This window comes from Knoellia tibetensis, assembly GCF_048606415.1.
GTDB lineage: Bacteria > Actinomycetota > Actinomycetes > Actinomycetales > Dermatophilaceae > Knoellia > Knoellia tibetensis.
Map to the genome: position 1 here is coordinate 626840 of NZ_JBMBWF010000001.1, position 224037 is coordinate 850876.

226 protein-coding genes and 3 tRNA genes (2 of these 229 only partly in view) are annotated in these 224037 nt (G+C 69.5%); 75 read left to right on the plus strand and 154 right to left on the minus strand.

All coding sequences use genetic code 11. The features are described from left to right. Positions 1 to 109, plus strand: partial view of a serine protein kinase RIO gene (locus tag ACOJV7_RS02915; protein ID WP_420188661.1) — the 3' portion only. 752 nt of this gene lie to the left of the window's left edge; 109 of the gene's 861 nt are visible here — the last part of the coding sequence; its start codon lies beyond the left edge, outside the window; its stop codon occupies positions 107 to 109. A gap of 43 nt (positions 110 to 152) precedes the next feature. Here the strand turns inward: ACOJV7_RS02915 and ACOJV7_RS02920 are convergent, their stop codons facing one another. The 3 genes from ACOJV7_RS02920 to ACOJV7_RS02930 form a co-directional block, all read right to left on the minus strand. Next, positions 153 to 842, minus strand: coding sequence for a L,D-transpeptidase family protein (locus ACOJV7_RS02920; protein ID WP_420188662.1), 690 nt, complete (start codon positions 840 to 842; stop codon positions 153 to 155). A gap of 131 nt (positions 843 to 973) precedes the next feature. After that, positions 974 to 1843, minus strand: a complete 870-nt coding sequence (locus tag ACOJV7_RS02925) for an HpcH/HpaI aldolase/citrate lyase family protein (protein ID WP_420188663.1) — start codon at positions 1841 to 1843, stop codon at positions 974 to 976. Beyond that, complete coding sequence (locus tag ACOJV7_RS02930; RefSeq protein ID WP_420188664.1) at positions 1843 to 2949, minus strand: HpcH/HpaI aldolase/citrate lyase family protein; 1107 nt, start codon at positions 2947 to 2949, stop codon at positions 1843 to 1845. Before ACOJV7_RS02930 ends, ACOJV7_RS02925 begins: the two co-directional genes overlap by 1 nt. 54 nt (positions 2950 to 3003) lie before the next feature. On the opposite strand from ACOJV7_RS02930, the gene ACOJV7_RS02935 reads away from it, so the two are divergent. The 4 genes from ACOJV7_RS02935 to ACOJV7_RS02950 all read left to right on the plus strand — a co-directional run bounded on the left by ACOJV7_RS02935 (position 3004) and on the right by ACOJV7_RS02950 (position 6665). Continuing rightward, positions 3004 to 3546, plus strand: coding sequence for a hypothetical protein (locus ACOJV7_RS02935; RefSeq protein ID WP_420188665.1), 543 nt, complete (start codon positions 3004 to 3006; stop codon positions 3544 to 3546). Positions 3547 to 3634: 88 nt separating this feature from the next. After that, positions 3635 to 4936, plus strand: a complete 1302-nt coding sequence (locus ACOJV7_RS02940; protein WP_420188666.1) for a magnesium transporter MgtE N-terminal domain-containing protein — start codon at positions 3635 to 3637, stop codon at positions 4934 to 4936. Beyond that, positions 4929 to 5510, plus strand: coding sequence for a DUF1003 domain-containing protein (locus ACOJV7_RS02945; RefSeq protein WP_420188667.1), 582 nt, complete (start codon positions 4929 to 4931; stop codon positions 5508 to 5510). Before ACOJV7_RS02940 ends, ACOJV7_RS02945 begins: the two co-directional genes overlap by 8 nt. A 9-nt stretch (positions 5511 to 5519) precedes the next feature. Then, positions 5520 to 6665, plus strand: a complete 1146-nt coding sequence (locus ACOJV7_RS02950) for an Mrp/NBP35 family ATP-binding protein (protein WP_420188668.1) — start codon at positions 5520 to 5522, stop codon at positions 6663 to 6665. 37 nt (positions 6666 to 6702) lie between these two features. On the opposite strand, the gene ACOJV7_RS02955 is transcribed toward ACOJV7_RS02950, so the two are convergent. Genes ACOJV7_RS02955 through sigE form a run of 4 tightly spaced genes read right to left on the minus strand, consistent with a single transcriptional unit; the run spans position 6703 to position 9802 of the window. Further along, positions 6703 to 7104 (minus strand): twin-arginine translocase TatA/TatE family subunit, encoded by a 402-nt coding sequence (locus ACOJV7_RS02955; protein WP_420188669.1) that lies wholly within the window; start codon positions 7102 to 7104, stop codon positions 6703 to 6705. 27 nt (positions 7105 to 7131) lie between these two features. Next, positions 7132 to 8595 (minus strand): S1C family serine protease, encoded by a 1464-nt coding sequence (locus tag ACOJV7_RS02960; RefSeq protein ID WP_420188670.1) that lies wholly within the window; start codon positions 8593 to 8595, stop codon positions 7132 to 7134. Then, positions 8592 to 9161, minus strand: coding sequence for an anti-sigma factor (locus ACOJV7_RS02965; protein ID WP_420188671.1), 570 nt, complete (start codon positions 9159 to 9161; stop codon positions 8592 to 8594). The genes ACOJV7_RS02960 and ACOJV7_RS02965 overlap by 4 nt, the downstream gene beginning before the upstream one ends. Continuing rightward, positions 9158 to 9802 carry an RNA polymerase sigma factor SigE gene (gene sigE, locus ACOJV7_RS02970; RefSeq protein WP_420188672.1) on the minus strand — a complete coding sequence of 215 codons (645 nt, stop codon included), beginning with the start codon at positions 9800 to 9802 and terminating at the stop codon, positions 9158 to 9160. The genes ACOJV7_RS02965 and sigE overlap by 4 nt, the downstream gene beginning before the upstream one ends. Before the next feature lie 101 nt (positions 9803 to 9903). Here sigE and ACOJV7_RS02975 point away from each other — a divergent pair, with 101 nt between their 5' ends. Further along, positions 9904 to 10539, plus strand: coding sequence for an O-methyltransferase (locus ACOJV7_RS02975; RefSeq protein WP_420188673.1), 636 nt, complete (start codon positions 9904 to 9906; stop codon positions 10537 to 10539). A gap of 77 nt (positions 10540 to 10616) precedes the next feature. On the opposite strand, the gene ACOJV7_RS02980 is transcribed toward ACOJV7_RS02975, so the two are convergent. From ACOJV7_RS02980 to dapE, 9 genes are all read right to left on the minus strand, one after another. Further along, positions 10617 to 10982: a hypothetical protein gene (locus ACOJV7_RS02980; protein ID WP_420188674.1), complete on the minus strand. Its 366-nt coding sequence runs from the start codon at positions 10980 to 10982 to the stop codon at positions 10617 to 10619. Next, positions 10979 to 12493: a leucyl aminopeptidase family protein gene (locus ACOJV7_RS02985; RefSeq protein WP_420188675.1), complete on the minus strand. Its 1515-nt coding sequence runs from the start codon at positions 12491 to 12493 to the stop codon at positions 10979 to 10981. The genes ACOJV7_RS02980 and ACOJV7_RS02985 overlap by 4 nt, the downstream gene beginning before the upstream one ends. A gap of 76 nt (positions 12494 to 12569) precedes the next feature. Further along, complete coding sequence (locus ACOJV7_RS02990) at positions 12570 to 12746, minus strand: DUF3117 domain-containing protein (RefSeq protein WP_082569572.1); 177 nt, start codon at positions 12744 to 12746, stop codon at positions 12570 to 12572. Positions 12747 to 12874: 128 nt separating this feature from the next. Next, complete coding sequence (locus ACOJV7_RS02995) at positions 12875 to 14176, minus strand: hypothetical protein (RefSeq protein WP_420188676.1); 1302 nt, start codon at positions 14174 to 14176, stop codon at positions 12875 to 12877. After that, complete coding sequence (locus tag ACOJV7_RS03000; protein ID WP_420188677.1) at positions 14173 to 16353, minus strand: hypothetical protein; 2181 nt, start codon at positions 16351 to 16353, stop codon at positions 14173 to 14175. The genes ACOJV7_RS02995 and ACOJV7_RS03000 overlap by 4 nt, the downstream gene beginning before the upstream one ends. Continuing rightward, on the minus strand, positions 16350 to 16805 hold the full coding sequence (locus ACOJV7_RS03005; RefSeq protein WP_420188678.1) for an SRPBCC family protein: 456 nt from the start codon (positions 16803 to 16805) through the stop codon (positions 16350 to 16352). Before ACOJV7_RS03005 ends, ACOJV7_RS03000 begins: the two co-directional genes overlap by 4 nt. Next, on the minus strand, positions 16768 to 17121 hold the full coding sequence (locus ACOJV7_RS03010) for a hypothetical protein (RefSeq protein ID WP_420188679.1): 354 nt from the start codon (positions 17119 to 17121) through the stop codon (positions 16768 to 16770). Before ACOJV7_RS03010 ends, ACOJV7_RS03005 begins: the two co-directional genes overlap by 38 nt. A 140-nt stretch (positions 17122 to 17261) precedes the next feature. After that, positions 17262 to 17996: an LOG family protein gene (locus ACOJV7_RS03015; protein WP_420190367.1), complete on the minus strand. Its 735-nt coding sequence runs from the start codon at positions 17994 to 17996 to the stop codon at positions 17262 to 17264. 78 nt (positions 17997 to 18074) lie between these two features. Further along, a complete protein-coding gene (gene dapE, locus ACOJV7_RS03020; protein ID WP_420188680.1) occupies positions 18075 to 19157 on the minus strand; it encodes a succinyl-diaminopimelate desuccinylase in 1083 nt (360 codons plus the stop codon). Between the two features lie 127 nt (positions 19158 to 19284). On the opposite strand from dapE, the gene dapD reads away from it, so the two are divergent. The 3 genes from dapD (at position 19285) to ACOJV7_RS03035 (ending at position 21456) form a co-directional block, all read left to right on the plus strand. After that, on the plus strand, positions 19285 to 20208 hold the full coding sequence (gene dapD, locus ACOJV7_RS03025) for a 2,3,4,5-tetrahydropyridine-2,6-dicarboxylate N-succinyltransferase (RefSeq protein ID WP_420188681.1): 924 nt from the start codon (positions 19285 to 19287) through the stop codon (positions 20206 to 20208). Further along, positions 20208 to 21092, plus strand: a complete 885-nt coding sequence (locus tag ACOJV7_RS03030) for a hypothetical protein (RefSeq protein ID WP_420188682.1) — start codon at positions 20208 to 20210, stop codon at positions 21090 to 21092. The genes dapD and ACOJV7_RS03030 overlap by 1 nt, the downstream gene beginning before the upstream one ends. Positions 21093 to 21159: 67 nt before the next feature. Further along, positions 21160 to 21456: a DUF3072 domain-containing protein gene (locus tag ACOJV7_RS03035; RefSeq protein WP_420188683.1), complete on the plus strand. Its 297-nt coding sequence runs from the start codon at positions 21160 to 21162 to the stop codon at positions 21454 to 21456. A gap of 80 nt (positions 21457 to 21536) precedes the next feature. On the opposite strand, the gene ACOJV7_RS03040 is transcribed toward ACOJV7_RS03035, so the two are convergent. The 3 genes from ACOJV7_RS03040 to fdxA form a co-directional block, all read right to left on the minus strand. Continuing rightward, positions 21537 to 22835 carry a citrate synthase gene (locus tag ACOJV7_RS03040; RefSeq protein WP_420188685.1) on the minus strand — a complete coding sequence of 433 codons (1299 nt, stop codon included), beginning with the start codon at positions 22833 to 22835 and terminating at the stop codon, positions 21537 to 21539. Positions 22836 to 22979: 144 nt separating this feature from the next. After that, positions 22980 to 24122 (minus strand): succinyldiaminopimelate transaminase, encoded by a 1143-nt coding sequence (gene dapC / locus ACOJV7_RS03045; protein WP_420188686.1) that lies wholly within the window; start codon positions 24120 to 24122, stop codon positions 22980 to 22982. Further along, positions 24119 to 24445 (minus strand): ferredoxin, encoded by a 327-nt coding sequence (gene fdxA / locus ACOJV7_RS03050; RefSeq protein WP_035947089.1) that lies wholly within the window; start codon positions 24443 to 24445, stop codon positions 24119 to 24121. The genes dapC and fdxA overlap by 4 nt, the downstream gene beginning before the upstream one ends. Before the next feature lie 20 nt (positions 24446 to 24465). Between fdxA and ACOJV7_RS03055 the strand changes: the two genes are divergently transcribed. Then, the gene (locus ACOJV7_RS03055; RefSeq protein WP_420188688.1) at positions 24466 to 25524 is read left to right on the plus strand and encodes a GNAT family N-acetyltransferase; all 1059 of its coding nucleotides are present in this window, start codon (positions 24466 to 24468) and stop codon (positions 25522 to 25524) included. 7 nt (positions 25525 to 25531) lie between these two features. Here ACOJV7_RS03055 and ACOJV7_RS03060 read toward each other — a convergent pair whose 3' ends face one another. The 6 genes from ACOJV7_RS03060 to ACOJV7_RS03085 are packed head-to-tail and all read right to left on the minus strand — an operon-like array spanning position 25532 to position 32898. Further along, positions 25532 to 27247, minus strand: a complete 1716-nt coding sequence (locus ACOJV7_RS03060; RefSeq protein WP_420188689.1) for a VanW family protein — start codon at positions 27245 to 27247, stop codon at positions 25532 to 25534. 37 nt (positions 27248 to 27284) lie between these two features. Further along, the gene (locus ACOJV7_RS03065) at positions 27285 to 27770 is read right to left on the minus strand and encodes a flavin reductase family protein (RefSeq protein WP_420188690.1); all 486 of its coding nucleotides are present in this window, start codon (positions 27768 to 27770) and stop codon (positions 27285 to 27287) included. 23 nt (positions 27771 to 27793) lie between these two features. Beyond that, on the minus strand, positions 27794 to 28666 hold the full coding sequence (locus tag ACOJV7_RS03070; protein ID WP_420188691.1) for a PIG-L family deacetylase: 873 nt from the start codon (positions 28664 to 28666) through the stop codon (positions 27794 to 27796). Then, complete coding sequence (locus ACOJV7_RS03075; RefSeq protein ID WP_420188692.1) at positions 28663 to 30471, minus strand: ABC transporter substrate-binding protein; 1809 nt, start codon at positions 30469 to 30471, stop codon at positions 28663 to 28665. Before ACOJV7_RS03075 ends, ACOJV7_RS03070 begins: the two co-directional genes overlap by 4 nt. A gap of 44 nt (positions 30472 to 30515) precedes the next feature. Further along, complete coding sequence (gene typA / locus ACOJV7_RS03080) at positions 30516 to 32417, minus strand: translational GTPase TypA (RefSeq protein WP_420188693.1); 1902 nt, start codon at positions 32415 to 32417, stop codon at positions 30516 to 30518. Between the two features lie 25 nt (positions 32418 to 32442). Further along, a complete protein-coding gene (locus ACOJV7_RS03085) occupies positions 32443 to 32898 on the minus strand; it encodes a (deoxy)nucleoside triphosphate pyrophosphohydrolase (RefSeq protein ID WP_420188694.1) in 456 nt (151 codons plus the stop codon). Positions 32899 to 33092: 194 nt separating this feature from the next. Here ACOJV7_RS03085 and ACOJV7_RS03090 point away from each other — a divergent pair, with 194 nt between their 5' ends. The 8 genes from ACOJV7_RS03090 to ACOJV7_RS03125 all read left to right on the plus strand — a co-directional run bounded on the left by ACOJV7_RS03090 (position 33093) and on the right by ACOJV7_RS03125 (position 41000). Continuing rightward, positions 33093 to 34766, plus strand: coding sequence for an ABC transporter substrate-binding protein (locus ACOJV7_RS03090; RefSeq protein ID WP_420188695.1), 1674 nt, complete (start codon positions 33093 to 33095; stop codon positions 34764 to 34766). An 87-nt stretch (positions 34767 to 34853) separates the two neighbouring features. Then, entirely contained in the window at positions 34854 to 35864 is a 1011-nt protein-coding gene (locus tag ACOJV7_RS03095) for an ABC transporter permease (RefSeq protein ID WP_420188696.1), read from the plus strand. 5 nt (positions 35865 to 35869) lie between these two features. Further along, the gene (locus tag ACOJV7_RS03100) at positions 35870 to 36886 is read left to right on the plus strand and encodes an ABC transporter permease (protein WP_420188697.1); all 1017 of its coding nucleotides are present in this window, start codon (positions 35870 to 35872) and stop codon (positions 36884 to 36886) included. A 7-nt stretch (positions 36887 to 36893) separates the two neighbouring features. After that, positions 36894 to 37961, plus strand: a complete 1068-nt coding sequence (locus tag ACOJV7_RS03105) for an ABC transporter ATP-binding protein (protein ID WP_420188698.1) — start codon at positions 36894 to 36896, stop codon at positions 37959 to 37961. Then, entirely contained in the window at positions 37958 to 39133 is a 1176-nt protein-coding gene (locus ACOJV7_RS03110) for an ABC transporter ATP-binding protein (RefSeq protein WP_420188699.1), read from the plus strand. The genes ACOJV7_RS03105 and ACOJV7_RS03110 overlap by 4 nt, the downstream gene beginning before the upstream one ends. Before the next feature lie 142 nt (positions 39134 to 39275). Further along, the gene (locus ACOJV7_RS03115; protein ID WP_420188700.1) at positions 39276 to 39584 is read left to right on the plus strand and encodes a 4a-hydroxytetrahydrobiopterin dehydratase; all 309 of its coding nucleotides are present in this window, start codon (positions 39276 to 39278) and stop codon (positions 39582 to 39584) included. After that, positions 39577 to 40299, plus strand: coding sequence for a VIT1/CCC1 transporter family protein (locus ACOJV7_RS03120; protein ID WP_420188701.1), 723 nt, complete (start codon positions 39577 to 39579; stop codon positions 40297 to 40299). Before ACOJV7_RS03115 ends, ACOJV7_RS03120 begins: the two co-directional genes overlap by 8 nt. Then, positions 40299 to 41000 carry a type 1 glutamine amidotransferase gene (locus ACOJV7_RS03125; protein ID WP_420188702.1) on the plus strand — a complete coding sequence of 234 codons (702 nt, stop codon included), beginning with the start codon at positions 40299 to 40301 and terminating at the stop codon, positions 40998 to 41000. The genes ACOJV7_RS03120 and ACOJV7_RS03125 overlap by 1 nt, the downstream gene beginning before the upstream one ends. A gap of 69 nt (positions 41001 to 41069) precedes the next feature. Here the strand turns inward: ACOJV7_RS03125 and malQ are convergent, their stop codons facing one another. From malQ to ACOJV7_RS03145, 4 genes are all read right to left on the minus strand, one after another. Then, on the minus strand, positions 41070 to 43217 hold the full coding sequence (gene malQ, locus ACOJV7_RS03130; protein ID WP_420188703.1) for a 4-alpha-glucanotransferase: 2148 nt from the start codon (positions 43215 to 43217) through the stop codon (positions 41070 to 41072). A gap of 80 nt (positions 43218 to 43297) precedes the next feature. Further along, positions 43298 to 44944, minus strand: coding sequence for a monocarboxylate uptake permease MctP (mctP, locus tag ACOJV7_RS03135; protein ID WP_420188704.1), 1647 nt, complete (start codon positions 44942 to 44944; stop codon positions 43298 to 43300). Beyond that, positions 44941 to 45366 carry a DUF3311 domain-containing protein gene (locus ACOJV7_RS03140; RefSeq protein WP_420188705.1) on the minus strand — a complete coding sequence of 142 codons (426 nt, stop codon included), beginning with the start codon at positions 45364 to 45366 and terminating at the stop codon, positions 44941 to 44943. The genes mctP and ACOJV7_RS03140 overlap by 4 nt, the downstream gene beginning before the upstream one ends. 162 nt (positions 45367 to 45528) lie before the next feature. Continuing rightward, entirely contained in the window at positions 45529 to 45969 is a 441-nt protein-coding gene (locus tag ACOJV7_RS03145; protein ID WP_420188706.1) for a CHRD domain-containing protein, read from the minus strand. Positions 45970 to 46139: 170 nt separating this feature from the next. On the opposite strand from ACOJV7_RS03145, the gene ACOJV7_RS03150 reads away from it, so the two are divergent. Then, complete coding sequence (locus tag ACOJV7_RS03150; protein ID WP_420188707.1) at positions 46140 to 47315, plus strand: serine hydrolase domain-containing protein; 1176 nt, start codon at positions 46140 to 46142, stop codon at positions 47313 to 47315. A gap of 269 nt (positions 47316 to 47584) precedes the next feature. On the opposite strand, the gene ACOJV7_RS03155 is transcribed toward ACOJV7_RS03150, so the two are convergent. Together ACOJV7_RS03155 and ACOJV7_RS03160 are read right to left on the minus strand one after the other, a co-directional pair. After that, a complete protein-coding gene (locus ACOJV7_RS03155) occupies positions 47585 to 49540 on the minus strand; it encodes a GmrSD restriction endonuclease domain-containing protein (RefSeq protein WP_420188708.1) in 1956 nt (651 codons plus the stop codon). 298 nt (positions 49541 to 49838) lie between these two features. Then, on the minus strand, positions 49839 to 54728 hold the full coding sequence (locus ACOJV7_RS03160; protein ID WP_420188709.1) for a DEAD/DEAH box helicase: 4890 nt from the start codon (positions 54726 to 54728) through the stop codon (positions 49839 to 49841). 75 nt (positions 54729 to 54803) lie between these two features. Between ACOJV7_RS03160 and ACOJV7_RS03165 the strand changes: the two genes are divergently transcribed. From ACOJV7_RS03165 to ACOJV7_RS03175, 3 genes are all read left to right on the plus strand, one after another. Next, positions 54804 to 57593 carry a hypothetical protein gene (locus ACOJV7_RS03165; RefSeq protein ID WP_420188710.1) on the plus strand — a complete coding sequence of 930 codons (2790 nt, stop codon included), beginning with the start codon at positions 54804 to 54806 and terminating at the stop codon, positions 57591 to 57593. 4 nt (positions 57594 to 57597) lie between these two features. Beyond that, positions 57598 to 59106 (plus strand): P-loop NTPase family protein, encoded by a 1509-nt coding sequence (locus ACOJV7_RS03170; RefSeq protein ID WP_420188711.1) that lies wholly within the window; start codon positions 57598 to 57600, stop codon positions 59104 to 59106. Between the two features lie 446 nt (positions 59107 to 59552). Next, positions 59553 to 59819 carry a hypothetical protein gene (locus ACOJV7_RS03175; RefSeq protein WP_420188712.1) on the plus strand — a complete coding sequence of 89 codons (267 nt, stop codon included), beginning with the start codon at positions 59553 to 59555 and terminating at the stop codon, positions 59817 to 59819. Positions 59820 to 59917: 98 nt separating this feature from the next. Here ACOJV7_RS03175 and ACOJV7_RS03180 read toward each other — a convergent pair whose 3' ends face one another. Together ACOJV7_RS03180 and ACOJV7_RS03185 are read right to left on the minus strand one after the other, a co-directional pair. After that, positions 59918 to 60355 carry a helix-turn-helix domain-containing protein gene (locus tag ACOJV7_RS03180; protein WP_420188713.1) on the minus strand — a complete coding sequence of 146 codons (438 nt, stop codon included), beginning with the start codon at positions 60353 to 60355 and terminating at the stop codon, positions 59918 to 59920. Between the two features lie 412 nt (positions 60356 to 60767). Further along, on the minus strand, positions 60768 to 60935 hold the full coding sequence (locus ACOJV7_RS03185; protein WP_420188714.1) for an excalibur calcium-binding domain-containing protein: 168 nt from the start codon (positions 60933 to 60935) through the stop codon (positions 60768 to 60770). A 1238-nt stretch (positions 60936 to 62173) separates the two neighbouring features. Here ACOJV7_RS03185 and ACOJV7_RS03190 point away from each other — a divergent pair. From ACOJV7_RS03190 to ACOJV7_RS03205, 4 genes are all read left to right on the plus strand, one after another. Beyond that, entirely contained in the window at positions 62174 to 63148 is a 975-nt protein-coding gene (locus tag ACOJV7_RS03190) for a DUF4192 domain-containing protein (RefSeq protein ID WP_420190368.1), read from the plus strand. Positions 63149 to 63337: 189 nt separating this feature from the next. After that, positions 63338 to 64225: a hypothetical protein gene (locus ACOJV7_RS03195; RefSeq protein WP_420188715.1), complete on the plus strand. Its 888-nt coding sequence runs from the start codon at positions 63338 to 63340 to the stop codon at positions 64223 to 64225. 59 nt (positions 64226 to 64284) lie between these two features. After that, the gene (locus ACOJV7_RS03200; protein WP_420188716.1) at positions 64285 to 64527 is read left to right on the plus strand and encodes a hypothetical protein; all 243 of its coding nucleotides are present in this window, start codon (positions 64285 to 64287) and stop codon (positions 64525 to 64527) included. Positions 64528 to 65485: 958 nt separating this feature from the next. Beyond that, positions 65486 to 66079, plus strand: a complete 594-nt coding sequence (locus ACOJV7_RS03205) for a recombinase family protein (protein WP_420188717.1) — start codon at positions 65486 to 65488, stop codon at positions 66077 to 66079. Between the two features lie 204 nt (positions 66080 to 66283). Here the strand turns inward: ACOJV7_RS03205 and ACOJV7_RS03210 are convergent, their stop codons facing one another. After that, positions 66284 to 67690: a hypothetical protein gene (locus ACOJV7_RS03210; protein ID WP_420188718.1), complete on the minus strand. Its 1407-nt coding sequence runs from the start codon at positions 67688 to 67690 to the stop codon at positions 66284 to 66286. Positions 67691 to 68088: 398 nt separating this feature from the next. Continuing rightward, positions 68089 to 68643, minus strand: a complete 555-nt coding sequence (locus ACOJV7_RS03215) for a hypothetical protein (RefSeq protein WP_420188719.1) — start codon at positions 68641 to 68643, stop codon at positions 68089 to 68091. 78 nt (positions 68644 to 68721) lie between these two features. Here ACOJV7_RS03215 and ACOJV7_RS03220 point away from each other — a divergent pair, with 78 nt between their 5' ends. Both ACOJV7_RS03220 and ACOJV7_RS03225 read left to right on the plus strand, forming a co-directional pair. Continuing rightward, positions 68722 to 69417 carry a DUF6338 family protein gene (locus ACOJV7_RS03220; protein WP_420188720.1) on the plus strand — a complete coding sequence of 232 codons (696 nt, stop codon included), beginning with the start codon at positions 68722 to 68724 and terminating at the stop codon, positions 69415 to 69417. Then, on the plus strand, positions 69414 to 69575 hold the full coding sequence (locus ACOJV7_RS03225; RefSeq protein ID WP_420188721.1) for a hypothetical protein: 162 nt from the start codon (positions 69414 to 69416) through the stop codon (positions 69573 to 69575). The genes ACOJV7_RS03220 and ACOJV7_RS03225 overlap by 4 nt, the downstream gene beginning before the upstream one ends. Positions 69576 to 70613: 1038 nt before the next feature. On the opposite strand, the gene ACOJV7_RS03230 is transcribed toward ACOJV7_RS03225, so the two are convergent. Together ACOJV7_RS03230 and ACOJV7_RS03235 are read right to left on the minus strand one after the other, a co-directional pair. Beyond that, positions 70614 to 72575, minus strand: a complete 1962-nt coding sequence (locus ACOJV7_RS03230; RefSeq protein WP_420188722.1) for a TY-Chap domain-containing protein — start codon at positions 72573 to 72575, stop codon at positions 70614 to 70616. 266 nt (positions 72576 to 72841) lie between these two features. Continuing rightward, entirely contained in the window at positions 72842 to 73075 is a 234-nt protein-coding gene (locus tag ACOJV7_RS03235) for a hypothetical protein (protein WP_420188723.1), read from the minus strand. 2340 nt (positions 73076 to 75415) lie between these two features. Here ACOJV7_RS03235 and ACOJV7_RS03240 point away from each other — a divergent pair. Then, the gene (locus tag ACOJV7_RS03240; RefSeq protein WP_420188724.1) at positions 75416 to 75715 is read left to right on the plus strand and encodes a hypothetical protein; all 300 of its coding nucleotides are present in this window, start codon (positions 75416 to 75418) and stop codon (positions 75713 to 75715) included. Here ACOJV7_RS03240 and ACOJV7_RS03245 read toward each other — a convergent pair. The 4 genes from ACOJV7_RS03245 to ACOJV7_RS03260 form a co-directional block, all read right to left on the minus strand. Next, entirely contained in the window at positions 75712 to 76935 is a 1224-nt protein-coding gene (locus tag ACOJV7_RS03245; protein WP_420188725.1) for a PGN_0703 family putative restriction endonuclease, read from the minus strand. The genes ACOJV7_RS03240 and ACOJV7_RS03245 overlap by 4 nt on opposite strands. 426 nt (positions 76936 to 77361) lie before the next feature. Further along, positions 77362 to 78549: an AAA family ATPase gene (locus tag ACOJV7_RS03250; RefSeq protein ID WP_420188726.1), complete on the minus strand. Its 1188-nt coding sequence runs from the start codon at positions 78547 to 78549 to the stop codon at positions 77362 to 77364. Next, positions 78543 to 79055, minus strand: a complete 513-nt coding sequence (locus tag ACOJV7_RS03255) for a DUF4262 domain-containing protein (RefSeq protein WP_420188727.1) — start codon at positions 79053 to 79055, stop codon at positions 78543 to 78545. Before ACOJV7_RS03255 ends, ACOJV7_RS03250 begins: the two co-directional genes overlap by 7 nt. A 262-nt stretch (positions 79056 to 79317) precedes the next feature. Then, positions 79318 to 79710: a helix-turn-helix transcriptional regulator gene (locus ACOJV7_RS03260; protein WP_420188728.1), complete on the minus strand. Its 393-nt coding sequence runs from the start codon at positions 79708 to 79710 to the stop codon at positions 79318 to 79320. On the opposite strand from ACOJV7_RS03260, the gene ACOJV7_RS03265 reads away from it, so the two are divergent. Together ACOJV7_RS03265 and ACOJV7_RS03270 are read left to right on the plus strand one after the other, a co-directional pair. After that, positions 79660 to 80151, plus strand: coding sequence for a hypothetical protein (locus ACOJV7_RS03265; RefSeq protein WP_420188729.1), 492 nt, complete (start codon positions 79660 to 79662; stop codon positions 80149 to 80151). The two genes, ACOJV7_RS03260 and ACOJV7_RS03265, sit on opposite strands and share 51 nt — an antisense overlap. 9 nt (positions 80152 to 80160) lie before the next feature. After that, positions 80161 to 81234 carry a tyrosine-type recombinase/integrase gene (locus ACOJV7_RS03270; protein ID WP_420188730.1) on the plus strand — a complete coding sequence of 358 codons (1074 nt, stop codon included), beginning with the start codon at positions 80161 to 80163 and terminating at the stop codon, positions 81232 to 81234. A 19-nt stretch (positions 81235 to 81253) separates the two neighbouring features. Here the strand turns inward: ACOJV7_RS03270 and ychF are convergent, their stop codons facing one another. The 3 genes from ychF to ACOJV7_RS03285 are packed head-to-tail and all read right to left on the minus strand — an operon-like array spanning position 81254 to position 83106. Beyond that, a complete protein-coding gene (gene ychF, locus ACOJV7_RS03275) occupies positions 81254 to 82339 on the minus strand; it encodes a redox-regulated ATPase YchF (protein ID WP_420188731.1) in 1086 nt (361 codons plus the stop codon). A gap of 12 nt (positions 82340 to 82351) precedes the next feature. Continuing rightward, positions 82352 to 82576 (minus strand): hypothetical protein, encoded by a 225-nt coding sequence (locus ACOJV7_RS03280; RefSeq protein ID WP_420188732.1) that lies wholly within the window; start codon positions 82574 to 82576, stop codon positions 82352 to 82354. After that, positions 82573 to 83106 carry an NUDIX domain-containing protein gene (locus ACOJV7_RS03285; RefSeq protein WP_420188733.1) on the minus strand — a complete coding sequence of 178 codons (534 nt, stop codon included), beginning with the start codon at positions 83104 to 83106 and terminating at the stop codon, positions 82573 to 82575. Before ACOJV7_RS03285 ends, ACOJV7_RS03280 begins: the two co-directional genes overlap by 4 nt. A gap of 54 nt (positions 83107 to 83160) precedes the next feature. Here ACOJV7_RS03285 and ACOJV7_RS03290 point away from each other — a divergent pair, with 54 nt between their 5' ends. Continuing rightward, positions 83161 to 84351, plus strand: a complete 1191-nt coding sequence (locus ACOJV7_RS03290) for a DNA recombination protein RmuC (RefSeq protein ID WP_420188734.1) — start codon at positions 83161 to 83163, stop codon at positions 84349 to 84351. An 84-nt stretch (positions 84352 to 84435) separates the two neighbouring features. On the opposite strand, the gene ACOJV7_RS03295 is transcribed toward ACOJV7_RS03290, so the two are convergent. Continuing rightward, positions 84436 to 84837, minus strand: coding sequence for a VOC family protein (locus ACOJV7_RS03295; protein WP_420188735.1), 402 nt, complete (start codon positions 84835 to 84837; stop codon positions 84436 to 84438). Between the two features lie 89 nt (positions 84838 to 84926). On the opposite strand from ACOJV7_RS03295, the gene ACOJV7_RS03300 reads away from it, so the two are divergent. After that, positions 84927 to 85700, plus strand: coding sequence for a TetR/AcrR family transcriptional regulator (locus tag ACOJV7_RS03300; protein ID WP_420188736.1), 774 nt, complete (start codon positions 84927 to 84929; stop codon positions 85698 to 85700). Between the two features lie 100 nt (positions 85701 to 85800). Further along, positions 85801 to 86535 (plus strand): DsbA family oxidoreductase, encoded by a 735-nt coding sequence (locus ACOJV7_RS03305; RefSeq protein ID WP_420188737.1) that lies wholly within the window; start codon positions 85801 to 85803, stop codon positions 86533 to 86535. Between the two features lie 85 nt (positions 86536 to 86620). On the opposite strand, the gene ACOJV7_RS03310 is transcribed toward ACOJV7_RS03305, so the two are convergent. Next, positions 86621 to 87646, minus strand: a complete 1026-nt coding sequence (locus ACOJV7_RS03310; protein WP_420188738.1) for a 4-hydroxy-3-methylbut-2-enyl diphosphate reductase — start codon at positions 87644 to 87646, stop codon at positions 86621 to 86623. Between the two features lie 249 nt (positions 87647 to 87895). Between ACOJV7_RS03310 and xseA the strand changes: the two genes are divergently transcribed. Further along, positions 87896 to 89119, plus strand: a complete 1224-nt coding sequence (gene xseA / locus ACOJV7_RS03315) for an exodeoxyribonuclease VII large subunit (protein ID WP_420188739.1) — start codon at positions 87896 to 87898, stop codon at positions 89117 to 89119. Between the two features lie 10 nt (positions 89120 to 89129). Beyond that, on the plus strand, positions 89130 to 89420 hold the full coding sequence (locus ACOJV7_RS03320) for an exodeoxyribonuclease VII small subunit (protein ID WP_420188740.1): 291 nt from the start codon (positions 89130 to 89132) through the stop codon (positions 89418 to 89420). 4 nt (positions 89421 to 89424) lie between these two features. On the opposite strand, the gene ACOJV7_RS03325 is transcribed toward ACOJV7_RS03320, so the two are convergent. Beyond that, on the minus strand, positions 89425 to 89979 hold the full coding sequence (locus ACOJV7_RS03325; protein ID WP_420188741.1) for a DUF4245 domain-containing protein: 555 nt from the start codon (positions 89977 to 89979) through the stop codon (positions 89425 to 89427). 120 nt (positions 89980 to 90099) lie between these two features. On the opposite strand from ACOJV7_RS03325, the gene glpX reads away from it, so the two are divergent. Genes glpX through ACOJV7_RS03350 form a run of 5 tightly spaced genes read left to right on the plus strand, consistent with a single transcriptional unit; the run spans position 90100 to position 95177 of the window. Continuing rightward, the gene (gene glpX, locus ACOJV7_RS03330) at positions 90100 to 91098 is read left to right on the plus strand and encodes a class II fructose-bisphosphatase (RefSeq protein ID WP_420188742.1); all 999 of its coding nucleotides are present in this window, start codon (positions 90100 to 90102) and stop codon (positions 91096 to 91098) included. Between the two features lies 1 nt (position 91099). Then, positions 91100 to 92035, plus strand: a complete 936-nt coding sequence (locus tag ACOJV7_RS03335; protein WP_420188743.1) for a PfkB family carbohydrate kinase — start codon at positions 91100 to 91102, stop codon at positions 92033 to 92035. 8 nt (positions 92036 to 92043) lie between these two features. After that, the gene (locus tag ACOJV7_RS03340) at positions 92044 to 93756 is read left to right on the plus strand and encodes a fumarate hydratase (RefSeq protein WP_420188744.1); all 1713 of its coding nucleotides are present in this window, start codon (positions 92044 to 92046) and stop codon (positions 93754 to 93756) included. 14 nt (positions 93757 to 93770) lie between these two features. Next, positions 93771 to 94268 (plus strand): beta-class carbonic anhydrase, encoded by a 498-nt coding sequence (locus ACOJV7_RS03345; RefSeq protein WP_420188745.1) that lies wholly within the window; start codon positions 93771 to 93773, stop codon positions 94266 to 94268. A 36-nt stretch (positions 94269 to 94304) separates the two neighbouring features. Then, complete coding sequence (locus tag ACOJV7_RS03350; RefSeq protein WP_420188746.1) at positions 94305 to 95177, plus strand: MOSC domain-containing protein; 873 nt, start codon at positions 94305 to 94307, stop codon at positions 95175 to 95177. A gap of 85 nt (positions 95178 to 95262) precedes the next feature. Here the strand turns inward: ACOJV7_RS03350 and ACOJV7_RS03355 are convergent, their stop codons facing one another. After that, the gene (locus tag ACOJV7_RS03355; RefSeq protein ID WP_420188747.1) at positions 95263 to 95904 is read right to left on the minus strand and encodes an NAD(P)H-binding protein; all 642 of its coding nucleotides are present in this window, start codon (positions 95902 to 95904) and stop codon (positions 95263 to 95265) included. Between the two features lie 11 nt (positions 95905 to 95915). Next, on the minus strand, positions 95916 to 96344 hold the full coding sequence (locus tag ACOJV7_RS03360; protein ID WP_420188748.1) for an Ohr family peroxiredoxin: 429 nt from the start codon (positions 96342 to 96344) through the stop codon (positions 95916 to 95918). Between the two features lie 45 nt (positions 96345 to 96389). Between ACOJV7_RS03360 and ACOJV7_RS03365 the strand changes: the two genes are divergently transcribed. From ACOJV7_RS03365 to ACOJV7_RS03380, 4 genes are all read left to right on the plus strand, one after another. Continuing rightward, positions 96390 to 97748 carry a GH1 family beta-glucosidase gene (locus ACOJV7_RS03365; protein ID WP_420188749.1) on the plus strand — a complete coding sequence of 453 codons (1359 nt, stop codon included), beginning with the start codon at positions 96390 to 96392 and terminating at the stop codon, positions 97746 to 97748. Between the two features lie 138 nt (positions 97749 to 97886). Beyond that, on the plus strand, positions 97887 to 98723 hold the full coding sequence (locus ACOJV7_RS03370; RefSeq protein WP_420188750.1) for a transporter substrate-binding domain-containing protein: 837 nt from the start codon (positions 97887 to 97889) through the stop codon (positions 98721 to 98723). Positions 98724 to 98815: 92 nt separating this feature from the next. Next, positions 98816 to 99637 carry an amino acid ABC transporter permease gene (locus ACOJV7_RS03375; RefSeq protein ID WP_420188751.1) on the plus strand — a complete coding sequence of 274 codons (822 nt, stop codon included), beginning with the start codon at positions 98816 to 98818 and terminating at the stop codon, positions 99635 to 99637. A gap of 2 nt (positions 99638 to 99639) precedes the next feature. Further along, positions 99640 to 100521 carry an amino acid ABC transporter ATP-binding protein gene (locus tag ACOJV7_RS03380; RefSeq protein WP_420188752.1) on the plus strand — a complete coding sequence of 294 codons (882 nt, stop codon included), beginning with the start codon at positions 99640 to 99642 and terminating at the stop codon, positions 100519 to 100521. A gap of 48 nt (positions 100522 to 100569) precedes the next feature. Here the strand turns inward: ACOJV7_RS03380 and glmM are convergent, their stop codons facing one another. The 3 genes from glmM to rplM all read right to left on the minus strand — a co-directional run bounded on the left by glmM (position 100570) and on the right by rplM (position 103129). Next, entirely contained in the window at positions 100570 to 101916 is a 1347-nt protein-coding gene (gene glmM, locus ACOJV7_RS03385) for a phosphoglucosamine mutase (RefSeq protein WP_420188753.1), read from the minus strand. Between the two features lie 245 nt (positions 101917 to 102161). After that, entirely contained in the window at positions 102162 to 102686 is a 525-nt protein-coding gene (gene rpsI / locus ACOJV7_RS03390) for a 30S ribosomal protein S9 (RefSeq protein WP_035947015.1), read from the minus strand. Then, positions 102686 to 103129: a 50S ribosomal protein L13 gene (gene rplM / locus ACOJV7_RS03395; protein WP_035947014.1), complete on the minus strand. Its 444-nt coding sequence runs from the start codon at positions 103127 to 103129 to the stop codon at positions 102686 to 102688. Before rplM ends, rpsI begins: the two co-directional genes overlap by 1 nt. A 284-nt stretch (positions 103130 to 103413) precedes the next feature. On the opposite strand from rplM, the gene ACOJV7_RS03400 reads away from it, so the two are divergent. From ACOJV7_RS03400 to ACOJV7_RS03410, 3 genes are read left to right on the plus strand one after another with little or no spacing between them, the layout of a single operon-like run. Next, positions 103414 to 104025 carry an ArsR/SmtB family transcription factor gene (locus tag ACOJV7_RS03400; protein ID WP_420188754.1) on the plus strand — a complete coding sequence of 204 codons (612 nt, stop codon included), beginning with the start codon at positions 103414 to 103416 and terminating at the stop codon, positions 104023 to 104025. Further along, positions 104022 to 105308 (plus strand): MFS transporter, encoded by a 1287-nt coding sequence (locus ACOJV7_RS03405; protein WP_420188755.1) that lies wholly within the window; start codon positions 104022 to 104024, stop codon positions 105306 to 105308. The genes ACOJV7_RS03400 and ACOJV7_RS03405 overlap by 4 nt, the downstream gene beginning before the upstream one ends. Before the next feature lie 37 nt (positions 105309 to 105345). Continuing rightward, positions 105346 to 105939 (plus strand): dihydrofolate reductase family protein, encoded by a 594-nt coding sequence (locus ACOJV7_RS03410; protein ID WP_420188756.1) that lies wholly within the window; start codon positions 105346 to 105348, stop codon positions 105937 to 105939. 155 nt (positions 105940 to 106094) lie between these two features. On the opposite strand, the gene ACOJV7_RS03415 is transcribed toward ACOJV7_RS03410, so the two are convergent. Beyond that, on the minus strand, positions 106095 to 109190 hold the full coding sequence (locus ACOJV7_RS03415; protein ID WP_420188757.1) for a pullulanase X25 domain-containing protein: 3096 nt from the start codon (positions 109188 to 109190) through the stop codon (positions 106095 to 106097). Positions 109191 to 109357: 167 nt separating this feature from the next. Here ACOJV7_RS03415 and ACOJV7_RS03420 point away from each other — a divergent pair, with 167 nt between their 5' ends. Then, positions 109358 to 110020 (plus strand): LmeA family phospholipid-binding protein, encoded by a 663-nt coding sequence (locus ACOJV7_RS03420; RefSeq protein ID WP_420188758.1) that lies wholly within the window; start codon positions 109358 to 109360, stop codon positions 110018 to 110020. Between the two features lie 31 nt (positions 110021 to 110051). On the opposite strand, the gene truA is transcribed toward ACOJV7_RS03420, so the two are convergent. After that, complete coding sequence (gene truA / locus ACOJV7_RS03425) at positions 110052 to 110897, minus strand: tRNA pseudouridine(38-40) synthase TruA (RefSeq protein WP_420188759.1); 846 nt, start codon at positions 110895 to 110897, stop codon at positions 110052 to 110054. 148 nt (positions 110898 to 111045) lie between these two features. Here truA and ACOJV7_RS03430 point away from each other — a divergent pair, with 148 nt between their 5' ends. Genes ACOJV7_RS03430 through ACOJV7_RS03445 form a run of 4 tightly spaced genes read left to right on the plus strand, consistent with a single transcriptional unit; the run spans position 111046 to position 115607 of the window. Continuing rightward, positions 111046 to 111912 (plus strand): M23 family metallopeptidase, encoded by an 867-nt coding sequence (locus ACOJV7_RS03430; protein ID WP_420188760.1) that lies wholly within the window; start codon positions 111046 to 111048, stop codon positions 111910 to 111912. A 60-nt stretch (positions 111913 to 111972) separates the two neighbouring features. Continuing rightward, positions 111973 to 114006 carry a PQQ-dependent sugar dehydrogenase gene (locus tag ACOJV7_RS03435; RefSeq protein ID WP_420188761.1) on the plus strand — a complete coding sequence of 678 codons (2034 nt, stop codon included), beginning with the start codon at positions 111973 to 111975 and terminating at the stop codon, positions 114004 to 114006. A 25-nt stretch (positions 114007 to 114031) separates the two neighbouring features. Further along, on the plus strand, positions 114032 to 115294 hold the full coding sequence (locus ACOJV7_RS03440; protein WP_420188762.1) for an MFS transporter: 1263 nt from the start codon (positions 114032 to 114034) through the stop codon (positions 115292 to 115294). Between the two features lie 10 nt (positions 115295 to 115304). Continuing rightward, positions 115305 to 115607: a DUF2087 domain-containing protein gene (locus tag ACOJV7_RS03445; RefSeq protein ID WP_420188763.1), complete on the plus strand. Its 303-nt coding sequence runs from the start codon at positions 115305 to 115307 to the stop codon at positions 115605 to 115607. Here ACOJV7_RS03445 and ACOJV7_RS03450 read toward each other — a convergent pair. The 9 genes from ACOJV7_RS03450 to infA form a co-directional block, all read right to left on the minus strand. Further along, on the minus strand, positions 115571 to 118123 hold the full coding sequence (locus tag ACOJV7_RS03450) for a glycoside hydrolase family 65 protein (protein WP_420188764.1): 2553 nt from the start codon (positions 118121 to 118123) through the stop codon (positions 115571 to 115573). The genes ACOJV7_RS03445 and ACOJV7_RS03450 overlap by 37 nt on opposite strands. Beyond that, the gene (locus tag ACOJV7_RS03455) at positions 118120 to 118833 is read right to left on the minus strand and encodes an HAD family hydrolase (RefSeq protein WP_420188765.1); all 714 of its coding nucleotides are present in this window, start codon (positions 118831 to 118833) and stop codon (positions 118120 to 118122) included. Before ACOJV7_RS03455 ends, ACOJV7_RS03450 begins: the two co-directional genes overlap by 4 nt. A 137-nt stretch (positions 118834 to 118970) precedes the next feature. After that, positions 118971 to 119543, minus strand: coding sequence for a 50S ribosomal protein L17 (gene rplQ, locus ACOJV7_RS03460; RefSeq protein WP_420188766.1), 573 nt, complete (start codon positions 119541 to 119543; stop codon positions 118971 to 118973). A 27-nt stretch (positions 119544 to 119570) separates the two neighbouring features. Next, a complete protein-coding gene (locus ACOJV7_RS03465) occupies positions 119571 to 120611 on the minus strand; it encodes a DNA-directed RNA polymerase subunit alpha (RefSeq protein ID WP_420188767.1) in 1041 nt (346 codons plus the stop codon). Between the two features lie 208 nt (positions 120612 to 120819). Further along, entirely contained in the window at positions 120820 to 121428 is a 609-nt protein-coding gene (rpsD, locus tag ACOJV7_RS03470) for a 30S ribosomal protein S4 (protein WP_420188768.1), read from the minus strand. Positions 121429 to 121460: 32 nt separating this feature from the next. Then, positions 121461 to 121868, minus strand: coding sequence for a 30S ribosomal protein S11 (gene rpsK, locus ACOJV7_RS03475; protein WP_035947000.1), 408 nt, complete (start codon positions 121866 to 121868; stop codon positions 121461 to 121463). Beyond that, positions 121868 to 122245 (minus strand): 30S ribosomal protein S13, encoded by a 378-nt coding sequence (gene rpsM, locus ACOJV7_RS03480; protein ID WP_035946998.1) that lies wholly within the window; start codon positions 122243 to 122245, stop codon positions 121868 to 121870. The genes rpsK and rpsM overlap by 1 nt, the downstream gene beginning before the upstream one ends. A gap of 235 nt (positions 122246 to 122480) precedes the next feature. Then, positions 122481 to 122594: a 50S ribosomal protein L36 gene (gene rpmJ / locus ACOJV7_RS03485; RefSeq protein WP_009775928.1), complete on the minus strand. Its 114-nt coding sequence runs from the start codon at positions 122592 to 122594 to the stop codon at positions 122481 to 122483. 95 nt (positions 122595 to 122689) lie between these two features. Next, entirely contained in the window at positions 122690 to 122911 is a 222-nt protein-coding gene (infA, locus tag ACOJV7_RS03490; protein ID WP_006946284.1) for a translation initiation factor IF-1, read from the minus strand. Between the two features lie 223 nt (positions 122912 to 123134). On the opposite strand from infA, the gene ACOJV7_RS03495 reads away from it, so the two are divergent. After that, positions 123135 to 124382 (plus strand): CPBP family intramembrane glutamic endopeptidase, encoded by a 1248-nt coding sequence (locus tag ACOJV7_RS03495; protein WP_420188769.1) that lies wholly within the window; start codon positions 123135 to 123137, stop codon positions 124380 to 124382. 65 nt (positions 124383 to 124447) lie between these two features. Here ACOJV7_RS03495 and meaB read toward each other — a convergent pair whose 3' ends face one another. From meaB to ACOJV7_RS03510, 3 genes are all read right to left on the minus strand, one after another. Continuing rightward, a complete protein-coding gene (gene meaB, locus ACOJV7_RS03500) occupies positions 124448 to 125425 on the minus strand; it encodes a methylmalonyl Co-A mutase-associated GTPase MeaB (protein WP_420188770.1) in 978 nt (325 codons plus the stop codon). A 118-nt stretch (positions 125426 to 125543) separates the two neighbouring features. After that, complete coding sequence (scpA, locus tag ACOJV7_RS03505; protein ID WP_420188771.1) at positions 125544 to 127727, minus strand: methylmalonyl-CoA mutase; 2184 nt, start codon at positions 127725 to 127727, stop codon at positions 125544 to 125546. Continuing rightward, positions 127724 to 129517 carry a methylmalonyl-CoA mutase subunit beta gene (locus tag ACOJV7_RS03510; RefSeq protein WP_420188772.1) on the minus strand — a complete coding sequence of 598 codons (1794 nt, stop codon included), beginning with the start codon at positions 129515 to 129517 and terminating at the stop codon, positions 127724 to 127726. Before ACOJV7_RS03510 ends, scpA begins: the two co-directional genes overlap by 4 nt. A gap of 180 nt (positions 129518 to 129697) precedes the next feature. On the opposite strand from ACOJV7_RS03510, the gene ACOJV7_RS03515 reads away from it, so the two are divergent. Then, positions 129698 to 130339, plus strand: coding sequence for a dihydrofolate reductase family protein (locus tag ACOJV7_RS03515; protein ID WP_420188773.1), 642 nt, complete (start codon positions 129698 to 129700; stop codon positions 130337 to 130339). Further along, positions 130339 to 130908 (plus strand): dihydrofolate reductase family protein, encoded by a 570-nt coding sequence (locus ACOJV7_RS03520; protein WP_420188774.1) that lies wholly within the window; start codon positions 130339 to 130341, stop codon positions 130906 to 130908. Before ACOJV7_RS03515 ends, ACOJV7_RS03520 begins: the two co-directional genes overlap by 1 nt. 15 nt (positions 130909 to 130923) lie before the next feature. On the opposite strand, the gene ACOJV7_RS03525 is transcribed toward ACOJV7_RS03520, so the two are convergent. The 3 genes from ACOJV7_RS03525 to ACOJV7_RS03535 all read right to left on the minus strand — a co-directional run bounded on the left by ACOJV7_RS03525 (position 130924) and on the right by ACOJV7_RS03535 (position 133572). Further along, positions 130924 to 131946 (minus strand): LLM class flavin-dependent oxidoreductase, encoded by a 1023-nt coding sequence (locus ACOJV7_RS03525; protein WP_420188775.1) that lies wholly within the window; start codon positions 131944 to 131946, stop codon positions 130924 to 130926. A gap of 159 nt (positions 131947 to 132105) precedes the next feature. After that, the gene (gene map / locus ACOJV7_RS03530; protein ID WP_420188776.1) at positions 132106 to 132954 is read right to left on the minus strand and encodes a type I methionyl aminopeptidase; all 849 of its coding nucleotides are present in this window, start codon (positions 132952 to 132954) and stop codon (positions 132106 to 132108) included. A gap of 84 nt (positions 132955 to 133038) precedes the next feature. Beyond that, complete coding sequence (locus ACOJV7_RS03535) at positions 133039 to 133572, minus strand: NADPH-dependent FMN reductase (RefSeq protein WP_420188777.1); 534 nt, start codon at positions 133570 to 133572, stop codon at positions 133039 to 133041. A gap of 117 nt (positions 133573 to 133689) precedes the next feature. On the opposite strand from ACOJV7_RS03535, the gene ACOJV7_RS03540 reads away from it, so the two are divergent. Continuing rightward, entirely contained in the window at positions 133690 to 134175 is a 486-nt protein-coding gene (locus ACOJV7_RS03540; RefSeq protein ID WP_420188778.1) for a mycothiol transferase, read from the plus strand. Positions 134176 to 134292: 117 nt separating this feature from the next. Here ACOJV7_RS03540 and ACOJV7_RS03545 read toward each other — a convergent pair whose 3' ends face one another. From ACOJV7_RS03545 to ACOJV7_RS03800, 52 genes are all read right to left on the minus strand, one after another. Next, on the minus strand, positions 134293 to 134868 hold the full coding sequence (locus tag ACOJV7_RS03545; RefSeq protein ID WP_420188779.1) for an adenylate kinase: 576 nt from the start codon (positions 134866 to 134868) through the stop codon (positions 134293 to 134295). Then, positions 134868 to 136184 (minus strand): preprotein translocase subunit SecY, encoded by a 1317-nt coding sequence (gene secY, locus ACOJV7_RS03550; RefSeq protein ID WP_420188780.1) that lies wholly within the window; start codon positions 136182 to 136184, stop codon positions 134868 to 134870. The genes ACOJV7_RS03545 and secY overlap by 1 nt, the downstream gene beginning before the upstream one ends. 209 nt (positions 136185 to 136393) lie before the next feature. Continuing rightward, entirely contained in the window at positions 136394 to 136879 is a 486-nt protein-coding gene (rplO, locus tag ACOJV7_RS03555) for a 50S ribosomal protein L15 (RefSeq protein ID WP_420188781.1), read from the minus strand. Between the two features lie 2 nt (positions 136880 to 136881). Beyond that, complete coding sequence (gene rpmD, locus ACOJV7_RS03560; protein WP_035931789.1) at positions 136882 to 137064, minus strand: 50S ribosomal protein L30; 183 nt, start codon at positions 137062 to 137064, stop codon at positions 136882 to 136884. Beyond that, complete coding sequence (gene rpsE / locus ACOJV7_RS03565) at positions 137064 to 137729, minus strand: 30S ribosomal protein S5 (protein WP_420188782.1); 666 nt, start codon at positions 137727 to 137729, stop codon at positions 137064 to 137066. Before rpsE ends, rpmD begins: the two co-directional genes overlap by 1 nt. Positions 137730 to 137772: 43 nt before the next feature. Beyond that, complete coding sequence (rplR, locus tag ACOJV7_RS03570) at positions 137773 to 138147, minus strand: 50S ribosomal protein L18 (RefSeq protein WP_420188783.1); 375 nt, start codon at positions 138145 to 138147, stop codon at positions 137773 to 137775. 3 nt (positions 138148 to 138150) lie between these two features. Further along, positions 138151 to 138687, minus strand: a complete 537-nt coding sequence (gene rplF, locus ACOJV7_RS03575; RefSeq protein ID WP_420188784.1) for a 50S ribosomal protein L6 — start codon at positions 138685 to 138687, stop codon at positions 138151 to 138153. A gap of 11 nt (positions 138688 to 138698) precedes the next feature. Further along, the gene (rpsH, locus tag ACOJV7_RS03580) at positions 138699 to 139097 is read right to left on the minus strand and encodes a 30S ribosomal protein S8 (RefSeq protein WP_420188785.1); all 399 of its coding nucleotides are present in this window, start codon (positions 139095 to 139097) and stop codon (positions 138699 to 138701) included. Positions 139098 to 139260: 163 nt separating this feature from the next. Further along, complete coding sequence (locus tag ACOJV7_RS03585; protein ID WP_035902511.1) at positions 139261 to 139446, minus strand: type Z 30S ribosomal protein S14; 186 nt, start codon at positions 139444 to 139446, stop codon at positions 139261 to 139263. A 1-nt stretch (position 139447) separates the two neighbouring features. After that, positions 139448 to 140014 (minus strand): 50S ribosomal protein L5, encoded by a 567-nt coding sequence (rplE, locus tag ACOJV7_RS03590; RefSeq protein ID WP_420188786.1) that lies wholly within the window; start codon positions 140012 to 140014, stop codon positions 139448 to 139450. A gap of 5 nt (positions 140015 to 140019) precedes the next feature. Then, positions 140020 to 140367 carry a 50S ribosomal protein L24 gene (rplX, locus tag ACOJV7_RS03595; protein ID WP_035946962.1) on the minus strand — a complete coding sequence of 116 codons (348 nt, stop codon included), beginning with the start codon at positions 140365 to 140367 and terminating at the stop codon, positions 140020 to 140022. Between the two features lie 3 nt (positions 140368 to 140370). Continuing rightward, on the minus strand, positions 140371 to 140739 hold the full coding sequence (gene rplN / locus ACOJV7_RS03600; protein ID WP_035913313.1) for a 50S ribosomal protein L14: 369 nt from the start codon (positions 140737 to 140739) through the stop codon (positions 140371 to 140373). Positions 140740 to 140842: 103 nt separating this feature from the next. Further along, positions 140843 to 141145, minus strand: coding sequence for a 30S ribosomal protein S17 (gene rpsQ, locus ACOJV7_RS03605; protein ID WP_420188787.1), 303 nt, complete (start codon positions 141143 to 141145; stop codon positions 140843 to 140845). Then, complete coding sequence (rpmC, locus tag ACOJV7_RS03610) at positions 141142 to 141390, minus strand: 50S ribosomal protein L29 (RefSeq protein WP_035946961.1); 249 nt, start codon at positions 141388 to 141390, stop codon at positions 141142 to 141144. The genes rpsQ and rpmC overlap by 4 nt, the downstream gene beginning before the upstream one ends. Next, on the minus strand, positions 141390 to 141809 hold the full coding sequence (rplP, locus tag ACOJV7_RS03615) for a 50S ribosomal protein L16 (protein ID WP_035946960.1): 420 nt from the start codon (positions 141807 to 141809) through the stop codon (positions 141390 to 141392). The genes rpmC and rplP overlap by 1 nt, the downstream gene beginning before the upstream one ends. Continuing rightward, a complete protein-coding gene (rpsC, locus tag ACOJV7_RS03620) occupies positions 141809 to 142630 on the minus strand; it encodes a 30S ribosomal protein S3 (protein ID WP_420188788.1) in 822 nt (273 codons plus the stop codon). The genes rplP and rpsC overlap by 1 nt, the downstream gene beginning before the upstream one ends. A gap of 2 nt (positions 142631 to 142632) precedes the next feature. After that, positions 142633 to 143010: a 50S ribosomal protein L22 gene (gene rplV / locus ACOJV7_RS03625; RefSeq protein ID WP_420190369.1), complete on the minus strand. Its 378-nt coding sequence runs from the start codon at positions 143008 to 143010 to the stop codon at positions 142633 to 142635. A 35-nt stretch (positions 143011 to 143045) separates the two neighbouring features. Then, the gene (gene rpsS / locus ACOJV7_RS03630) at positions 143046 to 143327 is read right to left on the minus strand and encodes a 30S ribosomal protein S19 (protein ID WP_009775961.1); all 282 of its coding nucleotides are present in this window, start codon (positions 143325 to 143327) and stop codon (positions 143046 to 143048) included. 17 nt (positions 143328 to 143344) lie between these two features. Next, on the minus strand, positions 143345 to 144181 hold the full coding sequence (gene rplB, locus ACOJV7_RS03635; protein ID WP_147064754.1) for a 50S ribosomal protein L2: 837 nt from the start codon (positions 144179 to 144181) through the stop codon (positions 143345 to 143347). A gap of 31 nt (positions 144182 to 144212) precedes the next feature. Further along, the gene (gene rplW, locus ACOJV7_RS03640; RefSeq protein ID WP_035946954.1) at positions 144213 to 144521 is read right to left on the minus strand and encodes a 50S ribosomal protein L23; all 309 of its coding nucleotides are present in this window, start codon (positions 144519 to 144521) and stop codon (positions 144213 to 144215) included. Further along, positions 144518 to 145486, minus strand: a complete 969-nt coding sequence (gene rplD / locus ACOJV7_RS03645; RefSeq protein WP_420188789.1) for a 50S ribosomal protein L4, sunset domain variant — start codon at positions 145484 to 145486, stop codon at positions 144518 to 144520. Before rplD ends, rplW begins: the two co-directional genes overlap by 4 nt. A 5-nt stretch (positions 145487 to 145491) precedes the next feature. Continuing rightward, positions 145492 to 146148, minus strand: a complete 657-nt coding sequence (gene rplC / locus ACOJV7_RS03650; RefSeq protein WP_420188790.1) for a 50S ribosomal protein L3 — start codon at positions 146146 to 146148, stop codon at positions 145492 to 145494. Between the two features lie 10 nt (positions 146149 to 146158). Then, on the minus strand, positions 146159 to 146467 hold the full coding sequence (gene rpsJ, locus ACOJV7_RS03655) for a 30S ribosomal protein S10 (RefSeq protein ID WP_009775966.1): 309 nt from the start codon (positions 146465 to 146467) through the stop codon (positions 146159 to 146161). Positions 146468 to 146834: 367 nt separating this feature from the next. Further along, on the minus strand, positions 146835 to 147923 hold the full coding sequence (locus tag ACOJV7_RS03660; RefSeq protein WP_420188791.1) for a YihY/virulence factor BrkB family protein: 1089 nt from the start codon (positions 147921 to 147923) through the stop codon (positions 146835 to 146837). Positions 147924 to 148052: 129 nt separating this feature from the next. Then, positions 148053 to 148619 carry a hypothetical protein gene (locus ACOJV7_RS03665; RefSeq protein ID WP_420188792.1) on the minus strand — a complete coding sequence of 189 codons (567 nt, stop codon included), beginning with the start codon at positions 148617 to 148619 and terminating at the stop codon, positions 148053 to 148055. Between the two features lie 256 nt (positions 148620 to 148875). After that, complete coding sequence (gene tuf, locus ACOJV7_RS03670) at positions 148876 to 150072, minus strand: elongation factor Tu (protein WP_420188793.1); 1197 nt, start codon at positions 150070 to 150072, stop codon at positions 148876 to 148878. Between the two features lie 137 nt (positions 150073 to 150209). Further along, positions 150210 to 152327: an elongation factor G gene (gene fusA, locus ACOJV7_RS03675; RefSeq protein WP_420188794.1), complete on the minus strand. Its 2118-nt coding sequence runs from the start codon at positions 152325 to 152327 to the stop codon at positions 150210 to 150212. A 133-nt stretch (positions 152328 to 152460) separates the two neighbouring features. After that, positions 152461 to 152931 carry a 30S ribosomal protein S7 gene (rpsG, locus tag ACOJV7_RS03680; protein WP_035946945.1) on the minus strand — a complete coding sequence of 157 codons (471 nt, stop codon included), beginning with the start codon at positions 152929 to 152931 and terminating at the stop codon, positions 152461 to 152463. Further along, complete coding sequence (gene rpsL, locus ACOJV7_RS03685; protein WP_035913344.1) at positions 152931 to 153305, minus strand: 30S ribosomal protein S12; 375 nt, start codon at positions 153303 to 153305, stop codon at positions 152931 to 152933. The genes rpsG and rpsL overlap by 1 nt, the downstream gene beginning before the upstream one ends. A 473-nt stretch (positions 153306 to 153778) precedes the next feature. Continuing rightward, entirely contained in the window at positions 153779 to 154312 is a 534-nt protein-coding gene (locus ACOJV7_RS03690; protein WP_420188795.1) for a GNAT family N-acetyltransferase, read from the minus strand. Between the two features lie 128 nt (positions 154313 to 154440). Continuing rightward, positions 154441 to 158331, minus strand: coding sequence for a DNA-directed RNA polymerase subunit beta' (locus ACOJV7_RS03695; protein ID WP_420188796.1), 3891 nt, complete (start codon positions 158329 to 158331; stop codon positions 154441 to 154443). 113 nt (positions 158332 to 158444) lie between these two features. Next, positions 158445 to 161933, minus strand: a complete 3489-nt coding sequence (rpoB, locus tag ACOJV7_RS03700) for a DNA-directed RNA polymerase subunit beta (RefSeq protein ID WP_420188797.1) — start codon at positions 161931 to 161933, stop codon at positions 158445 to 158447. Between the two features lie 461 nt (positions 161934 to 162394). Next, on the minus strand, positions 162395 to 162787 hold the full coding sequence (rplL, locus tag ACOJV7_RS03705; RefSeq protein ID WP_420188798.1) for a 50S ribosomal protein L7/L12: 393 nt from the start codon (positions 162785 to 162787) through the stop codon (positions 162395 to 162397). Positions 162788 to 162864: 77 nt separating this feature from the next. Beyond that, positions 162865 to 163494 carry a 50S ribosomal protein L10 gene (gene rplJ, locus ACOJV7_RS03710; RefSeq protein ID WP_420188799.1) on the minus strand — a complete coding sequence of 210 codons (630 nt, stop codon included), beginning with the start codon at positions 163492 to 163494 and terminating at the stop codon, positions 162865 to 162867. Between the two features lie 272 nt (positions 163495 to 163766). Further along, on the minus strand, positions 163767 to 164519 hold the full coding sequence (locus ACOJV7_RS03715; protein WP_420188800.1) for a hypothetical protein: 753 nt from the start codon (positions 164517 to 164519) through the stop codon (positions 163767 to 163769). A gap of 86 nt (positions 164520 to 164605) precedes the next feature. Continuing rightward, positions 164606 to 165343 (minus strand): hypothetical protein, encoded by a 738-nt coding sequence (locus tag ACOJV7_RS03720; RefSeq protein WP_420188801.1) that lies wholly within the window; start codon positions 165341 to 165343, stop codon positions 164606 to 164608. Then, complete coding sequence (locus tag ACOJV7_RS03725) at positions 165327 to 165818, minus strand: hypothetical protein (RefSeq protein ID WP_420188802.1); 492 nt, start codon at positions 165816 to 165818, stop codon at positions 165327 to 165329. The genes ACOJV7_RS03720 and ACOJV7_RS03725 overlap by 17 nt, the downstream gene beginning before the upstream one ends. After that, positions 165815 to 167086, minus strand: a complete 1272-nt coding sequence (locus ACOJV7_RS03730; protein WP_420188803.1) for an MCE family protein — start codon at positions 167084 to 167086, stop codon at positions 165815 to 165817. Before ACOJV7_RS03730 ends, ACOJV7_RS03725 begins: the two co-directional genes overlap by 4 nt. Next, complete coding sequence (locus ACOJV7_RS03735; RefSeq protein ID WP_420188804.1) at positions 167083 to 168339, minus strand: MCE family protein; 1257 nt, start codon at positions 168337 to 168339, stop codon at positions 167083 to 167085. Before ACOJV7_RS03735 ends, ACOJV7_RS03730 begins: the two co-directional genes overlap by 4 nt. Continuing rightward, positions 168336 to 169589: an MCE family protein gene (locus tag ACOJV7_RS03740; protein WP_420188805.1), complete on the minus strand. Its 1254-nt coding sequence runs from the start codon at positions 169587 to 169589 to the stop codon at positions 168336 to 168338. Before ACOJV7_RS03740 ends, ACOJV7_RS03735 begins: the two co-directional genes overlap by 4 nt. Further along, positions 169586 to 170557 carry an MCE family protein gene (locus ACOJV7_RS03745; protein WP_420188806.1) on the minus strand — a complete coding sequence of 324 codons (972 nt, stop codon included), beginning with the start codon at positions 170555 to 170557 and terminating at the stop codon, positions 169586 to 169588. The genes ACOJV7_RS03740 and ACOJV7_RS03745 overlap by 4 nt, the downstream gene beginning before the upstream one ends. Continuing rightward, positions 170554 to 171582 carry an MCE family protein gene (locus ACOJV7_RS03750; RefSeq protein ID WP_420188807.1) on the minus strand — a complete coding sequence of 343 codons (1029 nt, stop codon included), beginning with the start codon at positions 171580 to 171582 and terminating at the stop codon, positions 170554 to 170556. The genes ACOJV7_RS03745 and ACOJV7_RS03750 overlap by 4 nt, the downstream gene beginning before the upstream one ends. Next, entirely contained in the window at positions 171579 to 172889 is a 1311-nt protein-coding gene (locus tag ACOJV7_RS03755; RefSeq protein ID WP_420188808.1) for an MCE family protein, read from the minus strand. Before ACOJV7_RS03755 ends, ACOJV7_RS03750 begins: the two co-directional genes overlap by 4 nt. Before the next feature lie 2 nt (positions 172890 to 172891). Then, complete coding sequence (locus ACOJV7_RS03760) at positions 172892 to 173719, minus strand: MlaE family ABC transporter permease (protein WP_420188809.1); 828 nt, start codon at positions 173717 to 173719, stop codon at positions 172892 to 172894. Between the two features lie 12 nt (positions 173720 to 173731). Continuing rightward, positions 173732 to 174499 carry an MlaE family ABC transporter permease gene (locus ACOJV7_RS03765; protein ID WP_229708344.1) on the minus strand — a complete coding sequence of 256 codons (768 nt, stop codon included), beginning with the start codon at positions 174497 to 174499 and terminating at the stop codon, positions 173732 to 173734. Beyond that, positions 174496 to 175479 carry an ABC transporter ATP-binding protein gene (locus ACOJV7_RS03770; RefSeq protein WP_420188810.1) on the minus strand — a complete coding sequence of 328 codons (984 nt, stop codon included), beginning with the start codon at positions 175477 to 175479 and terminating at the stop codon, positions 174496 to 174498. The genes ACOJV7_RS03765 and ACOJV7_RS03770 overlap by 4 nt, the downstream gene beginning before the upstream one ends. 242 nt (positions 175480 to 175721) lie before the next feature. After that, positions 175722 to 176444 carry a 50S ribosomal protein L1 gene (gene rplA / locus ACOJV7_RS03775; RefSeq protein ID WP_420188811.1) on the minus strand — a complete coding sequence of 241 codons (723 nt, stop codon included), beginning with the start codon at positions 176442 to 176444 and terminating at the stop codon, positions 175722 to 175724. A gap of 144 nt (positions 176445 to 176588) precedes the next feature. After that, entirely contained in the window at positions 176589 to 177023 is a 435-nt protein-coding gene (rplK, locus tag ACOJV7_RS03780; protein ID WP_035946923.1) for a 50S ribosomal protein L11, read from the minus strand. Positions 177024 to 177095: 72 nt separating this feature from the next. Continuing rightward, entirely contained in the window at positions 177096 to 178037 is a 942-nt protein-coding gene (nusG, locus tag ACOJV7_RS03785) for a transcription termination/antitermination protein NusG (RefSeq protein ID WP_420188812.1), read from the minus strand. A gap of 70 nt (positions 178038 to 178107) precedes the next feature. After that, positions 178108 to 178380 carry a preprotein translocase subunit SecE gene (gene secE, locus ACOJV7_RS03790; RefSeq protein ID WP_035946920.1) on the minus strand — a complete coding sequence of 91 codons (273 nt, stop codon included), beginning with the start codon at positions 178378 to 178380 and terminating at the stop codon, positions 178108 to 178110. Between the two features lie 31 nt (positions 178381 to 178411). Next, positions 178412 to 178484 (minus strand) — tRNA-Trp (locus ACOJV7_RS03795). Between the two features lie 154 nt (positions 178485 to 178638). Next, the gene (locus ACOJV7_RS03800) at positions 178639 to 179526 is read right to left on the minus strand and encodes an endonuclease/exonuclease/phosphatase family protein (RefSeq protein ID WP_420188813.1); all 888 of its coding nucleotides are present in this window, start codon (positions 179524 to 179526) and stop codon (positions 178639 to 178641) included. Positions 179527 to 179639: 113 nt separating this feature from the next. On the opposite strand from ACOJV7_RS03800, the gene ACOJV7_RS03805 reads away from it, so the two are divergent. From ACOJV7_RS03805 to ACOJV7_RS03830, 6 genes are read left to right on the plus strand one after another with little or no spacing between them, the layout of a single operon-like run. Beyond that, positions 179640 to 180938, plus strand: coding sequence for an aspartate aminotransferase type Ic (locus ACOJV7_RS03805; protein WP_420188814.1), 1299 nt, complete (start codon positions 179640 to 179642; stop codon positions 180936 to 180938). 4 nt (positions 180939 to 180942) lie between these two features. Then, positions 180943 to 181461, plus strand: coding sequence for a DUF5709 domain-containing protein (locus tag ACOJV7_RS03810; protein WP_420188815.1), 519 nt, complete (start codon positions 180943 to 180945; stop codon positions 181459 to 181461). After that, complete coding sequence (locus ACOJV7_RS03815; RefSeq protein WP_420188816.1) at positions 181458 to 182558, plus strand: adenosine deaminase; 1101 nt, start codon at positions 181458 to 181460, stop codon at positions 182556 to 182558. Before ACOJV7_RS03810 ends, ACOJV7_RS03815 begins: the two co-directional genes overlap by 4 nt. A 9-nt stretch (positions 182559 to 182567) precedes the next feature. After that, entirely contained in the window at positions 182568 to 183275 is a 708-nt protein-coding gene (locus ACOJV7_RS03820; protein ID WP_420188817.1) for a hypothetical protein, read from the plus strand. After that, positions 183268 to 183576, plus strand: a complete 309-nt coding sequence (locus ACOJV7_RS03825; RefSeq protein WP_420188818.1) for a 2-polyprenylphenol hydroxylase — start codon at positions 183268 to 183270, stop codon at positions 183574 to 183576. The genes ACOJV7_RS03820 and ACOJV7_RS03825 overlap by 8 nt, the downstream gene beginning before the upstream one ends. A 28-nt stretch (positions 183577 to 183604) precedes the next feature. Continuing rightward, a complete protein-coding gene (locus tag ACOJV7_RS03830) occupies positions 183605 to 184114 on the plus strand; it encodes a metallophosphoesterase family protein (protein WP_420190370.1) in 510 nt (169 codons plus the stop codon). 12 nt (positions 184115 to 184126) lie between these two features. On the opposite strand, the gene ACOJV7_RS03835 is transcribed toward ACOJV7_RS03830, so the two are convergent. Beyond that, complete coding sequence (locus ACOJV7_RS03835; protein ID WP_420188819.1) at positions 184127 to 184642, minus strand: MarR family winged helix-turn-helix transcriptional regulator; 516 nt, start codon at positions 184640 to 184642, stop codon at positions 184127 to 184129. 112 nt (positions 184643 to 184754) lie between these two features. Between ACOJV7_RS03835 and ACOJV7_RS03840 the strand changes: the two genes are divergently transcribed. Further along, positions 184755 to 185414 carry an FMN-dependent NADH-azoreductase gene (locus ACOJV7_RS03840; protein WP_420188820.1) on the plus strand — a complete coding sequence of 220 codons (660 nt, stop codon included), beginning with the start codon at positions 184755 to 184757 and terminating at the stop codon, positions 185412 to 185414. Positions 185415 to 185491: 77 nt separating this feature from the next. Here ACOJV7_RS03840 and ACOJV7_RS03845 read toward each other — a convergent pair whose 3' ends face one another. The 8 genes from ACOJV7_RS03845 to ACOJV7_RS03880 form a co-directional block, all read right to left on the minus strand. Beyond that, positions 185492 to 185896, minus strand: coding sequence for a secondary thiamine-phosphate synthase enzyme YjbQ (locus ACOJV7_RS03845; RefSeq protein ID WP_420188821.1), 405 nt, complete (start codon positions 185894 to 185896; stop codon positions 185492 to 185494). An 11-nt stretch (positions 185897 to 185907) separates the two neighbouring features. Further along, positions 185908 to 186981, minus strand: a complete 1074-nt coding sequence (locus tag ACOJV7_RS03850; protein WP_420188822.1) for a UDP-N-acetylmuramate dehydrogenase — start codon at positions 186979 to 186981, stop codon at positions 185908 to 185910. Continuing rightward, positions 186981 to 187403: a MaoC family dehydratase gene (locus ACOJV7_RS03855; RefSeq protein ID WP_420188823.1), complete on the minus strand. Its 423-nt coding sequence runs from the start codon at positions 187401 to 187403 to the stop codon at positions 186981 to 186983. The genes ACOJV7_RS03850 and ACOJV7_RS03855 overlap by 1 nt, the downstream gene beginning before the upstream one ends. Beyond that, a complete protein-coding gene (locus tag ACOJV7_RS03860) occupies positions 187400 to 187849 on the minus strand; it encodes an FAS1-like dehydratase domain-containing protein (RefSeq protein ID WP_420188824.1) in 450 nt (149 codons plus the stop codon). Before ACOJV7_RS03860 ends, ACOJV7_RS03855 begins: the two co-directional genes overlap by 4 nt. A 94-nt stretch (positions 187850 to 187943) precedes the next feature. After that, the gene (gene rpmG / locus ACOJV7_RS03865; RefSeq protein ID WP_035913435.1) at positions 187944 to 188111 is read right to left on the minus strand and encodes a 50S ribosomal protein L33; all 168 of its coding nucleotides are present in this window, start codon (positions 188109 to 188111) and stop codon (positions 187944 to 187946) included. 125 nt (positions 188112 to 188236) lie between these two features. Continuing rightward, positions 188237 to 188310: transfer RNA gene (locus ACOJV7_RS03870), tRNA-Met, on the minus strand. A 44-nt stretch (positions 188311 to 188354) separates the two neighbouring features. Then, positions 188355 to 188427, minus strand: a tRNA-Thr gene (locus ACOJV7_RS03875). A gap of 127 nt (positions 188428 to 188554) precedes the next feature. Beyond that, positions 188555 to 189598, minus strand: a complete 1044-nt coding sequence (locus ACOJV7_RS03880; protein WP_420188825.1) for a zinc-dependent alcohol dehydrogenase family protein — start codon at positions 189596 to 189598, stop codon at positions 188555 to 188557. 158 nt (positions 189599 to 189756) lie between these two features. On the opposite strand from ACOJV7_RS03880, the gene ACOJV7_RS03885 reads away from it, so the two are divergent. Next, on the plus strand, positions 189757 to 190251 hold the full coding sequence (locus ACOJV7_RS03885) for an ASCH domain-containing protein (RefSeq protein WP_420188826.1): 495 nt from the start codon (positions 189757 to 189759) through the stop codon (positions 190249 to 190251). A gap of 31 nt (positions 190252 to 190282) precedes the next feature. Here ACOJV7_RS03885 and ACOJV7_RS03890 read toward each other — a convergent pair whose 3' ends face one another. Together ACOJV7_RS03890 and ACOJV7_RS03895 are read right to left on the minus strand one after the other, a co-directional pair. Beyond that, entirely contained in the window at positions 190283 to 190912 is a 630-nt protein-coding gene (locus ACOJV7_RS03890) for a response regulator (protein ID WP_420188827.1), read from the minus strand. Further along, a complete protein-coding gene (locus tag ACOJV7_RS03895; RefSeq protein WP_420188828.1) occupies positions 190909 to 192159 on the minus strand; it encodes a sensor histidine kinase in 1251 nt (416 codons plus the stop codon). Before ACOJV7_RS03895 ends, ACOJV7_RS03890 begins: the two co-directional genes overlap by 4 nt. 168 nt (positions 192160 to 192327) lie before the next feature. On the opposite strand from ACOJV7_RS03895, the gene ACOJV7_RS03900 reads away from it, so the two are divergent. Together ACOJV7_RS03900 and ACOJV7_RS03905 are read left to right on the plus strand one after the other, a co-directional pair. Next, positions 192328 to 193320, plus strand: coding sequence for an SMP-30/gluconolactonase/LRE family protein (locus tag ACOJV7_RS03900; RefSeq protein ID WP_420188829.1), 993 nt, complete (start codon positions 192328 to 192330; stop codon positions 193318 to 193320). Positions 193321 to 193582: 262 nt separating this feature from the next. Continuing rightward, a complete protein-coding gene (locus ACOJV7_RS03905; RefSeq protein ID WP_420188830.1) occupies positions 193583 to 194596 on the plus strand; it encodes an ankyrin repeat domain-containing protein in 1014 nt (337 codons plus the stop codon). Between the two features lie 28 nt (positions 194597 to 194624). On the opposite strand, the gene ACOJV7_RS03910 is transcribed toward ACOJV7_RS03905, so the two are convergent. From ACOJV7_RS03910 to ACOJV7_RS03935, 6 genes are read right to left on the minus strand one after another with little or no spacing between them, the layout of a single operon-like run. Beyond that, entirely contained in the window at positions 194625 to 195380 is a 756-nt protein-coding gene (locus tag ACOJV7_RS03910; RefSeq protein ID WP_420188831.1) for a helical backbone metal receptor, read from the minus strand. Positions 195381 to 195389: 9 nt separating this feature from the next. Continuing rightward, positions 195390 to 196031, minus strand: coding sequence for a class I SAM-dependent methyltransferase (locus tag ACOJV7_RS03915; protein WP_420188832.1), 642 nt, complete (start codon positions 196029 to 196031; stop codon positions 195390 to 195392). Positions 196032 to 196061: 30 nt separating this feature from the next. Continuing rightward, positions 196062 to 196874 carry a serine hydrolase gene (locus tag ACOJV7_RS03920; protein WP_420188833.1) on the minus strand — a complete coding sequence of 271 codons (813 nt, stop codon included), beginning with the start codon at positions 196872 to 196874 and terminating at the stop codon, positions 196062 to 196064. A gap of 43 nt (positions 196875 to 196917) precedes the next feature. Continuing rightward, complete coding sequence (locus ACOJV7_RS03925; protein WP_420188834.1) at positions 196918 to 197679, minus strand: SDR family NAD(P)-dependent oxidoreductase; 762 nt, start codon at positions 197677 to 197679, stop codon at positions 196918 to 196920. Positions 197680 to 197721: 42 nt separating this feature from the next. Next, positions 197722 to 198204: a heme-degrading domain-containing protein gene (locus ACOJV7_RS03930; protein WP_420188835.1), complete on the minus strand. Its 483-nt coding sequence runs from the start codon at positions 198202 to 198204 to the stop codon at positions 197722 to 197724. A 33-nt stretch (positions 198205 to 198237) separates the two neighbouring features. Then, complete coding sequence (locus ACOJV7_RS03935; RefSeq protein WP_420188836.1) at positions 198238 to 198807, minus strand: GNAT family N-acetyltransferase; 570 nt, start codon at positions 198805 to 198807, stop codon at positions 198238 to 198240. 247 nt (positions 198808 to 199054) lie between these two features. On the opposite strand from ACOJV7_RS03935, the gene ACOJV7_RS03940 reads away from it, so the two are divergent. Beyond that, positions 199055 to 201355, plus strand: a complete 2301-nt coding sequence (locus ACOJV7_RS03940; protein WP_420188837.1) for a DEAD/DEAH box helicase — start codon at positions 199055 to 199057, stop codon at positions 201353 to 201355. Here the strand turns inward: ACOJV7_RS03940 and ACOJV7_RS03945 are convergent. Next, positions 201342 to 201821: an Hcp family type VI secretion system effector gene (locus tag ACOJV7_RS03945; protein ID WP_420188838.1), complete on the minus strand. Its 480-nt coding sequence runs from the start codon at positions 201819 to 201821 to the stop codon at positions 201342 to 201344. The genes ACOJV7_RS03940 and ACOJV7_RS03945 overlap by 14 nt on opposite strands. Positions 201822 to 202066: 245 nt before the next feature. Here ACOJV7_RS03945 and ACOJV7_RS03950 point away from each other — a divergent pair, with 245 nt between their 5' ends. Next, positions 202067 to 202204 (plus strand): hypothetical protein, encoded by a 138-nt coding sequence (locus ACOJV7_RS03950; RefSeq protein ID WP_420188839.1) that lies wholly within the window; start codon positions 202067 to 202069, stop codon positions 202202 to 202204. Between the two features lie 363 nt (positions 202205 to 202567). Here the strand turns inward: ACOJV7_RS03950 and ACOJV7_RS03955 are convergent, their stop codons facing one another. Then, complete coding sequence (locus ACOJV7_RS03955) at positions 202568 to 204025, minus strand: phospholipase D family protein (protein WP_420188840.1); 1458 nt, start codon at positions 204023 to 204025, stop codon at positions 202568 to 202570. Positions 204026 to 204276: 251 nt separating this feature from the next. Between ACOJV7_RS03955 and ACOJV7_RS03960 the strand changes: the two genes are divergently transcribed. Continuing rightward, positions 204277 to 204546 carry a hypothetical protein gene (locus ACOJV7_RS03960; protein ID WP_420188841.1) on the plus strand — a complete coding sequence of 90 codons (270 nt, stop codon included), beginning with the start codon at positions 204277 to 204279 and terminating at the stop codon, positions 204544 to 204546. 60 nt (positions 204547 to 204606) lie between these two features. On the opposite strand, the gene ACOJV7_RS03965 is transcribed toward ACOJV7_RS03960, so the two are convergent. The 3 genes from ACOJV7_RS03965 to ACOJV7_RS03975 form a co-directional block, all read right to left on the minus strand. Further along, positions 204607 to 205959: a vanadium-dependent haloperoxidase gene (locus tag ACOJV7_RS03965; RefSeq protein ID WP_420188842.1), complete on the minus strand. Its 1353-nt coding sequence runs from the start codon at positions 205957 to 205959 to the stop codon at positions 204607 to 204609. A gap of 232 nt (positions 205960 to 206191) precedes the next feature. Then, entirely contained in the window at positions 206192 to 206845 is a 654-nt protein-coding gene (locus tag ACOJV7_RS03970) for a response regulator (RefSeq protein WP_420188843.1), read from the minus strand. Beyond that, positions 206845 to 207978 carry a sensor histidine kinase gene (locus ACOJV7_RS03975; RefSeq protein WP_420188844.1) on the minus strand — a complete coding sequence of 378 codons (1134 nt, stop codon included), beginning with the start codon at positions 207976 to 207978 and terminating at the stop codon, positions 206845 to 206847. The genes ACOJV7_RS03970 and ACOJV7_RS03975 overlap by 1 nt, the downstream gene beginning before the upstream one ends. 189 nt (positions 207979 to 208167) lie before the next feature. Between ACOJV7_RS03975 and ACOJV7_RS03980 the strand changes: the two genes are divergently transcribed. After that, positions 208168 to 208929 (plus strand): DUF4386 family protein, encoded by a 762-nt coding sequence (locus ACOJV7_RS03980; protein WP_420188845.1) that lies wholly within the window; start codon positions 208168 to 208170, stop codon positions 208927 to 208929. An 80-nt stretch (positions 208930 to 209009) separates the two neighbouring features. Here ACOJV7_RS03980 and ACOJV7_RS03985 read toward each other — a convergent pair whose 3' ends face one another. The 4 genes from ACOJV7_RS03985 to ACOJV7_RS04000 all read right to left on the minus strand — a co-directional run bounded on the left by ACOJV7_RS03985 (position 209010) and on the right by ACOJV7_RS04000 (position 210873). Further along, positions 209010 to 209294: a DinB family protein gene (locus ACOJV7_RS03985; RefSeq protein ID WP_420188846.1), complete on the minus strand. Its 285-nt coding sequence runs from the start codon at positions 209292 to 209294 to the stop codon at positions 209010 to 209012. A gap of 101 nt (positions 209295 to 209395) precedes the next feature. Beyond that, positions 209396 to 209896 carry a hemerythrin domain-containing protein gene (locus ACOJV7_RS03990; protein WP_420188847.1) on the minus strand — a complete coding sequence of 167 codons (501 nt, stop codon included), beginning with the start codon at positions 209894 to 209896 and terminating at the stop codon, positions 209396 to 209398. Between the two features lie 88 nt (positions 209897 to 209984). Further along, positions 209985 to 210272 (minus strand): hypothetical protein, encoded by a 288-nt coding sequence (locus ACOJV7_RS03995; protein ID WP_420188848.1) that lies wholly within the window; start codon positions 210270 to 210272, stop codon positions 209985 to 209987. A 394-nt stretch (positions 210273 to 210666) separates the two neighbouring features. Further along, the gene (locus ACOJV7_RS04000) at positions 210667 to 210873 is read right to left on the minus strand and encodes a LuxR C-terminal-related transcriptional regulator (RefSeq protein ID WP_420188849.1); all 207 of its coding nucleotides are present in this window, start codon (positions 210871 to 210873) and stop codon (positions 210667 to 210669) included. Between the two features lie 25 nt (positions 210874 to 210898). Here ACOJV7_RS04000 and ACOJV7_RS04005 point away from each other — a divergent pair, with 25 nt between their 5' ends. After that, positions 210899 to 211036: a hypothetical protein gene (locus ACOJV7_RS04005; protein ID WP_420188850.1), complete on the plus strand. Its 138-nt coding sequence runs from the start codon at positions 210899 to 210901 to the stop codon at positions 211034 to 211036. Between the two features lie 3 nt (positions 211037 to 211039). Here ACOJV7_RS04005 and ACOJV7_RS04010 read toward each other — a convergent pair whose 3' ends face one another. From ACOJV7_RS04010 to ACOJV7_RS04030, 5 genes are read right to left on the minus strand one after another with little or no spacing between them, the layout of a single operon-like run. Then, positions 211040 to 212311: an FAD-dependent monooxygenase gene (locus tag ACOJV7_RS04010; RefSeq protein ID WP_420188852.1), complete on the minus strand. Its 1272-nt coding sequence runs from the start codon at positions 212309 to 212311 to the stop codon at positions 211040 to 211042. A 27-nt stretch (positions 212312 to 212338) separates the two neighbouring features. Then, complete coding sequence (locus ACOJV7_RS04015) at positions 212339 to 212986, minus strand: maleylpyruvate isomerase family mycothiol-dependent enzyme (RefSeq protein ID WP_420188854.1); 648 nt, start codon at positions 212984 to 212986, stop codon at positions 212339 to 212341. 1 nt (position 212987) lies between these two features. Next, entirely contained in the window at positions 212988 to 213827 is an 840-nt protein-coding gene (locus ACOJV7_RS04020) for a fumarylacetoacetate hydrolase family protein (protein WP_420188856.1), read from the minus strand. Continuing rightward, the gene (locus ACOJV7_RS04025; protein ID WP_420188857.1) at positions 213824 to 214987 is read right to left on the minus strand and encodes a cupin domain-containing protein; all 1164 of its coding nucleotides are present in this window, start codon (positions 214985 to 214987) and stop codon (positions 213824 to 213826) included. Before ACOJV7_RS04025 ends, ACOJV7_RS04020 begins: the two co-directional genes overlap by 4 nt. 45 nt (positions 214988 to 215032) lie before the next feature. Then, positions 215033 to 216388, minus strand: coding sequence for an MFS transporter (locus tag ACOJV7_RS04030; protein WP_420188858.1), 1356 nt, complete (start codon positions 216386 to 216388; stop codon positions 215033 to 215035). Between the two features lie 80 nt (positions 216389 to 216468). Here ACOJV7_RS04030 and ACOJV7_RS04035 point away from each other — a divergent pair, with 80 nt between their 5' ends. Further along, the gene (locus ACOJV7_RS04035) at positions 216469 to 217239 is read left to right on the plus strand and encodes an IclR family transcriptional regulator (protein ID WP_420188859.1); all 771 of its coding nucleotides are present in this window, start codon (positions 216469 to 216471) and stop codon (positions 217237 to 217239) included. Between the two features lie 73 nt (positions 217240 to 217312). Then, the gene (locus ACOJV7_RS04040) at positions 217313 to 218098 is read left to right on the plus strand and encodes a S1 family peptidase (RefSeq protein WP_420188860.1); all 786 of its coding nucleotides are present in this window, start codon (positions 217313 to 217315) and stop codon (positions 218096 to 218098) included. Between the two features lie 21 nt (positions 218099 to 218119). Here the strand turns inward: ACOJV7_RS04040 and ACOJV7_RS04045 are convergent, their stop codons facing one another. Further along, positions 218120 to 219841 (minus strand): hypothetical protein, encoded by a 1722-nt coding sequence (locus ACOJV7_RS04045; protein ID WP_420188861.1) that lies wholly within the window; start codon positions 219839 to 219841, stop codon positions 218120 to 218122. A gap of 460 nt (positions 219842 to 220301) precedes the next feature. Next, the gene (gene icmF / locus ACOJV7_RS04050) at positions 220302 to 223544 is read right to left on the minus strand and encodes a fused isobutyryl-CoA mutase/GTPase IcmF (RefSeq protein WP_420188862.1); all 3243 of its coding nucleotides are present in this window, start codon (positions 223542 to 223544) and stop codon (positions 220302 to 220304) included. A gap of 143 nt (positions 223545 to 223687) precedes the next feature. On the opposite strand from icmF, the gene ACOJV7_RS04055 reads away from it, so the two are divergent. Then, positions 223688 to 224037, plus strand: partial view of a VOC family protein gene (locus tag ACOJV7_RS04055; RefSeq protein ID WP_420188863.1) — the 5' portion only. 22 nt of this gene lie beyond the right edge of the window; the window shows 350 of its 372 coding nt (coding positions 1-350); the start codon lies at positions 223688 to 223690; the stop codon falls past the right edge of the window.

Genomic DNA, 224037 nt, shown 5'->3' on the forward strand with positions numbered 1-224037 from the left:
GCGCGACGTCCGCACGATGTGCGACTGGTTCGTGCGGCGCGGGCTCGACGTCGACGCCGACCTCGTCTTCGGCGATGCGGCGGCGATGGCCGCGGGCTCGACGTGGTGACGCGGCGCCGGTGGACGGCGCCGCGTCAGCGGGGAGCAACGCGTCAGTAGAGGACGACGCGACGGTTGAGCGCGACCCAGCCGCCGGCCCAGAGCATGTCCTGGGCGGCGGTGCTCACCCGGCAGCAGCCGTGCGAGGCGGGGTAGGGCGGGATGGACTGCGACCCGTGGATGGCGAAGTCACCGCGCCAGTAGGTCGGTCGCCACATGGAGCCGAGCGACCCCGTCTGCCACCCGTTCGACCACCGCCAGTAGATCGAGTAGCTGCCGGTGGGTGTGCGCGCGGTCTTCCACGAGCCACCGGAGTAGTAGCGCTCGCCGCTGCCCGTGCTCGTGTTGAGGGTGCGATAGAGCTTGCCGCCGCTGACGACCATGAGGATCTGGCGCTGGAGGTCGACCTCGATGAGGGTGCCGGACGTCGCCCGCGGCGTGGGCCGGCGGCCGTGGTCGAGCAGCCACCACTCGGTGTCGGTGATCCGGCCGGTGCGGCTCACGCGGTTCGCCTTCTGCAGCGCCCACACCGCCTGCTGCGTGACGTGCCCGAAGACGCCGTCCGGCGTGCCGACCCAGTAGCCGAGGGCGTTGAGCCTCGCCTGCGCCGTCTTCACCGTCGCGCCGGACTGGCCGCGGTAGAGAGTCGGCCGGTCGCCGCCCGAGGCCCGCTTGGCCCGGTGCGACAGGATCTCCGCCACCGGGGCCGCCCCGCTCCCGGTCAGGAGCACCCGACGCGTCACCTTTGCACCGTCAGTGCCCATGATCTTCCCCATCTTCACCGCGAGGCCTGCTCCTCGTCGGACTCAGTATGACGAGGGCGGGCCGGATCGCGCCATGGGAAGGCGGAGGGGTTTCGCGGCCCCCATGTGGCTCAGCGTCCCTTGACCGCCTCGTGCGTCGCGAGGACCCGGCGGGCGACGTCGACGTGGAGGTTCTCGACCATCCGCCCGTTGTGGGTGACGACCCCGCTCCCGGCACCTGCCTCCCACGCCTCGAGGATGCCGCGCGCCTCGGCGACGGCCTCCTCGCTCGGGGCGAAGGTGGCGTTGCAGACCTCGACCTGGCCCGGGTGGATGAGTGTCTTGCCGTCGAAGCCGAAGTCACGACCCTGCACGCACTCGGCCTCGAAGCCCTCGTCGTCCTTGACGTCGTTGTAGACCCCGTCGAGGATCGCGATCCCCGCCTCACGGGCGGCGAGCAGCGAGAGCTGGAGCGCGGTGAGCAGCGGCGCGCGACCGGGGACGTGGTCGGCGCGCAGCTCCTTGACGAGGTCGTTGGTGCCCATGACGAGCACGGCCAGCCGCGGTGACGAGGACGCGATCTCGCGGACGTTGAAGATCGCCTCGGGCGTCTCGACCATCGCCCAGAGTCGTGTGTGCTCCGGGGCGCCGGCTGCCTCGAGCGCAGCGACGAGGGAACGCACCTCGTCGGCCGAGCCGACCTTGGGGACGACGATTCCCGCCGGCCCTGCGGCAGCCGCGGCGGCGAGGTCGGCGTCATGCCACTGCGTGCCCGAGCCGTTGACCCGGATCGCGACCTCACGGTCGCCGTACTCACCCGATGACGCTGCGGCACAGGCGTTCTCGCGCGCCGCCTCCTTGTGGTCCGGCCCCACCGCGTCCTCCAGGTCGAGGATGAGCGCGTCGACCGGGAGCGTCTTCGCCTTCTCGAGGGCGCGCTCGTTCGAGCTCGGCATGTAGAGCACCGACCGACGAGGCACGTATGTCGTCTGCTGGCCCATCAGGACGCCTCACCCTCGTCGGACGCGGCAGGTGCGTCGACGGCATACAGCTTCGCCAGCTCCGGGTCGTTCGCACTGAGGCGCTCGGCGAGCTCGAGGATGACGAGGCACTGCTTGAGCGAGGCGTCGTCCTCCATCTTGCCGTCGAGCATGACGGCGCCGGTGCCGTCGCCCATCGCCTCCTTGACGCGGCGGGCGTGCGCGACGTCCTCCGCCGACGGGCTGAAGACGCGCTTGGCGATGTCGATCTGGACCGGGTGCAGCGACCACGTGCCGACGCACCCGAGGAGGAAGGCGTTGCGGAACTGGTCCTCGCAGGCGACGACGTCCTTGATGTCACCGAAGGGGCCGTAGTAGGGGAAGATCCCGTGCATCGCGCAGGCGTCGACCATCCGCGCGATCGTGTAGTGCCACAGGTCCTGCTGGTAGGTCGTGCGCGGCGCGGTGACCGCGTCGACCCCCTCGCCGAGGTCCGTGGCGGGGTCCTGGCGCACGAGGTAGCCCGGATGCCCCCCACCGACACGGGTCGTCTTCATCCGCCGGTCGGCGGCGAGGTCGGCCGGGCCGAGGCTGATGCCCTGCATCCGCGGCGAGGCGCCGGCGATGGCCTCGACGTTGGCGACGCCGCGCGCGGTCTCGAGGATCGCGTGGACGAGGATCGGCCGGGTGAGGCCCGCCCGCGCCTCGAGCTGGGCGAGGAGGCGGTCGACGTAGTGGATGTCCTCGGGGCCCTGCACCTTGGGGACCATGATGACGTCGAGCCGGTCGCCGATCTCGGTGACGAGGGTGGTGAGGTCGTCGAGCACCCATGGGCTGTCGAGGCTGTTGACGCGCGTCCAGAGCTGGGTGGACTCCCCGAAGTCCGTGCTCTTCGCGATGTCGACGAGGCCCTGCCGGGCCGCCTCCTTGCGGTCGGCCTTGACGGCGTCCTCGAGGTTGCCGAGGAGCACGTCGACCGTGCCCACCATCGCGGGGACCTTCGCCGCCATCTTCTCGTTGCTCGGGTCGAAGAAGTGGATCATCCGGCTGGGGCGGGCGGGGACCTCGCGCACCGGCGCCGGGGCGCCGACCGCGAGAGGTCCGAAGAAGTCCTTGGGTGAGCGCATGGAGCCGGACGGTAGCAGTGCGCGGGCGGGGGGCGTTATGAGACAGTTCACGCCGTGAGCGGCTCCGCGGAGACACCCTCCCCCGTCAACGTCACCCGCCTGCTCGCCGAGGCGGCGAGCAAGTCCGGCGTGATGTGGGTCGAGGTGCCCGACAAGGGGACCCACGCCGTGTGGTTCGTCTGGCACGACGACGAGGACCCGCGCGGCTCCGGCCCCGCCGCCTACGTCGTCTCGGGCGTCGGCGAGCAGACGCTCCCGCACCTGCCCCCCGAGGTGCGCGTCATCCTCCGCAGCAAGGACACCGGCGCGCGGCTCCTCGCCCTGCCGGCGACGACGCGCGAGCTCGAGCCCGGCTCGCCCGAGTGGGAGGCCGCCGCGGAGGTGCTGCGCGCCGAGCGGCTCAACGCCACGGGCGACGTCGTCGCGCGGTGGCGCGAGGCCGCGACGATCACCGTCCTCACACCGCACGGCCGTCCCGACGAGTCCCCCGGCGCGTATGCCGTCGGCGCCGGTCGCGTGCGCGTCTCGCCCGCCCGTGGCACGACGGCCCGCTGGCGGCCGTGGCACTGGCGCGGTCGCGGTCGCGGTCGCGGCTGAGCGCGACAACGGAAGGCGAGACGGAGAAAGCGCGACGGCTGCGGGACGGTGCCGCTGGTCGCAGCGTCGGCCCGACTAGCCTGTCCGTGTGAGCACGAGCACCCGCGTCTTCGTCGGCCGACTGGCCGAGCTCGCCGTCTTCGACCCCCTGGGCGACCCCGTCGGTCGCGTCCGGGACGTCGTCGTGACGTTCAGCGCGCAGCGCACCAGACCGCGGGTCATCGGCCTCGTCGTCGAGGTGCCCGGTCGTCGCCGGGTCTTCGTCCCCATGACCCGGGTGACGTCGGTCGACGGCGGCCAGGTCATCACGACCGGCCTCGTCAACATGCGCCGCTTCGAGCAGCGCGCCAACGAGACCCTCGTCCTCGCCGAGCTCATCGAGCGGCACGTCCGCGTGCGTGACGAGGGCGGTGAGACCGTCGACGCGACCGTCGAGGACGTCGGGCTCGAGCAGAACCACGCCCGCAGCTGGTCGCTGACGCGTGTCTTCGTCCGTCGCGCGTCGGCCCGCAGCTCCCTGTCTCGGCTGGGGCGTCGCCGCGGTGAGACGTTCGTCGTGCCCATCGAGGACGTCACCGGCCTGCGCGACAACGCCGACGTGCAGAGCGCGGCCCGTCTCCTCGAGCACTACGAGGACCTCAAGCCGGCCGACCTCGCCGAGGCCATCCACGACCTGCCCGCCAAGCGCCGGGCCGAGGTCGCCGCCGCCCTGGCCGACGAGCAGCTCGCCGACGTCCTCGAGGAGCTCCCGGAGGAGGAGCAGGTCGAGATCATCGCGGGCCTCGGCAACGACCGCATCGCCGATGTCCTCGAGGCCATGGAGCCCGACGACGCCGCCGACCTCCTCGCCGAGCTGCCGACCGCACGCCAGGAGGAGCTTCTCGAGCTCATGGAGCCCGACGAGGCGGCCGACCTGCGCCGGCTCCTCACCTACGACGAGAACACCGCCGGTGGCCTCATGACGACGGAGCCGGTCATCCTCGGCCCGGATGCCTCGATCGCCGAGGCCCTCGCCGTCGTCCGGCGCCAGGAGCTGTCAACGACGATGGCGTGCACCGTCTTCGTCTGCCGCTCTCCGCTCGAGACGCCCACCGGCAAGTTCCTCGGCATGGTCCACATCCAGCGCCTGCTGCGCGAGCCGCCCCACGCCGCGGTCGGGACGATCCTCGACAAGGACGTCGAGCCCGTCTCGACCGATGCCACCGTCGGCCAGGTGACACGCATGCTCGCGACCTACGACCTCGTCGCCCTGCCCGTCGTCGACGACAACGGGCTGCTCGTCGGAGCGGTGACCGTCGACGACGTCCTCGACCACCTGCTGCCGGACGACTGGCGCGAGGACCGCCACGAGGTCACGACGTCGTCGCACGAGGTGATCCCGCATGGCTGAGCGCCGCGACCGCGCGCCTCGCCTCGACCAGCCGCGCGAGGCGAGGCGCCAGTTCATCAGCCGCCCGGAGGCCCTCACCGAGGAGGCGTTCGGCGTCCTCTCGGAGCGGTTCGCCCGCTACATGGGGACCGCCTACTTCCTCATCGGGATGACGATCTTCGTCCTCGCGTGGGTCCTGTGGAACCTCGTCGCCCCCCGCGACTGGCGCTTCGACGAGTACCCGTTCATCTTCCTCACGCTCATGCTCAGCCTCCAGGCCTCGTATGCCGCCCCGCTCATCCTCCTCGCGCAGAACCGCCAGGCGGACCGCGACCGCGTGGCCCTCGAGCAGGACCGCACGCGCGATGAGCGCAACCTCGCGGACACCGAGTTCCTCACCCGTGAGGTCGCCGCACTCCGGATCGCGATGCGCGACAGCGCCACGCGTGACTTCGTCCGCGGCGAGCTGCGCGATCTCCTCGACGAGATGGAGGAGCGGGGGCTCGTCGTCGGGCGGCTGGCCCCCGACCACCGTGACGCATCGGACACCGCCAACGCCCGGACCGATGAGGGCGGATCGCACCGCTCGACCTAGCATGGAGCAATGCCCGACACCGCTGCACCCGTGAGCGACGAGGCCCTGCGCGCCGCTCTCTCCACCGTCAACGACCCCGAGATCCGCAAGCCGATCACCGAGCTCGGCATGGTCGAGTCGGTGGAGTGCGACGACAGCGGACGGGTCGCGGTGACCGTGCTGCTCACGATCGCCGGCTGCCCCCTCAAGGACACCCTCACCAAGGACACGACCGCGGCCCTGCTCAAGGTGCCCGGCGTCACCGCCGTCGACGTCACGCTCGGCGTCATGTCCGACGAGCAGCGCGCCGAGCTGCGCACCAACCTGCGCGGTGGCGCGGCCGAGAAGGAGATCCCCTTCGCCAAGGCCGGCAGCCTCACCCGCGTGTATGCCGTCGCCTCCGGCAAGGGCGGTGTCGGCAAGTCGTCCGTGACGGCCAACCTCGCGGCGGCCCTCGCCGAGCAGGGCCTCAAGGTCGGCGTCGTCGACGCCGACATCTACGGCTTCTCGATCCCCCGCATGCTCGGCGTCGAGCACAAGCCGACGCAGGTCGACGAGATGATCCTGCCGCCGGTCGCCCACGACGTGAAGGTCATCTCGATCGGGATGTTCGTGCCCGGCAACCAGCCCGTCGTCTGGCGTGGCCCGATGCTCCACCGCGCGCTCCAGCAGTTCCTCGCCGACGTCTTCTGGGGCGACCTCGACGTCCTCCTCCTCGACCTCCCCCCGGGCACCGGCGACATCGCGATCTCGGTCGCGCAGCTCATCCCCGGCGCCGAGATCCTCGTCGTCACGACCCCGCAGCAGGCCGCGGCCGAGGTCGCCGAGCGCGCCGGTGCGATCGCCGTGCAGACCCACCAGCGGGTCGCGGGCGTCATCGAGAACATGTCGTGGCTCGAGCTGCCCGACGGCACCCGTCAGGAGATCTTCGGAGCCGGTGGCGGTCAGGTCGTCGCCGACTCGCTCACCCGCAGCATCGGCGCACCGGTGCCGCTGCTCGGCCAGATCCCGCTCGACACGGCCCTGCGCATCGGTGCCGACCAGGGCAGCCCCGTCGTGCTCGCCGAGCCCACCTCCCCCGCCGCCGTCGCGCTGCGCGGCATCGCGCGCGAGCTCGGTCAGCGTTCCCGGGGCCTCGCGGGTCGCTCGCTCGGGCTCACCCCCGCCGGCCGCTGAGACCGCACCTCGCTGCGTCGGCCGTGGCGCGTCGAGGTCAGGTGGCGTCGACGTCGTAGGGCGTCGGGCGGAGGGGGTCCCAGCCGCGGCTGCCGGTGTCGAGCCAGACCGAGTCGTCCTCGGGTGACACCTCGCCGGTGTCGGGGTTCGTCCCGCCCGACTTGAGGGTGGAGGCCGCGTCCTCGAGCGGCTCGATGAGCGCCTCGCGCACGATCCGGCGGGGGTCGTACTGCCGGGGGTCGTACTGCCGCCAGTTGATGTCCTCGTAGTCCGGGCCGAGCTGGTCCTTGAGCTGTCCCTTGGCGCCCTCGGCCATGACCCTGGCCTTGCGAATCATCTGGGCGAGCTTCTGGGCGTACTCCGGCAGCCGCTCCGGACCGAGGACGAAGACAGCGATGAGGGCGAGGAGCACGATCTCCCACCCGTTGATGCCGAACACTCGTCCTCCTGTGCGCTCCCTCGAGCGTCAGTCGCTCCTGCCCTGGAGGACCATCTTGACATCCCGTGACTTGCCGTCCCGCACGACGGTCAGGGAGACCGTCGAGCCGACCGGCTTGGACCGGATGGCCACGACGAGCGCGTCCGGGTCGCTCACCGGCTTGCCCTCGAACGCCGTGATGACGTCACCGGGCTCGAGGCCGGCCTTGTCGGCCGGACCACCGGGGGTGACCGCCGGAGTCTGGCTGCTGTCCTCGCCGATCTTGACGCCCTCACCCTGGTAGCTGCGGTCGAGGACGACGCCGATGACCGGGTGCTCGGCCTTGCCGGTGCGGATGAGCTGGTCGACGGTGATCTTGACCTGGGCGCTGGGGATCGCGAACCCGACGCCGATGTTGCCGCTCTGGCCGCCGAGGCTCGAGCCGGCGACCCGGGCGATCGCGGTGTTGACGCCGATGACCCGGCCCTGCATGTCGAGGAGCGGCCCACCCGAGTTGCCGGGGTTGATCGCCGCGTCGGTCTGGATGGCGTTGATGAAGGACTGGTCGTCGGCCTGACCCGGCGTGACGGGTCGGTTGAGGGCCGAGACGATGCCGGTGGTGACGGTCGAGTCGAGACCGAGCGGGGCGCCGACGGCGATGACAGGGTCACCGACGACGACGTCGGCCGAGTCGCCCAGGGGCAGGGCCTTGAGGTCGGTGCGCTCGACCTTGAGGACGGCGAGGTCGTAGGAGACGTCGCGTCCGACGATCGTCGCCTTGGACTGCTTGCCGTTGGCGAGCACGACGGTGATCTCGCCACCGTCGGCAGCCGCCGAGACGACGTGGTTGTTGGTGACGATGTGGCCCTTGCCGTCGAGCACCCAGCCGGAGCCGGTGCCGTCGCCGCCGGTCGCCTCGACGCGGATCGTCACGACGCTGGGCGTCGCATTGGCGGCGATGTTGGCGACGCTGCCCTCGGGGCGGGTCGTGGCAGCCGCACCCGGGCGCGGCGCCGAACCGTTGTCGGAACCGCCGCCGATGTCGAGGCCGTCGAAGCGGTCGGTCGAGCCGATCCACCCGCCGAGGAGCCCGCCGCCGAGCCCCGCGAGCAGCGCGGCGAGCCCGGCGATGAGGAAGACCGCCAGCCACCCGGGACCGCGGCCCCCCACGCCCGCCGGTGGCGACGAAGGAGCCGGCGAGGCGGGCGCGGCAGCCGGCGACCCGGCATACGGACGAGGCGAGGCGGTCGCGCCATAGGGGTCGTATGCCGTGTGCCCACCCGGTTGGCGCCAGTCCTGGGGGCCGTTGGGTCGCGACGGCGAGGACGGCTGCGACTGCGCCGCCGTGGCGTCGGCCCACCACGTTGGCTCGGGCTCACGCGGCGGGAGGAGGGGCTGCTGGCCGGGGGCGGGACCGATCTCCTGCGTCCGCCCCAGGTCGACCTCGGTCGTCTGCTGCGTGTCGACCTCGGCGGACTCGCCGTCGGTGCGGTGCGGGCTGTCCTCGGTCATGTCCCAGATTCTGCCTCGCACAGCTCGAGGTTCCGAATCGAGCTGCCACCCGTCCACGAGGTCGAGACGGCCCGGGTGCGCAGGGAGCTCGTCGGGTTGCTGGGCACCGCTGAGGCCGGACGGACGGCGGGTATCGACCCGCCGACCGACGGCACGGACGTCGTGAGCGAGCCCGTGCCGGTGACGGTGAGGGACCACGCGACGGCGGCGGTCGCTCCAGCCGCCGCCGTCGCGAGGGCCGCGGACCTCAGGGGGCTCCGGTGCGCCGGCGGGGCCGACGGCGGAACCATCTCCAGAGGTGGGTGCGCGCCCGTCCGGTCCACCACGGGGGCGGCCGTCGACGAGGCGAGTGCGACGAGCTGTGCGTGCAGGCTGCCGGGCATCGAGGGGCAACCCGTGGAGAGCAGCGCCTGCAGCCGTCGCTCGGCGGCGACGGCGTGCTGGCAGTTGACGCAGGTGATGAGGTGGTGGTCCCAGGCGTCGGAGCGCTGCGGTGAGAGGTGGCCCGAGACGTAGTCGGGGATCTCGTCGAGGCGGCAGCGGACGGGTCGCGGCAGGCCGATCACACGGCACCTCGCGCGGGTGTGAGGAGGCCGGGGCGCAGGGTGGACCCTCCGGAGGTGGCGCGCACCTCGGGTGCGCGGTGGGCGAGCGCCTCGCGCAGCTGCGCGCGACCACGGTGGATGCGCGAGCGCACCGTGCCGAGCTTGACGTCGAGCGTCGCGGCGATCTCCTCGTAGGACAGCCCCTCGATGTCGCAGAGGACGACCGCGGCGCGGAAGTCGGGGGCAAGCGAGTCAAGGGCACGCTGCACGTCGTCGTCGAAGTGGGCGTCGGCGTAGGTCTGCTCCGGGCCGAGCTCGCGGCTGGGCAGCCGGGCGGCGGACTCGTCGGAGAGCGCGTCGAAGCGGATCCGCTGCTTGCGGCGCATCTTGTCGAGGAAGACATTGGTCGTGATGCGGTGCAGCCAGCCCTCGAACGTGCCGGGGCGGTAGGTGTGCAGCGATCGGAAGACACGGATGAAGACGTCCTGCGTGAGGTCCTCGGCGTCGTGGACGTTGCCGGTGAGGCGGTAGGCGAGCCGGTAGACGCGGGCGCTGTGCTCCTCGACGATCTGCTCCCACGACGGCGGCGTCCACTCGAGGGTGGCCGCACCTGCGTCCGTCGTCATCGTCGTCCCCTGCTCCGTCGCCACCTGGCTGTCCATGCACTGATGTCTACGTGCCGGAGCCGGGAAATGTTCCGGAGGACCCTGAACGGCGGCTGTGAGTCCGGAGCAGGGGTGTCCCACGAGTAGGGTTTCGCTCCATGAGCACCCTCAAGCCCGCGAGCTGGTCGTACGCCGAGGACTTCGTCCCCGAGCCCGAGGCCATGGAGCAGGCCCGCGCCCGCGGTCTCGCCTTCGGTGCCGCCACCCCGGTGGGCACCGGCGCCGGCGCGACCCTGCGGCTGCTCGCCGCCGCCATCGGCGCTCGTCACGTCATCGAGATCGGCACGGGCGCGGGCACGTCCGGACTGTGGGTGCTCGCCGGCATGCCCGACGACGGCGTCCTCACGACGATCGACATCTCGCCCGAGCACCAGCGCGCCGCGCGCGAGGCCTACGCCGGTGCGGGCTACCCCACGCAGCGCACCCGGGTCATCACCGGACGCGCGACCGAGGTCCTCCCCCGCATGACCGACGGCGCCTACGACATGGTCGTCATCGACGCCGACAAGCCGAGCTACCCGGCATACGTCGAGCACGGGATCCGGCTGCTGCGCAAGGGTGGCGTGCTCGCTCTCGACAACATGCTCTGGCACGACAAGGTCGCCGACCCCGCGGCGCGTGACGCCGAGACGACGACGCTGCGCGACCTCGGCAAGTCGCTGCGCGACAACGAGGACCTCGTGCCCAGCCTGCTGCCGGTGAGCGACGGCCTGTTCGTCGCCGTCAAGCGCTGACGCCCCCGGCACGGGTTGTTGCCGGTTCCCGCGCTGGAACCGGCAACAACCCGTGCCGAAACTGGCAAGAGTCGGGACTAGGCGTGGGCGTCGACGTGCGGCCCAGCACCGCGGCGGAAGCCGGCGGGTCCCTCGGCGATCGCGACGACCTCGAACTCCTCGATGACGGTCGGTGACGAGCCGATGAGCTCGGACCCCTTGGACTCGTCGGCCGTCGCCTCGAACTCCTCGCGGAAGACCTTGCGCTCCTGCTCGGTGTCGAAGACGTAGGTCCCCTCGAACCACTCCCCCTCGCGCATCCGCCACACCTTGAAGGCGAGCCCGTCGAGGAACATGAACTTGGCGATCGAGGTACCGACGACGTACTCGCGCAGTCGGGTGGGGGCGTCCTCGGGGGCGTTCTCGAGCGACCAGCGCACGGCCAGTCCGTATCCGGCGTTCATCGCAGACCTTCCAACCATCGGAGCAGCAGACGGGTGCCGAACCCCGTCCCACCCTTGCCGTGGACTCCGGAGTCGACATCGGAGCGGCCGGGGCCGGCGATGTCGAGGTGCGCCCAGCGACGCTCCCCCACGAACTCACGCAGGAACAGCGCCGCCGTGATGGACCCACCTCCGACGGAGGGACCGATGTGGTTGATGTCAGCCACGTCGGACTCCAGTGCCCGACGGTAGGCGGCGACGAGCGGAAAGGGCCACAGCGTCTCACCTGCTGTCTCACCCGCCTCGCGAAGCTGGGACGACAGGTCCTCGTCGGTGGCATAGACCGGCGCCATCGTGCGGGCCAGCGCCACCCGCGCGGCGCCGGTGAGGGTGGCGATGTCGACGATGACGTCGGGGTCGAGCTCGGCGTCGGCATAGGCCAGCGCGTCGGCGAGGACGATCCGGCCCTCGGCGTCGGTGTTGCCGATCTCGGTCGTCCGGCCGCCGAAGTGTGTGACGACGTCGCCGGGACGGTATGCCGCACCGTCGACCATGTTCTCGGCGAGCGCGAGCAGGCCGGTCACCTTGACCGGCACCTCGAGGTCGCGGCACGCGGCGAGCACCGCGAGGACGATCGCCGACCCGGTCATGTCGGTCTTCATCGCGAGCATGCCCTCGGCGGGCTTGACCTGGAGGCCGCCCGAGTCGAAGGTGATGCCCTTACCGACGAGGACGACGTGGGGCGTCGCCGCGTCGGCACCCTTGGGGGCCCAGCCGAGCTGGACGAGGCGCGGTGGCGTGGCCGAGCCGCCGCCGACGGCGAGGAGCCCGCCGAACCCGCCCTTGCGCAGGGCCGAGTCGTCCCAGACGCGCACGTCGAGACCGGAGCGGGCCGCCACCGTGCGGGCCTGCTCGGCCATCCAGGCGGGGTTCTTGATGTTGGAGGGGGTGTTGGCGAGGTTGCGCGCCACGAGCGTGGCGACGGCGCGGCGCACGGCCCGTTCGACGACATCGGCCTCGGCGCCGACGACCACGACCTCACCGGCGACCTCGGCACCGGCGGTCCACTGCCCACCGGTCCAGCGAGTCGGCGCCCAGCCGCCGAGGACCGCGCCCTCGACGAGTGCGGCGTGGCCGGTCTCGTCGGACGACGGAGCGAGGACGACGACCGCGTCGCGTCCCCGGACCGCGCGCCCGGCCGCAGCACCGGCGGCGCGCAGGTCGGCGGGCGAGCCCGAACCCAGCCCGACGAGGACGAGGACGCGCGCGGCCTGCTCGCCACGCGGCATACGCACGGTCGTGGAGGCGCCGGCCTCACTCGACGGCTCGTGCGTCTCGAGGAGCTCGGCCGGTGCCAAGCCCGCACCCTCGAGTGCCTCGCGAGTGCGCCCGTCCCATGGCTCATCGCCCTCGAGCAGCCCAACGACGAGGGCGAGCTCGGCCGGGTCGCGGTCGGCGAGGACGTCGGCGAGCGGGCCGTCGCCCGCGGACCAGGTGGGGACGGACGGGGCGAGGAGGTCTTCGGCTGGCACGGCCCCGACCCTACCGACGGCGAGAGGGCCCCCACCACGGCGGTGGGGGCCCTCTCGTCACGTCAACGGCGGACGGTCACTTCTTCAGCGCCTCGCAGTCGTCGATCGCCTGACCCAGCGCACGAACCTCGTCCGGGGTCATCTCGACGACGAGCCGGCCACCACCCTCCAGGGGCATGCGGAGCACGATGCCGCGACCCTCCTTGGTGACCTCGAGAGGGCCGTCGCCCGTCCTGGGCTTCATTGCCGCCATGGGTGTTCCCTTCGTTGGCGCAGCGCACGGTCGTGCGTCACGTGTTCGCGTCCCGGCGTTCGCACACCGGTCTCGCGTCCATTATCCCCGTTCGTGCAGGCGTGACGAAATCGGGGGGCCGTGTCGACTCAGGGCGGCCTCGACCCCCACGGGCTGTAGGTGAGCAGCACGCAGGTCCACCAGACGAGCCCGAGGACGACCGGGACGAGAAGCACCACCACCCTGCGCCGCCAGTGCGTGACGATTCGCTCCCCCGTCGAGGTCCGCATGGCCACGCTGGCGAGCAGCGCGGCGATCGGGAAGTCGAGGAGGAGGAACCGCCACATGCTCGTGATCGGCCGTACGACGGCGAAGAGGTAGAACGGGTAGGCCACCGCCCAGGCCCGGACCTCGACCGGGAGCCACCGCCCGTGCCGGCCGAGGATGAGCGCGACGTAGGTCCCCGCGAGCGCGAGGAGGACGGCGACGCCGGCGAGCCCGCGCCCGTCCCACGCCCACTGGACCCAGAGAATGAAGGGACCGGTCGCGGGCTTCTGGCCCCACGCCTCCTGGACGTCGAAGAACGCCGTCGGGATCCCGCTGACGACGCCGGCGACGACGGGCCACGCGAGCCCGGACAGGCCGGTGACGACGAGCATGAGGGCGGCGGACGCCCGGGCGCCGCGCAGCGGGCTCACCCCGGCGGCCCGCTCCTCGCGGATCCGGACCACGAGGTGGACGAGAGCGGCGCAGCCGATGGCGGGCGCGACCCCGCGGGTGAGGCCGAGTGGCACCGCGAGAAGGGCGACGACGGCATACCGGCGTCTCATGAGGTAGAGCAGCGAGGCGGCGACGAGGACGACCGCGAGGGGCTCGGTGTAGGGCTTGAGCATGACGCCGGTCGCCGGGTAGAAGCACCACAGCCCGGCCGCCACGAGTGCGAGACGCTCGCGCCCCGGACGCGGCTCGGCGTGCAGCCCGTGGCGGAAGACGGCCCAGATGAGGACGGCTCCGAGACCGCCGAGGACGAGGTTGAGGCCGACGGCGGCGGCGGTGAACGGCAGGCCGAGCGTCATCAGCCCCTTCACGAGGAAGGGGAAGAGCGGGTAGAAGGCCCACGCGCTGTAGGTGAGCTTGCCCGTGTCAGGGTCGGCCGGCAGGGGCACGGGGTAGCCCTGGGTGGCGATGGTCTCGTACCACTCGGCATCCCAGAGCGAGATGAGGTCGCCGACGTTGGGGTCGAGGTGGCCGACACCGGCGGGGTTCTGGAACCACGTGGCGGCCACCCACATCGCCCCGAGGGCGACGAGGCGGGAGACGGCGTAGACGAGGAGGACCGCCCGGACCGGGTGCGCCAGGGCGAGCGAGCCGAGGTGACGCCGGCCGGCGACGGTGAGCACCGATCTCGACGGCCGGGCGCTCCCGGCCGCGCGTTCCTCGGTCGCCGTCACAACCGCAGGCCCCGGACGTCCCAGACGTAGACGTCCTCGACCTGTTGCGGCTCGCCGAGGACGGTGACGAGCGAGCCGCGCAGGGCGGCGGTCTGCTCCCGCATGGGCAGCACGACGGTGTCGGTGCGCCACGCGACGAGGTCGGCCTCGAACTGCTGACGTTGGGCGTCGGTCGCGACGGTGAGTGTGTTGGCGGCGTTGACGTCGTAGAGCCACAGCGAGAACGGCCGCCGCGTCGCGCCGTACTGCCCGCCGCGGTCCGGCTGCCCGTTGGGGCCGACGAAGTAGCCCTCGACGATGGGAAAGGCGAGCGTGTCGGCTGCGAGCTGCCAGTCGAACGCCCGCGCGTCGACGATGTCGGTCGGCGGCACGGCGAGGATCGAGCCGCCGTGGCTCCAGTCCCGCCACGCGTCACCGGTGAAGAACGTCGGCACCTCTGGGCGCGGGTCGACGGCGAGAGGCGTCGGCAGGATCGGGAGCAGGGCGCCCGCGGCGACGATGACGGCGGCCCAGCCGACGATGCGGTCACGCGAGGGCAGCACGCCGTCGCGGTCGGGCTCGTCGTCGTCGGCGATGTCGGGGGCGGTGGCGGTGTCCCTCAGTAGCGAGGACCGGAAGGCCGCGTCGATCGCGATGGCGAGCAGACCCGCGAGCGCGGGGATCGCGATCATCGCGAAGCGCGTCGGCAGGACGTTCTCGAGGACGGGCAGCTCGTCGAAGAGCGACCACAACGCCGGTATGCCGGTCGGCTGGCCGCGCAGGACCACCTCCTCTCCCAGCGAGAGCCAGCAGGCGACCACGGCGAGGACGCCGAGCGCCTGCACGATCGGTCGGCGCGCGAGCACGACGACGATGACTCCCGCCAGCAACCACAGGGGGATGCCGAAGAACGCGTTCTCCTCGGTGCGGTTCATCGACAGCGCCGCCGACGCCCACGGGTCCGTGCCGATGGTGCGGGTGGCCCGGCCCCAGAGCGCGGCGAGGTCGTTGCCGCCGGGCGGGTGGTAGATCGAGGTGTAGCTCTGTCGCCCCGCGAACTGCCACCACAGCGGGAGCGCGACGAGGGCGAGCGAGACGGCCGCCCCGATCGCCACACCCGGAGCCATCCGCGCGACCGCGAGCCGCCGGTGGGCGAGCAGGACGAGCCCGACGACGAGCACGCCGATGGCCATGAGCAGCAGCGGCTCCTCGCCGATGAAGATCTGCCACGTGACGAGCAGGCCGAGCACGACGCCGTCGCGCACCTTCCGGTCGCGCTGCCCGAGGAGCAGGACGCGGTCGAGGATGACCGGGAGGAGGAAGAGCGAGACGAAGTTCGGGTGGCCGTTGGCGTGCGAGACCATCGCCGGGGCGAAGCCGGTGACCCAGCCGCCGACGGCGGCGGCGGGCCGGACGAGGCCGCGGCGCCGCAGGAACCAGTACCAGGCGGCCGCGGTGCCGGCGAGGCCGAGCAGCTCGACGAGGAAGAACGTCACGTGGGCGCCGAGCAGGAGGGTGACCGGGGCCAGCGGCACGCCGAGACCGGTGACGGCGGCGTTGGCCATGAGGTTGACGCCGTCGGGAAAGTTCTGCCGGTCGCTGAAGAGGGGGTTCGAGAGAGTGGCGACATTGTGCGCCGAGGCCCCGAAGTACCACTCGAACGCCTGGTGGTCTTGGACGCCCTGCGAGAGGTAGCCGGACGAGACCTTGCCGACGAGGTTGGACAGGACGTGCAGGGCGGTGCCGACGTAGGCCGCGACGACGACGAGGTCGGCCACCGCCCAGTCGATGCGTGGCGTGTGGTCCTCGCCTGCTGCGTCCGCGGTCGCCGTGGCCGGCTTCTCGGCCGGGTCGCCTGACGTCGTGGCGTCCTCGCCGCTCGGGGCCACACTCGTGGTCCGCTCCCCCACCGGGGCGGCTGCGAGGGCGAGCGCCGCAGCGGCTGCGGGAGCCGCAGCGTCCTCGTCCGGTGCCGTGGGCGCCTCGGACTCGCCGCGCAGCCGCACGTCGTTGGCGGCGATCTGGGCGTCGAGCCGGGCGAGCGCCTCGTCGACCCGGCCCACCGGGTAGCCGACGAGCTGCAGCCGCAGCGTCTCACCGTCGGCCGTCCGGACAGGTGGCTCCCGGCGTGCGAGGACGGCGGCGAGCACTGCGGCACAGGCGAGGACGGGCAGGCTCAGCAGGAGCGCCCAGATCACGGCTCGCCCCCGACGGGGTCGTCCGAGACGAGGCGGTCCACGACCCGGCCGAAGATCACCCGTCCGAAGACGTCACCGAGCGGCCGCGTCGCCGCTCGCAGACCGGGGACACCGTCGAGCCAGAGCTCCTCGGTCCACGCAAGTCGGGAGCCACGGGCATACGGGGAGACGACCGCCTCGGCCCACCCCTGGAGGGTGCCGGTCTTGCGGATCCGCCAGCGCCGCGGCGCCTCCCACTCCTCGACGACCATCGGGTCGTCGAGGTGGACGGGGCCGATCGCGGTGCGCACGGTGAAGCGCCAGCCGCGCCCCGGCTCACCCGGGTCGGCGAGGGTCGTCGTCAGCGGCACGGTCGTCGCGTGGTCCGCGAGGGCGGCGACACGAGCCCACAGCTCGTCGGCGGGCAGGGCGCTCTCACGCGTGAGGGTGAACATGACCGTCCTGCTCCTCATGCTCGCGCTCGTCAGCATCCTCGCGCTCGTCCTCGGGGCGCTCCTGCCGCCGGTCGGCGAGCTCGCGCTCCTGCTCGGCGAGACGGGCGCGCCGGGCCTCGAGAGCCGTGTCAACGTCGTCGACGGCGTAGCCGTAGACCGAGGTGCCGAGCCGGAGCCGGTCGACGTCCTCGCTGCCGGGCTCGTCGGGAAGCCCCAGCGGCGGTCGCGTGCTCGTCGGCTCGCTGAGGAGGTCCGGTTCGACCCTGCCCGTGGCGATGAGCACCGTGCCCGCGACGACGGCGGCGGTGAGCAGTGCGAGGGCGACCCATTCCACGTCGCCGATCCTAGGCGTGACGAGGACAGCGGAGGAACCGAGCGCGCCGGGTGCCACGCGCTGTGTGGGCGGCCCGGACATCCGACGAGCCGCGCCCGACGTCGTGGCGGGCGCGCCACCCCGGCGGCGACCCGGACCGATCACTCGGCGTGGGTGCCGGTCCCCTCGGGCTCGTCGCGCGCGAGGGCGCGGTCGGACTCGACGATGAGCGAGATGGCCTCGTCGACGTCGTCGGTGAGCGAGACGAGCTCGAGGTCCTCGGCGTTGATCGTGCCGGTGGCCAGCGCCGAGCCGCGCAGCCAGTCGAGCAGCCCCTGCCAGTAGCTCGACCCCAGCAGGACGATCGGGAACGACGTGACCTTCTGGGTCTGCACGAGCGTGATCGCCTCGAAGACCTCGTCGAGGGTCCCGAAGCCACCGGGCAGGACGACGAAGCCCTGGGCGTACTTGACGAACATCGTCTTGCGCGCGAAGAAGTAGCGGAAGTTCACGCCGAGGTCGACGTACTCGTTGAGCCCGGTCTCGAAGGGCAGCTCGATGCCGAGCCCGACCGAGGTGCCCCCGGCCTCGCACGCGCCCTTGTTGGCGGCCTCCATCGCACCCGGGCCACCGCCGGTGACGACGGCGTAGCCGGCGGCGACGAGCCCGGCGCCGAGGCGCTCACCGAGGGCGTAGACCGGGTCGTCCGGTCGGGTGCGCGCCGAACCGAAGACGCTCACCGCCGGACCGAGCTCGGCAAGCGCGCCGAAGCCTTCGACGAACTCGGACTGGATCCTCATGACACGCCACGGATCCGTGTGCACCCAGTCGGCCGAGCCACGGCTGTCGAGCAGCCGCTGGTCGGTCGTCTCGTGCGGGACCTTGGACCGGCGCATGACGACCGGCCCCTTGACGTAGTCCTGCGTGGCGTCCCAGGGCTCCTGTGCGTCGGTCGCGTCAGTCACGGGACCAACCTAGGCGAGCCACCTGAGCATTGCGGCCTCCGCCGCGACGAGCTGGTCGACGGGGCAGCGCTCCTCGTCGTGGTGGGCGAGGTTGGGGTCGCCGGGGCCGAAGTTCACGGCCGGCACGCCCATCGCCTGGAAGCGCGCCACGTCGGTCCACCCCTGCTTGGCGATGACGTCGACACCGAGCGCCTCGACGAAGGCCTTGGCGGCGGGCAGGTCGAGACCCGGGCGAGCTCCCCCGGCGTTGTCGGTGACCGCGAACGAGAGCCCGTCGAAGACCTCGTGCATGTGCGCGACGGCGTCGTCCTCGGTGAGGTCCGGCGCATAGCGGTAGTTGACCGACACGGTGCACCGGTCGGGGATGACGTTGCCGGCGATGCCTCCGGTGATGCTCACCGCGTTGAGTGCCTCGCGGTACTCCAGCCCGTCGACCGTCACCGTCCGCGGCTCGTATGCCGTGAGCCGGCTGAGGATGTCCGCCGCGTCGTGGATCGCGTTGTGCCCGTTCCACGGCCGGGCCGAGTGCGCCGCGGCACCCTTGGTCGTGATGTCGATGCGCATGGTGCCCTTGCACCCGCCCTCGACGATGGCTCCGGTCGGCTCGAGCAGCACGGCGAAGTCGGCGTCCTCGATGAGCTCGGGGGCCCGCTCCTGCACGTGCAGCAGCCCGTTGAACTCGCTCTCGATCTCCTCACCCTCGTAGAAGACGAAGGTGACGTCCCGGCTCGGGGCGGGCACCGTGGCGGCGAGCCGCAGCTGGACCGCGACGCCGCCCTTCATGTCGACCGTCCCGCGACCCCAGAGCACCTCGCCCTCACCGTCACCGCCGGGAAGCCGTCGCACGGGGACGTTCGGAGGGTCGGTGAGCGGCACGGTGTCGATGTGCCCGGCGAGGACGACCCGCTCGCCGTGCCCCTGCTCGGTGCGCGCGACGACGGTGTTGCCGATGCGCTTCACCGTGAGGTGCTCGAGCGGCCTGAGGGCGTCCTCGATCGCGTCCGCGATGGCGGCCTCGTCCCGACTCACCGACTCGATGTCGCAGAGCGCGGCGGTGAGGGTGACGACGTCGGCAGTGAGATCGAGCGGCATGTGCCCGACCCTATCGACGGTGGCCCCGGGCCGTTCCGGTGGATGCCGCGACGCCCTGACCTGCGAGGTGTCGTTGCACGGGCGAGGGGCGCATCGGCGTGCAGGTGCGGCATCTAGTCTTGCCCGCATGACTTCGCGCGCGGCACACGGCTACGGCCTGCTCACCCTCCACGGCGACACCGTCCTCGACGTGTGGTTCCCCGCCCCGGCGCTGGGTGCGGGCTCGGGTGCCGAGGAGCCCCGGGGGCTGTCCGCGCTCGCCGTCGCCGACCCTGACCGTGGCGTCACCCGTGAGGTCCGGCTCGTCGAGGTCGACCTCGACGCGGCTCCTGCCGACACTGCCGACGCGTGGCTGCGCCTGCACCTGCTCTCCCACCGCCTCGTCGCCCCCAACTCGGTCTCGCTCGACGGGCTCTTCGGCGCGCTCACCAACGTCGTGTGGACCAACCACGGGCCGTGCGCCGTCGAGGGCTTCGAGTCGACCCGTCTGGCCCTGCTCGCCCGCGGGCCGGTCCAGGTCTTCGGCATCGACAAGTTCCCGCGGATGACCGACTACGTCGTGCCCTCCGGCGTGCGCATCGCCGACGCCGACCGCGTGCGCCTCGGCGCCCATCTCGCGAGCGGCACCACCGTCATGCACGAGGGTTTCGTCAACTTCAACGCCGGCACCCTCGGCAGCTCGATGGTCGAGGGACGCATCTCGCAGGGTGTCGTCGTCGGCGACGGCTCCGACATCGGTGGCGGGGCCTCGACGATGGGCACCCTCTCCGGTGGCGGCACCGAGCGCGTCTCGATCGGCGAGCGCTGCCTGCTCGGGGCCGAGTCGGGGCTGGGCATCGCCCTCGGTGACGACTGCGTCGTCGAGGCCGGCCTCTACGTCACCGCCGGCACCAAGGTCACTCTCCCCGACGGCACCGTCACCAGGGCGAGCGAGCTCTCGGGTCAGTCGAACCTGCTCTTCCTCCGCAACTCGGTGACGGGCACCGTCGAGGCGCGTCCGCGGGACGGCCACGGAATCGTGCTCAACTCCGTCCTGCACGCCAACGACTGATGCCCCGGTCCCGCAACGGCTTCGCGCTGGCCGAGGAGCGTCCGCGCCGCGGACCCGGCAGCTGGGTCGCGCGCGGACTCGTGCTCACCGTCGTCCTCGTCGCCGGGCTCGGCGCGTGGTTCGGCGGCCGCACCCTCTTCCAGAGCGTTCTCGGGCCGCGCTGCCAGGCCTCGGCCGCCGGGTCCTCGGTCGACTTCGACCCCGAGCAGATGAGCAACGCCGCGACGATCACGGCCATCGCTCTGCGCCGCGGCCTGCCCGCCCGGGCCGCGACCATCGCCCTCGCCACTGCAATCCAGGAGTCGAAGCTGCGCAACATCCGCTACGGCGACCGCGACTCGGTCGGCCTCTTCCAGCAGCGGCCGTCGCAGGGCTGGGGCACGGTAGAGCAGATCCTCGACCCGGAGTACTCGACCAACAAGTTCTACGACGCGCTCGTCAAGGTCGACGGCTGGGAGACCGGGACGATCACCGTGGTCGCGCAGAAGGTGCAGCGCAGCGCCTATCCCGAGGCCTACGCCGACCACGAGCAGGAGGGCCGCATCCTGGCGTCGAGCCTCGCCGGCCACTCCCCCCGCGGCGTCGGCTGCCGCCTCGACGACCCCGAGGGCGAGGCCGACGTCGCGCTCGTCGGCCGGCTCCTCGACGCGGAGTACGCCCTCACCACCAAGGCCGTCGACGGAACCCTCTCGGTGCAGGCGCCCAGCGAGCAGCTCGCGTGGTCGGTCGCCTCGTGGGCCGTGGCCAAGGCGGTCGACACCGGGATCACCGGCGTGACGATCGGCGACCGGCAGTGGACCCGCAGCCGCGACTCGTCGGCGTGGGAGTGGCAGTCGGCCGAGACCCCCGTCGGATCCCAGGAGGTCCGGCTCCACCTCACCTGAGGCCGGCTGCCGAAACGGGCCCGCACCGACCCCGTCATCAGGCGCGGCATCGGGGTACGGTCGAGACATGACATCGAACACGTTTTCGAACGACGGCACCGACGACACCGCGACGACCTCTACCGAGGGCGGCGACCAGGCTCGCGAAGGCGGCGAGGTCCTCGGCGGGCCGCGCCCCACGACGACCGAGAAGGACCCGAGCGAATGGGTCACCGGCGAGGAGCCGATGACCGGCGCCCAGCGCAGCTACCTCGACACCCTCGCCCGCGAGGCCGGGGAGGAGCTCCCCGCCGACCTCACCAAGGCGCAGGCCTCGGAGCAGATCGACCGGCTCCAGGAGGAGACCGGCCGCGACGGGAGCTGAGCGGACGGCATACGACAGAAGAGCCCCGACCTGCGTCGTGCAGGTCGGGGCTCTTCCGTATGCCGTGGAGCCGGCTCGCGTCAGCGGCTCGAGATCGCCGTGTAGTCGCGCTCGGTCTCGCCGGTGTAGATCTGGCGCGGGCGGCCGATCTTGGTGTCCGGGTCCTCGATCATCTCGCGCCATTGGGCGATCCAGCCGGGGAGGCGGCCGAGGGCGAAGAGGACGGTGAACATCTTGGTCGGGAAGCCCATCGCCTTGTAGATGAGGCCGGTGTAGAAGTCGACGTTCGGGTAGAGCTTGCGCTCGATGAAGTAGTCGTCCTCGAGGGCGCGCTGCTCGAGCTGGAGCGCGATGTCGAGGAGCGGGTCGCCCACGCCGTCCTTGTTGAGGATGGTGTCGGTCGTCTTCTTGATGATCGCCGCGCGGGGGTCGTAGTTCTTGTAGACGCGGTGGCCGAAGCCCATGAGCTTGACCCCGTCCTCCTTGTTCTTCACCTTCTTGACGAAGGTGTCGACGTCGCCGCCGCTCTGGAGGATGCCGTCGAGCATCTCGAGCACGGCCGAGTTGGCGCCACCGTGCAGCGGCCCGGACAGCGCGTGGATGCCCGCGGAGACCGAGTTGAAGAGGTTGGCGTGGGCCGAGCCGACGAGCCGCACGGTCGACGTCGAGCAGTTCTGCTCGTGGTCGGCGTGGAGGATGAGCAGCTGGTCGAGCGCCTTGACCATGTCGGGGTCGATGTCGTAGTCCGTCGCCGGGACGCCGAAGGTCATCCGGAGGAAGTTCTCCTGGAGCGACAGGCGGTTGTCCGGGTAGAGGAACGGCTGGCCGATGCTCTTCTTGTAGGCGTAGGCCGCGATCGTCGGGAGCTTGGCGAGGAGGCGGATCGTCGAGATCTCGACGTGCTCCTTGTCGAACGGGTCGAGGCTGTCCTGGTAGAAGGTGCCGAGCGCGGAGACGGCCGACGACAGGACCGGCATCGGGTGCGCGTCGCGCGGGAAGCCGTTGAAGAAGGCCTTGAGGTCCTCGTGGAGCATCGTGTGCTGGCGCACCCGCTCGGTGAAGGCGTCAAGCTCGGACTGGCTCGGGAGCTCGCCGTAGATGAGGAGGTAGGAGACCTCGAGGAAGCTCGACTTCTCGGCGAGCTGCTCGATCGGGTAGCCGCGGTAGCGCAGGATGCCCGCGTCACCGTCGATGTAGGTGATGGCGCTGTTGCACGACGCCGTGTTGACGAACCCGATGTCGAGGGTGACGTCGCCGGTCTCCTTGAGGAGCTTCGAGATGTCGTAGCCGTTGTTGCCCTCGGATGCCTTGACGAGGGGGAAGCTGAGTTCGGTCTCGCGCACCTTGAAGGTCGCGCCGGCCGCTGCGTCGGTGCTCATCGTGTATTCGGTTCCTCACGTCTCGGGCGAGCTCGCAGTGGGCGCCGCTCGCGCTCCAGTGACGCTACCTCAGAGGTCCGCGACGACGAAAAGCACGGTCCACCCGGTCTGCGGGGCCACGCACTGCCGGGGGGCGAGAGAGAGTCAGGACCCGCCGCCGAGCCGGGCTGCGGCCGCGGCGATCCGCTCGTCGGAGGCGGTGAGCGCGATGCGCACGTGCTGCTGGCCGGCCCGGCCGTAGAAGGTGCCGGGGGCGGCCAGGAGGCCACGCTCGGCGAGCCGGCCCAACGTCGTCCAGGCGTCCTCCCCGGCGGTCGCCCAGAGGTAGAGTCCGGCGTCGCTGTGGGTCACCTCGAGCCCGAACGCACGCACCCCCTCGAGGAGGGTCGCGCGCCTCGCGGCGTAGACCGCCTTCTGCGCCTCGACGTGCCCAGCGTCGCCGACCGCAGCGGTGAGGGCGACCTGGACCGGCCACGGCACGATCATCCCCGCGTGCTTGCGGACCTCGAGCAGCCGCCCCACGAGGGCCGGGTCGCCGGCGACGAAGGCGGCGCGGTAGCCCGCGAGGTTGGACTGCTTGGACAGCGAGTAGACGCAGAGCAGGCCCTCGTGCGAGTCGCCGGAGACCCGCGGGTCGAGGATCGAGGGGGTCGTCGGAGGCTCTCCCGCCCCGCGGTCGGTGCGCCAGTCGAGCTCGGCATAGCACTCATCGCTCGCCACGACGACACCGTGACGACGCGCCCAGGCCACGACCTTGGCGAGGTGCTCGACCCCGAGGACCTGACCGGTGGGGTTGCCAGGACTGTTGAGCCACAGCAGTTTTGGCGTGGTCGAAGGCGTCAGCGGACCAAGTGCCGCAAGCCCGTCGACGACCTTCGGCGTCGCGCCCGCGAGCCGGGCACCGACGTCGTAGGTCGGGTAGGCCGCGGACGGGAAGCCGACGACGTCACCCGCCCCGAGACCGAGCAGCGTCGGCAGCCAGGCGACGAGCTCCTTGCTGCCGACGGTCGGGAGCACGCCGTCGGGGTCGACGTCCGGGACGCCGCGGCGCGCGGCGAACCACGTCGCCACCGCCTCGCGCAGCGCGGGCGTCCCCCACGTCTGCGGGTAGCCGGGCGCGTCCGACGCCGAGCGCAGCGCCTCCTGCACGACCTCCGGCGTCGGGTCGACCGGCGTGCCGACGGAGAGGTCGACGAGCCCCAGCCCGTCGTCCGTGGCAACAGAACTCGCCCGCTCCTTGACCGGAGCGAGCGAGTCCCAGGGAAAGTCAGGAAGCGAGAAGGTCACTCGTCATGTTCCTGCGGCGGCAGGGCCGCGATCAGCGGGTGGTCCTTGGGGATGAGCCCCATCTTCGCCGCGCCGCCGGGGCTGCCGAGGTCGTCGAAGAACTCGACGTTGGCCTTGTAGTAGTCGGCCCACTGCTCGGGGGTGTCGTCCTCGTAGTAGATCGCCTCCACGGGGCACACCGGCTCGCACGCACCGCAGTCGACGCACTCGTCTGGGTGGATGTAGAGCGACCGCTCACCCTCGTAGATGCAGTCGACAGGGCATTCCTCGATGCAGGCCTTGTCCTTGAGGTCGACACAAGGCTGCGCGATCACGTACGTCATGCGGCCATAGTATGCCGGTCGTGCCCGCCCCTCTCGACGCCGTCCGCATCGGCGCCCGCGTCGTCGTCAGATCGCGACTGGACCCACGTCGCGAAGCGCCCCACGACGGCCCGTCGATGACCGATGCCGTGGGCACGCTGGTCTCCCGCACCGACACCGAGGTCGTCGTCCAGACGCGCCACGGCGAGGTCACCATCCCCCGCGACCGGATCGTCGCGGCCAAGGAGGTCCCACCCCGACCCAGCCGTCGCGCCGCGCACCTGGCGATCTCCGTCGACGACCTCCAGCGCGTCATGGGTCCCGCGTGGGGCGCCGTCGAGCGCGAGCACCTCGGCGACTGGGAGCTGCGCGCCTCGAGCGGCTTCACCCAGCGCGGCAACTCCGTCCTGCCCGTGGGCACCCCCGGGCTCCCCCTCTCGGAGGCGGTCGACCGCGTCGAGCAGTGGTATGCCGCCCGCGGCCTCCCCGCGAAGGTGTCCCTCCCCGGGCCGGTCGGGTTCGCACCCGGCGACGACCCGCTCGGCGCCGAGCTGCTCGGCCGCGGCTGGACCGCCGGCGACCGCACGCTCAACCTCACGGCGGCGACGCAGACCGTGGCCGGTGGCGGCACCGACGCCCCCGCGACCGACGCCCCAGGGGTGCGCATCACCAGCGACCTCGACGACTCCTGGCTCGCCGCCTACTCCCTGAGCCGGCCCCTCGAACGCGAGGTGGCCGCGCGCGTGCTCACGGGCAGCCCCGGCCAGCTCTTCGCGAGCATCGCCACGGGTGGTGGGCTCGCCCAGCGGCTCGGCCTCGACACCCCGGGCTCGCGCGACCCCCGGCCTGTGGCCATCGGCCGCCTCGCGTTCGCCGGCGGGTGGGCCGGGCTCGCGGCCGTGTGGACCGACCCGGCCATGCGTGGGCGCGGGCTGGCGACCCGGCTCACCCGCGCGCTCGCGGCGCGAGCGGAGGCGGACGGCATACGGCTCGTCCACCTGCAGGTGGAGGCCGACAACGCGACGGCCATCCGCCTCTACGAGCACCTCGGGTTCGAGCGGCACTCGAGCTACGTCTACCTCACGGCACCTCGGGGCTGACCGACGACTACTTCGCGTCGGGATGGGTGCAGGTGACGTCGTCCTCGGGGTTGTAGTGGGTGTTGAAGGCCTGGGTCCGCACGGTCCTGCCGCCCTGCTTGAAGATGCGGGTCACCGTGACGTCGAAGCCGGGCGTCGGTGCCTGGGTGATGCACTCCGGCGACGGGTCGGTGATCTTCTTGGGCTGGACGATGTTGCGCCGGGGGCTCTTGTTGGACGAGACGTCCCACTTCTTCGTGCCGTAGAACGACACGGTCACCTGGCCGCCGGTCGAGCTGGCCCGGATGTAGATGCCGCCGTCGGTGGTGTTGACCCACCGGTTGTCCGGGTAGGGGTAGGAGATCGTCGCCTCGCGGCCCTCGGGGTAGCGCGAGATGTAGAAGCCGTGCGCCATGTACTGCTTGAACTCGACCCCGGCGAAGAACGCGGCGTTGAAGAGGGTCGTCGAGACCTGCGAGATGCCGCCACCGTAGTTCTCGCTGAGCCGGCCCTCGGAGATGACGCCGCCCTTGACGTAGCCCTTGTCCGGCGTGCGGCGGCCGAGGACGTCGTTGAGGCTGAACGTGCCGCCCGGGGGCACGTAGGTGCCGTTGAGCGTGCGGGCCGCGATGCGGATGTTCGTCACGCGACCACCGCCGTTGGCGTTGAAGTACGTCGTGAAGGTCGAGATCTGGCCCTTGGGCAGGGTCGCCCGCGCCTTCTCTGTCGTGAACTTCGGCTGGGCCACGGTGACCGGCAGGATCGCGGCGCGGTCCTCCGACGTGAGCGCAGCGGTGACCGGCGCGACGATCTTGGTGGCGTCGAGGGCCACCCCGGTGCGCGACGGGACGACGGTGGGCTGGCCGTCCCTGAAGACGACGGTCGCGTCCTTGGCGTCGACCGTGGCCCTGGCCTTCTCAGCAGCCTTGGTGACGGCGTCGATGACGAGCTTGTCGTCGAACTTGGGGGTGATCTTGCCCTCGGCGTCGGCGGGGAAGCTGATGGCCGGGGCGAGAGCGGCCGGCGGCAGCTCGAAGGTCTTGTCGCCGGCCTTGACGGCGATCGGGGCCGACATCGCCTTGTCGGCGAACTCGGTCCTCACCCGCTGGAGCTCCTCGGCGGTCACCTTGGGCGAGGACTCCTCGACGGGGGCGACGATGGGTGCGGACCGGGGCCACGCGGAGGCGATGGTGTCCACCGTCGGCTCGACCTCGACCTTCTGGCCCTTCACGGGCTCGACGACGGCGACCTTGCCGCCGGCGACGGAGATCGAGCCGTCCTTGGGTGCGACCTCGAGCTCGCCCGCTGCCTTCTCGACGGCCGCCGTGAGCCTGTCCTCGTCGACCTTCGTGGTGAGGCTGCGCTCGACGCCGCCCGTGAGGTGCCCGATGACCTTGACCGGATTGAGGCTGAAGCCGGTGAGCTCGGCGACCGACTCGTCGAGGTCGACCTCGAGTCCGGCCTCCTTGGGGTCGATCGAGGCCTTCTTGTCGCCGGCGGTGAGCTCGATCGGGGCGGCCGACCGCTTCTCGACGCCCTTGGCCAGCGCGTCACGCGCCGCCGCCGGGCCGAGACCGCCGATCTGGACCCCGCCCACGGTGGTGTCGCTGGGCACCCGTCCACTGGCCCACGCCGCGGCGCCGACGTAGCCCACGACGAGCAGCGCGAGGGCACCGACGATCGAGGCGACGGCGACGCGCCTGCGTCGTGCCGGGCTCGGGTTCGGGTCGAAATCGCTGGTCATGCGTCGTGTCCTCGATGGGTGTCGTGTGCAGGTGGCGTCACGGAAGCGCTGAGTACTGTCCGCGGAAGTGTACGAGGGCGGGCGTGGGATCACCCGACAGGCGAGCGGCACGCACCTCCCCCACGATGATGCTGTGGTCGCCCGCCGGGTGCACGTCTCGCACGACGCACTCGAGGGTCGACAGGGCCCCGTCGAGCAGGGGGATCCCCGACGCGGTGAGGGTGTGCGGGGTGCGGTCCATCTGGCCCGGGAGGGGCCGTCCCGGCGTCGAGAACCACACCGCGGCGGCCCGCTGCGACGCGGCGAGCACGCTGACGCCGAACTCCCCGCGCTCGAGGACCGCGTCGTGGAAGCGTGCGTCGGTCTCGACGCAGACGAGGAGCAGAACCGGGTCGAGCGAGACGCTCGTGACCGAGTCCACGGTGATGGCGTGGTGGTGACCGGAGGCCGTCGTCGTCACGACGGCGACCCCCTTGGCGAGGCGTCCGATGACGTGCCGGTAGGCGTCGGTGTCGACCTCCACGGCGCCCTGCTCCCCCGCTGCCGTCACGCGCCGGCCCCGAGCAGTCCCGGACGACGGTCCCCAGCGCCCGCGGACGGCGCGAGCGCGCCCGTCGCGGGGTCGAGCAGGGCATAGCCCTCGCGCCCGGGCAGGCGTGAGGCGACGTCGTTGGAGAGGGCGAACCAGCCCTCGCCGACGACGACCTGCGTCTCGTGCGAGCGCAGCGCCTCCTGCTGCCGCTCGACGACCGTGGGATCGACGACGGCGTGCGTCACGAGGTCGTCGTCGACGACCGACGGCGGGTAGGGATCGCTCGGCGAGGGGACGGCATACCCGGTCCCGGAGGGCAGATGGGAGGCGAGCCACGCGCGGTCCTCGACGGCCCACGACCGCGGGGTCAGGGTGACGAAGAGCGGTGGAGCAGAGGGCATCTGGGCCATGGCGGTGCGCACGGCGTCGTGCACCCGGATGTGGTCGGGGTGGCCGTAACCGCCCTGCGCGTCGTAGGTCACGACGACGTCCGGAGCGATGCCCTCCACCGTCGCGCGGACGAGCGTCGCGACCTCGTCGAGGTCGGCACTCGCGAAGGCGCGAGCGTGCCCGAAGGCCGCCGACCCCACCATCCCGGAGTCCCGGTATGCCGGCTGCCCGCCCGGGTCGTCGGCGCCCAGCAGGTGGGAGGCGACCCCGAGGGTCGAGGTCGCGCCGGCCAGCTCACCCCGCCGGTGCTCGGCGAGGGGGTCACCGTCGGCGCCCTCGAGGTGGGCCAGCCCGGCCGGGATGACCTCGCCCTCCTCGCCGAGGGTGCACGTGAGGACGTGGACGTCGTCGCCGCGCTCGACGTGGTGCAGGATCGCCACGCCCGTCGCCAACGTCTCGTCGTCGGGGTGGGCGTGCACGAACAGCAGGCGTCTCACTGTCTGACCGCGATGTCCGCGAGCTCGACGACGCCACCGATGACCTCGTTGGCCGAGAGGTTGCGGACGTCGCTGCCCGCGATGTAGAGCGCCCGGCGCTCGGCCAGGCCGATGTAGGCACCCTGACCCTGCAGCGTGGCGTCGAGGGCGGCCCACGCCTGCTCCCGCTTGGCTCGGTCGCCGATCCTGCCGATGTTCTGGATCTCGGCGTTGACCGTCGCGTCGGCGAAGGAGCCGTAGTCACGACCGGGACCGGCCGGGGTGAGGTTGATCGAGCTGTCGAAGAGCGCAGGCAGGATCGTGCTCGCCGAGGCCCAGGCCGGCGACCAGTTCGACCAGAACACGTCGTAGCTCGACGCGGCGGCGGGCGCACCGATCGTGGCGAAGTAGTCGTCCTTCAGCGGCGTGAGGGTCGGCGCGAACCCGGCCTCGGTCCACCCCGCGACGAGCGCGGCCATCGCCTTGTCGGCGACCGGGCTGGAGCGGTAGACGACCCGCAGCGGCACGGGCAGCGTGAGCCCGGCCTTGCCGAGGAGGACCTTGGCGCGGTCGGCGTCACCGCGTGGACCGGCGGCGATCGGGTCCTCCTGATGGTGTGCCGGCAGCGACTCGGGGATGAGCGTCGTCGTGGGCCGGCCGGTCGTCGCGCCGCCGAGGGCGGTGACGTAGGCCTGGCGGTTCGTGGCGACGGCGAGGGCCTGGCGCGCCTCGGGCTTGGCGAAGACCTGGCTCTTGACGTTGGGGACGAGGTAGTCGACGAGCCCGGTGCCGGCGGTCACCGACCGCTCGGTGAGGGCGTCGACCGAGACGATGTGCTGCTGGATGGCCTGAGGCGCCGGACCGAGCGACACCGCGTTCCTGGCGCCGTCGCCGTCGGCCATGATCTGCTGCGCCACCGTCTGGGTCTCGATGCCCTCCTGGTGCTCGATCCGGTCCGGGTAGGCCCGGCGGACCTCGTCGGTCGACGCCTTCCAGTGGGGGTTGCGCTCCCACGACCCACCGGTGGACGCCCTCCACGGGGCGGCGAGCTTGTAGGGACCGCTCGAGAAGGCGACGTAGGTGCCGTCCTTGCCCTTGTCCGCCGACTTCTTCACGGGTGCGAACGCCGGCTGGCTGACCATCTCGTTGAAGTCACCCACCGGCGCGCTCAGCGTGAACGTGATCGTCGCGCCCCGGCAGGCCACGGCCTTGTCGTATGCCGCGGCGCCGGCCGCCGCCGCGGGTCCCGTCGCGTAGGGACCGCCGTAGATCGAGGCGCCATTGGGCTGCTTCGGCACGGCGAGGACCGCGAGGGCGTCGGTGGAGCCGCCGGTGATGACCGTGGTCGCGAAGGTGCGGGAGATGCCGTACTTGACGTCCTCGCACGTCACCGGCGAGCCGTCCTCCCACGCGATGCCGTCGCGCAGGGTGAACGACCAGGAGGTGAGCTCCTTGTTGGGTGTGCCCGTGTCCGTCGCGAGGTCGCCGACGAGCCGCGACTGGTTCCGCGGGTCCGTGCTCGGCTGGTAGGCCGTGAGCGTGCGCAGGAAGATCCGCCCGGCGAAGGCGGCATCGTCCCGGGCGCTGATCCGCTGTGGGTCCCAGCTGAGGACGGGTCCGAGCGAGAGCGCCTTGAGGGTGCCACCACGCTCGTCGACCCGGTCCCGGGCCGCCACCTGCGGGGTCTCGGCAGCGTCGCCGTCGCCGCCGATGAGGCTGCACCCCGCCATGCCCGAGACGAGCAGCACCACGAGCGCAGCCAGCATCGCCCAGACGCGGTGGCTGGGCTGGCGTCGAGACTGGTGCCGGCTGCTTCGGGTGTTCACGTGCGGGGTGCTTCCTCGGTGCGGTGCGGCGCGGGCGAAGCGCCTCAGTTCTTGCGGGCCCGCGAGGCCGTCCGGCCGCGCACGGTCTGGTCGAGCTCGACCTTGCGGATGCGGACCGCCTCGGGGGTCACCTCGACGCACTCGTCCTCGCGGCAGAACTCGAGCGACTGCTCGAGGCTGAGCCGGCGCGGCGGGACGACCTTCTCGAAGTTGTCTGCCGAGGAGGCGCGCACGTTGGTGAGCTTCTTCTCCTTGGTGATGTTGACGTCCATGTCGTCGGCGCGGGAGTTCTCGCCGACGATCATGCCCTCGTAGACCTCGGTCGACGGCTCGACGAAGAGCGTGCCGCGCTCCTGGAGGTTGACCATGGCGTAGGACGTGACCGGCCCCGAGCGGTCGGCGACGAGGGAGCCCGACGTACGGGTCGTGATCGTGCCGAACCACGGCTCGTAGTCCTCGAAGACGTGGTGCGCGATGCCGGCGCCACGGGTCTCGGTGAGGAACTCGGTGCGGAAGCCGATGAGTCCGCGCGACGGGACGAGGAACTCCATGCGGACCCAGCCGGTGCCGTGGTTGGTCATCTGCTCCATCCGGCCCTTGCGGGCGGCGAGGAGCTGGGTGATGGCGCCGAGGTACTCGTCGGGGGTGTCGATGGTGAGGCGCTCGACGGGCTCGTGCAGCTTGCCGTCCACGTGACGGGTGACGACCTGCGGCTTGCCGACGGTGAGCTCGTAGCCCTCACGACGCATCTGCTCGACGAGGATCGCGAGCGCGAGCTCGCCACGGCCCTGGACCTCCCAGGCGTCGGGGCGCTCGGTCGGCAGGATGCGCAGCGACACGTTGCCGATGAGCTCCTTGTCGAGGCGGTCCTTGACCATGCGGGCGGTGACCTTGGAGCCGCGGACCCGGCCGACCATCGGGCTCGTGTTGGTGCCGATCGTCATCGAGATCGCGGGCTCGTCGACGGTGATGACGGGCAGCGGCACGGGGTTCTCGGCGTCGGCGATGGTGTCGCCGATCATGATCTCGGGGATGCCGGCGATGGCGATGATGTCGCCGGGACGCGCCGACCTGCCCTCCTCGAGCGGCTTGCGCTCGAGGGCCTCGGTCATGAGGAGCTCGGTGATCTTGACGCGCTCGATCGAGCCGTCGTGCTTGCACCAGGCGACCTGCTGGCCCTTCTTGATCTCGCCGTTGAAGACGCGCAGGAGCGCGAGGCGGCCGAGGAAGTTGGAGGCGTCGAGGTTGGTGACGTGGGCCTGGAGCGGCGCCTCGGTGTCGTAGGTCGGCGCCGGGATCGTCGAGATGATCGTCTCGAAGAGGGCGGTGAGGTCGTCGCCGCCCGGGAGGCCGCCGTCGTCGGGGCGCTCCAGCGAGGCCCGGCCGTTCTTGGCGGACGCGTAGACGATGGGGAACTCGATCTGGTCCTCGGAGGCGTCGAGGTCGATGAAGAGCTCGTAGACCTCGTCGACGACCTCCTGGATGCGCGAGTCGGGGCGGTCGACCTTGTTGATGCAGAGGATGACCGGCATCTTGGCCGCGAGCGCCTTGCGCAGGACGAAGCGCGTCTGCGGCAGCGGGCCCTCGGAGGCGTCGACGAGGAGGACGACGCCGTCGACCATGGACAGGCCGCGCTCGACCTCGCCACCGAAGTCGGCGTGCCCGGGGGTGTCGATGATGTTGATCGTCAGGCCGTCGGCCAGACCCGCGTCCGTCGCAGCCTTGCCGGCGTAGTGGACCGCGGTGTTCTTCGCGAGGATGGTGATGCCCTTCTCGCGCTCGAGGTCACCGGAGTCCATGACGCGTTCGCCAGTGGTCTCGACGGTGGCTCGTTCGGCGAAGGCGCCTGCCTCCCAGAGCATCTTGTCGACCAGCGTGGTCTTTCCGTGGTCGACGTGCGCGACGATGGCGACGTTACGGATGTCGTCGCGAGTAGTGATGGGCATGATGCCCAGTCTCTCAGGATTTCGCTCAGGGACGAAAACGGCGGAACTCCGCCAGCAGCTCCCCCAGAGCGTCGACGATCGGGAGGTCCCCCGGGAGCCACGGCACGGCATACAGGTCGTGCGCCTCGAGCCAACGGAGCTCGTCGTGGTCCTCGATCGGCTCCGGGACGCCCGCGGTCACCTCGGCGAGGTGGACCGTCATGGCGTATGCCGTGCCCAGCGGCCAGCGACCACGCTCCAGTGGGCCGTCGACCCGTTCGCCCACGGCGACCTCGACGCCGAGCTCCTCGAGCAGCTCCCGGTGCAGGGCCTCGAGGACGGACTCGCCGGGGTCGACCTTGCCGCCCGGCAGCTCCCAGCCACCGGCGAGATCGGCCGGCTCGGTCCGCCGCGCCGCGAGAATTCGCGTCGGCCTGGCGAGATCGTCGACGAGCGCTGCGGCGACCACCTCGACGAGGTCGTTCGGCTGCTCCACGGGCACGCCGCGACTCCTTCCGGGATCCGGGTCTCACTCCGATAAACAAATGCAGTGTGCGGTTGTGGGGCGGATGAATGTCGCTAGGGTCAACCCGTCCGCTGCAGAGACGCACGACGCACGTGCCCGACTGCATGGTCGTTCCAGCCCTTTGTGGCCAACCGTGGCCCCAGAGGTTCGCACATCCAAGCGAGGTATCGATGACGTTCAAGCGCAAGGCGACGCCGTTCGCCGTGCTGACGGCCGCAGCCCTGGCCCTCACGGCCTGCGCCCAGTCCGACCGTGACGACTCCGGGTCGGACTCGGGCTCCACCAGCGGAGGCGGCTCGTCCACGTTCACCTTCGGCGCCGCCGGCGCCCCCAAGGTGATGGACCCCTTCTACGCCACCGACGGCGAGACCTTCCGCGTGACCCGCCAGATGTTCGAGGGTCTTGTCGGCATCAAGGCCGGCAGCGCCGAGATCGAGCCCGAGCTGGCCGAGAAGTGGGAGCCGGACGCGTCCGGCACCAACTGGACCTTCACGCTGCGCGAGGGCGTGAAGTTCCACGACGGCGAGCCGTTCAACGCCGACGCGGTGTGCAAGAACTTCGAGCGCATGTTCGACCAGAACCCGGCCGGCCAGGTCGCCGCCGAGTACTGGGCCGGCACGTTCGGCGCGTTCAAGGCCAAGGCCGCCGAGTCGCTCTACAAGGGCTGCGAGGCCAAGGACGAGAAGACCGTGGTCCTCTCCGTCACCCGCCCGACCTCGGGCTTCCCGACGTTCCTCTCGCTCGACTCGCTGTCCATGCAGTCGCCGAAGGCGATGGACGCGGGCAAGGCCAACGACGTCGTCGCCCAGGGTGAGGGCTTCACCTACCCCGCCTACTCCAAGGCCGGCGTGGGCACGGGCCCCTACAAGCTCGAGAAGTACGACGAGGCCAACAAGACGGTCACGCTCGTCCGCAACGACGACTACTGGGGCGAGAAGGCCAAGAACGCCAAGGTCGTCTTCAAGATCATCCCCGACGAGAGCACCCGTCGCCAGGAGCTCGAGGCCAAGAGCATCAACGGCTACGACCTGCCGAACCCGGCCGACTGGAAGGGCCTCGAGTCCGCGGGCAACAAGGTCGAGATCCGTCCGGCGTTCAACGTGTTCTACCTCGGTCTCAACCCGACCAAGAACCCGAAGCTCACCGACCTCAAGGTCCGCAAGGCGATCTACCAGGCCATCAACCGCGAGGAGCTCGTCAAGACGCAGCTCCCCGAGGGCGCCAAGGTCGCGACGCAGATGATGCCCGACACCGTGAGCGGCTACAACAAGAACCTCCAGGCCGTGGCCTACGACCCCGCTGCCGCGAAGGCTGCCATCCAGGCGGCCGGTGGCCTCACCCTGACGTTCGCGTACCCGTCAGAGGTCACGCGTCCCTACATGCCGAACCCGCAGAAGCTCTACCAGGCGATGGCGGGTGACCTCGAGGCCGCGGGTATCAAGGTCAACACGGTCACGAAGCCGTGGAACGGTGGCTACCTCGACGGTGTCGACGCCAACGCGTTCGACGCGTTCCTCCTCGGATGGACGGGTGACTACGACTCGGCGCACAACTTCATCGGCACGTTCTTCGGCAGCCTCGACGCCAACAACTTCGGTCTCACGAAGCAGGCGTTCGGCAAGACCCTCGCCGCGGACCTGGCCAAGGCCGACTCGACCGTCGACGAGGCCGAGCGCACCGCGATGTACGAGAAGATCAACCAGCAGATCCAGGAGGAGTACCTCCCGGCGCTCGCGATCAGCCACTCCCCGCCGGCGCTCGTCGTCGGTGAGGGCGTCGAGGGTGTCGTCGCCTCGCCGCTCACCGCGGAGGAGTTCAGTGGCGTGACCGTCGGCGGCAAGTGAGCCTGACCGCTCGCAACCGTTGACGGAGGTGGCCGTCCCGGCGAAGGATCGCCGGGGCGGCCACCGCCATGATGCAAGGAGGAACTCGTGCTGAGGTTCATCGTCCGCCGGCTCGTGCAGATGGTCGGCGTGCTGGTCGTGTTGTCGTTGTTGTTGTTCCTGTGGCTGCGCTCCCTGCCCGGAGGGACCGTCTCGGCGATCCTCGGTGAACGGGCCACGCCGGCCACCCGGGCCGCCATGGAGGCGCAGTTCGGCCTCGACCAGCCCATCTGGGTGCAGTACGGCAAGTTCGTCGGCCGCGTCGTCAAGGGCAACTTCGGCCCCTCGACGAGCGTGCTTCCCGGCGCCGACGCGCTGGACATCTTCCTCCAGCGCTTCCCCGCGACGATCGAGCTGAGCTTCTTCGCGATGCTCATCGCCATCGTCCTCGCCATCCCGCTGGGCTACTTCGCGGCGAGGAGGCGCGCGAGCTTCCTCGACAACGCGTCGGTGATCTCCTCCCTCGTCGGCGTCGCGATCCCCGTCTTCTTCCTCGCCTTCCTGCTCAAGTACGTCTTCGCGATCAAGCTCGGCTGGCTGCCCGTGTCGGGACGCCAGAGCGGCGACCTCGACGCGACCCGCGTCACCGGGTTCTTCGTCCTCGACGGCCTCCTCACGCGCGAGTTCGACGCCTCGTGGGACGCGCTCAAGCACCTCGTCCTCCCGTCGGTGGCTCTGGCGAGCATCCCCTTCGCCGTGATCTTCAGGATCACCCGCGCCGCCGTGCTGGACGTGCTCGACGAGGACTACATCCGCACGGCCGAGTCCAAGGGACTCACTGCCCGGATCATCCGGGGCCGCCACATCCTGCGCAACGCGATGCTGCCCGTGACGACGACGATCGGCCTCCAGATCGGCGCCCTCCTCGGTGGCGCCGTGCTCACCGAGGCCGTCTTCTCGTGGGGCGGCATCGGCGAGGCCCTCGCCCTGTCCTTCAGCCGCCGTGACTACCCGGTGCTGCAGGTCATCATCCTCGCGGCGGCCGCCGTCTACGTCCTCGTCAACCTGCTGGTCGACATCATGTATGCCGTGATCGACCCCCGAGTCCGGACGAGGTGACCCCCATGACCCCCTCCCCCATGGACCCGCGCCCCAGCGCCAAGAAGGACCGCATCGACGCCCTGGCCCAGACCGCCGCCCGCGGCGGCGGCGCCACGACCGCGGTCAAGGACCTCCACGTCGGCGACGCCGGCAAGGTCAAGGACACCGGTGGCGTCTCGCTCATCGCGAGTGCCTGGGCGCGGCTGCGACGCAACCCCGTGTTCCTCCTCGGGGCGACCATCACCCTCGTCTTCGTCGTCCTCGCGCTCATCGCACCGTGGATCGCACCCCACGATGCGGCCGAGCGGCTTCCGGAGCTCAAGGAGAACCTCAGCCCGGGCAACATCCCGGGGCCGATGCCCGGCTTCCCCCTGGGCTCGGACGAGTTCGGGCGTGACCTGCTGTCCCGGCTGCTCGTCGGCGCTCGGCAGACCCTCATCGTCGGTGTGTTCGCGACCCTCTTCGGCCTTACCGGCGGCATCGCCCTCGGCACCCTCGCCGGCGCCTTCGGCGGATGGGTCGACTCGCTCGTCATGCGCATCGTCGACGTCATGCTGTCGATCCCCTCGCTCCTCCTCGCCGTCTCGATCGCAGCCCTTGCGCCGCGGCCGTCGCAGTGGACCCTCATCATCGCCATCGCGACCGTGCAGGTGCCGATCTTCGCCCGGCTGCTGAGGGGGTCGATGCTCGCCCAGCGCAGCAGTGACCACGTCCTCGCTGCACGGGCGCTCGGCGTCAGGCGTGGAGCGATCGTCTTCCGCCACATGCTCCCGAACTCGCTCGGGCCGGTCATCGTGCAGTCGACCCTCGTCCTCGCGACGTCGATCATCGACGCTGCCGGTCTCTCGTTCCTCGGCCTCGGCAACTCCGACGACCGTCAGCCGGAGTGGGGCCAGATGCTGGGCGAGGCCCAGCGGAGCATCCAGGACTACCCGCACCTCGCGTTCTACCCCGCGATCTGCATCATCGTCGTCGCGCTCGGCTTCACCCTCATGGGCGAGTCGCTGCGCGAGGCCCTCGACCCCAAGAGCCGGAGGTGACCCGCGCATGACCCCCACCACCACCGCGGACACGACCCCCACCGACCAGACCAACGTCGCCGACCGCGACAAGGCCCGCCGCTGGCGCGAGGGCGGCAGCGAGCCGCTCCTGCGGGTGCGCGACCTGCGCGTCACGTTCCAGCGCCAGGGCCAGGAGCCCTTCGAGGCCGTGCAGGGCGTCTCGTTCGACGTCCACCCCGGGCAGACCGTCGGCCTCGTCGGCGAGTCCGGCTGCGGCAAGTCGGTCACCTCGCTCGCGATCATGGGCCTGCTCCCCCAGCGCGGCAACAAGGTCACGGGCACAGTCGACTACGAGGGGACCAACCTCCTCGGACTGTCCGACCATCAAATGCGGGACAAGCGGGGCAAGGACATCGCGATGGTCTTCCAGGACCCGCTGTCCTCGCTCAACCCAGTCATCCCGATCGGCCTGCAGGTCACCGAGGTGCTCGAGCGCCACCGCGGCATGTCGCGCAAGGCGGCCACCCCCGTGGCCCGCGAGCTGCTCGACCGCGTCGGCATCCCCGACCCGGACAGGCGGCTCAAGGACTACCCGCACCAGCTCTCGGGCGGCATGCGCCAGCGCGCGCTCATCGCCATCGCACTGGCCTGCCAGCCGCGGCTGCTCATCGCCGACGAGCCGACGACCGCGCTCGACGTGACGATCCAGGCCCAGATCCTCGCGCTGCTCAAGGAGCTCGTCGAGGAGTCGGGAACGGCCCTCGTCATGATCACGCACGACCTCGGCGTCGTCGCCGGTCTCTGCGACGAGGTCAACGTCCTCTACGGCGGCCGGATCGTCGAGCGCGGCGACCGGCACGACCTCTTCGCGCAGCCGCGCCACCCCTACACGCACGGCCTGCTCGCCTCGATCCCCCGCCTCGACGCCCCCCGCGGTCAGCGCCTGACCCCCATCCCCGGGTCGGTCTCGGACAACCTGCCGTGGACGAGCGCCTGCGCGTTCGCCCCCCGGTGCCCGAACCAGGTGGACATCTGCACCCGGCAGATGCCGGAGCTCGAGGAGCACCACCAGCGAGCCCTGCGCTGCTTCAACCCCGTGGAGGCCACCCGATGAGCCAGACGACCACCGACGCGACGCAGCCCACGGAGGGTGGGCGGCCGGCATACGACGGCAGTGACGTCCTCGTCGACGCCAAGGGCGTCAAGGTCCACTTCCCGATCAAGCGGGGCGTCATCTTCGACAAGACCATCGGCCACGTCTACGCCGTCGACGGCGTCGACCTGCAGATCCGGCGGGGCGAGACCTACGGGCTCGTCGGCGAGTCCGGCTGCGGCAAGTCGACGCTGGGGCGGGCGATCCTCAACCTCGAGCCACCGACCGACGGCACGGTGACCTTCGACGGCGTCGACATCGCCTCGCTCAAGGGTGAGGAGCTGCGCAGGAAGCGCCAGGACATCCAGATGGTCTTCCAGGACCCGCTGTCGAGCCTCGACCCGCGCCAGTCGGTCGAGTCCCTGCTCTTCGAGGGGATGAAGGCGCACGGCCTCGCCAAGAACCCCAGGGAGGCCCGGCCCCGCCTCGTCGAGCTGCTGGGCGCGGTGGGCCTGCCCGAGGCGGCCCTGGCGAAGTACCCCCACGAGTTCTCGGGCGGCCAGCGCCAGCGCATCGGCATCGCCCGCGCGCTGTCGGTCAACCCCAAGCTCATCGTCGCCGACGAGCCGGTCTCGGCCCTCGACGTCTCGGTGCAGGCGCAGGTCGTCAACCTCCTCGAGGACCTCCAGGAGGAGTTCGGTCTCACCTACCTCGTCGTCGCCCACGACCTCGCCGTCGTCCGGCACATCAGCGACCGGATCGGGGTCATGTACCTCGGTGCCCTCGCCGAGGAGGCCCATGCGGACGACCTCTACGGTCAGCCGCTGCACCCCTACACGCGCGCCCTCATGTCGGCCGTGCCGGTGCCGGACCCGGTCGTCGAGGACCGCCGCGAGCAGATCCTGCTCACCGGGGACCTCCCCTCGCCGTCGCGTCCGCCGTCGGGCTGCCGCTTCCACACCCGCTGCCCGTGGCGGCAGGAGACCAAGTGCGACACCGAGCGCCCGGTGCTCCGGGTGCCGGACATCCCCGGTGTCGGCGCCGGCCACCGCGTGGCGTGCCACTGGACCGAGCAGATCGAGTCCGGTGAGATCGAGCGCCACGAGGTCGCGCCCGAGGTGACCGACCTCAGCGACCTCCTCGACGGCGACGACTCCCTCATGGGGCCGGCGTCGATCTCCGAGGCGCTCTGACGCAGCCCTGCTCGTCCCGTGAGGCCGGTTCCGCGACGCGGAGCCGGCCTCACGGCATTCACGGCACGTATGCCGTGAGGCCCCTCCTTCGGGTAGGCGCGCCTTGCTGGACGGGTGCGCTCGCGAGGGAGAGGCTGGGGTCATGAGCCGCAAGCTGACCGACGAGGAGATCGAGCGCCAGCTCGCCGACCTCCCCCAGTGGACCCGCGACGGCGACGCCATCGTCGCGACCATCGAGGCACCCGACTTCCCCACCGCGATCCGCATCGTGTCCGAGGCGGCCGAGGTCGCCGAGGAGATGAACCACCACCCGGACATCGACATCCGCTGGCGGACGACCTCGTGGCTGCTCACGACCCACGACGCCGACGGCCTCACCCAGCTCGACATCGAGCAGGCGCACCGCATCACCGAGATCGCCCGCCGGCACGGCGCCTCCGTCGATGGCTGAGTCGACCGACCTCGTCGCCGAGCACGACGAGCCGCACGACCAGTCCTTCGGCGAGCGCCTCAACTGGCTGCGCGCCGGCGTCCTCGGAGCCGGTGACGGCATCGTGTCGACGGCCGGTCTCGTCATCGGCGTCGCCGCGGCGACGACCGACCGCGGGACGATCCTCACCGCCGGTCTCGCGGGCCTCGTCGCCGGCGCCATGAGCATGGCGGTCGGTGAGTACGTCTCGGTGAGCACCCAGCGCGACGCCGAGATGGCCCTGCTCGCCAAGGAGCGCCGCGAGCTGCGGGAGGAGCCCGAGGCCGAGCTCCAGGAGCTCGCCGAGCTCTATGAGGCCAAGGGCCTCAGCCCGGAGCTCGCGCAGGACGTCGCCGTCCAGCTCACCGCGCACGACGCCCTCGCGGCCCACGCCGAGACCGAGCTCGGCATCGACCCCGAGGCGCTGACGAAGCCGTGGAACGCCGCGTGGGCCTCCTTCATCTCCTTCACCGCCGGCGCCCTCATCCCGCTCGTCGCCATCGTCGTCTCGGGTGTCTCGGCGCGCGTCCCGGTGACGGTCGCGGCCGTCGTCCTCGCCCTCTTCCTCACCGGCTGGGCCAGCGCTCGGCTCGGCGGCGCCCCGATCCCACCGGCGGTGCGCCGCAACGTCATCGGAGGCATCCTCGCCATGGCCGTCACCTATGCCATCGGCTCACTCGTGGGCACGCAGGTCTGATGACGCGCGTCCTCGTCGTCCAGCACGAGCCCGAGGCGCCCGGCGGGTGGCTCGCCGAGCGGTGGGTCGAGCGCGGCATCGTCGTCGACACCGTGCGCGGCGACCTCGGCGACACCGTCCCCGACCGGGTGGCCCATGACGCCCTCGTCGTCCTCGGCGGCGCGATGAACGCCTACGAGGACGAGGCGTTCGCCTGGCTCGCACCGACGAAGGCGCTGCTGCGCGACACGGTGGCGGCCGGCATACCGACGCTCGGCGTCTGCCTCGGCCACCAGCTCCTCGGCGTCGCCCTCGGCGGCAAGGTCGTACTCAACCCGCGCGGACGGACGAGCGGGCTGGTTCCGTTGTCGCTCACCGCTGCCGGGGAGTCTGACGAGCTGCTGGCCGGGCTCGGGGGACGCGATGCCGTCCACTACAACGGTGACGTCGTCAGTCGTCTGCCCGCGGGTGCCCGATCGCTCGCGACGGCGCCGGACGGATCGGTGCAGGCGGCGCGGTTCGGCCCACGGGCGTGGGGCGTGCAGTTCCACCCCGAGACGACGCCCGAGATCTTCAAGGGCTGGATGACCGGCTTCTCGCCGGAGCCGCAGGAGCGGCCCGACTCCCCCACGACGTGGCTCACGGCGATGGAGTCGCGTCGCGATGCCCTGCGGACGACCGGGTATGCCGTCGCCGACGCGTTCGCGCGTCAGCTCACCTGAGACGCCGGCCTGAGACGCCGGCCTGAGGCGACCTGCCTGGGGCGCGCCTTGCTCGAGGCCCCGGGCCGCTCAGTCGCCCCGGGTGGCGCGGAAGAGCGGCTCCGCGAGCGTCGACCCCATGACGTCCTCGAGCGAGACCGGGCGCCCGTCGGGGCCGGTGAGCGGGAGCCGCCAGTTGGGGTACTCGTCGTCGGTGCCCGGCTGGTTGATGGCCCGGCGGTCCCTGACGACGTCGGCGAGCGAGACCGCGCGCATCACACTCGGCGTGTGGCCGAGCCATCGGTGCATCGCCTCGATGACCGAGGGTGCACCGGCGCCGGGCTCCAGCCACCCGCGCGCGACGAGCGCGTCGCGGACCGTCGCGATGGAGTGTTCCTCGGCCGCGCGCTCTTCCTCGACCGACCGCGTGAGCAGGCCCAGCCGCTCCCGGATCGCGACGTGCTCGAGCGCGAGGAAGCCCGCGGTGGGCGGCAGGTCGTGCGTCGTCACCGACGACAGGCAGAGCTCGCGGTAGCTCTCGGGAGGTGTCGGCGCGCCGTCGGTGTTCTCGAACCACATGATGCTCGTGCCGAGAACGCCGCGCTCGCTGAGGTAGTCGCGCGCGATGGCGGGCACGACGCCGAGATCCTCACCGATGACGACGGCACCGGCGCGCTGGGCCTCGAGGCAGAGGATGCCGATGAGGGCCTCGTGGTCGTAGGTGACGTAGGTGCCGTCGGCCGGGGTGAGGCCCCCACCCTGCGGGATCCACCAGAGCCGGAAGAGCCCGATGATGTGGTCGACGCGGATGCCGCCGGAGTCGCGCAGGACGGTGCGGACCATGTCTCGGAAGGGCGCGTAGCCGAGCTCGGCGAGCCGCTCGGGGTGCCATGGCGGCTGCGACCAGTTCTGGCCGAGCTGGTTGAACTGGTCCGGTGGCGCCCCGACCGTCACGCCGGTCGCCAGGGCGTCGGCGAGCCCCCAGGCGTCGGCTCCGAAGGGGTGCACCCCAACGGCGAGGTCGTGGACGATGCCGAGCGACATCCCGGCGTCCGTGGCCGCGCGCTGGACCTCGCCGAGCTGCCGGTCCAGGAGCCACTGGAGCCACACGTGGAAGTCGACGAGATCAGCATGGGCGGCGGCGAAGTCAGCCACCGCCGCCGACGTCGGGTCGTGCAGCTCGACCGGCCAGCTCGCCCACGGCAGCCCGTGGCGTTCCGCGATCGCGCACCACGTCGCGAACGTCTGGAGCCCTTCGCCCTCACGCTCACGGAAGCGCTCGAAGTCGCGGGCGCGCCGGCCCTCGAGACCCAGGTCGTGAACGAGCCCGAGCGCCTCGCGCTTGGCCGTCCACGCGGCGTCGCGGTCGATCGTGTCCTCGGAGTCGAGAGCGCGGACCGCGGCGGCGAGCTCGTCGACGCGGGCCCGGGCGGTGGCGTCGAGGTGCACGACCTCGGGGATGTCGTCGACCCGCAGATAGACCGGGTTGACGAACCGTCGCGTCGTCGGCAGGTAGGGCGAGGCCTCCATCGGCACGACCGGTTCGGCGGCGTGCAGCGGGTTGACGAGCACGAACTCGGCCCCGAGCTCGGTGGCCGCCCACGACGCGAGGTCCCCGAGGTCGCCGAGGTCGCCCACGCCCCACGAGGCGGCGGACCGCACCTGGTAGATCTGCGTCATGAGGCCGGTGACGCCGCCGTGGCGGAGAGCCTCCGGCAGCTCGAGCCGCTGCGGTGTCACGACGAGGGTCGCCGTGTCGGTGCCCTCGGTCACCGCAGGCGCGTCAAGGTGCGCGACGAGCCGGTGCCACCCGGTCGGCAGGTCTCCGGGCAGCTCGAAGGTCGCCTCACCGACCTCGCGCCCGTCGACGACGCGCGGGTGGACCCAGCGCTCCACCTGCGGCACGTCCCTGGTCGTGCCGTCCTCGAGCTCGACGGTGAGGCGCACGCCGCTCCCGTGGGGCACATGGGCGTGGACCCACGGGGTCCGGCCCGCACGGCATACGACGCTGGGTGGGAGGGTGCGCCGCCACGGGCGGTTCTCGGCGTCCGCGAGGGCAACCGAGACCGCCTCCTCCGAGGCGGCGTCGACGCCGAGGGCTCGGAGGACCGTTCGCAGCGTCCGGTCCGAGATGACGGTGTGCTGCCCGAGCCAGTTGGTGAAGTCGGTGGCGACCCCGTGGGCGTGAGCGAGCTCGACGAGGGCGGCGGAGGGGGCTGTGGGAGTCACGTCTCCCATCCTGCCCGTATGCCGTCCGCGGACCGGCGAAGGGCGCCACCGCGACTGCGGTGGCGCCCTTCGTCACGGGTCCGGTCAGGTCACGGGCTGGCCGTGCTCTCGTGCGGGCCGACGTCGAGCTTCTCGACGCGGGGGTCGCCCGCGTCGGCGAAGTAGTCGCCCTTGATGGTCTCGTCGTGGCCCTTCGACACCTTCGCGGCGTTGAGGGCCAGGCTGAGGAGTCCGGCGACGACGAGGTTGACGACGAACGCCGTCAGGGCGATGTAGCCCATCTGCGCGATGCCCGGGATGTTGGCGAGCGAGCCCCCGAAGTGGGCGCCCGTGACCGGGTTGACGACGTTGTAGGCCGCCCAGGTGCCGTAGACCATGCCGACGGCCCAGCCGGCGAGGAGTGCCCAGCGGTGGAACCACCGGGTGTAGAGGCCGAACACGATCGCCGGGAACGTCTGGAGGATCCAGATGCCACCCAGGAGCTGGAAGTTGATCGCGTTCTGCTTGTCGAGCAGGAGGACGAAGACGAGCGCGAAACCCTTGACGACGAGCGAGGCCAGCTTGGAGACCTTGGCCTCCTGCTGCGGGGTGGCGCCCGGCTTGATGAACTCCTTGTAGATGTTGCGGGTGAACGTGTTCGCCGCCGCGATCGACATGATCGCCGCGGGCACGAGGGCACCGATCGCGATGGCGGCGAAGGCGATGCCCGCGAACCAGCCCGGGAACATGTCCTCGAAGAGCTGCGGGATGACGAGCTGGGGGTTGGGCTTGCCGTCGAGGCCGATCGGCTTGGTCCCCGCCGCGATGGCCACCCACCCGAGCAGGGCAAGGAGGCCGAGCACGAACGAGTAGGCAGGCAGGATCGCCGCGTTGCGGCGGATCGTGTTGCGACTGCTCGACGAGAGGGTCGCCGTGATCGAGTGCGGGTACATGAACAGCGCGAGCGCCGAACCGAGGCCGAGGGTGGCGTAGGCCCACATCTGCGTGCTGCCGGGGATGAAGGCACCCGTGGGCTTCTGCGTCGCGGGGTTGGTCGTCGCCATCTTCTCCTCGGCGGCCCCGAAGATCGTGTCCCAGCCACCCACCTTGGTGGGCAGGTAGACGATCGCGACGATGATGACGAGGTAGATGAGCGTGTCCTTGACGAACGCGATGACCGCCGGTGCCCGCAGGCCGCTGCTGTAGGTGTAGGCCGCGAGCAGCGCGAACGCGATGAAGAGCGGCGCGTCCTTGGCGATGATGTTGTCGCCGCCGCCGAGCCCGACGACCTCGAGGACGGCCTGGATGCCGACGAGCTGGAGGGCGATGTAGGGCATCGTCGCGAGGAAGCCCGTGAGCGCGACCGCGAGCGAGAGGTGGCGGCTGCCGTAGCGACCCTTGACGAAGTCGGCCGGGGTGACGTAGCCGTGTCGGTGGCTCACCGACCACAGCCGCGCCATGAAGACGAAGATGATCGGGTAGAGCACGATCGTGTAGGGCACGGCGAAGAAGCCCGCGACGGCACCCGTCGCGAACATCGCGGCCGGGACAGCGACGAACGTGTATGCCGTGTAGAGGTCGCCTCCGAGGAGGAACCACGTGATCCATGTGCCGAACGAGCGACCGCCGAGGCCCCACTCGTCGAGGGACTCCATGCTCGTGGGACGGCGCCAGCGCGTGGCCATGAAGCCCATCACGGTGACGAGCAGGAAGAGCACGGTGAGGACGACCAGTGCGGTCCAGTTGACGCCGCTCATCGCCGGCCTCCCTCGGTGTCGGTGGGTCCGTCGATGTCGGTGCGGCCGTCGGCCCGTCCGTCGGCGTCGAACGGCTGGCCGTCGTGCAGGTCGGTGTCGGCGGCATCGCCGATCGTCGCTCCGTGCTCGTGTCGGCCGTGGCGGCGGCGCGGGCGGCGCTGGGCGTCACCCATGGGGCGGTGGGGGCGGGCCCGGAGCACGAGCTGGTAGGCGGTCCAGGTCATCGCCGAGCAGAGGAACACCCAGAGGAACTGGTACCAGATGAAGAACGGGAAGCCCCAGAGCTTCGGCTCGACCTTGCTGTAGGAGCTCACCCACATGAGCGCGACGATCGGGATGAGCAGGAGCACCCCGGCCGCGGCGAGCAACCCCTTGTTGGCGGGTGGGACCGTGTCATGGTCCACGACCTCGTGTTCGTCCACGTGAACGACCTCTTTCGTCTCGGATGCGGGCACCGTTGAGCGCACCACCGCGACACGATAGGGGTTCCGGGTGGCCCAGGTCACAGTGGCGCGCCGCCGTCTCTCGGGCTTGGTCCCGAGCCGTGATCCGCCTGTGTCGGACGCCTGATGGCGCCCGCCGGCTCAGCCGAGCTGGCCGCGCACCGCGCCGGCGGGGAACTCCGCATTGTGGACGTTGACGTAGTAGTTCCCCGGGTTGCGGATGAGCTCGAGGGCCAGCTCGCGCGACACCGCGGCGCAGCCGCTCGACTCCCCGGACGTGGGAGCGGCGAGCGGGATGACCACGGGACCGGGGTCGGTCTCCGGCGCGACGTGGACGTGAGCCGCAGTGGCCGGGGCGATGTCCTCGACGGTCAGGGTGTAGCAGACCTCGCCGGTGCCGGGGTTGATGCGGAACGTCGCCGTCCCAGACCCGTCGGGATCGCCTGGGCCGGGGCGCTCCGCGGACCCGGTCATCTCCACGGTGAGCGGTCGCCCACCGGCGGCGGCGACCGGGGCGACGACGAGGGCGACCGCGGCGAGGGCGGCCGTCGACAGGGTGAGCGTCGTGGTGCGGACGGACATGTCTCCTCCAAGGGTGCGCTTCATGAACAGGGCGTCTCTCACCGTAGACCCGCCGCCTCAACCACCACCAGATCCGTCCGGGCTCCCCGGTTCGGCTCATCTTCCGCCGGGTCCGCGCGAGTGCCGGACGGCGATGACAGGCGGGCGTAGCCTCGAACCGGAGGTCGGCCATGAGGTCCTTGCCGCGCGTCTGCCTGACGGTTCTGCTGCTCACCGGGATGGTCGTCGGCTGCTCCGCGGACGAGCCGGCGGTCGACCCGACGGGCTCGCCGTCGACGTCCGCGTCCGCCTCCGACGCCGGCGGGCGGCCCTGGCCGGCAATCCCCGGTGAGAGGCTGCCGCAGGAGGAGGGCGTCGCGCTGCGCCGGGAGATGGACCGGTGGGCGCGGGAAGGGTTCGTCAGGGGCGCCACCGCCGCCGTCGTCAGCCCTCGCGGCGTGTGGAGCTCGGCCACCGGGGTCGACGGGGCCGGCGCGACGCTCGACGCCCGGTCCGGGATGGCGCTCGGCGAGATCACGATGACCTTCGTCGCGGCCGAGCTCCTGCTCCTCGCGGAGCGGGGCAAGGTCGACCTCGACCGGCCCGCGTCGACCTACCTCGACTCCCCGCTCCTCACGAACGGGGCGACCGTGCGTCAGCTCCTCGGCCACCGGTCCGGCGTCCGCGGCAGCTGGGACTTCGACGCCGTCAAGGCCAAGCCGGACACGCGATCGACGCCCGAGCAGCTCCTCGCCACGGCGAAGACCCCCAGCACCAGCCCGGGTGGCGAGTACCGCTACGCCGACGAGAACTACGTGCTGCTCGGACTCCTCGCCGCCAAGGTCGGGGGCACGGACCTCGCGACGCTCCTCAGGCGTGACCTGTGGGACCCGCTCGGGCTCGGTCGGCTCGCGCTGCAGGACGCGCAGGTGATGGCTCCCCCGCTGGCGGCTCCGGGGGCCGACGAGTCGTTGCCGGCCTCGGCCCGCGACCACACGTGGGTGCCGTTCCGCTCGATCGTCGGCGCCCTGGGCGGGGCCGGTGGCGCCGCCGGCGACGCGGAGTCGCTGGCGCGGTGGGGCTACGCCCTCTACGGCGGGCTCCAGCTGCACCCGGAGTCGGTCGCCGAGATGACCGACTTCACCGAGGACGGGCACTACGGGCTGGGGACGATCAACTTCGCCGACGGCTACTGGCAGAACTTCGGCATGGACGGGGTCGGCCACGTCGGGGGCATGCCCGGCTACCGGAGCGTGCTCGCCGTCTATCCCGAGCAGCATCTGTCGATCGCGATCCTCGTCCCGTCGACGGTCGACGCCCACCCCTTCGTCCGCCAGCTCGTCACCGCCGCCAAGCTCCTCGGCTGACGACCCACCGGCATACGGGTCCCACAGGACGCGACCTCAATGCCGCGTTCCGTGGGACCTGTGGGGCCGAGCAGACCCTCAGACGTTGAAGCGGAACGTTTCGCGCGTGTCCCTGAACTGCGGTGATGGAGCCAATCAACGCCCTCACCTGCGGAAACAGCGTTTGACAGCATTGGTCCACGTTGATCGTTTTCGAGCGTCTTGCGGACTTTCTGCGGACTGACTGCGGACCACACGCGACGGCATCACCCAGTCCGGTCCCCGTTGGCTCAGGCCGTCTCCTCGTGGTGTCTGCGTACGTACTCGCGAAGGCTGGCGCATGTAGTGAAGACCTGATACCCGAGCGCTTGCAGGCCCGACTCGTCGAGGTTGTCCGTGTCGAGCTCGAGGACCGCAGGCTGGCCCAGCCCTTCTTGGAGCCCCGCCTGCCAAAACGCTTCTGCCACCGCAAGCACTCGACCGGTGTCCGGATCGACCACCTCCACATCGGTCTGCGGCTCGCTGTAGCCGTCTTGCCGCAGCTCTGCGATCAACTCCTGCACCTCGACAGTGCGCACATCGGCATCGCTCTCGTCGACGGACACCGCGTTACCGGCCGGGGAGGGTGCGGACCAGGCACTGGGCTCGTCGTCAAACTTGGCTTCGTGCGCAGGCCCTCTCAGCAGACCGTCCAGAAGGGAGTTGGCGGCCCCAGCGAGGAGCTCGCGTCGCGCCTCGAGGAAGGCCGCGTAGTTCTCGATCTTCCACAACTCGCTGTCCATCGGAACCCATTGGCTCTCGAGTGCACCCGGGTGCGCGTCGCGGATGCCCGGCATGTACGCCGCTGGCGGGTTGGACGTGATGTTGAGGTTGGTGCCCTGCGTGAGAAAGCAGAAGTTGGCTACGGCATTGACCTCTCCACGTGGGTAGTTGGCCTTGTACAGTTGCGCCTTCGGGAAGATGTGATGCACCTGCAGGCCGCTGAGTTTGCCCAGCATATGAGCGGATAGCGGCGTCCCGTCACCCCAGTCCTGCGCCGACATAGTGCGAGTCATGAGGTAGAGGACGGGGTAGAACCGAGCGCCAAGGCTGTTGCCGGCGAAATCCGCGGGGCGGACGGTCAAGTCCCCTCGCATCGTCTTCAGGTTCTCAATGAGTCCGTCGATCCCGTGAGTCTCTACCGCATGAAGGTCTTGGTTCAGCACGGTCTCAGTGGAGCCGGCGAATCGGCCCCACATGCCAGTGTGGATGAACCAATAGAGGAGCTTGTCCCGATCGGCGGCCGTGGGTGGCTGACCTCCATTCAGGTGGGTGTATCGCGCCAGGATTAGCAGTGCGAACTTGCTGAAGAGGACGCGATCGTGGTCGAGGCCGAGGCGGCCAGAGACGACGTTAAGCCAGCCGTCGAGGTACTTGGTCGCGTCCTTGAGCCCCTGCTGGACGGCGGCCGTCTGGACGCCGTCCAAGGCGCTGAACAAGGCCTCCCCCGTGACGATCGCGTTGACACCTCGAAGCAGCCAGTCGATTCTGAAGTCGAAGCCTGACTGCTTCCACCGGGCCAGCTCTTTGTTGATCTCTTGGCGTGCCTCGGGCCACGAGGCCCCGATCTTCGCGAGCGCAAGATCTCCCTTGGAGAGCTTGGTTCCTCCAGAGTTGACCCTGTTGAAGATGTCGACAACGACGTCGACCGTCTTGTCGGCGCCGGTGACCTCTTCGATGTGGACCTCGTGGTTCGCGATCTGGCCGATCCGATTCAGGCGGTCGATATAGACCTGCTGCTTCTCGGCATCACCACCGGCCAAAGAATTGACAGATACCCAATATCCGCCCAAGCCCGTCTTCATCAACTGCGTGACGTCGATCCACGTCGGATTGTCCTTCATCTTCGCGGGCGCGTAGAACTCGAAGCTTTCGTCGTCGAGGTTGAAGTGCAGGCCGGTGAAGGCCTTCGCGTGTCCTTCGAAGAACTTGGGCGCAGCTCCGCGGATCACGCCGTACAAGGTGGTGGCGCGCTGCTGCCCGTCGAGCAACAGCTTGACCGTTCCGTCGACGGCGACTGGACCGCCGCGCGCCGAGGCGCCTTCGGCCTTGGTGTTCCAAGTCATGAAGCTGCCAACCGGATACCCCCTGTAAAGGCTGCTCAAGAGCCCACGCACCTGGTCACGATTCCAGACGTAGCCTCGCTGGAACTCGGGCAGTGCGATGTCCCCTGAGTCGATGAGATCCAAGACCTGTGAGACCTTCATGTCTTCTCCTGTCGAGCATCGCCGCATGAGTCGCACTGCCCACTGATAGGCAGAGTGGTAAAGCAGTTGGGGCACATCACCATGGCCGGCAGCGATGACTCTTGCACGCTCTGGCGGCCTCGCCATCTTTTCAAGACGGGTGCTGCCAGCCAGCGCCGCTCTGACCGCCTCCCGTGTGTCTGAGGCACGGGAACCACCTCCGGGCCCCGAATCTGCCACGACCAGATGGGTTGTAGGCCTGGAAACTGCTCGTCGATCGTGGGCGCCGCAACACCCCCAATGAACGCGCTCCCAGTTGTCACGACTGCTGTGTCTTCCCTGAGCACTGGTTCTCGAGGATGTCCAGAGACGGCAGGCCGTCGACGATGGCCATCGTCTCGAGACTGACCGTAACGATGCGGGCCAGCAGGTCGATGATGTACCGCGGGTCCGACACCTCACGGCTCCAGTCGTTGGGGTCGTTGACGATGCCCGAGGGCTTGTCGGTCTTCACCTGGTAGCGGTCGATGACCCACTCGATCGCGGAGCGCGACCCGAGCATGTAGCGGTGCGCCTCCTCGGGGATCCCGCTCAGCGTGATGCCCGAGTTGTAGTTGACCGTCGACTTGTCGGCGACGAGCTTTTGCGTCTGGGGGTCGCGCTTCTTGGCGAACGCCATCTTCACCACCTTGAAGCGTTCGTATGCCATGTGGCTCGCATCGCCGTCATCGTCCGGGAGCCCGTCGAGTGGGTACGGAACGACCGACTCGTAGCCCAGGTGCAGCTCGGACAAGTCACGGCCGGCCGCGATGAACGGCCACGGGTCGGAGACGAGCGGGATGCGCGGCAGCATCTTCTTGAGGTCGGCGGCGTAGGTCTCGCGGTACTCCGGCGAGTGCAGCAGCCCGTACACGTAGAAGAAGATGTCGTCCTTGGTGACCGAATCCCCGTATGCCGCGCAGAACCGTTCCAGGGCAACGTCCGTGACGTTGTCGATCCGTCGGTAGCCATCGACGTTCTCGGCGATGTCGACCTCGCCGAAGTCGAGTGTCCCGCTTCCATCAACCTTCTCGTACCGCCACCGCGCAAAGAACTGCCCACCCTTGCCGAAGAAATCGAGACAGGGAAGGTCGCTGATCATCATGTAGGCAGGCGTGCTCTCGGCGTGGGCTCCATGGACGTAGAAGCCTTGGTTGCCTGCGTCTGCGGTCGGAAAGAGTTCGTTCAACCGATACACCATGTCGTTCATTGCGCGGTCGAAATAGACGGTCTCGCGGAGAAAGGGGCGGTACGTTGATGTCCTGAGTGCTGCGGCCGTGTAGGACCGAGGTCGGGAGCGGTCAAGATCTGCAAGAAGTCCTCGGTTCCAGCTAATCAACCGAGCGTCATCCGTCGCATTATGACTCTTCCGCCCGGACGCCCGGTCGGACTCATAGGTCTCGATAAGGCGACCCATGTTCGATGCCACTTGCTCGGCAGAGAAGTTGTAGCACCACGCGTCACGATTGGTCTTTAGCCCGCCTGAATACAGTTCGAAAACGCCACTGCCGTTTGACTTGTCACCCAAGGCCAAGAAGGCTTCGAAATCGTCGCGGCGTTGGTTGAGCCAGTCGCCGTGTTCGTTGGGCGTGAGCGAGTGGGGTTCAAGTCCCCCCACCCCTGAGGCGGCGACGACCTTGGCGAGCTTCTCCTCGCGGGTGAGGTAGTCGCCGATGTCGGTGTAGTGGATCCTGGTCGGTCCGGCATGATCGGGGTCCTTCACGAGAATGGTGACGGCCACTGTGGCTCGCGATCCGACCTCGAAGACGTTGCCACCTTCCTTTTGCCGTTGCTCGCCAGCCGTGCGTGCGTTCCCACGGACGTTGTAGATGTGGATGTCGCTGAACTCCTCCGCCAGAGTCAGCCGCATTCCGTCAGCGGTGTTCGAGTCCAGCCAGCCACCGTTGGTCACGAAGGCGACGACACCGCGGTCGGCAACCCGAAGGCTCGCCCATTTGATGGCCCGGATGTAGGAGTCGTAAAGCGAGTTCTTGTTGGTCGCCGTTGATCGCGCCGCGTAGGTGGCGCGGATCGCGGCGTCGAGGGCGGGGTACTTCTCGTTGGCGTTGGCGTCGTTGGCGCTGTCCTGGCCGGAGGAGTACGGCGGGTTGCCGACTATGACCTGGATGTCGAGTGCCTTGAGCTTGTCGAGGCGTTCGTTGTTCTCGGGGAAGACCTCGAGGTCGGGGCGATCGTCGTCCTCCCAGGACTGAAAAGTGTCCGTGAGGATCAGCCCGGGGAAAGGCTCGTGGGCCAGCTTGTCCTCCAAGGTGCCGCGTATGAGGTCCTGGTAGGTCGTCTCGATGTTGACGGCGGCGATGTAGTACGCGAGGAGCAGGACCTCGTTGGCGTGCAGCTCGTTCGCGTACTTCCGGGCGAGGTCCTCGGGTTTGATGAGTCCCGACTGCAGCAGCCGCACCATGAAGGTGCCCGTGCCGGTGAACCCGTCGAGGACGTGGACGCCTTCGTCGGTGAGGCCCTGACCGAAATGCTTACGGAGCACCTCGTCGGCTGAGTTGAGGATGAAGTCGACGATCTCGACCGGGGTGTAGACGATGCCGAGCTTGTCGACCGTCTTCTTGAAGGCGGTGGCGAAGAACTTGTCGTAGAGCTCGATGATGATCTTCTGTCGGCCCTCGGCGTTGTCCACGCCCTCAACGCGGGAGCGGACCGAGTCGTAGAACTTCTCGAGCCCCGAGTTCTCGGTGTCGAGTGAGTGCTCGTCGAGGACGGCGAGCATCCGTTCCATCGTCTGCGCCACCGGGTTGTTGGCTGCGAAGTCGTACCCACCGAACAGGGCGTCGAACACCGGTCGGGTGATGAGGTGCTGGGCGAGCATCTCGATCGCGTCGCTCTGGGTGATCCCGTCGTTGAGGTTGCCGCGCAGGCCGTGGAGGAAAACGTCGAACTCTTTCGCCGCGCTTGAGTCCTTGTCGGCGAGCAGTCCGGTGATCCGGACGATGTGCTGGTGCGCGATGTCGGCGACGTCCTTGGCCCAGGTCTCCCAGTACCGGCGCTCCCCGACCTTCTTGACGATCCGCGCGTAGATCGCGTCGCGCCACTCCTCTATGCCGAACGGCAAAGCGAGCTGGGTCGAATCGTCCTCGTCGCGAGGTGTTGTCCTCGTCGTGTCGAAGATGCGGACCCGGCTGTCCTTCTTGTTGTTGAGGTCGAGCTTGTTGACCATCGCGTTAAAGCGGTCATCGTGCGCGCGAAGTGCCTGCAGGACCTGCCACACCGCCTGGAAGCGCTTGTTGTCGGCGAGTGCCTCCTCGGGCGGCATCCCGGCAGGGACGACGACCGGAAGGATGATGTAGCCGAGCTTCTTGCGGCCGGTCGGGTCTTTGCGCATCACGCGGCCGACGGACTGGACGATGTCAACCTGCGACGCCCGCGGGCTAAGGAAGACCACTGCGTCGAGGGCCGGGACGTCCACGCCCTCGCTGAGGCACTTCACGTTGGTGAGCACACGGCATTCGTTGTCGTCGGTTTCGCTGCCGGCTTTCAGCCATTGCAGGTCCTGCCCGCGCTCAAGCGCGTTCATCGTGCCGTCGACGTGGCGGATCGCGACTTGGAGGCTGTTCCCGTCGGGCGACGCGGCGTCGTGCTCGGCATACGTGGCGATGAGTCGGTCGACGATGCTGGGGAAGGCCTCGGTGGCTGCCTTGGAGGACCTGATGTTGCCGGCGAACGCAACGGCGGTGCGCATCGGCGCAAGGTCTTCGCCGAGGTCCTCGTCGACAACGCCACCGAAGCGCTTGGCTAGACCGTTCCAGCACCCGATGAGCTTGGCGGCGTCCTCGAGCTTGATTTCGCCCGATGACGCGAGCTCCTGCTGGAACGACTCGGCGACGAAGCCTTCGTCGACCTTGAGGACGATCACCTTGTAGTCGGTGAGAAGGTCCTGTTCGACGGCCTGGCCGAAGCCGAGGCGGTGCAGCACCTCGCCGTAGACGGCTGGGTCGTCCATGGAGGCGAGGACGGCGTTGTTGTCGTTGGCTTTGTCCTTGGTCTCGGGGTTGAACAGCCGCGGCGTGGCGGTCATGTAGAGGCGCTTGGCGCCTTTGATGAAGGCGTGGTTGTGGACACGTACGAAGGTGGACTCGTCCTCACCTGTCAGGGTGACGCCGGTGGTTCGGTGGGCTTCGTCGCAGATGATGAGGTCGAACTCGGGAAGGCCGTCATCTTGGGCCTGGGCCACGACGTCGATGGACTGGTAGGTCGAGAACACGACGGTGAACTGGTCGTCGTCGTGCCGCTTCTTGATCTGCTTCGCGAGCGCGACGGTGTCCGTCGTCGCAGGGTAGATGAGGTCTGCCAAGCCGAGGTCCTCGGTGTCGGTGCGCTTGCCGACCTTGGTGTCGGAGCAGACCGCGAAGGCACGGAATGGGATCTCCGACTCCTGCTTCCACTCTCGCAGCGTCTGGTTGAGCAGCTGGATACTCGGCACAAGGAAAAGGACTGTCGTCGGCTGGGCCTTGTGGTCGGTGGCGAACTGCTCGGCGATCTTGAGGCTGGTGAAGGTCTTGCCGGTCCCACAGGCCATGACGAGCTGGCCCCGGTCGGAGGTGGCGAGGCCTTCGAGGACGTCGGTCTTGGCCTTGAGCTGGTGAGGCCGCAGCGTCTTCCTGCCCGTGGTAGGCAGGAACTGCTGGGGCGCCTGCCAGTCGATGAGAGACCAGTCAACCTTTGACTCCAGCAGGTCGGAGATGCCGATGCGGACGATGGGGACGGTTAGGCCGTCGAGCTGCTTCTCGGCCGTCGGGCCCCAGTCCTTGGCGGTCGAGAACATGATCCGACCCGTGTACTGAGGTTTGGCGGAGGCCGCGATGAACGAGTCGATGTCACCCTTGGCGATGTGGTGCTGCGGGTCGTAGAACTTGCACTGGATCGCGCACCACCCGCCGGTGTGAACGTCGCGGGCGACGATGTCGATGCCGTGGTCGTGCTGCTTGCCCTTGTCCGGCCACTCGTCCCAGAGGTAGACCTCGTCGAAACGGTCGGCATACTCCGGCGCGGTGCGCAGATAGCTGGCCATGAGCCGCTCGAACGCAGTGCCCTTGCCGACGTTGTCGGCTCCGTACGTATTCCAGATTTGGTCGAGTTTGCCGAGCAGGTAGTCGTATTCCGACTCGAGCACGCTGGTGTTTGCGGTCTTCCCCTGGGTCACACGGCGCACCCTACCTAGCCCCTTTGGGTCTCGCTCGACTTCTCGGGACCTCAGCGGGGCCACGTCTGACCGGCGGTGTTTCTGCTGACAGGCGTAGCGATGGGGCCTATGGTGCGGACGGTGGGGAATCTTGCAACGGGGGGCGGCAGCAGTGCCGTGGCGGCGTCGACCCATGCCGCGTGTGAACGGTTCCGTCGGACGGATCCGATGCTCACCGGCAAGAGCCGGCGGACGCTCGCTGCCGAGTTGGGGCACCCTGACACGTCTGCGGGAATCCCCGAGGCGCGGTTCATGCGCGCCATGGTCTTCGAGCGGCTCATCCGCGACGAGAAGTTCGTCTCCGAGCTTCTCACGACCACGGTGGGTCGGCTGCGGCTTAACCGGCCGGTCGGTGTAAGGCGCGCCGACGGCAAGGTAGTGCCTGCGACCACCGCAACGGCCCTGGCCCAGGCGCACCTCAAGGCCGTGCACCAGGGCGAGGCGACGATGGTCACTGCACTGGCTCTGCCCTTTCCCGGTCTCGATACACACCCGTCCGCCACGCCCGTGAAGCCAGATTTCGCCGTGGTCGCGCCACGCCGAAGCGAGGACGGAGGAGCGGTGGAGGCCGACGACTCTGCACCCGTCATCGGGAGTTGGCTCGTCATGGGAGACGCCAAGGACTACGAGCGCGTGCGCTCCCGCATCGACGACCAGCGAATGCTCAAGGGCTTCCTCCAGGTGGCCCTGGGCGCAGAGGCAGCCGCCGCTTGGACGAAGCTCCCGAAAGGAATGCTTGTCCACCGGTGGGGCGCGCTGGCCGTCCCGCGCAACTCCTTCCTCCAGCCGGAGGCCGTCGTCGAGAGTCTCGATGACCACCGACGCGAGGTGATGGAACGCGCCGCGGAACGAGCCCGCCTGTTGGACGAGCCGGGAGCCTCGTGGCCGGTGGACTCGACCGAGGTCAGTGACTTCGTCGAACACCTTCAGCTCACCTTCGACCCCGGAACCTGCGTCGCGTGCGCGATGCACAACTACTGCCGCGACAAGGTACGCAGCTCTGCTGACCCTGCGTCGCTGCTCGTCGAGATCGGCGTGCGACCCGAGCAGCGTTCGTCTGTGATCGGACTGGTCGACGGCACCGGCGTCGTCAAAGACGCTCCGGAGTCGCTCGTCGCGACCGTCACGGCCACCATCGACGGTGTTGCCGGGTCGACGGGCCAACGAAGGACCGACCCAGTCGGCCTGCCGGGCACCGTCAATGTCGTTATCGCCAAGTCCGACGCGGCCGCGTTGGGCGTCCATGGCGTCGGGGTGCAGCGAATCAGCGGGTCCGGTCCTGGAAGGTGGACCTTCCGCGTCTTCGACAGCCCACAGGCACCAGCGACTCGACTCGCTCTGATGTCAGTCCTGGGCGAGGCCATCGACGCGACCATGCTCGAGGCGGCTGTAGTCGAGGACGGCACGGCAGCGCCCGTCCACCTCGTTGTCCCCGACAAGGCCACTGGGGACCTGCTCGTCTCCATCGCGGACTCGTTGGCGGGCGTGGAGATCAGCCGGCTCCGGTGGCAGCGCGACCTCGAGCAGGGCCGCCAGCCCCTGACGTGGGGTGGCGAGCCGGCCACCGTCCCCGAGGCCCTCAGCGATGCGCAACGACTCGCCGTCTCCTACCTCCTCGACCAGGACCGGGCCCGCGCCATGACGTTGCGGTGGCCCCTGGTCGACGTCCGCGCGGTGATCCAGCGCCACTTCGTGGCGGGCGGTCCGCTCAACGACACGGGTCGTCTCGACTACCTCGTGACCTGGGCGCAGGCGGCGACGCCGCTTGCTCACCGGGACGTCACCGACGCCATCGCGACGAGTCCGCACACGCCCGGGGCACGGCTGTCCAACGACCGATCGGACGCGATCCACAGGGTTGCCCGCAGACCGGGTGATGCGGCATACGACGAATTGGTGCGAGAGGAACTTGCTTACAAGGCGGAGGTCATCGACAACGCCGTCTCGGTCCTCGAGGGACTTCCCGACTCAGCACTGCGGCCGGTTCACCAGGCGCTGGAGGCGGACGCGCAGGTGGTGTGGGGGCGGCGCCTTGATCTCCACGCTTCGGACCTCGTGAGGTTCGGACGGGTCCCTCCGTGGTGGCGCAACAGCCAGGTGGAGGCGATCGACGCCGACGCCAAGTGCGCGGCCCAACTGGGCGCGCTCGGGAACCCGCACACATTGCGCGGGTTGGCGCTCAACGCCGGAACGCGGGAGGTTGCCTTCGCCATGGTCACCTCGGTGTCGCCACTGAGGTTGAAGGTCGAGTCCCGGCGGTTCGGGGACCAGACCATGGTTGTGCTCTTGCAGAACGGCGACGCCCTGGCTGTCGAGTCCCCGTTGACGACGCTCAAGATTCAGAAGGGAAGCTTCAAGTTTGGGCAGCTGAGCGTCGGGCCTCTGGAGGAAGACGATGAGACGGCCTTGGACGGGTCGTTCGTGTGGCTCCCCAAACTTGCGCCGGACGTCGTCGTCGGGTCACGGCTCGTCGTCGCGGACGCGCGGTGGTTCGGAAAGCCCTTGACCTCGCGTCACGAGATCGCGGTGGCGCGGCCGGGTCCGGACACCCAGAACGCCCCTCGCAAGGAGTGCCACGACGGCTCGTATGCCGCGTCGCCGGACGAGCACACGTGGTGCTGCCGCTCGCACGAGGACGGCGAGGCAGAGTACTCCGACGTCCTGGCCGAGCGGCGGGCCCGCGGTGAGCTCAACCCGCAGGCGTGGCCACCACTGCTCGATCTGGACCAGTTCGACACCGCGGCGGCGGGCACGGCGACAGCTGACGGCGCCCAGTCTGTACCGGCAAGTGGTGCAGACGGCCTGACCTTGGACGACTTGGACTGAGCTGATGATCGACTTCCACTTCACCGAGCCGACCGTCGTCCTCGCGCCGAGCAAGCACCATGGCGAGGCGGCGATCGGGAACGTCGACGTCACAAGCCAGGCGATCGCGGCGTTGCGTGATGCCCTGTCCTGCGATGCCGACTACGAGCGGATCCTGCTTAAGGCAGCGGCCGGCGCCGGAAAGTCCTACGCGCTCCGGCGGATGGTCGATGACGCGCTCAACGCGCCCGAATGTTCCAGGGTTGGGGTGACGGCGTTCGCGAATAAGCAGGTGTTTCCCCTCGCTCTTGAGATCGGCAAGATGCTCGGCAAGGAGAAGGTCTGCCTCCTCGTCGCGGAGGACCGGCTCAAGGACGTACCCCCCGCCACCGTGGAGGCGGCCACCGTGGTTGTGTCCTACAAGGACTGTCCTCCCGAAGCTCAGGTCCTGTTGGGCACAACCCACAAGCTCGCGGGGATCGCCCGCTACCTGCGGGCACTCCTGGGAGAGGCGACCAACGGCGAGCGTCTCTTCGACGTCCTCTTCGTCGACGAGGCGTGGCAGCTGCCACTGCACCGCTACCGCACGATCGACCGGCTCGCTCCGATCGACGTCGGCGTGGGCGATGTGGGGCAGTTGCCGCCACTCGACCCGTCACAGAACCCGTGGCGGGGAGACCCGGGCTACAACCCCTATCGCGCATGGCCCACGGCCTATGACGGAGACGCGAAGACCTGGGCGATGGAGATGCCTGCGGTGTGGCGCCCGACAGCCGCCCAGCTCCCAGTGTGGCGCGCTTTCTATGCCGAGTGGGACGACCTCAACTGCGTCGCGGGTCCGAGCGACCGAGAGCTGGTCGTGGACGGGATGGGTGGCGTTGCCGGCGCACTGTGGAAGCAGGTCGGGACCGGAGTCGCGACACTCGTGGAAGTCGAGGGTCTTCCCGATGCCGAGGCGCCCGACGTCGACCTTCCGCTGCTGTCGGCCGTCGAGGCGCTGCTGGACAGCCTGATCGAGTCCGGGTTCTCGGTGAAGTCCACGGCTTACGACGCCCACGGACTCCCCACCGAAGTGTTGACGATGCCTGCCGGCGAGATCACCGACCGAACGGTCATCGCCGTGTTGGCCACGCGAAACCAGGCCGTGGACGACGCGCAGGATCTTGTTCGACGGCTCACGAAGAAGCACTCGTTGCCCGACGGCTGGATGGTCGCCTCGACAGTCGACTCGTGGCAAGGGCAGACCAACGTCCTGACCGTGGCTGTCCATCCGTTGTCGGGCGCCTCGACGTTGGACGTGTTCAACTCGGCGTTCGGGCGGTTGGCGGTGACGTGCACGCGGGCGACGCACGGACTGCTGCTCGTGAGCCGGGCAGGGCTGGACGAACTCCTGGCGACGGCGTCTGCGCGACCCGGGACGCCGTTGGGTGAGCCTGGGACGCGCCAGTTGCCGCGCCAGACGCACCGCCGCATTCTCGACGCATTCGCTCGGGCACGGATGCGGCATCCCAAGGAGATGGAGTCAGGCAGATGACGCGGTACAAGACAACCGAATTCGCTGCCCCCAAGCAATACAGCGTGTACGTCCTCGAGGTGCTGGGCGGCGGCGACGATGAGTACTACGTCGGTCAGACGTGGCACGGTGGAGATCACCGAAGGCAACAGCACATCGACGGAGTGCGTCGCGGGCGGATCTTCAAACGTCGCGGACGGTCCGTGGGCGAACTGCGGGAGGACCTAGTGCCACCCCTCGAGCCGCTGACCACCCGAGAGGCGGCTCAGGCTGCGGAAGCGTACGTAGCAGCCGTACTTCAGTCTCGAGGACTAACGATTCACGGTGGGCACTGATCCAAGACTCAACCGTCCTACGGCTCCCCCTCTGCCGTCCCCACCCTACGCAGCGAGTGAAGGCGTCCAATCGCCGTCAGACGTGGGGCGCCAACATCCGAGCTCGACCAACTACACGAACAAGGACATGAGATGAGCGCAATCATTCGCCACGGCGTGCCGTGGGAGCGCCGGGCACCCGGCGTCGACCACTACTCAATCCCGTCCCCAGAAGACGGAGGTCTGACCCTGCACGCCAACAACAAGTGCTCTCACGTAAATGCTCATGGCATCAGGCTGAGCTCTCGAATCGTCGACACGCTCTGGGAGAAGGACGTGACGACCAGCACGGCCTCCAGCGTTGCTGGTGAGAACGATGTCATGTGGTGTGAGAACTGCGCGTCGAAGAGGAGCGACTGATACTCGCGTTCCCACGGCGCACATGAAGGTCGAGAAGCCGACGGACTGCCTCCCTATTCCGGCGCAAGGATGCAACGTTGGGCATGCAACGCGCCTAGTTAAAAGGCGGCTAGTGATGGGCGCTGGTGTCCGATCCCTGGGGCGCACGAGCAAACGACAGTTACACAGGCTTCCTGCTCTAGACCTCCTTTGCTCGTCAGGCCCAGCAGACGCACCCGCGCCTCAATGATCCGTCGCACCTCGGAAACTGCGGCCACGTCACCAGCCATGGCCCGGTCCCAGAGACCGGCCTGGAGCCGATCAAGACGCTCCGTCTCCAGCTCCCTCAGGTGCTCGGTCTCACACGCCTCTTGGGCAGCAAGGGCCTTATGAACGATCGCGTACACCGTGGCGCGGCTGGCGTAACCGAGTTCATCAGCGATGGCCCCGTACGTCCAGCCCTGGCAGCGGAGCTCGACGGCACGGGTCCGTCGGGCTGCGGCGAGGGCCTTGTTGCGGTGCCGGCCGTCGACGCGCGGAAGGGCTGCGATGCTCACGCTACTTAGTGTGACCGGGGACCTTGGCCGATGTCCGTTACGCCGCGCCCTCGCCCTCGCCCTCGCCCTGTCAGTCGCGCCTACCGATTCGAATCATCTTCCGTAAGGAGACGTTTGGCCGTCGAAAGCCAAGACCCTCCTGGTACTCCAACCACTTCACTGGCGATATCCGGGTCACTCTTCGTCACTGCACACTCGTACAGGAGGGTCATGATCAGATCTGGGTTCTTGTCCAACACGACGGTGGGGAGAACCAGGCTGTACTTGCCCTCCTCGCGACCACGGCATTCGCCGCAGTAGACGAGTAGGCGTCCGGCGAGCTCGGTGGGCGCGTATCTATACGAGACCAGCCACTTGGGGTCGTTCGCTCCACAGCTTGAACATGTCCTACGGGCTTTGGATCGAAGTTCACTCATAGCCATTTCTTCTCTCGAACTAGCAGCGGGCTTCCATATAGCTTCAGCGATGTCGGCGTCGCCGAACACTCATCGGTGATCATCGTTGCCCCGAGTGGAGTCCGCCACTCGCAGACGATGCCGTCACTGTCAGCGTCCCAGTACCAGTCGTACTCGGGGTCCATGCCCTCGTAGTACGGCCCGTGAAGGCGTAGCCACGATGGTGCCTCCACCAAGCGGGATGGCGGTCGGCAGCTTCTGGGTTGGGCAGACACTCAAGACGCGAACCATGGCGTCTCGTTCCGCCGGGTGACCCACACCCCGCACCTAGCCTTGACGGCGACCTGCCGGGCCACATACGCGCACCGGAAGGACTTGTTCGGCGGACCGGGCACCGGCGGTCGGGCTGTGCGCCGGCTGAAGCCGGTCCCTGGTCACTGAACGCCGGTCGCCGGATAGCCCCAACGCGACGGAACCCGTCGCTCGTCGCCGCGGTCAACGGCGCGGTCAGCACCACGACATCGCGGCTACAGCAGTGTGCTTCGTTGACGGAAACCGCGCCTCAACAGCCGAGTATTTAGTAGCGTTCGGCCAGTGGGGAACCCTTTGTGGCAACGGCTTGAGGATCGCTGGTCTCGGAGGGTCGAGGCTCTCGAATCTGTCGTGGGTCAGGCCACGATCACGATCGCAGCGCCGGCCGAGGTGGTGTGGGAGTTCATCACGGCCCCTGAGTCAGCCTTCCTGACCGCGGACGGCGTTCGCAGCGCATTCCGCGTCCCTGGCACTCCGATCGGTATGGCAGGGGAACAAAGCTGCATAATCTACGAGGACTCGGACGGCGTAGCCGCGAGCATCTTGGAGATTGTTGCGGCAGACCCACCCACGGTCTTAGTGGTTCGGTTGGTTACCGCTCCAAGCGAAGCGATGCAGAGGACGACGCTGGAGGTGGGTGCAGGTGGGACAACCGTGCTGACTCTGCAATTGGGCATGCGCGTGGCGCTCGGCACAACGAAGAAGGCGCGGCCAATTCTCGAAGAGCACCTCGAGCAAGTGAGCGGTCGAATTCGGTCGGCTGTCGAGTCGGGGGCTCGGCTCCCGTCGCCGCCGGAACCCTAGCCGTCCGCGGTTGGGGCAAGGCCTGAGTGGGAGCGGCTTAGGCGCGGATGACCCGCGCCAAGCGTAGGCGACTCACGCCTTCTCCCAGCGAAGGCGCGGACTCCCCAATACGCCTGTTGCACAAAGGAATTTAGTGGTAAAGTGGGCCCCACGGGGCAGGGATAACCACGTCCACTTTTGGACTGGCGAAACCCACCTCGCCGAGGCTCGCCACACAGTGGCGGGCCTTTTTCATGCCCGGATTCACTCCGGCCACTCCCCCCACCGGAAGCGAGGCACCACCATGTCCACCGCACCGACTATCAGAATGCGCCGCCCAGCAGACCTAGTCGCTCTCCTGCCCCATCTGCTCGGATACCACCCCCACGACGCCCTCGTCCTGGTTTGTTTGCGCGAAGGGCGGATATGCCTCACCGCGCATCAGCCCCTCCCTGCGGACGAACAGATCCACCCCGCCCTCGGTCCGCTGATGGTCGGGATGGCGAAGGTCGACCCCGAGGCCGTCATCGTGTTGGGCTACGAGGCCGACCGCCCTGTTGCCGAGGCAATCGACGTCGCGGGAAAGGCCTGCACCGAAGTTGGGGTCCGCGTGCACGACCGCATACTGGTGACTCGCGACGGCTGGCGGTCGCTGGACACCGGCGAGGCGTCGGCAGCCTCCCCTGCGACGTCGACCGCAGTCGCGGACCTGGTCGCGGCCGGCGTTGCGCCCCTGGCGTCTCGCAATGCCCTGGTCGCAGTCGTGGAACCGACGGCCGACGCTACGGCGGTGGCCCGGCACATCTCCCGCTACACCGCTCGCAAGGAAAACCTCCTCGAGCTGTACTGCTCGGCATGGCCGGTCGTTCTGGACACCCGGGACGGCACTCCGCAGATGACACCGAAGGTCGCGGCCCGCGCCGTCCTGGCCATCCACGACGTCTCCGTCCGTGACCTTCTCGTCGCCCGACTGACTCCGGGAACCCTCGACCCCGACCACGTCCCGGGGATCACCGGTGCGCAGCTGCGCTCACTCCCGACACCGGCGTGGGAAAGGGACAGCGGGTGGGACCGAGTCCGCACCCACAGCCGTCTGCAGGACCGGCTGGTACGGCTCTGCGCCATGACACCGGACAGCCACGCGGCCCCACCGCTCAGCGTTCTCGGCACGTGGGCGTGGTGGCGTGGCGACGGTGCCTTGGCACGGGTCGCAGTCAACCGTGCTCTCCGCAGCCAGCCGGAGTACCGCCTCGCGATCCTTCTGGAGCGCATCCTCGACCTGGCCATCCCACCCCGCAGATGATTCAGCCACGCCGCAGCACCTCCAGGCCCGCCGATCTCGGCGGGCCTTTCTCATGCCCGAAGGACCCGAAGGACTGTCACTGAAGACCTCATGAGTACTGCATCTAGAACACACGCAGGCGGTCCTTCGGGTCCTTCGCAAGGGCGAAGCAGCACGTTCACCCATCCCCACGAGAAGGAGAACAGCACCATGAGCACAGCCACCTACGACCGGACCCCGCTGTACGCGGTCCCGGCACCAAGCGACCAGAAGGCGCAGTACGGCCTCTTGCTCTCCCTCCGCCGCAGGGCCCGCCAAGCCCTCGACACCCTCCTCACCCTCCCGCGCGGCGCTGCCGGCTGGGTCCTACGTCACGCACGCACCCTGCTCGACGAGGTCAGCGAGCACCGAACCCTCGGCTGGGCCGCCAGCCGTCTGCAAGACGCCTCACGGTTCCTGCGGGCCCTCGGCATCGCCCCGCTTGCCGCCGCCGTCCTGAGCACCCCCCCGGTGCGGCGCACCGCGGCACGCTGGGGCCGAGCCATCGGCGCGACCATCGCCACCCTCGGTCGCAACGTGTGGGCGCGGACCCACCGCCTCCTCGCACAAGGCGGCACCATCGGAATCCGTCTGTCCGCGGCCTTCACCAACGCCGCTTCCATGGTCGCTTCCGCTGTTCACGCAGTGACTTCGCACCCGGCGGTCCGCCAGCTTATGCAGGCACTGAGTGGCCTCTCTGGCACCATCCAGCCGCTGAGCCACACCGTCGTCGTTCACCGCGTCATCGGCCTCCTGGTCCCGACCATGTGGCTGCGCGTGGCGCTCGAGCTCCTGGCTCTCCCGGTCGTCCTAGCGCCCGGGATGCCAAGCGCCTTCCGACGGTCAGCAGCCGTACCCGTCGCGACGGCAAGAACGCCACTGCAGGAGGCGTCCTGGGAGGAGCAGGCGTTCGACGTGGCTGCCGCATGCGCTGGCTCGAACAGCAACGGTCCGACCGGCGGCGAGCACGAGATCGACCTCGAGCCGCGCAACCGCGCTGAGCGCCGTGCACAGCAGCAGGAGCAGGCCCGCGCACGCCGACGCCCAAGCCGGCGCTGACCAGAACCACCCGCTGGCGGGGCCCCTCCGGCCCCGCCAGCCCAGCTGGAGGTACACCCATGCTCATTGTCTTCACAATTGCCGCGGCCGCATCTCTCGCGGTCGTCGCCTACACCAAGCTCAGGCAGCACTCACCCGAGGCCGGGTCCGCCAGCCTGCGCGCCGTGCGCGAGCTTGCCGCCATCGTCCTGGTTTGTTCCAAGGCCATCGAAGGCGTCGTCGACGTACTCGCCGGACAACGACGCGCTACTGGCTACTCCTCAGCAGCACATCTCTTCGACGACGACCCGGACTACCCCTGAGATTTCTCAGACGGGCGGATGTCGAATACGCGGACGCGGAGGGGCGGAAGTGACTACCGCCCCCATCAAACGGCCCCAGTTTGCAGGTCGGGCTTCTCCCGCGACTAAACCGACGGTGGCGGCTCGGTCCGAACTTGTGGGCCTCGGATACCCCTAAGGGTTACATGCCGAAGGCTCGTCAGTCGCAGAGATCAGTGACAGGCATTCGCAGTCGATCAGCGACGTCCTCCACGTAATCGTTGCCTCCACCCTCTATTGCCCAATTGCCACCGATTACAACCTTGCCCTGATACGACTCCACCACACAGTTGGCTCGACCATCCGATGCCCAGGCGTCGCGGTCTGCTGTGGACTCGAACGTGACACCGGCGATGGCGTGAGGTTCATCCACCCAACACACTGCACCTGTGCTGGCGCCTCGCAGGGACATAGTGGTTGCCTCGATTTCGGTACACGGCGCGCCTTGGCGAGCTACCTCTTCAAGAAGCTCATAGCCGCTGTCAAACGTTTTTTCCAGTGGGAATGCAGGGGGTTTGGAGGCCCCCAAGCCGCAGCCAGCAAGTGTCGCGAGCAAGCACCCCGCCGCGACTGGTGACAATCGCAGAAGCGCGCGATGCCACTCGAGCCCGATGCGCGTTGCCTTGCCGGCCGTGCCACTCAAAATATTGACCTCCCCTAGAAGAGCCAACTTGCAGTAGCCAAGGCTGCCATGCCGAGGAGTTTTGGGCGGGCGATTGGAATAACCCCGCCGGGCGCGTCCCGTCCAGTTGCAAGAACCCCCAAGTCACCCACGCCGGAACGCCAGTGCCCCCGCGTGCAGGAGAAACGGTCCGAGCCTCGGGGCCGATCTGGTGTCTAGCTGGGTAGACCCCAACCGGACACCCTCCTCAAGGACCCCAGACCGTCTGTCTGGGGTCCTTCTCCAGCTTCATGGACACAACTGCAAGGAGGTCTAGACATGCCCGGACAGACCATCGGCTACGTCCGCGTATCCACCGTCGACCAGAACCCCGATCGTCAGATCATCGCAATCCAAGCCGCCTTGGGCTCCGAACCGGACCGCTGGTTCACGGACCACTCCTCCGGTGGCGGCACCGACCGGCCGGCACTGTCGGCCATGCTGGCCCATGTGCGCGATCAAGACGTCGTCACGGTCGCCTCCATGGACCGCCTCGCTCGATCGGTTGTGGACCTAGACCAGCTCGTCTCTCGACTGACCAGTCGGGGGGTGACCGTCCGGTTCCTCAAGGAGGGGTTGGTGTTCCAGGCGGCCGGACAGGCCGACCCTCTCGCCGTCTTCCAGTTGCAGGTGATGGGCGCCTTCGCCCAACTGGAGCGGGCACTGATCCGGGACCGGCAGCGGGAGGGCATCGAGGCCGCCAAGGCCCGAGGCGTCTACCGGGGCCGTGCCCGTCGACTCACGCTCGAGCAGGTGAGTCAGGCCCGGGCGGAGATCAACGCCGGCGTGCCGAAGGCCTCCGTTGCTCGCCGCCTGGGCGTAGCGAGGCAGACGCTGTACGACGCCCTGAGGACCCCGACCGCTGCTGAATAGGCAACAGGCCCCCACGCGCTCCGGCGCGTGGGGGCCTGACCTCTTTTCGCGTTTCTGCACCCAAGGCAGCCAGGACGTGCCTTCACCTACTGCGCATCAGGCTGTCCTGCCGAGCACGTCGCAGGTACTCGCGGTACTCGCCCACGCTCGCCGTCACTTACGAGGTCGTTGAGCAGGAAGTGGTCGCACGCGCCTGCTCCGCCGTCAGCCGAACTCACCGGCCCACGCTGGCTGGCCGGGGGCTAGCAGGACAAGCTGGCCCACCTGGCCGGGCGGGGTGTACTCGTCCGTCAGTTGGAGCCGCACCCCGGACGCGAACGTCACCACCTGGTAGCCGCCGCCGTTATCTGGGGCGGACTGCAGCGCCGAGCCGTACTTCTTCTCGAACGGGGCGAGGGGCCCAACGCCATGCAGTCCGTCGATGGTCGCCTTCTCGGTGCCCAACAGCATTGCGAGGCGTCCGGCATCGTTGAAAACTCCCAGAACGGGCCACTCGCCCAGCCGGATGCCGGTCAAGGTGTACCCACCGGCGTCGAACGGGCCGACGTTGACATCCCTCAGGCCCGAGCCGGCAGCGGCCGCCTTGGCCTGTGCGACGGTCATGCCGAGCTTGAACGGCCCCATCCGGCCGTCCTGTGTCATCACGTTGATGGACGGGCGCGCCTTGGCGAACACATGCACCTGACGGGCCGACGCAGCCAGGTTCCTGTCGGCGAGGTAGGTGAACACCGGCATGAAGACCTCGACGAGGACGCTGACCAGGCCGACAATCCTCCCGGCCAGCTGGGCCGCCGTCTTGGCGTCGAGCGCGAGGCCTGGCATCCGCTGGAGAACCTCCGCGAGACGGACAGCGACCCGCACGTCGAGCTGGTTGACGCAGTCCTTAGCTGCCCGCAGGAAGGTCCCGGCGTCGCGCACGTCCTTTAGAGCGTCGGCGCACCCGGCCAGGACGACCGCGGCGACCACCGTGCCCTGCGCCTGGTCGAGGACCTCGCCCATCATCTTCTGGGACAGGAACCCGACGGCGAACCCGAACCCGTTGACCGGAGCCAGCGCGAGCGCGGAGTCGGGGTCGGCGCGCACCGCGTCCTCGCTGACGCCGATGGCCAGCTCCTTGCCCGGGTAGACGTACTCGCCCTTGCCGAACGCGGACTGCACGCTCCGAGCGACCGTGCCGTCGACGTCCGCCACGGCGTCCCACATGTTCGCCAGCGCACCGGGGTCGGCGCCGCTGTTGTACGACCAGGACGGCTTGGCGCTCGTGGTCACCCGGTAGCCGTAGCCCCGGTTGACCCGCACCTTCATGGTGAGCAGCCCGGGCTGCTTGGGATCTTTGCCGGCGCAGAAGTGCAGCGGGTTGGTCTTGTTCGTCTCGATGTAGGTGACGTCGCGCACCCACGGCGGACGACCCGTCTCGCACGTGGGCGGCTCCACCCGGGTATCGACAATCTTGCCCAAAGTGTCGAACGCCCAGTCGGTGGCGCCCGTGACCCCGCTGACCACGTCGGTCCACAGGGACAGGTGGTGCACGGTTGTGGTGACGGTGCGGCGGTCCTTAGACAGCGTGCTCGGCACGGCGCGCCACGCTGACAGATCCGGGTCGTAGAACATGAACGCCGCGTCGGCGCCCTTGGGCAGGGCGGTCGGGTAGGTGCGCGTCAGGCGCACGCCCTGTGCGGGCACCGGACCGTCGAGGGAGATCTCGGTGGGGCGCCCGACTGTCAGGGGTACGTCGGCCTCACCGAGGACGGCCAGGGCGCCGCGCTGCTGGGCCGTGAGCGGTGGGGCGGCGACTGTGACGGCCTGGTCCGTCCCGAGCGGCTCTACGGCCGTCCGGGTGATCGCCGGATCCGCGCTTGCGGCGGAGGTCCCGCTCGCGCCGGCGGTGGCGGACGGCTTGGTCGGTGCCGGCTTGGGGTCCTGCGTGCACCCGGCCAACAGCACAGCGGCCGCGGCCATGCCCGCCACTAGACCTCGCCACGGGGTCCGGCAGACTCCCCCACTGCCCGTCATGCGAGAGAGCGTAGGCGGAGGCGCCGCGCAGTGAAGCCGTTTTCGCATTGCAGCTCACGCGGCGGGAAACACTCGGCCTCAACCCCGCCCAGGTGGTGGGAAGGCTCATCGGTGTCCGCGAGGTCATCCAGTGCCACCACGTCTTCTCCGGTGAGCGTGGCGAAGACGCGGGCGGCCGCTTCGGGGTGGTGACGAAGTTCCCCAGCGATGCTGAACGCCAGCGGCTGACCCGAGAGCAGGTTCCGCCAGAGCCGGTCATCCTCCGCCAACCCGCCGAGCGCTGCGAGCTCCTGTTGTCTCCGATCGGCATAACCCTTGGCGGCCGGGGACATCAGGTTGACACCTTCGTCCTTCGCCGAGCGCCCGTTGAAGTTCGGCGCGAGGCAGCTTCCCAGGACCGGGTAACGCTTTGCGGCGCCCTGGTGCGTTGGAGGGCCGGCAGGCCAACCGAGGACTGCTTCGCGCCATTCGGACTGGTGCGCGCGGTGCGCGGCCACGGTTACGTTGCGGTCAAGAGGTTGTGCGTCAGGAGGCTCGGACATGGCGTTCATTGAACTCGAGGCTGGCGCTGCCGGTGCGACCCTTCACGACATCAGCCCCTAGATCCACGCACGTGGGAGAGTTTGCCCGTGTCTATCCCCGATTCCATCACTCAGGTTCTCGTGACCTTGGTGCTGGTCATCCCTGGCTTCGTATTCCAGATCGTGCGAATCCGTATGCACGGGCGCAGCCCTGCCGACGAGGAGATCACGACGCGGATCCTCACCGCGATCGCGATCAGCACGATCTTCGCCCTCGTGTACGTCGGGGTTATCGGGTCAGATCTCACCAACTCCGGCGATCTGCAGGTCCAAGCACGGCTCCACCCTCGTCGGTGGGCAATCCTTGGCTTGCTCGCGGCGTTCGTCGTACCGGCCGTCGTTGCCTGCGCCTACAGTTGGGCTCGCCAGAGGGAGTGGTGGGCGGGCAGAGACAGCCGCTTCACGCGGCTCTTTGACCGGCTGACGCGCATTGACCCCAGGCCCACGGCTTGGGACGTGGCATTCAACAACCTCAGCGAGTGCTTCGTCCGAGTGCGCACGCGCGACGGAACTTGGTACGCCGGTTGGTTCGGAGGCCGTTCCTATGCCTCGTCCTACCCTGACCCGCATACGCTCTTCGTCGAAGTCGCCATCGACATCGACGAGAACGGCAAACTCGGAGCGCCCATCGAGGGCAGCACCGGCGCGGTCATCGACTGCAGCAACGCAGACTGGATAGAACTGCTTGTCTCTCCCGAACAGGTTGAGTCAGGCACAATGGTCGGTACGGAGGTGCCCCAATGAGCAAGACGACCACGATCAAGACGTTGCCACCGAAGCACAACGGCTACCGGGCTGCTGTGACTGGCCGCTACGTCACGACCGTCAAGGGCCGCAAACTGCCCAAGCCGCCCACCGGCGAGGGTGGCGGCTCGAAGTCGACGGCCACTTCCGATGGCTGAGTACCGAGGGGCCGACAGTGGCGATCACAGCAACTCGCTCTCCCACGGCTATAAGCCCAAAGCCAAGGGCAAAACTAAGACGACCACGATGGCCGCTCAGAAGACCGAGACCTTTGGTTACAAGTCGGCGACGGCCCAAGTGCGACCAACGCCGCCGAAGCCGCCCTCCGGTAACGGAGGGGGCTCGAAGTAGGTGGCACCTCAATCGGGGAGAGCACGCTGTTCGCGCCATTGGGCGCGAGTTTGGTTACGCCTCTAGCGTCTACGACGCGGTCTCGCGCGCCATCCGGGGCGCGAACGTGGGCTGAGCCGACCAGCGCTCATCGGCATGGGCACGAGGAACGCGGTTGACCTCAGGGTGTCGGCGGCGGAGGCACACCGTGGCTGCATTGGCCCCGACGGGGTGTTTCTGGCGCAACGTCGAAGTCGCGCACGGCAGTCCTCGAACCTCGTTGGACTCGGCCAGTAGATTCGGTCCAACCAACGGCGAAGGGGGCCACAGTGGATTCTGATTGGGGCGAGGCAGCACAAGCGGCCGGGGTTTCAGCGGACGTCTTTTCGCTCTTGACCTCCTTGGCTGTGTCGCACGGTCTGCACTCATGTGCCCGCGGGGGGAGCGGCGAGATCGGGATGGGGGCGGCCCCGGATGCCTACGCCGCGCTCTACGTCAGCCACCGAGGCATCACTCTGGCACTCGACCCAGCCGACGCGAAGGACTTGGCGGGGGCCTTCGGCTTGAACGTCATCGCGAAGAACGCGACGACTCATTACGTGAAGTGCCCCAGTGCCAGGTTCGCAGAGGTTCCCTTCGCAGACAGAGTGCGCCTATCGGCAGGAAGAGCCGTCTTGCGAAGTTGGCAGGGACCGCGCTGGAACCGCATCGGCGAAGCGGGGTCGGCGGCCAAGATGCAACCCACGTGCCCGATTCACAACTACGAGCTATCTGCTTCGGGCATCTGCATGGGCTGCGACGACGTGGCACCTGCCCTCTAGAAGCACCAGGGCGAGGCACTCCATGCCACTGTCGAGAGTGTTTACCTACTGGCGCATCATGTCGGTGGGCTTGAGATCGCCACGGATCAGGGACCTCAGCGATTCGAGATGCTCGGGGTAGGCCCCCGCGAAGGTCTTGGGTGCGGTGCTGCCCGTCGGGTGCCAGAGGTACACGAGCACGCGTGGTCGCCCGCCGACGTTGACGAGGCGGACGTTGTCCCGCTCCCGCCACTGGGCGCCCTTCTGGGTACCGAACGTTGGCCCCAACGTCCAGAGGTCCGTCAGGAGATGGCGGGCGCTCTTCCCGAGCACTACCAGGAGGTCGGCTTGGCTCAGTTGAAGAATGCTGTCCATGTGCCGGTCCACACAGGTCATGGCTGCTGCGGCGACCCCGCGCTCCCCCTTGGACTTGCAGTGGACCACCTCGGTCATGGCGTAGTCGGTGGAAGGGTCGGCCGGATGTTGGAGGAGTTCGCTGGCGCGGTGCCTCACGTTGTTCCAGAACGCAACTGGCTTGGGTGACGGGGTCCCGTCCTGCCGTTTAAAGTGTCCCGCTGCTGTGGCCCACTGTTGGGGTGAGTCGAACCGGTGGAGGACGAAGTCGGCGACCTTTTCGTCTGACCAGTCCTCGGTCGGGTAGAGCTCGGCGACTGAGCCGCTCTGGTGGTCGCCCGCCCGGCTGATGGAGGGGTTGGAGGAGATGAAGACGATGCGGCCGTCTCGCATGTTGCCGGCCCACGCCTCCGGGACCTGGAACTCGCTGGGGATCGAAGGCTGCAGGCTCACTATGGGTCTACAGGGATGCCCGATCTGGGTGCGAGCTGCGTCGACTTCGAGGCAGCGGGCAACGCTCAACGCGACCGCGGTAGCTGAAGGAGCGCCTGCCCGTTCGATGTTCGCCAGCCATGATCGGTAGTTGGTGTCCGTGTCCCCCTGACCGTCCTTGGTGACTGTGATGGAGATGCTGTCGGGGATGACCTTCGCGGCCAGGGACGCGGGTGCGAGAGAGAACTGCCCCCCGGTGACTTCGTAGACGTCGGTGAGCGTAGTCAGGAGAGCTGCTGCGATCGCTTCCGCTGGCGTGACAGCCGCCCACTCGCGCCAGTGGTTGGGCGTGTCCTCGTCCGGGGCAGCCCAGCCGAGCTCGAGAAGGCGGGCGTGCTGTGCTGGGTTGAGAGGTGGAGTGAGGAACTGGTCGCTGGGCACCTCGGCGTAGATACGTCCGTCGTGGAGTGACATCGCCTGCGTGTAGGCGCCATCGCCACCGTGGGCACTGGGCAGGTCGAGTACGAATCGAGCGCCCGGAGTGTCCCGAAGCTGCGTGATTGCGCCGTGCAGCATGGTAAGCAGCAGGGGCGGTTGGTCGATGCCAGCTTCCACAGGAGGACGCCGGGGAGGCGGACGGCGACGCGGAGGCTGGGGAGCTGGGAGCGTGTCGAGGCGCGGCAGGGTGCCCTGGTGCACCCTGAACGTCCCGAGCTGGCCGAAACCCTCGATCTCGACTCTGACGGTGGTTGTCGTCGCGGGCGAGAGCTCCCCGAGTCGCATGAGCGCCCGGTACCAGCCGCCGTAGCTCTCCGCGCGCAGGACCAGCTCGTCATGAAGCGTGGCTATGTTGACGGATTCCCCTTGGGCCAGTGGGTGACTGCTGTGGTCGGAAAGGTGCAGCGGGTCTCCCCCACCAGCCCAAGTGATCTTCCACCGGGCCGTCTGGCGAAGGCGCGAGAGATCCTCGGTGTCCGCGGGAAACAGGCCGGGTGGCACTTTCAGGGGCCAGTCACCGCCCTTCACGAGTTGCTCGTCACCGCCGCCAACTCCCCACGCGATGAAGTCCTCCACGTGTTCGCCCCACCACAGGTCGATCAGGTGACGAACTCGTTCCGCGGCATCGGTGCCGTCGCCACCGGAGCGCAGGAAGTCGCGCAGGCCGGCGCCGGGGTAAGCGAGACCCAGTCCGAACCGCGTGAGGTGGACGAGTGGAGTCCACCAAGCTGCGTTACCGGGCACGTCGGACGGCTCAGGAGCCAGCGGTAGTAGGCGGCGGTACATGTCGGGAGCGGGCAGGGCGGACCACATCAACGACAGGTGGCGCGACCACGGCCCAGGGCACCAGGGGTCGATCGTTTGCCGAGGCCCCAGATCCCGCGGTACTGCCCAACGGCTCACGCATCCCCCTCTAGTTCCATTCCCACCGTGTGCTGAGGCCACGATGGCCTTTGCGCAAGCGACGGGCGCTGATCTCGATTGTCTGATTCGCAGTCCGGCCGTACGTGTCAGTACCCCAACTGGCCAAGAGTGCTTGCAAGCTCAGAACTACGCTCGGGGCAGAAAGACTCTACTGACGCCGTGAACATGCCCGGCGCCATGGCCGCTATCTTCGGGTCAGCGGCCCCCATGGTGAAGCTGATCAAGAAGTTCTTGAGGGCCAGTTCCATGCCCATCACCGCGATGTCTTCACAGACGTTGTTTGCTTGCGTGATGGCTTCTCGGCGCTGGTCCGGAGTCATGGCATCGACATCTACACCAACTTCGCGGAGCTGCGCGTAAAGGGGTTCCTCTGCGGATGCTTCTTGTGCCGGACTTGTCACCCCGGAGCAGGAGCTGAGGATGCAGGTCAGTAAGACTGCAACGACTCCTTCGGTTGCCCGGCTGGGTACGGCTCGCATCATGCCCACAGCGTGCCAGCCCTCGCTCGCCCAAGGGCAAACTTGGCCATTCTCACCGTTTGCTACGTACGCCGCGACAAGCCGGCGCGAAGTAGGGCATGGACCAATGTCATGACAGCCAAAAGTAGGGCGGCGCGCGGAAGGGTGCGTGAAGATGGACTTAGAGCAGTTCGGCAGAGGGAAGCTGCACGTATCGCAGCGTGATTGAAGGGATCGTGCAATGGCGGAGCGCGACGGCGTACCGCAAGTCGCTTGGGACGGCCCGCTTCATTGGTTTGTCAGGGATGCTGGCTCGCGTTACGCGCACTTACTGAATTACGCAGCGCCCTCTTCCGATAGGGCACTGTGCGGGCATCCGTTCGGGGAGGTCCGGTGGGAGGGCGAGGAGCGACCGAGATCAGTCTGTGTCCCCTGCCAAGCGGCCCTGCCTGTTCATGAAGCGACGGTGTGGGAGGGGCGTGCGCACGCCTTGGTGTCGCGCCTGTCGGAGGTGGAGTCCGATCTAATGGAGGCAACAGCGGGCCTGGTAGCCGTGCGACAGGACCTCGCACATTTCGGGGCCGAGAGCCTTGCTGAGAAAGACGGGGAGGGGATGCCCCTGCACTGGTATGTGCGCGCTTCTGGCTCCGGCGTGACGCACTTGCTGGACTATGAGGTTGACGCTCGTGACCACGCGCTGTGCGGATTGCCCTTCGGCGACATCCTGTGGGAGGGACCAGAGCGTCCACGTTCCGTATGTCGAGCTTGCCAAGCTCGCCTCCAAGGACACGAGCTGCAGTGGTGGCGTCGCAGGGCTCGCGTGGAGCAAGAGCGGCGCTCGAAGTTGATGCACGAGCGGGAAGTCGCGAACGCCAAGCAGCGCAGTCTGGAGCAGAAGATTCAGCATCAGCGCGAAGCGCTGGCGGCACTGCAACAGAAGCTCGCCAAGTTGTCCCCCCGCCAACCCCCGCAAAGCTCAAGCGAGCGTCCCCCTGTAAAACACCCGAAAGGAGCTGCCTCCACAAACGGACGGCGCATGACAAAACAGAGAGCCGCCCGAGGGTCAGAATCGTGGCTGCCCAAGGGTTACAAGATTCCACGGGTTACGGTGGTGTCCGGCGGCTTGCCCGGACTTGGCAAGCGCCGATGAGTTGCCTACGCTCCACCGCGGTCCTGCGGTGCTGTACGACTGGCCCGGCCTCGGGCTCAGCGAGGTTTGCCGTCTACGGCGACGGACGTCGCGGGGCGACCAACCGTACGCAGAGGCAGTCGCTACCGTCACACCGTGACGAGTGAGCGGAGTGCAGCATGATGGCCAAGGACGATCGAGTGTTGTTCGCTCAAGGGTCCGCTGATCTCCTTGCAGAGCAGGCGGGCGCCGAGCCCTCTGCACGGCTTTCCCCGGGGGGCCGAAGCAGGCGCTTCACCTGGTACCAAGACGCCAGCACCCTCACGTTGGTCGTTGGTGCACAGGAACGGAGTGACGTCGACAGGGCCCTGGCCATAGGACTCGCGGAGCGCGACAAGCGTGATCTAGTCCTCGTCCTACCGCGCGGGTGGCACGAACCGACACTGCACCGCTGGGCTTGGCTGGATGAGTCGCTGCCACTGCAAGTCTGGTCGCATCACGGCGGAGAAGTCACAGCGGAGGATCGACCGGCCCGTGGCGCAACGATGCAGCTAGTTAAGGGCAGCGAGGACCCCCACCTGCACCTAGGTGGTCGGAGCGACTGGGTCGAAGGGCTGATGCGGTGGGCAGGAAACCACGAGAGTCTCGACCCGTCTCATAGACGCGACCTCCGGGCTTGGCAATGCCGTGGACAACGAGTGCTGCGCATTGCCCGCACCGTGAACGGTCTCCGAGTCGCTGCCGGAATCGACTGGAGCACTGCGTCGGGCAACCCTTCGGCGATGACCCTCGACATATCCGGCCCACTGTCAGGAGCCGCAGAGCAGACCGTTCGAGACCGGGTGCTGCAGGGCTGCGCAGAGAGATTGAAGGGGGTCGCGCACAAGGCCGACGAGCACTGGCTCCAATCGGTGCTACGGCGCCACCCCGAGGCTCTCGGGTTGGAGCAGCCGGTGCTACGAGAGTTGCCCGCCTGGCGGCCCAGCGGATCCTTGGGGACGGCACAGACGACGCCGCGCGGACGCGGTTTCGTCGACCTGGCTGGCTTGGACGCCGCCGGCACTCTGCTTCTCGTGGAGACCAAGCTCGGAGCCGACGACATGCTCGTCCTGCAGGGGTTGGACTACCTGATCTGGGCTGAGGCCAACCGGGAGCGGCTCACCACCCGGCTCGACGCAAGAAAGTCGATCCCGTTCGAGATCTCGTACTGCGTCGGTGGCAAGAAGGGCGGAGGCCCGTCGTGGAGCCGACACGCCAAGGCCCAGCTGAGCGCCTTGGCCCCCGACCTGCGCTGGCACGTCCAAGAGGTCACCAACTGGACCGATGACGCTCCTAAAGCCGTCCGGTCCCCGCTGCGGCAACTACCCGTCTAGCGCTGGCGGTCGGCGTTGACGCCCTGTTGTCGCCGCTCCTCTTCAGCCTCCATCCGCTCGGAGTGGTCACGCAGCTCGCTGAGTCTGAGCGGGTAGCCGAGGTACTCGTACTCCGAACCCATCCACAGGGTGACGCCGACCTCATCTACGACCGCGGTTCCGTCGTCGTACTCGAAGAGCTGGAATGTTAGGGAGTCCGAGCTGTCCGCTTCTGTAAGGGCGTAGAGGTCCTCCGTGTTGAAGGCGACGTCGCTGGCGTACCGGTTGACGTACTCCGGGCTGGTCACCGTCGGGTCAAGGAAGGCGTCAGAGTCCATGACAAGGAACCGGTCCGGGCTTCGCAGCAGTTGCTGCCAAACTTGGTCGACCGTCTCGCCCAGTGCCCGGTGCGAGTCCCGCACCAGCGACTGCTGGTAGGCGTCGTTCGCCGCTGGGTGGACGTGGACGACGCGAACGACGTCGGCGCCCGCTACACCGCCAACCTCGAGTTGGTGGGCCAGCAGCTGTTGCCGCACCAGCTGGTAGAACGGCTCGTCCAAGACGTCCTCGAAGGGCAGGAGGTCATCGCGGACGGGACCAGCCGGATCGCTCCACGCGGCGAAGTACCGCCGGCGGCGTGTCGCGTCCTTGGCCGGCTCGGGCCGACGTGCGGTGCGGTACTCCTCGACGTACTTCCACTCCACCAGGGCAAGCTCAATTGCACCCTTTGGAGTCCGGTACCGGATGGCGGCATCGACACTCGTGCAGTGCGCCCCACGCACCCGCTCGCGGCCGGGTGACTCGTTGAAGTAGTCGGTCGGCCCGATGTACTCGAACGTCAGGAACCGCCCAGGCTCAATCTCGAGGACGTGGTCAATGTCGAGAACACCGCCAAAGACGCGGATGATCCGCTCCGGGTCGTCCGCCATAGGCACTAGCGCGTTGGCACACTGCACCTGAGAGGACAACAGGTGATTTGACGGGCCCTCACCGGCGCTGGCGTGCCACCGAATGCCTAACTCTGCGAAGAGACTGAGCGCTGGATCGCGAGCGTCGGGCAGCAGGTTGTACGAGGCGAACGAAGGAGGCAGGCAGAAGTCGTAGGCGACCCTACCCACCGTGCCGTCCTTACTGACGTACGGCGCTGCCGCCCGCGCTGGCTCAGGAAGGGTTGAGGTGGCGGCCTTCCAGCGGGCCGCCGCCGATCGCTGGTCATCTCGAAAGGATGTGCTTCGACTCATGAGGGCACCGTATTCGCGCCCGCGGACAGTCGCGGTACTTCTCGCTCTTCGTTAAGTCCAGCCATCAAGTCACGACTACCCGCAACGTCGGGGTCGCCCTACACGGACCGCAGCCTTCCGGGACCACGACGCTGTGCGACTCCCGGCAGCGCTGGCAAGAGCACCTGAGGCATCATCCCGCCCCTGTTGCGCTAGGCATGCCCCAGCAGTGAGGTGGCTGCACAGCTTGGGCGGTTGCTCTGGTCCGACCTCGTGTAGCGCCATCCTGATCCCTGAGGGGGTGGCAAGGCCATCGGACGCTTGGAAGAGTCGCTGCGGCGAATGGGACTTTGTGAACCACTCCATGACGCAGCTGGCCACCCTTGCCTGACGGTCACCGCCCCCGGCCCCGGCCCCCTAAAGGGGCCGGGGCCGGGGCGTGATTGCTTAGCTGGACAGCGGGAAGTGCAACCGTGCACCCCTGGCGCCTTGGCGGACACTAACTAGACCCGTTTCTGCCAACTCCCTGAGCGCTTGATTCTCCTCCCCTTTGCGGAAGCCGATCCCGCGCAGGCGCAGCGCTACGGCGACTTGCTCGGTATTCAGACCCGGCTGCTCGCTGATGACGTTCAGGCATGATTCGGCGAGCGTCTGTAACGGTTGCTCCGGCGTTCGGGCAGCGGCGGTGAGTGACCTCGTCTCGGGGTCCATGTGGACCGCGACGTTGTCGACCCCAACATCGCGGCCGCGTACGGACAACGTCCGATGTTGACTGCGTCCGGAGGAACGTAAGGTGAGGATCGAGTCCGGCCAGTCCTCCAATGAGGACGCCCCGCGAGCGCGGTCCTCAGCACCCCAGCCGGCGTGGGCCGTGAGGACGATTTCGCGGCCTCCGACGTCGCCTCTGAACCAGTCATCGAGCTGCGTGAGCCATCCTCGAACCTCGGTGGGGTTGTTGGCGTCCATCCCCGAGTAGGCGACGCTGAAGGGGTCGATGACCAGCGCCTCAACGGACTGGGCCCGCATGGCCTGGCCGAGGTGTGCCCGGGCTTCCCGGTCGCGAAACGGATTGGCACGACCCCGCATGTTCGCAACGAGAAACCGGTCTTCTGGGAGCCTGAGGTGCTTGCTCCATGCGCCGAACATCTGCGGGGAAAGTTCGTAGTTGAGGAATGCGAGCGAACCGCTCAAGGGCATGACCGGGTAGTTGCCGAGGAAGTCGGATCCAAGCAGGAGCGACTGTGCGAGATTCAGTGCAAGGACCGTCTTGCCGGCCTTGCGCTGTGCCACCACAAGCATGTTCCCGTCGGTCGGCATGACGTGATGGACCCGGAACATGACCTCTGTCCCGACTTCGAGCTCCCCGAGCGAGAGCAGCTCCGCGTTGGGCCGGATCCCGCTCGGCTCGTTGATCTGCCGCAGGATCTCGCTGGCTGCCATCCGGTCTGTTGCGTCGTAGACCGCCGAGAGCACGGCGTCCTCATCGAGGTCATCGGGGATGTCCCAGGAGTCCCATCGCGCGATGCGTCGGAGTCCGTCGGAGGTCTTCTTGGCGACGATCCCGTCGAACGCGGTCTTCGCGGTGCGCCGCCGGCCGGGCTCCGGGCTGACGGGCGGGTTCTCGAGCGTCACCATGGCTGCCCTGTCCCATCCTCATCGCTTCGCGCGACCGCCATGCTGTCGTATGTGACAGAGGTCCCTGGTCCGGCCACCATTGGCGCGGGCGGGTCAGCCGGCTCCAAGAAGATTTGCAGGGCATAGACCGTCCGGTCGGTCGCACCGGTGTATTCGTCTTCCCACTCCTCCCGGCGCAGGGCTTCCCACGCATCCGCCCGCTTCAAATACCCTTCTGGGTTCTCGAGGCGTTGCAGGTAGACGATGCCGAAGGAAGACTCCCAGATCGGCCGACTGCACGGGTGTAGCAGACACTCACCGTCCGAGGCTGCCTGCACCAACTCGGCAAGAAGGACGAACGACAGATCTCGTGGGAGGCCGAAAACGACGAGCTCCGGTGTACCGCGGCCGTTCAGGCCGACGGTGTACGACCACCGTGAGTCTCCGTCCGGCGATTCGGCGTCAGCGATGGCGCACCCCAACCGGTCCACCATCCACCTCACGTGCGCTTGGTCGTCGGATGACATGCGCATCCGAACAGGTCCACCTGAGTCGACCCTGTTCCAGGCGGAGTTGAACGCTTCTGCGCTATGGCTCGCTGAGACGGAAAGTGGCTTCTTGTTACTCATTACTGTCCTGTCGTCGAAGACTTCGAAGGGGTGGTCCTTGGTGAGGCACTCGGGTCGGTGACCCAAGGCACGTGCGGTTTGGACGAGCTGGTGTTCAGTGCGGGTCGAGGAAGGGGCGCCGGGTGGGAGGGTGGACCCCCACGGCGGGAGACGGGTCACCTCAGTCACTCCGCGCGAGGCCCGCAATCCAGGCCTGCACCTCTGACTTCGAGTAGAGAACATGCCGACCGACCTTGATCCCGGGCGGTCCGTACTTGATGTGCCTCCAGTAGCGAAGCGTTTCCCGATTAGTGCGAAGCAGCGCCGCCACCTCAGCGCCGGTGAGGAGGGATGGAGGTTGCGTCTCGTCGTTGGTTCTCGTTGCCATGGGGAGAGCGTCGCTCCCGTACTCTCCGAACCGGAAACCAATCGTTTCAGGAGTGAAACACGTATGCCGACAGCTAGCCCTCGCAGAAGACGGCGCTACGCCGAGCAGTTTGTCGCCACCCATGTCAAGCGGCTCATGGACGAGAGCGGGATGAAGTATCAGGACCTCGTGGACGCCATGGAGCATGCGGGCGCACCCCTTAGCAAGCCGACTATCACTCGGATCTTCCAGGGTCAACGGCGGATCCACGTCAATGAGCTCACTGCTTTGGCTGAGGTGTTCGATGTCCCTCTCTTGCAACTCCTGGAACCCACAGAAAGGCACTTGAGCCGGGAGGTTGAGGCCCTCATCGAAGAACTGGACGGCCGGCTCAGGGCCTACCGGTTTGAGGCCTCGAAGGTGGAGGAGACGATTCGGCGGCTCGCGCTCACGCTGGCGGAGGCCGACGAAGTGACACAGCGTTTGGTCCGCGCTGCCACCCGCCATGAGACGGCGGTATATGAGCTGGTGGACCTAGCGTTGGAGGTCGAGGATCGACTCTTGGATCGCGCCCGGACCGCTGCTCTCCGTCCCAGAAATGAAACGCGAAGGCTTAGCAGGGGTGCTGCCGGGCCAGGATCCGAGTAGGAGGAGGGCATGGCGAGCATCGCAAAGAGACCTGATGGACGGTGGAGGGCACGGTACAGGGACGACGGCGGCAAGGAACACGCGAAGCATTTTCCTCGGAAGATCGACGCCCAGCGCTGGCTCGACTCGGTCACCGCCTCCTTTGTCCGCGGTGACTACGTGGATCCCCAAGCTGGCTCCATCTCGCTTCGCGACTTTTACAACGCGTGGGCGTCTCGACAGGTTTGGGCCATGGGGACGCGAAGCGCCATGGACTTGGCCATCGGCTCCTTCCCAAACCTTCCGCTGCGCAGGCTTCGCCGCTCCGACGTCGAGCTCTGGGTGAAGGGGATGGATCAATCCGGCCTCGCACCCGGGACGATCCACACACGAGTTCAGAACGTGCGAGCTGTACTTCGGGCGGCCGTTGCGGACAACCTCATCGCCAAGGACCCAAGCGCGGGCGTCGCGCTGCCGCGACGGAGGCGACGCGAAGCCTCAATGAGCATTCCGCCACCTGAGGTCGTGGGCCGCCTTATGGACGCGACCCAGCACGCTCCCCTGATCGCGGTCTGCGCGTTCGCCGGCCTGCGACTCGGCGAAGCCGCCGCACTCAAGCCCGAGGACCTCGACGTCGAGGCGCGAACTCTCGCCGTGCGCCGACAGGTGCAAAGAGGCCCAGCCGCCACTGTGGAGATCAAGTCCCCAAAGGCCGGATCGGAGCGGGTCGTGTTCATCCCGGAATCTCTGGTGACACTCCTCGAAAAGCACCTTGACTCAACTGCTCGCACCGAGTGGATGTTCGCCGACGACGGGCAACTGCCCCCACACCAAAACACCGTCGGGCACTGGTGGCGAAGCGCCTGCAAGACGGTCGGCGTCTCCTACCGTCTCCACGATCTTCGGCACTTCTACGCGAGCGGACTCATAGCTGCTGGCTGTGACGTCGTGACCGTGCAACGCGCTCTCGGGCATGCCAGGGCCACGACCACGCTGGACACCTACTCGCACCTCTGGCCCACCGCTGAGGACCGCACGCGCAAGGCTGCCGGTGAGCTTCTTGCGGACTCCTTGCGGACTGCCCGCGGCCTTCATGCCATCTGACCTGCGGAAACAGGCATGACTACACGTTGAAGCGGAACTCCACGACGTCGCCGTCCTGCATGACGTAGTCCTTGCCCTCCATCCGGACCTTCCCGGCGGCCTTGGCGGCGGCCATCGTGCCCATCTCGTCGAGGTCGGAGAACGACACGATCTCGGCCTTGATGAACCCGCGCTGGAAGTCGGTGTGGATGACCCCGGCCGCCTGCGGCGCGGTCCACCCCTGCCCGATCGTCCACGCCCGCGACTCCTTGGGACCCGCGGTGAGGTAGGTCTGGAGCCCGAGCGTGTGGAACCCGGTGCGGGCGAGCTGGTCCAGGCCGGACTCGGTCGCGCCGAACCCCTCGAGCATCTCCTGGGCGTCCTCCGACGACATGTCCATGAGGTCCATCTCGAGCTTGGCGTTGAGGAAGACCGCGTCGGCCGGCGCCACGAGCGAGCGCAGCGACGACTGCAGACCCTCGTCCGTGAGCTGGTCCTCGTCGAGGTTGAAGACGTAGATGAACGGCTTCGTCGTGAGCAGCCCCAGCGCCTTCGCCTCGGCGAGGTCGACACCGGCAGCCGGCCCGGCGGCATACAGGGTCCTGCCCTCCTCGAGGACCTTCTGAGCGGCGAGCGCGTTGTCGAGGAGCGGCTTGCTCTCCTTCTTGATGCGTGCCTCCTTCTCGAGGCGCACGACGGCCTTCTCGAGGGTCTGGAGGTCGGCGAGGATGAGCTCGGTGTGGATGGTCTCGATGTCGGACTCGGGCGAGATCCTGCCGTCGACGTGGACGACGTCGCCGTCCTCGAAGGCGCGCACGACCTGGCAGATGGCGTCGGCCTCGCGGATGTTCGCGAGGAACTTGTTGCCGAGGCCCTCGCCCTCCGAGGCCCCGCGCACGATGCCGGCGATGTCGACGAAGGACACCGTCGCCGGGAGGATCTTCTCGGAGCCGTGGATCTCCGCGAGCCGGTCGAGGCGCGAGTCCGGCAGCGGGACGACGCCGACGTTGGGCTCGATGGTCGCGAACGGGTAGTTCGCGGCGAGGACGTTGTTCTTGGTCAGGGCGTTGAACATCGTCGACTTGCCGACGTTGGGGAGCCCGACGATTCCGATGGTGAGTGCCACGGGGACAGGAGTCTACCGGGGCGGTCGACGTGCCCTCGCCACGCGACGGACGCCCCACACCGCGACCGCCCCCACGACGAGTCCCCCGACTGCGAGCCCCGCGTAGGTCCCCGCGGACCCGCCGTCCTCGTTCGTGAGGGCGTAGACGAGCGCGGCGACGCTGACGAGCACCCACACGAGGACGAACGCGACGCCGAGCAGGCCCGCCAGGAGCGCGACGAACCTGCCGCCGCTCACCCCATGCCGCCGGGCGTCTCGCTGTTCTCGAGGTAGATCGGGTATGCCGGCGCGTCGCCTGCCAGGACCCGCTCCAGCATCAGCGCGGTGTAGGGAGCGACGTGGTCGGCGAGGTCCGCGGGAGCGACCCAGTGGACCGCCTTGATCTCGCGGCGCAGCAGGGTGAGCCCCTCGGCGAAGCTGCGCTCGACCGACCCGAGGTCGAAGAGGAAGAGGACCGCGTCGTCCCAGCCTCGCCACGGCGGCAGCCAGTTGACCGCGGAGAGCCCGTCGACCCCGACGGCGACGCCGAGCTCCTCGCTGATCTCACGGACGACGCAGGCGGCCGGGGACTCCTTCGGGTCGACGACGCCGCCCGGCAGGTCCCACTCCCCCTTGTAGGCGAGCTCGCAGAGCAGCACCTCGCCGTCCTCGTTGCGCAGCAGCCCCTGGGCGATGTTGCGCTTGCGCGGCAGGCGCGAGTTGAGGACGTTGATGGCGGCATGGCGGCGCGACTCGGTCGCGGTGTCGGTCTCCCCAGCATCGGCCATGGACCGAGGCTAGCCTGCGGGGCGCTGTCGGCACCGCGTGGCACGGTGTGGCCCATGAACCCATGGATCGCGTTGGTGGGCGGCATCGTTCTCGGTGCGCTGGCGGCCTGGCTGCTCCTTCGGCAGTCGTATGCCGTCCGCGCGGCGTCCGTGGCCACCGAGCGTGACCTGCTCCGCGAGCGGGTCGTCGACCTCGAGGCCTCGCTGGCCGAGGACCTCGAGACCGCCTCTCTGCTCGCACCCCTGCGCGACGCGCTCGGCCGGGTCGAGAGGCAGGTCGGCGTGCTCGAGCGCGACCGCGTCGAGCAGTTCGGTGCGATCCGTGCGGTCATGGGTCGCGTCGAGTCCGAGGCCCAGCAGCTCGGCCGACAGACCCAGTCGCTCGCGGGGTCGCTCCGCTCGTCGTCGGTGCGGGGGTCGTGGGGCGAGGTGCAGCTGCGACGGGTCCTCGAGACCTCGGGCATGCTCGCGCGCTGCGACTTCGAGGAGCAGGTCCGGGCCCGTGGCCGCCACGACCGCGAGGTCCGGCCCGACGTCGTCGTGCGACTGCCCGGCGACCGGTCCCTCGTCATCGACGCCAAGGCGCCCATGGCCGCCTTCCTCGACGCGCAGACCGAGGACCTCGGCGACGACGAGCGCACCGAGCTCCTGCGCGACCACGCCCGCTCTCTGCGCCAGCACGTGTCGACGCTCGCCGCCAAGGACTACTGGGCGGCCTTCGACGCGACCCCCGAGATGGTCGTCTGCTTCGTGCCCAGCGACGCGATGCTCGCCGCTGCCCTTGCAGCCGACCCCGGCCTGCACGAGCGCGCGATGGCCCAGCGGGTCGTGCTCGTCGGTCCCGGCGCCCTGCTCGCGCTGCTGCGCACCGTCGCCTTCGGCTGGCAGCAGGACGCCCTCTCGGCGAGTGCGCGCGAGCTGCTGGCGCTGGGCCAGGAGCTCTACCGCCGGCTCGCCACCCTCGGCACGCACGCCGCCAAGATGGGGCGCTCGCTCCACGCGACGGTCGAGAGCTACAACCAGTTCGTGGGGGCGCTCGAGTCTCGCGTGCTCGTCACGGCCCGGCGGATGCAGGAGCTCGAGCTCGTCAGCGACGACCTCCCGGACCTGCCGCCCCTCCAGACCGGGCCACGGGTGCTCACCGCCGTCGAGCTGCTCGAAGCCGTCTCCGCGCCGGACGCCCGGCCCGAGCTCCTGCCCGAGGCACCGGCTCGCGACACGGAGTCGGACGCGCAGACCGGCTGACGCGCGTGGGCCCGGCGGCAGCTTGGCGCGAGCGAGGCCGTCCGGTCGGCCCCTGCCACCCGGACGGCCTCGCCGCTCAACCGCTCACTGCGCGTACTGCGGGTCGGTCGGCTCGACCCACTGGACGAGCTGGTAGACGACGCCGTTGGGATCGGCCATCTGGAAGTAGCGCTCTCCCCACGGCTCGGTCTCGATGGGCGTGACGACCTCGACCCCTGCGCCGACGAGGCGCTCGTAGTCGGCGTCGATGTCCTCGACCGTGAAGACGACGAGCAGGCCGTCGGCCCGGCCCGCGGCCGAGGCAGGCTTGAACGTCGGCAGCCCGGTGCGGAGGTAGACGAGGTTCATGCCTGCCTCCTCGTGCGCGAGCGAGGCGAACCCGTCGGCGGCCATCGCCTCGGTGAAGCCCAGGTGCTCCCGCACCCACGCGGCGGAGGCCTCGACGTCGGGGACGTTGAGGGAGATGGCGGAGTCGGTGATGCGCAAGAGGCTCTCCTGTCGTCGGTGTCTGCGTTCGCTTCAGTGTACGTAGTACGGTGTACGACGTACAACGCCCCTGTGCCAGGATTGTTCCCGTGACGCCTCCGAGGACTCGCAGCACCGGCGCCGGCGAACCGAGCCGGACGCTCGCCCTCCTGTGGGGCGACCCGTCGGTGCAGCCGCGCAAGGGTCCGGGACGGTCCGTGACCGTGACACAGGTCGTCGATGCCGCCCTGTCACTCGCGGACGAGGAGGGACTCGGCGCGGTGACGATGCGCGCCGTCGCCGAACGCGTCGGGGTGTCGGCGATGTCGGTCTACACCTACGTCCCGGGCAAGGCCGAGCTGCTCGACCTCATGGTCGACACGCTCTACGCGCGGATGCCGCGCCCGGCATGGGGTCGGTCGCGGTGGCGCCGCCGGCTCACCACGGTCGCCGAGTCGAACCGCGAGCTGCTCGCCGCCCACCCATGGCTCACCGAGGTCGCCGCACTCAGCCGGCCTCCCCTCGGCCCCGGCGTCATGGCGAAGTACGAGCACGAGCTCGCCGCGCTCGACGGCAGTGGGCTCTCCGACGTCGACACAGACGCCGCCCTCACCTACCTTCTCGGCTTCGTCCAGTCCCACGCCCGATCGGCGCACGACGCGCGGCGGGCCACGACGGACAGCGCGATGAGCGACGAGCAGTGGTGGGCGGCCAACCAGCCGCTCCTCGAGCGCGCGCTCGACCCGCGGGCCTACCCGCGTGCCAGCCGCATCGGCTCCGCCGCCGGAGCGGCGCAGGGCTCGGCCTGGAGCGAGGATGCGGCGTGGACCTTCGGGCTGGCCCGCACCCTCGACGGCCTCGCCGCGCTCGTCGAGCGGTCGTGAGACCGGCCCGCCACGGTGGGCACGGGTCCACGTCCTGCACGGGACGGCATACGGGCGGTTTCGAAGGAACAGATCCACGTGCTTGACGGTTCAACCTTTCATGAAGGTTGACATCTGGTCCGACATCGCTTGCCCGTGGTGCTACATCGGCAAGCGACGTTTCGAGAGTGCGCTCGCACGGTTTCGCCACCGGGAGTCGGTGGAGGTGACCTGGCACAGCTACCAGCTCGACCCGTCGCTGCCCGACCACTATGACGGCACCGAGCTCGACTACCTCGCGACCCGCAAGGGGATGCCGCGCGAGCAGGTGCGGCTGATGTTCGAGCACGTCGCGGAGGTGGCGGCCGGCGAGGGCCTCGCCTACGACTTCGAGTCGCTCGTCGTCGCCAACAGCCTGCGCGGGCACGAGCTCATCCACCTCGCCGCGAGCCACGGCCGCCAGGACGAGGCCAAGGAGGCCCTGCTCTCCGCGCACTTCGAGCACGGCCAGGACATCGGCGATGTCGCGACCCTCGTCCGCATCGGGACCACCCTCGGGCTCGAGACCGACGAGGTCCGCTCCGCCCTCGCGGACGGGACCTTCGCCGAGGACGTGCAGGACGACATCGCGCAGGCCCATCGCTACGGCATCAGCGGCGTCCCCTTCTTCGTCGTCGACGAGAAGTACGGCGTGAGCGGCGCCCAGCCCACCGAGCTCTTCACCCAGGTCCTCGACCAGGCCTGGGGCGAGGCCCACCCGCTCACCATGGTGAGCGCCCCGAGCAGTGCGGGCGCGTCCGGCACCCCGGGCACGGACGACACGGCAGCCTGCGGACCGGACGGCTGCGCCATCTGACGCCCACCCCGGGCGTATGCGCAGGGCGCGGCACCCACCATGGGTGCCGCGCCCTCATTGCGTCTGCGTGTCCGCGTCGCGCTCGTCAGTGCAGCGAGCCGGCCTCGGCGAACGAGCCGTCGTGGCGCATCTTGTCGGACATGCCCGCGGCCTTGAGGTCGCGACGGATCTCGTTGGGCAGCGAGAACATGAGCGACTCCTCGGCGGCGACGACCGGCTTGACGTCCTCGAACCCGCGCGAGGCGAGGTAGTCGAGCACGCCGCGCACGAGGATCTCGGGAACCGAGGCACCAGAGGTGACGCCGACGGTGCGCACGCCGTCGAGCCAGGTCTCGTCGATCTCCTCGGCGTAGTCGACCAGGTGGCCGGCCTTCGACCCGTGCTCGAGGGCGACCTCGACGAGGCGCACCGAGTTCGAGGAGTTGCGCGAGCCGACGACGATCATGAGGTCGCACTCCGGAGCCATGTGCTTGACCGCGAGCTGGCGGTTCTGCGTGGCGTAGCAGATATCGTCACTCGGCGGGTCCTGGAGCGCGGGGAACTTCTCGCGCAGCCGCCGCACGGTCTCCATCGTCTCGTCGACCGAGAGCGTCGTCTGCGAGAGCCACACGACCTTGTCGGGGTCACGGACCTCGACGTTGTCGACGTCGTCCGGGCCGTCGACCAGGGTGATGTGCTCAGGCGCCTCACCGGCGGTGCCGACGACCTCCTCGTGACCCTCGTGGCCGATGAGCAGGATGTCGAAGTCGTCGCTGGCGAAGCGGACGGCCTCGCGGTGGACCTTGGTGACGAGCGGGCAGGTGGCATCGATCGTCTTGAGCCCGAGAGCCTTGGCCTCCTCGTGCACCACCGGCGCGACGCCGTGCGCCGAGAAGATGACGGTCGCCCCCTCGGGCACCTCGTCGGTCTCCTCGACGAAGATCGCGCCGCGCTTCTCGAGGGTCGTCACGACGTGCTTGTTGTGGACGATCTCCTTGCGCACGTAGACGGGCGCGCCGTAGAGGTCGAGTGCCTTCTCGACCGTGACGACGGCCCGGTCGACCCCGGCGCAGTAGCCGCGGGGCGCGGCCAGGAGGACGCGCTTGGTGGCCTGGTCAGTCGTGGCGGTCATGCCTCCCATCGTACGGGCGCACCTCAAAGCCCCCTGTATGCCGGCCCACGCTGAGCGTGGGCCTCCGCGCCCCGTTGCGTCCGCAACCCTGGTGGCCGGGCCGTCACCTCGCCGGACGCAAGCAGTTCGGGTATGCCGGCCGCCCCCGTTGCGTCCGCACCCGTGGTCGCCAGGGCGTCACCTCGCCGGACGCACGTGCATGGCGCGTCCCTCGACGAGGTGTCGGCCCGGCAGTGTTGACTGAGCGGCATGTCCCTCCCGGAGCGTGCGGCCGACACGACGGCCGAGTCGCCGTGGCCGGTGCGGCTGCTCTCGATGAAGATCGCCGACTACGTCGAGAAGATGTCGGTGGTCTGGGTCGAGGGTCAGGTCGTCCAGCTCAACCGGCGGCCGGGAGCCCGCACGGCCTACCTCACGCTGCGTGACGCGGACGTCGACATGTCGCTGTCGGTCTCGATCCACGTCAACGCCCTCGACGCCATGGCTGCCCCGGTGAGCGAGGGCCTGCGGGTCGTCGTCCAGGCCAAGCCGTCGTTCTGGACCCAGCGCGGGACGCTGACGATGGACGGTCGCCAGATCCGCCCGGTCGGGGTGGGCGAGCTGCTGGCGCGGATCGAGTACCTCAAGCGCAACCTCGCGAGCGAAGGGCTCTTCGACGCCGACCGCAAGCAACCGCTCCCCTTCCTGCCCCGTCGCATCGGCCTCATCTGCGGCCGGGCGAGCGCCGCCGAGAAGGACGTCGTCGAGAACACGCGCCGGCGCTGGCCGACGGCGCGTTTCGAGATCCGGCAGGTGGCGGTGCAGGGCTCCACCGCGGTCACGGAGGTGACCCAGGCACTCGCCGAGCTGGACGGCATACAGGACGTCGACGTCATCGTCCTCGCGCGCGGGGGCGGCGGCGTCGAGGACCTCCTGCCCTTCAGCAACGAGGCCATGCTGCGCGCCGTCGCCGCGGCGCGCACGCCGGTCGTCAGCGCCATCGGGCACGACGTCGACACCCCGCTCCTCGACCTCGTCGCCGACCACCGCGCCTCCACCCCGACCGACGCCGCCAAGGCGATCGTTCCCGACGCCGAGCGCGAGCACCACGCCGTCGACGGCGCCAGGGCCCGGGCCCGCCGCGCCCTCCAGGCGCGGCTGCACCACGAGCGGCGCCGTCTCGTCGAGCTGCGCTCGCGCCCTGTGCTCGCCGACCCCGGCGCCTTCGTCCGGGTGCAGCGCGACGTCGTCGCAGCACTGCGCTCGCGGGCCCACCACCGCGTCGAGGCCCAGGTCCACCGCCACCAGGACGCCATCGGGCACCTCAGGACGCAGGTCCGCACGCTCTCACCACAGTCGACCCTGGACCGGGGCTACGCGATCGTCCAGCGGGTCGACGGTGCGGTCGTCCACGACCCGGAGGAGCTCGAGGTCGACGAGCTGCTCCACGTCACCGTGGCTCGGGGCGACTTCGGCGTCCGGACCGCGGGCTAGGGTTCACGTCATGGCCAAGGACACCCGGCAGCCCGCCCGCGACGACGCCGCGAGCGCCGACGACGTGGAGACCACCGTGGACGCACCTGCCGACGACGCCGCGGTCGACGAGGCCAACGCGGACGTCGCCGAGATGAGCTACGAGGCGGCCCGCGACGAGCTCGTCGACATCGTCGCCCGCCTCGAGAACGGCCAGGTCGGCCTCGAGGACAGCATGGGTCTGTGGCAGCGCGGCGAGGTGCTCGCCGCGCACTGCGCGCAATGGCTCGACCGCGCCGAGGCGCGGCTCACCGAGGACTGACGGCCTAGGGCTTGACGGGCCCGAGGTGCTCGGCGACGAACGCCAGCTCCTCGAAGGTCCCGGTGCCGGTGAGCAGCGTCGTCAGCTCCCCGGAGCCGGTGCGGCGGTCGACGAGGCTGTTCTGGACCTTGCCTCCCCGCTCGTACTTCACCCAGGTCGTGCCGGCGGCCTCGAGCTCGCCGACGCGTCGCGCGCGGTTGGTCTGGGCCTCGACCCAGGCCCGGGTCGCGTCGCGCGTCTGCTCCACCGCGACGTAGTTGCCCGACGGCGCCTGGTAGCCCGCGTGCCACGTCATGAGCCCGTCGGTGCCGCGGACGTAGCGGGCGCTCGTCGTCTTCCAGTCCTTGGGCAGCTCGACCGCCTCCGAGATCGGCCAGCCGCTCTGCTCCGCGACGTCGACCGCGGTGGAGTGCACGTCGACGACGGGCCCGCCGAGGGTGTTGACCCGTGGGGTCATGAACCAGATGAGGGCCATGAGCGCACCGATGACGAGGAGGGACCGCACCATGTTGGGCACGGACCCCGAGGAGTAGTGGCTCTTCGCCGGCGTCTGGCTCACCCCTCCATGGTCGCTGATGACCGCACGATTCCCCATATCGGGTCGGCGATAGAGTCGGCCCACCGCTCCCCGGCCGCCGCTCACGGGCTGCCACGCCACGTCACGAAGGACAGGTTCCTCATGCCCGAAGCCCCCTCCGCGAACGTCCCCGACCGCAACCTTGCGCTCGAGCTCGTCCGGGTCACCGAGGCCGCCGCGATGGCAGGCGGGCGCTGGGTCGGGCGCGGCGACAAGAACCGCGCGGACGGCGCCGCCGTCGAGGCGATGCGCGCCCTCATCTCCACCGTGGAGATGCGTGGGACCGTGGTCATCGGTGAGGGCGAGAAGGACAACGCCCCCATGCTCTTCAACGGTGAGCAGGTCGGCGACGGCACCGGCCCCGAGGTCGACGTCGCCGTCGACCCCATCGACGGCACGACCCTCACCGCCAAGGGCATGCCGAACGCCATCGCCGTCATGGCGGTGAGCGACCGCGGGGCGATGTACGACCCGAGCGCCGTCTTCTACATGGACAAGCTCGTCGCCGGCCCCGAGGTCGCCGACGTCGTGGACATCCGCCTCCCGGCCGCCGAGAACGTCCGCCGCATCGCCCGCGCCAAGAAGCAGAGCCCCGAGGACGTCACGGTCGTCATGCTCGACCGCCCGCGTCACGAGAAGCTCGCCCAGGAGGTCCGCGACAGCGGCGCCCGGATCAAGCTCATCTCCGACGGCGACGTCGCCGGAGCGATCTCCGCCGCCCGCGAGACCACAGGCATCGACCTGCTGCTCGGCGTCGGCGGCACCCCCGAGGGCATCATCACCGCCTGCGCGATCAAGTGCCTCGGCGGCGTCATCCAGGGCCGGCTCTGGCCGCAGGACGACGTCGAGCGTCAGAGGGCGATCGACGCCGGGCACGACCTCGACGCGGTCCTCACGACCGACGACCTCGTCACCTCCGACAACTGCTTCTTCGTCGGCACGGGCATCACCGACGGCGAGCTGCTCCGGGGGGTGCGCTACTCCCGCGGCCGCGCGATCACGAACTCGATCGTCATGCGGAGCAAGTCCGGCACCGTCCGCGTCATCGAGAGCCACCACGTGCTCGACCGGACCGCGGGCCTCCCCCGGAGCGAGGGCTGACATGACGACCGACGCAGCTCGCCGCTCCCCCGTCCTCGTCGTCGGCGAGACCCTCGTCGACATCGTCCACACCCCTGACGGCGCCGTGACCGAGCACGTCGGTGGCTCCCCCGCCAACGTCGCCATGGGCATCGCCCGCCTCGGCCACGAGACCGTCCTCGCGACGACGCTCGGCGACGACGACCGTGGCCGACGCTGCCGCGAGCAGATCACCGACCACGGCGTGACCATCGAGAACCTCGACGCCGGCGGCCACACGACCTCCACCGCGAAGGCCACGCTCGACGAGTCCGGCGCGGCGGAGTACGACTTCGACCTCCACTGGGAGCTGCGCCCGGTCGACGACCTCGGCCGCTTCGGCCACGTCCACACCGGCTCGATCGCCGCCACCCTGCTGCCCGGTGCCGAGGTCATCACCCGCACGCTCACCGACGCCCGTGAGCACGCGACGATCTCCTACGACCCCAACGTCCGCCCGACGATCATGGGCTCGGTCGACGAGGTCCGAGTGCGGATCGAGGAGCTCATCACCGTGAGCGACGTCGTCAAGGCGAGCGAGGACGACGTCGCGTGGCTGTATGCCGGCCGCTCCCTTCCCGAGGTCATGGCTGCGTGGGGCGGCCTCGGTCCCGGTCTCGTCGTCGTCACCCGGGGTGGTGATGGCGTCACCTACCGCGTGAGCTCGACCGGCGAGGTCGGCGACGCCCCGGCCCGGGTCGACACGGTCGCCGACACGGTCGGCGCCGGCGACTCGTTCATGGCCGGGCTCGTCTCCGGACTCCTCGACGGCGGCCTGCTCGGTGACGCCGCAGCCCGTGAGCGCCTCCGCACCGCCGGCCTCGAGGACGTCACACCCGCCGTCGAGCGCGCCCTCGGCACGAGCGCCGTCACCGTCGGCCGCTCCGGGGCCTACGCCCCCACCCGTGAGGAGATCTGAAGGACACCATGGCTGACTTCGCCTACGAGGACCTGCTGCCGGTCGGCGCCGACGACACGGCATACCGGCTGCTCACGACGGAGGGGGTCGAGGTCGTCGACGGTCCCGGGGGACGCCGGTTCCTGCAGGTCGCGCCCGAGGCGCTGCGGCTGCTGAGCGAGACCGCGATGCACGACATCGCGCACTACCTGCGTCCGGCGCACCTCCAGCAGCTCCGCAACATCCTCGACGACCCCGAGGCGAGCAACAACGACAAGTTCGTCGCCCTCGACCTGCTCAAGAACGCCAACATCGCCGCGGGTGGCGTCCTGCCAATGTGCCAGGACACCGGCACGGCGATCGTCATGGGCAAGCGCGGCCAGCACGTCCTCACGCAAGGAACCGACGAGCGCGCCCTCTCGCGCGGCATCTACGACGCGTACACGACGCTCAACCTGCGCTACTCGCAGATGGCGCCCGTGACGACGTGGGAGGAGAAGAACACCGGCTCCAACCTCCCCGCCCAGATCGAGCTCTACGCCGACACCGCCCCGGGGCACGAGACGGCATACAAGTTCCTCTTCATGGCCAAGGGCGGCGGCAGCGCCAACAAGTCCTTCCTCTTCCAGGAGACCAAGGCGGTGCTCAACGAGGCGGCGATGATGCGCTTCCTCGACGAGAAGCTGCGCGGGCTCGGCACGGCGGCGTGCCCGCCCTACCACCTCGCCATCGTCATCGGCGGCACGAGCGCGGAGTTCGCGCTCAAGACGGCGAAGTACGCGAGCGCGAGGTACCTCGACAGCCTTCCGACGAGCGGCGACCCGGCGACCGGGCACGGCTTCCGCGACGTCGAGCTCGAGGGACAGGTCCTCCAGCTCACCCGGGAGTTCGGCATCGGCGCGCAGTTCGGCGGCAAGTACTTCTGCCACGACGTCCGCGTCGTCCGGCTCCCCCGCCACGGCGCCTCGCTGCCGGTCGCGATCGCCGTGTCGTGCTCCGCCGACCGCCAGGTGCTCGGCAAGATCACGCCGGAGGGCGTCTTCATCGAGCAGCTCGAGACCGACCCGGCGCGCTTCCTGCCCGACACGACGCACGAGGGCCTGGCCCACCACGACGAGCCCACCGGTGCCGGGTCGACCGGTCAGGGCGCGGTCGTCGAGATCGACCTCAACCGGCCGATGGACGAGATCCTCGCCGAGCTGACGACGCACCCGGTCAAGACGCGGCTGTCACTCACCGGACCGCTCGTCGTCGCCCGCGACATCGCGCACGCGAAGATCAAGGAGCGGCTCGACGCGGGTGAGGAGATGCCCGCCTACCTGCGCGACCACCCCGTCTACTACGCGGGTCCCGCCAAGACGCCCGCGGGCATGCCGTCGGGCTCCTTCGGCCCCACGACGGCCGGGCGGATGGACTCCTACGTCGAGCAGTTCCAGGCCGCCGGCGGCTCCAAGGTCATGCTCGCCAAGGGCAACCGGAGCAAGCAGGTCACCGACGCGTGCGCCTCGTACGGGGGCTTCTACCTCGGCTCGATCGGCGGTCCCGCCGCCCGGCTCGCGCAGGACTGCATCAAGAGCGTCGAGGTCCTCGAGTACCCCGAGCTCGGCATGGAGGCGATCTGGAGGATCGAGGTCGAGGACTTCCCGGCCTTCATCGTCGTCGACGACAAGGGCAACGACTTCTTCGCCTCCGTCACCAAGCCACTGGCCATGACCATCCCCAAGAGAGCAGGACTGCTGTGAGCGAGAACCCCACTGTGACTGGCGAGTTCGCCGACCTCCTCGAGGCCAACCGCACCTTCGCCCAGACCTTCGACCTCGGCGGGTTCGACGGGGTCGCCCACGCGGGCATCGCGATCGTCACCTGCATGGACTCGCGCATCGACCCGCTCGGCATGCTCGGCCTCACCCCCGGCGACGCCAAGATCTTCCGCAACCCGGGCGGCCGCGTCACCTCCGCGGCGCTCGAGGCGCTCGTCCTCGGCGTGCACCTGCTCAACGTGCAGCGCGTCCTCGTCGTCCCGCACACCCGCTGCGCGATGACGAAGTACTCCGAGGTCGAGCTGCGCGAGGTCATCGGCGAGAAGGCCGGCACCGACGCGTCGTGGGTCGGCTTCCACGTCGTCCCCGACCAGGAGGCCGCCCTCAAGGCCGATGTCATGGCCGTGCGCTCGCACCCGCTCATCCCCGACACCGTCGCCGTGGGCGGCTTCCTCTACGACGTCGACAGCGGCCTCCTCGAGCAGCGCATCTGACCGCCTCCGCCGCTCCCGAACGACAGGACGTATGCCGTGTCGTCACCTCGTGTGACCGGGCTCGCCGTGCACCCGCTCAAGAGCGGTGCGATCCGCCCGGTCCCCAGCGCCACGGTCGAGCGGGCGGGGTTCGCCGGCGACCGCCGCTGGATGGTCGTCGACGCCGACTCGCGGCTCGTCTCGGCGCGTGAGGTCCACGGGCTCTTCTCCGTCGTCGCCGACACCCCGCAGACGAGCGAGGACGTGGGGTCAGGTCTGAGGCTGCGCGCACCGGGGCTGCCGGACCTGGCCCTCCCCGACGCCGACGCCGGCGCCAACGGTGACACCGGCGGCCCGGTCATCCCCGTCCGGCTGCACCGCCACGACCTCACCGGAGCGCTCGTCTCCCCCGAGGCCGACGCGTGGCTGAGCGAGGCGGTCGGCCGACCCGGTCTGCGCCTCGTGCGGTGCGTCGACCCGACGGCCCGGGCGCTCAACCCGGCGTTCAGTCGCGAGGGTGACCACACGGCATACGCGGACGGCTACCCGGTCACGCTCGCGAGCCGCAGCTCGCTCGACCGGCTCAACGACTGGATCGCCGAGACGGCAGTCGAGCGCGGCGAGGAGCTGCCCGAGCCACTGCCCATGGAGCGGTTCCGGCCCAACGTCGTCGTCGAGGGGGATCTGGAGCCGTTCGTCGAGGACGCGTGGACGACGGTGCGGCTCGGCGAGGTCACCTTCCGGATCGCGAAGCCGGTCGACCGGTGCGTCATGACGACCATCGACCTCGCCTCGCTCGAGACCGGCAGGGAGCCGATCCGCACCCTGGCCCGGCACCGCCGCTGGGACGGTGCGACGTGGTTCGCCGTGCAGCTCATCCCCGACGGCACCGGCCTCGTTCACGTCGGGGACGAGGTCGTCCCCGACTGAGCCGAGCCTCCTCGACTGGTTGCGACGTCGCAGAGTGCGCTCCGTCCGACGAGCCCTGCGAGGTCGCAGTCAATCGGACGCGGGGTCAGGACAGCGAGGCGAGCGCCTCCGCCACCGGGGTGTCACCGTTGTTGAACCGGATCGTGCGGCCCGCCAGCTCCCCGTGGTCGACGACGTGCGCGATGACGGCAGCGACGTCGTCGCGCGTCACCTCGCCGCTGACGGTGGCGTCGACGTCGACCCGTCCGGTGCCGGGCTCGTCGGTGAGCGTGCTCGGCCCGAGGACGACCCAGCGCAGGTCGCTGGCGCGCAGGTGCTCGTCGGCCGCCGCCTTGGCCTCGGCATAGGCGAAGAACGGGTTGTCCTGCGGCACACCATGATCCGGCTTCGCGCCGAAGTAGGAGACCATGATGTAGAGCGGGTCGTCCAGCGTCGCAGCGGCCTGCATCGAACGGACGGCGGCTTCGTGGTCGACGGCCCGGGTCCGCTCGGGCGAACCGCCACCAGCCCCTGCCGACCAGACGACCACCTCGGTGCCCGCGAGCGCCTGCGCCATCTCTGCGGTCGAGAGGTTCTCCGCGTCGTGGACCGCGGCACTGGCTCCGGTCGCCTCGACGTCGGCGACGTGGTCGGGGTTGCGCACCCACGACGTCACGTCATGGCCGGCGTCGGCGAGGAGTCGGGAGGCGCGCAGTGCGACCTTGCCGTGGCCGCCGATGATCGTCACGGCCGCCACGGTCAGACGGTCCGAGCCGTGATGGTCACGTCGATGTTGCCGCGCGTGGCCTTCGAGTAGGGGCACGCCTGGTGCGCGGCGTCGACGAGCTCCTGTGCCGTGTCGTCGTCGACGCCGGGGATGACGGCCTCGAGGGCCACCGCAAGCCCGACGCCCGAGCTCGTGCGGCCCAGCGTGACGCTCGCGGTCACGGTGGACTCGCTCACGTCGAGGCCCTCGCTCGCAGCGACGCTGATGAGCGCGTTGCCGAAGCACGCGGCGTAGCCGGCCGCGAAGAGGGTCTCGGGGTTCGCCTTGGGGTTGGTCTTGCTGCCGGGCTTGCCGGTGGCGAGGTCGATGACGCCGTCCTCGCTCGTGACGTGTCCCTGACGGCCACCCTTGGCGGTGGCGGCGGTGGTGTAGAGGGGGGTGGTGAGGGCTTCGTGCGGCATGAGGACACCCTGCCGCACGAACGGCCACGCGACTAGGTTGGGTCCATGACGTTCGACACCAGGTTCCCCGACGGCTTCCTGTGGGGCGCGGCGACCGCCTCCTTCCAGATCGAGGGCTCGACGACGGCCGACGGCCGCAGTCCCTCGATCTGGGACACCTTCTGTGACGTCGAGGGCAACGTCATCAACAAGGACACCGGCGACCCGGCGTGCGACCACTACCGCCGCATGCCGCAGGACGTCGTCCTCATGAAGGAGCTCGGGCTCGACGCCTACCGCTTCTCGATCGCGTGGCCGCGCGTCATCCCGACGGGCACCGGTGAGGTCAACCCCGCCGGGATCGACTTCTACTCACGGCTCGTCGACGACCTGCTCGAGAACGGCATCCGCCCGTTCGTCACGCTCTACCACTGGGACCTCCCGCAGGTCCTCGACGATCGCGGCGGCTGGCTCAACCGCGACATCAAGGACTGGTTCGCGGAGTACACGCAGACGGTCGTCAGCCACCTCGGCGACCGGGTGACGAACTGGACGACGCTCAACGAGCCCTGGTGCTCGTCTCTGCTCAGCTACACCCTCGGCCACCATGCCCCCGGCCACACGGACCGGGTCGAGGGGCTCGTCGCCGCCCACCACCTCATGCTCGCCCACGGCACCGCGGTCCCGGTCATCCGCGAGAACTGCCCAGGGGCCGAGGTGTCGATCACGCTCAACCCGACCCAGGTCTACGGGCCCGACAACCCCACCGACGCCGACCTCGACGCGGTCCGCCGAGCCGACGACGCGCTCAACGGGATCTTCTTCGGCCCGCTCTTCCACGGTGCCTACCCGCAGTCCCTGCTCGAGAACACCGCAGCGATCACCGACCACGGCTACATCCACGACGGCGACCTCGAGGTCATGAGCGCGCCGCTCGACAACCTCGGGGTCAACAACTACTTCCCCACCCGGGTCAAGGCGACCGAGGGCGCCGTCCACCCCCTCCCCGGGGGCGAGGGCGTCGAGGAGACCGACCCGCACCCGCCGCTCACCGACATGGGCTGGGAGATCTCGCCCCAGGGCCACCACGACATCCTCATGCGCTCCGCCCAGGAGTGCGGCCTGCCCATCTACGTCACCGAGAACGGCTCGGCGTGGCCGGACGAGGTGAGCGAGGACGGCGCGGTCCACGACCCGGACCGGACGGCATACCTCCATGGGCACCTCGACGCGGTCCGGCAGGCGATCGACGACGGCGCGGACATCCGCGGCTACTTCGCGTGGTCCCTCATGGACAACTTCGAGTGGGCCTTCGGCTACAGCAAGCGCTTCGGCATCGTGCACGTCGACTACGACACCCAGAAGCGCACGGTCAAGGACTCGGGGCACGAGTACGCACGGATCATCGCCGCGCACCACGGCTGAGCGCGACACCCGGTCGCAACACAGGTCACGATTTCGGCCCTTCGCCGGACAAAGACGGCGTATGCCGTGCAGCGCTGGGTAGGGTCGGCGCCAGCCGGACGTCAACACGACGCCGCCAACAGTCACCAAGGAGTACCCGTGAGCACCTCACGCACCCGCCGGGTCGGTTCCTTCGCCGCCGCGGCCCTCATCTCCGTCCTCGGCCTCGCCGCCTGTGGTTCCGACGACGGTGACGGTGGCGACGCCGCCGCCACGAACTCCTCCGGTATCAGCACGATCACCGAGGGCAAGCTCAAGGTCTGCACGCACCTGTCCTACAAGCCGTTCCAGTTCAAGGAGGGCTCGAAGGTCGTCGGCTTCGACGTCGACCTCATGGACCTCGTCGCCAAGAAGCTCGGCGTGGAGCAGGAGATCGTCGACATCGCCTTCGACCAGATCACCTCCGGCGCCGTCTTCGCCTCGAAGAAGTGTGACGCTGCCGCCGCCGGCACGACGATCACCGACGAGCGCAAGAACGCCGTCCTCTTCTCGGACCCCTACTTCGACGCGACGCAGGCGCTCATCGTCAAGAAGGACTCCGGGATCAAGGACCTCGCCGGCCTCAAGGGCAAGAAGCTGGGCGTCCAGACCGACACGACGGGTCAGGACTACGCCGAGGAGAACAAGGGCGCCAACGGATACGAGGTCGTCGTCTTCGACGACCTCTCCACCGAGATGGCCGGTGTGCTCTCCGGTCGCGTCGAGGGCGCGATCAACGACAACGGCGTCGTCTACGACTACGCCAAGGACAACCCGACCACCGAGGTGGTCACGGAGTTCGACACCGGCGAGCAGTACGGCATGCTCTTCAAGAAGGACGACCCCAACGCCCAGAAGCTCGCCGACACCACCAACGAGGTCATCAAGGCCGCGAAGGCCGACGGCACCTACAACACCATCTACAAGAAGTGGTTCGGGGTCGACGCCCCGAAGTGACGCTTTCCTGACGTCGGGGGCGGCGGTACGGTTTCGACCGGCCGCCGCCCTCGCGTTGCAGGCCCAGACCCGCCGGTCGCCAGGAGGACCCGTTGAGCACGATCACTGAAGCAGCGCCGAAGAAGAAGCTCTCCCCGCGCAGACGCGCGCAACGCATCAGATGGATCCAGTACGCGATCCTCGCTCTCGTCGTCGTCGTCATGGTGCTCACGGTGGACTGGGGCGCGGTCCAGAAGAACTTCTTCGACCTCGAGGACATCAAGCTCACGATCACGTCCGGACTCGGCACGGCAGTGAAGAACACGTTGCTCTACACCGTCGGCGCCTTTGTCATCGGGCTCGTGCTCGGCACGGTCCTCGCCCTCATGCGGCTGTCGTCGGTCGGCCCCTACCGATGGATCGCCACGGCCTGGATCGAGTTCTTCCGAGGTCTGCCGGCGCTCCTGGTCCTGCTGGCCTTCGGGTCGCTCTCGATCGCCTTCCCCGGCCTGGTCATTCCCTTCGACCCCTACGGGACGGTGTGGCTGGGTCTCGGCATCGTGGCCTCGGCCTACATGGCCGAGACCATCCGCGCCGGCATCCAGGCCGTCTCCAAGGGGCAGGTGGAGGCAGCCCGCTCGCTCGGCATGACGACGGGCATCGCCACGCGGAAGATCGTGCTGCCGCAGGCGATGAGGATCGTCATCCCGCCGCTGACCAACGAGCTCATCCTGCTCATCAAGGACTCCTCCCTCGTCTTCATCCTGGGCATCTCCGCGAGCGGCTTCGAGCTGACCAAGTACGGGCGCGACCTCGGCAACCAGACGGCCGGCCTCACCCCGCTCACGGTGGCCGGTCTCTGCTACCTGTTCATCACCCTCCCGCTCTCCATCCTCGTGCGCCGGATGGAAGCCCGCCAGAAGAAGGAGCGCTGAGCATGACCGCCTCCAGCACCCGTACGAGCGCTCCGGTGGTCGAGGTCACCGACCTGCACAAGTCGTTCGGCGCCAACCACGTCCTCCAGGGCCTCGACACGACGATTCACCAGGGCGAGGTCGTCTGCGTCATCGGCCCGTCGGGGTCGGGCAAGTCGACCTTCCTGCGCTGCATCAACCTCCTCGAGGAGCCGACGAGCGGCTCGATCAAGGTCGGCGGCGACGAGGTGACCGACCCGGACTGCGACATCGACGCCATCCGCCGCAACATGGGCATGGTCTTCCAGCAGTTCAACCTCTTCCCCCACCTCTCCGTGCTCGACAACTGCACGGTCGCCCAGACGACGGTGCTCAAGCGCAGCAAGAGCGAGGCGCAGGCCAAGGCTCGCGAGAACCTCGAGAAGGTGGGTCTGTCCGAGAAGGCCGACGCCTACCCCGCCCAGCTCTCCGGTGGCCAGCAGCAGCGCGTCGCCATCGCACGGGCGCTGTCGATGGACCCCAAGCTCATGCTCTTCGACGAGCCGACCTCGGCGCTCGACCCCGAGCTCGTCGGCGATGTGCTCTCGGTCATGCGGCGCCTCGCGAGCGAGGGCATGACGATGTTCGTCGTCACCCACGAGATGGCGTTCGCCCGCGACGTGGCCGACCGCGTCATCTTCATGGACGGTGGCTCCATCGTCGAGGAGGGCTCGCCCGACCAGGTCATCGGCGACCCGCAGGAGGAGCGCACCCGCGTGTTCCTCCAGCGCGTGCTCGACCCGACGCACGTCGACCCGGGAGCCGAGGACGCGGCATACAGCAAGCGCCACGAGAACGACACGACCGGCAAGGGCTTCACGCCGCCGCACGACACCCACGGCCACTACGGCGGAGGCATCGGCTGACCCAGCTTTTCCTCCCCAGGAGCACAAGCTGTGGCGAGGCGGGCGTGGTCAGAGGGTGAGGCGTTCCTTCACCACGGTGACGAGACGGTCGGCGACGACCTGGGCCTTGTCGGCCGTGGCGGCCTCGACCATGACGCGGACGACCGGCTCGGTACCGGACTTGCGCAGCAGCACCCGGCCGGAGCCGTCGAGCTCGCGCCCGGCCTCGGCGACCGCAGCCTGCACGTGCTCGTCGGTCTCGACGCGGGCCTTGTCGACGCCCTTGACGTTGACGAGGACCTGCGGGAGGCGGGTCATGACCGTGCCGAGTTCGGCGATCGTCCTGCCGGTGGCGACCATGCGTGCGGCGAGCATGAGACCGGTGAGCACGCCGTCGCCCGTCGTGCCGTGCTCGAGGAGGATGACGTGGCCGGACTGCTCGCCGCCGAGGGTGTGAGCCGAGGCCCGCATCTCCTCGAGGACGTAGCGGTCGCCGACGCCGGTCTGCTTGACCTTGATGCCCTCGCGCTCCATCGCCTGGAGCAGGCCGAGGTTGCTCATGACCGTCGCGACGAGGGTGTCGTCGTGGAGCGCGCCGCGTGACTTCATGTCGACGGCGAGGATGCCCATGATCTGGTCGCCGTCGATCTCCTTGCCCTCGGCGTCGACGGCGAGGCAGCGGTCGGCGTCACCGTCGTGGGCGATGCCGATGTCGGCACGCTTGGCGACGACGGCGGCCTTGAGATGGTCGAGATGGGTCGAGCCGTAGCCGTCGTTGATGTTGAGACCGTCCGGCTCGGTGCCGATCTCGAAGACGTCGGCGCCGGCGAGTCGGAAGACCTCGGGCGAGACCGACGACGCGGCGCCGTGAGCGCCGTCGATGACGACCGTCAGGCCGTCGAGCCGGTTGGGCAGTGCCTCGAGGAGGTGGGCGACGTAGCGCGCCTGGCCGGCCCGGTTCTGCAGGACGCGTCCGACCTGGGCTCCGGTGGGGCGCTCCCATTCCTTGCCGAGGCCCGCCTCGATGTCGTCCTCGACCGCGTCGGGCAGCTTGTGCCCACCGGCGGCGAAGAACTTGATGCCGTTGTCGGGCATGGCGTTGTGCGACGCCGAGAGCATGACGCCGAAGTGGGCGTCCATGTCCGCCGTGAGGAACGCGACGGCGGGTGTCGGCAGCACGCCGACGTCGTGCACGTCGACCCCGGCGGACGCGAGCCCGGCGATGACGGCCGCGCCGAGGAACTCGCCCGACGCGCGAGGGTCCCGACCCACGACCGCCTTGGGCTTGCGACCCGACTCGCGGGCCTGTCGGCCGAGCACGTGGGCGGCCGACACGGCGAGCTGCATCGCGAGGTCCGCGGTGATGTCGACGTTGGCGAGCCCCCGGACGCCGTCGGTCCCGAAGAGTCGTGCCATGCGTGTGCCGTGCCTTTCGTCGTTCCACAGGTGGTGCAAGGTGCCGGTCCCACGAGGAGCCGACGAGACAACCTACCCCTGCACGCCGAAGGCGGCATCCCGCGAGGGATGCCGCCTTCGGTGCAGGACGCCCGTACGGGCGCGGCCGCAGGATGGATCTCAGCGCTTGAGGAGCCAAGCGACGAGACCGCGCCAGCGGGATCAGCGCTTGAGGAGCCAAGCGCTGAATGGCGCGAAGCGCCAGATCAGCGCTTGGAGTACTGGGGCGCCTTGCGGGCCTTCTTGAGACCGGCCTTCTTGCGCTCGGGGACGCGGGCGTCACGGGTGAGGAAGCCGGCCTTCTTGAGCGCCGGACGGTTCAGCTCCTCGTCGACCCCGTTGAGCGAGCGGGCGACACCGAGGCGGACGGCACCGGCCTGGCCCGAGGGGCCACCACCGTGCACGCGGACGAGCACGTCGTAGGCGCCGTCGAGCTCGAGGACCTTGAGCGGCTCGTTGACGATCTGCTGGTGCACCTTGTTGGGGAAGTAGGCCTCGAGGGTGCGGCCGTTGATCTTCCACTCACCGGTGCCGGGGACGATGCGCACGCGGGCCACGGCCTGCTTGCGGCGACCGGTGGCGGCACCCGGGGCGGAGGCGGAGGGACGACGGGCCGGCTCGCCGCCGACCGTGGCGTCGGCCGAGGTCTCCGAGGTGTACTCGGTGATCTCCTGGTCGTCGGCGTCCGTGCCGAACTCGTCGACCTGGTCGATGCTGGTGTTCTCGGTCATCACTGGGCCACCTGGGTGATCTCGAAGGGCTTGGGCTGCTGGGCAGCGTGGGGGTGCTCGGAGCCGGAGTAGACCTTGAGCTTGGTCAGCTGCTGGCGACCGAGCGAGGTGCGGGGAAGCATGCCGCGGATGGCCTTCTCGACGGCCTTCTCGGGGAACTTGTCGAGCATCTCGACATAGCTGCGGCTCTTGAGACCGCCCGGGAAGCCCGAGTGACGGTAGGCCTTCTTCTGCTCCGCCTTGGCGCCGGTGAGGGCGACCTTGTCGGCGTTGATGATGATGACGAAGTCGCCCATGTCCATGTGGGGGGCGAAGGTCGCCTTGTGCTTGCCGCGCAGGAGCGTCGCGGCCTGGCTCGCGAGACGACCGAGCACGACGTCAGTGGCGTCGATGACGTGCCACTGCCGCGTGATGTCGCCCGGCTTCGGGGAGAAGGTACGCACGGTTGTTGCCTAACGTGTGTGTCGGATCGGGAAGCCTGCGGTCCCGCTCGCGTCGAGTCGAGGGCCTCAGGGGTATGCCGTGTGCTCCCGCCAGGGTTTCCACCTCTCGGGCCACCCCGGGAAGGGCGCACGGCACAACAGTCCTCAAGTTTACGGAGAAGTCCGTCCGCACCCAAATCCCCCCGGCGACCCCCCGAAACGGCACCTGACCTGCACAGACACCGGCGTGACGACGGCATGCACAACAGTTGTGCAAACAGAGTGTGCAGAGGTATTGTGCACGCATGACCTCCGACTCCCCGCACCTGAGCGGGGGCCTCAGCGGCATCCGCCTCGACGCGACGTCGCTCAAGGTGCTCGCTCACCCCCTGCGCTCGCGGCTCCTCTCGACGCTGCGCCGGGGCGGCCCCGCCACCGCGACCGACCTCGCCACCGCGCTCGGCACGAACTCCGGTGCGACGAGCTACCACCTCCGCAAGCTCGAGTCGGTCGGCCTCGTCGCCGACACCGGCGAGGGCGAGGGCAAGCGCCGGCTCTGGCGCGCGGCCACCGAGAGCCACCAGTTCGAGCCGAGCGACTTCGCCGGCGACGAGGACTCCGAGACGGCACTCAACTGGCTCGTGCGCGACTACACCCGCCACTTCGCCGAGCAGTTCGAGAAGTGGCTCGACGTCGAGGCCGCCTGGCCGGCCGCCTGGCGCGACGCCGCGGGCATGAACGACTCCTACGTCATCGCCACGCCGGCCCAGCTCGTCGCCATGAAGGAGGAGATCGACGAGGTCATCGCCCGCTACCGCCGCGTCGGTCAGGGCAACCCGGCAGCCCGCCGCCTCGCCGTCTACAACGTCACCTACCCGCTCGACCTCGACCGCATCCCCCGAGGTGAGGACTCATGACCACCACGCTCTCCCCCGCCGCCGCCCGCCGCGTCTTCTACGTCCTGTCGACGACGCGCTGGCTGCCCGTCGGCTTCGTCGTCGGCATCTTCACCCTGGTCGCCCGTGAGCGCGGGCTCTCCATCGAGGAGATCACCCTCTACATGACCGCGCAGGGGGTCATGGTCCTCCTGCTCGAGATGCCGACGAGTGGCTTCGCCGACGTGATCGGCCGCAAGCCGGTGCTCCTCGCGGCCGGCGTCGTCAACATCGTCGCCGGGGTCGCCTACCTCTTCGCCCAGTCGTTCTGGGCCTTCGCCCTCGCCGCCGGTCTCATGGGCGTCTACCGCGCGCTCGACTCAGGCCCGCTGGAGGCGTGGTACGTCGACACCGTCCACGAGCGCGAGCCCGGGGCCGACGTCCACAAGGCCATGTCCATCCAGGGCGTCCTCGTGGGCGTCGGCATGGGCGGTGGCGCCCTCGTCTCCGGCGCGCTCGTCGCCTGGCACCCGTTCAAGGAGTCGAGCGCCCTGCTCCTGCCGATCCAGGTCTTCGTCGCGCTGTGCGTCGTGCACCTCGTCGCCACCCTCGTGCTGCTCTCCGAGACTCCGCGCGGCGAGGGCCGCCTCGCCAGCCGCCTCGGGTCATCCGTGCGTGAGACACCGGGCGTCATCCGCGACGGGCTGCGGATGCTGGGATCCAACCGCGTCCTGCGCTACCTCGTCCTCGTCGAGCTGTTCTGGGTGACCGGGATGATGGCCTACGAGACCCTCATGCCGCTGCGCCTGGCCGAGCTGCTGGGCTCGGAGGCCGTGGCGGGAGTCTGGATGGGTCCGGCGGCCGCCGGTGGCTGGGCGCTCTTCTCGCTCGGCTCATGGCTCGGCGGCTGGCTCGCCGAGCGCCTGGGTCTCGTGCCTGCCGCGATCGTCGGTCGCGTCGTCAACGGGCTCGGGGTCGTCGTCATGGGCCTCGCGCTCGGACCGGTCGCCCTGCTCGTCGCCTACCTATTCACCTACACCCTGCACGGGGCTGCGAGCCCGGCCTACGTGAGCCTGCTGCACCGCGAGGCGTCGTCGAGGAACCGCGCGACGGTCCTGTCGATGAGCTCGCTCGTCATGCAGGGCGGAGGCGCCGCGGTGGGTCCGCTCCTCGGCCTCCTCGCCGCGCGCACCTCGATCTCGACGGCGATGGTCGTCGCCGGGGTCGTCAGCACGATCGGGTTCGTCTGCTTCCTGCCCGCCCGTCGACGCGACCGCGCCGACACCGAGGTCGAGAATGCAGAGGTCACGCCGTCACACGGGTGACCGGACGGCATACCGACACCGAACAGAGGAGCACGTGATGCGCAAGGTCGTGGTGAGCCAGATCCTCTCCCTCGACGGACGGTTCACCGGCCCGGGCGGTGACGTCATGGTCATGCCCTTCGAGGACGGGTTCAGCGACAACAACGCCCAGCTCCTCCGCGGTGCCGGCACGGTCCTCCTCGGCCGGACGACGTTCGAGGGCTTCCGCGACTACTGGCCCGACGTCCGCGACGACCCCGGCCAGCCCGAGCTCGAGCGCGAGATCTCACGGCTCAACTGGAGCGTCGACAAGGTCGTCGTCTCCGACACCCTGACGGGCGAGGGCACCGAGCCGTGGTCGGCCACGACCCGGATCGTGCGCCGGGCGCAGGCGCACGAGGCCGTCCGGGCGCTGCGCGCGGAGGAGGGAGACGGCGACATCGTCGTCTTCGGCAGCCACGTCCTGTGGAACGACCTGCTCGCGCACGGGCTCGTCGACGAGCTCCACCTGCTCTACGGACCGGGCGTCGTGGGGGCTGACGGCATCCCGGCGTTCGAGGGCACCGCGCCTGCGCGCTTCCGCCTGCTCGACGTGCACCGCTGGGAGGGCTCGGACCTTGTGCGCCTCCGGTATGCCGTTACCCCCGCCTGAGCGCCCGCCCCGCCTGAGCGCCCACCTCGCCCACCTTGTGCTCCTGGGGAGCACAGGTTGAGGGTCCGGACGGAAAATTTCCGTCCGGACCCTCAACGTTCCCTCATGGGAGCAGAAACTGGCTGGCCGCACTGCCCTCCAGCCGAGGGCGGTGACTACGAGCTCGTGCTCGTCACCGTCGTGAGGTGGGTCGCCGAGTCGTAGACGAAGTTCGTCCTGGCCCCGGCGCTCGGCACGGTGACCGTGATGTTGCCGCCACTCGGCGAACCACCGGAGCCGTAGCTCTCGGTCCACGACCGGTCGTGGGCGATCTTGAACTCCCACGTGCCGGCCGGGATCTTCGTCGTCGCCCAGGTGAAGACGCCGTCACCGTCCTTGTCCTGCAGCCAGGGACGCATGCAGGCCGGGCTCCAGTCCTCGGCACAACCCAGCTCCGACTGGAAGCTGCCTGGTGCGGTGATGATCTCGGTCTCCTCGTCGGAGGTGGCCCAGTGCGTCGTCGGGTCGTAGAAGAACGTCACCGACCCGTCAGCGGTCTCGTAGGAGATGTTGGCGCCGTCACGCACACCCTTCTCGCCGTAGTTCTCGGTCCACACCTTGTCGAGCGTGGCCTTGTAGGAGTAGGGGCCCGGTGTGATCGTGAACGCCTTCTTCCAGATGCCGTCGTTGGCGTCGAACGTCAGCTGCGAGGCGTCACAGGTCTCGTCCCAGTCCTTGGGGCAGCCCATCTCCGAGTTGTGCGTGCCGGGGACGCCGACGGTCGACGGCTGCGTCGCCGGACGGTCACCGATCTCGCCCTCGGTGGAGCCGCCCGTCTTCGGTGCCACGACCGAGGCCCACGTGCCGCTGGCCGCGACCCGGCCGGCGGCGTCACGCACGACCGCGCGGTACTCGAGGAGCGAGCCCAACGGCATACCGGAGACGTCGTGGAAGACGCGGAAGGGAGCGTTGTCGTCGGTGCCGATCGGGCGCCACGTCGTCGTGCCGACCGGGCGGTAGAGGAACGTCGTCTGCGCGAAGGTGCTCGCCGTGACGTCCGCCGCGATCTCGGCCCGGTCGGCGACCGTGTGGGCCGCGCCGGTCGAGAGCGAGACCGTCGGGGCGGCACCGGTCGTCGAGATCGGCTTGTTGGCCCGCCACACGCTCACGGTGAGCGGCGGAACCGTCACCGAGACCTTGCCGTCGGCGGCGGGCTTGACGGCGGTGTCGGTGCCGGAGACCGGCGTGAAGACGACGCCCTTGCCCTTGCTCCACGTCGGGAAGGTCGCCGTCGAGGCGGTCTTGGCGTTGTTGGCCGCGACGACGTACTCGACCTTCTGCCCCGCGTCGATGCGCGAGACCGCGAAGATGCCCGCACCGTCGGCGGCGTAGCGCTGGACCTGGGCACCGTCCGCGAGCGCCGGGTGCTGGGCGCGCTTGGCGGACAGGTTCCGCAGGTGCTCGTAGAGCGGATGAGTGGTCTCGTAGCGGTCGCGCGAGCCCTCGGGTCCGGCGAGCACGTCCTCGGTGTTGTAGATGTCGACCTTGCTCGCGAACATGTCCTCGCGGGCGAGCTGGTCGCCACCGGTGCCGATGAAGCCCTGCTCGTCGCCGTAGTAGGTGACCGGGTTGCCACGGGTGGCGAACATGACCGCCTGCGCGAACTTCACGCGGGCGAGGTGCTCGGCCTCGTTGTCGCTGGCCTCCTTGAGGAACATCGCCGCACGGCCCATGTCGTGGTTCCCGAGGAAGGTCGGCAGCTGGTAGGCGTTGCTGTCGGGGTCGGTGTACCAGTCGTCCTTGGAGAAGAAGTCGGCGAGGACGTTCGCCGGCTTGCCCTTGGCGAAGTCGACGCCCTGCTGCTGGAAGCCGAAGTCGAGGGTGGCCTGGAGCTTGCCGCGGGTCGTGTACTCGGACATGACCGCCGGGTTGCCGTCGTAGACCTCACCGAACGCGAAGAAGTCGTCGTTCTTCTTGGCGGCGTGGCCGAGCAGGTCCGGCATGAACTTCTGCCAGAACTCGAGGTTGACGTGCTTGACGGTGTCGATGCGGAAGCCGTCGATGCCGAAGTCCACCCACTGCTTGTAGATCTCGCCCATGCCCTCGACGACCTCGGGCAGCTCGGTGAAGAGGTCGTCGAGCCCGATGAAGTCACCGTAGGTGGAGGACTCGCCGGCGAAGGTCGAGTCGCCGCGGTTGTGGTACATCAGCGGGTCGTTGAGCCACGCCGGCGTCTTGGCGTCCTCGTCACCGGGGTGGAGGAACGGCGTGTAGGGGAACGACGTCTTGGGGTCCATCGCAGGGAACGTCGTGTTGACGTAGTCGCGGTCGTCGAAGGCCTTCCCGCTCGCGTCCTCGTAGGGGTAGTTCTTCTTGGAGCGGTAGGTGTACTGCCCCTCCTCGTAGTCGATGACGTCGGCGGTGTGGTTCGTGATGATGTCGAAGAAGACCTTCATCCCCTTCTTGTGCGCCGCCGCGATGAGCGCCTTCATCTCGTCGTTGGTGCCGAGGTGCGGGTCGATCTGGGTGAAGTCGGTGATCCAGTAGCCGTGGTAGCCGGCGCTCTCCTCGCCCGGCTTGCCCTGCACCGGCTTGTTCTTGAAGCTTGGCGTGAGCCAGATGGCCGTCGTGCCCATGCCCTTGATGTAGTCGAGCTTGTCCATGACGCCCTTGAGGTCGCCACCGTGGTAGAAGCCCTTGTGCGTCGGGTCGAAGCCGGTCGTGAGCGGCCCGCCGGTGAGACCGCCGCGGTCGTTGTCCGTGCGGCCGTTGGCGAAGCGGTCGGCCATGAGGAAGTAGAACCGCTCACGCGTCAGCGGTGAGCGCAACGACGTGCCGGCGAGCTTCGCGTCCGCGGCCGTCGTGCCGCCGGAGAGGTTCTTGGGCGTCACCGTGACGAGGTGGGTCACGTCGTCGTAGGTGAACTCGAGCGTCGCCGGCCCCTCGAGCACGAGCGGGATGTTGGGGCCGTTGAAGACTCCCCCGGCGCCGTAGTTCGCGTCCCACGAGTCGTTGAGCGCGATCTTGTACTCGTACGTCCCCTTGGGGAGGCTGAACGTCTTCGTGTATGCCGTCGTGTCACCGACCCGGGTCAGCTCCGAGGCGGCGCACTCGGGCTTCCAGTCCTCCGGGCAGCCGATCTCGTCCTGGAGCGAGCCGACGAGGGCGACGGACACGGTCTCGGCCGAGGCGGGGAGGCTGGCCCCGAGGACAGGCGACAGGGCGACCGCGGCCCCGGCGGCGACGGCATACAGGCGGCATGGGATGGGCATCGTTGCTCCTCCGAGGGGAAGTCCCGCGTCACCCTCGTTGGTGCGCGGCTCACAGGTCTGCGGAGGAGGCTAGCTGCGTAAACGTTTTACATGAAGTGCGCGAGAGGGTGGTTTCCCCGCACTCCCGGCACAGGGTCTGCTCAGGCTCGCAGGGCAGGATGGCGCGCGTGAAGCAGTTCGTGCTCGGGGCGACGACGATGCTCGTCGCCCTCGTCGTGGCCCTGCTGGCCCTCGTCTGGTCCGTCGGCAGCCCGGGTTCGGGGGCCGACGTCGACGTGCCGACAGCCAGCGCCCCCGCCCGCCCCACCGCCCCGGCGGACCTCGCCCGGGGCGAGACGTGGCTCGGCGAGGTGCGGCTCACGAGCAGCCAGGTCGTCACCGGCGACGGCGGGCTCGAGGACGTCACGGCGGTGGGCTCGGGCGTCACCCTCACGGGCGACGGGCTGCAGGCCCAGCGCCTCGACATCGACGCCTCGCTCCCCTTCGCCACCGCGGCGGCGCAGATCGGGGGCGGCGTGACCCTCTTCGCCGCCGATGACGGGCTCGCGGGGATGCGGCGGCAGGTGAGCGTCCTCGGTCGCGACGTCGAGGTGCGGGCCACGGGTTCGGTTCGGGCTCAGGGAGGGCAGCTCGTCATCGAGCCGCAGACGATCGACCTCGACGGACCCGACTGGCTCGACACGGCGGCCTCGTCGATCGTGCGCGAGCTCGTCACCATCCGCCACACGATCGAGGGCGTGCCCGACGGCATGGCGCTCACCTCGGTGTCCGTGCAGGCCGACGGGTTTCGCGCCCATCTGCGCGGTGCGGACGTGACGATCAGCCAGTGACCCGTGCCGCCGCTCCTGGTGGCGACACGAGTCAGCCCTCGAGGGTGCGGGTGGCGCGGGCCTCCTCGGCGCGCGCCGCGAGGTCGGCATCCTCGGGATAGGCGACCTCCTCGAGCGAGAGGCCGTGCGCGGGCATGACGGCGACCCGGGGGTCGCGCTGCCGCGCACCGAGGACCTCACGCGGGAGGTCGACCGGGGCCCGCCCCTGACCGACGGGGACGACGGAGCCGACCAGAGCGCGAACCATGCTGTGGCAGAAGGCATCCGCGACGACCCGGCCTACGAGGATCCCGTCGTCGCCGCGGCTCCACGAGTAGTCGAGCAGCGTGCGCACGGTCGTCGCACCCTCGCGCCTCCTGCAGAAGGCAGCGAAGTCGTGGAGCCCCCGGAGACGCTTCGCAGCCGTGTTCATGGCGGCGACGTCGAGCTCGTCCTTGACGACGACCGTGTCGCGCCGGCGCAGCGGGTCGAGCGTCCCGGGCCGGTCGTTGATCCGGTAGGCGTAGCGGCGGCGCAGCGCCGAGAAGCGAGCGTCGAAGCCCTCGGGCGCGACGGCCACGGACCGCACGACGACGTCGGGCGGGAGGATGCCGGCGAGGCGGGTGCGGGCCGCCACCTCGGGTGAGCGCGACGAGCGACCGGGCAGGCCGGCATACGCCCCCGCGTCGACGTCCGCGTGGGCGACCTGCCCGCGCGCGTGGACGCCCGCATCGGTGCGTCCGGCGACGGTGAGCCGCACCGGTTCCGACGACCTGAGCAACGTCGTGAGCGCCGCCGACAGCTCGCCCTCGACGGTGCGCCGGCCCGGCTGGGCGGCCCAGCCGGAGAAGTCGGTGCCGTCGTAGGCGAGGTCGATCCGCACCCGCGTCAACGTCATGGCTCCGCAGCCTAGTCACCGGCTTCGAAGGGCCTTCCGCCTCGCACCCGCGGGGAGTTCTCCCCATCGCCACCGCGACCGCGGTACGTCAGGGTGGCAACGGTCCGGCGTGGGGTCGGGCCACTTCTTCGACCAGGGGTGGACTCGCATGAAACACGTTCTCGCCCGGCTGTGCGCCGGTCTCGTCCTGCTCGTCGGCGGCCTCGCCGCTGCGGCACCACCGGCCTCCGCGGCCATCAACCACGAGGTGCCCTTCCCGTGCGGCCAGACGTGGTCGGGCCAGACGCGCACGAACCACAGCCCACTCCGCTCGGTCGACTTCAACCGCACGAACGACTCCGGTGACGCGGTCGCCGCGAGCGCGGCCGGCACGGTGGTGCACCGTGGCTCGATGGCCGGCACGTCCTACGGCAACCTCGTCATCGTCCGCCACTCCGACGGCACGGCGACCTACTACGCGCACCTCTCCGGCTTCAACGTCAGCCAGGGGCAGTCGGTCTCGCAGGGACAGGTCGTCGGCTACGTCGGCGGCACGGGCTTCCCGAACACGCCGGGCGGCTTCGGCGCGCACCTCCACTACGAGCAGCGCAGCTCCGTCGGCGGGACCGCGGTCTCGATCCGCTTCGACGGCGTCACCGCGCTCTACTACGGCACCAGGAACTACACGAGCAGCAACCGTTGCGGCGGTTCGGCGAACCCCTACACGGCCAAGGAGGTCTGCGGGTCGGGCTACTCGGTCATCGACTCCGCCGCCATCGGCACCAAGGGCCGGACCTACCTGCTCTACAACTCGGGCAACGGCTACAACTGCGTCGTCACGCTCAAGACGAGCGGCTTCACGGCGAGCTCGACGTCGGCCTTCCTCGAGGTGCAGGGCAGGACGCGGGTCACGGACTCGGGCAGCTACACCTACTACGCCGGCCCCGTGCGCAGAGCCGCGCCGGGCACGTGCGTGAAGTGGGGCGGCTCGATCACCGGCACCTCCTGGACGAGCCCGTTCGAGCACTGCGGCTGACCCTCGACGCCCGCCGCTGCTCGGGTCGCCGCGGCGGGCGCGCGGGTCTACGCTCGAGCAATGGCGCGGTTCGGGCGCATCCTCGTCGTCGGCGGTGTGGTCGCCGGCACCACCGCCGCGGGCTTGGCGCCCGCCGCAGGGCTGTCCCCCGCGCCGGCCCGCGCCGCGGCTGCTCCGGCCGCAGCGGCACCGTCACTCACCGCCGCGTCCGCACCCGGCTCCCGCCTCACCACGCTCGCGAGCGGGCTGTCCCTCCCGTGGGACGTCGCCGCCCTGCCGTCCGGTGAGGTGCTGTTCACCCAGCGAGGCGGCGCCACCCGGCTCATCCGCACCAACGGGACCGTGCAGACGGTGAGCACCGCGCAGGGCGACCTCTTCGTCGGGTCGGAGTCCGGCCTCATGGGGCTCGTCACCGACCCCGGCTTCGCGACGAACCGGACGTATTACACCTGCCAGGCCTACAGGGGCAGCGGCTCCTCCCCCGTCGACATCCGCGTGCTGCGGTGGGTCCTGGTGAGCAGCGGCACCTCGGCCAGCCGCTCGGGGGCTCCGGTCGTCACCGGCCTCCCCATCAGCAGCGGCCGGCACGGCGGGTGCCGCCTCCGGTTCGCGCCCGACGGGATGCTGCACGTCGGCACCGGGGACGCCGCCATCGGGACGACCCCGCAGAGCCTCACCTCCCTCGGCGGCAAGACGTTGCGAGTCGCGAGCACCGGCGCGGCGCCGAGCTCCAACCCGTTCTTCTCGCGCGGGGGCAACGCGGCCAAGGTGTGGACCTACGGTCACCGCAACGTTCAGGGGCTCGCGCTGCGACCGGGCACGAGCGAGATGTGGAGCGCCGAGCACGGCCCCGACGTCGACGACGAGGTCAACCGGCTCGTGTCCGGGGGCAACTACGGCTGGAACCCTGTGCCTGGCTACGACGAGTCCGTCCCCATGACCGACCTCGCCGAGTTCCCGGACGCCGTCTCGGCCCGCTGGCGCTCGGGCCGCCCGACCGTCGCGACGAGCGGCGCGACCTTCCTGAGCGGCAGCCGCTGGGGTCGCTGGGAGGGCGCGCTCGCCGTGGCCGAGCTCAAGGGCGCGGGCGTGCGAGTCCTGTCGCTCACGCCCGACGGCCGGGTGCGCGGCAACGAGCAGGTGGCTGCGCTCGACGGCACCGTGGGTCGCGTTCGCACGGTGCAGTCCGCGGCCAACGGGTCGGTGCTCGTCAGCACGAGCAACGGCAGCGGCGACCGGGTGCTGCGGCTCGACCCGACCGCGACGCCGCAGGCCTTCACGCCCGGGCTCGACGTCTCACCGAGCGGCGTCTCGGCGGTCGTGCGGTCCGGCGCCGTGACGGTCTTCGTGCGCGCCACCGACGGGCGGGTGTGGCACACGACGCAGGCCGTCGCCGGCGGCGCGTTCGGGGCGTGGCAGGCGGTGCCGGGGGTCGTCACCTCCGCACCGGCCGCCGTGAGCTGGGGTGGCTCTCGCGTCGACCTGTTCGCACGTGGCCCGGCGGGGACCCTCGTGCACACGTGGAGCGCGGGTGGCGCCTTCGCACCGTGGGGCGACCTCGGCGGCTCGATCCGTGGCGCACCCGCCGCCGCATCGTTGGCCTCGGGCACCCTCGACGCCGTCGCGCGCAGCGGCGACGCACTCTGGCGGATCCGCTGGGACGGCTCCCGCTGGGCGAGCTGGTCGACGATCAACGGTGTCGTCACGAGCGCGCCCGCCGCCGCTGCCGACCCGGGCACCGGCACCGTGCGCGTTCTCGTGCGCGGCAGCGACGGACGCCTGTGGGACAGCCTCCTCACGAGCACCGGCGTCGGGCGCGGCTGGGCGGCCGTGGGCTCCCGCTACACCTGGTCGGCGCCGGCCGCGACGCCGGGCTCGAGCGTCGTCGTCACCCGCAACGGCGTCACGCCCGTCGTCGCGATCGGCTCCTTCGTCACGGCCATCGGAGGCGAGCTCACCGGCGCCCCCGGGGTCGCCTCCCGGGGTCCCGGCAGCTGGGTGGCGTTCGGACGCGGCAACGACGGCGCGCTGTGGACCTACGACGGCCGTGCCGGTCGCCAGGCATGGTCCCGCGTCGGCGGCGCGCTGGGCTGACGCTCGGCGGCCTACGCTGGCGGTCGTGACTGCGACACGGGCACGCCTTGCGACGAGCGCGGCGTTCGGCGTGCAGGGGCTGCTCTTCATCTCGCTCACGCTTCGGCTGCCCCTCCTGCGCGACCTCTTCGGCCTCTCCGAGCTCGCGCTCTCGGGCCTCATGCTCCTGCTCGTGCTCCCCGCCGGGCTGGGCTCGGTCGTCGCCGAACGCATGGCCGCACGCAGCGACAGCGCGACCACCGTGCGGGCGGCCCTCGCCCTCATCGCCGCCGGGTTCGTCATCCTCGGCGCGGCCACCCGGAGCGACGGCCTGCTGCCCGTCCTCGTCGCCGGTGTCGCGATCTACGGGCTCGGCCTCGGCGCCAACGACGCGGCGAGCAACATGCAGGCGGTGGCACTCGAGCACCGACTCGGCCGGCCGGTCCTGCCGTCGTTCCACGCGGCCTGGACCGCCGGCGGCCTCGTCGCCACCGGGCTGGCGTTCGTGCCGATGCCGTTCCCCATCCTCGCGTGGCTGCTCGCGCTCGCGCCCGCGCTCACCACCCTCGCGCCGTTCCTGCGCCGCGACATCACCGCCGCCCCACCGGTCAGGCCCGATGCCGACGAACCCTCGCTCGCCCGGCTCGGCCTGCCGTGGCGGCGGATCCTGCTCGTCGGTGTGGCGCTCGTCCTCTTCTACATGGTCGACACCGCGGCGACCGCGTGGGGCCCGACCTACCTCAGCAGCGACACGGTGTTCGACGACCCGCCGACGAGCAGTGCGATGGTCGCGCTGGCGACCCTCCCCTACCTCGCCGCGACCCTGCTGGCCCGGGTACTCGGCGACGGCCTCACGGCGCGGTTCGGGCCCACCGCGGTCGTTCGCTCGGGCGCGCTCATCGCCTTCGCGGGCCTGCTCGTCGTCGTCCTCGCCCCGGCCTCGGCGTGGCAGGTCGCCATCCTCGGGTTCTTCGTCGTCGGCCTCGGCGTCGCGGTCATCGCCCCGCTCGCCTTCTCGGCCGCGGCCCGCATCGCCGGAGACGCCTCCGACCCCGGCGACGACTCCGTCATGAGGCAGGCCAGGGTGGACGCGACGATCGCCCGGTTCAACCAGTTCAACTATGTCGGTGCGCTCCTCGGTGCCGTCCTCACCGGTGCCGTCGGGTCGGGCAACCTGCGAATCGGGTATGCCGTCCCACTCGTCCTCGTGCTCGCCCTCGTCCCGCTCGCGCGCCACTTCGCCGGACCCGACCGACGGCGTGCCGAGGGCGGGCGGAAGTCGCTCGCGCGGGGCGCGACGGCTCCCTAGGCTCGCGGGCATGGACCGCCCCGCCCTCACCGACGCCCTTCGCCAGCGCGACACCGTCCTGCGGGCCTTCGTCGGCGCGGACGGGCGGCTCGCGTCGATCCCGACGAGGATCTCGAAGCGGCTGGTCGTCCTCGACCTCGTCGCCCAGGACTTCGAGCTCGGCGAGACCTATCCGGAGGCGCAGGTCAACGAGATCCTGCGGCGGCGCCATCCGGACCACGCCGCGCTGCGCCGCTACCTCGTCGAGGAGGGCTTCCTCGACCGCCGGGACGGCACCTACTGGCGCTGCGGTGGCACCGTCGAGATCGGCTGAGCAGACCCCGCCTGCAGCGCCGCCTCCTCCGCGAGCGTCTCCGGGTCTGTCGGCACCCCCGCGGTGATGACGGTCCCGTCGGCACGCACGACCGGCGCCGGCTGGCGCGGCACGAGGTGGGTGAGGCGCGGCCCCTGTCCGTCGAGCGGGACGCGGGTCGGTCCGTCGGCACCCACCTTGTGGCTCTCGCCGCGGACGGACACCGATACCGGCTCTCCCTCGAGCAGGGTGAACGTGATCGCGTCCGGCTCGAGCACGACGCGCAGTCGGGTGTCGTGGACCCGCAGCGGGAACCGCAGGCTCGGCCACGCGCTCGGGAGGCGGGGGTCGAAGGTGAGCCCGTGGCCGTAGTCGCGCATCCCGGCGAACCCGTAGACGAGCGCGTTCCACACGCCACCGGCCGAGGCGATGTGCACGCCGTCGGAGGTGTTGCCGTGGAGGTCGGCGAGGTCGACGAAGAGCCCGGAGAGGAAGTAGTGCATCGCCCAGTGGTGGTGCCCGACCTCGGCGGCGATGATCGACTGCACGACCGCGCTCAGCGACGAGTCACCCGTCGTGATCGGGTCGTAGTACTCGAAGTTGCGCCGCTTCTCCTCGGAGGTGAAGCGGTCGCCCTGGAGCAGCATCGCGAGGACGACGTCGGCCTGCTTGAGCACCTGGAACCGGTAGATGACGAGCGGGTGGTAGTTGAGCAGCAGCGGCCGCTTCTCCGGCGGCGTCTGCGACAGGTCCCAGAGCTCGCGGTCGAGGAAGTTCTCGTCCTGGGGGTGGATGCCCAGCCCCTCGTCGAAGGGCACCGCCATGTGGGCGGCACAGTCCTCCCACTCGTCGACCTCCCCGTCCTGGAGGTTGAGCCGGGACCGCAGGAGCGCGTATGCCGTCGGGTCCTCCTCGCGCAGCCTCCTCACGACCGCGGCCGCCCGCTCGAGGTTGAAGCGGGCCATGACGTTGGTGAAGAGGTTGTTGTTGACGACCGTCGTGTACTCGTCCGGCCCGGTGACTCCGTGGATGTGGAACGTCCGTCCGCCGTCGACCCTCCAGAATCCGAGGTCGGCCCACAGACGTGCGGTCTCGACGAGGATCTCCGCGCCGTCGCGCCGGAGGAAGTCCCGGTCGCCGGTCGCGTCGCAGTAGCGCGCCACGGCATACGCGACGTCCGCGTCGATGTGGTACTGCGCGGTCCCGGCCGCGTAGTAGGCCGACGCCTCGAGGCCGTTGATCGTCCGCCACGGGAAGAGTGCGCCGCGCTGGGCGAGCTCGCGCGCCCGGGCACGGGCGTGCTCGAGCAGGTTGACCCGGAAGCGCAGGAGGTTCTTGGCGGCGGTCGGGAAGGTGTGGGCGAGGAACGGGACGACGTAGATCTCGGTGTCCCAGAAGTAGTGCCCCTCGTAGCCGCTGCCGGTGACGCCCTTGGCGGCCACGCCGAACTGGTCGGCACGGGCGGCGGCCTGCGCGATCTGGAAGAGGTTCCACCGCACGGCCTGCTGCACCTCGGGGTGACCCTCGACCTCGACGTCGGCGTTGGCCCAGTACTTCTCCACCCAGCTCCGCTGCTGGTCGAGCTGGACCTGCACGCCGTCGCGGCGGACCCGGTCGAGGGTGCGGCGGCAGCGGTCGAAGAGCTCGCGCGCAGGCACCCCTCGGGAGGAGTGGTAGGCGACCGCCTTGGTGACCCGGATGGTCCGCCCCTCGGCGGCGTCGACACGGTAGACCTTCTTGCCGAGGTCGGGCTCGGTGTCGATGAGCTCCTCGACGACGTTGTCGGTCTCGATGGTGTGGTCGGCGCCGACGGCGAGGGTCATGCCCGAGCGGGCGCACTTGTAGCCCAGGATCATCCGACGGTCGCTGTGCCAGTCGCCCTGCGGCACGAGCACCCGCGACGCGAACGCACCGGCCTGACGCGGGTCCCAGCCCCCCTTCCTGGCCATCGCCTCCCGGTCCTGGTACTCGTCGGCGCCGTCCTGCCGGTTGAGGATCTGGCTCGAGATGACGACGGGGGCGCTGCCGGCCAGCATCGTCACCTCGATCGAGAGGATGGCGAGGTGGCGCTCGACGAACGAGATCATCGCGGTCGTGTCGACCTGGACGACCTTGCCCGACGGCGTGCGCCAGACGAGGTGGCGGCGCAGGATGCCGTCGCGGAAGTCGACCGAGCGCTCGTAATCGACGAGGTCGGCGGTCGAGAGGAGCAGCGGCTCGTCGTCGACGTAGAGCTTCATGACCTTGCTGTCGGGCACGTTGACGATCGTCTGGCCGGTGTGGGCGAAGCCGTACGCCTGCTCGGCATGGTGGATGTCCCAGGTCTCGTGGAACCCGTTGACGAAGGTGCCGTGTGCCGCGGACGGCCGGCCCTCGGGCGGGTTGCCGCGCATGCCGAGGTAGCCGTTGCCGATGGCGAAGAGGGTCTCGGTGTGCCCGAGGTCGCCGTCGCTGGGAAAGGTCTCGACGAGCCGCCACTCGTCGACGGGGAAGCGCTCGCGGTCCAGCGGGTCGGACCCGTCGAAGTCGAACCTCACGGCAGCAGCTCCTCGAGGTCGCGCACGACGACGTCGGCACCGGCCGCGGTGAGCCCCTCGGACCCGGCGCCGCGGTCGACGCCGATGACGAGCCCGAAGTCGCCGTCCCGCCCGGCCTTGACTCCCGAGGTCGCGTCCTCGAGGACGACGGCGCGCTCCTTGTCGACCCCCAGCTCGCTCGCGGCGTGCAGGAACGTCTCGGGCGACGGCTTGCCCGCCAGCCCCAGCTCGGCCGCGACCGCGCCGGACACGACGACCGGGAAGCGGTCCGCGATGCCGGCCGCCTCGAGCACCGCCGGCGCGTTCTTCGAGGAGGAGACGACCGCCATCTTCGTGCCGCGTTCGGCGAGGGCGTCGAGCAGCCTGAGCGAGCCGGCATACGCTTCCACGCCGTCGCGCGCGAGGACCGCGTTGAAGGCGTCGTTCTTGCGGTTGCCGAGGCCGCTCACGGTCTCCTCGTCGGGGCTGTCCGACGGGTCGCCCTCGGGCAGCTCGATCCCGCGCGAGGTGAGGAACGCGCGCACGCCGTCGTAGCGGGGGCGGCCGTCGACGTGGTCGAAGTAGTCCTGGTCGGTGTAGGGCTGCTCGATGCCCTTGGACGAGAGGTAGGTGTTGAACATCTCGTCCCACGCCCTCATGTGCACCTCTGCCGTCGGGGTGAGCACACCGTCGAGGTCGAAGAGGGCAGCGTCGTAGGCGTTCCAGTCCATGGCGGCCAGACTACGGAGGTCCCCCGCCCCGACACGAACCGAGACCGGGCGGCGGGACGCGGTCGACGGCATACGGAAGGGCCGGTCACCTCACGAGGAGGTGACCGGCCCTGTCACGTATGCCGTGGAGCAGCAGGTCAGGCCTTGTCGCCCTTGTCCTGCTCGGTGGCCTCGGCGTCCGTGGCCTCGGCCTGCGTGGCCTCGGTCTCGGTGGCCTCCGTCGACGTCTCGTCCACGGTCGGCTCGTCGGTGGCCTCGGCGTCGGCGGCCTTGGCCTCGTCGGCAGCCTTGGACTCCTTGGCGGCACGCTTCGTCGCGCCCTCGGCCTCCTTGACGGTGGCCTTCTTGGCGACGGGCTCGCGGACGAGCTCGATGACCGCCATGGGGGCGTTGTCGCCCTTGCGGGGACCGATCTTCGTGATCCGCGTGTAGCCACCCTGGCGCTCGGCCATGTCGGGGGCGACCTCGACGAAGAGGCGGTGCACGACGCCCTTGTCACGGACGACCGTCATGACCCGGCGACGGGCGTGGAGGTCACCGCGCTTGGCGAACGTGATGAGGCGCTCGGCGAGCGGGCGGAGGCGCTTGGCCTTCGACTCGGTCGTCGTGATGGAGTCGTGCTCGAACAGCGAGGTCACGAGGTTGGCCAGGATGAGCCGCTCGTGAGCCGGGCCGCCTCCGAGACGGGGACCCTTGGTGGGGGTAGGCATGTCTTTACTCCTTGATGTGGGTCAGCGTCAGAGCTGCTCGTCCTCGGCGAACGACGCGTCCTCGGCGTCGTCGGCGTCGGCGAAGCTGAACTCGTCGTCGTAGGAAGCGATCTGGCTCGGGTCGAAGCCGGCGGGGCTGTCCTTGAGCGCCAGGCCCATGCCGTGGAGCTTGGCCTTGACCTCGTCGATGGACTTCTGACCGAAGTTGCGGATGTCGAGCAGGTCCGCCTCGCTGCGACCGACGAGCTCACCCACGGTGTGGATGCCCTCGCGCTTGAGGCAGTTGTAGGAACGGACCGTGAGGTCGAGGTCCTCGATCGGGAGGGCGAGGTCGGCAGCGAGCGCGGCGTCCGTCGGCGACGGGCCCATGTCGATGCCCTCGGCCTCGACGTTGAGCTCACGGGCGAGGCCGAACAGCTCGACGAGGGTCTTGCCGGCGGAGGCGAGCGCGTCGCGCGGGGAGACGGCCTGCTTGGTCTCGACGTCGAGGACGAGGCTGTTGAAGTCGGTGCGCTGCTCGACTCGGGTCAGCTCGACCTTGTAGGTGACGTTGAGGACCGGGCTGTAGATGGAGTCGACCGGGATGCGGCCGATCTCCTGGTCACCGGACTTGTTCTGGGCGGCGGAGACATAGCCGCGACCGCGCTCGACGGTCAGCTCCATCTCGATGCTGCCCTTGTCGTTGAGCGTCGCGATGTGCAGGTCGGGGTTGATGACCTCGACACCGGCCGGGGGCGCGATGTCGGCGGCGGTGACGGCGCCCGCACCCTGCTTGCGCAGGTACATGACGACCGGCTCGTCGTGCTCCGAGGAGACGACCAGACCCTTGATGTTGAGGATGATCTCGGTGACGTCCTCCTTGACCCCGGGGATCGTGGAGAACTCGTGGAGCACGCCGTCGATGCGGATGCTCGTCACGGCGGCACCCGGGATGCTCGAGAGCAGGGTGCGACGGAGGCTGTTGCCGAGCGTGTAGCCGAAGCCCGGCTCCAGCGGCTCGATGACGAACCGGCTCCGGTTCTCGGAGATGACGTCCTCGGAGAGGAGTGGACGCTGTGCGATGAGCACGGTGATTTCCTTCCCACGGGCGACCGCTATATGACGCCTCGTGAAACTGCCGGGGTCTGGCCCCGACCGCCCACGTCACCTCTGTCCGTGACGCAGACAAGCATTCCAGGAGCCGGGCGGGCAGGCCGCGAGGGCTTGCCCGACCGGGCCTGGACGATTCCGGCAGCCGTGTGCGCCAGTGGCGCACACGGCATACCGGGTCGTTCGGTCAGTTCTTGGAGTAGAACTCGACGATGAGCTGCTCGGTGAGCTGGCTGTCGATCTGCGCACGCACCGGGAGCGAGTGGATGAGGATCTGCAGCGAGCCCGGGACGACCTGGATCCAGGCCGGGGTGGGGCGGTCGCCGAAGGTCTCACGGGCGAGCTGGATCGGCAGCTTCTCCGTCGACTGCTTGCGGACGGTGATGATGTCGTACTGCTCGACGCGGTAGGACGGGACGTCCACGCGCTTGCCGTTGACCTCGAAGTGGCCGTGCGTCACGAGCTGACGGGCGGCACGACGGGTGCGGGCGAGGCCCGCGCGGTAGATGACGTTGTCGAGGCGGGACTCGAGGATCGTCAGGATGTTCTCACCGGTCTTGCCGGGGCGGTTCGCCGCTTCCTTGTAGTAGCGGCGGAACTGCTTCTCCATGACGCCGTAGGTGAAGCGGGCCTTCTGCTTCTCCTGCAGCTGGGTGAGGTACTCCTTCTCCTGCATCCGGCGACGGCCGTGCTGGCCGGGCGGGAAGGGGCGCAGGTCGAAGTTCTTGTCGCCGCCGACGAGGTCGACCTTGAGGCGACGCGACTTCTTGGTGATGGGGCCGGTGTAACGAGCCATGTTCTGGGTTCTCTTTCCGTCTTCTCAGGCGCTCAGACGCGGCGGCGCTTGGGCGGGCGGACACCGTTGTGCGGCGAGGGCGTGACGTCCTGGATCGAACCGACCTCGAGACCGGCAGCGGTCAGGGAGCGGATCGCGGTCTCGCGGCCGGAGCCGGGACCCTTGACGAAGACGTCGACCTTGCGCATGCCGTGGTCCATGGCGCGGCGGGCAGCAGCCTCGGCGGCGGTCTGCGCGGCGAACGGGGTGGACTTGCGCGAGCCCTTGAAGCCGACCTGGCCGGCCGAGGCCCAGCTGATGACGGCACCGGTGGGGTCGGTGATCGAGATGATCGTGTTGTTGAACGTCGACTTGATGTGGGCCTGGCCCACGGCGATGTTCTTCTTCTCCTTGCGGCGCACCTTCTTGGCGCCCGCAGCCATACGGCCCTTGGGAGGCATTACTTACCAACCTTCTTCTTGCCGGCGACAGTGCGCTTCGGACCCTTGCGGGTGCGCGCGTTGGTCTTGGTCCGCTGACCGCGGACGGGGAGGCCGCGACGGTGGCGCAGGCCCTCGTACGAGCCGATCTCGACCTTGCGGCGGATGTCGGCCTGGACCTCACGGCGGAGGTCACCCTCGACCTTGAGGTTCTCGTCGATCCAGTCACGCAGGGCGACGAGGTCGGCGTCGGTGAGGTCCTTGACGCGGGTGTTGGGGTCCACGCCGGTGGCGGCGAGGGCCTTCTGCGAGCTGGAGCGGCCCACACCGAAGATGTAGGTCAGTGCGATCTCGACGCGCTTCTCGCGCGGCAGATCGACTCCTTGGAGACGTGCCATCTTGAGATGGTTCCTGTTCTGTGTTTCCGGAGGTCTGGTGCAACGCCGGTCCGGGCTTGCTCCACGGATCTCCGTGGTTCCCGGTCCCCGGCCTCCGGGCCGGGGGTGACGTCCCTCGCTCACCTCTTCAGGTGACGCTCGAGGGGGTCGGGCGCTGCGTTCTCATCATGGATTTCTTGCGTGTGCTCGAAGGCTGTGCCTCGTGCGGGTTCCCTTGCGGGAATGGGGTCTGCGGTCAGCCCTGGCGCTGCTTGTGGCGCGGGTTCTCGCAGATGACCATGACCCGGCCGTTGCGGCGGATCACCTTGCACTTGTCACAGATCTTCTTGACGCTCGGCTGAACCTTCATGTCGCCTTTGCTGTCGTGTCGATCCGTCCCGGGCCAGGACGTCTGTCCCGGGTCTTGCTGGTGTTGCGGGGTGCTGCTGCTGCGGGCGGACCCGGTCAGCGGTAGCGGAAGACGATGCGGCCTCGGGTCAGGTCGTAGGGGCTGAGCTCCACCACCACGCGGTCCTCGGGGAGGATCCGGATGTAGTGCTGACGCATCTTGCCCGAGATGTGGGCGAGCACCTTGTGCCCGTTGGTGAGCTCCACGCGGAACATCGCGTTGGGGAGCGCCTCAACGATGGTGCCCTCGATCTCGATGACGCCGTCCTTCTTGGCCATACCCTCTCAATCCGTTGCTGGCCCCACCCTGGGTGCGGCGCGAAGGCCACCAGTGGAACCATGGAAGTGTGGCCGCGCGTGCGTGAGCACACGAGACCGACGCTCCATCCTACGGGAGCCCGCGCCGAGCACGAAATCGGCGCCTGCCCGTCAGACGAAGGTCGTATGCCGTCCGCGACCGCGGGTCGATGATCCTCCCAGCACGCTCGGTGAGACTGTGCCCATGACCGTGCGCATCGCAGCCGTGGGGGACCCCGGCCACCTCGAGGACCAGCAGTCGCTCGCCCGCGCCAGGGCGCTCTCCCGCGAGGCGGCTCCCGACCTCGAGTGGTCGCCGCTGACGACGCGGCGCGTGGACGGGGCCGACCTCGCCGGCTTCGACGGCCTGTGGTTTCTGGCCTGGCCGGAGGCGCCCGAGGCCGAGGGCCTGCGCCGAGCCGCCTGGGGCGCTCACGGCGCCGGCACCCCCGTCCTCGTGTCGCCGACCGAGCCGCCCGCGTGGTTCGTCGGGCAGGCACGGCACCGTGCGGCATACCGGCTCGCCGCCGAGCACCGCGCCGCGGAGGCCGCCGCACTCGCGGCCGGTGAGCGCGAGCCGCGCACCTACGTGCACCAGATGCGGGGGCCCCGCTACCGCTGGTGGCGGCCGCTCGTCGCGCTGGCCGTGGGCACCGGGATCTGGGTCGTGTCCGCCGCGCTGCTCTCGGTCCCTGCGCTCTTCCTCGTGGACTCCGAGGAGGAGATGGTCAACCCGCTCAACCCGTGGGCCTCGCTGTCGCTCAACCTGCTGCTCGCCGCGCTCGTCCCGGCTACGCTCGTCGCGCTCTGGGCAGGGTTCCGGCGCAGCCCCTGGCGGGTGCTCTCGGTGGCCGGCCGGCTGCGGTGGGGCTGGCTCGGCTGGTGCCTGCTCGTCGTCACCCCGCTCTGGGCGGCCTACCTGCTGCTCACGTGGTTCGTCTTCGACCAGGAGGTCCTCGACCGGCCGGAGCGCTGGGGCGCGCTGCTGCTCATCACCCTGCTCACCACTCCCCTGCAGGCGGCGGGAGAGGAGGTCGCCTTCCGGGGCGGGCTCGTGCAGGGCGTCGGCGCGTGGTTCCGCTCCCCCGTCGTCGCCCTCGGTGTGACGACGTTGCTCTCGACCGCGACCTTCGCGGCGGCGCACGGCTCCGCCGACCCGTGGATCATCATCGAGCTCGGCTCACTCGCGGTCGCCGGCTGCTGGCTCGCTTGGCGCACCGGCGGGCTGGAGGCGGTCATCGTCCTCCACGTCGTCAACAACGTCCTCATCATGGCGACCGGCATCCTGCTCGGCGGCCTCGAGGAGTCCTACGTCTCGGGCGAGTCCCAGGGCTCACCCGTCTCGGCGGCCATGAACGTCGTCGCCACCGCCGTCGTCACCGCGGCGCTCCTCTGGCTGGCCCGGCGACGCGGCATCGCCCCGCCCGGCTGGCGCACCCCCGCGACCGGCTGACCCGCCCCGACTGATGGCGACTTCGCAGAGCTGCGCGCGCAGCGAAGCACTCCGCGAAGTCGCCATCAGTCGCGCCGGGGCAGGAAGAGGTCGAGGACGCGGGCCGCGCCGTCCACGGCGCTGAGCTCGCCGGACCGCACGGCCGCCTCGATCTCGGCGCGCTGCTCGCGGACCGCTGGTGCCGTGCGCACCGCCTCCTCGAGGTGCGACTCGACGAGCGCCCACATCCAGTCCTGCTGCTGCTGGGCGCGCCGCGACTCGAGCGAGCCCTGCGACTCGAGGTGCTCCCGGTGTTCGAGCACCGCCGCCCAGACCTCGTCGAGGCCGGTGCCGGTCTGCGCCGAGCAGGTGAGCACCGGCGGGCGCCGCACGTCGGCGCCCGGGAGCATGAGCCGCATCGCCGCGGCGAGGTCCTTGGCCGCGGCCTTCGCGGGGTTCTCGCCGTCGCCGTCGGCCTTGTTGACCGCGATGACGTCGGCCAGCTCGAGGATGCCGCGCTTGATCCCCTGGAGCTGGTCGCCGGCACGCGCGAGGGTGAGCAGGAGGAAGGTGTCGACCATCTCCGAGACGGCGATCTCGTTCTGGCCGACGCCGACCGTCTCGACGATGACGACGTCGAACCCCGCGGCCTCGAGCACGAGCATCGACTCGCGCGTCGCCCGCGCCACTCCCCCGAGGTGGCGACCGCTCGGGCTCGGGCGCACGAACGCGCAGTCGCTCGCGCTCAGCTCACCCATCCGCGTGCGGTCACCGAGGATCGAGCCCCCGGTGCGCCGCGAGCTCGGGTCGACGGCGACGACGGCCACCTTGTGCCCGGCGTCGATGAGCCGCAGCCCCATCGCGTTGACGAACGTCGACTTGCCCGCGCCGGGAACCCCCGAGACACCGACCCGGACCGCCGAACCCGTGTATGCCGTGAGCTCCCGCAGGAGCGCCCGTGCCCTCTCGCGGTGGTCGGGTCGGCTCGACTCGACGAGCGTGATGGCGCGGGCGACGGCAGCGCGATGACCCGCGCGGACGCCGTCGAACAGCTCGCCCGTCACGCCGCCGCGCGCCCTGAGGTGTGCAGGAGGCGCCAGTCGGCGGTCGCCTGACGAGTCGGTGCCACTGCGGGGCCCGACTGGTCACGCAGGCACCGACTGGTCGGCGCGAGCCGTGCCGTCACGCCTTGACCCCGTCGCCGTGGAGCCGCGAGCGCAGGTCGCCGACGAGGTCGATCGCGGCCGTCGCGATGACGGTGCCGGGCGGGTAGATCGCGTCTGCACCCGCGGCGCGCAGGTCGTCGAAGTCCTGGGTCGGGATGACGCCACCGACGACGATCATGAGGTCCTCGCGACCGAGCGCGTCGAGCTCCTTGCGCAGCGCGGGCACGAGCGTGAGGTGACCGGCGGCGAGCGACGAGACGCCGACGACGTGCACGTCGGACTCGACGGCCTGGCGGGCGACCTCGGTCGGCGTCTGGAAGAGCGGACCCACGTCGACGTCGAAGCCGAGGTCGGCGAAGGCGGTGGCGATGACCTTCTGGCCGCGGTCGTGACCGTCCTGGCCCATCTTCGCGACGAGGATGCGGGGCCGGCGACCCTCGGCCTCCTCGAACTCCTCGACGAGGTCCTGGGCCCGGCGCACCGTGGCGTCGGAGCCGGCCTCGTCGGAGTACACCCCACCGATCGTACGGATCTGGGCGGTGTAGCGGCCGAAGGCCTCCTCTATCGCCTGCGACATCTCGCCGACCGTCGCCTTGGCCCGGGCCGCGTCGATGGCGAGCGCGAGCAGGTTGGTCCCGAGGCTGCCGTCAGAGCCGGCCCGCGCAGCCGCGGTGAGGCGCTCGAGCGCGGCACGGCACACGTCGTCGTCGCGCTCGGCGCGCAGGCGCTCGAGCTTCGCGACCTGGCTGGCGCGCACCGCCGCGTTGTCGACCTTGAGGACGTCGATCTCCTCGTCGAGGTCGGGGACGTAGCGGTTGACGCCGATGACCGGCTGCTGGCCGGAGTCGATGCGCGCCTGGGTCCGGGCCGCCGCCTCCTCGATGCGCATCTTGGGGATGCCGGCCTCGATGGCCTTGGCCATGCCGCCGGCGGCCTCGACCTCCTCGATGTGCGCCCACGCCCGCTCGGCGATGTCGTGGGTGAGCCGCTCGACGTAGGCCGAGCCGGCCCACGGGTCGATGGTGCGGGTCGTGCCCGACTCCTGCTGGATGACGAGCTGGGTGTTGCGGGCGATCCGGGCGCTGAAGTCGGTCGGCAGCGCGATCGCCTCGTCGAGGGCGTTGGTGTGCAGGCTCTGCGTGTGGCCCTGCGTCGCCGCCATCGCCTCGATGCACGTGCGGACGACGTTGTTGAAGACGTCCTGGGCGGTGAGCGACCAGCCGCTCGTCTGGCAGTGGGTGCGCAGGCTGAGCGACTTCGGGTTCTTCGCGCCCTGTTCCTCGACGAGCCGCGCCCACAGGAGGCGGGCCGCGCGCATCTTCGCGACCTCCATGAAGAAGTTCATGCCGATGGCCCAGAAGAACGACAGCCGCGGCGCGAAGCGGTCGACGTCGAGCCCCACGGCCTTGCCCGCCCGGAGGTACTCGACCCCGTCGGCGAGGGTGTAGGCGAGCTCGAGGTCCTGCGTCGCCCCGGCCTCCTGCATGTGGTAGCCCGAGATCGAGATCGAGTTGAACCGCGGCATGCGCTCCGAGGTGAACGCGAAGATGTCGCTGATGATCCGCATCGACGGCTCGGGCGGGTAGATGTAGGTGTTGCGGACCATGAACTCCTTGAGGATGTCGTTCTGGATGGTCCCCGAGAGCTGCTCCGGTGCGACGCCCTGCTCCTCGGCCGCGACGACGAAGAGCGCGAGCACCGGGATGACGGCTCCGTTCATCGTCATCGACACCGACATCTGGTCGAGCGGGATCCCGTCGAAGAGGGTGCGCATGTCGTAGATCGAGTCGATCGCCACCCCGGCCATGCCGACGTCACCCTCGACGCGCGGGTGGTCGCTGTCGTAGCCGCGGTGGGTCGCGAGGTCGAACGCGACGCTCAGGCCCTTCTGCCCGGCGGCGAGGTTGCGGCGGTAGAACGCGTTGGACTCCTCGGCCGTCGAGAACCCGGCGTACTGGCGGATCGTCCACGGCTGGTTGACGTACATCGTGGGGTAGGGCCCGCGCAGGTAGGGCGGGGCGCCCGGAATGGTGTCGAGGAAGTCGAGCCCCTCGAGGTCGGCCTCGGTGTAGAGCGGCGGCACCTCGATCTGCTCGGGCGTCGTCCACACCTGCCCCTCGTCGGCGGCCGCGGCGTCGCCGTCGGCGCCCACCGTCGGCTCCCCGAGCTCGACCTGGCTGAAGTCGGGGATGGTGCTCATGCGGGGTCCTCACGAAGGATCTGGGGGAGCGAAGCGGCGCGGGTCCCACGCTGGGCGTGGGCAGAACTTCGTGGGGTTCCGGGGGCTCCGATGACGTCGAGGAGGGAGGACAGGAAGTCGACGACGTCCATGCCCGGGGTCACGCCCTCGTAGCCCTTGCTCCCCGCGACGAGCACGGCCTCGGAGGGCTCGTCGGCGCCGACCGCCTCGATCCCGGCGACGGTGAGCAGGTTGACCGCGTCGATGCGGCGGTCACCGGCGCGGGGGACGTCGAGCAGCGGCACCGCGACCCGTGGCGGGTGCCCGTGCCGTGCCGCGTATGCCGTGGAGCGGTCCCGCAGCGCTTCGAAGACGGCCGAGTCGCGATGGGGCTCGATGGCCTCCGGCGACACCGACAGCTCCTGGCGCGCACGGCGCTCGAGCGGCCTCTCGCCCGCCAGCGGGAACGTGCTCACCCCGGTGATCGGGCGCACGCGCGTTGCGAGCTCGGCGTCGCGTTCGGCGACGGCGTCGGCGATGCGCTCTGCGACAACGCCGTTCGCGAGCGTGTCGACCATGCCGCCGGCGCGCTCGACCTCCTGGAACGTCACCCACGCCGCCGTCGCGACCTCGTCGGTGAGCGCCTCGACGGCCCACGCACCACCGGCGGGGTCGGTGACGCGACCGACGTTGGACTCCTCGGCGAGCAGGATCTGGGTGTTGCGGGCGATGCGGCGCGAGAACGGCGTCGGCAGGCCCGAGACGGTGTCGAACGGCAGCACCGTGATGGCGTCGGCACCGCCGATGCTCGCGCCGAAGGTGGCCAGGGTGCTGCGCAGGATGTTGGTCCACGCGTCGTCACGGGTGAACATCCGGCCGGACGTCACGGCGTGGGTGAACGCGCCGCGCGACTGCTCGGGCACGCCGATGCTCTCGCCGATTCGCGCCCACGCGCGGCGCAGGGCGCGCAGTGCGGCTGCCGTGAGGAACTGGTCCGCGCCGGCGCTCACCCTGAACTCGATGTGGCGGAAGGCCTCGTCGACGGCGACACCCTCGGCCTCGAGGTGGCGCAGGTAGGCCACCCCCGTCGCGAGCGCGAAGCCGACCTCGTCCGGCACGGTCGCCCCGGCGTCGGCGTGGACCCGGGTGTCGACAGTGATGGCGCGCACCTCACCGTGGTCAGCCAGCCTCGCGACGGCACCGGCGAGCGGTGCGAGGTCGGGGGCCCTGCCGGTGCGGGCCGCCGCGCCGACCGGGTCGTGGCCGAGGTTGCCGGAGCCGGCAGCGGAGGCGGAGAGGACGGCATACAGGGCGTCGGCGGCGGCGACCTGGTCGTCCCACGACGAGACGACGACGGGTGCGAGGTCGAGACGCACGTCCGCGAGCGCCTCGACGACGTCGGCCGGGGCCAGCCCGTCGGCACCGACGTGGAGCCAGACGGAGGTGACGCCGTTCTCGAGGTCGGCGAGGACGGCCCTGCGGGTCGCGGCGGCGTCGGGATCGTCGTGGACCTGGCGGACGTCCCACGGGACGTCGGCGTCACGCAGGGCCCGGCCGCGAGTGAACGGCATGGCGCCGGGAACGCCGATCGGCGCGGTGCTGTCGCCTCGCGTGTAGAGGGGTTCGACGACGAGCCCACCGGGCAGGTGGCTGCGCATCGACGCCACGGCGGCGTCGGTGTCGAGGTGCTCGCCCTCCGGCCGGCTCTTGTTGACCACGGCAGCGGCGAGCTCGCGCCACTCGGCCTGCGTGCGCTCCGGGAAGTGTGCCGCCAGCGTCATCGCCGCGGGCCGCTTCGGGGCCACCGTCATCCACCGCTCCTCTTGGCTGGTCCGTGCGGTCCGCACCTGCGTCGTGAGGTCTGCGGACCTCTCGTCACCCTACCGGCGGGCCGCTGGCCACCGGACGAGAGTTTGAGCACACACCCGCGTGCCCGGACCCCTACCGTGGGGAGGGTTCGAGCCGGCACCACCCGACCCCCCGGAGCACCCATGTCACGTGTCGTCGTCAACGCCTTCAGCATCTCGCTCGACGGGTTCGGCACCGGCGAGCCCCAGACGCTCGACGAGCCGTTCGGGCACGCCGGCGAGCGGCTGCACCGGTGGCTCTTCGCCGGCGAGCCCGGGGGCGAGCGGGTCACGACCGGCGTCGACGGCGCCATGGGCGCGAGCGGCTGGGACGGCTCGGTGGGCGCCGAGATCATGGGGCGGCGCAAGTTCTGGCCGTATGCCGGCGAGTGGACCGACGAGGACTGGCAGGGGTGGTGGGGCGACGACCCGCCCTTCCACACACCCGTCTTCGTCCTCACCCACCACCCGCGGCCGTCGATCGAGATGGCGGGCGGGACGACCTTCCACTTCGTCGACGCCGCACCCGAGGAGGCCCTGCGCCTCGCGCGTGAGGCCGCGGGCGACAAGGACGTCCGGATCGGGGGCGGACCCTCGACCGTGCGCGACTTCCTCGCCGCGGGCCTCGTCGACGTCATGCACCTCGTCGTCGTGCCGATCGTCCTCGGCCGCGGTGAGTCGCTCTGGACGGGACTGGAGGGGGTCGAGGCACAGTTCGACGTCGAGGCGGTCTCCTCCCCCACGAGCGGCGTCACCCACCTCACCTTCACCCGCAAGGCCGCGTGATGGGGCGCCTGCGCTACGGGATGCTCGTCTCGCTCGACGGCTACGCGCGCGACGCCTCCGGCTCCTTCGACTGGGCCATGCCGAGCGATGAGCTCCACGGCTACGTCAACGACCGGGAGCGCGACGTCGGCTGCTTCGTCTACGGCCGCGGTCTGTGGGAGGTCATGCGCTGGTGGCAGGACTCCCCTGCCGACGACGAGCCCGACGCCGCCCCGGAGCACCATGAGTTCGCCGCCCTGTGGCGCCGGGCCGACAAGGTCGTGGTCTCGAGCACGCTCGAGGCGCCGACCGAGCCTCGCACCGAGCTCTGGCCGACGCTCGACCTCGACCGGCTCGCCGCCTTGGTGCGCGACAGCCCGACCGACGTGAGCATCGGCGGCCCGACCCTCGCCGGACACGCCCTACGCGCCGGCCTCGTCGACGAGGTCGCCGCCTACGTCGTGCCGCACGTCGCCGGCGGCGGGCTGCGGTGGCTGCCCGACGCCTGGACCTCGCGGCTCGACCTGCGCGAGCAACGCGCCTTCGACGGTGGCGCGGTCGCCCTCGTCTACGACGTGCCCCGCGACTGAGCGCTCACCGAGCCGTCAGTCGCGCCATCCGAGGGCAGGGGAGACGTGGGTCAGGATGCTCTCGAGAACGTGGGCGTTGTAGTCCACGCCGAGCATGTTCGGGATCGTCAGCAGCAAGGTGTCCGCGGCAGCGATGGCCTCGTCCTCGGCGAGCTGGCGGACGAGGTCGTCCGGCTCCCCGGCATACGACTTGCCGAAGCGTGCGACCGTGCCGTCGATCATGCCGACCTGGTCGCTGCTCGCGCGGTCGGCACCGAAGTAGGCGTGGTCCTCGGCGCTGACGAGCGGGAAGATGCTGCGACTCACCGACACGCGCGGTTCACGCTGCCAGCCGGCCTCGCGCCACGCATCGCGGAAGACCTGGATCTGCTCGGCCTGCAGCTGGTGGAAGGGCACGCCGGTGTCCTCGGTGAGCAGCGTCGAGCTCATGAGGTTCATCCCCTGCGCGGCGGTCCACTGCGCCGTCGCGCGCGTCCCGGCGCCCCACCAGATGCGGTCGCGCAGACCCTCGCTGTGCGGCTCGACGCGCAGCAGGCCGGGCGGGTTGGGGAACATCGGCCGAGGGCTCGGCTGCGCGAAGCCCTCACCCTCGAGGAGCTCGAGGAACCTCGCCGTGTGCCGTCGGGCCATGTCCGCGTCGGACTCACCCTCGAGCGGGTCGTGACCGAAGTGGCGGTAGCCCTCGACGACCTGCTCGGGCGACCCCCGGCTGATGCCGAGCTGGAGCCGGCCGCCCGCGAGGAGGTCGGCGGCGCCGGCGTCCTCGGCCATGTAGAGCGGGTTCTCGTAGCGCATGTCGATGACGCCGGTGCCGAGCTCGATGCGGCTCGTGCGGGCGCCCGCAGCCGCGAGCAGCGGGAAGGGCGAGGCCAGCTGCTGGGCGAAGTGGTGCACGCGGAAGTAGGCGCCGTCAGCACCGAGCTCCTCCGCGGCGACCGCGAGCTCGACCGACTGGAGCAGCACGTCCGAGGCCGTGCGCACCGCCGACTGCGGGTGCGGGTTCCAGTGACCGAACGAGAGAAAGCCGATGCGCTTCATGCCCCGTTCAACGCCTTCCGGACGTGGGCATTCCGCAGCCCCGGGCCAGGGGGAACCTCAGGCCGGCGGGAGCCGCAGGCCGGCGGGAGCCGCAGGCCAGCGGGAGCCTCAGGCCAGCGGGAGCCTCAGGCCAGCGGGAGCCTCAGGCCGGCGGGAGCCTCAGGCCAGTGGGGCGAAGGGTGCGCCGAGCTCGCGCAGCCGCGACTCGCCGCCGTCGACCGCGGTGAGGACCCACAGACCCTGCGACGTCGCCGCGACGGTGTTCTCCCAGTGGCTGGCGCGGGACCCGTCGTTCGTGACGACGGTCCAGTCGTCCTCGAGGACACGGTTGGCCTCGTCGCCGAGGGTGACCATCGGCTCGATGGCGACCGTCGTCGCGTCGACGACGATCGGGCCCTTGCCGCTCAGGCGGTAGTTCGGGACCTGCGGGTCCATGTGCATCGACGTGCCGATGCCGTGCCCGACGTAGTCCTCGACGATGCCGTACTCCCGGCCGCGCCGCTCCCCCGCCTCCGTGAGGCTGTCCTCGACTGCCGCGCCGACGGCATACAGGCTCTTGCCGACGGTGAGCGCGGCGATCCCGGCCCACATCGAGGCTTCGGTGTCGTCGATGAGCTCGAGGTCCTCCGGGCGCCCGGCCTCGCGCCCGCCGACGATGACCGAGATCGCGGCGTCGCCGTGCCAGCCCTCGACGATGGCGCCGCAGTCGATCGAGAGCAGGTCTCCCTCCTCGAGGACGCGCGAGCCGGGGATGCCGTGGACGACCTCCTCGTTGACGGAGGTGCAGAGGGTGCCGGTGAAGCCGTGGTAGCCGAGGAAGCTCGGGGTGCCGCCACCGTCGCGGATGTGGGCCTCGGCGAGGGCGTCGAGCTCCTTGGTCGTCATGCCCGGCCGGACGGAGTCGCGCACGAGCTCGAGGGTGCGGCCGACGAGGAGTCCGGCGGTGCGCATGAGCACCACCTGCTCGTGAGTCTTGGCCTCGATGCGCTCACGTCCGAACAGTCCCATGGAGGGCAACCTACCGCCGCGGCTCCCGCTCCCCCGAATCGTCGTGGGGGTGCGGGAGCCGCGTGAGGGGTGGTTCGGGAGCGGTCAGGAACGCGCCTCGGCGAGGTCGCCGACCCGGGCGTGCAGGTCGGCGAGCAGCTCGCGGAGCTCACCCGTCGCGACCTCACCGGCGTCGACGACCGAGCCGTCGACCGTGAGCTGCTCGGGGAAGGTGAGCCCGAGGTCGCCGACGACGTCGGCCTGGACGTGGGTGAGCACCTTCGCGAGGTCGGCGCGGGCGTCCCCGGCACCGCTCCAGCCGTAGCCGACGATGCCGATCGGCTTCGAGTGCCACTCGGCGAAGAGGTAGTCGACGGCGTTCTTGATCGGCGCCGGGAAGCTGCGGTTGTACTGCGGCGTCACGACGACGATGGCGTCGGACTCGAAGACCGCGCTCGCCCATGCCTGGGTGTGCGGCTTGGCGTAGTTGCCGTTCTTGGGCATGTCCTCCTCGTCGAAGAACGGCAGGTCGATCTCGGCGAGGTCGAGGACCTTGACCTGCCACTGCTCGGCGTCGGCCTGCTCGCTCACCCAGGAGGTGACCTTGTCGCCGATGCGGCCGGGGCGGGTGCTGGACACGATGATGCTCAGTTGATTCACGATTCAACCAACCACGTATGCCGTCCGCCCATTCCCGCGTCCGGCGCCCGGTCCTCCGCCGGGCGCCTGGCCGGCCTGCGCACCTAGGCTCGTCGGGTGCCCACCGAACGCGAGACCCTCCTCGGCGCGCTCCACGGAGCCCGGACCCACGTCCTCGACCAGCTCGAGGGCCTCGACGACGCGTCGCTGCGGCGCCCCGTCCTGCCGTCGGGGTGGACGCCGCTCGGGCTGGTCCGCCACCTCACACTCTCGGATGAGCGCTACTGGTTCGAGGTCGTCGTTGCGGGAGGCCCGCTCGACTGGTGGCCCCAGGGTGAGCGGGGCGACTGGCTCGTGCGCGACGACGAGACCGTCGAGGAGGTGCTCGGGGCCTACCGGTCCGCGGCGCAGGTCTCGGACCGCATCCTCGCCGGCGTCTCCCTGGACGCGGCCCCGGCCCACCGGGAGTCCGACTGGCCCGCCGGACGCTTCGCCGACGTGCGCAGCGTCGTCCAGCACGTCGTCGTCGAGACGGCGACCCACGCCGGGCAGCTCGACGCCGTGCGCGAGCTCCTCGACGGGCGCCAGTACATCGTGCTCTGAGACGCCGCACGGCTCGCGAACCGGGAGCCGGCTCGCGAGCCTGGTCGATCCGGCTCGGGAGCACCGTCCCGGCTCGCGAGCCGTGGTGGTGCGTGGTGCGTGGTCCTGCCGCGGCGGTCAGGCCAGGGCGGCGATGATCCGCTCGGTGACTTCGCCGACCTCACCGAGGCCGTCGACCTCGACGAGGAGGCCGCGCTCGGCATAGAGCTCGACGAGCGGGGCGGTCTCGCGGCGGTAGATCGCCTGGCGCTCGCGGATGACGTCCTCGGTGTCGTCGGGGCGGTTCTCGATCTCGGCCCGCTTGAGCAGGCGCGAGACGACGGCGTCCTCGTCGACGGTGAGGGCGAGGACCTTGTCGATCCCGTTGTCGTGCTTGCCGAGCATCCGGTCGAGTGCGGTGACCTGGCCGGTGGTGCGGGGGTAGCCGTCGAGCAGGAAGCCCTCGCGAGCGTCGTCCTCGCCCAGGCGGTTCTCGACGATGGCGTTGGTGATGTCGTCGGAGACGTAGCCGCCGGAGGCGGTGATCTCCTGCACCTGCTTGCCCAGCTCGGTGCCGTTCTTGATGTTGGCGCGGAAGATGTCGCCGGTCGAGATCGCGGGGATCCCGTAGTGCTCGGCGATGCGCGCGGCCTGCGTGCCCTTCCCCGCACCCGGGGGTCCGAGGATGATGAGGCGCCTGCCCGTGGACGTCATTACTTGAGGAACCCTTCGTAGTGGCGCTGCTGCAGCTGGGACTCGATCTGCTTCACGGTCTCAAGACCGACGCCGACGATGATGAGGATCGAGGTGCCACCGAACGGGAAGTTCTGGTTGGCGCCGACGAGCACGAGGGCGATGAGCGGGATGATCGAGATCAGCGCGAGGTAGATCGCACCCGGGACGGTGATGCGGGTGAGGACGTACTGCAGGTACTCGGCCGTGGGTCGCCCGGCGCGGATACCCGGGATGAAGCCGCCGTACTTCTTCATGTTGTCGGCGACCTCGGTCGGGTTGAACGTGATCGACACGTAGAAGAACGTGAAGAAGAGGATGAGCAGGACGTAGGTGAGGGCGTACTCCCACGTGTCGCCGCCCGCGAAGTTCGCGTCGATCCAGTTCACCCAGCCGGGGCTCGAGCCGTCGGCCTTGCGGTTGAACTGCGCGAGCAGCGTCGGCAGGGCGAGGAGCGAGCTCGCGAAGATGACGGGGATGACGCCGGCCATGTTGACCTTGAGCGGGATGTAGGTCGAGGTGCCGCCGTAGACGCGACGCCCCACCATCCGCTTGGCGTACTGGACCGGGATGCGGCGCTGGCTCTGCTCGACGTAGACGACGAGCGCGATGATGACGAAGCCCATGAGGATGATCCCCAGGAAGATGTCCCAGCGGCCCTCGCGCTGCTGGATCGCCCAGAGCGCACCGGGGAAGGTCGCGGCGATCGACGTGAAGATGAGGATCGACATGCCGTTGCCGACACCCTTGTCGGTGACGAGCTCACCGAGCCACATGACGAGGCCGGTGCCGGCCGTCATCGTGAGCACCATGATGAGGATCGTCACGAGCGAGTCGTCCGTGAGGATGTTGGTGCACGCCGGGTTGGCGAACAGCTGCGACGGATTCTGCGCGAAGGTGATGAAGGTGGCCGACTGGAGCACGGCGAGCGCGATCGTGAGATAGCGCGTGTACTGCGTCATCTTCGACTGCCCGGCCTGGCCCTCCTTCTTGAGCGCCTCGAACTTCGGGATGACGACGGTGAGCAGCTGGATGATGATGCTCGCCGTGATGTAGGGCATGATCCCGAGCGCGAAGATGCTCAGCTGGAGCAGCGCTCCACCACTGAACAGGTTCGCCAGGCCCAGCAGGTCGTTGGCGTCGCCTGCACCCTTCTGGCACGCCTGGATGAGCGAGTAGCTCACGCCGGGCGTCGGCACGTGGGCGCCGAGCCGGTAGATCGCGATGATCGCGAGGGTGAACAGGATCTTCCTGCGCAGGTCGGGCGTCTTGAACGCGCGGCCGAAGGCGGTGAGCACAGGTCCTCCAGGTGGGCGGCAGGTGCCGCGTCGTGCGGTGCGGCTGTGGCCACACCGTCGTGGTGATCGACGAACAAGATACCCCGGTGGGGAGGGCGGTCAGTGACCGCCGCCCTCAGTGGGGGTTGAACGACGTATGCCGCAAGGCGAGTTCCGGAGATCGCCTCCGGGAACCGCGCCCTGCGGCATACGCACCATGCAGGTGCAGGTCAGGCGGACTCGCCCGAGCTGGTCGAGCCGCCAGCGGCCTCGATCTTCTCCTTGGCGGTCGCCGAGAACTTGTCGGCGGTGACGTTGACCGCGACCGAGATCTCGCCGGTGCCGAGCACCTTGACGAGGTGGCCACGACGCACCGCACCCTTGGACACGAGGTCCTCGACCGTGACGTCGCCGCCGTCGGGGTAGAGCGACGACAGCTTGTCGAGGTTCACGACCTGGTACTCGGTCTTGAACGGGTTCTTGAAGCCGCGCAGCTTCGGGAGACGCATGTGGAGGGGGGTCGAGCCACCCTCGAAGCGCTCCGGAACCTGGTAGCGGGCCTTCGAGCCCTTGGTACCGCGACCAGCGGTCTTGCCCTTGGAGCCCTCACCACGACCGACACGGGTCTTGGCGGTCTTGGCGCCGGGGGCCGGACGCAGGTGGTGGACCTTGAGAGCGGTTGCCTTCTGCTCCACGTCAGCCTTCTTGTCGGCCATGATCACTCAACCTCCTCGACGGCGACGAGGTGCGTCACCGTCTTGACCATCCCGCGGATCTCGGGACGGTCCTCCTTGACGACGACGTCGCCGATGCGCTTGAGACCGAGGCTGCGCAGCGTGTCGCGCTGGTTCTGCTTGCCGCCGATCTCCGAACGGGTCTGGGTCACCTTGAGACGGGCCATCAGGCACCTGCCTTCGCGGCGTCACGGGCCTCGGCCACACCGGCGGCCTGGGCGCGCAGCATCGCGGCGGGGGCGACGTGGTCCACGGGGAGGCCACGGCGCGCGGCCACGGACTCCGGACGCTCGAGCTCCTTGAGGGCCTGCACGGTGGCGTGGACGATGTTGATCGCGTTGGACGAACCGAGGCTCTTGGAGAGCACGTCGTGGACGCCGGCGCACTCGAGCACCGCACGCACCGGGCCACCGGCGATGACACCGGTACCGGGGCTGGCGGGACGGAGCATGACGACGCCGGCAGCGGCCTCACCCTGGACGGGGTGCGGGATCGTGCCCTGGATGCGCGGGACCTTGAAGAACTCCTTCTTGGCCTCCTCGACACCCTTGGCGATCGCGGCGGGAACTTCCTTGGCCTTGCCGTAGCCGACGCCCACGGTGCCGTCGCCGTCACCGACGACGACGAGAGCGGTGAAGCTGAAGCGACGACCACCCTTGACGACCTTGGAGACACGGTTGATGGTCACGACGCGCTCGAGATACTGGCTCTTCTCGACCTCGCGACCGCCGCCACGGCGGTCGTCGCCACGGCCACCGCGACGGTCGCCGCCACGGTTGTCGCTGCGGTTGTCGGACGCGGGACCGGTGCCTCGACGCTGGGGTCCTGGCATCAGATGTTCCTCATTTCAACACTGGTGTGGGAGAGCATGTGGGTCACAGCGACAGCCCACCCTCGCGGGCGCCGTCGGCGATGGCCGCAACGCGACCGTGGTACTTGTTGCCACCACGGTCGAAGACGACGGCCTCGACACCGGCTGCCTTGGCACGCTCGGCGACGAGCTCGCCGACCTTCTTGGCCTTGGCGGTCTTGTCACCGTCGAAGGAGCGGACGTCGGCCTCCATGGTCGACGCCGAGGCGACGGTCTTGCCCACGGTGTCGTCGACGACCTGGACGAAGACGTGGCGCGACGAGCGCGACACGACCAGACGGGGGCGGACCGCCGTACCCGCGACCTGCTTGCGCAGACGGGCGTGGCGACGGCCGCGAGCGGCGACCTTGCCCTTGGCACGCTTGATGATCATTGCCATGGCTTACTTACCAGCCTTTCCGACCTTGCGGCGGATGTGCTCGCCGGCGTAGCGCACGCCCTTGCCCTTGTACGGGTCGGGCTTGCGGAGCTTGCGAATGTTGGCGGCAACCTCACCGACGAGCTGCTTGTCGATGCCCTCGACCTGGAACCGCGTGGGGTTCTCGACGGTGAAGGTGATGCCCTGCGGCGGCTCGACCGTGATCGAGTGCGAGTAGCCGAGCGCGAACTCGAGCGAACCGCCCTTGTTCTGCACGCGGTAACCGGTGCCGTGGATCTCGAGCTTCTTGACGTAGCCCTCGGTGACACCGAGAACCATGTTGTTGATGAGCGAGCGGGTCAGTCCGTGGAGCGAACGCGACTCGCGCTCGTCGTTGGGACGGGACACCTGGACCTCGCCGTCGGTCTTCTCGACCTTGATGGGCTGGGCCACGGTGTGCGCGAGCTCGCCCTTGGGACCCTTGACCTTGACGGTCTGGCCCTCGACGTTGATCTCGACACCCGAGGGGATGGCAACCGGAAGACGTCCGATGCGCGACATGTCAGATCCCCTTACCAGATGTAGGCGAGGACTTCCCCACCCACACCCTTGTTGGCGGCCTGCTTGTCGGTGAGCAGACCGGACGACGTCGAGATGATCGCGACACCGAGACCACCGAGAACCTTCGGGAGGTTCGTGGACTTGGCGTAGACGCGCAGTCCGGGCTTGGACACGCGGCGCACACCCGCGATGGAGCGCTCACGGTTGGGGCCGTACTTGAGGTTGATCGTCAGGGTCTTGCCGACCTCGGCGTCCTCGACGGTCCAACCGGAGATGTAGCCCTCGGCCTCGAGGATCTCCGCGATGTGCGACTTGAGCTTGCTGAACGGCATGGCGACCGTGTCCTTGTGCGCCGAGTTGGCGTTCCGGACGCGGGTCAACATGTCCGCAATCGGGTCAGTCATTGTCATTGGGCTTCTCCGCCCTTCTCACCGTGGTTTCATCCGGAGCGCTGGGCTCCGGCTGACCTTCGATGTAGATGGTCTTGTGTGTATGCCGCGTGGTCGCGGCGGTGAGGTGTGCGCGGGGCTCGTGCCCCACGGCATACCGGGGATGTTCAGTTCTGGAGCAACGTCACCAGGACGACTTGGTCACGCCGGGGAGCTCGCCGCGGTGGGCCATCTCCCGGAGGCAGATCCGGCACAGGCCGAACTTGCGGTAGACCGAGTGGGGACGGCCGCAGCGCTGGCAGCGCGTGTAGCCGCGCACCTTGAACTTCGGCTTCTTGTTCGCCTTGTTGACAAGAGCGGTCTTGGCCATGTCAGTTCTCCTTGAAGGGCATGCCGAGCGCCTTGAGCAGCGCGCGTCCCTCGTCGTCGTTCGTCGCGGTGGTGACGATGGTGATGTCCATGCCGCGCACGCGGTCGATCTTGTCCTGGTCGATCTCGTGGAACATCGACTGCTCCGTGAGGCCGAAGGTGTAGTTGCCGCGACCGTCGAACTGCTTGGGGCTCATGCCACGGAAGTCACGGATGCGGGGAAGCGCGACCGAGATGAGGCGGTCGAGGAACTCCCACATGCGGTCGCCACGCAGCGTGGTGTGCGTGCCGATCGGCATGCCCTCACGCAGCTTGAACTGGGCGATGGACTTGCGGGCCTTGGTGACGACCGGCTTCTGGCCGGTGATCGCCGTGAGGTCGCGGACCGCGCCCTCGATGAGCTTGCTGTCCTTGGCCGCGTCGCCGACACCCATGTTGACGACGACCTTGACGACGCCGGGAACCTGCATGACGTTGGCGTAGCCGAACTGCTCGAGGAGGCCGGCGCGGATCTCGTCCGCGTAGCGCTGCTTGAGGCGCGGGCTCGCCGTGGTGGTGGTTTCGGTCATCGGGCTCACAGGTCCTTGCCCGAGCGCACGCCGACGCGGGTCCGGACGGCCTTCTGGCGTCCGTCACGCTCGACGGTCTCGACGCGGGTCTTGGTACGGGTCGGCTTCTTGTCGGAGGGGTCGACGACCTGCACGTTGCTCACGTGGATCGGCGCCTCCTGGACGACGAGGCCACCGGTCTGGCTGCCACGGGCAGTCTGGCCGGCCTTGGTGTGGCGGGTGACGCGGTTGACGCCCTCGACGAGGACGCGGTCGTTCTCGCGATAGACCGCGATGACCTTGCCGGTCGAACCCTTGTCCTTGCCGGTGAGCACCTGGACGGTGTCACCCTTCTTGATGCGGAACTTCGCCATGGCTCAGAGCACCTCCGGGGCCAGCGAGATGATCTTCATGAACTTCTTGTCGCGAAGCTCGCGGCCCACCGGGCCGAAGATGCGGGTACCACGGGGGTCACCGTCGGTCTTGAGGATCACTGCGGCGTTCTCATCGAACTTGATGTAGGAACCGTCGGCGCGACGGCGCTCCTTCTTCGTGCGGACGATGACGGCCTTGACCACGTCGCCCTTCTTGACGTTGCCACCGGGGATGGCGTCCTTCACCGTGGCGACGATCGTGTCGCCAATACCGGCATACCGGCGACCCGAGCCACCGAGAACACGGATGCACAAGATCTCCTTGGCACCGGTGTTGTCGGCGACGCGCACTCGCGACTCCTGCTGGATCACTTATCTGTCTCCTATACGTCGTGCTGGTTCTCTGCTGGCCTGAGGGCGGCAGAGCCTGGCCGAACTTCGGGGGTCGCGGGGGGCCGGAGCCCCCCGCAAAGCTTTACTTGGCCTTCTCGAGGATCTCGACGAGGCGCCAGCGCTTCGTCGCCGAGAGCGGGCGGGTCTCCATGATGAGGACGCGGTCGCCGATGCCGGCGGTGTTCTCCTCGTCGTGGGCCTTGATCTTGGCCGAGCGGCGCATGACCTTGCCGTAGAGGGCGTGCTTGACGCGGTCCTCGACCTCGACGACGACGGTCTTGTCCATCTTGTCGCTGACGACGTAGCCCTGGCGGGTCTTGCGGTAGTTCCGAGTGGTCTCGGTCTGCTCGCCGGTCACGTTCTCGTCCTTCACGTTGTCGCTCACTTGCTCTCCTCCGACTCGGCCGGGGCGGAGCCAATGCCGAGCTCGCGCTCACGCATCTCGGTGTAGATCCGCGCGATGTCCTTGCGGACGGCGCGCAGACGGCCGTGGTTGTCGAGCTGACCGGTCGCGGACTGGAACCGCAGGTTGAACAGCTCCTCCTTGGCCTTGCGCAGCTCGTCGACGAGACGCTCGTCGTCGAACCCACGAAGCTCCTTGGAGATCAGGTCCTTGGAACCGACTGCCATCAGAAGTCACCACCCTCACGCTGGACGAAGCGGCACTTCATCGGCAGCTTGTGCATGGCCAGGCGCATGGCTTCGCGCGCGACCTCCTCGGACACACCGGAGATCTCGAACATGATGCGTCCGGGCTTGACGTTGGCGATCCACCACTCGGGCGAACCCTTACCGGAACCCATGCGGGTCTCAGCCGGCTTCTTGGTGAGCGGGCGGTCCGGGTAGATGTTGATCCACACCTTGCCGCCACGCTTCATGTAGCGAGTCATCGCGATACGCGCGGACTCGATCTGACGGTTGGTGACGTAGGCCGGCTCGAGAGCCTGGAGGCCGTAGTCACCGAACGCGATGGACGTCCCACCCTTGGCAGCGCCCGAGCGACCCGGGTGGTGCTGCTTGCGGTGCTTGACGCGACGGGGAATCAACATCAGCTGGACGCTCCCTCGGTGTTCTCCGCCGGGGTGGTGGCGGCAGGGGCTTCACCCGTGGACGCCGCGCCGGTGTTCTCGGCACGGTCGCCACGACGGGCGCGGGCGGGACGGTCGGCGCCGTCACGACGCGGGCCACGGCCCTGGCGAGGCGCGGTGGCCTGCTGGGCAGCGAGCTCACGCGCGGTGAGGTCACCCTTGTAGATCCAGACCTTCACGCCGATGCGGCCGAAGGTGGTGCGGGCCTCGTAGAAGCCCACGTCGATGTTCGCGCGGAGGGTGTGCAGCGGCACGCGACCCTCGCGGTAGAACTCGGTGCGGGACATCTCGGCGCCGCCGAGACGGCCGGAGACCTGGACGCGGATGCCCTTGGCACCGGCGCGGGTGGCCGACTGCATGCTCTTGCGCATGGCGCGACGGAAGGAGACGCGGGCAGAGAGCTGCTCCGCGACGCCCTGGGCGACGAGCTGCGCGTCGGTCTCGGGGTTCTTGACCTCGAGGATGTTGAGCTGCACCTGCTTGCCCGTGAGCTTCTCGAGCTCGCCGCGGATGCGGTCGGCCTCGGCGCCACGGCGACCGATGACGATGCCCGGGCGCGCCGTGTGGATGTCCACGCGGACGCGGTCACGGGTGCGCTCGATCTCGACCTTGGAGATGCCCGCGCGCTCCATGCCCTCGGACATGAGCTTGCGGATGGCGACGTCCTCCTTGACGTAGTCGCGGTAGCGCTGACCCTCCTTGGTGGAGTCAGCGAACCAGCGGCTGCGGTGCTCGGACGTGATACCCAGACGGAAGCCGTGCGGGTTGACCTTCTGACCCATGTTCAGCGGCCTCCCTTCGAGTTGTTGTTCTGACGCTTGGGCGCGACGACCACGGTGATGTGGCTCGTGCGCTTGTTGATGCGGGACGCGCGACCCTGTGCGCGCGGACGGAACCGCTTCATCGTGGCGCCCTCGTCGACGAACGCCGACGTGATGACGAGCTCGCGCTCGTCGAAGCGCTCGGCCGTCTTGTCGGCCTTGACGCGGGCGTTGGCGATGGCGCTCTCGAGCACCTTGAGGATCGGGTCGGACGCCGACTGCGGGGCGAAGCGCAGCGTGGCGATGGCCTCGCTGGCGTTGCGACCGCGGATGAGGTCGATGACGCGACGCGCCTTCTGCGGGGTCACCCGGACGTGGCGGGCCTGGGCCCGAGCCTCCAGGGTGACCTCGGCGGTCTGGGTGGTGTTGGTGGCCATCAGCGGCGCCGGCCCTTCTTGTCGTCCTTCACGTGACCCTTGAAGGTGCGCGTGGGTGCGAACTCGCCGAGCTTGTGGCCGACCATCGACTCGGTGACGAACACCGGGACGTGCTTGCGGCCGTCGTGGACGGCGAGGGTGTGGCCGAGCATGTCCGGGCTGATGACCGAACGGCGCGACCAGGTCTTGATGACGTTCTTGGTGCCCGCTTCGTTCTGGACGTCGACCTTCTTCTGAAGGTGGTCGTCGATGAAGGGGCCCTTCTTCAAGCTACGAGGCATGTGTCAATGGCTCCTTGTCAGCGCTTCTTGCCGGTGCGGCGTCGGCGGACGATCATCTTGTCGCTGGGCTTGCCGGGGCGGCGGGTGCGGCCCTCGGGCTTGCCCCACGGGCTCACCGGGTGGCGACCACCGGAGGTGCGGCCCTCGCCACCACCGTGCGGGTGGTCGACCGGGTTCATGACGACACCACGGACGGTCGGGCGCTTGCCCTTCCAGCGCATGCGGCCGGCCTTGCCCCAGTTGATGTTGGACTGCTCGGCGTTGCCGACCTCGCCGATCGTCGCGCGGCAGCGCGCGTCGACGTTGCGGATCTCGCCGGACGGCATACGCAGCTGGGCGTAGGGACCGTCCTTGGCGACGAGCTGGACGCGGACGCCGGCCGAACGCGCGATCTTCGCGCCGCCACCGGGGCGGAGCTCGACGGCGTGGATGACCGTACCGGTCGGGATGTTGCGCAGCGGCAGGCTGTTGCCGGGCTTGATGTCGGCGCCGGGGCCGTTCTCGATGTTGGCGCCCTGCTCGAGACCCTTGGGGGCCAGGATGTAGCGCTTCTCACCGTCGGCGTAGTGCAGCAGTGCGATGCGGGCGGTGCGGTTGGGGTCGTACTCGATGTGAGCGACCTTGGCCGGCACGCCGTCCTTGTCGTGGCGACGGAAGTCGATGAGGCGGTAGGCGCGCTTGTGGCCACCACCGATGTGACGCGTCGTGATGCGGCCGTTGTTGTTGCGGCCACCGCTCTTGGTGAGCGGGCGCACGAGCGACTTCTCAGGCGTGGAGCGCGTGACCTCGACGAAGTCGGCGACGCTGGAGCCGCGACGGCCAGGCGTCGTCGGCTTGTACTTGCGGATACCCATGTCGTGTTTCCTTAAGTTCCTCAGTCGTCTCTCAGGCGCCGGCGCTGCCGAAGATGTCGATCGTGCCCTCGCGGAGGGTGACGATCGCGCGCTTGGTGTCCTTGCGCTTGCCCAGGCCGAAGCGCGTGCGGCGCGTCTTGCCCTTGCGGTTGAGCGTGTGGACCGAGTCGACCTTGACGTTGAAGATCTGCTCGACGGCGATCTTGATCTCGGTCTTGTTCGAACGCGGGTCGACCACGAAGGTGTACTTGCCCTCGTCGAGCAGCCCGTAGGACTTCTCGGACACGACCGGTGCGATCAGGATGTCGCGGGGGTTCTTCCCCTGGAATGCGGAGCTCACTTGCCCTCCTCCTCGGAGACCTTCTGAGCGGCCTCGCCGCCGGCCGGGACGAACCCGGCGGCCTTGGCGGCCTCAGCGGTGCGGAACCACACCTCGGCCTCGGTGTTGTCGTACCAGCGCGAACCGGGCACGTGGTACTTCATCGAGTCCTTGTTGCCCTTGACCTCGAAGCCCGCGGGAGCGGAGCCGTCCTCGAGGGCGGCGGCGCTGTCGGGGCCGAAGCCACCGTCGGCGTCGGCCGCGGCGGCCTCGGTCTCGACGACCTTGGCAGCCTTGGTGGCCTTCGGAGCCTTCTCGGCCTTGGCCGGTGCCGCGGCGGCGGGCGCCTCGGTGACGACGGTGGCGTCGAGCGGCTTGACCGCAGCGGCTGGACCGGCGACGAAGGTGTCGAGCGCGGCCTGGGTGAAGACCACGTCGTCGGCGCAGAGGACGTCGTAGGTGTTGAGCTGGTCGACCGCGATGACGTGGACGTGGTCCAGGTTGCGGACCGACTTCATCGACACGATGTCGCTGCGGTCGAGGACGACGAGCAGGTTCGGTCGGTCGGTGAGGCCGGTGAGCAGCGCGGCGGCGTCCTTGGTCGACGGCGCGTCACCCGTGACGAGCGAGGCGACGACGTGGATGCGGCCGTTGCGGGCGCGGTCGGAGAGGGCGCCACGCAGGGCGGCGGCCTTCATCTTCTTGGGGGTGCGCTGCGCGTAGTCACGCGGCGTCGGCCCGTGCACGACACCACCACCGGTCCAGTGCGGCGCGCGGGTCGAGCCCGCACGGGCGCGACCGGTGCCCTTCTGGCGGTGCGGCTTGCGTCCACCACCGCGGACCTCGCCGCGGGACTTGGTCGAGTGCGTGCCCTGGCGCGCGGCGGCGAGCTGGGCGACGACGACCTGGTGGATGAGCGGGACGTTGGTCTGCACGTCGAAGATCTCGGCGGGCAGGTCAGCGTTCACGGTCTTGGCGGTAGCCATCCGGGTCACGCTCCCTTCACGGCGTTGCGGACGAGCACGACCGCACCGCGGGGACCGGGGACGGCGCCCTTGACGAGCAGCAGGCCCTTCTCGGCGTCCACGGCGTGGATCGTGAGGTTCTGGGTGGTCTGGCGCACGCCACCCATGCGGCCGGCCATGCGCATGCCCTTGAAGACACGACCCGGGGTGGCGCAGCCACCGATGGAGCCCGGCTTGCGGTGGTTCTTGTGCGCACCGTGGGAGGACGAGACGCCGTGGAAGCCGTGACGCTTCATGACACCGGCGAAGCCCTTGCCCTTGGTGGTGCCGGAGACGTCGACCGAGGCACCGGCCTCGAACGTCTCGGCGGTGAGCTCCTGGCCCAGCGAGTACTCGGCGGCGTCCGCGGTGCGGAGCTCGACGAGGTGGCGGCGCGGCGTGACGCCGGCCTTCTCGAAGTGGCCGGTGAGCGGCTTGGTCACCTTGCGCGGGTCGATCGCACCGAAGGCGATCTGGACGGCGCTGTAGCCATCGGTGTCGGCGTTGCGCACCTGCGTGACGACGCAGGGGCCTGCCTCGATGACGGTGACGGGGACGAGCTTGTTGTCGGCGTCCCACACCTGGGTCATGCCGAGCTTCTTGCCCAGCACGCCCTTCACGGTCTTGGTAGCAATGTCAGTCATCAGTCAACCCTCAGAGCTTGATCTCGATGTTGACGTCAGCCGGCAGGTCGAGACGCATCAGCGAGTCGACGGCCTTGGGCGTCGGGTCGATGATGTCGATGAGGCGCTTGTGGGTGCGCATCTCGAAGTGCTCGCGGCTGTCCTTGTACTTGTGCGGCGAACGGATGACCACGAAGACGTTCTTCTCCGTGGGCAGCGGCACAGGGCCGACCACCGTCGCGCCGGCACGGGTCACCGTGTCGACGATCTTCCGCGCCGAGTTGTCGATGACCTCGTGGTCATACGACTTCAAGCGGATGCGGATCTTCTGTCCCGCCATCTTGGCTTCCGTCTCTCTCTCGCCGTCTTCTTACTTCTGTCTGTGGCCGGTTCCCAGTCCGACCCCCGAGGTCGGGCGTGTCGCGCCCGCTCCGCGGTTCGACGGCATACGCGTTCTGCGTGTGGTCGTCGGGTGGATCGAAGCTCCGGGAATCCGGAGCTGCTCTGGCCTGCCGTGTGTCGCCCCGGCGTAGCCGGTTCGATGCGTTGTCACGTGCAGTGGCGGTTCGGTGTCTCCTCGACCGGGTCGAGGGGACGGCGTCCCGCACCAAGCAACCTGACAAGTGTGCCAGAGGCGGTGGCGACCTACCAAATCGAGCCGGACGCGCACGGCATACCGGCGCCGATGGCGCGTCGTCGCTCCCCCGTCAGCGGGAGGTCGCCTCGTGCCGAGGCTCGTCGTCGTCCGCAGTGGCCTCCTCGCGCAGGCGGCGACCCTCCTCGAGGTGCTCCTCGTGCTTGCGACGACGCTTCTCGGACGCGGTGTCGTCCCTCGGCGGCAGCTGGAGGGTCTCTTCGGCCTCGATGCCGGCCTGGAGCTGGCGCGAGCGCTCGAGCTCGGAGTCGACCTCGGCGCCGAAGAGCAGCGCGAGGTTGGTGATCCACAGCCACAGCAGGAAGACGATGACGCCGGCCAGCGACCCGTAGGTCTTGTTGTAGGAGCCGAAGTTGGCGACGTAGAAGCCGAAGACGACCGAGGCGAGCACCCAGGTGACGATGGCGATCGCCGCGCCGACGCTGACCCAGCGGAACTTCGGCTGCTTGACGTTGGGCGTGGAGTAGTAGAGCAGCGCCACGAGGACGACGACGACGAGCAGGATGACCGGCCACTTGGCGATGTTCCAGACCGTCACCGCGGTCGACCCCAGGCCGATTGCCTCGCCCACGGTCTCGGCGAGCGGCCCGCTGACGACGAGCGCCAGGAGCACGAGCGCCACCATGAGGACGCCGACGAGGGTGATGAGCAGCTGGACCGGACGGAGCTTCCAGAACGGACGGCCCTCGTCGATCTGGTAGATCCGGTTCATGGCCCGACCGAAGGCGCCGACGTAGCCCGACGCCGACCACAGGGCGCCGGCGAGACCGGCGACGAGGGCGAAGCCTGCCGCGTTGGCCTGGGTCATCTGGCTGATCGGCCCCTCGAGCTGGTCTGCCGCGCTGGCCTGCCCGAGGTCGCGCACCATGTCGAGCAGCGCCGTCGTCGTGCTCTCGCCCTGACCGAAGACCCCGAGCAACGAGACGAGGGCGAGGAGGGCCGGGAAGAGCGACAGCACGGAGTAGTAGGTCAGCGCGGCCGCGAGGTCGGTGCAGCCGTCCGCGGTGAACTCCGCCCAAGCCTTCTTCGCCGTGTACTTCCACGAGGGCTTGGTGATGTCACCCAACGAGTCGGGCTTCGCGTCCGAGTTCTCGTCGGGTGCCGTGCGGGCCTTGGTCGTGCTCGTCTCGTCGTGAGGCATGGTTCGACCGTACCCACGGCCGACGGGGCCAACCGGTTGAGGCGCGAGCACTTTCGGGGCGGTCGGCTCGCGAGAGCCCCCGCGGCTCCCTGGCCCGCGAGGGCTCTCTGCGTGCGTGAGGTCTCGACGTCAGCGAGGACCGCCGCCGAGCACGCCGGCGTCGAACGCCTTGAGCACCGACGCCTTGTCGGCGGCGGTGAGCTTGCCGTCGGAGACGGCCTCGTCGAGGCGCTCCCCCAGCCGCGTGCGGTGCTCGGCGCGGTGCGCGTCACGCACCTCCTCGAGCGCGGCGGTGAGCCTGCCCTCGGTGATCCCGAGCTCCTTGGCCAGGGCCGCGACGTATGCCGTCCGCCTGGCCTCGCGGTCGGGCTCGCTGGGCGCGGTGCCCTCGGCGGGCTTCTCGGTCGGGCGGTTCGCCTCGCGCACCTTGTCGATGGCGGCCTTGACCTTGGCCTCGTCGAGGCCGAGCGCCTCGGCGAGCGCGGCGCCGTCGGCGCCCTTCATGCCACCGTGGCCGCGGCCACCGCGCCCGGGGCCATCGGCGGGGGTGCCGGGCTGCTCGGTCGACGTCGACGAGGACGCTGCGGGGGTGGGCGTGCTCTCGGCGAGCGCTGCGTTGGCGCCGAATCCGGCGAGCGTGACGGCGGCGGCACCGGCCACGCCGGCGAGGACGTTGGTGGTCGTGACCCTGGGCATGAGGGGTTCCTCTCGTTGGAGCCGACCCGTGTGGCCGACCGTGCTCCCACCACAGTGGGCGCCCGGGCTTGGGCGGGGCCATGGCGAACCTGTCACGAACCTGTGGGTCCTGGGCCCCGTCTCGACGGGGTCACGCGAAGGCGGGCGGACGGCATACCAAGGGGGTCACCGGTCCGAGGACGCGGAAGGGCCCCGCCTGCCGAAGCAGACGGGGCCCTTCTCGAGTGCGTCAGTGACGCAACCGGTCAACCAATGATCACTTGGTGATCTGGGTGACGCGACCGGCGCCGACGGTCCGGCCACCCTCGCGGATGGCGAACTTGAGGCCCTCCTCCATGGCGATCGGCTGGATGAGCTCGACCGACATCTCGGTGTTGTCGCCGGGCATGACCATCTCGGTGCCCTCGGGCAGCGAGACGACGCCGGTGACGTCCGTGGTGCGGAAGTAGAACTGCGGGCGGTAGTTGTCGTAGAACGGCGTGTGACGGCCGCCCTCGTCCTTGGAGAGGATGTAGACGTTCGCCTCGAAGTTCGTGTGCGGGGTGATCGAGCCCGGCTTGCAGATGACCTGCCCGCGCTCGACGTCCTCGCGCTTGGTGCCACGAAGAAGGAGGCCGACGTTCTCACCGGCGCGACCCTCGTCGAGGAGCTTGCGGAACATCTCGATGCCGGTGACCGTGGTCTTGGCGGCCGGACCCGGGTGGATGCCGACGATCTCGATGTCCTCGTTGACGTTGAGGATGCCGCGCTCGATACGACCGGTGACGACGGTGCCACGACCGGTGATCGTGAAGACGTCCTCGACGGGCATGAGGAACGGCTTGTCGACGTCGCGCTCGGGCTCCGGGATCGACTCGTCGACCGCGTCCATGAGCTCGAGGACGGTGTTGCCCCACTCGGCGTCACCCTCGAGCGCCTTGAGCGCCGAGACCTTGACGACGGGCAGGTCGTCGCCCGGGAACTCGTAGTCGGACAGGAGCTCACGGACCTCCATCTCGACGAGCTCGAGGATCTCCTCGTCGTCGACCATGTCGGCCTTGTTGAGCGCCACGACGATGTAGGGGACGCCGACCTGGCGGGCCAGGAGGACGTGCTCCTTCGTCTGCGGCATGGGGCCGTCCGTGGCGGCGACGACCAGGATCGCACCGTCCATCTGGGCAGCACCGGTGATCATGTTCTTGACGTAGTCCGCGTGACCGGGGCAGTCGACGTGGGCGTAGTGACGCTTCTCGGTCTGGTACTCGATGTGCGCGATGGAGATGGTGATACCGCGCTGCTTCTCCTCGGGCGCCTTGTCGATGTCGTCGAACGCGAACTGCGGGTTCAGGTCCGGGTACTTGTCGTGCAGGACCTTCGAGATCGCAGCCGTCAGCGTCGTCTTACCGTGGTCGATGTGACCAATGGTGCCGATGTTGACGTGCGGCTTGGTCCGCTCGAACTTTGCCTTCGCCACTTGTTGTCCTCCTCAGGACTCTTCTTGGTGAAACGCCTCACGACCGGCAGGACGTGGCGTCGTACTTGGGGTGTGGTTGAACTGGAACTTCGGCTGTGTGCCGTGTGCCAGATCCGGACCAGCGACCAGTCTAGCGGTCACTCGCCCCGGGTCTTGGCGATGATCTCCTCGGCCACGGACTTGGGAACCTCGGCGTAGGAGTCGAACTCCATCGAGTAGTTCGCCCGGCCCTGCGTCTTCGACCGGAGGTCGCCGACGTAGCCGAACATCTCCGACAGCGGGACGAGGCCCTTGACGACCTTGGCGCCGCTGATGTCCTCCATGGCCTGGATGTGGCCACGGCGCGCGTTGATGTCGCCGATGACGTCGCCCATGTACTCCTCGGGCGTACGCACCTCCACGGCCATCATCGGCTCGAGGATCACGGGGTCGGCCTTGCGGACGGCCTCCTTGAGCGCCATCGACCCGGCGATCTTGAACGCCATCTCCGAGGAGTCGACGTCGTGGTACGCACCGTCGAGCAGCGCGGCCTTGATCCCGACGAGCGGGTAGCCGGCGAGCACGCCGTACTGCATCGCGTCCTGGATGCCGGCGTCGACCGAGGGGATGTACTCGCGCGGGACGCGACCACCGGTGACCTTGTTCTCGAACTCGTAGAGCTCGCCGCCCTCGGTGGTGTCGAGGGGCTCGAGGCTGATCTGCACCTTGGCGAACTGACCTGAACCACCGGTCTGCTTCTTGTGGGTGTAGTCGTGCTTCTCGACCGTGCGACGGATGGTCTCGCGGTAGGCGACCTGCGGCTTGCCGACGTTGGCCTCGACCTTGAACTCGCGCTTCATGCGGTCGACGAGGATGTCGAGGTGGAGCTCGCCCATGCCGGCGATGATCGTCTGGCCCGTGTCCTCGTCGAGGTGGACCTGGAAGGTCGGGTCCTCGGCCGAGAGCTTCTGGATGGCCGTGGAGAGCTTCTCCTGGTCACCCTTGGTCTTCGGCTCGATCGCGACCTGGATAACCGGGTCGGGGAACGACATGGACTCGAGGACGATCTGCTGGTCCGGGTCGCTCAGGGTGTCACCGGTGGTGGTGTCCTTGAGGCCGATCGCGGCGTAGATGTGGCCCGCGAGGGCCTCCTCGACCGGGTTCTCCTTGTTGGCGTGCATCTGGAAGAGCTTGCCGACGCGCTCCTTGCGGCCCTTGGTCGTGTTGACGACCGGCGAGCCGGCGGCGATGCGACCGGAGTAGACGCGGATGAAGGTGAGCGTGCCGAAGAACGGGTGCGCCGCGACCTTGAACGCGAGGGCCGAGAACGGCTCGTCCTTGCTCGGCTTGCGGGTCATCTCGACGGTCTCGTCGCCCGGCTTGTGGCCCACCATCGGCGGGACGTCGATCGGGGACGGGAGGTAGTCGACGACCGCGTCGAGCATCGGCTGGACACCACGGTTCTTGAACGCCGAGCCACAGAGGATCGGGTAGAGCTCCGAGGTGACGGTGAGCTTGCGGATGCCGGCCTTGATCTCGGCGACCGTGAGCTCCTCGCCACCGAGGTACTTCTCCATGAGGTCGTCGTCGGACTCGGCGACGCGCTCGATGAGGTGGTGGCGGTACTCCTCGGCCTTGGCCTGGAGGTCCGCGGGGATCTCCTGGACCTCGTACTTGGCGCCCATGGTGACGTCACCCTTGGCGTCGCCGGGCCACACGAGGGCACGCATCTCGACGAGGTCGATGACACCGATGAAGTCGTTCTCCGCGCCGATCGGCAGCTGGATGACGAGGGGCTCGGCGCCGAGGCGGTCCTTGATCGTCTGGACGGTGAAGTAGAAGTCCGCGCCCAGCTTGTCCATCTTGTTGACGAACGCGATGCGGGGGACGTCGTACTTGTCGGCCTGACGCCACACGGTCTCGGACTGGGGCTCGACGCCCTCCTTGCCGTCGAAGACGGCGACGGCGCCGTCGAGGACGCGCAGCGAGCGCTCGACCTCGACGGTGAAGTCGACGTGGCCGGGCGTGTCGATGATGTTGACCTGGTTGTTGTTCCAGAAGGAGGTCACGGCGGCCGACGTGATCGTGATGCCGCGCTCCTTCTCCTGCTCCATCCAGTCGGTCGTCGAGGCGCCGTCGTGCGTCTCGCCGATCTTGTGGTTGACGCCGGTGTAGAAGAGGATGCGCTCCGTCGTCGTCGTCTTGCCGGCGTCGATGTGCGCCATGATGCCGATGTTGCGGACCTTGGTCAGGTCCGTCAGGACGTCGAGTGCCACTGCGGTTGTCTCATCTCGCTCGTTGCGGAAGTTCTGCTGTGCGGTCGTGCTGGGTGTTGCTGTGTGCGGCCCGTCAGGACCGCGGTCCCGGTATGCCGTCCACCCACGTGGGCGAACGGCATACCGGTCGCTGTCACCAGCGGTAGTGCGCGAAGGCCCGGTTCGACTCGGCCATCTTGTGCGTGTCCTCGCGGCGCTTGACTGCGGCGCCGAGACCGTTGGAGGCGTCGAGGATCTCGTTCATGAGGCGCTCGGTCATCGTCTTCTCACGACGCTGACGCGAGTAGCCGACCAGCCAGCGCAGCGAAAGGGTCGTGGCGCGGTTGGGCTTGACCTCGATCGGGACCTGGTAGGTCGCACCGCCGACGCGGCGGGACTTGACCTCGAGGGTCGGCTTGATGTTGTCCAGCGCGCGCTTGAGGAGCAGCACCGGGTCGGTGCCGGTCTTCTCGCGGGCACCCTCGAGGGCGCCGTAGACGATCGTCTCGGCGATGGACTTCTTGCCGTCGAGGAGGATCTTGTTGACGAGCTGGGTCACGAGCGGGCTCTGGTAGACCGGGTCGATGACGAGGGGGCGCTTCGGAGCGGGGCCCTTACGAGGCATTACTTCTTCTCCTTCTTGGCGCCGTAGCGGCTGCGAGCCTGCTTGCGGTTCTTGACACCCTGGGTGTCGAGCGAGCCACGGATGATCTTGTAGCGGACGCCGGGAAGGTCCTTCACACGGCCACCGCGAACGAGCACGATGGAGTGCTCCTGCAGGTTGTGGCCCTCACCGGGGATGTAGGCCGTGACCTCGATGCCCGAGGTGAGCTTGACGCGCGCGACCTTGCGGAGCGCGGAGTTCGGCTTCTTGGGGGTGGTGGTGTACACACGCGTGCACACACCGCGGCGCTGCGGGGAGCCCTTGAGGGCAGGGGTGGAGACCTTGGAGGTCTTGTCCTGCCGGCCCTTGCGCACCAGCTGGTTGATGGTAGGCAACCTGGATCCTTTGTCTGTCTGGTCGATGTCACGGCGGCTGCCGCGACTCCTTGGATGCCCGGCGCTCGACCCCCGCGGTCGGGTGTGTCGCACCGGGTGCTCTCCCCTGCACTCCCCGTCACAGGCCGCATCGACGGTGTCGACTCGTTCTGTGGGTGGGGCGCCCGGCGAGAGGTGGGCGGCCCTGCGCTCTCGCGCCGGGCACGTGTGCTCTGGTCCTAGCCAGACACGGTTCTCCACGATACCGGTATGCCGGGTGCCCACCAAATCGTCCCGGACCCGCTCCCCAGCCCTTGCGTCCGCAGGTATGACGCCCTGGCCCCCAGAGTTGCGGACGCTGCGTCAGGGGCACCGGCAACGTCCGCAGGAATGACGCCCTGACCTCCGGAGTTGCGGACGCTGCGTCAGGAGCACCGGCAACCTCCGCAGGAATGACGGCCCAGCCACCACAGCTGCGGACGCAAGCAGGGCGGTCAGGCCTCGAGTCGCTCGAACGCCGGCGCGTAGCGGAACGGCCCGGCAAGCTCCGGGCGCCAGGCACGCAGGGTCTTGACCTGGAAGTAGCGGTCCTCCCACGGGCCGGGCGAGCCGATGCCGCGCTCGACGGCCGGCACGAAACCGAAGTGCCCGTAGTAGTCCGGGTCGCCCAGCAGGACGATGGCAGCGTCGCCGCGCTGCTCGGCGGAGGCGATGACCGACGCCATGAGGGCTGCACCGATGCCCTGCCGCTGCAGCCGAGGCGTCACCGCGATGGGGCCGAGCCCGACCGAGGTCCCCTCCCCCAGCGTGGCGGCCGAGCAGAGGACGTGGCCGACGACCTCGCCGTCGAGCTCGGCGACGAAGGTCAGCTCGTCGATGACGTCGCCGTCGCCGCGCAGCTCGTCGACGAGGCTCGACTCGACCGAGCGGGCAGCACCCTGGACCCGCGGGAAGGCGTCGTCGTGCAGCGCCGCGATGGCCGCGAAGTCCTCGGGCCGCTCGCGCCGGATGATCATGTCGTCACGCATGTGCACACCCTCTCACCCCGGCGGTCCCCGCTCCGGCCGCATCCGCGCGGGACGGGACGACGAAGGGCGGGTATGCCGTGTGGGAACTCCACGGCACACCCGCCCTTGCGTGTCAGGCAGGACGCGCCTCAGAGGCGGTCGAGACCCAGCTCGCTGTCGTCGAGGCGGACGGCCTCGCCGGAGCCCGGACCGAAGGCCGGGTAGGCGAACTCGTCGTAGCTCGGCATGGAGTACATCGCAGCCTTGGCCTCTTCGGTCGGCTCCACGTTGATGTTGCGGTAGCGCGACAGACCGGTGCCGGCCGGGATGAGCTTGCCGAGGATGACGTTCTCCTTGAGACCGAGGAGGGAGTCCGACTTGCCCTCCATCGCGGCCTCGGTGAGGACGCGGGTGGTCTCCTGGAACGACGCCGCGGACAGCCACGACTCGGTCGCGAGCGAGGCCTTGGTGATGCCCATGAGCTCGGGACGACCCGAGGCGGGGGTACCACCCTCGGCGACGACGCGACGGTTCTCGTCCTCGAAGCGACCGCGCTCGGCGAGCATGCCCGGGAGCAGGTCCGCGTTGCCGGCCTCGATGATCGTGATCCGGCGGAGCATCTGCCGGACGATGACCTCGATGTGCTTGTCGTGGATCGACACACCCTGCTGGCGGTAGACGTGCTGGACCTCGTCGACCAGGTGGATCTGCACGGCGCGCGGGCCGAGGATGCGCAGGACCTGCTTCGGGTCGATGGAGCCGACCGTCAGCTGGGTGCCGACCTCGACGCTCTGGCCGTCGGTGACGAGCAGACGCGCACGCTTGGTGACCGGGTAGGCGTGCTCCTCGGAGCCGTCGTCCGGCGTGAGCAGGATGCGACGAGCCTTGTCGGTCTCCTCGATCGTGATCCGGCCGCTGGCCTCGGCGATCGGGGCGACACCCTTGGGGGTGCGCGCCTCGAAGAGCTCGACGACACGGGGCAGACCCTGCGTGATGTCGTCACCCGCCACACCACCGGTGTGGAAGGTCCGCATCGTCAGCTGGGTACCGGGCTCACCGATCGACTGGGCCGCGATGATGCCGACGGCCTCGCCGATGTCGACGAGCTTGCCCGTCGCGAGCGAACGGCCGTAGCACGCGGCACAGGTGCCGACCTTGCTGTCGCAGGTGAGGACCGAGCGGACCTTGACGCTGTCGACACCGGCGGCGAAGAGCGCACCGATGACGATGTCACCGAGGTCGATGCCGGCCTCGGCCAGCGTCTCGCCGTCCTTGACGACGTCCTCGGCCAGCGTGCGGGCGTAGACCGAGGTCTCGACGTCGTCGTGCAGGCCACGGGTGCCCGTGCGCTCGTCGGTCGCGGCGATCGGCATGGGCAGGCCACGCTCGGTGCCACAGTCGTCCTCGCGGATGATGACGTCCTGCGACACGTCGACGAGACGACGCGTGAGGTAGCCGGAGTCGGCGGTACGCAGGGCGGTGTCGGCCAGACCCTTTCGCGAGCCGTGCGTCGAGATGAAGAACTCGAGCACGGACAGGCCCTCGCGGAAGTTCGCGCGGATAGGGCGCGGGATGATGTCACCCTTCGGGTTGGACACCAGGCCACGCATACCGGCGATCTGGCGCAGCTGCATCCAGTTGCCTCGGGCACCGGAGGAGACCATGCGGAAGATGGTGTTCGTGGCCGGGATGTTGGCCTCCATCTCCTTGGCGACCTCGTTGGTGGCCTGCGTCCAGATCTCGATGAGCTCCTGACGACGCTCGTCGTCGGTGATCAGACCACGCTCGTACTGCGTCTGGACCTTGGTGGCCTTGGTCTCGTAGCCCTCGAGGATCTCGAGCTTGCGCGGCGGCGTGACGACGTCGGAGATGGCCACCGTGATGCCGGACCGGGTGGCCCAGTGGAAGCCGTACTCCTTGAGCGCGTCGAGCGAGGCCGCGACCTGCACCTTGCTGTAGCGCTCGGCGAGGTCGTTGACGATCGTCGAGAGACGCTTCTTGTCGACCTGGGCGTTGATGAACGGGTAGTCGACCGGGAGCGTCTCGTTGAAGAGCGCGCGACCCAGGGTCGTCTCGGGCAGCCACTCGGCGAGGTAGCCCTCGTCGTCGACCTCGACGCCCTCGGGGAGCTCGGTGCCGGGCGTCGGGACGACGTCCTTGAGCCGGATCCGGACGGGGGTGCCGAGCAGGATCTCGCCGGCGTCGAAGGCCATGCGGGCCTCGGCGACCGTCGAGAAGACCCGGCCCTCGCCCTGCGAGCCCTCGACCTGGGAGGTGAGGTGGTAGAGGCCGATGATCATGTCCTGGGTGGGCATGGTCACGGGACGGCCGTCGGCCGGCTTGAGGATGTTGTTGCTCGACAGCATGAGGATGCGGGCCTCGGCCTGCGCCTCCGCGGAGAGCGGGACGTGGACGGCCATCTGGTCACCGTCGAAGTCCGCGTTGAACGCGGTGCAGACGAGCGGGTGGATCTGGATGGCCTTGCCCTCGACGAGCTGCGGCTCGAACGCCTGGATGCCGAGGCGGTGGAGCGTGGGTGCGCGGTTGAGCAGCACCGGGTGCTCGGTGATGACCTCTTCGAGGACGTCCCACACGACCGAGCGGTGACGCTCGACCATGCGCTTGGCCGACTTGATGTTCTGCGCGTGGTCGAGGTCGACGAGGCGCTTCATGACGAACGGCTTGAAGAGCTCGAGCGCCATCTGCTTCGGCAGGCCGCACTGGTGCAGCTTGAGCTGCGGGCCGACGACGATGACCGAACGGCCGGAGTAGTCGACGCGCTTGCCGAGGAGGTTCTGGCGGAAGCGGCCCTGCTTGCCCTTGAGCATGTCGGACAGCGACTTGAGCGGACGGTTGCCGGGGCCCGTGACCGGGCGACCACGACGGCCGTTGTCGAAGAGGCTGTCGACGGCCTCCTGCAGCATCCGCTTCTCGTTGTTGACGATGATCTCGGGCGCGCCGAGGTCGAGCAGTCGCTTGAGGCGGTTGTTGCGGTTGATGACGCGGCGGTAGAGGTCGTTCAGGTCCGACGTCGCGAAGCGGCCACCGTCGAGCTGCACCATCGGGCGCAGGTCCGGCGGGATGACCGGGACGGCGTCGAGCACCATGCCGGCCGGCTTGTTCGTCGTCGTCATGAACGCGGAGACGACCTTGAGGCGCTTGAGCGCACGGGTCTTCTTCTGGCCCTTGCCGGTGGCGATGATCTCGCGCAGGAGCTCGGCCTCGGCCTCGAGGTCGAAGGACTCGAGCCGCTTCTGGATCGCCGCGGCGCCCATGCCGCCCTCGAAGTAGAGACCGAAGCGGTCCCGCATCTCGCGGTAGAGGATCTCGTCGCCCTCGAGGTCCTGGACCTTGAGGTTCTTGAACCGGTCCCAGACCTGAGCGAGGCGCTCGACCTGGGCGTCCGCGCGCTTGCGGATCTGGTTCATCTCGCGCTCGGCGGAGTCGCGGACCTTGCGCTTGGCGTCGGACTTGGCGCCCTCGGCCTCGAGCGCGGCGATGTCGTCCTCGAGCCGCTTGGCGCGGGTCTCGACGTCGGCGTCGCGACGGTTCTCGAGCTCCTTCTTCTCGACCTCGATCTGGGCCTCGAGCGAGGGCAGGTCGGTGTGACGCTGGTCCTCGTCGACGCTCGTGATCATGTAGGCGGCGAAGTAGATGACCTTCTCGAGGTCCTTCGGCGCGAGGTCGAGCAGGTAGCCCAGGCGCGACGGGACGCCCTTGAAGTACCAGATGTGGGTGACGGGGGCGGCGAGCTCGATGTGGCCCATCCGCTCACGACGGACGGCCGCACGGGTCACCTCGACGCCGCAGCGCTCACAGATGATGCCCTTGAAGCGGACCCGCTTGTACTTGCCGCAGGCGCACTCCCAGTCCCGGGTCGGGCCGAAGATCTTCTCGCAGAAGAGTCCGTCCTTCTCGGGCTTGAGGGTGCGGTAGTTGATGGTCTCGGGCTTCTTCACCTCGCCGTGGCTCCACTCGCGGATGGAGTCAGCGGTGGCGAGGCCAATGCGCAGTTCGTCGAAGAAGTTGACGTCGAGCACGTGGTTCCTTCTCTCGTTGCTCTAGCTAAAACAGATAAGTGGGTCGGACTGAGCCTGCGTATGCCGTGCGCTCGCCGAGCGCGTGTGCTTTCCGGGAGCGCACGGCATACGGATCAGACCTCTTCGACCGAACTGGGCTCGCGGCGCGACAGGTCGATGCCGAGCTCCTCCGCAGCGCGGAAGACGTCGTCCTCGGCCTCGCGCATCTCGATCGCCTGGCCGTCGCTGGACAGGACCTCGACGTTGAGGCAGAGGCTCTGCATCTCCTTGATGAGCACCTTGAAGGACTCGGGGATGCCGGGCTCGGGGATGTTGTCGCCCTTGACGATCGCCTCGTAGACCTTGACGCGACCGTTGACGTCGTCGGACTTGATCGTGAGGAGCTCCTGCAGCGCGTAGGCGGCGCCGTAGGCCTCGAGCGCCCACACCTCCATCTCACCGAAGCGCTGGCCACCGAACTGGGCCTTACCGCCGAGCGGCTGCTGGGTGATCATCGAGTACGGACCCGTGCTGCGCGCGTGGATCTTGTCGTCCACGAGGTGGTGCAGCTTGAGGATGTACATGTAGCCGACCGACACGGGCTCCGGGTACGGCTCGCCGGAGCGGCCGTCGAAGAGGTGCGTCTTGCCGGAACCGTCGATGAGGCGGACGTCGTCGCGGGTCTTGCGGGTGCTGTCGAGCAGACCGACGATCTCGTTCTCACGGACACCGTCGAACACCGGCGAGGCGACGCGGGTGCCCGGCTCAGCGGCGCGGGCGTCGGCGGGGATGAGGTCGGCCCACTCGGGGTTGCCCTCGATCTCCCAGCCACGGCTCGCGGCCCAGCCCAGGTGCAGCTCGAGGATCTGGCCGATGTTCATTCGACCGGGGACACCGAGCGGGTTGAGCACGACGTCGACCGGGGTGCCGTCCTCGAGGAAGGGCATGTCCTCGACCGGGAGGATCTTGGAGATGACGCCCTTGTTGCCGTGGCGGCCGGCGAGCTTGTCGCCGTCGGTGATCTTCCGCTTGTTGGCGACGTAGACGCGCACGAGCTGGTTGACGCCCGGGGGCAGCTCGTCGCCGTCGTCCTTGTCGAAGACCTTGACCGCGATGACCGTGCCGGTCTCCCCGTGAGGGACCTTGAGCGAGGTGTCGCGCACCTCGCGGGCCTTCTCACCGAAGATCGCACGGAGCAGGCGCTCCTCCGGCGTCAGCTCGGTCTCACCCTTGGGCGTGACCTTGCCGACGAGGAGGTCGCCGTCGCGGACCTCGGCGCCGATGCGGATGATCCCGCGCTCGTCGAGGTCGGCGAGGACCTCCTCGGAGACGTTGGGGATGTCGCGCGTGATCTCCTCGGGGCCGAGCTTGGTGTCGCGGGCGTCGACCTCGTGCTCCTCGATGTGGATCGAGGAGAGGACGTCGTCCTGCACCAGACGCTGGCTGAGGATGATCGCGTCCTCGTAGTTGTGGCCCTCCCACGGCATGAACGCCACGAGGAGGTTGCGGCCGAGCGCCATCTCGCCACCGTCGGTCGCGGGACCGTCGGCGATGAGGCCACCCTTCTCGACGCGGTCACCCTCGGACACGACAACGCGCTGGTTGTAGCTGTTGCCCTGGTTGGAGCGGGTGAACTTGTCGATGCGGTAGGTGCGCGACGTGCCGTCGTCGGCGGCGACGGTGACGAGGTCGGCTGAGACCTCGGTCACGACACCGGCCTTCTCGGCCACGACGACGTCACCGGAGTCGACCGCGGCGCGGAACTCCATGCCGGTGCCGACGAGCGGTGCCTCGGCCTTGACGAGGGGCACGGCCTGGCGCTGCATGTTGGAGCCCATGAGCGCGCGGTTGGCGTCGTCGTGCTCGAGGAAGGGGATGAGCGCGGTCGCGGCCGAGACCATCTGGCGCGCGGAGACGTCGATGTAGTCGACCTCCTCGGCCGGGATGTACTCGACCTCGCCACCCTTGACGCGCACGAGGACGCGCTCGTGGGCGAACTTCTCGCCGGTGGAGTCGAGCGTCGCGTTCGCCTGGGCGATGACGTGCTCGTCCTCCTCGTCGGCGGAGAGGTAGTGGACCTCGTCGGTGATCCGGCCCTTGACGACCTTGCGGTAGGGCGTCTCGATGAAGCCGAACGCGTTGATGCGGCCGTAGGAGGCGAGCGAGCCGATGAGGCCGATGTTCGGGCCCTCAGGGGTCTCGATCGGGCACATGCGGCCGTAGTGCGACGGGTGGACGTCACGGACCTCCATGCCGGCGCGGTCACGGGAGAGACCACCCGGGCCCAGCGCGGACAGACGACGCTTGTGCGTCAGCCCGGAGAGCGGGTTGTTCTGGTCCATGAACTGCGACAGCTGCGAGGTGCCGAAGAACTCCTTGATCGACGCCACCACGGGGCGGATGTTGATCAGGGTCTGCGGGGTGATCGCCTCGACGTCCTGGGTCGTCATCCGCTCGCGGACGACGCGCTCCATCCGGGACAGGCCGGTGCGGACCTGGTTCTGGATGAGCTCGCCGACGTTGCGCAGGCGACGGTTGCCGAAGTGGTCGATGTCGTCGGTCTCGACGCGGATGTCGACGGCCTCGCCCTTGCGGCTGCCGGGCAGGGTCTCGTCGCCGTTGTGCAGCGCCACGATGTACTTGATCGTCGCGACGATGTCGTCGATGGCGAGGGTCGAGTTCGTGAGGTCGCCGTCGAGGCCGAGCTTCTTGTTGATCTTATAGCGACCAACCTTGGCCAGGTCGTAGCGCTTGCCGTTGAAGTAGAGGTTGTCGAGCAGGTTCTGCGCGGCCTCACGGGTCGGCGGCTCGCCCGGGCGGAGCTTGCGGTAGATGTCCAGCAGGGCGTCGTCCTGGCCCTCGGTGTTGTCCTTGTCGAGGGTGAGCTCGATGGACTCGTAGCCGGCGAACTCCTCGCGGATCTGCGCCTCGGTCATGCCGAGGGCCTTGAGGAGGACGGTGACCGACTGCTTGCGCTTGCGGTCGACGCGGACGCCGACCATGTCGCGCTTGTCGATCTCGAACTCGAGCCAGGCACCGCGGCTCGGGATGATCTTGGCGGTGTAGATGTCCTTGTCGGACGTCTTGTCGGCCGTGCGCTCGAAGTAGACGCCCGGGCTACGGACGAGCTGCGAGACGACGACGCGCTCGGTGCCGTTGATGATGAAGGTGCCACGCTCGGTCATGAGCGGGAAGTCGCCCATGAAGACCGTCTGGCTCTTGATCTCGCCGGTGGTGTTGTTCATGAACTCCGCGGTGACGAACAGGGGCGCGGAGTAGGTCTGGTCGCGCTCCTTGCAGTCCTCGATCGAGTACTTGACGTCCTCGAAGCGGTGGTCGCGGAACGAGAGCGACATGGAGCCGCTGAAGTCCTCGATGGGGGAGATCTCCTCGAAGATCTCCTCGAGGCCCGAGCGCTCTGGGACGTCGTCGCGGCCGGCTTCGAGCGCCTCAGCGACGCGCTCCTGCCACCGCTCGTTGCCGAGGAGCCAGTCGAAGCTCTCGGTCTGCAGGGCGAGGAGGTCGGGGACTTCCAGGGGCTCACGGATCTTGCCGAACGAGAGACGGCCCGAAGCCGTCATTGCGGTGGTCACGGTCTTGGACGCGGTGCGCGAGGCAGCCAAGGATGGTCCTTCCACTGGCCATGTGTTTTCAACGGTGGTCGCCAGGCCCACGGCTTCCGAGCCGATCTCGACGGTCGAAGGACCAGGTGCACGTGCGGGAGCCGGGGTGCGGCGGGGACACGGCGGAGGTCGCTCGACGAGAGCAGGCGGAGGTCATGGGCAGGGCAAAGCAACAGTCTAGACAAAAAGGGCGCAACAGTCCAACCCTGTCCAATCGCGCCCTCCGGGCGGGATGCGGGTCCGGTCAGCCGTCGCATGCGGCAGGCACGCGGTATGACCCGGCAAGGATGACTGTCGGGGCCGCGCACGTCAAGCGCGTCCTGCGCCCCGGCGGGCGTGTCGCCTGCGTGCGTGGCCCTTGTAACGCCCCGGCAACGCCCCGGACATGCGGAACGGGCGGGGCGGATCTCGTGGATCCACCCCGCCCGTTCACGGCGAGTCAGCCTCTGTCGAGGCTCAGCTCACTTGAGCTCGACGGTCGCGCCAGCGCCCTCGAGCTGCTCCTTGGCCTTCTCGGCCGCAGCCTTGTCGACCTTCTCGAGGACGGGCTTCGGGGCGCCGTCGACGAGGTCCTTGGCCTCCTTGAGACCGAGGGAGGTCAGCGCGCGGACCTCCTTGATGACGGCGATCTTCTTGTCGCCGGCAGCGGTGAGGACGACGTCGAACTCGTCCTGCTCCTCCGCGGCGGCGGCGGCGTCGCCGCCACCGGCCGGGGCGCCGGCAGCCGCGACCGCGACGGGCGCGGCGGCGGTGACGCCGAAGGTGTCCTCGAACTGCTTGACGAACTCGGAGAGCTCGATGAGGGTCATCCCCTTGAAGGCCTCAAGGAGCTCGTCGGTGCTGAGCTTGGCCATGATGGCTGCCTTTCTACTTCGTGTATGCCGTGAGTGGCGGTTGGTGTTTTCCTAAGGACTCGAGCGGTGCTCGGGTCTCAGGCGTCGTCGCCACCCGTGGCGACGTCTTCGGTTGCCTCGGCCGCGGGAGCGGTCTCGGCGGGGGTCTCCTCGACAGCAGCCTCGGCCGCGGGGGCGGCGGCAGCCGGCCCCTCGACCTCGACCTTGGCGCGAAGCGCGTCGACGACCCGAGCGGTCTGCGACAGCGGCGCGGCGAAGAGGTAGACGGCCTTGCTGAGCGAGGCGTTCATGGCGCCCGCCAGCTTGGCGAGGAGAACCTCGCGGGACTCGAGGTCCGCGAGCTTCGTGATCTCGGCGGCGCTGAGGGCCTTGCCCTCGAGCAGTCCGCCCTTGATCACGAGGAGGGGGTTTGCCTTGGCGAAGTCACGCAGACCCTTGGCTGCCTCGACCGGGTCACCTTCGACGAAGGCGATGGCCGACGGCCCCACGAGCTGGCCGTCGAAGGCCGTGACTCCGGCCTCCTTGGCGGCGAGCTCGGTCAGCGTGTTCTTGACCACGGCGTAGGTCGCGTTGCCACGAAGGGCGCCACGAAGCTCGGTGATCTGTGCCACCGAGAGCCCGCGGTACTCCGTGAGAACAGCGGCGTTGGAGCTGCGGAACTTCTCCGCGAGCTCGGCGATCGCCGCGGACTTGTCTGCACGAGACATTCGGGCCTCCTTCCGTCGGTACGACCTCCGGGAAGGACCCGCGACAAACAGATCGAGCCCCGGCGCAGGGCGCGGGGCTCACGGGGCGAGACACGGCATACGCCGTCTGTCGCGGTGATTCTCGGCCTGCGCTGGTTGCCCGCTCTCGCGGAACCTTCGGTCTGGTGCGGGTGCACCGGACAACCGGCGGTCTTTGGTCAGGGGACAGCGTAGACGGGCGACGGCCCGGGGACCAAATCGGTCACCGGGCCGTCGGCCCACCTCGTCGCCGGTCAGCCGGCGGAGGGGATGCTCAGCGAGCCCACCTGGTCGGCCGGCGGGGCCGCGATCTCGACCTTCTTGCCCCAGTCGCTGTACGCGACCTCGATCGACTGGCCCGCGGCTGACGTCGCGATCGTCACCGGACGGTCCTCCTCGTCGAGGACGTAGGTCATCGTGAGCGGCTTGGAACCGGCGGGGGCCGAGGCCGTCGACCCGAGCGCCTTGGCCGGGTCGACGGTGAACTCGTAGGTCTTGGTGGCGCCCGACTCGGCCTTGACGGTGGCCTTGGTGCCCTTGAGGTTGGCAGCCATCTTGGTCGGGTCGCTCACCCCGCCCTCGACGATGCCCTTGAACATCTGGCTCACCGGGTCGGTGGCGGTGGGGTCGATCTTGACCCACGGCTTGGACTGGCCCGGGAGCCCCTTGAGGTAGACGAAGTCGCCGACGGCGATGATCTCCATCTCGGCGCCCTCGACGGGGACCTTCGTGCGCTGCTCGAGCTTGCCGTCGGTGTAGCGGAAGTCGCCGGTGGCCTCCTGACCGCCGGTCTTCATGGTCATCGTGCCGCTGCCCGCCTTCTCCATGGCCTTGACCATGCGGCCGGCGACCTCGCTGGCGTCGAGGGTGTCGCCCTTGGCCGCATCGGCCTTCTCGGACGTCCCGGCGCCCTCGGCGGAGCTGCCCGCGGAGCCGCAGGCGCCGAGCGCGAGCAGTCCGGACAGGGCCAGTGCAGCGCCGCCGGAGCGGCGCAAGGTGATCTTCATGGGGTGCGGGGTCCCTCCCTGTTGGTTGCGATCCACCGTAACCGCGGACCGGGCGGGTCGACGAACCCGTCCGGCCCAGCCGCTGCTCAGTAGGCCTTGAGGGCGGAGACGAGCCAGCGGTTGCCGACGTGCTTCATCGTCGCGATGACCCGGTTCTGGTCGATCGACGGCTCCTTCTGGGCGTCGCTCGTGCGAGCCTGGTTGACGAAGGCCTGGACGACGACGGTGTCGGCGTCCTGCGACATGACACCGACCTCGTAGGCCCGGGCCTTGACGACCGTCTTGTCCTTCTGGGCGAGCGGCACGATCGTCTTCGTCATCGTCGCCGCGAACTCGTCCTTGAACTTCCCTGTCAGCAGCGCCTGGTTCGCCGGGATCTGCTGCGTCATCGTCTCGTGGTTGTAGCTGAGGATCTGCTCGAGGGTCGAGCGGGCCGTCGCCCGTGCAGCGCTCGCGTCGCGGCTGCGCTGCTCGGGGTCGTGGCGGGTGACGAGGAGGACGGTCGCGAGCAGCGCGAGGCTGAGCGCGAGCGCCAGGGCGGGAACGAGGAGCCGTCGGGCGCCGCTGGTCGCGGTGGCGCCGCCCTCGTCGGCCGGGTCGGCGGCATCGGCGTCCACGTCGGCGTCCGAGGGCTCGGCTGCGTCGGACGGTTCCTCGGACGCCTCGAGGTCGGCGTCCTCCTCGGCGTCGCCGTCGACGGAGTCGCTCTCGACGCGCCCGTCGTGCTCAGCAGGGGTCGTGGGGTCGACGACGGATCCGTCCGGACGGGCTGGACGGCGGCGCTGCCCGGCGACGCGGGGGCGACGGTTAGCCGACGAACTCAAGGCGCTCCACCTTCCACTGCTCCCCCACCAGCCGCAGCCCGAGCTTGGTGCGGTAGGTCTTCTTCTCCCCGGACGGCACGACGGTGTTGCTCGTCGGCGCGATGAGCCCGACGATGACGGTCGCGGAGTCGCGGTCGCCGTCGACGAGCGCGGCCTCGGAGCGCTCGACCTTGCTCACCGACTTGTTGTCGACGATGACCTTCCTCAGGTCCGCGAGCTGGGCGGTGTAGCTCGACAGGAACTCCCCCGTCGCCCCGGCCTTGACCCGGTCGGTGTCCTCGTCGACCTTGCGGTAGTCGATCGTCGCGAAGTTCACGGCGAGCTGTCGGCCGGCGGCGAGCGCGTCGTTCTGGGCCTGCTCGGTGGCGCGGGTGTCCCACCAGGCCCGGCCGCGGGTCGCCGCGAGCGCGATGGTGGCGACGAGCGCCAGCGCGGTCAGGGTCCAGAGCACCCGTGTCGTCGTGACCCGGCTCATCGGGCGGCCTCCTGCATGATCCACGACCACGAGTCTGCCCCGGCTGCTCCTCCGCTCGGCGCGAGGGGGGCCGAGAGCTGCGGCACACCGTCGGCCACCGCGTCGTTGCCCAGCGGGAGCATGCGGTCGGCGAGCGAGAGCGGGTGCGAGGACGCGACGCCGCTGCGCGGCCGGGGCGCGTTCTGCGCACCGCGGACGTTGGACGCGGACCCGCGCGGCAGGGTGCAGCCGGCGGCCCGGTTGAGCGGCGGCAGGTTCTCGGTCTGGTTGGGGTCGGTCTTGCGCGTGCGCTCGTAGCCCTTGGTGCAGACGACCGGGTCGTGCGCGGTCTGCACGCCGAAGTGCGCGGTGCCGTCACCGGGCACCACGGTGTAGCCGCCGACGACCACCTCGGGGTAGGTGACGAACATCTGCTCGATGCCGTCGATGCGCGACGTCGTCACCTGCCCGATGGTGATGAAGTTGGCGATGAGGACGGCGAGGTCGGCCTCGTTGGCCTTGATGAGCGACTCGAGCTCCTTGGAGGCGACGACGCCCCGGTCGAGGATGAGCCGCAGGTCGGAGTCGGATTTCTGGAGCGTCTCGGAGAGGTTGGCGAAGTCGGTCGCGAAGTTCTTGATCTGCGGCGCCGTGTCGCGCTGGGTGTCGAGCACGGTCTTGCTCTGCTGGAGCAGCCGCACCGTCGACGGCAGCGCGTCGATCGCGGCCTGGGTGAGCAGGTCGCCGTTGTCGATGAGCCGCGACAGATCGGGACCGGCGCCGTCGAACCCGGTGCCGAGCTCGTCGACGACGGTGCGCAGGTCGTCCTGGTCGACCGAGCGGACGGTCTTGTCGACGTGGAGCAGCAGCTCGTCGACGCGGATCGGGTATGCCGTGTCCTTGCGTGGGATGACGTCCCCGGTCGCGAGGACGGGGCCTCCCGAGGAGCGCGGCTGGAGGTCGAGGTACTGCTCCCCCACCGCCGACCGGTTCTCCACGACGGCCCTGGTGTCCTTGGGCACCTTGGTGCCGCGGTCGAGACGGGCCTCGACGAGCACGCCGTCCTTCTCGAGCTCGAGCCCGCTGACCCGACCGACCTTGACGCCGCGGTAGGTCACCTCGGAACCGACGAAGATGCCTCCGGACTGGGCGAAGGAGGCCTTGAAGGTCGGGCCGCCGCCGAGCAGGCGCTCGGTGAGCCCGATGTAGTTGGCCGACAGGATCGACACCGCGACGATCGTGATGAGCGTGAAGGCCGCGAGCTGGACCTTGGTGAAGGTGCGGATCATGCCGCGTCACCTCCGTAGAGCGAGGTCCACGAGCGGTCCCCCGGGGCGCTGCTGCCGCACAGCGGCGGGCAGAGCGGGTTCGTCGGCGGCGTCGGCGCGGTCGGCACCGTCGGCACCGTCGGCTTCGGGACGGGGATCGGCACGGTGGGCACGGGGATCGGGACCGTCGGTTTGGGGACCGGGGGCAGCGGGGCGCCCGGGATGGTCGGTGCGGTGCCGCCGTCGAGGATCTTGAGCTCGCTGAGGTCGAGGTCGGCGGTGACGGACAGGTTGGTGTAGTCGCCCTTGATCGCGCCGAGGGCGGCGTCGGGGAACGGGTAGGTCAGCAGCAGCTCGAGCGACTTGGGCAGGGCGTCGCCGGCCTTGTTGAGCTGCGAGAGCACCGGTCCGAGCGCCTTGAGGTTGGCGAGCAGGTCCGCCTTCGACCCTTGGATGACCTTGGTGCCGACCGCCCCGAGCCGGCTCAGCGCCTGGAGCATCTGGGTGAGCTGGACGCGCTGGTCGGCGAGGATCTTCAGGCCCTTGGGGATCTCCTCGAGGGTCTGGGCGATGAGGTCCTTCTGCGCGGCGAGCCGGGCGGCGAGCCGGTCGACCATGTCGATGGCCCGCACGATCTCGGCCTTCTGGTCCTCGAGACCGCCGACGAAGGTGTTGAGCTCCCCGATGAGGTGCTTGATCTCGTCGGTGTTGCCCCGCAGCGCGTTGTTGAGCTCGCGCTCGATGACCGCGAGCTGCCCGACGCCGCCACCGTTGAGCAGGAGCGACATCGCGGAGAGCACCTCCTCGACCTCGGGGTTGCGGTTGGTGCGCTCGATCGGGATGAGGTCGCCCTCGGAGAGGGTTCCGGTCGCGCGACCACCGCTGGGCGGCGAGAGGGCGATGTACTTCTCGCCGAGCAGCGAGGACTGCTTGAGCTCGGCGACGGCGTTGTCGGGCAGCTTGCTCGACTTCGGGACCGTCAGGGTGACGCGGGCGGTCCAGCCGTTGAGCTCGATCCGCTCGACCTGGCCGACCGCGACCTCGTCGATCTTCACCGCGGACTTGGGCACGAGGTCGAGGACGTCGGCGAAGTCGGCGCGGATCGTCATCGACGGCCCGTCGCCCTTCGCCCCACCGGGCAGCGGCAGGTCGAAGGCGCCTTGGCAGGCGCTGAGGACGACCGCGGCGGAGACGGCCACGGCCACGGCGCGCAGGCGGGCGCCGGTGCGCGGTGCGCCCGGGCCCCGCGTGCGCTGGCGAACGGCATACGTCATGGGGTGTCCTTCGGGAGGAGTCCGCCGAGCGTGGCGTCCGCGCCGCGGACGATGACGTCCGTGGACGACGCCTCCGCCGGCGCGGTCTTGTCAGGCGCGGCCGGGGGCGCGACGACACCGGCCTCGGCGAGCGTGAGGGCCGACGGGATCGCGGACAGGCCCGGCAGGTTGAGGGCACCGGGGAGCCCGCCTTTGGGGATGAGGCCCTGGAGCGTCGTGCACAGGTTGGGGTTGGCGTTGCCCGTGCCCGTCGCGCCGGTGAGGAGCGAGCAGAGGATGAGCGCCGGGTCGTCGAGGCCCTCGACGTTGGCGCGGGTGTCGAGGGTGCCCGACGGCGGGTTGTAGGCGAGCTGGAGGTTGGAGAGCGCGACCGGGGCGTTGTCGAGCGTGGCGGCGAGGCTGTCGCGCTTGGCCGCGACGGCCGTCGTCAGGGCGGTGAGCTGGTCGATGTCCTCGGTGAGCACGGCACGGTTGTCCTTGACGAAGGTGGAGATCTCGGCGAGAGCGACGGCGAGGTTCTTGAGCGCGGCCTCGAGGTCGTCGCGCTCGCCGTCGAGCTGGTCGGAGACCTTGGACAGGTCGGCGTTGAGCCGACGGACCTGCGCGTCGTTCGTCGCGAGCATGCCCGTGAAGGTCTCGAGGTTCTTCACCGTCGCGAAGAGGTCGCCGCGACCCTCGGCGAAGGTCTGCACCGCCTGCGAGAGGTTGCGGTTCATCTCGTGGAGGTTCTCGCCGTTGCCCTTGAGGTTGCGGGCGCCGGTGTCGAGGACGCGGGTGAGGGCACCCTCCTTGTTGGCGCCGTCGGGTCCGAGCGCGACCATGAGGTCGTCGAGGCTCTGCGACACGCGGTCGAGCTCGACGGGGACGGCGGTGCGCTCCTGTGGGATCCGGGCGCCGTCCTGCATCTGCGGGCCGGTCGTGTAGGCCGGCAGCAGCTGGACGTAGCGGTCGCTCACGAGCGACGGGGCGACGACGGCGGCCTTGGCCTGCGCCGGCACCTTGACGTCGTCCTCGACCTCGAAGGTGACGCGCACGCTCTCACCGCGCGGCTCGACGGCCTTGACCTCGCCGACGCGCACGCCGAGGACGCGAACGTCCGACCCGGGGAAGAGGCCGACGGCCCGGCTGAAGTCGCCGGTCACGGTCTTGGTGCCGCCGCGCGGCCAGAGCACGACGGCGGCGGCGACGAGGCCGACGACGACGAGCGCCGCCATGACCTTGCCGAGGACGGGCTTGCTTCCGTGCTTCATCGGCCCACCGCCCCGACCGGGACCGTGAGGTTCTGGATGTAGGTGTCGAACCACTGGCCGGTGCCCAGGGTGCTCGCGAAGACCCGGGTGAAGGGCTGCATCGCGTCGATGGTGCGGGTGAGGTCGGCCTCGTGCTTGCGCAGCGTCGCGAGGACGCCACGGAGCTGCTGGAGGGCCGGGCCGAGCTGCGCGCGGTTGTCGCGGACGAGCCCGGTGATCTGGACGGCCATCGCGCTCGTGTTCGTGAAGAGGGTGTGGATGGCGTCGCGGCGCTCGTAGAGCTCGGCGAGCAGCAGGTCGGCGTCGACGATGATCTTCTCGATGACCTTGTTCTGGTCGGCGAGCGTGCCCGAGACCGAGTTCGCCGCCTTGAGCAGGGCCTTGAGCTCGGTGTCCCGGCTGGCGACCGTCCGTGAGAGCCGGCTCAGTCCGTCGAGGGCGAGCGTGACGTTGGCCGGGGTGTCGGTGAACTCGCGGGCCATCGTGTCGAGCGAGTCGGCGAGCTGCTGGGTGTCGATCCGCTCGGTCGTCTCGGTGAGGTCCGAGAAGGCGTCGATGATGTCGTAGCTCGACACGGTCCGGGAGGTGGGGATCGTCGTCCCCTCCTTCATCTGGCCGCGGCCGCGGGGCTCGAGCGAGACGTACTTCTGCCCGAGCAGTGTCTTCATCCGGACCGAGGCGCCGGTCTGCGGACCGAAGGCGACGTCCTCGGTGATCCGGAAGTCGACGTCGACCTTGTTGCCGGCGAGGCGGATGCCGGTGACCTTGCCGACGCGCACCCCGGCGATCCTCACCTCGTCGCCGTCACGCAGGCCACCGGCCTCGGTGAACGAGGCGGCGTACTCCTCGCCGCCACCGATGAGCGGCAGCGAGGCGGCGTTGAAGGCGGCGAGCAGGACGATGGCGATCGCGCCGAGACCGGCGATGCCGATGCGGAGCGGGTCACGGCTGCTGAAGGGGCGGCTCATCGGCACCTCGCGGACGAGACGTTGTAGCCGAGGTTCCCGGGCGTCGGGCCGGTCGGCAGGACGATGTTCTTGGCGTCGAAGCGGCAGAGGTAGAAGTTGAACCACGACCCGTAGGTCGCCGTCCGCGTGATCGCCGCGATCTTCTCGGGCGAGCCGGTGATGAACTTCTCGTATGCCGCGGTGTTGGCCGGCTTGTTGAGCGTCGCTCCCAGCGTGCGGAGCTGCGCGACGTCGTTCTTGATGTCCGGGCGGCCGGCCGCGAGGAGCCGGGCGGTCTCGTCGGTCACCGAGTTGATGTTGGTGAGCGACTCACCGATCGCCTTGCGGTCGGCCGCGAGCCCGGAGACGAAGCGCTGGAGCTGGATGAGCAGCTCGCCGAGAGCGTCGTCGTGCTGCTCGACCGTCGTCAGCGTCGTCGTGAGGTTGCTGATGACCCGGCCGATGACCTCGTCCCGATCGGCGAGGGTACTCGTCAGCGACGCGGTCTGCCCGAGGAGGGTGTTGATGTTGCCGCCTTCGCCCTGGAGCACCGAAATGATCTGCCCGGACAGCTCGTTGACCTGCTTGGGCGAGAGCGCGGCGAAGAGCGGCTTGAACCCGTTGAAGAGGACGGTGAGGTCGAGCGCCGGGTGGGTGCGCTCGAGCGGGATGCGCCCACCGTCGCGGAGCGGGGTGGCGCCGCCCGGCCCTTGAGTGAGCGCGATGTAGCGCTCGCCGACGAGGTTGCGGTACTTGATCGTCGCCACGGTGCCCTGGGTGAGGACGCTGGAGGACAGCACGTCGAACTCCACGGCCGCGTTGGTCCGGTCGGGAGCGACGTCGATGCTCTTGACGGTGCCGACGCGCACACCGGCGATGCGGACCTCGTGACCCTTCGCGAGCCCGGTGACGTCGGAGAAGAGGGCGGTGAAGGTGTTGCGGTCGCCGGGCTGGATGTTGGCGATCGTCGCGGCGAGGGTGCCGGTGGCGAGGATCGTGACGATCGCGAAGACGATGAACTTCACGAGGCTGGGCGTGGTCTTCACTGGCTCACCACCGTCCCGCGCATCATCGGACCGGCGAGCAGGGTGGCCAGCGAGGCGTCCTCGCCCGCGGGCAGCCCGACGAGGGCGCCGACGAGCTGCTGCTCCTCGACGGTGCCGGCGAGTCCGGCGTCGGCGGTGGGGATGCTCGCGGCGTCGGCGCTGAGGAAGGCCTGCGGCAGGGCCGAGTGGCTGACGTAGGTGGGGGCGCCGTCGGTGCCGTCGTTGAACTTCGAGCCCTCGCGGGGGTCGTTCTGGTTGCCGTACCTCGTCGGCAGCCCCTTGCAGTCGGGAGCACGCTTGTCGCGCCAGGCCGGCTCCTCCCCCGGCCGGTAGCCGTCGCGCTGGCGGGGCAGCTCCATGGTGATGTGGAACATCCCGTCGCGGAAGATCTCGCGGGCGCGTGGCAGCCAGCCGACGAGACCCTGGCTGAAGCACGGGTAGATCGGCGAGTGCTTGGCGAGGACCTCGAGCGTCGGGCGCTGCACGCGGCCCACCTGGATGATCCGGTTCTGGTTCGTCTCGAGGAAGCCGGCGGTCGTGTTGGCGAACCCGGCGGTGCCGGCGAGGAACCCCGAGAGCTCCTTCTGCTTCTCGACGATCGTCGTGTTCGTCGTGAGCAGCGCCTTGGCCGCGCGGAGCAGCTCCGGTGCGGCGACGGCATACGTGCTCGCGAAGTCGGCGAGACCGGAGATGTCGGCCTGGATGGTCGGCATGTGCGGGTTGAGCTGCGTGAAGTACTGGTCGACGAGGACGAGGTTCTTGCCGAGCTTGGTGCCGCGCCCGTCGAGGGCGGTCGCGAGCGCGTTGAGGGTGGCCGACAGCTTCGCGGGCTCGACCGCCCGGAGGAGCGGCAGGAGGTCCTCGAAGACCTCCTCGAGCTCGATGGCGAGCGTCGTGCGGTCCTGCGGGATGACGTCACCGGCGCGGATGGCCCGGCCCTGGTCGCCCTGCGGAGGGACGAGGTCGACGAACCGCTCCCCGAAGAGGGTCTTGGGCAGCAGGCGGGCGCTCACCTTCGCCGGGATGAGGTCGACCATCTCGGGCTTGAGCGCGAGGCCGAGCGTGACGCCGTCGCCGTGCGGCTCGATGGTGCGGACCTCACCGACGATGAGCCCGCGGATCTTGACGTCCGAGGCCTCCTGGAGCTGGCTGCCGATGCGGTTGGTCTCGAGCTTGACCTCGACGACGTCGGCGAACGCCTTGTTGAACGAGGCGATCGACAGGGAGAGGAGCAGGGCGACGACGACGAGGAACGCCACACCGTAGGTGCGGTGCCCGAGTCGTCCGAGGGCGGAGCCGTGGGCCATGGCTACCCCGCGATCCGTACGGTCGTCGTCGCGCCCCACACCGCGAGCGAGAAGAAGAAGTCGACGAGGTTGATGGCCACGATCGAGGTGCGCACCGCCTTGCCGACGGCGACGCCGACGCCCGCCGGGCCGCCGCTCGCGTTGTAGCCGTAGTAGCAGTGGATGAGGATGATGATCACCGCGAAGACGAGCACCTTGAGGAACGAGTAGAGGATGTCGATCGGCGGTAAGAACAGATGGAAGTAGTGGTCGTAGGTGCCCTTGGACTGCCCGAAGTAGTCGGTGACGATGAAGCGGGTCGCCGCGTAGGACGACAGCAGGCCGAGGACGTAGAGCGGGATGACCGCGATGAAGCCGGCGATCATGCGGGTGGTGACGAGGAAGGGCAGTGAGGGGATGCCCATGACCTCGAGGGCGTCGACCTCCTCCGAGATCCGCATGGCGCCGAGCTGGGCGGTGAAGCCGCAGCCGACGGTCGCGGCGAGCGCGAGCCCGGCGACGAGCGGGGCGATCTCGCGCGTGTTGAGGTAGGCCGCGAGGAACCCGGCGAAGGCGCCGGTGCCGAGCTGGTTGAGCGAGGAGTAGCCCTGGAGGCCGACCTGGCTGCCGGTGAAGAACGCCATGAAGGTGAGGACGCCGACGGTGCCGCCGATGACGCTGAGCGCGCCGCTGCCGAGGGAGACCTCGGCGAGGAGGCGGAGCACCTCCTTCTTGTAGCGGCGGGTGGTGCGCGGGCTCCACGCGATCGAGCGCACGTAGAAGTGCATCTGGTCGCTCAGGCTGTCGAGCATCCGTCCCGGGCGGGCGGCGAGCTCCTTGGTCCGGCTCATCGTGGGCTCACCTCAGACCTTCTGCGGGACGACTTGGAAGTAGATGGCCGAGACGACGAAGTTGATGACGAAGAGCAGCATGAAGGTGATGACGACGCTCTGGTTGACCGCGTCGCCCACCCCCTTGGGCCCTCCCCCGGCCGTCAGTCCCTTGTAGGACGCGACGATCGCCGCGACCGCGCCGAAGAGCAGAGCCTTGATCTCCGAGGTCCACAGGTCGGCGAGCTGGGCCAGGGCCGTGAACGAGGAGAGGTAGGCGCCCGGCGTGCCGCCCTGGATGACGACGTTGAAGAAGTAGCCGCCGCCCACGCCGACGACGGAGACGAGCCCGTTGAGCAGGACCGCGACGAGCATCGCCGCGAGCACCCGGGGCACGACGAGCCGGTGGATCGGGTTGATCCCCAGCACCTCCATCGCGTCGATCTCCTCGCGGATCTTGCGCGAGCCGAGGTCGGCGCAGATGGCGGAGCCGCCGGCACCGGCGATGAGCAGGGCGGTGACGATGGGCGAGGCCTCACGCACGACCGCGAGGACGCTGGCGGCACCGGTGAACGACTGGGCGCCGAGCTGGCGGGTGAGCGTGCCGAGCTGGAGGGCGATGACCGCACCGAAGGGGATCGACACCAGCGCCGTCGGGATGATCGTCACCGAGGCGATGAACCAGCACTGCTGGATGAACTCCTTGGTCTGGAACGGCCGCTTGGGCAGGGCCCGCAGGACGTCGAGGGCCATCGCGAAGAACGCACCCGCCTGCTTGAGCGGCGAGACGAGCAGGTTCACGAGACCACCTCGCCCTCGGGAACCTGCGAGACCCCGGGGACGCCGGCGTTGCCGGAGCGGAAGGACCCGGGCGGCGGCGTGACGCCCTTGTCGCGGCACCACTGGCCCGCCGGCTTCTCGGCCCGGCGGGGCGCACCGTCGCTCGTTCCGAGCTGGAGTGGGATCGGCGGCAGCGGCGGCAGCTCCTGGCCCGACTCGGCGGCGAGCTCGTCGGCGTCCTTCTCCTCGGACATGCCGATGGGGCCGACGGTCTGGGCGTTGAGGAACTGGCGCACGACCGGCTCCTCGGAGCTGAGCAGCATTTCGCGCGGCCCGAACATGGCGAGGTGGCGGTGGTAGAGCAGCCCGATGTTGTCGGGGACCGTCCGCGCGGTGTTGATGTCGTGGGTGACGATGAGGAAGGTCGCGTCGATCTGCGCGTTGAGGTCGATGAAGAGCTGGTTGATGTAGGACGTGCGCACCGGGTCGAGGCCGGAGTCGGGCTCGTCGATGAGGAGGATCTCGGGGTCGAGCACGAGCGCGCGGGCGAGGCCGGCGCGCTTGCGCATGCCGCCGGAGATCTCACCGGGCAGCTTGTCCTCGGCGCCGGAGAGGCCGACGAGGTCCATCTTCTCGAGGACGATCTTGCGGATGTCGCTCTCGGACTTCTTCGTGTGCTCGCGCAGCGGGAAGGCGACGTTGTCGTAGAGGCTCATCGAGCCGAAGAGCGCGCCGTCCTGGAAGAGGACGCCGAAGAGCTTGCGGATCTCGTAGAGGTCGTTCTCGCGCAGCGTGACGAGGTCGTCGCCGTTGATGACGATCGAGCCCTTGTCGGGCTTGAGGAGGCCGACGAGCGTCTTGAGGAAGACCGACTTGCCCGTGCCGGAGGGGCCGAGCATCACCGAGATCTCGCCGGGAGGAAGGGTGAGCGTGACGTCGTTCCAGATCTGCTGGGAACCGAAGGACTTCGTCAGTCCTTGGACGTCGATGGCGACACCCATTGTCACAACCTCATTTCCGGCCCCGTGGTGCGTGGCAGGGAGTCGCCACCACGGGTGGGCCCGGGGCGGCGGTGCAACAGGGCTTCGGCGAAGTTACCCCGGGGTTACCTCAGAAACAAGTTGCGGCCACGGAGAGCAGTCAAGGTCACATCGCACCCCTTGTGGGGGTTTGCGCTCAGGGCAAAAACGGACAGCGGCCCCCGTTCCGGGGAACGGGGGCCGCTGTCGGGTGCGCGGAGACGTCAGGCGTCGGCCTGGGCGTCCTCCTCGAGGAGGTTGCGCGTCTTGGTGAAGTCGAGCGGGACACCGGGGCCCATCGTCGTCGACAGCGTGGCCTTGCTGATGTAGCGGCCCTTCGAGGAGGCCGGCTTGAGACGGAGGATCTCCTCGAGCGCGGCCGCGTAGTTCTCGACGAGCTTCTTCTCGTCGAACGAGGCCTTGCCGATGATGAAGTGGAGGTTCGCGTGCTTGTCGACGCGGAACTCGATCTTGCCGCCCTTGATGTCGGAGACGGCCTTGGCCGTGTCCATCGTGACCGTGCCGGTCTTCGGGTTGGGCATGAGGCCACGCGGGCCGAGGACCTTGCCGAGACGACCGACCTTGCCCATGAGGTCCGGGGTGGCGACGATCGCGTCGAAGTCGAGCCAGCCGCCGGCGACCTTCTCGAGGAGGTCGTCGGAGCCGACGAAGTCGGCGCCGGCAGCCTTGGCTGCCTCGGCCTTGTCGCCGTTGGCGAAGACGAGGACGCGCGCGGTCTTGCCCGTGCCGTTGGGGAGGTTGACCGTGCCGCGGACCATCTGGTCGGCCTTGCGCGGGTCGACGCCGAGTCGCATGGCGACCTCGACGGTCTCGTCGTACTTGGCCTTGGCACCGGCCTTGGCGAGGCGGACGGCCTCGAGCGGGGTGTAGACCTTGTCGGCCGCGATCTTCTCGGCGGCGGCGCGGTAGCTCTTGCTGCGCTTCATGTGCTGCTCCTGGTTTCAGTGGTGGAGTCGTGGTCCGGGCCGGCGCTGGCCCTCCCACGCGCTTGCCTCAGGTGAGGAAGCGCTTCCCGTATGCCGGCCGCCCACGTGGGCGGCCGGCATACGGAACGGTTGTGGTGACCGGCCTCAGGAGAGGTCGGTCGTGATGCCCATCTGACGCGCCGTGCCGGCGATGATCTTCATCGCGGCGTCGACGTCGTTGGCGTTGAGGTCGGGCATCTTCTGCTCGGCGATCTCGCGGACCTGGTCGACGGTGAGGTTCGCGACCTTGGTCTTGTGCGGCTCGCCGGACCCCTTCTGGACACCCGCGGCCTTCTTGATGAGCTCGGAGGCCGGCGGCGTCTTCGTGATGAAGGTGAACGAGCGGTCTTCGAAGACGGTGATGACGACGGGGATGATGTTGCCCCGCTGGTGCTCGGTCGCAGCGTTGTAGGCCTTGACGAACTCCATGATGTTGACGCCGTGCTGACCGAGCGCGGGGCCGACGGGGGGAGCCGGGGTCGCGGCACCTGCCTGGATCTGCAGGTTGATGTAGCCGGAGACCTTCTTCTTGGGAGGCATTGCTCTTCTGTTCCTTTGTGAGGTGGTGGGCCCACGCCGTGGGCGATGACCCGGTTGCAGTGTTGCCGAGCGTCAGATCTTGGCGACCTGGCCGAACGACAGCTCGACCGGGGTCTCCCGGCCGAAGATGGAGACGAGGACCTTGAGCTTCTGGCTCTCGGCGTTGATCTCGGAGATCGTCGCCGGCAGGGTCTCGAAGGGGCCGTCCATGACGGTGACCGACTCGCCGACCTCGAAGTCGACGACGGGGGCCTCGGCGGACGAGCCACCGGAGGAGGCGGACGAGCCGGGGGCGGCGGCAGCGGCGGCAGCCATCTCGAGCTCGGCCGGCTTGATCATCGTGTAGACCTCGTCGAGGCTCAGCGGCACCGGCTGGTGCGCGTTGCCGACGAAGCCGGTGACACCGGGCGTGTGGCGAACGGCTCCCCACGACTCGTCGGTGAGGTCCATGCGGACGAGGACGTATCCGGGCATCCGGACCCGGCGGACCAGCTTGCGCTGCCCGCTCTTGATCTCGGTGACCTCCTCCATGGGGACCTCGATCTCGAAGATGTAGTCCTCCATGTTGAGGGACTGGATCCGGGTCTCGAGGTTGGTCTTCACGCGGTTCTCGTAGCCCGCGTAGGAGTGGATGACGTACCAGTCGCCGAACTTGCTCGCGAGGTCGTCCTTGAACGCCTGAACCGGGTCGACGTCGGTCGGGACCACGTCGCCGTCCTCGTCGGACTCGGTCGTCGCGGCCTCGAGCGTGCTCACGGCGGGGGCGTCGGACTCATCGTCACCCTCGGAGTCGTCGGAGGTGCCGGAGTCGTCGGAGGTTTCGGCGTCGGAGGGCTCGTCCCTCGCCTCGCTCGAGTCGGCCGGCTCCTCGGGGAGCGCGTCGAGGAACTCGGGGGCGGTGTCACCGAGGGACAGCGACTCACGCTGTGCGGCGCCCTCGGTGTCGTCGACGGTGAGGGTCTCGGGGTCGCCGGAGGTCGACTCGGCGTCCTGGGACGTCGGCTGGTCGGACACGTGCGGACCTACTTCCTGTGCAGCGTTGGTTTCAACGAGGTGCGGGCTCGACCTCGGCAGAGGCGACGGGTCAGCCGCCGTTGCCGAAGACCAGCCCGACGAGCTTGCTGAAGCCGAAGTCGAGGCCGGACACGAGCGCCATCATCACGGAGACGAAGACGATGACGACGAGCGTGTAGTTCCACAGCTCGGAACGCGTCGGCCGGACGACCTTGCGCAGCTCGTCGAGAATCTGGCTGATGAACAGCCCCAAGGACCCGAAGAGCCGCGACACGGGGTTGCCGCCCTTGCCGGCGCGCTTGCTCGCCTGGCGGGAGTCGCGGGACTCGCCCACTTCCGTCACGGTTCCTCTTCTCCGAAATGATCTGAATGTGCAGGGCAGGAGGGACTCGAACCCCCAACCGCCGGTTTTGGAGACCGGTGCTCTACCAATTGAGCCACTGCCCTAGGAACGCACCCGCTGGGAGGGTGGTTCCGGAGGTGACGGCAGGCACGCCGAAGCATGGTGCGATCACCGAGGAAACAGCATACGGGACGCCCCGGTCCGACGCGAAACCGTCGGGACCGGGGCGCAGCCCATCGACTGAAGGACGCCGGGTGCTCAGCTCAGCGGCTTGAGCGGGACGTTGCCCCAGAGGATGCGGTGGTTGGAGGTCGTGCAGTCCGTCGTCTCGGGGTTGCCGTCCTTCCAGCACGTGTTCTCGGTGCCGCCGCTGAGCCTCGCACCCTTCATCGAGGCGAAGATGTAGTCGAACTTGCGGGCGTCGGTGCCGCCACCGATCGTGGCCTTGCCGTCGCGCTCGGGCTTGCCGGTCGCCATCTGGTGGAGCTCGACGAACTTTCCCTTGGCGTCGTTCCCACGGCCGTAGAGCTGGTCCATCGGATAGGTCTTGGGTGTGGTGTTGAAGTCCCCGCCGACGATGACGACGTCCTTCTCGCCCACCCACTGCCCGAGATGCGTGCCCATGGCCGATGTCAGCTCGTTGCGGTAGGACTGAGGAGCCTTCGCGGCGACGAGGTGGGTCGAGCAGGCGCGGACGCTGCGACCGTTGCGGCCGAAGTCGAGGCAGGCGAGCCCGTAGGTGTGCCCGTCCTTCTTCGGGCCGAGAGCCACGTCCGCGACGGGGCTCGAACCGGTACCCGTCCACACGACCGCCTCACCGACGGTCCCGCCCGACCCACACTTCTCGGTGCTGCGCCGCGCGTGGAACACGACCGTCGGGCTGAGGTTCCTGCGCATGCGCGGCAGCATCGTCGAGCACACCTCCTGGAGCAGGATGACCTCAGGGCCCTTGAGCTGCTCCTTCTTGCGAACCACTCCCCTCAGCGCGGAGTTCTTCTTGGCGAGGTTGTGCGTGATGACGCGGATCGAGTTGTCGGCAGCCGACGCGGACGCGGCCGTCGTCGTGGCGGCAACGCCGATCGCGCTCGTGACGGCCAACGTGGCGACCGCGAGCGCGGCACCGTGGCGGGTGGTGGACAGCTTCATGTGGGTTCCCTCCCCTGGCGGCGAGCGGCTCTCGCTCGCGCGGGACCACCCTCGCAAGGCCCCACGTCTCGCACCATGGGGAGGACTGCCCTCCCCGGGCGACGTCTGGAACGATGACGGTCGTGACCGAGCAGACCGCCGCCCTGTCGTCCCTCTCCCCCGCCGAGCTCGTGGCGTTCCTCGAGAGCCAGCGCACGGCATACGCCGAGCTCCAGGAGCGTGGGCTCACGCTCGACCTCACGCGCGGCAAGCCGTCGGTCGCCCAGCTCGACCTCAGCAACGAGCTGCTCGAGCTGCCCCGCGGGCACAAGGACGCGAGCGGGACCGACGTGCGCAACTACGGCGGGCTGTCGGGGATCACTGAGCTGCGCGAGATGTTCGCCGAGCTGCTGTGGGTCGAGCCGGAGCAGGTCGTCGCCGGGGGTGCGTCCAGCCTGACGATGATGCACGACTGCCTCGTCCAGCTCCTGCTCCACGGCGCTCCGGACTCGCCGCGACCGTGGTCGCAGGAGGAGACGGTGAAGTTCGTCTGCCCGGTGCCCGGCTACGACCGGCACTTCACGATGCTCGCGTCCTACGGCATCGAGATGCTCACCGTGCCGATGAACGAGGACGGCCCCGACGTCGCGGCGGTGCGTGAGCTCGTCGAGGACCCGTCGGTCAAGGGCATGTGGATCGTGCCGACCTACGCGAACCCGTCGGGCTCGACGTGCTCGCAGGAGGTGGCGAGCGAGCTCGCCTCGATGGAGACGGCGGCGCCGGACTTCCGGATCTTCTGGGACAACGCCTACGCCTTCCACCACCTCACCGAGGAGGAGGCCAAGAGCGCCGACATCATCACGCTCGCGTCGGGGTCGGGACACCCGAACCGGCCCATCATGTTCGCGTCGACGTCGAAGATCACGTTCGCCGGCTCCGGCGTGGCCTTCCTCGCGGCGTCGAAGGCCAACGTCGACTGGTACCTCGGGCACCAGCAGTTCGCCTCCATCGGACCCGACAAGGTCAACCAGCTGAGGCACGTGCAGTTCTTCGGCTCGCCCGACGGCGTGCGCGAGCACATGCGCAAGCATCGCGAGATCCTCGGCCCGAAGTTCGCCGCCGTCGACGACGCGCTGACGTCGGCACTCGAGGGGCGCGAGGTCGCGACGTGGTCGAAGCCGACCGGTGGCTACTTCGTCAACCTCGACGTCCTCGACGGCACCGCGTCCCGCGTCGTCGAGCTCGCCAAGGGCGCCGGGATCGCGCTCACGCCGGCCGGGGCGTCGTTCCCCCACGGCAAGGACCCGCGCGACCGCAACATCCGGCTGGCTCCGTCGTTCCCCGTCCTCGAGGAGGTCGAGACCGCCATGGCGGGAGTCGCCACGTGCGTCCTCCTCGCCGCCGCCGAAAAGCTCTCGGGCGTGACAGGGTGAGGTCATGAGCGACCAGCCAGGAACCGAGAACTTCACCGACGACCTCGGCTCGATGAGCCTCGACGACGGCGTCGACGCCGGCGAGGGCCAGCCCGACCTGCTCGACTCGAGCGAGGGCGACAACCTGCCGGTCTCGCCGCCGGACCTGCAGCCGCGCAACACGGAGTGGGGCACCACCGGCGAGGAGCAGGCGCAGGACGAGACGATCGACCAGCGCATCAACCAGGAGGTGCCGGACCCCAACTCGGCCTACGGCGCCCCCGACAACGAAGGCGGGCTCGACGACGAGCCGCGCGTGGGCGGCGACGACCCTGACGCGATCCCTGCCGAGGACGACTTCCTGGGTGAGCCACGCGACCTCGACGAGCTTGAGATCGACGGGGGCTCGCTCACCGCGCCCGACGAGGGCCTCGGCCCCGACGAGGAGAAGACGCTCGTCGCCGAGGAGGGGACCGGTTCGCGCCACGGCGCTCCCGAGGACGTGTCGGCCGAGGAGTCGGCCATGCACATCGTCGAGGAGTGAGCGGCCAGCCCTCCGGCACCTCGGGGCTCCGCGACACGGCGACCCTCCCGAAGGCGCACCTCCACCTCCACTTCACCGGCTCGATGCGCGTCACCACGGTGCGCGAGATGTCGGAGGCGCACGGCCTGCGGCTGCCGTCGGCCCTGGGCGCCGACTGGCCGGTGACGTTCGAGACCCGTGACGAGCGGGGCTGGTTCCGCTTCCAGAGCCTCTACGACGCGGCGCGCCACTGCGTGCGCGGTGAGGCCGACATGAGGCGCATCGTGCGGGAGGCGGCACTCGACGACGGCTCCGAGGGGTCGCGCTGGCTCGAGCTCCAGGTCGACCCGACGTCCTACGCCCCCTTCGTCGGCGGCATCACGCCCGCGCTCGAGATCGTCCTCGACGAGGCGTCGTCGGTCTCGCGGAAGTCCGGCGCCGCGCAGGTCGGCATCATCGTCGCGGCCTCGCGGATGCGCCACGAGCTCGAGGCGCGCACCCTCGCGCGACTCGCCGCGAGGTATGCCGGCGAGGGACCGGGTGCCGTCGTGGGCTTCGGCCTGAGCAACGACGAGCGGCGTGGGGAGACCGAGGCGTTCGCGCCCGCCTTCGCGATCGCGCGCCGGGCCGGGCTGGCGCTCGTGCCGCACGCGGGCGAGCTCCTCGGCCCCGACGCGGTGGAGCGCACGCTCACCGCGCTCGGTCCCGACCGGCTCGGGCACGGCGTGAGGTCCGTCGAGGACCCGCGCACCCTCGACCGGGTCGTCGAGGACGGCGTGGCGCTCGAGGTGTGCCCGGGCAGCAACATCTCGCTCGGGGTCTACGACGACATCGACGACGTGCCGCTGCGCCGGCTCGTCGACGCCGGGGCGACCGTCGCGCTCGGGGCGGACGACCCGCTTATCTTCGGCTCGCGGCTGCAGGAGCAGTACGAGGTGGCGCGGCTGCTCGAGTTCTCCGACGCCGAGCTCGCCGACCTCGCCCGGGCCTCGCTGCGGGCGTCGCGAGCGCCCGAGAAGGTGCGCGAGACGGCATACGCCGACATCGACGCGTGGCTCGAGGGTGACGATGCGGACGACGCCGTCGGGGCCGACGCACGGGACTCGGCGAGCGCATAGGTTGGAGTGATGGAGGCACGGGCGAGCGGCGACGGGTCGAGGACGTCGGCGGTCCTCGGAGGACTGGGGTGGCTCGGCGGGCAGGTGCTCGCCACTGCGTTCGGGCTCGCGGCCCGGCTGCGCGGGACCCGGGCGCTGCACCCTGTGGGGTTCTGTGGGACGGGGCGCGTGACGATCGAGCCGGGACCGCGAAGTGGTGTGGTGCTTCTTGACGAGCCGGGGCCACACGCGTGCGAGGTGCGCTGGTCCCGCGCCACCGGACTACGCGCTGGGCCGGACATCGAGGGCCTGGCAGTGCGGCTGACCGGACCGGCGGCCGGCGACGTGCTCCTCGCCTCCACCGGCACCGGGGTCCTCACGCGGCACGTGCTGACGGTGCGCGGGCGCTGGGGTTACGGGCCGCTGACGACCCTCCTGCCCCTCGAGACCGCCCTGGGCGGACTCCTCCTGAGGGTCGACCCGCTCGCACCGGTGGCTCCGGGCGGCGAACCGCCGACCGCCTACCGGCTGCTCGTCGCCGCGCCCGGACACCCGTGGCACGAGCGGGGTCGTCTGGACCTCGAGTGGAGCGACTCGGACTGCACGCGCCGCCACGACCCGGTCGGCCACGCGCCGATGGGGACGTGGACCTCGCCTCTGTGGACCGCCCTTCGCCAGCCGTCGTACGCCGTGTCGCAGCAGGTGGGTGCCGATCCCGAGGAGCCGAGCCGTGGGTGAGGTGTCTGCCGAGGTCGACGCCGAGCGCTGGCTCGTCGTCGGCGGCCGACGGTGGCGGCGCCAGGACCCGGCCCTGCCCGCGGACGTCGCCGAGCGGCTGCTGTCGCACCTCGGACGAGGGCGCTCGGGCGTGCGGGCGGCGAAGCAGGCGGGCGAGGATCCCGCGCCGTCGCGTCGGCGGGTCGACCTCGCCAAGCACGGCCTCGGCGAGCGCGGGACGCCGTGGTGGGAGCAGGACGACGCCGAGCGGCGGGACCGCTGGGAGGAGGCGCTCCATGAGCTCGACGGACTCGACGACTGAGGCTTCGCCGGCGGGCTCCGGGGCAGACATGCTGCGGCTGCTGGTCGTCGCGGACACACACCTCCCGGCGCGGGCTCGGGACCTGCCCGCCGAGGTGTGGTCGGCCGTGGACGAGGCGGACGTCGTCATGCATGCCGGCGACTGGGTCACGCCGCGCCTGCTCGATGCGCTCGAGGAGCGGGCGAGCCGGGTCGTCGGGGTCTGGGGCAACAACGACGGCGCCGAGCTGCGACGGCGCCTGCCCGAGGTCGCGCGCACCGAGCTCGGTGGTCTGCGCTGGGGCGTGGTGCACGAGACCGGGCCGAAGCAGCGGCGCGAGGAGCGGATGCGAGCGGAGTACCCCGACCTCGACGTCCTCGTCTTCGGGCACAGCCACATCCCGTGGGACACCGAGCAGTTTGGTCTGCGGCTGCTCAACCCCGGCTCCCCCACCGACCGGCGACGGCAGCCGCACTGCACCTACCTCACGTGCATGGTCGGTGGCGGTGAGCTGCGCGACGTCGTCCTGCACCGGCTGCCGCCGCGAGGTGCCCGCTAGCAGGTGCGGGGGTCAGCACTCCGGGACGGGGCCGGAGCAGGCCGAGTGGTCGGCCCCGGCGTCGCTCGCGACGCGCGCGAGCAGTGACCGGAAGAGGTCGGCCTCGTCGTCAGAGAGTCCGCCGAGGACACCACGCTCGACCTCCCGGATGCGGGCGGAGGTGCGGCCCAGAACCTTCTCGCCCTTGGCCGAGAGGACGACCTGCCGCGCGCGCCGGTCGGCAGGGTCCGGTCGGCGACTCACCAGACCGGCCTTCTCGAGGTCGTCGACGAGATAGGTCATGACGGTGCGGTCGATGCCGAGCCGCTGGGCGATCGTGGCCTGGTTGCTGCACTCCCCCTCGGACGCGAGCGTCAGGACCTGGAAGCCGCGAGGACCACCGGGCACCGCGTCGACGACCTCACGGGCGCTGTGGAGGTAGCGGCGAAGCAGTGCCCCGAGCGCTTGGCCGAGGTCCACACGGGCACCGCCGACGTCGCCGACTGCGCCGAGGGGCGTCTGCTCGGGGAGGTCTGTCGCGGTGGCCATGGGGTGAGCCTATCGGGAAGTGCTGTAGGTACGATCGTCAATTTGCAAGATGATCTGTTTGCCATACTATCTGGAGGTCAGACCATCTGATCCCCTGATCCAGGAGCACTCCATGAGCACGATCTTCCGGCTGGACTCCAGCATCCGCACCGAGAGCTCGGTCAGCCGAGCCGTCGCCGACACCCTCGAGGCCTCGGTCATCGAGGCAGAGGGCAGCGACACCACCGTCATCCGCCGGGACGTGGGCCTCTCGCCCGTGCCCAGCGACGTGTGGGCGACCTCGGCCTTCGCCGGGTTCACCCCTGAGGGCGACCGGACCGACGAGCAGCTCGCCGCACAGGCCGTCGCGGCCGAGCTCGCCGACGAGGTCGTCGCCGCCGACGTCCTCGTCATTGCGACCTCGCTCTACAACTTCGGCGTCTCACAGCACCTGAAGACGTGGATCGACACGGTCATCACCGACCCGCGGTTCGCTCCGGGCACCCAGACCGTCAAGGGCAAGCCGGCCTTCCTCGTCCTCGCCCGTGGCGGCGGCTACGGCGAGGGCACGCCCCGGGAGGGCTGGGACCACGCCACGGCATACCTGCGCCGGATCCTCGAGGACGTCTGGGGGCTCGACCTCGACGTCATCGAGACCGAGCTGACCCTCGCCGAGGTCACGCCGCAGATGGCCGAGCTGCGTGACCTCGCCCGTCAGCAGCTCGCCGAGTCGCACGAGGCCGCGCGCACCAGCGGGCGGTCGGTGACGGTCAAGCTGCGCAGCGCCGCCTGATCGCCCCTGACGCACACGTCCACACGCCGAACGGCTCCGGAGCTCCCGGAGCCGTTCGGCGTCGGTGGACCCGGGCGTCAACCCGAGAGGAAGTCGAGGCGGACGGTGCGGTCGTGGTTGTCGACATTGAGGTCGACCAGGCAGATGCTCTGCCACGTGCCGAGCGCGAGGCGTCCGCCGTCGACGGGAACGCTGGCATAGGGCGGCACGAGGCCGGGCATGACGTGCGAGCGCCCGTGGCCGGGGCTGCCGTGGCGGTGGCGCCACCGGTCGTCGGCGGGCAGGAGGTCGGCGAGCGCCGCGAGCAGGTCGTCGTCCGAGCCCGCGCCGGTCTCGATGATCGCGATGCCGGCGGTCGCGTGCGGGACGAAGACGTGGAGCAGGCCGTCACCGAGGTCGCGCACGAAGTCGGCGCAGCGGTCGGTGAGGTCGAGGACGACGTCCTCACCGCCGGTGCGGACGTCGAGGTTCACGGTCTTCACGCAGGTCCTCCTCAGAGCTCGTGGCCGACGAAGACGGGCTCGTTGACGAGCGTGACGCCGAACCGGTCGATGACACCGTCGCGCACCTGCCGCGCCAGGGCTGCGACGTCGGCAGCCGTGGCCGAGCCGCGGTTCGTCACAGCGAGCGTGTGCTTCGTCGAGAGGGCGGCGGGGCCCGGCATACCGAAGCCCTTGCCGAAGCCGGCCTTGTCGATGAGCCACGCGGCACTCGTCTTGACGTCACCGCCGGCGTCCGGGAAGCGCGGCGGCTCGGCGGCATCGTCGCCGAGCTCGGCACGGACGCGTGCGGTGAGGTCGTCGAAGCGGGCCGCGGACATGATCGGGTTGGTGAAGAACGACCCGCAGCTCCACGTGTCGTGGTCGTCGGCGTCGAGCACCATGCCCCGCCTCCGCCGCTGGTCGAGCACGGCCCCGCGCGCGTCGGCGAGCGGCACCCGCGCGCCGACCTCGACGCCCAGCCCCTTGGCCAGGTCGGCGTAGGCGATCGGTTGGGAGCGGTCGGCCACGCGCAGCTGGAAGGTGACGTCGAGGACGACGTACTGCGAGCTCGCCTTGAAGACGGAGTGCCGGTAGGTGAAGCCGCAGTCGGCGTTGCTGAACGTCCGAACCTCCTGCGTGCGGCGGTCGAGGACCCGCACCCGAGCGATCGTCTGGGCGACCTCCTGGCCGTAGGCGCCGACGTTCTGCACCGGGGTCGCCCCGGTCGAACCGGGTATGCCGGACAGCGCCTCGATCCCGGACCATCCCTCCGCGACCGCGCGCGCGACGAGGTCGTCCCAGCCCTCGCCGGCGGCGACGCGGACCATCGCTCCGCCGCACGAGTCGTCGGACTCGACCTCGATGCCGCTCGTCGCGACCTTGAGCACGGTGCCGGGGAAGCCGGCGTCGGCGATGACGAGGTTGGACCCGCCGCCGACGACGAGCAGCGGCTCGTCGGCGTCGTCGACCTCGCGGACCGTGTCGACCACCTCGTCGATCGTCTCGGCGACGACGAGCCGGCGCGCGGGCCCGCCCACCCGCATCGTCGTCAGCTCGGCGAGCGGGGCGTCGTGGACCTCCTGCATCAGTCGAGCTGGACGGTCGCGAGGCAGCGCCCGAGGACCTTGTCGCCGGCGGCGGTCACGGTGACGTCGACGACGGCGCGACGGGTCTCGGGGTCGATGCTCTTGACGGTTCCGGTGATCACGACTTCGGCGCCGTCCGCGGGTACGACGACCGGCTTGGTGAAGCGGGTGCCGAACTCGACGACGCGGTCCGCGCCGCCGGCCCAGGCGGAGACGGCCGACCCGGCGGCGCCCATGGTCCACATGCCGTGGGCGATGACGTCGGGGAGGCCGACACCCCTGGCGAAGGCCTCGTCCTGGTGGATCGGGTTCTGGTCGCCGGACGCGTTCGCGTAGGCGACGAGGGTCTCGCGGGTCACGGGCACGGTCTGCGGCCCGAAGGAGTCGCCGGCTTCGGTCTCGGCTGCGGTGCGGATGCTCATGCGTCCTCCCCTCCTCGCACGACGATGGTCGAGGTCGAGGTGCACACGGGCTCGCCCTCGACGGTGAGCTCGGTGCGGGTGGCGATCATCGCGTGCCCACCGGCGGAACGGATCGAGTCGACGGTGAGGGTGCCGAGGACCTCGTCACCCGCGGTGATGGGGCGGTGGTGGACGAACCGCTGCTCGCCGTGGACCACACGGCTGTAGTCGATGCCCGAGTCGGGGTCCTGGACGTAGGCCGCGTCGCAGCGCTGCGCCAGCGTGACCGCGAACGTCGGCGGGGCGATGACGTCGGCGTGACCCGCGGCGCGAGCGACCTCGGCATCGTGGTGCAGCGGGTCGTCGGAACCCACGGCGTCGGCGAACGCGGCGATGTCGGCCGCGCTCACGGCATACGGACCGCTCGGTGGATAGGACCGACCCTGGAAGTCTGCGTTCACGGGCATGCGGACACTCTAGGCAACGCGTGACGCGACCCTGAACGGCGAAGCCGCCCTCCACGACTCGTGGGGGCGGCTCCGGTGCGTCGAGGCGCTGGGGTCAGCGGGTCTCGCGGTGCTCGGTGTGCTTCTTGCAGCGGGGGCAGAACTTCGCCAGCTCGAGACGGTCGGGGTCGTTCCGACGGTTCTTCTTGGTGATGTAGTTGCGCTCCTTGCACTCCGTGCACGCCATGGTGATCTTGGGGCGGACGTCAGTGGCCTTGGCCATCGGGGCAACCTGCTCTCGGAAAAAAGGTGATCTGGTGGTCTGTCGCGCCGGCTCACGAGTCGAGTTCGCGCGACGCCAGCACAACAGGGTACGCGAGTCCGGGTATTCCCCGAAATCGCCTTGAGTAGCGGGAGCGGGGCTCGATCCCGCGACCTCACGATTATGAGTCGTGCGCTCTAACCAGCTGAGCTACCCCGCCTTGGGGGTCGTGGCCCGTCACGCAGTGGTGTCGGACCGGACCAGAGCCCCCTGTCGGAATCGAACCGACGACCTTTTCCTTACCATGGAAACGCTCTGCCGACTGAGCTAAGGGGGCCGACCAGGACCCGGGTCAGACCCGGCCTGAGTGCGACGGCGATGCTACACGGACACCTGCGCACGAACGAAATCCGGTCCCCGCACCGGCTCTCGCACGGCTTGCAGACGGCTTCGTCGAGTGCTGGTCAGCGCCCGATCTCGACGACGGTCATGCCCGCCGTCGTCGTGGGATGGTCCATCGCGGCCAGTGCCGCGCCGGCCCCGTCGAGACCGATGACGCAGCCGACGAGGAGGTCCGGCCGCAGCGTGCCGTCCTCGACGAGCGCGAGCATCGCGGGGTACTCGTGGGCGGCCATGCCGTGCGAGCCGTAGAGCTCGAGCTCGTGCGCGACGACGCGACCCATCGGCAGCGGCGGGGTCGCGGCGTCGCCGAGGAGCAGGCCGACCTGCACGTGGCGGCCCCGTCGCCGGAGGCTCTCGACCGACGCCACGGCAGTCGCGGACGAGCCGAGGGCGTCGAGGGACACGTGGGCGCCGCCGCCGGTGGTCTCACGGATGGTGGCGGCCGGGTCGGGGTCGCTGCTCGCGTCGACGAGGTGGGTGGCGCCCAGCTCGCGCGCGCGGGCGAGGGCAGCCGGCGAGACGTCGACGGCGACGACCTCGGCGCCCAGTGCCGCGCCGATCATCACGGCCGAGAGCCCGACGCCGCCGCACCCGTGGACGGCGAGGACCTGGCCCGACTGCAGGCGGCCGTGGGCGACGACCGCCCGGAAGGCCGTCGCGAACCGGCACCCGAGCGACGCGGCGGTGACGAAGCCGACCGCGTCGGGCAGGGCGACGAGGTTCGCGTCGGCGGCGTTGATGGCGACCTGCTCGGCGAACGACCCGGGCCCGGTGAAGCCTGGCTGGGTCTGGTCCGGGCAGACCTGCGCCTCGCCCGAGAGGCAGAGCTCGCACCGGCCGCAGCCGCAGACGAACGGGACGGTGACGCGGTCGCCGACCTGCCAGCGGGTCACGTCGGCGCCGACCTCCGCGACCGTGCCGGCCAGCTCATGACCGGGGACGTGCGGCAGGTCGACCGGGTCGTGGCCCTTCCACGCGTGCCAGTCGGACCGGCACACCCCGGTCGCACCGACCGCGATGACGACGCCGTCGCTCGGGCAGGTGGGGTCAGGCACGTCGCGCACCTCGAGCGGTCCGCCGAAGGTGTCGTGGACGACCGCCTTCACGGCGTCGCCCTGGGTGTCGTCCCCGGCGTCGGCCTCGTCGTCCCCGGCGTCGGCCTCGTCGTCCCCGGCGTTGGCCCCGTCGTCGCTGTCGGCGTCATGGGGCCAAGTGTCGCCGGGCGGCCGGTCACGGCGTCCACCCGTCCACCTAGGGTGTCGGCATGAGCGACGACGACCAGGTCAGGACCTTCTGGGAGCTGGCGCGGGTGCACGCCAAGCTCAACGTGTCCTCGCCCTACTTCGGCCCGACGCCGCTCGAGTCCGTGCCCCCGCCGGCGTGGTCGTTCGGCGCCGACGAGCGCCAGGCCGACGAGCTCCTCGCCCTCGTCCTCGCGGGCACCAAGACGGCGACCGCGAGCGCCCAGTGGGACTACGAGGCCGACGACGAGCCGACGCCCGAGAAGGGTGCGCTGAGCATCGTCCTCGACGGCTCCGGCCGCCCCCGCGCGCTCCTCGAGACGACCGAGGTCGACATCGTCCCGTTCGACGAGGTGACCGAGGAGCATGCCCGGCTCGAGGGAGAGGGCGACCTCTCGCTCGCCCACTGGCGCGAGGTGCACGAGCGCTTCTTCACCGAGACGGCTTCGCACGACCGCGGGTTCTCGACCGGCATGCCCGTCGTCTGCGAGCGCTTCCGCGTCCTCTACGCCGACTGAGGCACCGAAACGGCGGCTCCTGCCCGCCCGGTCAGGTGCGGATGATGCGCCGTTCGATGGCCGCGGCCACGGCGCCAGCACGCGTGTCCACATCGAGCTTGGCGTAGATGTGCGAGAGGTGGCTCTTGACCGTGGCCTCGGAGACGAAGAGCTCGCGGGCCATCTCCTTGTTGCCCAGCCCACGCGACAGCAGCTCGAGGACCTCGACCTCGCGCGCGGTCACGGCATCGCGGCCACCGACCCCTGCGCGTCTCACGACCGCCGCCGCCACCGCCGGCGACAGGACCGTCTCGCCACGGGCGGTCGCCCCGATGCCGGCGAAGAGCTCCTCCGGGGGCGCGTCCTTGAGCAGGTAGCCGCGGGCCCCCGCCTCCAGCGCGCGCAGGATGTCCGCATCGGTGTCGTAGGTCGTGAGCACCAGCACCTCCGGCGGCTCCGGCTCGGCGCGCAACAGGGCCGTCACCCGGGCGCCGCCCTCACCCTCGCCGAGGTTGAGGTCCATGAGGACGACGTCGGGTCGTTGCGCGCGGACGACGTCCAGCGCCCTCCCCGCGTCGGCCGCCTCACCGACGACGTCGAAGTCCTCCTGGGCCGCGAGCAGGGCGCGCAGCCCGGCCCGCACCACCGGGTGGTCGTCGACGAGGACGATGCGCACGGTCATGGCGCGCCACCTCCGTCCCGCAGGACGCCGCCACCCACGCGTGGGAAGACGACCGAGACGGTCGTGCCCTCTCCCGGGGCGCTCTCGACGGTCGCGCGGCCACCGAGGTCCTCGGCACGACGCCGTATGCCGTCGAGCCCGGTCCCCCGCCCCTCCCGTCCCCGCCCCTCCCGTCCCCGCGCCGGCTGAGGAAGGAAGCCGCGCCCGTCGTCGCGCACGTCGAGCCGCACCTCGTCACGCTCATGGGTCAGCGTCACGACGACCCGACCCCCGCCGGAGTGCTCGACCGCGTTGGCCAGCGCGCCGCGGGTGGTCCGCACGACGGCGGCGGCGACCTCGGCCGGCACCGGTGCCGCGGACCCGTGGACGCGGACCTCGGCCGACAGCCCGTGCGACCCCTCGCGGACGACGCGACGGAGCTCGTCGTGGAGGTCCTCGGGCCGGTCCCCTTCGAGACCGACCGGCGCGAGGTCGCGGACCACCTGCCGGACCTCGTCGAGGCCCTCGCGGGCAGCGGCGGCGGCATCACGGACGTGCACCCGCGCGGCATCGGGACGGCGGGCCCACTCCTGCTCCGCGGCCTGGAGGAGGAGGTTGATGCTCGACAGCCCCTGACCGACGGAGTCGTGGATCTCCCGGGAGATGCGGGTCCGCTCGGCGAGCGCACCAGCGGTGTGCTCGGCGGCGGCGAGGTCGGCCTGGGCTGCGGACAGGTCGTCGAGCAGGCGTTGGCGCGCCGCCGCCTCACGGTCGAGGGTGCGGAACGCCAGGGCCGTGAGGAACGCCAGGGTCACCGGCCCCAGGACGAGCGCCGGGTCGAACCCGTCCGTGATGCGCAGCCAGGCCACGCTCACGAGGGCGGCCATGAGGCCGACGAGAGCCACGGCATACGAGAAGGGCAGGGCGCGGAGCACCGCGAAGGCGACGGCCACGGCAACCCACGCGAACGAGGGCGCCACGAGCGTGAGCGCACCCCACACGACGACGAGGGCCGCGACGCGGGCGGCCGGGACCCAGCCGGCGGATGCCACGGGTCGCGCGACGGCCAGGACGCCGAGGAGTGCGGCGCCCCCGACGACGGCCCAGCCCTCGAGGTGGAGCCCGTGCCGTGAGACGTAGCGGACCGCGCACGCGGCGAGCAGCAGGACCAGCGCCACGTCCAGCCAGCGCTCGAGACGGGCCACGGGCGCGAGGACGCCCCGGACCGCCGGGTCCGCACGTCCGTGCCCGGGGGCGACCGCATCCATGACCGTGCAGCCTAGGACCGCGCCAACCGCCGCCGCATCATCCGATCGGCTATCCAGGGATGACCGGTTGCCCGTCGCGCCGCCGGTCGACCGCGGGGGACCGTGGAGTGCAGGACGGTTCGCCGACTCGGCGACCGACCGCCCTCACCACCTCGTCCCAGGAGAGTCATGTCCACCCTGCGCACCACCCGAGCGGCCGCGACCCTGGCTGCCCTCGCCACGCTCCCGCTCGCCCTCGCCTGCACCGTCCCCGCGTCCGCCGCCCCCTTCGCACGGCCGTCGTCCCACACGCTCACCGGGGACCCGGGCGGCTCGAAGTTCGAGGGCATCGGCGTGGACCAGAGGCGGGGCACCTTCTATGTCAGCGAGGTCACCGGCGGTGAGATCCACCGAGGCGTGGCGGGCGACGCCGCGACGGAGGAGTGGCTGGCGGGCGACGGCACCCACGGGCGCTTCACCGCTCGCGGCATCACGACCGACGACGCCGGCCGGGTCTACGTCGTCGGCGGCCCCAACGGCATCGACCCCACGACCGGTCGTGACAACGGTCGCCCGGACGTCTGGGTCCACTCCCCCGACGGCACGCTGCTCGCCGCTCTGCGACTGCCCGGCGACAACGGCTTCGCCAACGACGTCGCGATCGGCCCGGACGGCGCGGCCTACGTGACGAACTCCAATGCGCCCCAGGTCTTCCGGGTCGCCCTCGAGGACGACGGCTGGAAGGCCGAGCTGTGGTCCGACGCCAGCGGGGTCGTCGAGCAGCTCCCCGGCTTCAACCTCGGCGGCATCGTGCTCACCGCCGACCGCAGCGCCTTCGTCGTGGCCCAGGGGACGACGGGCCGGCTGTGGCGCTTCGCGACGGCCGACGGCTCGGTCACGCCGGTCGAGACCGCTGGCGCCGACCTCACGAACGCCGACGGGCTCGTCCGCCGGGGTGGGACCCTGCTCGTCGTGCGCAACTTCTCGCGGATGCTCGCCAGCCTCCGTCTCGCCGCGGACGGACGCACCGCCGCCCTGCTCGACCAGCAGGCGACCGACCCGACGCGCGTCCTGACGACCGCGAAGGTGCTCCACGGACGCGTCCTCTTCGTCGACAGCAAGTTCGACGAGGCCGTGGCCGCACCCCCCTACGAGGTCGTCACCGACCCCTTCGCCGGATGAGATGAGCCGTATGCCGTCCGCCCGCCGGTCCGTCCTGGCCGCCACGATCGTCGTGGCGGCCGCGACGGCCTGTTCCGCAAACCCATCCGACAGCCCACCGAGACCAGGAAGCTCCTCCGTGACCACCTCTGCGCAGCTTAGCGACCCCGGTAGCAGCGACACCGGCGCCCGGCGACAGGAAGCACTTGACGAACAGCTGAGGGAAGTCGCGTGGTCGGGTGACGCTGTCCGCGCCGCCGAGCTGGTCGAGCAGGGAGCCGACGTGGACGCCAAGGACGAGACCCAGCAGTCGGCCTACCTCATCGCCACGAGCGAGGGCCACCTCGACCTGTTGCGCCTCGCCCTTCGCAGCGGTGCGACGGTGGACGACAAGGACAGCTGGAACGGCACCGGCCTCATCCGGGCGGCCGAGCGCGGTCACGCCCTCGTCGTCGGCGAGCTGCTGCAGGCAGGCATCGACCGCGACCACGTCAACCGCATCGGCTACCAGGCCGTGCACGAGGCGGTGTGGCTGGGCGAGGACACCCCGGCCTACGTCGATACCGTTCGGGTGCTCGTGGCGGGCGGGGTGCAGCTCGACCGGCGGTCGGGAACCGAGCGCCTCACCCCGCTCGAGATGGCGCGCGAGCGCGGCTACGGCCGGCTCGAGACCGTGCTCGCGCGTGCCGTCGGAGCCAAGCCGCCGGCGGACGCCGACGCGGCCCTGCTGCGCGCAGCGGCCGCGGGCGACGCGGATGCCGCGGCGCTCGCTCTGCGCGCCGGTGCGGACATCGAGGCGCGCGACGGGCAGGGGCGCACGGCGCTGTTGCTCGCAGCCACGCACGACCACGTCGAGGTGGCGCGGCTGCTCGCGGCGATGGGTGCCTCGCCCGACGCGCTCGACGACCGGCACGACACCCCGTGGCTCGTCACCGGGGTCACGGGCAGCGTGGCGATGCTCGAGGCCCTGCTGCCGGCGCAGCCGGACCTCACCATCCTCAACCGCTACGGCGGGGTGTCGCTCATCCCGGCGAGCGAGCGCGGACACGTCGACTACGTCCGGCGGGTCGTCCGGACCGGCATCGACGTGGACCACATCAACGACCTCGGGTGGACCGCCCTGCTCGAGGCGGTCGTCCTCGGCGACGGCGGGCCGCGTCACCAGGAGGTCGTGAAGATCCTCCTCGAGGCAGGCGCCGACCGGTCGATCGCCGACAGGGACGGAGTCACCGCTCTCGAGCACGCCCGGGCCAAGGGGCAGCGCGAGGTCGTGGCGCTGCTGGAGGGCACCGACTGAGCCGGGTGCCCGTCGCTCAGCGCCGCCGTCACCGTTCGATCGACCCGCGGGCCTCGACGAGGGACGGGCCGTACCACGTGATGAGGCGCCCGCTGACGAGCCGGGTCGGCGTCGCTGAGAACGCCTCGGGCCCGCCGTCGGCGGTGAAGACGTAGGGCTCGTCGGGCAGCAGCACGAGGTCCGCGCCCGCGGCGTCGAGGCGCTCGAGGTCGACGTGCGGGTAGCGCCCGGGCTCCCCTGCCGTCGTCACCTCGCACCCGATCCGCGCGAGCAGGTCGGCGGTGAAGGTCGGGTGGCCCACGACCATCCAGGGGTCGCGCCAGATCGGCACGACCACCGTGACGTGCGCCTCGGGGACGTCGCCCGACCAGAGCCCGTCAGCCTCCGCCAGCCACTCCGGCTCGCGCCACCCGCACGCGTCGACGAGGAGCCGCCTCATCGACGCGAGTGCCTGCGGCACGGTCTCGATGTCGGTGACCCACACCGGTATGCCGTCCGCGCGCATCCGCTGCACGTCCAGCTCGCGGTTCTCCTCCTTGTTCGCGACGACGAGGTCGGGTCCGAGCGCGGCGATGGCCGCGCGGTCAGGGTTCTTCGTGCCTCGCACCCTTGTCACGTCGAGGTCCCGGGGGTGGGTGCACCAGTCGGTCGCACCGACGAGGGCGTCCGGCGTGGTGGCGGCCACCGCCTCGGTGAGCGAGGGCACGAGCGAGACGACACGGCATACGGGCGTGGTCGGCAGCACGACCTCGTGGCCGAGGTCGTCGCGCAGCGTGCGGGTCACGGGCCGTCCTCAGGCGTGACCGACGGCGAGGAACATGCCGAAGGTGCCGCGACCCTGGTGGTCGCCGCCGAGCTCCTTCTCGACCGAGCCGGCGTCGCGCACGGTGACCTCGCGAAAACCGCTGTGCCGCAGTCGTTCCGCGAAGGCGTCGCGGTCGAAGCCGTGGTGTCCGGTGAAGTTCTGGTGGTGCGCGTGGAAGGCTCCCGCGCGGTCGTCGTCGAGGTCGACGACGGCGAGCCAGCCGCCCGGGACGAGCAGCTCGTGGACACGGCTCAGCATGGTGTCGAGGTCCTCGACGTGGTGGAGCGCGAGCTGCGCCCAGGCGCCGTCGAAGCGCTCCTCGGGAAGCGGGTCCGCCACGAGGTCGAGCCGTCGTGCTTCGAGCCGGTCGCCGACGCCGGCCCGCTGGATGTTGGTGCGCGCGACGTCGACCATTCCCTCCGACGCGTCGGCGACGAGGACGGACCCGACGCGGTCGGCGAGCGCGAGGCTGAGCTGCCCGGTGCCGCCCCCGATCTCGAGGACGCGCTCGTCGCCGCGCAGCGGGAGCGTGTCCGCGAGCAGCGCTGCGGTGTTGCGGGCGCGCTCGACCTTGGCCGGGTCGTCGTCCCACGTGGCGGCGGCGTCGTCGAAGTGTCCGTGGTAGCTCATGGCCGCCAGCCTGTCACGCCCAGCGGCGGCTCAGCCGAGGGCGGTGCGAAGCGTGTCGCCGATGCCGCGGAGGGCGTTCATGACGTCGTCGCGACCTGTGCCGGGGGGCTGCTCGGTCCAGTTCGCGAGCACGGCGTATGCCGTGGCGCGCCCTTCGCGCTCGACGACACCGACGTCGCAGCGGACGCCGAGGTTGGTGCCGGTCTTGTTGGTGAGGATCGTCGGGTTCTCGCCCGGCTCCTCGGCGTGCGAGAGCGGGTCCTGGTGCCACGCCGAGGCGACCATCGACAGGTCCGTGCCGTGAGCGAGCCAATCCAGGACGGTGGCGCCGACGGAGCCGGGCTGGTCGTGCTCCGCCCAGAGCCGCGCGAGGACCTCGACGTGGTCGGCCGCGCAGCCGAGGCTGAGGTGCGGCGGGTCGTCGGGTCCGCGCAGCCCGCGGACGACGTCGACGAGGTCGGAGCCGCGCGGCGCCCACTCGCGGGCTCGGGCGCGCACGGCGTCGAGCCCGACGAGGTCGAGAAGGACGTTCGTCGCCCAGTTGTCGCTCACGGCCCCGACGAGGGTGGCGACGTCGACGAGCGGGAGGACCTCGGTCGAGAGGTGCTGCCAGAGGCCGGAGTCCGCGACCGGCGTGACGGCCCGGCGGTCGACCGGCTGGTCCGCTGTCAGGCGGCCGTCGCGCAGCCGCTCGGCGAGCTCGATAAGGACGAAGACCTTGCCGACGCTCGCGGTCGAGAGCAGCCGGTCGGGGTGGTTCGACGCGAGCACCTCGCCGCTGCCGAGGTCGACGACGTGGACGGACCAGTCGACGCCCGGCAGCAGCTCGAGGTGCAGGCTCACGTCAACGGCACCGGACGGCATACGGACGCATGTCGGTCGATGCTCAGCGGGGCGCCATCCGGAGGGCACCGTCCATGCGGATGGTCTCCCCGTTGAGGTAGTCGTTGTCGACGATCGCGAGCGCGAGCTTGGCGTACTCGGTCGGCATCGCGAGGCGCTGCGGGAAGGGCACGCCCGCGGCGAGGCCCGCACGGAACTCGTCGGACACGGTCGCCAGCATCGGCGTCTCGACAATGCCGGGGGCGATGGTGCAGACACGGATGCCGTACTGCGCGAGGTCGCGGGCCGCCGGCAGGGTGAGGCCGACGATGCCGCCCTTGGAGGAGCTGTAGGCCGCCTGTCCGACCTGGCCGTCGAAGGCCGCGATGCTCGCGGTGTTGACGACGACGCCGCGCTGACCGTGCTCGTCGGGCTCGGTCCGGGCGATCGCCTCGGACGCGATGGCGAGGACGGTGAACGAGCCGAGGAGGTTGATCTCGAGGACCTTGCGGTAGAGGCCGAGGTCGTGCACGCCCTTCCTGCCGAGGATGCGGGCGCTCGGACCGATGCCGGCGCAGTTGACGACGATGCGCAGCGGGGCGTCGGCGTTGGCGGCCGCCTGGGCGACGGCGGCGCGCACCTGCTCCTCGTCGGTGACGTCGGTGGCGACGTAGGTGACGCCGTCGACCAGCGGGGCCTGCTCGATGGCCGACCCGAGGTCGAGGGCGAAGACGGAGGCGCCGTGCTCGGCGAGGGCGGCGGCCGTCGCGGCACCGAGGCCGGAGGCGCCGCCGGTGACGATGGCGGAGGTCTGGGCGATCTGCATGGGCGTCATCGTGCCACTGGGTCGCCCGACCGGCCCAAACCGTCAGGTGAGGGAGGCGAGGTGCTCGCGCAGGATTCGGATGACGAAGGCGTGGTCGTCGCGCTGCGGCAGCCCGGAGACGCCCATCCAGCCGACGACCCCGGCCGAGGCGACGCGCAGCGGCACCGCCCCGCCGTGGGCGGCGTACTCCGACTCGGGGAGCAGGAACTTGCCCTGCAGCGTCGTCCCCGCGTCACGGCATACCTGACCCATGTAGAGGGAGGAGTGCTCGAAGCGGGTGACGACCCGGCCCTTGCGACGCAGCCATTCGTCGTTGTCAGCAGTCGAGCCCGGGAGGGCGGCGTGGAAGAGCTGGTGGGCGCCCCGCCAGATGCCGACGACGACGGGCAGCTGATCGGCCCACGCCGCGTCGGTGGCGGCCCGGCCGAGGTCCCACGCGACCTGCTCGGTCAGCTCGGGGAGGATGACGTCCGCCTCCTGCCGTGCCAGCTCGTCGAGGGTGGGCCAGTCGCCGGATGCAGTCACGACCCGAGCGTATCGACCGGGGAGCGCCTCGTGTCAGGCGTTGCGCCGACGCCACTCGTCGGCGAGCAGGGCATAGGTGTAGCCGTCGCGCCACTCCCCCGACGGGTGCAGCCCGTCGGCGACGGTGTGTGCCTCGCGCCGCATCCCGAGCCGCTCCATGAGGCGCCACGACGCCGTGTTGGTCGTGAAGCAGCTCGCCGTGACGCGCCGCAGCCCGAGGTCGTCGAAGCAGATCCGCAGCACCGCCTCGACGGCCTCGGTCGCGTAGCCGTGACCGGTCTCCTCCGGTCGCAATGCCCAGCCGAGCTCGGCCTGGACGCCGTGCGCCTGCGTGGCCATCGCCGCCGGTCCCCAGGCGTCGCCGATGCTCACCATGACGTCGCCGATGAGCTCGCCGTCACGCTCGACCGCGAGGAGCAGCCCGAGGCGTTCAGGCGCGACGAACCGCTCGGTGAAGTTCTCCGGGAGCGGGCCGAGCCACTGCGTAGACGTCGGGTGGTCGCGGTAGGACCGGACCGACTCGGCATCGTCCGCGCGGGCGCGTCGCAGCACCAGCCGGGCCGTCGACACGGGCCAGGCGACGTCGCCCAGATCCTTGGTCACGGCTCATTGTCGGCCCCCGAAGTACCGCTCCGGGGCCGGTTGGACGTAACCTTGGAGTGCGTCCCGTCGTTCGACGGCGGCGCATCAGCGACAAGGGGCCGGGGTCTTGTCCCCGTCACGCCTTCGCCTTCGAGCCCGTATGCCGTGCGTATGCCGTGCATCCGGCGCCGGAAGTGCGTGGCCCCTGCACGGTGGTCCGGCGCCGAACCCGCGCCCATGCCGTGCCTGACCAGAGAAGGTTTTTCGCTTGGCCCAGCGACCTCAACGCCGTGGCGGCACGCAGAACGCGTCACGTCACCAGTCCCGCGACCGCCGCCACCAGGACGGCGAGGGACTCATCCCCGTGCTCGCCAAGGCCGTGCGCCAGGTCGAGGCCGCGGCGCAACGGGGGAAGATTCGCCCCAACCAGCGCACGGCATACCAGGTGGTTGCCCTGCTGGTCCGGGAGGAGCGGGCACGGGTCAAGACCGACGCGACGATCTCCGAGGGCGAGCGGACAGCCATGATGACGCGGCTCGACGGGATCGCGACGATCCTCGCCAAGACGGCGGCGCGCGACACCTCGCTGCTCGCGCTCCTCGCGGACGGGGCCGCGGTGTCTCCGGCGGCCGCGAGCCTGCGCAACGACATGCTCACCTCCGCGGGGCGCGAGCCCGACCCGGAGCCGGAGCCCGAGGCGGAGTCGGCGGATGAGACGGCCGCGGCGCCGGCGCCCAAGGGGGTCGTGCCGCAGACGGTCATCGCACGGCAGCTGGCCAACCCCTTCCTCGCACCGGACTTCGAGGCGGCGCGCACCCCGCGCCCGACCACGAACCGGCTCGCCAACTGGGAGCTGCTGAGCCCGCTCTTCCGGTCGTTCGAGTACGGCGGCGACGCGACGTCGATGCCGCTGCCCGAGCCCTCGAGCGTCGTCCACGGCATCAAGGACCTCGCGCTCATGCACCACCAGGGGCAGGTCGTCGCGGCGGCCGCCGAGGGGCACCGCACCTTCCTCCTCGCCGACGAGCCGGGCCTCGGCAAGACGGCCCAGGCGCTGCTCGCCGCCGACGCCGCGAACGCGTTCCCGCTGCTCGTCGTCGTGCCCAACGTCGTCAAGGCGAACTGGGCTCACGAGGCCGAGCTGTGGACGCCGCGCCGCACCGCGACCGTCATCCACGGCGACGGCGAGGGCATCGACGGCTTCGCCGACATCGTCATCGTCAACTACGAGATCCTCGACCGGCACGTCGGCTGGCTCGGGCGGCACGGCTTCCGCGGGATGGTCGTCGACGAGGCGCACTTCATCAAGAACAAGACCTCGCAGCGCTCGCAGCACGTGCTCGCGCTCGCCGAGAAGATCCGCGAGTGGAGCCCGAACGCGCTCTTCATGGCGCTCACCGGAACGCCGCTCATCAACGACATCGAGGACTTCCGCGCGATCTGGCAGTTCCTCGGGTGGATCGACGACAAGAAGCCGCGCCCGGCACTCATGGCGGCGCTCGAGGCGAAGGGCCTGGCGCCCTCGGACCACGGGTTCTACACCTCCGCGCGCAACACCGTCATCGACATGGGCATCGTCCGCAGGCGCAAGGTCGACGTCGCCGCCGACATCCCCGCGCGCCGGGTGGCCGACCTGCCGGTCGAGCTCGACGACGCTCTGGGCCGCTCGATCCGGGCGGCCGAGGCCGAGCTCGCGGCGCGGCTCGTCGAGCGCTACCACTACACGATGTCGACGCGCGCCGAGTCGGGTGTGGGCGGCTCTGCCGACGGCGGCGAGGACGCGGGCGCTCTGGACTACGCGCTCATCCGTCGCGTCGCGGCGGCCGAGCTCAAGAACACCGGCACCGGCTCGGGCGAGAAGGGCGACAACGTCTTCACGCTCATGCGCAAGATCGGCCAGGCCAAGGCCGGGCTCGCCGCCGACTACGCCGCGCAGCTGGCCCGCAACGTCGGCAAGGTCGTCTTCTTCGCCAAGCACCTCGACGTCATGGACGTCGCCGAGGAGACCTTCGAGAAGCGCGGCATCGGCTACGCGTCGATCCGCGGCGACCAGAGTGCGAAGTCGCGCAAGGAGAACATCGAGGCCTTCCTCACCGACCCCGCGGTCGAGGTCATCGTCTGCTCGCTCACCGCGGCCGGCGTCGGCATCAACCTCCAGGTCGCGTCCAACGTCGTGCTTGCCGAGCTGTCGTGGACCTCGGCCGAGCAGACGCAGGCGATCGACCGCGTCCACCGCATCGGCCAGACCGAGCCGGTCACCGCGTGGCGGATCATCGCAGCGCAGACGATCGACTCGCGGCTCGCGCAGCTCATCGACGACAAGGCGGGGCTCGCGGCACGCGCGCTCGACGGGTCCGACGAGGAGGTCGGGTCGTCGGCGGACGTCCAACTCGAGGCGCTCGTGTCGCTGCTCACCGACGCGCTGGAGAAGGAGCGCGCGGCTGCACTCCCCGGTGCGCCGGGAGCCTCGGGTCCGGCGGGTGACGCTGCCGCTGAGGCGACGGCCGCGCCGCTGGCCGCGCCGAGCGTGAGCCCGTTCAGCCCCTTCAGTCCGTTCAGCGCGTCCTGAGGTCGTGGGTGAAGCGGATGCCGGGCTCGGGCCTGCCGTCCGCTCCCTGAGGGACGTACTCGAGGTCGACTCCCGCGAAGGACAGGACGACGACCTCGTCGCCCGCGTCTGCCTCGGCGCCGATGCTCGTGAAGACACTCGACACGCTCACTTCCGTGAGCTCGATGACGAGGAAGTCGTGCTGCCCGTGCCCCGCCTTGCGCACGGTGACGCGCGCCTTGGGCAGGTGCTGCCCGGTCGCGCACGCCTTCAGAAGAAGCGGCGTCGCGGCGTCGACGTGGTGCACGAAGGTGAAGTCCGAGAACGTCGGTCGCCCCACCCGGCCGGCACCGCGCCCGGCGGCACCCGCGCCCGTCGCCTGGGCGACGCCCCACGACCACGACACCGCCTCGATCTCGTCCTCGTGGCCACGCTCGCGCGACTCCCCCTTGATCGAGTCGATGCGGACGAAGATCGAGGTGGACATGCCACGCTCCCTCCTGTGTCGGACGACCGGGCCGCCGTGTCGCGCGTGACCCGACCACGAGCGTGCCCGGCCAACCCCAAGATCGACCCGCCGGTTCCCGGTGTCAAGCCCTGGCCTGAGACGTTCGCTCCGGCAGCCAAGAGGGCGCATAATTGGAGATCATGGTCCCGTCATCCGCAAGCCCCCGCCCCCGCCACGCCAACAGCCCCTTCACTCAGCAGGTCGAGCCGGAGGTCGAGTTGTTCGTGACCGGTGATCGCGTGCTGCACGACACCTATGGACTCGGCCGGGTCATCGGCGTCGACGCCGGCGGAGCCACCGTCGACTTCACCGACAGAACGGTGCGGATCCCCACGCCGTTCCGGAAGATGACCAAGCTCTAGGCGCTCGGTTCCCGCTCAGCGCTGGGGCCGGCGCCCTCCGCCGACTCCCGCCGTCAGCCGGGGATGCCCCGTTTGGCGTACGTCGGAGGCCCGTAGGTCTTCTTGTCCGCCCCGCACCTGCGGCAGACGTCGCGGATCCCCTCACGACCGCCGACACCGGGGTTGACCTTCCGCGTCCATGCATGCCGTCCCACGAGACACCGCAGGTCCTTCATCGCGCAACCTCCCGTCCGTCGGCCTGGAGCCGGCTCCGAGGCCAGTGTCGACCCGTGCCGGGACCGAGGTCGATGACCCTGGCGAGCCGCTCGGGCGGGGCCCGCACGACCCGGTCGGGCTCCCCCGTGCCGCACGCGAGTAGGGACCTCAGAAGTCCGTGGTGCCGCGCAGCCTTTTCGGTCGCCCGTCGGGGTCGTAGAGGGCGAGGTATGCCCGGCGGGCCCACGCCTTGGTCCGCCTCGACAGCGTGGGAGGCACGTGTTCACGGATGCGACTGCCCGGCATACCTTCTCGTTCCCGCCACAGGCGCATCGCGGAGTCGAGGTGGGTGAGGCGCCGGTCGTGCTCGGGCAAGCCCAGGTGCTCGGCCCACAGCGACGTGCGGAGCGAGCGCGGCAGCTCGCCCTCCTCGTCGACGACGGCACAGGTGACCTCGGAGTCGTGGGACCACGAGCGTCGGTTGAGGTTGTCGGAGCCGATGGTCATCCACTCGTCGTCGACGATGCACACCTTGGCGTGGACGTAGATCGGCGTGCCCTCGGCGTTCTCGATGTCGAAGAGCGCGAACCTGTCGCCGCCCGCCTCGTGCACCGCGTCCCACGCGAGCCGCTGCGCGTAGAGCATCGGAGGGCCACTGATCCGGGTGTCCTCCTCGGGGTAACGCGGGACGACGCCGATGACCTGCAGCTCCGGCTCCCGTCGCAGCGCCTCGGCGAGGGTCGCGGCGACGAGATCGGACCAGAAGTACTGGTCCTCGAGGTAGATGAGCCGCCGCGCGCGCTGGAAGGCCCGCGTGTAGGCGCGCGCGATCGAGCGCTCACCCTCCTTGGCGAACGGGTATGCCGGCCGCTTGCGTGGGTAGGTCCGCAGCACCTGGACCTGGTGGCGACCTGCCTCCGGTGGCGGGTCCCAGCGCTGGGGCAACGGTTCCGGGTGGCGCGGCAGGCGCACGATGCGGTGGTGCACCGCCCTGTACGGGTTCCGGTGGTCCAGCGGTGTCGGGTCGTCCCAGCGCTCGGCGAACGTCTCGAGGACGTCGGCCACGGCCGGTCCGCGGATCTCGGCCATGGCGTCATGCCAGGGAGGGGTGGGGCCATAGCGCTCATCGAGCGGCGGCGCCTGGGGGTCGCCCTTGTGGTCGACGTCGTCGCGTCGACCGTGGCAGAGGTCGATGCCGCCCACGAACGCGACGTCGTCCTGCGGCCGACCCTCGAAGCGGACGACGACGATCTTCTGGTGGTGCGAGCCGGCACGGCGAACCCGCTCGTCGAGGAGGGCCTCTCCCCCCGCCTCGTTGATGACCTGACCGAGCTCGTTGTTCTCCTCGCCGTTGAGCCGGCCCGGGTGCGAGCGCCACAGGAGGGCTCGGACCTCGACACCCCGGTGCGCCGCCGACGTGAGCAGGTCGGCGACGGTCGGGCCGTCGGCGGTGAGGCGTTGGTCGGCGTCGCCACGCCAGTCGGTGAGGAAGATCCGGTCTCCGCTGCCGGTGGACTCGACGAGCTCGAGCAGGCGGGCGAAGTAGTTGACTCCATGGATCCGTGGCACGACGAGGTTGCCGGCCGTCCACGGCCGCTCCGAGGTGGGGAGGAACCACTCGCTCACCCACCTCACTCTGTCAGCCGGCGGGCGGTCGTGGGGCCGGGGCCGTGGGCGCGCCTTCCATAGCCGGCCCGGCGCGGCGAGCGTCGTCGTCCGGAGAGGAGGAACGCACCACCGCGCCGAGCGAAGGGCTACCGCCGCTCGCACAGGCGACTGAATCGCGAGACGACGCGGACCTCTCACCGTTCGAGACGCGGTCCTGGGAGCAACCGCGCTAGCGTGTCCGCCACTAGTTCCTGGGGATGGAGGACGACGTGGACGCGAACTCTGACGCGACGGAGACGCGCTCGGCCGCGCTGGTGGGCTGGGGCATGACGCTCCTGGCGGTGGGCGCGCTCATCCTGGCGAGCGATGTGAGTCGTCGGATCGAGGGCGACCGACCGGGGCTCGCGGTCCTCGGCCTGCTCGTGCTGCTCTTCGGCTGGGGCCTGCTCACCGGTGGGCTCGTGACGATGGCGCGGCGGGTCGACAGGCTGAGCCGCCGCGACGAGCTCGTGGAGACCACGGCGACCGACGCTCGGTGAGCACGACGAGGGGGGCCGCTCGAAGCGGACCCCCTCGCACGGCATACGGATCAGGGGTGTTCACCCACCGGATCCCACGGGCTGGAGGTAGTGGGCCATGCCGTAGCCCGCCACGTTGCGGCCCAACAGCTGGCCGGCGACGTCTCCGCTGCGGTAGTGCAGACCTGCCCAGATCCGCGCCTCGATGAGCTCGGTGAGCGGCTGGGTGAACGTGTCGAAGTTGCGGACGGCCGCGCCGCCGTGGTTCGTCGCCGTGCTCGTGATCTGGAACGGTCCGCCGGCGGGGTCGTCACCGAACCAGGCACGCAGCACCAGGGCGTGGGCGGCGTCGAGGCAGTTGTGCCCCGAGGTCCACTCCGGGTAGGGCGCCGTGATGAGGGCGGCCCAGGTCGCGTCCTCCTGCGTGAGCGGGTTGTCGTCGTCGTGGGTGGCGTCAGCAGTGATCGCGTTCCATGGCCGCCAGAAGTCGAAGTGGTACTTGTCGTTCCAGCAGTTGATCGCTGCGTCCGCGCCGGCCATGTTCTGCAGCGCCAGCAGGCGCGCGCTGTCCTCGGCGCTGAGACCGGATCGGGTGATGAGCTGTCGGGCAACCTCGTTCCAGCTGAACACCGGTGCGCTCTGCCACCACCTCGCCACGTAGGTCTGGAAGTCGGTGCGCGTGGAGTCCGTGGCCCGCCCGAGCGCCTTGACCTCGTTGAACTCGGTGGCCCACTGCGTGCTGCTGAGCGCCGGCGGTGGGGCCGAGCGGAACTGCGACGAGCTCGTCATCATGAACGGCGTAACGTTGCCCGCCCACGGGGTCGGGTCCAGTGCGGGTGCGCCGTTGACGATGAGCGGCTGCCAGTGTCCCGCAGTGGGATTCGACATCCACGGTGACGGTCCGAAGCGGCCGTCGCCCTCTCTCGCGGCTCGCATGGCCGCCGCCGCCGCGTGGCCGACGGCCACACCCTGACGCTTGAAGGCGTTGTTCGGAATGGCATCGAGCGAGGCGTCGTAGGCCGCGTTCAGCGTGCCCATCAGAGCGGCCCGCGTCGGGAAGGGCGCCCGCTCCGGTGCCGTGGAGAGCAGCCACGAGATGACGTCGTATGCCGCGGTGGCGGTGGCTGCGTCCTCGGAGGCTCGCGCTCCAGTCCGGGTCTCGAGCTTGTAGGGACGGTGGGTCACTCGGCCGATCGCGTTGACCGCGTCATAGACGGCGCCCTGCACCATGCCCATGTTGATCTGGAACGCCGGCGGCGCACCGCCATCGGGACCCGGGATCGCCCCGAGCGTGCTCGCCGCGACCCGGTTCCAGTGGACGACCTCGCTGCTGTCGGTCGATGGTGGAGCGGCGGCGGTGGCACTCGACGTGCCTAGGGCGCCCAGCAGGGCCCCGACCGCTGTGAGAACTGCGAGGGTACGACGTCGTGACATGGCCATCGCCTCCTTGGACTTGAACCCGTTGTGTCACATGTCCGCGACGCATCGGGTGAGTCTCAGGAGGTCCGCGCCGTCCCTGCCACAGGACGCGACCGCACCCGACCAGTAAGGCAGCGCCCTGTCGGTCCGGCAATGCTCCGCCTGGGCGAGCCCGTCGGGCAGGGCCCAGGCTGGCCCAGCCAAGCAACCCGATGCAGTGGGCAGACGGTCCGGTGGCCAGGCACTGTCAGTCGCGGGGACCGACACCGGTCCGTAGGGCGAAGATCGCGGCCTGAACCCGGTCGCGGCAGCCGAGCTTGGTCAGAACTCGGCTGACGTGAGTCTTCACTGTCGCCTCGCTGAGGAAGATGGCCTCCCCGATCTCGGCGTTCGACATACCTCGCGCGATGCAGCCGAGGACTTGACGCTCACGCTCCGTGAGACGGTCGATGAGAGCAGCATCGGACGGTGTGGCGCCCTCGTGGGGCGTGAAGTGCTCGATCAACCGTCGCGTCACCGACGGCGCCAAGACCGAGTCACCGGCGGCGACCACGCGAATGGCGTGGATGAGCTGGTCGTATGGGGTGTCCTTGAGCAGGAAGCCGCTCGCACCAGCGCGAAGGGCGCTGTGCACCGACTCGTCCAGGTCGAACGTCGTGAGCACAAGCACGCGTGTCGACGGCAGCTCACGAGTGATCCGGGCAGTGGCGTCGATCCCGTCCATCCCCGACATGCGCACGTCCATGAGGACGACGTCCGGCCGTGTCCGCAGGGCCTGCTCGACGGCCGATGCGCCGTCCGCTGCCTCACCGACGACCTCGATGTCATCGACGTCGCGCAGGAGACGGGCGATTCCCTCGCGGACAAGGTGCTGGTCATCGACCACGAGCACGCCAATCATCAGGGCATGCCCAACGGCTCTGGTCGCGAGTCGTCCGCTGCTCGTGCGTCCGCTGACAGCGGCAGCTCCACGTCGAGCAGGTAGCCGCCTGCCTCGGGGCCGGCACTCAGTCGCCCACCGCAGAGCAGCACCCTCTCCCGCAGACCGATGAGACCGGTACCCGTTCCGGACGTCTGAGGACTGCTGCTCAGACCGTGACTGCGAACGCGAACCCTCAGAGCGAGTGGATCCCGCGACACCTCCAGTTCGACCGGGGAACCGTCTGCATGACGCAGCGCGTTGGTCAGCCCTTCCTGCACCGTGCGGTAGGCACACAGCGCGACTCCGACAGGGACATCGGCGGGAACGTCGATGCTGCTTCGGACGTCGACGCCGGCACGGCGCAGGCCCTCGACCAGATCGTGGACCCCGCTCAGATCGGGGGGTGGTGCGAGGTCTGCGTCCTCCGTCGTCCTGAGCACCCGCAGCAGTCGACGGAGCTCGGTGAGGGCACCGCGGCCCGTGGTCTCGATCGTCTCGAGCACGCCCGCGAGCTCACGGTCCACGTGCTCGGCCAAGGGCCGTGCCGTCCCAGCCTGCACGACCATGAGGCTGACCGCGTTGGCGACGACGTCGTGCAGCTCGCGTGCGATCGCGGCCCGCTCCCGCGTCACCGCCTGGGCGGTTCGTTCCTCACGTTCGGCGTCAGCGGTCCTCAGCTGGTTGGCCAGTTCCTGCGCCTGGGTGGTGCGGCGTCGCACGACGTGGCCCGCGCCGACCGCGAAGGCGAAGAACGCCCAGTCGATCACCACGTTCGACGGTTCGAACTCGATCGTCCGGAGATCGCGCATCGTGCTGGCGAGCACCAGCGCCAACAGCCACGGGCCGGGTTGGCGCGTGTGGGCGGAGACGGCATACGCGACGGTCAACCAAGCGAAGCCTGCTCCCAGGGTTCCAGCAGGCGAGGGTTGGAGGGACTCCACGAGGAACACCCCCACGACGGCGCACGCGGCGAATGAAGGCCGTGTCCGGCTGAAGGCCACCGCGACCGGCGGCACCGCGGCGGCCAGCAGGCGGACGAACGTCGGGGACGGCTGCTCGTCCGAGAACAGCGCCTCGCCGAGCGCCACGCCCAGCAGCAGCACCGAGAGCACGGACTCGCCCCTGCCGGGGCGCATCGCACGCCAACCGTTCACACAAACGACGGTACCCACGCCCGACCGACCACGGCAGGTCCAAACGACAAACGCGACCTCAGGATGACCACCACGCGACTCACGGGTGACGTCGTGAGCCCACGCCGAGGAACACCGTGAGCTCAGGACAACATCAAGGAGGACTCGATGAACACCACGACCCAACCCACGCCCAGGGCGCAGGACAGCCCGACCCGCGATCACCGGCTGCTCGGCCGGTCCGCACTCCTCGGCCTCGTTCTCTTCGCCGTCAGCATTGCCACGTTCGCGCCGGAACAAGCACCCGATCCCGGCAACGCCACCGCAGCGGACGTCCGCCGCTTCTCCGCTGACAACGCCGGCACCCTCCAGATGAACACCTTGGCCGCGCTGGCCTCGGTTCTCCTTCTGGTGATGCTCGTTGCCGTCTTGGCCCAGCAGGTGCGGCAGGTCAAGCCCACCTCGACCGGCCCCGGCGTCATGCTCACCTTGGCCGCGATCATCGCGATGCAAAGCATGTTCACGATTGCCGTGGCCTCGGTCTTCGCAAGACCAGATCAGCTTGCTGAAGCGGAAGACGGGGCAGTTGCCACCCTGTATCGACTGACCGCCGTCTCGGAGTGGCTCTACAGCCTCACCCTTTTGGTCCCGTGCATGGCTCTCGTCGGCACGTACTCCTGGCTGGCGCTGCGGTCGCACCTCGTCGCGCGATGGGTCGGATGGTCCGGTGCCGTCATCGCGACGACCGGGGTCTTCACGCTCGTCGGCCACGTCGTCCCGTCCCTGAAGGTCGACACATTTGTCGTTCCTCTGTTCGGCTGGTGGCTCTGGCCCGGCCTCGTGGGCGGCACTTCGGCGCTCCGCTGGTGGAAGAGCCGGGTCAGAGGGACCTCCGAACCTGTGCCGAACCGGACCCTCTCCGCACGATGAGGGGCGTGGCTCGACCGTGGGAAGGAGTCAGCCGTGGGAGCTCGTCGTCGGTGGGTCAGGTTGTTGCTCGCGGGTTCGGCCTACGCCGTCCTGCACCGGCTGGGGAGGACCTCCGCGCACCATCCCCGTCGACGCGGCCGATGCGGTCGGTCAGGCGCGCGACGTACGACGAGGTATGCCGTGACCTCAGGGAGCGGTCCGCTCACCTCGGGCACCGCGCCAGGTCCGCGCGTGCTGCGGGTGTCGGCCTGGAGCGCCTCGAGGAAGTCGCCCGGGAGGTCGTCGAAGGTGACGCCGGTCGTGAGGTCGACGGCGTGGACCATGACCTCGCAGGCCCGCATCCACGGCGTCTCACTGGCGGGCACGAAGCGCCCGTGGGCGGTGCCGGACCTGCGCCTCTCAGCACGTGTCGCAACAGCCCGGTCGGCACGAGGGCCGACCGGGCTGCGTGCATGAGGCAACTCGCTCAGGAGATGACGGCGTCGATCGTCTTCTTGAGGGCGCTCGGCTGGCTGGGCTCGCGCGGCGCCGTCTTCTTGGCGACGAGGAGCTCCTCACCGATCTCCTGGAGGGCCTTGCGGCCGAGGCCGGCGCGAACCTTCGGGAACCACTCGTCCTCCTCCTCCTCGATATGGTGGCGGACGTTCTCGATGAGCACGGTGGCCTTGGCGTCGAAGCGCTCGGCGTCGGGCTCCATGCCGTAGAGCTCCATCACGAGCACGTCGGCGACGTGGTGCTCCTCGTACGACTCGAGGATGTCATCCTCCAGGTCGGGCAGCAGCGCGCGGACCCGCGGGTACATCACCTCGTTCTCGATGTAAGTGTGCACCGTCAGCAGCTCGATGATCCGGTGGACGATCTTCGCTTTGGTCTTGCTGGCATCCTCGCCGGCGTTCTCGAAGTCCGTGAACAGCTTGCGGATCTCCTTGTGGTCTTCCTTGAGCAGGACGATGGCGTCGTTCGACATGCTTTCTCCTCTGCGCGGAACGCGGAATGGTGGGGGTAGGCGAACGCCCCGCCTCGAAGAGACGGGGCGTTCACTGGTGAGCTGAAGGTCAGGCGTCGTCGCGATGAGCGCGCGTGCCGGCCTTGGCCAGACCGCGAGCGACCATGTAGCCGATCGTCAGGAAGGTGATGTAGCGCATGGCGTGCTCAGCGCTGAACGGGTCGGCGGTGTTGTCGCCGTCGTCGCCGACCAGGAAGGCGGTCACGATGATCGCGAACACGGTCGCGAGGTAGGCCATGAACTCGGTGGTCTTGGTCGCGGGGCGCGTCTCGCTGACGTGGTCACGGGTGGTGACGCGGTCGCGGGTGGTGTCGTGGTTCTGGGTGGTCGTCGACATGACGGAGTCCTCAAACGGGCTGTGAGCCCGGTGCTGGGGTGAAGCACGACGGCCTTTTTTTAGACTCTCGGGAAGCGCTCATCAGATTGGCGCCTCACCGGCGACTGCGCTGGAAGGCAATCGCGTCGGTACATGTATGACAGTACGCGGTGCGGGGCTATACACCTAATCGGGGACGCGATCAAGAGGCCTTTGACCTGCGAAAACGTGCTCAACACGCCGCACGTGCCCGGCTCAGAACCACCTCGTGGCGGTCCTCCCCGCCCGCGCAGTCGATGGAAGCCTGGACGGCGCGGTCAACCCTCCCGGCCGGGTTGCGCGCCCATTCCGGCGGCGCGGGCTGCGACGATCGCCTCTCCCCTGTCGGTGACACCGAGCTTCGCGAAGATGCTGCTCACCTGTTGCGGACGGTCTTCTCGGACAGGAAGAGCTTGCGGGCGATGACCGGGTTCGTCAGCCCGACGGCGACCAGCTCGAGGACCTCGCGCTCGCGCCCGGACAGCTCCGGGAACGGCTTCGCGACCACACCGCTTCCGGCGGTGAAGAACGCACGCATCCACCGCGCGACCTCGGGCCCGTAGACCGCATGTCCCTGTGCCACACCGGAAACGGCACGGGAGCGCGGCGTGTACAAGCCACCAGCCGACCAGGTCGTGCGCGGCATCGCCGGTCTGGTGGCGTCGGTGTACGAGGCCGACCAGCAGATGTTCAACCCCGAAGGCTTGCGCATCACCCACCTGACCCTCGATGCGCAGGGCGACTGACCGTCAGGCAGGCGCGCTCACCTGGGCTGCCGCCTGCGCGAGCGACATCTGCGGGTACGGCTCTGGCTCGTCCTGAGGGAACAGCGCGGTCGGCCCGTAGATCCAGTCGATCCACGCATAGTCGTCGACCTCGCGCGCGGTGAGCACGGCGTTGCGCTGCAGACGCTCCTCACCGTCGAGGTGCCAGAGCTTGCCCCAGTCGCGCGCCGTCGTGACGACCCGGCGGCAGTGCTCAGGACGAACCGCCTCGTATGCCGTGAGCGCACCTTCCCAGTCGACGCGGCCGATGCGGTCGGTCAGGCGGGCGACGTGCTGCGAGAGCACCCACCCGTCCTCGATCGCCATGACCGCACCCTGCGCCATGTACTGCAGCGGCGGGTGCGCGGCGTCGCCGAGCAGGGCGATCCGGCCGTGGACCCAGGTCGAGATCGGGTCGCGGTCGTACATCCGCCACCAGCGGTCTCGCCACATGTGCCGCAGCCCCGCCTGCACCGGCTCAGACGTACCCTCGAACGCAGCGTCGAGCTCGTCAGGTGTCCCCCAGTCCTGCTGTCCCGCAAGGGCTTTGGGCGACTCGAACACGGCGACCTGATTGAACATCGCGCCGCCGCGCAACGGGTACTGCACGAAGTGACAGCCCGGGCCGACGTGGACGACGACGTCGGTCTCCGAGACATCGTCGTCGCGCACCGCCTCGATCGGCACCGCGCCGCGGTAGGCGACATAGGCCGAGCTCACCGGCTCGTCGTCGACGAGGAGTGAACGCGCGACGGAGTGCAGGCCGTCGGCGGCGATGACGACGTCGGCCCGGTGCACGGACCCGTCGGCGAAGGTCACCTCGGCGTGGTCGGCGGCAGTCGAATAGGCCACTGCCGCAGCGTTGTTGACGAGCTCGACCCCGAGCCGGCAGGCCTCGCGCAGCAGCACCGAGTGCAGGTCGCTGCGGTGGATGACGACGTAGGGGAAGCCGTATCGCGCCTCGAGGTCGCCGAGGTCGAGCCGGGTGAGCGCGCTGCCGTCGACGGCGTCCTTCATGACCATCGACTGTGGCCGCACGCCGAGGGCGAGCACCTCGTGGAGCAGCCCGAGGTCGGCGAGGATCCGGGTGCAGTTGGGGGCGATCTGCAGCCCCGCACCCACTTCGCCGAACTCGGCCGCGCGCTCGAAGAGCCGCACGCGGACACCGGCGCGAACGAGGCCGATGCCGGCGGAGAGTCCGCCGATGCCGCCACCGATGACGATGGCTCCGGAGTTCGGGTTCACATGGCTGGACATGGTCAACACTCCTATGTGCGTGGTCGTTCAGAGCCAGGGCGGCAGTGCCGGGGCCGGGTGTCCGTCGTGGGTCACGACGTCGGAGAAAGGACGACCCGCAAGGTATGCCGTGACCTCGGCGAGCAGTCCGCTCACCTCGGGGACGGCGGCGGGACCGCGCTTGGTGCGGATGTCGGCCTGGAGGGCCTGCAGGAAGTCGTCCGGCAGGTCGGCGAAGGTGATGCCGGTGGCGAGGTCGACGGCGTGGACCATGACCTCGCGGGCCCGCATCCACGGAGTCTCGCTCGCGGGGACGGTCCGTCCCTGGGCGGTGCGGACCTGCGCCTGCCACTGGTCCGCGGTGAGCCCGTCCATCGCGGCGGCGAGCCGGTCGGCAGAGGCGTCGAACCACTCCCGGAGGTCGTCGAGCGAACGCGTGGAACCGGCCTCGATGTCCTCGGCACGCTGCTGCGCCGACGAGTACATCGGGGTCTCGACGGCCGTGCGAGCCCAGGTGACGAGGTTGCCGACCGCGTCGGCGTTCGCCGCGAGGTGAGCGACGACGTGGGCGCGGGACCACCCGACGAGGGCGGACGGCATACGGACGCTTGTCTCGTCGAGGTCGCCGATCGCTTTGCGGCATAGGGCGGTCCCTTCGTCGACCCAGGCGCGGGACGCCTCCAGGGAATGGCTCATGTCAGGCGTCCTCGCGGACGACCCGGTTGACGAGCCGGCCGATGCCCTCGATCTCGGTGACGACGGTCTCGCCGCCGGTGAGGTAGCGGGCGGGCTTGCGGGCGTGGCCCACTCCCCCGGGCGTGCCGGTGGCGATGACGTCGCCGGGGTTGAGGCGGATCATCGTCGAGACGTACTCGACGAGGGCGACGGGGTCGAAGAGGAGGTCGGCGGTGGAGTCCTTCTGCATGACCTCGTCGTCGACGGTGAGCGAGATGGCGAGGTCGGGGCGGACGCCGCCGGGCAGCTCGTCGGGAGTGACGAGGACCGGGCCGATGGGGGTGGTCGAGTCCCAGTTCTTGCCCTGGAGCCACTCGCGGGTGCGGAACTGCCAGTCGCGGGCGGTGACGTCGTTGAGGACGGTGAAGCCGGCGATGGCGGCCTCGGCCTCGGCACCGCGGGCGCGACGGACCGCGGAGCCGATGACGACGGCGAGCTCGGCCTCCCAGTCGAACTCCTCGGTCTCGGCGGGGCGGACGATGTCGTCGGTCGGTCCGACGAGGGCGTCGGCGAACTTGCTGAAGAGCGTCGGGTGCTCGGGCAGGTCGCGGCCCATCTCGAGGATGTGGGTGCGGTAGTTGAGGCCGACGCAGACGACCTTGCCGGGACGCTCGACGAGCTGGGCGAGCTCGGCGTCGAGTGAGTGGCGGGGCCCGTCGGCGGCGTCGACGACCTCGCGCCAGTCGGGCATCGCGAGCAGCTCACCGACGTCGGCGGCGCCGATCTCGACGTAGGCGTCGTCGTCGACCCGGACTGCGGTGGTGCCGCGGTCGTTCGGCAGGCGGAGGGTGGCGAGCTTCATCGGGAGGTTCCTTCGACGGAGGTGCGGTGGAGGTGGAGACGCTCGAAGATCGGAGCGTCGGAGAACTGGAAGAGGTCGAGCGCGCCCGAGTCGGAGTCGGACCCAGACGCCTCGGAGACGACGGAGAACGGCTGCCACGACGGCACGACGAAGAGGTCGCCGCGGGTGACCGACCACGAGAACGAGCCGACGGTGACGCGGCCGGAGCCGTCGAACACCTGGTACACCGACGAGCCGGTTTCTCGGCGGGGCGCGGTCTCGACGGCGCTGGCGACGCGGTGGAACTGCGTGCGGATCGTCGGGAGGACGTCGCCGGCAGTCGTGGGGTTCGTGAAGCGCACGAGGGCGTGACCCGGTTCGACCACGCCGGCATACCCCTCGCGTTCGAGGGCGAGCTGGTCGGCGAGGGCGCGGTCGGTGTCCTCCCAGCGGTAGGCGAGCAGCGGGCTCCCCGCGGTGGCGCCGAGCTGGGAGACGGGCGCGAGACCGGGGTGGCCCCAGAGCCGCTGCGACCGCGATCGCTCCGGGGAGATGCGCTCGGTATCGCTGATCGCCTCGCGGCCGAAGTCGAAGAACTGGCTCTCGATGTCGAACTGGAACGGGATGTCGAGGCCGTCGATCCATGCCATCGGCGTCGTCGCCTGGTTGTGGTGGGCGTGCCAGTTCATGCCGGCCTGCGGGAGGAAGTCGCCGCGGCGCATCGGCACCGGGTCGCCCTCGACGACGGTCCAGACGCCCTCGCCCTCGACGACGAAACGGAACGCGTTCTGGGTGTGGCGGTGCTCGGGAGCGTCCTCACCGGCGTTGAGGTACTGGATCGCGGCCCACAGCGTCGGGCTCGCATAGGGGCGGCCGCCGAGGCTGGGGTTGGCGAGCGCGATCGCGCGGCGCTCACCACCGCGACCGACGGGGACGATGTCCCCCGCCTTGCCGGCGAGCTCGATGAGCGTGGCCCACTCCCAGAGGTGCGGCTGCGCCTTGGACTTGGGCTCGTGCGGCATGAGGTCGCCGATCTCGGTCCAAAGCGGGACGAGCAGCTCCTTCTCGAAGCCGCGGTAGAGGTCCTCGAGCTCGGGGGTGACCTTCGGCTGGCCGGGGGCGTCCTCGGCGATGATGGAGACGGGGGACGTGACCGTGGGGCGGTCGACGATGTCGGTCATGGCGGTGTCCTTTCCTTCGGTATGCCGGTCGGCTGGGTTCGCAGGTCAGCACGCGCCGGCGAGGGCGGGCTCTGCGGGGGCGTCGACTGCGGCCCGGGGCTGGCGGTCGCGGCCCCGGGTGGTGACCACGGCAGTGACGACGAGGAGCACGGCGGCCAGCGCCGCGGCCAGCGAGAAGGCGACGAAGTTGCTGCCGACTCCCAGACCGGCGTCGAGGAGCGAGCCGCCGATGTAGGGCGCGGCGACGGCACCGATCCGGCCGAGGCCGAGGACGAAGCCGAGCGAGGTGCCGCGGGTCTGCTGCGGGTAGTGGCTCGCGACGGCGGCGATGATGAGGCACTGGGTGCCGTGGGTGCCGACGCCGGCGAGGATGAGCGCGGCATAGATCGGGGTGACCTCCGACGGGTAGGTCAGGAGGAACGCGAGTCCGGCGGCGGCGAGGATCGCCGCGCCGATCGCGCTGCGCAGCGGGCCGAACCGCATGCCCGCCCAGGCCGTGACGACGGAGCCGAGGACCGCGCCGACGTTGAGGGCGATGAGGAAGTTCAGCGGGTTGCCGAGGTCGAAGCGGTCGTCACTGCCCATGAGCTTGGGCAGCCAGGTGCCGAGGCCGTACCAGGCGAAGAGGGTGGCGACGGTCGCCAGCGAGAAGAGCACGGTGGCGACGAGCCAGGGTCCGCGCAGGATGCCCCTGATGCCCTCGTGCTCGGGCTTCTCGGTGGGGACGCCGGAGGTGTCGATGCCGTGCAGTGCGTCGACGGCAGCAGCCTCGTCGAGGCGGCCACGCGACCGCAGCCACGTTGGCGACTCCGGCAGGTAGCGCCAGCACAGCGGCAGGAGGATGACGACGCCGACGAACGCCACGGCATACATGGGGCGCCAGCCGTGCGCGGGGATGACCTCACGACCGACGAGCGCGGCGATGGTGCCGCCGACCGGGACGCCGGACATCATGATCGTCGCGACGGCGGAGCGGGTGCGGACCGAGACGAACTCGGAGGTGAGGGCGTTGGCGCTGGGCACGAGACCGCCGAGGCCGAGGCCGGCGATGAAGCGGAAGGCGCCGAAGGTCTCGGCGTTGGGGGCGACGTAGCAGAGGGCGGTGAAGAGCGAGAACCACAGCGTGCACCAGAGGATCGTGCGGCGGCGGCCGAGCGCATCGGCGAGGCGGCCGGCGGCCAGGGCCCCGACGAGCATCCCGAGGAAGGCGAGGCTCCCGATCAGGCCGGCGCTGGTGGCGGTGAGGCCCCATCCGGGCTCGGCGAGGATCGAGGGAAGTGTCGTCCCGTAGACGATGAGGTCGTAGCCGTCGAAGACCACGATGAGCCAGCAGAGCAGGATCACGAGCCAGGCCGGGCGGACCCGGGTGGGCTGTGCGGTGGGGGTGGGCGTCGTTGCCATGCGTTTGAGAGTGGCGGTCGTTCGGTGGAGCGGAACAGTGAATTCTGGCTAGCAGAATAGTGTGTGCTTGACTGGTTGTCGTGAACGCGCGTGAGCTCAAGACCAAACCCACGTATGCCGTGACCTCCGTCGACCATGCGCTGCGCCTTGCGACGTGGTTGCAGCTCGAGGGCGGGCTGACGGTGGCGGAGGCGGCTTCACGTTTGGGTGTCGCGCGGTCGACGGCTCACCGGCTGCTGGCGATGCTCGTCTATCGCGACTTCGCGGTGCAGAACGCAGACCGTGGGTATCGAGCAGGGCCGGTGCTGGAGTTGGCGGGGAACTCGCCGTCGGAGACATCGGCGCTGCGGGCGGCGGCGTTGGGGCCGATGCAGGACTTGGTGGCGCTGGTCGGCGAGACGGTGAACCTGACGATCCGGACGGGTGACACGGCGCGGTTCATCGCGTCGGTGGAGTCACCCCAGGCGCTGCGGGTGGGGTCACGTGAGGGGATGGTGTTCCCGGCTCATCGGGTCACTGGCGGGCAGATCCTGCTGGCCGAGATGAGTGATGCCGAGGTGGAGGAGCTGTACTCCCCGGACCGGTATGCCGGCCGCGAAAGCGAGCGCCCCGACGTCCCGCGGTTGCTGCGGACGTTGGCCCGCATCCGGTCGCGGGGGCTGGCAGTGAACCGCGGCCTCTCCGAGAAGGGCGTCGTGGCAGTCGGCCGAGCGGTCCGCGACTCCAACGGGGTTGCAGTGGCCGGCCTATCCATCTCAATGCCAGCAGTCCGCTACGACCCCGAACAGCTCCCCCGCCTCGACCTCGCGCTCGGCATCGCATCGCGAGCCATCCGGCTGCCGCATTCCTAGCGTCCCGAATCTTCATAAACGTACCTCGGGTTGCCTCGAATGCAACGTCCCACATACATGTAGCGTAGCCGTCATGAAACCAACTACCGCAACTGAGATGCTGCTCTTTAGCACGGTTCGAATTAGTGCTGAGAACGCAGCCGGACAGGAACTTTCACAGGGAACTGGCTTCTTCTACAACACAGCAAACCGCTTGTACGTAGTAACCAATAAGCATGTCGTGGAGGGTGCGTCCCAGGCGACGCTCCACATGATTGGACGTGGGCCTGATGGTGAGGCCAACTTGGGGACCAGATTCGATATCACACTAGCGCCCGCGACCGGCCATTTCATTGGGCACCCGGACCCCGCCGTCGACATTGCTCTTGCCGATTTGACATTCGCTCTTGGCCCGTCACAGACAGAGGCCTTTTGGCGATCGATCGATGATTCGTTGGTCGCAACACCCTCCTCCTTGGACGATTTTGACTCGATAGAACCAGTAACGTTCATTGGGTATCCAAGCGGCCTTTACGACTCCACGTCCGGCCTCCCAATTGCGAGACGAGGGCATAGCGCAACACCATTCAAAGTCGATTACGAAGGCAAGCCCGTCTTCCTCATTGACGCCTCAGTCTTTCCTGGATCAAGCGGCAGCCCCGTATTTCTAGTGCGGCCGGCATCGTCCCCGGATAAGTGGGGGAACATTACCCTCGGGTCCGGCCCCAAGGTACTTCTTGTCGGGATTGTCGCTTCCTCATATCTCCAGCGGGACTTAGTCAAGGTCTCGGTTGGACCCCACATCGAACAACTCTTGGACATTGGCGTCGTCTTCAAAGCTAGCGCGATTCAAGAACTAGTAGCTACGCTAAAAAATTGAGAGCCGGATTGATGTGAGATATCAGGGGCGAAGTATGAGCTCGATCTGTAGGTTGGGCTTCTGCCGCCCTCGCGAGGACCGTCTCCAGTCTGCCAGGGAATTGCGATATCTAGCATGAAGTCGGTCTAACGCTTCTACAGTGGCTATTGAGTGCCACTTCGGGACCGACTCGAACGTTGCATCCAGAGCCAGTAGGGCCACGACCGAGAGCTGGGATTCGGCGGCATGCTCGATCTCTGCGGAGTGCGCCGTCTGGTTTCTGACATAGCGCATTCGCTGCAGATTGAACCTCGCAAGCTCCTCTACCTCAGCGCAAAACGTCGCCAATCTCTCTCCGTTGCTCAACAACTCGCGGGTGCTGCGCAAACGAAATAACACATATGGAGAAAACTGAGCGGAACTCCTGACGTACTCGCGCACGACTTCCGCATCAACCCCGCCTAGGTCTGACCGAGTGGACGTGAGAATGTTGCACCAGATGCGGGCATCAACGGAGCCTTTACCCCGACCTGCTTCGACGGCATCTCGCACCTTTTGCGACGCTCCAACTGACTTCGTATAGAGCGCCCAAGAGCGATATACCTGTTGTTTGACTGCCACCAACGCAATAATCTTTGGAACTTTTTCGACAACGATATTCTGCGGCTTGTCTCGGCCCTCGCGAGCTAGGTACTCGAGGGCTACCCAGGAAAAGAAGACCTTTAAGGTTCCAGCTCTCTCCATGGAAGCTTTGGTTGCAAAGCGTAGGGAGCGGGACACCGAGGGTGATCGTGAGATATCCATCAATCGACCCTTGGCTACGAAATTCGCACGGCCAGCCAGATACTCGGACTTGGCGCTACCCACCCGCCACACCAAGACCTTTCGCTTAACACCGAAACTCGTGGCTCGATGCTCGGCGTTGAGTAGGTCAACGACCGAGTCCGCAATGTTCAAAGCGGCATGCCTGGCGCTCTCCGGATCCCAGGCCTGGACCGAGACGGTAAAAACGGAGGATGAGGCCCTCGCACCCTTCAGCGACTCCTCCACTGACTCTAGGTGCCAGTGTCGCAGGCAGAAGCGTGCAAGTTCGGTATCTGCGCCATGGTGTTCGCACCCGTCCCCATCTTGTCCCCAACTGATTCTCCTGCCTTTTACCAAAGGCTTCAACCCATTGTTGTTTGCGTTCAGAACTAACCCCACGCCATCAATTACAACGGCAACCCGGAACTCCACACGGTCGGAGGACAAGAATCGCCCGAGGGCCACGGCCGCCAATTGGGGAGTGTTTGCGGATCCCAGAGCCCGAGCGATCAACTTGGCACTTGCGACACCGGACCTACCTTGCGTTAGCAGAAATGCACACATGTGTGTGGCGAGCGACTGGAGCTTCCTTGCATCTGACGTCGTGAATGGACCTTGGGCAGCTACCGCCGCCGAGAGTCGCATTACCAATGCTTCGCGATAGCCCGCCCCAGTGTCGTTAACAATCAGTTCGAATGCTTTGACTTGAGCCACCAAGGCTGTGATCCGAGCAGAGAGGTAGGCGCGTTTGGCCTGCGTACTGGAGCCGAGACCTGAGATCCCCGTCGTGAGGGTGGTTAAGTGCGCGGAGAACGGTGCGAAAGCAGTCGGAAACTCCTCTAAGAGGATTTCATTTCTCATGCAAGTGCGCATGGCGCGCTCGATTGCGTCCAACAGCGGCGCGAAGCCATGGGTCTCGCTCTCAATGAAACCCGCGCAGGCATCCAGAAGCTCACCCACGGCGGCTGCTGGCGTGATGCGAGCGTTTCCCGTGCGATCGAAGTGAGCTGCGGGATCAAGCAGCTCCGCACACGCCTCGATTAGGAAGCGCGGGGGTTCCCCGCTGTTTGTACTGGCCACGCTCGATTGGATGGCAGGATCAAATAGGAGCACGAGTGAACACTATTACAAAACGGAAAGAGGCCCCCAGTAAACTGGAGGGCCTCCGATCGCGGGCCACTCTCCATGCATCAGGAGGGGCGAACGACCTTTTCCGATACGGATCATGCCACGGGCGCTCGTGCGTGTCAACCAAACTTGACGAGGCGGGTAGGCTGTGACCGACTCAGCGAAGCACAGTCCGAAGGACTGAGTCGGTCACAGCCTACCCGCCTCGTGCGCAAGTTCTACCGGCGTCAAGTTTGGTTGACACGCACGAGCGCTGGCGTCGTGCGTGCGCTGCGTGCGCGCTCATAGGGCATCAGACGTTGCGGCGGTACTGGCCACCCACCTCGAAGAAGGCGTCGGTCACCTGCTGGAGCGTACACACCCGCGCCGCATCCATCAGCACAGCGAACACGTTGTCCCCTGACATCGCCGCCTCACGCAGCCGACCCAGCGCCTCCTCGGCCTCCACCGAGTGCGCCTCCCGATACGCACGCACCCGGGCTAGCTGCGACTCCTTCTCGGACTCGGACGCGCGAGCCAGCTCGACGTGCTGCGGCGTGCCACCCTCGGCGTCGGGCTTGCGGAAGGTGTTCACCCCGATGATCGGCAGCGACCCGTCGTGCTTGCGGTGCTCATAGAGCATCGACTCGTCCTGGATCTTGCCGCGCTGGTAGCCCGTCTCCATGGCCCCGAGCACTCCCCCGCGCTCCGAGATCCGGTCGAACTCCGCCAGCACCGCCGCCTCGACCATGTCGGTGAGCTCGTCGATGACGTACGACCCCTGCAGCGGGTTCTCGTTCATCGCGAGCCCCCACTCACGGTTGATGATCATCTGGATCGCCAGCGCGCGACGCACCGAGTCCGGACCCGGGGTCGTCACCGCCTCGTCGAAAGCGTTGGTGTGCAAGGAGTTCGCGTTGTCGTAGATCGCGATGAGTGCCTGCAGTGTCGTGCGGATGTCGTTGAAGTCCATCTCCTGCGCGTGCAGGGAGCGACCCGACGTCTGCACGTGGTACTTCAGCTTCTGCGACCGCTCGTTCGCCCCATACTTCTCGCGCATCGCGACCGCCCAGATCCGGCGAGCCACCCGACCGATGACCGAGTACTCCGGATCCATGCCGTTGCTGAAGAAGAACGACAGGTTCGGCGCGAAGTCGTTGATGTCCATGCCGCGCGCGAGGTACGCCTCGACATATGTGAACCCGTTCGCCAGGGTGAACGCGAGCTGGCTGATGGGGTTCGCCCCGGCCTCGGCGATGTGGTAGCCCGAGATCGAGACCGAGTAGAAGTTGCGCACCTGCTGCTCGATGAACCACTCCTGGATGTCGGCCATCATCCGCAGCGAGAACTCGGTCGAGAACAGGCACGTGTTCTGCCCCTGGTCCTCCTTGAGGATGTCGGCCTGCACCGTGCCGCGCACCGACGCAAGGGCAAACGCCCGTATGCCGGCCGCCTCCTCCGCGTTGGGCTCGCGCCCCTCGCGCTCGGCGAACTTCGCCATCTCACCGTCGATGACCGTGTTGAGGAAGAACGCGAGGATCGTCGGCGCCGGGCCGTTGATCGTCATCGAGACGCTCGTCGACGGTGACGTGAGGTCGAACCCGTCGTAGAGAGCCTTCATGTCGTCAAGCGTCGCGATCGAGACACCGGAGGTGCCGACCTTGCCGTAGATGTCGGGGCGCGGGTCGGGGTCGCGGCCGTAGAGCGTCACCGAGTCGAACGCCGTCGACAGCCGCGTCGCCGGCTGCCCCTCGGACAGCAGCTTGAACCGGCGGTTCGTCCGGAACGGGTCGCCCTCGCCGGCGAACATGCGCGCCGGGTCCTCGTTGTCGCGCTTGAAGGGGAAGACGCCCGCGGTGAACGGGAAGAAGCCGGGCAGGTTCTCGCGGCGCAGGAACGACACGAGGTCACCGTGGTCGGCGAACTTCGGCACCGCGACGCGGCGGATCTTGTTGCCGGACAGCGACTCCTTGACCAACGAGGTGTGCAGCTCCTTGTCGCGGATGCGCACGACCTGCTCGTCACCGGCATACGCCTCGACGGTCGCGGGCCATTTCTCGATCGCCTCGCCCACCTCGGTCGGCAGCGCCTTCCGCGCCTCGATGAGGAGCTGGTCGACCGCGTGGTCCTCGTGACCCGCCGCAGCGAGCTCGTCGTCCACGAACTCGAGCCGCTGCACGCGACGGGCGTGGGCGGCATACGCCTCGGTCTGCGAGTGGTACGCACGGATGGTGTCGGTGATCTCGGAGAGGTACCTGACCCGCGCGGCCGGCACAATCTGGCGCAGCACGGACGAGTGCCGCACGGAGACCGGCGGCAGGACGCCCTCGGAGAACTCGAGGCCCTTCTCGGAGAGCAGGCCGCGCAGCTCCTGGTAGAGCGCGGTGACGCCGTCGTCGTTGAACGTCGCGGCGGAGGTGCCGAAGACCGGCATGTCCTCGGGCTTCTTGCCGAAGGCGTTGCGGTTGCGGACGAGCTGGCGGCCGACGTCGCGCAGCGCGTCCATGGCGCCACGCCGCTCGAACTTGTTGATGGCGACGAGGTCGGCGAAGTCGAGCATGTCGATCTTCTCGAGCTGGCTCTGCGCGCCGAACTCGGGCGTCATGACGTACATCGAGACGTCGGCGAACGGCACGATCGCGGCGTCGCCCTGACCGATGCCGGGCGTCTCGATGACGATGAGGTCGTATGCCGCGGCCTTGAGGATCGTGATGACGTCCTCGAGCGCTTCGGGCACCTCGCGGCCGCCGCGGGTCGCGAGCGAGCGGAAGAAGATGCGGTCGCCGTCGAGCGAGTTCATCCGGATGCGGTCGCCGAGCAGCGCGCCACCACCGCGGCGACGGGTCGGGTCGACGGCGACGACGGCCACGCGGAGCTTGTCCTGCTGGTCGACGCGCAGGCGGCGGACGAGCTCGTCGGTGAGGCTGGACTTGCCGGAGCCGCCGGTGCCGGTGATGCCGACGACGGGGACGTGGCGGCCCTCGGCGGCGCGCGTGAGCTCGGCGCGGTCCTCGTCGGAGAGCTTGTTGGTCTCGGCGCCGGTGATGGCGCGGGCGACGGCGGCCCGGTCGCCCGAGAGGACGGCCGCCATGTCGGCCGAGCGGACGGCATACAGGTCGGTGTCGCAGTCCTCGATGACGGTGTTGATCATCCCGACGAGGCCGAGGCGCTGGCCGTCCTCGGGGCTGAAGATCGTCACGCCCGCCTCGCGCAGCCGTGCGATCTCGTCGGCGACGATGACACCGCCGCCGCCGCCGACCACCTTGACGTGGCCGGCGCCGGCCTCACGGAGGAGCTGGACGAGGTACTCGAAGTACTCGACGTGGCCGCCTTGGTAGGAGCTCACGGCGACGCCCTGGACGTCCTCCTCGATCGCCGCGTCGACCACCTCCTGGACGGAGCGGTTGTGCCCAAGGTGGATGACCTCGGCGCCCTGGCTCTGCATGATCCGCCGCATGATGTTGATCGACGCGTCGTGTCCGTCGAACAGGCTGGAGGCGGTGACGATGCGCACCGGGTTCGTGGGCACGTGCAGCTCGGGCGACGTCTGTGTCATGGGAGAAATAGTAGGACGTCCTAGTAAGTACCCGGAAGTCACGAAGCCCTGGTTGTGGTGCGGTGGCGGCTGTCGGTGGGCAGGTCTAGCGTCGGCTCCAGCGCTCGGACGACGCTGTCCGGGACCGTCGACAGGGGAGCAGCATGGACTACCGCATCGAGCTCATCTTCGTGCCCGTCTCGGACGCGGACCGGGCGAAGGAGTTCTACGAGGGCAAGCTGGGGTGGAACGTCGACCACGACTACACCGTGCAGCCGGGGCTTCGGTTCGTCCAGGTCACGCCGCCGGGGTCGGCGTGCTCGATCGCGTTCGGGGAGGGGATCTCCGAGGACGAGCCGGGGTCGATGCGCAACGTGCAGGTCGTCATCGACGACGCCGACGCGACGCGGGCGGCGCTGCTCGACGCCGGTGTTGAGGCGAGCGACGTGGACGAGCAGGCGTGGGGCCGGTTCGTCACCTTCTCCGACCCCGACGGCAACCGCTGGACGCTGCA

Excerpts from the sequence above, each read along its gene's own strand:
- ACOJV7_RS03745 (WP_420188806.1), bottom strand. The coding sequence starts at position 170,557 with ATGAGCCGCCCCTTCAGCAGCCGTGACCCGCTCCGCATCGGCATCGCC.
- rpmC (WP_035946961.1), bottom strand. The coding sequence starts at position 141,390 with ATGGCAGTCGGTTCCAAGGACCTGATCTCCAAGGAGCTTCGTGGGTTC.
- ACOJV7_RS03215 (WP_420188719.1), bottom strand. The coding sequence starts at position 68,643 with ATGAACGCCATGTCCGAGCCTCCTGACGCACAACCTCTTGACCGCAAC.
- ACOJV7_RS02960 (WP_420188670.1), bottom strand. The coding sequence starts at position 8,595 with ATGACCGAGGACAGCCCGCACCGCACCGACGGCGAGTCCGCCGAGGTC.
- ACOJV7_RS03980 (WP_420188845.1), top strand. The coding sequence starts at position 208,168 with ATGAACACCACGACCCAACCCACGCCCAGGGCGCAGGACAGCCCGACC.
- ACOJV7_RS03335 (WP_420188743.1), top strand. The coding sequence starts at position 91,100 with ATGACGACCGACGCAGCTCGCCGCTCCCCCGTCCTCGTCGTCGGCGAG.
- ACOJV7_RS03890 (WP_420188827.1), bottom strand. The coding sequence starts at position 190,912 with ATGACCGTGCGCATCGTCCTCGTCGACGACCACCCGGTGGTGCGGGCC.
- ACOJV7_RS03235 (WP_420188723.1), bottom strand. The coding sequence starts at position 73,075 with ATGACTCCGGACCAGCGCCGAGAAGCCATCACGCAAGCAAACAACGTC.
- ACOJV7_RS03030 (WP_420188682.1), top strand. The coding sequence starts at position 20,208 with ATGCCCCGGTCCCGCAACGGCTTCGCGCTGGCCGAGGAGCGTCCGCGC.
- ACOJV7_RS03810 (WP_420188815.1), top strand. The coding sequence starts at position 180,943 with ATGAGCGACCAGCCAGGAACCGAGAACTTCACCGACGACCTCGGCTCG.
- map (WP_420188776.1), bottom strand. The coding sequence starts at position 132,954 with ATGGGACTGTTCGGACGTGAGCGCATCGAGGCCAAGACTCACGAGCAG.
- rplK (WP_035946923.1), bottom strand. The coding sequence starts at position 177,023 with ATGCCTCCCAAGAAGAAGGTCTCCGGCTACATCAACCTGCAGATCCAG.
- ACOJV7_RS03365 (WP_420188749.1), top strand. The coding sequence starts at position 96,390 with ATGACGTTCGACACCAGGTTCCCCGACGGCTTCCTGTGGGGCGCGGCG.
- ACOJV7_RS03495 (WP_420188769.1), top strand. The coding sequence starts at position 123,135 with ATGACCGTGCGCATCGCAGCCGTGGGGGACCCCGGCCACCTCGAGGAC.
- rpmD (WP_035931789.1), bottom strand. The coding sequence starts at position 137,064 with ATGGCCCGTCTCAAGGTGACCCAGACCCGTTCGGAGATCGGCGGCAAG.
- scpA (WP_420188771.1), bottom strand. The coding sequence starts at position 127,727 with ATGAGCACCATCCCCGACTTCAGCCAGGTCGAGCTCGGGGAGCCGACG.
- ACOJV7_RS04030 (WP_420188858.1), bottom strand. The coding sequence starts at position 216,388 with ATGGCAACGACGCCCACCCCCACCGCACAGCCCACCCGGGTCCGCCCG.
- ACOJV7_RS03895 (WP_420188828.1), bottom strand. The coding sequence starts at position 192,159 with ATGGATGCGGTCGCCCCCGGGCACGGACGTGCGGACCCGGCGGTCCGG.
- ACOJV7_RS03320 (WP_420188740.1), top strand. The coding sequence starts at position 89,130 with ATGGCCAAGGACACCCGGCAGCCCGCCCGCGACGACGCCGCGAGCGCC.
- dapE (WP_420188680.1), bottom strand. The coding sequence starts at position 19,157 with ATGCCGCTCGATCTCACTGCCGACGTCGTCACCCTCACCGCCGCGCTC.
- mctP (WP_420188704.1), bottom strand. The coding sequence starts at position 44,944 with ATGAGCGGCGTCAACTGGACCGCACTGGTCGTCCTCACCGTGCTCTTC.
- ACOJV7_RS03820 (WP_420188817.1), top strand. The coding sequence starts at position 182,568 with ATGGAGGCACGGGCGAGCGGCGACGGGTCGAGGACGTCGGCGGTCCTC.
- ACOJV7_RS02990 (WP_082569572.1), bottom strand. The coding sequence starts at position 12,746 with ATGGCGGCAATGAAGCCCAGGACGGGCGACGGCCCTCTCGAGGTCACC.
- rplJ (WP_420188799.1), bottom strand. The coding sequence starts at position 163,494 with ATGTCTCGTGCAGACAAGTCCGCGGCGATCGCCGAGCTCGCGGAGAAG.
- ACOJV7_RS03200 (WP_420188716.1), top strand. The coding sequence starts at position 64,285 with ATGCTCATTGTCTTCACAATTGCCGCGGCCGCATCTCTCGCGGTCGTC.
- rpsI (WP_035947015.1), bottom strand. The coding sequence starts at position 102,686 with ATGACCGAGAACACCAGCATCGACCAGGTCGACGAGTTCGGCACGGAC.
- rplE (WP_420188786.1), bottom strand. The coding sequence starts at position 140,014 with ATGACCGAAACCACCACCACGGCGAGCCCGCGCCTCAAGCAGCGCTAC.
- ACOJV7_RS03305 (WP_420188737.1), top strand. The coding sequence starts at position 85,801 with ATGAAGGTTGACATCTGGTCCGACATCGCTTGCCCGTGGTGCTACATC.
- ACOJV7_RS03245 (WP_420188725.1), bottom strand. The coding sequence starts at position 76,935 with ATGAGTCGAAGCACATCCTTTCGAGATGACCAGCGATCGGCGGCGGCC.
- ACOJV7_RS03100 (WP_420188697.1), top strand. The coding sequence starts at position 35,870 with ATGACCCCCTCCCCCATGGACCCGCGCCCCAGCGCCAAGAAGGACCGC.
- ACOJV7_RS03060 (WP_420188689.1), bottom strand. The coding sequence starts at position 27,247 with ATGACCAGCGATTTCGACCCGAACCCGAGCCCGGCACGACGCAGGCGC.
- ACOJV7_RS03270 (WP_420188730.1), top strand. The coding sequence starts at position 80,161 with ATGGCGAGCATCGCAAAGAGACCTGATGGACGGTGGAGGGCACGGTAC.
- ACOJV7_RS03885 (WP_420188826.1), top strand. The coding sequence starts at position 189,757 with ATGAGCGACGACGACCAGGTCAGGACCTTCTGGGAGCTGGCGCGGGTG.
- ACOJV7_RS03015 (WP_420190367.1), bottom strand. The coding sequence starts at position 17,996 with ATGCGCCGGTCCAAGGTCCCGCACGAGACGACCGACCAGCGGCTGCTC.
- ACOJV7_RS03290 (WP_420188734.1), top strand. The coding sequence starts at position 83,161 with ATGAACCCATGGATCGCGTTGGTGGGCGGCATCGTTCTCGGTGCGCTG.
- ACOJV7_RS03285 (WP_420188733.1), bottom strand. The coding sequence starts at position 83,106 with ATGGCCGATGCTGGGGAGACCGACACCGCGACCGAGTCGCGCCGCCAT.
- rplR (WP_420188783.1), bottom strand. The coding sequence starts at position 138,147 with ATGGCAATGATCATCAAGCGTGCCAAGGGCAAGGTCGCCGCTCGCGGC.
- ACOJV7_RS03175 (WP_420188712.1), top strand. The coding sequence starts at position 59,553 with ATGAGCGCAATCATTCGCCACGGCGTGCCGTGGGAGCGCCGGGCACCC.
- rplL (WP_420188798.1), bottom strand. The coding sequence starts at position 162,787 with ATGGCCAAGCTCAGCACCGACGAGCTCCTTGAGGCCTTCAAGGGGATG.
- rplB (WP_147064754.1), bottom strand. The coding sequence starts at position 144,181 with ATGGGTATCCGCAAGTACAAGCCGACGACGCCTGGCCGTCGCGGCTCC.
- rpsH (WP_420188785.1), bottom strand. The coding sequence starts at position 139,097 with ATGACAATGACTGACCCGATTGCGGACATGTTGACCCGCGTCCGGAAC.
- ACOJV7_RS04025 (WP_420188857.1), bottom strand. The coding sequence starts at position 214,987 with ATGACCGACATCGTCGACCGCCCCACGGTCACGTCCCCCGTCTCCATC.
- rplQ (WP_420188766.1), bottom strand. The coding sequence starts at position 119,543 with ATGCCTACCCCCACCAAGGGTCCCCGTCTCGGAGGCGGCCCGGCTCAC.
- ACOJV7_RS03585 (WP_035902511.1), bottom strand. The coding sequence starts at position 139,446 with ATGGCCAAGACCGCTCTTGTCAACAAGGCGAACAAGAAGCCGAAGTTC.
- ACOJV7_RS03250 (WP_420188726.1), bottom strand. The coding sequence starts at position 78,549 with ATGGTGACGCTCGAGAACCCGCCCGTCAGCCCGGAGCCCGGCCGGCGG.
- ACOJV7_RS03730 (WP_420188803.1), bottom strand. The coding sequence starts at position 167,086 with ATGATCCGCACCTTCACCAAGGTCCAGCTCGCGGCCTTCACGCTCATC.
- ACOJV7_RS02975 (WP_420188673.1), top strand. The coding sequence starts at position 9,904 with ATGAGCACCCTCAAGCCCGCGAGCTGGTCGTACGCCGAGGACTTCGTC.
- ACOJV7_RS03125 (WP_420188702.1), top strand. The coding sequence starts at position 40,299 with ATGACGCGCGTCCTCGTCGTCCAGCACGAGCCCGAGGCGCCCGGCGGG.
- rpsC (WP_420188788.1), bottom strand. The coding sequence starts at position 142,630 with ATGGGTCAGAAGGTCAACCCGCACGGCTTCCGTCTGGGTATCACGTCC.
- rplO (WP_420188781.1), bottom strand. The coding sequence starts at position 136,879 with ATGGCCGACAAGAAGGCTGACGTGGAGCAGAAGGCAACCGCTCTCAAG.
- ACOJV7_RS03740 (WP_420188805.1), bottom strand. The coding sequence starts at position 169,589 with ATGAAGCACGGAAGCAAGCCCGTCCTCGGCAAGGTCATGGCGGCGCTC.
- ACOJV7_RS03715 (WP_420188800.1), bottom strand. The coding sequence starts at position 164,519 with ATGAAGATCACCTTGCGCCGCTCCGGCGGCGCTGCACTGGCCCTGTCC.
- ACOJV7_RS03900 (WP_420188829.1), top strand. The coding sequence starts at position 192,328 with ATGTCCACCCTGCGCACCACCCGAGCGGCCGCGACCCTGGCTGCCCTC.
- ACOJV7_RS03005 (WP_420188678.1), bottom strand. The coding sequence starts at position 16,805 with ATGAGGAGCAGGACGGTCATGTTCACCCTCACGCGTGAGAGCGCCCTG.
- ACOJV7_RS03145 (WP_420188706.1), bottom strand. The coding sequence starts at position 45,969 with ATGTCCGTCCGCACCACGACGCTCACCCTGTCGACGGCCGCCCTCGCC.
- ACOJV7_RS03170 (WP_420188711.1), top strand. The coding sequence starts at position 57,598 with ATGATCGACTTCCACTTCACCGAGCCGACCGTCGTCCTCGCGCCGAGC.
- ACOJV7_RS03185 (WP_420188714.1), bottom strand. The coding sequence starts at position 60,935 with ATGGACCCCGAGTACGACTGGTACTGGGACGCTGACAGTGACGGCATC.
- rpsG (WP_035946945.1), bottom strand. The coding sequence starts at position 152,931 with ATGCCTCGTAAGGGCCCCGCTCCGAAGCGCCCCCTCGTCATCGACCCG.
- ACOJV7_RS03855 (WP_420188823.1), bottom strand. The coding sequence starts at position 187,403 with ATGAGCATCCGCACCGCAGCCGAGACCGAAGCCGGCGACTCCTTCGGG.
- ACOJV7_RS03965 (WP_420188842.1), bottom strand. The coding sequence starts at position 205,959 with ATGTCACGACGTCGTACCCTCGCAGTTCTCACAGCGGTCGGGGCCCTG.
- ACOJV7_RS03970 (WP_420188843.1), bottom strand. The coding sequence starts at position 206,845 with ATGATTGGCGTGCTCGTGGTCGATGACCAGCACCTTGTCCGCGAGGGA.
- ACOJV7_RS03105 (WP_420188698.1), top strand. The coding sequence starts at position 36,894 with ATGACCCCCACCACCACCGCGGACACGACCCCCACCGACCAGACCAAC.
- ACOJV7_RS03090 (WP_420188695.1), top strand. The coding sequence starts at position 33,093 with ATGACGTTCAAGCGCAAGGCGACGCCGTTCGCCGTGCTGACGGCCGCA.
- ACOJV7_RS03515 (WP_420188773.1), top strand. The coding sequence starts at position 129,698 with ATGTCACGTGTCGTCGTCAACGCCTTCAGCATCTCGCTCGACGGGTTC.
- ACOJV7_RS03430 (WP_420188760.1), top strand. The coding sequence starts at position 111,046 with ATGAAACACGTTCTCGCCCGGCTGTGCGCCGGTCTCGTCCTGCTCGTC.
- ACOJV7_RS04040 (WP_420188860.1), top strand. The coding sequence starts at position 217,313 with ATGAAACCAACTACCGCAACTGAGATGCTGCTCTTTAGCACGGTTCGA.
- rpmG (WP_035913435.1), bottom strand. The coding sequence starts at position 188,111 with ATGGCCAAGGCCACTGACGTCCGCCCCAAGATCACCATGGCGTGCACG.
- ACOJV7_RS03735 (WP_420188804.1), bottom strand. The coding sequence starts at position 168,339 with ATGACGTATGCCGTTCGCCAGCGCACGCGGGGCCCGGGCGCACCGCGC.
- ACOJV7_RS03445 (WP_420188763.1), top strand. The coding sequence starts at position 115,305 with ATGGACCGCCCCGCCCTCACCGACGCCCTTCGCCAGCGCGACACCGTC.
- glpX (WP_420188742.1), top strand. The coding sequence starts at position 90,100 with ATGCCCGAAGCCCCCTCCGCGAACGTCCCCGACCGCAACCTTGCGCTC.
- ACOJV7_RS03410 (WP_420188756.1), top strand. The coding sequence starts at position 105,346 with ATGCGCAAGGTCGTGGTGAGCCAGATCCTCTCCCTCGACGGACGGTTC.
- rplA (WP_420188811.1), bottom strand. The coding sequence starts at position 176,444 with ATGAAGCGCAGCAAGAGCTACCGCGCCGCCGCCGAGAAGATCGCGGCC.
- ACOJV7_RS03800 (WP_420188813.1), bottom strand. The coding sequence starts at position 179,526 with ATGAAGCTGTCCACCACCCGCCACGGTGCCGCGCTCGCGGTCGCCACG.
- ACOJV7_RS03990 (WP_420188847.1), bottom strand. The coding sequence starts at position 209,896 with ATGTCGAACGACGCCATCGTCCTGCTCAAGGAAGACCACAAGGAGATC.
- ACOJV7_RS03040 (WP_420188685.1), bottom strand. The coding sequence starts at position 22,835 with ATGAGCACCGACGCAGCGGCCGGCGCGACCTTCAAGGTGCGCGAGACC.
- rpsK (WP_035947000.1), bottom strand. The coding sequence starts at position 121,868 with ATGCCTCCCAAGGGCCGTATGGCTGCGGGCGCCAAGAAGGTGCGCCGC.
- ACOJV7_RS04015 (WP_420188854.1), bottom strand. The coding sequence starts at position 212,986 with ATGAGCCATTCCCTGGAGGCGTCCCGCGCCTGGGTCGACGAAGGGACC.
- ACOJV7_RS03520 (WP_420188774.1), top strand. The coding sequence starts at position 130,339 with ATGGGGCGCCTGCGCTACGGGATGCTCGTCTCGCTCGACGGCTACGCG.
- rpsJ (WP_009775966.1), bottom strand. The coding sequence starts at position 146,467 with ATGGCGGGACAGAAGATCCGCATCCGCTTGAAGTCGTATGACCACGAG.
- rplP (WP_035946960.1), bottom strand. The coding sequence starts at position 141,809 with ATGTTGATTCCCCGTCGCGTCAAGCACCGCAAGCAGCACCACCCGGGT.
- ACOJV7_RS03690 (WP_420188795.1), bottom strand. The coding sequence starts at position 154,312 with ATGCGTGACGACATGATCATCCGGCGCGAGCGGCCCGAGGACTTCGCG.
- ACOJV7_RS03380 (WP_420188752.1), top strand. The coding sequence starts at position 99,640 with ATGACCGCCTCCAGCACCCGTACGAGCGCTCCGGTGGTCGAGGTCACC.
- rpsS (WP_009775961.1), bottom strand. The coding sequence starts at position 143,327 with ATGCCTCGTAGCTTGAAGAAGGGCCCCTTCATCGACGACCACCTTCAG.
- ACOJV7_RS03860 (WP_420188824.1), bottom strand. The coding sequence starts at position 187,849 with ATGCCCGTGAACGCAGACTTCCAGGGTCGGTCCTATCCACCGAGCGGT.
- ACOJV7_RS03415 (WP_420188757.1), bottom strand. The coding sequence starts at position 109,190 with ATGCCCATCCCATGCCGCCTGTATGCCGTCGCCGCCGGGGCCGCGGTC.
- rpsE (WP_420188782.1), bottom strand. The coding sequence starts at position 137,729 with ATGCCAGGACCCCAGCGTCGAGGCACCGGTCCCGCGTCCGACAACCGC.
- rplD (WP_420188789.1), bottom strand. The coding sequence starts at position 145,486 with ATGGCTACCGCCAAGACCGTGAACGCTGACCTGCCCGCCGAGATCTTC.
- xseA (WP_420188739.1), top strand. The coding sequence starts at position 87,896 with ATGTCCCTCCCGGAGCGTGCGGCCGACACGACGGCCGAGTCGCCGTGG.
- ACOJV7_RS03360 (WP_420188748.1), bottom strand. The coding sequence starts at position 96,344 with ATGCCGCACGAAGCCCTCACCACCCCCCTCTACACCACCGCCGCCACC.
- ACOJV7_RS03225 (WP_420188721.1), top strand. The coding sequence starts at position 69,414 with ATGAGCAAGACGACCACGATCAAGACGTTGCCACCGAAGCACAACGGC.
- ACOJV7_RS02980 (WP_420188674.1), bottom strand. The coding sequence starts at position 10,982 with ATGAACGCCGGATACGGACTGGCCGTGCGCTGGTCGCTCGAGAACGCC.
- ACOJV7_RS03310 (WP_420188738.1), bottom strand. The coding sequence starts at position 87,646 with ATGACCGCCACGACTGACCAGGCCACCAAGCGCGTCCTCCTGGCCGCG.
- ACOJV7_RS03915 (WP_420188832.1), bottom strand. The coding sequence starts at position 196,031 with ATGAGCTACCACGGACACTTCGACGACGCCGCCGCCACGTGGGACGAC.
- ACOJV7_RS03120 (WP_420188701.1), top strand. The coding sequence starts at position 39,577 with ATGGCTGAGTCGACCGACCTCGTCGCCGAGCACGACGAGCCGCACGAC.
- ACOJV7_RS03995 (WP_420188848.1), bottom strand. The coding sequence starts at position 210,272 with ATGTCGACGACCACCCAGAACCACGACACCACCCGCGACCGCGTCACC.
- ACOJV7_RS03205 (WP_420188717.1), top strand. The coding sequence starts at position 65,486 with ATGCCCGGACAGACCATCGGCTACGTCCGCGTATCCACCGTCGACCAG.
- truA (WP_420188759.1), bottom strand. The coding sequence starts at position 110,897 with ATGACGTTGACGCGGGTGCGGATCGACCTCGCCTACGACGGCACCGAC.
- ACOJV7_RS03840 (WP_420188820.1), top strand. The coding sequence starts at position 184,755 with ATGAGCACGATCTTCCGGCTGGACTCCAGCATCCGCACCGAGAGCTCG.
- ACOJV7_RS03835 (WP_420188819.1), bottom strand. The coding sequence starts at position 184,642 with ATGGCCACCGCGACAGACCTCCCCGAGCAGACGCCCCTCGGCGCAGTC.
- fdxA (WP_035947089.1), bottom strand. The coding sequence starts at position 24,445 with ATGACGTACGTGATCGCGCAGCCTTGTGTCGACCTCAAGGACAAGGCC.
- ACOJV7_RS03340 (WP_420188744.1), top strand. The coding sequence starts at position 92,044 with ATGGCTGACTTCGCCTACGAGGACCTGCTGCCGGTCGGCGCCGACGAC.
- malQ (WP_420188703.1), bottom strand. The coding sequence starts at position 43,217 with ATGGGAGACGTGACTCCCACAGCCCCCTCCGCCGCCCTCGTCGAGCTC.
- ACOJV7_RS02945 (WP_420188667.1), top strand. The coding sequence starts at position 4,929 with ATGGCTGAGCGCCGCGACCGCGCGCCTCGCCTCGACCAGCCGCGCGAG.
- ACOJV7_RS03545 (WP_420188779.1), bottom strand. The coding sequence starts at position 134,868 with ATGACGTCCACGGGCAGGCGCCTCATCATCCTCGGACCCCCGGGTGCG.
- dapD (WP_420188681.1), top strand. The coding sequence starts at position 19,285 with ATGACTTCGCGCGCGGCACACGGCTACGGCCTGCTCACCCTCCACGGC.
- ACOJV7_RS03725 (WP_420188802.1), bottom strand. The coding sequence starts at position 165,818 with ATGAGCCGGGTCACGACGACACGGGTGCTCTGGACCCTGACCGCGCTG.
- ACOJV7_RS03400 (WP_420188754.1), top strand. The coding sequence starts at position 103,414 with ATGACCTCCGACTCCCCGCACCTGAGCGGGGGCCTCAGCGGCATCCGC.
- ACOJV7_RS03805 (WP_420188814.1), top strand. The coding sequence starts at position 179,640 with ATGACGGTCGTGACCGAGCAGACCGCCGCCCTGTCGTCCCTCTCCCCC.
- ACOJV7_RS03925 (WP_420188834.1), bottom strand. The coding sequence starts at position 197,679 with ATGCAGATCGCCCAGACCTCCGCCATCGTCACCGGCGGCGCCTCCGGC.
- sigE (WP_420188672.1), bottom strand. The coding sequence starts at position 9,802 with ATGGACAGCCAGGTGGCGACGGAGCAGGGGACGACGATGACGACGGAC.
- rpsM (WP_035946998.1), bottom strand. The coding sequence starts at position 122,245 with ATGGCACGTCTCCAAGGAGTCGATCTGCCGCGCGAGAAGCGCGTCGAG.
- ACOJV7_RS03945 (WP_420188838.1), bottom strand. The coding sequence starts at position 201,821 with ATGTCCACCTCGATCTTCGTCCGCATCGACTCGATCAAGGGGGAGTCG.
- ACOJV7_RS03405 (WP_420188755.1), top strand. The coding sequence starts at position 104,022 with ATGACCACCACGCTCTCCCCCGCCGCCGCCCGCCGCGTCTTCTACGTC.
- ACOJV7_RS03155 (WP_420188708.1), bottom strand. The coding sequence starts at position 49,540 with ATGAAGGTCTCACAGGTCTTGGATCTCATCGACTCAGGGGACATCGCA.
- ACOJV7_RS03510 (WP_420188772.1), bottom strand. The coding sequence starts at position 129,517 with ATGACGGTGGCCCCGAAGCGGCCCGCGGCGATGACGCTGGCGGCACAC.
- ACOJV7_RS03265 (WP_420188729.1), top strand. The coding sequence starts at position 79,660 with ATGGACGAGAGCGGGATGAAGTATCAGGACCTCGTGGACGCCATGGAG.
- glmM (WP_420188753.1), bottom strand. The coding sequence starts at position 101,916 with ATGGCACGACTCTTCGGGACCGACGGCGTCCGGGGGCTCGCCAACGTC.
- ACOJV7_RS03210 (WP_420188718.1), bottom strand. The coding sequence starts at position 67,690 with ATGTTCTACGACCCGGATCTGTCAGCGTGGCGCGCCGTGCCGAGCACG.
- icmF (WP_420188862.1), bottom strand. The coding sequence starts at position 223,544 with ATGACACAGACGTCGCCCGAGCTGCACGTGCCCACGAACCCGGTGCGC.
- ACOJV7_RS03035 (WP_420188683.1), top strand. The coding sequence starts at position 21,160 with ATGACATCGAACACGTTTTCGAACGACGGCACCGACGACACCGCGACG.
- ACOJV7_RS02950 (WP_420188668.1), top strand. The coding sequence starts at position 5,520 with ATGCCCGACACCGCTGCACCCGTGAGCGACGAGGCCCTGCGCGCCGCT.
- rplF (WP_420188784.1), bottom strand. The coding sequence starts at position 138,687 with ATGTCGCGCATCGGACGTCTTCCGGTTGCCATCCCCTCGGGTGTCGAG.
- ACOJV7_RS03190 (WP_420190368.1), top strand. The coding sequence starts at position 62,174 with ATGCGCCGCCCAGCAGACCTAGTCGCTCTCCTGCCCCATCTGCTCGGA.
- ACOJV7_RS03850 (WP_420188822.1), bottom strand. The coding sequence starts at position 186,981 with ATGCAGGAGGTCCACGACGCCCCGCTCGCCGAGCTGACGACGATGCGG.
- typA (WP_420188693.1), bottom strand. The coding sequence starts at position 32,417 with ATGCCCATCACTACTCGCGACGACATCCGTAACGTCGCCATCGTCGCG.
- ACOJV7_RS03260 (WP_420188728.1), bottom strand. The coding sequence starts at position 79,710 with ATGCTCCATGGCGTCCACGAGGTCCTGATACTTCATCCCGCTCTCGTC.
- ACOJV7_RS03755 (WP_420188808.1), bottom strand. The coding sequence starts at position 172,889 with ATGGCCCACGGCTCCGCCCTCGGACGACTCGGGCACCGCACCTACGGT.
- ACOJV7_RS03525 (WP_420188775.1), bottom strand. The coding sequence starts at position 131,946 with ATGAAGCGCATCGGCTTTCTCTCGTTCGGTCACTGGAACCCGCACCCG.
- ACOJV7_RS04010 (WP_420188852.1), bottom strand. The coding sequence starts at position 212,311 with ATGTCCAGCCATGTGAACCCGAACTCCGGAGCCATCGTCATCGGTGGC.
- ACOJV7_RS04020 (WP_420188856.1), bottom strand. The coding sequence starts at position 213,827 with ATGAAGCTCGCCACCCTCCGCCTGCCGAACGACCGCGGCACCACCGCA.
- ACOJV7_RS03110 (WP_420188699.1), top strand. The coding sequence starts at position 37,958 with ATGAGCCAGACGACCACCGACGCGACGCAGCCCACGGAGGGTGGGCGG.
- ACOJV7_RS03150 (WP_420188707.1), top strand. The coding sequence starts at position 46,140 with ATGAGGTCCTTGCCGCGCGTCTGCCTGACGGTTCTGCTGCTCACCGGG.
- ACOJV7_RS03660 (WP_420188791.1), bottom strand. The coding sequence starts at position 147,923 with ATGCCTCACGACGAGACGAGCACGACCAAGGCCCGCACGGCACCCGAC.
- ACOJV7_RS03455 (WP_420188765.1), bottom strand. The coding sequence starts at position 118,833 with ATGGACTGGAACGCCTACGACGCTGCCCTCTTCGACCTCGACGGTGTG.
- ACOJV7_RS03830 (WP_420190370.1), top strand. The coding sequence starts at position 183,605 with ATGCTGCGGCTGCTGGTCGTCGCGGACACACACCTCCCGGCGCGGGCT.
- ACOJV7_RS03665 (WP_420188792.1), bottom strand. The coding sequence starts at position 148,619 with ATGCCCAGGGTCACGACCACCAACGTCCTCGCCGGCGTGGCCGGTGCC.
- rplC (WP_420188790.1), bottom strand. The coding sequence starts at position 146,148 with ATGACTGACATTGCTACCAAGACCGTGAAGGGCGTGCTGGGCAAGAAG.
- ACOJV7_RS03760 (WP_420188809.1), bottom strand. The coding sequence starts at position 173,719 with ATGAGCCGGACCAAGGAGCTCGCCGCCCGCCCGGGACGGATGCTCGAC.
- ACOJV7_RS03195 (WP_420188715.1), top strand. The coding sequence starts at position 63,338 with ATGAGCACAGCCACCTACGACCGGACCCCGCTGTACGCGGTCCCGGCA.
- ACOJV7_RS03435 (WP_420188761.1), top strand. The coding sequence starts at position 111,973 with ATGGCGCGGTTCGGGCGCATCCTCGTCGTCGGCGGTGTGGTCGCCGGC.
- ACOJV7_RS03255 (WP_420188727.1), bottom strand. The coding sequence starts at position 79,055 with ATGTCATCCGACGACCAAGCGCACGTGAGGTGGATGGTGGACCGGTTG.
- infA (WP_006946284.1), bottom strand. The coding sequence starts at position 122,911 with ATGGCCAAGAAGGACGGCGTCATCGAGATCGAGGGCACCATCGTTGAG.
- ACOJV7_RS03770 (WP_420188810.1), bottom strand. The coding sequence starts at position 175,479 with ATGGGTGTCGCCATCGACGTCCAAGGACTGACGAAGTCCTTCGGTTCC.
- ACOJV7_RS03115 (WP_420188700.1), top strand. The coding sequence starts at position 39,276 with ATGAGCCGCAAGCTGACCGACGAGGAGATCGAGCGCCAGCTCGCCGAC.
- ACOJV7_RS02925 (WP_420188663.1), bottom strand. The coding sequence starts at position 1,843 with ATGGGCCAGCAGACGACATACGTGCCTCGTCGGTCGGTGCTCTACATG.
- rplX (WP_035946962.1), bottom strand. The coding sequence starts at position 140,367 with ATGGCGAAGTTCCGCATCAAGAAGGGTGACACCGTCCAGGTGCTCACC.
- rpsD (WP_420188768.1), bottom strand. The coding sequence starts at position 121,428 with ATGGCTCGTTACACCGGCCCCATCACCAAGAAGTCGCGTCGCCTCAAG.
- rpmJ (WP_009775928.1), bottom strand. The coding sequence starts at position 122,594 with ATGAAGGTTCAGCCGAGCGTCAAGAAGATCTGTGACAAGTGCAAGGTG.
- ACOJV7_RS02930 (WP_420188664.1), bottom strand. The coding sequence starts at position 2,949 with ATGCGCTCACCCAAGGACTTCTTCGGACCTCTCGCGGTCGGCGCCCCG.